The organism is Pseudoalteromonas sp. SiA1 (genome assembly GCF_018732205.1).
Taxonomy (GTDB): Bacteria; Pseudomonadota; Gammaproteobacteria; order Enterobacterales; family Alteromonadaceae; genus Pseudoalteromonas; species Pseudoalteromonas tetraodonis.
The window spans coordinates 1,339,461-1,570,146 of record NZ_CP076084.1 but is presented as its reverse complement, the minus strand read 5'-3'; the positions used below and the strand labels follow the sequence as shown (position 1 = coordinate 1,570,146).

Below are 230,686 nucleotides of genomic sequence, written 5' to 3'. Positions count from 1 at the left end.
TTTATTCGGGTATAAATTAGGTAAAGCGCTTATTGCCAGTAAAACCAATACAACCAACATGGCTACATAGCTTAATTTAAATTTAGCCATAAATGGCTTTTTTTGTTTTTTTAAACTTAACATAGTTGTTCCTTATTACTCGGCATAGCCCAGTAACGTACCTATTAGGCACAATTAAACTTAAGGTCAAAACGCGATGCGTTAAAACCAATTAACGATAATTAAGGAACTTTAAGCGTGGTAGGTGGTTACAGCGGTGTATAACAGATTCGCATCTTTCCAGCCGCTCAAGCGCGACTTTTTACTTTTAAATACCCAGGTATACCAAGGCTGATTTATGGTGACTGCTTGCGGTCGCAAAAAAATATGCCTACACCCATTTAGCGCAAAAAACTCATGCACTACATCGTATTCAGGATCGCCCTGCGCACTGTGTAAAAATAAAAAGGAGTTATTGGCTGTTAGCCTAGGTTGATGCGCAGCAAACTCAGAATGCTTTGAGTTTTTATGCTGTAAATTACCTAGCGACTTTAACGGTGTGGGAGCGTTAGTTAAGTTTTCGACATTAACAACATGGCTATAACTGCTTTGGTTACTGTTTAATTCGTGCTTTACGCCCATAGCATGGCTTTGCACACTAAAGAGTGCAGCAAAAAACAAGCAAGTAGCTAAAAAAACGCGAAATTTAAACATCTGTCATTTAAAACTAAAATAAAGGATAGCTAGTATATAAGGGCAGCTAATTAAAATACAATAGCCAACATTAAGCTATTTCATTTATATAAAAACAAATACTGAGATCCTCAATGCGCTCCAGACAAAGTTCAGTAAAACGCCCCGATGCCATGAATTTAAAACAAAGCATTCAAACTCTTTGGCCTTATATCACTAAATTTAAAGGGCGTGTGCTGATTGCCATATTAGCGCTTGTGGGTGCTAAAGGCGCGACATTGCTCATGCCATGGGCTTTAAAAGAAATAATTGATGCGGTTGATAAATCAATTAACCCGCTACTGCTCGTCCCAACCTTATTACTCGTTATGTACGGCGCACTGCGATTTGCCAGCGTGTTTTTAGGTGAAGTACGCGATGCTGTATTTTCTCGAGTCACCGAGCATGCCATGCGTGATATTGGCCTTAAAGTATTTAAACATTTGCATTCGTTAGATTTAGCCTTTCATTTAGACAGACAAACTGGCGGTATAAGTCGAGACATAGAGCGCGGCACCAGTGGTTTGAGCTTTTTAATGCGCTTTTTAATGTTTAATATTGTGCCCACGTTGTTTGAAATAATGACCGTGGCGATTATTTTTGGCACCTTATTTTCTATTTGGTTTGCGCTGATCACCCTACTTGCTGTGGCTATTTATATCTTTTTTACCGTGGCAGTTACCCAATGGCGAAACCGCTTTATTCGCGAGTCAAATGCTGCCGACAACCAAAGTAACACACGCGCCATCGACAGCTTATTAAATTACGAAACCGTTAAATACTTTAATAACGAAGAGTATGAAGCTAAAACTTACGATACGTTTTTAGCAACCTGGGAACAAGCACGATTAAAAAACAGACTCTCGTTACTGGCGCTAAATTCAGGGCAAGCACTCATTATTGCCTGTGCAATAACCGCATTAATGTGGCTTGGCGCAAGCGAAGTTGTCACGGGCGAGTTAACGATTGGTGAACTTGTGATGATCAATGCGTATATGATTCAACTCTTTTTACCGCTCAACTTTTTAGGGTTTGTGTATCGCGAAATACGCCGTGCCCTCACCGACCTTGAAAACATGCTCGGCCTGCTTAATACACAACCTAAAGTGGCGGATGCTCATGAGGCTAAAGAATTGGTCATTAAACAAGGTGAAATTAGCTTTGATAAAGTAAGCTTTCACTACGACAGTAAAAGGCCTATTTTAAAAAGCATTAGCTTTAATGTTGCTGCCGGCTCAAAAGTCGCGATTGTGGGTGCAAGTGGTGCAGGAAAAAGCTCATTAGCCCGATTACTGTATCGCTTTTATGAGCTGTCATCAGGCACTATTAGCATAGATAAACAAGCAATTAATACAGTTACTCTTGCAAGCTTGCGTAAAGCCATTGCGATAGTCCCCCAAGATACTGTGCTGTTTAATAGCACCATCCGTGAGAATATTGCCTATGGCAGACCCTCAGCAACTGAAGATGAAATAAATAAAGCAATTAACATGGCGCACTTAACCGACTTTATAAATAGCTTAGACAAAGGCGATAAAACCCTCGTGGGTGAGCGCGGGTTAAAAGTCTCAGGGGGTGAAAAACAACGGATTGCCATTGCCCGTGCTATTTTAAAGCAATCACCCATCTTAATCTTTGATGAAGCAACTTCCGCGCTCGACTCTCATGCAGAGCAAGCTATTTTAAAAGCAATGCGAGAAGTGGCAAATGATCACACCAGTATTGTTATTGCACACCGACTTTCGACCATAACCGACGCAGACTCAATTATTGTTTTAAAAGCTGGTGAAATTATTGAACAAGGCAAACACCAAGAACTACTAAATCAAAACGGTGAATATGCCCGTATGTGGGCATTACAGCAAAAGCAGTCAAAGGCGCAATAAACTAAGCCGCTCAAGAACGATTTAAGTAGTTGAGTATTTTTTTGCTATTTTGATAGTATTTTATTCATCTTATCGACCGGTACGGTTATTCACCTCAAAAGGTTTGTTTGAAGTGAAGTTATCAATACAATCAAATAGCTATTTTTATAACAAAAATATAACGAATTAAATAACGTGAATTCATAGGGGAAAGTAATGAAAAAAAGTTTAATTGCAGCGGCACTCGCCGCTACATTTATTACCGGCTGTTCAGAGCCACAAACTACAAAAACTGAGCAAGTCGCAGCAGTCGCTGAAAAACCACAAGCAACTGAGCAAGCTGAATTAGGCACTTTTGGGGTTGATTTAACTGCCCGCAATGAAGCTGTAAAACCAGGCGATGACTTTTTTATGTATGCCAGCGGTTCATGGTACGACAACTACGAAATGCCAGCAGATAAAACACGCTATGGTGCGTTTTCTGCGTTAGCTGAACGCAGTGAAGAGCGTGTAAAAGAAATTATTGAAGATATTGCAGCACGTGAAAATTTAAATGCAGAAGAGCAACTAGTTGCTGATTTTTATAATTCGTACATGGATACCGACACGCTAAATAAGCTCGGTGTGACTCCCATTAAGCCATTGCTTAACGATATTAACGCTGTCGACTCAACTGATGACTTAGCAAAAATCTTTGGTAATTCATGGCTCACTGGTGTTAGCGCCCCAATTGGTGGTGGTATGTGGTTTAACCGCTTAGATCCTAATAAATACGAAATGTCGTTAGGTGCTGGTGGTTTAGGCTTACCTGATCGTTCATATTACCTTGAAGATGCAGAGCGTTTTGTCAAAACTCGTGAAGCGTATGTTGCACATATTGCCGACATGCTTAAATTTGCTGGTGTTGAAAATACCACTGAACGTGCACAAGCAATTTTAGCGCTAGAGACAAAAATTGCAGAAGGTCATTGGCCACGTGAAAAACGCCGTAATCGTGACATAACGTTAAACCAAATAAAACGCGACGAGTTAAGTACTCAGTACCCTGGATTTAATTGGGATTTATACTTTGCGCAAACAGGTTACAAAGTACCGCAGCTAAACGTGTCGCAGCCTGAACCTGTAAAGGCCATGATTGATTTAATCAACAACGAAGATATAAGCGTATGGAAAGACTACCTAACATATCATGCAATTAATGGTAACGCTGGGCTGTTGTCAGAAGACATATTTAACACCAGCTTTGCTTTCTTTGGTAAAGAGTTAAATGGTCAGCAGGAGCCTCGTCCGCGCTGGAAACGTGCGATCAGCCAAATGTCAGGCACTAGTTCACTAGGCTTTGCGATTGGTAAAATTTATGTAGAACGTTATTTCCCTGAGTCATCAAAGCAACAAATGTCTGAGCTGGTTGAAAACTTACGCACAGCCCTTGGCGAGCGTATTGATAACCTAGATTGGATGGGCGCAGAAACAAAAGTGAATGCGCGTGCAAAATTAGCGGCGTTTGTGCCAAAAATTGGTTACCCAGATGAATGGCAATCTTACGAAGGCTTAAGCATTAGCAAAAATGATTTAATGGCTAATGTAAAAAATATGCGTGAGTTTTTCCAAGCCGATAGCGTTGAAAAAGAGCTGAAAAAGACCGACCGCAATCGCTGGGGTATGACACCACAACGTGTAAATGCTTATTACAATAGCTCATTTAATGAAATTGTATTTCCTGCCGCTATTTTACAACCGCCGTTTTTCGATCCAAATGCAGATCCTGCGGTAAACTACGGTGGTATTGGTGCCGTGATTGGCCACGAAATGGGCCATGGCTTTGATGACCAAGGGTCAAAATCAGATGCTAACGGCATACAACGTAACTGGTGGACTGACGAAGACCGTGCTGCTTTTGATGCTAAAGCCGACAAACTGGCGGCTCAGTACAGCAAATATGAGCCAATTCCGGGTAACTTTGTAAATGGCCGCAACAGCTTAGGTGAAAATATTGGTGATGTAGGTGGTTTAGCCATGGCTTATCATGCTTACAAACTAAGCCTAAATGGTAAAGAAGCCCCTGTGATTGATGGTGTAACCGGCGATCAACGTTTCTTCTTAGCGTGGGCACAAGTATGGAAAGAAAAACGTACTGAGCAAAGCATGTTAAACCAATTACGTGGCGGTACGCATGCGCCAGGTCGCTTTAGAGCACAAGCTCCTCGTAACCACGACGCTTGGTACAAAGCATTTGATGTAAAACCAGGTGATGAGTTGTACTTACCAGAAGACGAACGTGTTCGTATTTGGTAATACTCTGACAAACGTTCATCATTTGTAACGAATAAACAACCCGCTTCGGCGGGTTGTTTTATTTTCCATTCATAATAACTGTTTCCCCCGTTACTTAGTAATCAATCTCAATACTTACTAGCCCTGCCCGGCATTTACCTTTAGAATATGGGCTTGCAAATTTTTTCAATTATTTATACATATTAAGGCGAAACGCAGATGGGAAGAGCTTACCAAAACAAAAAAGATTCAATGGCTAAAACTGCGGGTGCTAAAACTAAAGTTTATTCAAAATACGGTAAAGAGATTTATATTTGTGCTAAAAACGGCGGTGTTGATCCAGACGGTAACCTAGCACTGCGTCGTTTAATTGAACGCGCTAAAAAAGACCAAGTACCGGCTCACGTAATTGAACGCGCCATTGATAAAGCCAAAGGCGGCGGCGGTGAAGACTATGCAGCTACGCGCTACGAAGGTTACGGCCCAGGTAATTGCATGATTATTGTTGACTGTTTAACCGACAACAACAAACGTACCTTTGCTGATGTACGTGTGTGTTTTACTAAAGCAAACGCTAAAATTGGCGCACAAAACTCGGTATCACACTTATTTGATCACCTTGCTATTTTTGTATTTGACGGTGACGACGATGAAACCGTTCTTGAAGCGCTAATGATGGCTGACGTTGATGTAACCGATGTAGAAGTAGAAAACGGTAAAGTAACCGTATTTGCTCCACACACTGAATACAACAATACGCGTACCGCACTTGAAGAAATGGGTGTGACAGAATTTGACGAAGACTTAATTGCCTTTGTACCCCAAGTAGAAGCCCCTATTGAAGGCGAAGATGTAGAAGTGATGGAACGCTTTTTAGCCATGCTTGAAGATTGTGACGACGTACAAAACGTGTACCACAACGCACAATTTTAAACATTAAAGCTTAATCGTGTTTAAAGGCCAACTTAGTTGGCCTTTTTGTTGATTTTAAAATGGATTATTAATTTTGAATACCCTTTCACAACTTCGCAGCGGCCAATTACTTGGTGCTAAACACCTACAATTAGTTGAAGCGCTAAGCCACTTTCCAGAGGAAATTTTTACCCTCGCGGATACCCTCGAAGTCTTGGATTTATCTAATAACAATTTATCTGATTTACCTGATGAATTTGCCTGCTTAACAAAATTAAAACGACTGTTTTTATCGTTTAATCAGTTTAAACATATACCTAAAATACTCGCTAAGTGCCCTGCTTTGATCATGGTTGCATTTAAAGGTAATTACATCACTGAATTTGCAGATCACTGCCTACCTAAAACGATTGAATGGCTTATTCTTACAGATAATAAAATAGCTAAGCTGCCTGCAACATTTGGCCAATACACTGCGCTTAAAAAGCTGGCATTGGCAGGTAATCAGCTTAATGAACTTCCAATAAGCATGGCAAATTGCCATAACCTAGAACTAGTTAGGCTCTCTGCAAATCAGTTAACTCAAATTGATGATTGGCTATTTGAACTACCAAAGCTGACTTGGCTTGCATTTGCAGGTAATTGCTTTAATAAATCACAGTGCCTTACCCAATCAAATTTAGCCAATAAACCACTGAGTGACTACTCGCTCAGTAAAGTAATAGGCCAAGGCGCATCAGGGATTATCCATCTTGCTTATTCAACGAATAAAGAGCCGGTTGCTGTTAAGTTATTTAAAGGGACTATTACAAGCGATGGTTATCCGCTGGATGAAGTTAATTGCTGCTTGCAAGCGCTTGAGCATCCAAACTTAATTAAAGTACTGGCTTACATTGAACAACAGCAACAGCTTGGTTTAGTGATGGAGTTAATTGATACAAGCTTTACAAATCTTGGTTTACCGCCGAGCCTTGATACCTGTACTCGAGATACATTTGAAAGCGATTGCCACTACTCTACCCAAGTAATTTATGCCATAGCGCAGCAAATGGTTAGCACTGTGGCCCACTTGCACCAGCACAATATAAGCCATGGTGATATATATGCGCACAATACCATGGTTGACCCGCACGCGCGTGTGCTGTTTGGGGATTTTGGCGCGGCCACTGATCTTACTATGCTCAGTGACTATCAACGTCAACAAATGCAGTTAATAGAAGTGCGTGCTTTAGGGTGTTTAATCGAGGATTTACTCACAACCTGCCAAGAACAAAGTGCTGAAGTAATGCACTTACAACATATTGCGCAGCAATGCATGAGCGAAAATATCGCACAGCGGCCAACACTTGGCGCATTAGCTGACTTTTTATAATGGTTATGCGGCCATTAATATTATGGCCGCAATCTAAAATTGAACACTATTTTTGTTTTTTAAACGGGTAAATTTGTTGCTTTAGCATACCTACAGGCATGTAATCACCCACAACCCCATATTCTTTGGGCCACTCTGCTTGCCCTTTTACTGCAGAGCCAAACAAGTAATCTAAAAACGAAAAATGGGCTGCATAATTTCTATCAATTGCGGCTTTATCGGATGCGTGATGCCAATGGTGAAACTGTGGTGTAACCATAAAATACTTTAACCACCCAAATTTTACATTTACGTTAGCGTGATTAAATACCGCTTGAAAGCCTACAATAATCACGTACAAACTAATAATTTGCTGTGAAAAACCCAGCACAAATATAGGCGTTAACACTAAACTACGGGTGATAAGTATTTCTAAAATATGCTGACGAGAGCCTGCGAGCCAATCCATTTCTTTGGCACTGTGATGGACACCATGAAATCGCCATAAAAAGGGGACTTCGTGATAAGCACGATGTGTCCAATACTGCATTAAATCAGCCACCAAAATAATTAAAAATAGCTGCAGTATAAACGGCATTTGCGCTATGTAACCTTGTAATGTGCTCGACACCGCCCAACCAAAACCATAATGCACAAAATGATTAGTAACCAGTAATACAAAGCCTACTATTAGATGATTGACAAAGAAATGGTTTAAATCGCCGCGCCATTCACTACGCAGTATTTTTTGCTCTTTTCGATGCGGAAGTAGTTTTTCAATTAAAATAAAAATTAAGGTTGAGCCTAATAAGTCTAATATAAACCAATCTAAGCCAATATAAGGGGTGTTATCGGCAAAGTCATTCACTTCAACATTCGGGCCGCCAAAGCCAATGGCCAGCAAAATAAAAAACCACGCAGTCGCCCCCAAGCGCTTATTGGTATTTCGTACAAAATTAAGTAACCCCAGGCTTCCTGAAATAATAAGGGCAACAAACATAAGTTGACGTAAAAACTCGACGCTATAACTTTTACGCAATTCTGGAGTCGTTAAATATTCAGGGAAGTGGAATGCAAGCACTCCCAAGCAACTTAATATTGCCAAAAAGCAAGCAATATAACCGCTGATATTACCATCACCAATTTGCAGGAGGCTGGTACGAAATAAGCGGCGGAGTATATGACTAAGTATTGAATTATCCTTTTTCAATTTTTCGCTAGAGATAGAATATTCGCTACTAAATGCTAAAATCCTAAGATTATTTTCCCTTACAAATAGAAACTACTCATTAATTACTACCATTCGGATATTTTGTACAAAAAAGTAGAGTAGTTGTTTTAATTTGATTTTGGCTGTTGACCTAACATGTATTATTAAGTAACATTTTTTTATATTATATTTTTAAAGGAATAAAAATGTCATCATCATTTTCTATTAGTAATCTTCCATACGATTTACCAAACAACTTAAATGAGCAACTCAGAATACTTTCAAATATAGTTAAAATACCTTTCTCCTTAGTCAAAGATGGTGGTCAAAATGAAGTGGAGGCTATATGTGGTGCAATTCTTTATAGGCACTTAGACCGTCATCAATAAATAGAAGCAATGACCTTAATTAGATCCGTACCAAATGGGGCGTTAAAAGCGAAGCTTATATCAATAGCTGTTGAGCCTACATTCGTTAATAAGGATTGGGGCATATGGTCTTTTACAACGGAAGAACTTATAGCTGATCAGTATTTTCATAGTCAAGTTGATAACTTTGCATCATATATTGGTGTTGGAGCCTCGGCCTTAAGTGGAAAGGATTTATTAGTAAAGCTTTGGAGTAATAGAAAAGTGACCAAAGGTGGAGTCGTTACTCTCGTCATTTGGGGTACTGTATTATTTAATAAATCAGAGCTATCAAAAGTAAATAATGAAATTCAACGTCGAAGCTCAATTAGAACAATAAATATTCAACCTTAATAATGAAAACTTTTACTGCTCACATACTATTAACATTTTGTATGACCATGTTGATGCTTCTAGCGTGGGATTTTACAATGAATAATCTCCAAGAAGACATTGTATTTTTTAGTTCGTTAGTGGTTATTTTTATTTACTTAAATTATCTGTCTTGTTTAAAGACAGAAGAGAATAAGCCAATAAAATGAGTGTAAGAATCCTAATAGCTTTATTTCTTAGCATTTTTTATCTCGATAATGCATACGCTAAATGTAACTTTAACTCTCACAAAGTACCTTTATATTCTGAACAAATAACTTCAGAAAAAACATCATATAATTTGAGTATTTGGCCATTAAGAGAAAATAGGCTTTTGGAAAGTGATATTGATCTTAGTAATAAACCAGTATCAATCTACAAAAGCATTTTAAATTCATATCAAAAAAACACTTTAGAAGATATGCTTTTTTATGAGACTGAAGTTATGACTGATATAAAAATATTACATGGACACCAAAGGATAATTAAAGCGGTATTTCAGCAAAGCGATACTTTCGATTTATTTTTAATTCAAATCAATAGCAACTTGAATAATTATTTTTTGAAAACAATTATATCGACAAATATCAAATCTGCGAATATATCAAAAGTTATGAATGAGTTAACCAAAATCTCAGCTCAAATTAAAAATGTTTGCGATAATAAAAATGAATAAACTACTTAATTTACTCATTTATCTATTTATATTTATTGCAATGACTTATCACTGGTTTTCATCTTCAGCTGATACTAGGCAAGCTATGTTTTATGGACTCGTAAGTGTATTTCCAATTTTAGTATGTCGAATTCTTTTTAAGATATGGAAAAAATAGCCTTATATATTTCTTTTTAGGTTTTAGCATTTATTCCTCTCAGCTTATATTTAGGTTCACGACAACAAAAAAAGCCACGCAATGCGTGGCTTGGCTGGATAAAGCTAAATTAACTACACGGAAAATTTATAAATAGGCACCCAGCGCTTTAACTTGATCTAACATGCGGTTTGAGAAACCCCATTCGTTGTCGTACCACGCCATTACTTTAACTAATTTACCATCAGCACGTGTTTGCGTTGCATCAAAAATAGATGAGGCTGGGTTATGGTTAAAGTCGATAGAAACAAGCGGCAGCTCGTTGTACTCTAAAATACCTTTCATTGGCCCTTCTGAGGCTGCTTTAACCACTTGGTTAATTTCTTCAATGCTTGTGTCACGTTTAGCAATAAACGTTAAATCAACTAACGACACATTAATTGTAGGTACACGTACCGCCATGCCATCTAATTTACCTGCCAGCTCAGGCAATACTAAACCAACCGCTTTTGCAGCGCCCGTTTTAGTTGGGATCATAGATTGAGTCGCACTACGCGCGCGGTATAAATCTGGGTGGTATACGTCGGATAAGTTTTGATCGTTGGTATAAGCGTGAATAGTAGTCATGCTACCTTGTTCAATCCCTACCGTATCGTTTATTGCTTTGGCAACTGGTGCTAAACAGTTAGTTGTACACGACGCGTTTGAGATGATATTGCTGTCAGCATTAATTACATCGCTGTTTACACCGTGCACTACGGTAGCATCCATATCTGTACCAGGTGCCGATACCACTACTTTTTTAGCACCCGCTTCAATATGCTTATTAGCCGCTTCGCGTGAAGTAAATAATCCCGTACATTCAAGTACGATATCAACGTTTAGCGCTTTCCACGGTAAGTTAGCAGGATCGCGTTCTTGCGTTAAGGTGATCACATCATCGCCAATTAACATGGTGTTGTCTTTAAGCGTTACTTGCTGTGAGAAACGACCATGTACTGAGTCAAACTGAGTCAGATGAGCATTTACATTGGCTGGGGCTAAATCGTTAATAGCCACAATTTTAATTTCATTATTTTGCGCTGATTCATACAGTGCACGTAATACATTACGACCAATTCGGCCGTAGCCATTAATTGCTACATTAATCATTTTTGACTCCTATTAACTTCACATGCTTGGCGAGCAAGCGTTTCAATAGCTTGCCAGTCTTTATTTTCAATAAGTTGCTTATCTAACATCCAGGTACCACCTACACAAATAACATTGTTAAGTGCTAAGTAATCAGGTGCGGTTGCTAAACTAATGCCACCGGTTGGACAAAAAGTAATATCAGGTAATGGGCCGCCAATAGATTTAAGCATGGCAGCACCGCCTGCAGCTTCTGCAGGAAAAAACTTTAAAAACTTAAAACCATGAGCAGCTAAGTTCATCACTTCGCTTGGGGTCGCTGCACCAGGTAAAAATGGAATAGTAGACTCTTTTGCCAGCGCTAATAACTCATCGCTAACACCTGGGCTTACCATAAAGTCAGCGCCCGCTTCTACTGATGCGTTAAAGCTTGCTTTATCAACCACAGTACCTGTACCAACATAAGCTTCGGGCACTTCTGCTTTCATTAGTTTTACAGCCTCAGCTGCAATGGGTGTACGCAGTGTAATTTCAAGTGCTTTTAGGCCACCGTTATATAACGCTCTTGCAAGTGGTGCTGCATCTTCTAATTTTTCGATTACCACCACTGGCACTACCGGTGCCGATGCTAAGATTTTTTCAATACTCATTACTTGTTCCTCATTACCCAATATGGCTAATTATTATTCAAGTCCAAAAGCACTTGCACCTAAATCGGCACTGCTTACTATGTTTCTAAATCCAGTAAATAATTCACGACCTGTACCAAACGTTTGGCTTGCTTGGCTAATTTGCGGCTCTCGTTTAGCAAGCTCTTCATCGCTAACATGCAGTTTTAAAATACCATTTGGCGCATCTAGAGTAACAATATCGCCTTCATGAATTTTAGCAATAATCCCACCTTCAACCGCTTCAGGTGCTAAATGGATTGCCGCTGGTACTTTGCCTGATGCGCCCGACATACGACCGTCGGTAACAATAGCCACTTTATAGCCCTGATCTTGTAATGTTGCCATTACCGGTGTGAGCTTATGAAGCTCAGGCATGCCTTTGGCTTTTGGCCCTTGCTCTTTAAGTACAGCAATAAAATCTTGGTTAAGTTCGCCACGGCTGTAGGCATCTTGTAACTCACCTTGTGAGCTAAATACTTTAGCCGGTGCCGACACCACTTGATGAGACTCTGCAACCGCAGAGACTTTAATAACCGCTTTACCTAAGTTACCCGTTAGTAGCTGTAAACCGCCTTGCTTACTAAATGGGTTACTTACTGGGCGAAGTACTTCTTCATCATGTGAGTTTTCTGGACACGCTACCCATTTAACTTTGCTTGGGCCGTTCGCATCACTCATAATCAAGTTATCGTCTTTATCGAGTAGTGGCTCACACATGTAAGGTGCAAGGCCTTCGCCTAAAATAGTGGTTACGTCTGTATGAAGGTAACCAGCACCTGCTAATTCACGCATTAAGAAGCCCATTCCACCGGCTGCTTGAAAGTGATTAACATCTGCAGAGCCATTAGGGTAAATACGCGTCAGTAATGGAACAACCGCTGATAAATCGGACATGTCTTTCCATGTAACTTGAATACCGGCCGCTTTAGCAATCGCCACAATATGGATTGCATGATTGGTTGAGCCACCTGTTGATAACAAGCCAACTAAGCCGTTAATAATGGTTTTTTCGCTGATCACATCCGCTAAACACGGGCCATCTTTGTTTTCAGTAAGCTGCTTAAGCATGGTTTCAACCGCATTACCGGTTAAGCCATCACGCAGTTCTGTGTATGGGTTTATAAACGAGCTACCTGGTAAGTGTAAGCCCATTATTTCCATCAGCATTTGATTTGAGTTAGCGGTACCATAAAACGTACAGGTACCCGCACTGTGGTAAGAAGCGCTTTCAGCTTCTAGTAGCTCTTCACGAGATACCAGTCCTTGTGCAAACTTTTGACGAACACGTGCTTTGTCTTTGTTTGGAATACCTGATTGCATAGGCCCTGCTGGTAAAAAATACACAGGTAAGTGACCAAATGATAAAGCACCAATTAATAGGCCTGGGACGATTTTGTCACATACGCCTAAACAAAACACACCATCAAACACGTCATGCGATAACGAAACCGCAGTAGACATAGCAATAACGTCACGAGAAAAAAGCGATAGCTCCATGCCATCACGCCCTTGCGTAACACCATCACACATCGCAGGTACACCGCCAGCAACTTGCGCGGTGGCGTCAAATTTAGTGGCAATGCTTTTAATTAAATCGGGGTATTCTTTGTAAGGCACATGTGCAGATAACATGTCGTTATATGAATTGATAATTGCAAGGTTTGGCACCTCGTCTGCTTTTAAACGCGCTTTGTCATCGCTGCTACACGCAGCCATTACATGAGCAATATTGCCACAGCCTAATCCAGCACGAACTCTTGTTTGTTTTTTTGCGTGCGAAATACGATCTAAATAGGCTTGACGGGTTTGTTTACTGCGCTCAATAACGCGTTCTGTGACTTCTTGAATTCGAGGGTGCAACATAATTTTACTCATCTCTATTCGTTAGAGGATAAAGGCTCAGTAACAATTATAGACTCCACGAAAATAACTGTACTGAGCATCTTTGACTTACCCGTTCAAAGGTACGCTACCAGGGAGCCTCTCACAACAACCCTGACACCGGTGTCAGGGTATTAACGCATGGCATTGACACCGGTGTCAACCCTGAGTCATAAAAATAGCCAATTTTTTTAACATGTACAATAAATAAACGTGAATTTTTAGTGAAATACCAGCAAGCAAATAATGAAAATTAAAAGTACAGACAAAAAAAAGCCCGAGTAAGCGTCACTCATACTCGGGCTACTGTGAAAAAAGGGTTTTATTTTACGGCTGCAGTTGACTCTCGCGTGATTAATTTAGCTTCTAAAATCACTTTATATGGCGACTCTTGCGGCTCAATAATATGGGTGATCAATTGCGTAACGGCTTGTTTTGTCATTTCTTCTACAGGTTGCGCTATGGTGGTCAGCCCAGGCCAAATGTGGCGCGCTATTGGTGCATTATCAAACCCAGCGATAGAAATATCATCAGGTACACGTAAGTTACGCTGCGTAGCTAATTTGAGCACTGCCGCTGCCATGTAGTCGTTTGATGCAAATACAGCAGTAGGACGTGGCGATAAATCTAAAATACTACGCGCACTGTCTACTCCTGAATGGTAACTAAAGTTACCCTCTTCAACTAAGCGTTCGTTAAATTCAATGCCATGAGTTGTTAATGCGCGCCTGTAACCTTTAAAACGCTGCTCAGTGGCACTGTGATCTGGGTGACCTTTAATAAACGCTATGGAGGTATGTCCAAGATTTATTAAATGCTCGGTAATTTCAAACGCCCCCTGCTCGTCATTGCTGGTCACAGAAATAGAATCATCATCTAAAATTGCAGAAGCGACTCGAGCATAAGGGATTTTTTTCGACTTTAAAAAATCTACCAACTCGCCAAAATCACAAAATGGCGGGGTTAATACTAAACCGTCAAGGCGTGATGACTGCAATAACTGCTCAATATTGTTAATGAGTGCATCGCCCCTGAGCTCACAAGGATGAATAAGCAAGTTATAGTTGTTCTCTTGGCAGGCAGCCAGTGCGCCTGTTTGCACACGGGTGATATAACTTTTACTAGGGTTATCGTAAATGCAACCAATGATAAAGCTGCGATTTTGTGCAAGGCCGCGTGCAATTGGGTTTGGGGTGTAATCTAGCTCTTTAAATACGGCTAACACTTTTTCGCGTGTAGCTGCACTGACATTAGGCTCATTATTGAGTACTCGCGATACGGTTTTTTTAGAAACACCTGCATGACTGGCAACGCTGTTTATAGTGACTTTTTTCATCTATTTATTTCCAAACCTATGCAAAGCGATTAATCCTGTTGGCTCGTATGCAAACACGCGGCAGCTCCAATTAATGGGATGTTGTCTTGTGTTACTAACGTCACCGGAATTTGACCTGTGTACTGCGACATAATACCTTTTTGCGAAAAGCGCTCAATAAAACGACTTTCAAGTAAACGAGCTTGCATGCGTGGTAAAATTCCACCGCCAATATAAAGGCCGCCTAAAGCGCCGTAGGCCAATGCTAAATCGCCCGCAACACTGCCAATCCAGTCACAAAATTGATTAAGCGTTGCATCACACACTTCACATTCACCGCTATTGGCTAAGCTGCTAATTTGTGCGGCATCTAAATTTTTTGCAGCCACCCCTTTAACCGCAGCCATGGCTTTATACAAATGAGCAATGCCAGGGCCCGAAAATACCGTTTCTACCGATACATGAGGGTGATCTTTTTTGAGTTCTTGAATAAGTTGACCGTCGAGTTGATTAACGGCTGCTAACGAAATATGCCCGCCTTCTGAACTCATCACCGCGCACGAATGTGCCGTTCTCACTAAGCACGCTGCACCAAAACCAGTGCCTGGGCCCATTACACCTATATTGGCAGACTCATCCGCTTGACCAGGTTTAACAGTGACATTTTGTGAAGGGTCTAAATACGGTGCTGCGTAGGCAAAAGCAGCAAAGTCATTTATAACGCTTAATTGAGCAAGGTCAAAGTGGTGTTTAAAATCATTAACGCTAAAGTGCCAACCTAAATTAGTTAAATGAACTTGCCCTGCATTTATAGGGCCTGCTACTGCAAGGCATGCGCGTTTAGGGGTTATATGAGACACTGTTGATAAGTAGTACTCGGTAGCACTTTCGAGCGATCCATAGTTAGCACTGGGAAACGTATGATTATGCTCAATGGTAAATTGATTACTTGATTCGTCGAAGCCAGTGATCAACGCAAAACGAGCATTTGTGCCGCCAATATCGGCAACCAGAATAGGATCAAAGTGTGTGCTAGAGTGTAAACCCATAGTGTTATCTCTTTTGTTTAAGTAATGAGTACTTATTATTTTAATGGGGTATCATTGATACTTATTTACTTTGAGCTATCACCTCAAAGCAGCTATCACTGTAAAAAAATGCTACCTTTAATAATAAAGGTAGCTAATACGTTTTGACAACAAAATGATAAAACGCCCTTATTGTGACACCGGTGTCATGAAAAAATCAATAAAAAAATGCCTTTATTGACAAATAAGCTTGAAAAAAATCACTAATAAACGAGAATATCCCCTTATTGTCCTCTTAAGTAAGTAATCGTGATGAAAGGTAAAGCCACCTCGTTTGATATAGCCCATTATGCTGGGGTGTCTCAATCTACAGTTTCCCGTGCTTTACGAAATAGTCCACTGGTAAATGACGAAACTCGAAGACGTGTTCACGATATTGCTAAAAAACTTAATTACAAAGTAGACAAAAACGCCAGTAACCTTCGCACTCAACAAAGCAGTACCCTAGCATTGCTGTTGTTTGAAGACCCGACCTCAGATGAATCACAAATCAATCCGTTTTTTTTAGCCATGCTGGGCAGTATTACCCGTGCCTGCGCAAAAGAAGGTTATGATCTACTTGTTTCATTTCAATCAGCCAGCGCTGATTGGCAAGCAGACTACGAAGACAGCCATCGAGCAGATGGAATAATCTTATTAGGCTATGGCGACTACATTGATTTTCAACCAAAATTTAATACCTTGCTTGAACAAAACACTAAATTTGTTTGCTGGGGAGCAAGCGTTGATAACCGCCCTGATTTAACCATAAGTTGCGATAATTATGGCGGTGGTAAACTTGCCGCTGAGCATTTACTGGCGCATAACCGAACTGATTGTGCATTTATTGGCGATGCCTCTGATCACAGCCCTGAGTTTTTTGCCCGTTTTAATGGCTTTAAAGACGAACTACAGCAAAACGGTGTCACCTTAAATGATCGTAAAATTGCCAATGCAATTTCTACCGAAGAATCTGGCTACCATGCTACTCGCTCTTTAATTGCTAATAACATTACTTTTAATGCACTTTTTGCTGCCAGCGATCTGATTGCTATAGGCGCAATACGGGCATTAAAAGAAGCCAATATTAACGTGCCAAAAGATGTAGCCGTAATAGGCTTTGATAATATTTCTATTGCCAGTTACATTAATCCGCCGCTGACAACCATAGAGCAAAACACCACTATAGCGGGGCAAATGTTAGTTGAAAACTTACTCAAATTAATTCGTGGTGAGCAAGTACAAAGCACCCTACTGCCCCCGCGTTTAATTGCGCGTGGCTCAAGTTAATACATTCAATAAAACCGCTTTTAAGAAGCAACAAAATTAAAGGCAACAGCGCTCTTTTACCTTAAATTAATTCAGGCTTTATTGCATTTTTACGGTCATTTGTCCTTTTTGCTTTCAATACTAAAGCCGGCGCTCTCGTTACATTAACAGGCTATTCACACCTCGCTATCACATTAGTTTTTTTAATCTGAAAGCAGCTGTTTTTAATGTAATTTTTCACTCGTCAATGCACTATTTTATCTCTACAATCGCACTTTTATTTTTGCTCTTAAAAGTTTAAGTGACTATTTCATGCTACTCACTATTGTTTACATCATCGGAATTACAGCAGAAGCCATGACCGGTGCACTCAGCGCTGGGCGCAGAAACATGGATTGGTTTGGGGTTATGCTAGTAGCCAGTGCCACAGCCATTGGGGGTGGCAGCGTACGCGATATTTTACTTGGCAATTACCCGTTAACGTGGGTTAAACACCCAGAATATTTACTGATCACATGCGTGGCGGGTATTGTAACCACTTGGTTGGCCAAATGGGTGGTTAAATTTAAAGGCATATTCATGCGTCTAGATGCCTTAGGGCTTGCAGCGTTTAGTATAATTGGCTGCCAAGTTGGGCTAAATATGGGTTTGCACTATGGAATTTGTGTTGTCGCAGCTATAGTAACAGGTGTATTTGGTGGACTGTTGCGTGATTTAATTTGTCGACAAGCGCCATTAGTACTTCATCATGAACTTTACGCAAGCGTAGCGCTTATTGTTGCTTGTTTATACTTAGCACTGCACCACTACAACATTGATGACAATATCAGCGTAGTTGCAAGTTTAGTAGTAGGCTATTTAATTCGTATGGCGTCGGTACGCTTTAAATGGCGCTTACCGACATTTAACTTATTAGAACCCGCTAACTTAAATAATGAGTAATAACAGCAGCGGTTAATGCCCATCTGCCCTAGCACTTTTAAATAGCCCGAATACTTTTCGGGCTAACAAACTAACCACAAAAAGAACTCCCACAGCAAAACACAGTATGCTCAAGGGCATAAACAAGCTTTAATGTAGAACACCATTATGATCAACATATTGATACACACTGTTTTCTATCAGCATAAAACCTGTGCCAAGCAATAAAAAGCAAACACTCAATGTGGCTGTTTTGTTTGTATAAAAGCGCATAATCTATCCATAACTATTTTATTAAATTGTCGGGATAGCAGTTTGAATGAGCGAATATTAATCTACAGTGACTGAGCAACATTGATTTTTAAAATAAAAGTCACAGTTATTAAACTAAGCTTTTAGACATATAATAAAATCTGTCGTCTTCTTTATCTATGCTGAAACCTGAACGTGTGTAAAGCTTGTGCGCAGGGCTTATTTTAAAAACCCGAAGCCTAAGTTGCATAGCACCTCGGAGCACTGCTAAACGAGCACACTCATTAATTGCTGCTGCACCAATACCCATATTTTGAAACGCAGCATCTACTTGTAAGTCACGTATATAGCAACCCTTATCATCGAAAGCCAAGCGCATTACACCCACTACATCGCCATTTACCACAATATCCCAATTTTCAAGGTTTACTATTTGTTCATATATTTTATGTTGCTGCCAATCAACGCCATACTGCTCATAATATTCACGCATGTTGGTGTAGGTTAACAATGCCGATGCCATCAAATCGGCTGTGGGCTGATAACACATATTCATTATCGTCATTCCTTTGTTTAGCGACCTTTATAAAGGATGCTGCGGCTGATGGTTTTTAAAATACTTATTTACTAATAATGACTGCAACAAGCTAGTACTACTGGATGTAGCCCAGTACAAACCAATTGCAGAAGGAAAATTAACGAGAGTAACCACACAAATAATTGCGGGAATTAGGAACAATAAGGTGCTGGTTTGTTCTGCGCTACCTGGCATCATCATCATAGATAAATATATAATAGCCCCCACTAATAACGAAATCGCAATATCAGGCTTTGCAATACTGGTAATCCAAGCAAATTTACTATTCAATACAATTTGTTGCAGAGCTTGAAAAGTTCCAAGGCCAAATACCCCTTGGCTTGCCATATTAATCACACTTTTTTTATCAATAAACTTAATGTTGTGCTTTTTATACAGCGCCATAGTTAATTTTGCGATTTCACTGGGCTGGTCTTTATAGTTGCTCTTTATGCTATCTAGCTCAGGTTTTAGTGCGGCAATTGCTTTTTTATTTCTAACCATGTTAACCATAGCAACAAGGTTAATCGGCATTAAAACTAATCGTCCAATAACGGTAAACAAAATAATTGCAACCGCTTGGCTTACGCCCACTTCTTGAGTAAAAAAGGTGATTAATTGCACAATAAAAGCAGTAAATAAATTCCAAATTTCCATTTTAGTTTTCCTTTTAATATTATGTATTAAAAGTAACTACCATGACATATTATGTCAAGATGTTTTTCGATAACTATTTTTCTACTTATGGAGTCTTCAATGGTATTTATACAATAAGACTATTTTTTATAAGTTTGAGAACTGATTGATCAGCCAATCCAGCTCCTAAAGCTTTTTAAACACCTACTGACTGTAAGGTGCAAAGATTTTATTTATCTTCGGTTAGACATTTAAAGTATTTTGATGATGATGTTTTAAGTGTTGTGTTATGACTTGTTAGTTTGAGACTTATAATTTAGTACTTTACATGTCAAATGTTTTACATCGTTGTACGTAGTACAGAAATTAAATTGGTGAGTTATGCTATGTATCTAACCTTCGACCTCCCAAAGTAATAAGTAAATCAACTCTGTGAGTTAACATTAAAATCTAAGCTTTTCGACTAGCTCTGTAAAGTTGTATATATTGATTTATAGCTTGATCTAAAATCAAGTGCCTATCAAACAAAATGAGGGCTACTTAATTGTATTTTAACTATTCTTCTTAAGAAATCACAAAGTACTTCTTTCATCTGAAGCTCTTTAATGCAATCAATTGACTCAAAAGTATAAAATTACCAATCTTTGCCTTCGGTTTATTAACTCAAATTTAAAGCCTTAATCGTAATTAGTCGTTTAAAACTGTACATTTTGAGTTTTGTAAAAAATTAAATTCTTGAAAAATTGCTTAGATTAAAACTGAGAGCATTTAATATATTACTTTTAAGCATTTCAATATGCCCCACTAATTAAATAGCAACATAATTACAACCCTGTAAAAAATAATATTTCACTATTGTAATAATAGGGACATATGTTAATAAAAAAAAGTTTACATAAATGTATATTAATTGTAAATTAGTTTTGGCTTCATTAATAAAATGTAACCTTAAAAAAGATAAAAACAATACTTAGGGAAATTCAATATGTTTAAAACCAAAACCTTATCAAATGCAATAAGATATTCTTTATTGCTTGGTTCTGTTGCTATAGCACCCAGCGTGTTTGCGCAAGATGAAAAAAAATCTGATGTAGAATTAGAAGAAGAAGCGCCAGAAAGAATTGTAGTAACTGGTTCACGAATAAGAAAAGCTGAGTTTTCTAATGCATCTCCAATTCAAATCATAAACGGTGACTTATCGCGTGAAATGGGACTGTTTGATGCGGGCTCAATGCTACAATCAACTAGCCAAGCAGCAGGTACGCAAATTGATAACACATTTGGCGGGTTTGTATTAGACAATGGTCCAGGTGCCGCAACTATAGGTTTTCGTGGCTTAGGTGCTGAAAGAACTCTCGTTTTAATTAACGGACGTCGTATGGCTCCTGCTGGTGTGGGTGGCGCTCCAACGTCACCTGATCTAAATTTAATACCAGGCGTTATGGTTGAACGAGTTGAAAACTTATTTGACGGCGCCTCTACTGTATATGGTTCTGATGCCGTAGCCGGTGTAGCAAACGTTATTTTGAAAAAAGATGTTGAAGGATTTACATTTGATGCATCGTACCGACAACCTAAAGGTGAAGGCGGTGAAGAAACCGTACTTTCAGGGATGTGGGGTACAACCATGGATAATGGTTTTATCACTGTAGGTGTAGAATATTCAGAGCAGCAATCACAATCTTTATCTGGAAACCCTTTTGTTAAAGGCTGTGAAGAACGTATATGGGAAGCTGAAGATGGCTCAATCATTACTAGAAATAGTGGTTATGGTCCTGTTGCTAGCGGTGAAGATTCATGTGATATTTTCCCTCTTACAAATCGTATTAGTGTCCCATCGTTCTTTGGTAGTGTTTATTACACCCCAGGTTTTACAAACACAGGGATTCCTAACTTCAGTGAATCAACAGTTCCTGCGAGTCTTGAAGGGTTTTTCCCATCATGGGTTGCAGGTGACTTTGATGGTGATGGTATTAATGATGGTGTATTTGTTGACGGAGATGGTGACGGTTTCCGTGATGTTGACTTTCAAAACCCTCTATATGCTTTCCAACAGTCTGATTACTACAAAAGCGGTGATTACAGAAGCAAAAATGAACGCGTATCATTAATGCTTAATGGTGAGTATAACTTCCAAGATGATAATGATACAACCTTCTATTACGAAGGTTTATATGCAAAACGTGAGTCTCCAATATTTAGCCCTGGAGCTCAGATATTTCAACAAGTTGCAGCATCTAACCCATATAACCCTTGTGGCGTTAACGGAATAGATTGTTTTGGTGTTCTAGGTGTAGGCCCTGGTGGTCCAGAAGCTGTACAGCCAATTATTAATATTCGTGGCGACCGTGATCAAACACAGGTAGAAGTATCGCAATATCGTCTCGTATCGGGTGTTACTGGTAACTTAGGCATGTTTGAAAACATTGGCTTAAATAACTGGTATTATGATGCATCAGCATCTTATAGTGCTTCGAAAGGAACCGACCATCGTGTTGGTATCAACGAAGAGCGTCTTATTTACTCTTTAGAAACATCAGTACTTAATGACGATGGGACAATTACCTGTGGAACAGGTTCAGATGGCTGTGTGCCAGTTAACTTATTTGCTGATAGTATCTTCCAAGAAGGTGGTGGTACATTATCACCAGAGGAAGCTGCATACTTATTTATCGATCGTGATATCGAAACAAAAGTAAATCAGTTTGTCTTTAATGCATTTATGGGTGGAGACTTCTTCAATTTACCTTGGAATAATGAGACCGTAGCCGGCATCGTTGGTGTTGAATTCCGTCGTGACGAAATTGAATCAAATCCAAATGCAGCAACTGCTGAAGGCTTGCTTTGGGGTTACTTTGCTGACCAAGGCGCTGATGGCTCTCGAAATCTTAAAGAAATCTTCACAGAGTTTGAATTTCCATTACTTAAAGGTGTTAAAGGTGCAGAAGAACTTACATTCACCGCTTCAGGCCGTGTTTCTGAAGAATCTTTTTATGATGCAGAATCAACATACAGCATAAAAACAATCTACCGTCCTGTTGAATGGTTTACGCTTCGAGCAACAAAAGGGACTTCTTATAGAGCTCCAAACCTTCGTGAACGCTTTTTAAATGGTACATCGGGCTTTAATACAATTGCAGATCCTTGTGTTGTACCTGAAGATGCACGAAATATTGATCCATTAAACCCTGGTTCAGCAGCAACATATAATGCAGCCGAAGAAACTCGCGACACATCTGTCTTGAATGCGTGTCAAGCATCTGGTGTTGATCCTACATCATTAGGTTTAGGCCAAAATGGTACAGACTCTTACACTGCAACTTACAGTGCAGAAATAGAAACAGGTGGCACAACAGAACTTACGCCAGAAACATCCGTTGCAAAAACGTATGGTCTAATCTTTGAACAACCATTTTCTGAAGAGTTTGATTTAACATTCTCACTTACTCGTTTTGATATTGAAGTTACAAATAGCATAGCAGAGCCAAGTGCTGGTTATAGTATCGGTCAATGTTACTCTGCCGACGGAAACGAAGCATTCTGTAATAGAATTGGCCGAGATTCTAACGGTCAGATTGATATGGTTGATGCTAGCTTTATTAATATTGGCTTAATTTCTTCTAAAGGCTTTGATTACAATGTTTACTTTGAAACGGACACTGTAATAGCAGAAGAAAACTTAGGTATTACATTAGACTTACAAGCTACGCGCATGACTGAACAAGTATACGATGTACTCGGTACTATAGATGATAATATGGGCGAGCCTGACTCACCTGAGTGGCGTGGTTCTGCTCGTCTTCAACTTAAGTATTCTGATTTTAGATTTAACTGGGAAACTCGCTTCATTGGAAAAGGCCGCGAAGATGAAGATGACTTAGGTGAATTTGAAGAAGGTACTGCTGGTTGTCGTGGCTTAACCGATGCAAACGGAGATGCACTTAAGTGTCGTCCTGTAGGCTTTACCGATGACTATTTTGTTCACAATGTGGGCTTAACATGGTCTAACGATGCTTATAAAGTTAATTTTGGTGTTCGCAACGTATTTAATGAGGCTCCACCAAAAGTAGATCCAAGTGGTTCTTTCTCTAATACTAATATCCCATTAGGTGTTGGTTATGACACTTCAGGCCGAAGCCCTTATATTAGCTTCACAGCTTCATTCTAATACAAGTAACTACCTAATTACTTAGTTTAAATGGCCTACTTTTTAGGCCATTTTTTTGAGGGAATAAAATGAAATTAAAGAAAATAATATTATTAGGTTTATCTGTTCTAAGCTTGAATTCTTATGCTAATAAACAAGTTGAGGCAACAGAGCAAATTTCGAGTATTGATGCATTTTCTATGGCTTCAGCTATAAGAAGTGTTGTCACATCACCAAATGGTAAAAACCTTGCCATATTAAGAGCAACAACAAAAGATGGTGATTACATAATAGAAATTAGAGATCCTAATAACCTAGAAAAAGATCCGGTTAGATTAGGTGCAGATAAAATGCTCATCTCTTCTATCATATGGTTAAACGACGAAAAAATTGGCGTTATGTTTAGGCAGATATTGGAAGACGGAAACAGGAAATATTGGGTTAATAAGTTTGCAATTACAGATGCTGATGGCAAAGGTGATTGGTTATTACCTTTTAAAGACAAACGAAATGTTCAATTTCAAATAATAAATCGGCTCCCAGACAACAAAGATGAAGTCTTAGTCGAAGTAGATATTAATAATAATTACATCCCTGATGTAGTTCGCTTTAATATAAATACAGGTAGAAGCGTTACTATCATGCGTGGTAATGAAAAAATATCTGGATCATTTGTTTCTGATTACGATGGTGATATCAGAATTGCACAAGGTTGGAATAAATCCGACAATGCAATAGATCATTATGCGCGTGTTAAAGGTGATGATGATTGGAAAGTTATTAAACAGGTTAGTCCCAAAAAGCGTGAAAACTTTGAGATACTAGGCTTCACAAAAGACAACCCTGATGAAGTTTATATCAATGCTAATCTAGGAGAAAACACCACCGGTATTTATATCTACAATATTAAAACGGCTAAATATTCAACTCGGCAATTTGGCCTTGAATCTGTTGATACTGATGGGGTAATACTTGATTCTGACGGTACTATTAAGGGCTTTCGCTACACCACCAAACAACCTAAAAATTACTACATAGATCCCAATGCTCAAGCATTACAAGAGTCTATTGCCTCATTATTCAAAGGTAAATTTGTTCGAATCATGAGTCGTTCTGATGACGATAATGTTCTTGTTTTAAATGTGTCTGCTGATGATAATCCTGGTAGCTACTACATAGTGACAAATAAACAAAAATTAACCAAAATTGGTGATAGACTTCCTTTTATTGATAAAAGTAAGTTAGGAACTGTTAAATATATCTCTTATAAAGCAAGAGATGGGCGAAATATAAAAGCTTATGTGACAATTCCTGCAACTAAGGGCCCTCACCCTGCGGTTGTCTTACCACATGGTGGACCTTGGGTTCGTGACTCTATTATTTTTGATGATTGGGCTCAGCTGCTCGCTTATCATGGTTATGTAGTAATTCAACCAAATTATCGTGGTTCAACTGGCTATGGGCTTGAGCATTGGATAGCAGGCGATAATAATTGGGGTCTTAAGAAACAAGATGATCTTGACGATGCCGCACAGTATTTAGTCGAAAAAGGCTTAGCTACAAAAGATAAACTCGCGCTATTTGGTTGGAGTTATGGCGGATATGCCGCTTTTGCAGCTTCTATGCGTGAAAATAATATTTATCAATGCGTTGTTGCAGGTGCTGGGGTTAGTGATCTAAGTCGAATTAATGCAACTTTAAACGAAAACCGATTTTTAAGTATTTTACAACGCCCTACTATTTCTGGTGTATCTCCTGTAGAACAAGTTGATAAAGTAAATGTTCCTATATTGATTATTCACGGTGATATCGACAGTAGAGTACCAATTAAACATAGTCGTGATTTTGTTTCTGAGCTGGAAAAGTATAAAAAAGACTTTAAATATATAGAGCTAGAAGATGCTGACCATTTCTCGGATTCACTTTTCTATGCACATAAAAAAGAATTCTACACTGAGTTATTATCATGGTTTGATAATAAATGTAGTCTTAAATAACTAAAAACCCAAAAGTTAATTCTTTTAAAAATTAAAGGGGCTAATTTTGCCCCTTTACTATTAGAAGATGACTGAATATAACCTTTTTATGTTAATAATGTTAATAATGTTAATAATGCTAATAATGTTAATGATGTTAATAATGTTAATGATGTTAATAATGTTAAAACAAATAAACCAAGTAGCTAATCGAAAGGCAACCATCTCAATAACAATTTGTTGTGATAAGTTTTATCTTTTTAATACTTCACACACCCATCACGCAATAAATCGTTAATTTAATAACAAGACGAACTATTTATGAAATTAGAAATATCAATCGATTTCTTGGCGCACAAAGGCTCACGCTTTATGCTGACTTGTAAAACTAAAAACGGAATCTACTGGTAAAACCTATGGCACCCAAGGTAACAAAATTGGCAATGCACAGCTGAAATGGGCGTTCTCCGAAGCCGCTGTATTGCTGCTGCGTCACAATCAAAACGCCAACAAATACCTTGAAAAACTACAAAAGCGAATGAGCAAAGCCAAAGCACTGTCTGCGCTTGCACATAAGCTTGGCGCTGCGTCTATTATATGCTTAAAAAAGAGACGGTATTCGATGAAGCAAAATTCTTAAAGAGTTAGTCACGGTACTGAGTGAGCTGAACATCTATCTGGATATAAGGCTGAGCATCAATCAATTGGGTGAGTTAATTACCAACAAGGTTTAACCTGATTATATGCCTACAGACCAAAGCCACTTGCCTTGATTAGACCCTCAGTACGCGTGCATTAATACAATAAACAAAGTCGCTTACACCTGACTTGATAACTGCGTTATGCACCTAACTAACTGGATCACAATGATGAAACTAGCCGCCTTGAATAGTGCCATGATGAGGTTAACCGATAAATGTCTAGTGCCCCAGCTACCCCAAAAGGATATGGGAAAAACCTGGCTGCGATGAGATCGCAATAAGAAATTACTGCGTAACGCACCCTAGATGTGTTTGCCGTAAGCAACTTGCTTATTAGCCGCATCGACAGACGAAGTAAACGAATTTGTTTATTGATTTAGAATTGACCGTCAATTGATAAAACGGTCAAAAAGAACACTAATGCCTATTGACAGAGTTAAGGCTCATATGTGTTAGGCATAAAATAGTTACACATGTTAATCAATCCAATGTGGTAAATTTCTCACGGTCTTCCCAAAAAGAACTAGAACCTAAATCCAGTACTTTGAAACCTAAATTAATAGGTAAAGCATCAGGGTTTGAGTTTTTAGAACTTATAGGTTTAGGAGTTTGAAAACTACTTTCATATACCATTACATTCCCAGTATGAGGATCTCCATGTAAAATTTCATTTTTATAAATCGCATCGAGTGCGTTTGAGTAGCGCCAATAAAGATCAAACCTTTGAAGTATAGTTATTGGTTCTTTAAAAAGGTATTCTTTAAGATTTACTCCATTTACAAATTCCATAGTGATATAGAACAAACCTGATTTGACTCCAGATGAAAATATTTTTGCAAAATATGGGTGATCTACTGATGCGAGCTTTTTGGCCTCATTTTGGGCTTTCTTGAAATCACTACGCCCTCTGTTGTTCCAGAATTTAACGGCTATCTTTCGATCTAAGTTGATATCCTTAGCTTCAAACACAATACCGTTAGCTCCGATTCCAATACATTTGCAAAACTCTATTTCTTCAAAAGGGATAATCGTTCCTTCGAAGTAAAGTAGACTTTCAGATATAGAAAATTTATTTTTAAGATTTATTTTATTCATTATATTTATTAGTTTATGCCGAACCTTTTATACCTAACGCCCTCTTAACTAGCAGACAACGCCACCACAAAACTCGAATTAGCACGCCATAATCACCAAAGCTAACTGCTGGTAATTAAAGCCGCCGAGCGTTGACTGTCCGGTTGAAGCGTTTGTTAAGCTGCTAGGATGCGATATTCTGTTTTAGACATTTTTGCTCTTACTAACTCCACATTACCACCAATTTTGTCATTCAATTGATTGACGAGTTCATTGAGTTCTTCAAATGCTTGCTCAGGCATCTTAACTCCCGCTATGACCTTAGAAATTCGCTTCTGGTCAAAAGCATGAATCCCTGCACTTTTTTCATCGATAAAACTCGATACTCCGCTTCGTAACTCCAGTCCGGTGACTTCATAAGAAACACATCTTTGACGGCGTTAAAACCCCTCTCTCCAGCAGTAATTATCGGCATGTCTTTGGTATACTCAACATCCCAACCAAAAAGTAGCTCTTCAACATTATTCATGTAGATATTTTGAGGGCTATCATCAACGGTGAATTCAACGACAAAACCTTCATGATTCTCAGCATAATGTGACCACATTAATATATTATCTGGCTTTTTAGTCAAACAGCATATTCCAACTTCTCCAATTACTCCGTCACGAAATTCACCGCTCTTCAATGAACGTTTTATACCATGCTCCATTTGCTTTCTTTTACTTAATCTTTGAGCAGGAGAGAGTTTTAATCGTCTTCCCGCCTCTTTAAATAAATCGGGACGAGATTTTAAGTACGCTATGGACTTTTCGATATCGTATACAGTTTTACAATCAAATGGATCGTTAAACTCCGAATGATGACTAAACTTCATAGTCCCGTCAGTCAAAATGCATTTGGATCCGCTCGAAAACGGCAGGTATTTATAAACTTTCAATTAAGTTAAACCTCATACTTAAAAAGCAGCTTAACTTTAAGCTAAGGGGCGCCGATACGTGAGGCATAATGGCGAAGCCGCCCCGCGTATAGGCGTCCCAGCGACCGAAGGGAGAGGCTTAAGCGCTTTGTTAGTTTTCACTGTACACTTGCTGATCGACACAAGAAACACTGACTTCATTGCTAGGCAAGTTTGCAAATAAAAAGGCAACAGACTCATTTGGCTTAAGTACCCCAACAAATGAAGTACAAACACCGTTTTTGCACTCTGCTGCTAACGTAGTAGTTTTTATTCTCGGAATTGCAGATGTACAAGTATTTTTTTGATCACATGCTACTTCAACATTTGTAAGTGATGTTTCTTCGTAATTTGAAAATAGCAAAGCTGATTTTAATGCTTTAGGGAAATGCAGCGAGAAATCTAAACACAAACCTTGACCGCCATTATATGCAACTACTTTTCTATACTCTTTTAGATATGATTCTGATATCTGTAAATTAGCTTCGTTAGGCTTGTATTGAGAGTTGTAAAAAGAGAAAGCTATAGCTGCTATCACACCAATACTTGTTAAAATATTAGTAATCCATTGTGTATTATTTCTCAAATTTTCATTCATATGCGAAATTCTTCCGTGAAAACTAACAATTTTATAGTGCGCTCGTCGCGTATATTTCTGCCAACGCACGCTAATATATTCATTAATTACTTTTTAACAAATAACTTAACTCATTGCTAGCTATAATTATTTCTTGCTACTAAATATAATTACAAAGAAGAAAATGCGCTCATCGCTCATTTTCTTGAATATGAGAGAAAAACAACCACACTGTATGTTTATACAGCCACCGACATTGGTAATGACATGAAAACGCGCCTCCCATTTTTAAATTACATCGCTGAATCTATGTTGGTACATCAGTATTCATTACGTACCGTAAATACCTACCTGTGATGGATTGCATCTTATAGTGATTTTCATGATAAGCGCCATGACGTAAGAAGAAGTTAAGCTACTTATGATTCATTAAAATGAGCTATAACTTGGAGGGAATGCAATAAAAGCACTTTTACCTAAAGGGGCTAACGTATGTTAGCCCCTTTTGTGTGTGTTTTATTTACAGTGTGTTATTCAGTAACAACAAACCATAAGCTGCGAGTTGCTCGTCATTGAGGTCGTGTTGCCAGCTAGGCGTTAACCCCTGACGTTTTATACCGCTGATGCTTTGCGGGTTAGCGGTTAAATTAAGAATAAACATACTTTTACTGCCGTTTAACTCGCGGGTTATTTCAACTAGGCCGTTGTCGTGTTGCGTTAATTCATAACTGCCTTTAATACCCAGCTCTGGGCGCTGTTTTTTTAGTACGATTAAGTGCTGATATAAACGCCACAGTGAGTCAGATTGTGCTTGCTGTACTTTAACATTGCGATCACCTGCGCTAAGCTGCTCGGCTAAAAATTCAGGCCACCAGCTTGTAAAGTCTTTACCAAATAATTCACTTTGTTCAACCCAGCTCGTTTTAGCTTTGGTAAAACCGGCTTGATTGCTGTTGTCCCATTGCATAGGCGCACGTTTATACACATCGTGACCTGTGCCACCTTGTGTTAAGCCTATCTCTTCACCGTAATAAATATACGGCGTACCAGGAGAGCTAAATAACATGGCGGCAGCAAGTTTTGCTTTATCGTCGTGCTCTGCAAGTTGATAAGCGATACGTTCTTGGTCGTGATTAGTTAAAAACGGTGCAAAAAAATCAAGCGGTGCATTTGAATCAATACGCTGTTGTAAATTTTGTTTGAGCACATTGGCATCAACTGCGTTGATTTTTTGATTAGATTGCATGGTGCCAAATTGCGCTTCACCACTGGCATCGGGTTTTAATAAGCCCAGTATTTTATAGCCCACTTCAAAATCAAAGCCTTGATCGAGGCCTTTACCTTCGCCAAAGTATTTTGCTGCAACGGGAATGTCTGCCCAAGCTTCACCCACTAAATATGCCTCTGGATCAACGCTTTTTACGTATTGGTTAAAGTGCTGCCAATATGCAATGGTTTCGTCGGTATCGGCTTGCGCATCTGCGCCACCTTCCATTGCAAAACGTACTGCGTCTAATCTAAACCCTGCAACGCCTTTATCAAGCCAAAACTTAGCCATTTTTTCCATTTCGGCAACAACATCAGGGTGGCGTAAATTCAAGTCTGGTTGGCTCGCTCCAAACGCACCATAGTAATACTGCTGACGTGTTTCATTCCAATGCCATACTGCGTCGGGTTGGTCGTTATTACTCCAAGCATGCCCCCAGCCACTTCCGGCTTTTGGCATATCGTCGCGCCAAATAAAGTAATCAGCATAAGGGGCTTCTTGTTTTGCTGAACGCTGAAACCATTCATGGTTACTTGATATATGGTTTATAACTAAATCAAGTATGACTTTCATGCCTTTATCATCAGCGGCTTTTATAAAGGCTTCAAACTCGGCCATGCTGCCGTAGTCGTTTTCTACTTGGTAAAATTCAGTAAAATCATAGCCATGATACGACGGTGCTTCAAACATGGGGGTTAACCACAGTGCATTTACGCCGAGCTCTTGTAAATACGGGAGCTTTTGGGTCATACCGTTAAAGTCGCCATGACCATCAGCATCGCTATCGTAAAAGCTGCGTGGCCAAATTTGGTAAAAAATGGCGCTTTCCCACCACGGGCTTGCTTGTTGTTTAGTATTTAATTGCGATGTTTCGGTGTTATTCGTGTTGTTATTTAATGATGGTGCGCTTTGGCAGCCTGTTAGCATGATTGCTAATGCTAATGCGCTCAAGGTAAATGTTTTCATTTCAGCCTCGTTATTATTGTAATAAATAACATAGCCGTATTTTACTACGGCTATGTTAATTAACCTGAACTGCGGATAGTTTGTGGTTATTTTAGTGCTTTAGTTACCACCGGATAATGATCCCATACTTGTTTGTCGCTTAGTGAGCGCACTAGCTTCACGTATTCAGCATGCGTCCACGCCAGTGGTGTGGCCGAGTTTGTACCCTCGCCTAACGTGTAACCCGTTTTATTAATGCCTACACCATCCCATACTTGTTCAGGTAGCATCATGCCTTGGTTGGCAAATTGCTCTAGCCCTTTTACATAGCTATTTTTAATAGCCTGCTGTTTTGTTGCATCTAAACTGTTATTGGCATTTGCGGCGGCAATTTCGTAATGACCACGTTCACCGGTAAAAAATGGCCAAACTCGCCCACGTTGCCCTGGGCTGTTTTTTCCACCTTCAGCGTAATTAGCGCCCGTTACTTCGTCTTCACCGTATCCGTCGTTACCATAGCGGCGGTAGCCTGCAAATGTGCCGCTGCCGTCAGTAAACTCAAAGCTGTATTTTACTTGTAGGTTATCGGTTAGGGTTTCATCATCATATTCTGGGAGTGTTTTTACTATGCTAGGCGCTAGCGCATCACGAACGCCATAGCGAACGAGCTCTAAAAATCCACCATCGAGAATTTGCTTTTTATTAAAGCCTTCACGGCCATTATTAGCGTTAATTTTAGTATTTGAATTGGCGTCTTTGTCTTGGCCAATACGAATAAAATACTCGCCGTCTGAAGCGTTTGATTCTAAATTACCTGCGGTGGTAAACATCATGCTTTCTATATCGGCGTTGTAACTTTTTGCCGTTGCAAGGTAGCGTTTAGCATTCACCTCATCTCCTGCCATTTTTGCAATATCAGCGGCGGTAATTAAACCGGCAACAACAGCAGCGGTGGTTGATGGCGAATACCCTTCTTGCTCTTCCCAACGTTCTTGTTGAGTCGCAGGTGGGGTTATTTGCATGTCGTTCCATCGGATTTTAGCGCGCCCACCGTCTACCAAAAAGTCAGCGGCCGGTTTTAACATGCGGGTATACCAATCAGTTAGCTCAGCATCACTTAATACACCAGCTTGATGAAGCTTCCACGCTAGCATGAGTGGCATTGCTGTTTGGTCTAGCTGTACGCCTACCCATTCAAGTTCGCCATCTACGTGTGTTTTTTGTAAAAACCACCCTGTGTCGCCTTTGTTGCCCGGGGTTTTGCTGTTTACTTGTACTTTTTCAAGGTATTCAAATGCGGTTTTGGCTGTTGCGGTATCGCCCATTGCCATAAATGCCATGGCAACTTGATAAAAGTCGCGTACCCATACTGCTTTATAACCAGTCGAGCCCGTTTTCGCCGATACGGTTTCGCCCCATGGGTTAGATAAAGAGGCAATAAGTGCCCCGGCATGGGTTTTGTCTTCTTGGGCTTTTAACACCATAGCACTGGTATAAAGTAATTTACCGTTATCAGCGGTTTGCTCGCTCATGCTAGTCAGTGGTGCAAGGCTTTGCAGGTAGTCTTGCCAACCAAGGGCTTCGCCTTCACCATTGTAATTATCAAGCACAGCTTGGTAACCTTTGGCTAGCGTAGCGTGGCCTTCTTTAAAGCTTGCTTGCTGGTTGTTGCCAAAGCTTAGGCTTAAATCGAATTGACTGTTTTTACCAATTTCACCTAGCTCTGCTAATAAACTAACATTCCCCGATTGTTCACCGGTAGTTTTATAAACACGGGTAAGCTGCTGAGTTGTTTTAAGCTGGCTTAAACCATCACTCACGCCCGTAAAACCGACACTTGTTTGTTTAAATGGCTTTGCACCTTGCAATGACAAATAATTATCGCCCTGCCACGCTACCAACCCTTGCTCGGTGGTTTTTGCAAAGTCATCTAAGCCGTTGTTGTTTATATACGGGTTAACTGTTACATATGCTTTTACACCGTCAAGCTGGGTATTAAAAATACTGCGTACAAATAAGCTTTGACCGTCTGGATCGGTAAATATATGTTTTTCGAGGCTAAAGCGACCTTGCTTATCTTTGCTTACTACTTTGTATGCTAATGATAACGGGCGGCCTTTATCGTCTTTGTATAAGTAATCAATGGTAACGTCTAAATCGTCAGCTTCAGTGACTGTAAAATCTTTTCCGACTACAACAAATTGCATGTCTTTAATTTGCGCTTGATGAATAAGCCCGAACATGGTTTCGGTGATCATCCCTTTGGCAATCGAAAACCATACTTTTGACACTTTACCTGTAGGTGCTTCGTTACTGTAATGGCCATTTTGGTATTGCTCAAAAGACGTGCCTATCCCAGTTTTGCCTGCGTATGCCCAAAATGGGGCTTCGCCTGGTGCGCCTGGCGCACTCACTGATGTTTGCGCTACTGCACTGGTTTGCGTATTTTGCACACCACAACCTACAAGGCCTGCGGCCAATATTGTCGCGGTAATTAGATTATATTTTTTCATTTTAGCCCCTTAAATTAAGACTGTTTAACACGCAGTACAGCAACCGCTGCAAGTACAAAAGACACAGCACCTAGCATCAATGCGTAAATAGGTTGATTTTGGAAAAAGTGACGGAGTATCAGGCCAAGTACACTGGCGGCTAATAATTGTGGGATCACAATAAAAAAGTTAAATATTCCCATATACACACCCATTTTATGACTCGGTACTGAGGTACTTAACATGGCGTAAGGCAACGACAATATAGACGCCCACGCAAAACCAATACCTATCATTGGCCAAATAAGTAAGCTCGGATCTTTTATAAACATAAAGCTCGCTAAACCTAAGGCACCTAAAATAAGGTTAAGTGCATGCGCTAGTTTTAAACCAACACGCTTAACGATGATCGGGATACATAAAGCCGCCAATGCAGCAAAACCGTTGTAAGCCGCAAATAAAATACCCACCCAGTCTGCACCATTGTTATACGCCGCTGAACTTGTGTCACTGCTACCATAATGAAAACTGGTTACCGCTGAGGTGGTGTAAATCCACATGGCAAATAAGGCAAACCAGCTAAAAAACTGTACCCAAGCAAGTTGTTTCATCGCCTCTGGCATGGTGAATACATCGTTAACGACTTGGTAAAAGCCACCGCTGGTGTGGTTTTTTGCCTGTAGTGCGGCTGCAATAAATTGAATAACGCCAAAACTCACTAAGCCAGCTGCTAATAGGTACAGCTCTTTTTCTAGGTTTAATCCCGTGACTAAACCAAGTACGGCAAGCCCTAACACGGTAAATACACTGCCGCCTTTACTAAAGTTAATTTGTGCACAAACCGTCTGTTCGACTTTAGCTTGCTCTTGTTGATTAAATGCGGCCAATTCTTCAGGTGAATATTCTTTGGTGGTTATAATTGTCCAGCCTACTGCGACCAGCAATACAACTGCACCAAAGTAAAATGAGTACTTTACTGAATCAGGAATTTGCCCTGCAGCGGCGGTGTTGGCAATATCAAACCAGTTCGTCATCATCCAAGGGAGTGCAGAAGCAACCACGGCGCCTACGCCTATAAAAAAGCTTTGCATTGCATAGCCAGTAGCACGCTGTTTGTTTGGTAGGTTATCGCCTACAAGGGCGCGAAATGGTTCCATGGTGACGTTAATCGATGCATCCATGATCCATAACATGCCCGCTGCAATCCAAAGTGTTGGTGAGTTTGGCATAATAAATAACGATAATGTGGTTAAAATAGCGCCGTATAAAAAAAACGGACGACGGCGACCTAATTTGCCCCACGTCTTATCACTCCAATAACCAATAATTGGCTGTACAATTAAACCGGTAAGTGGTGCTGCTACCCACAAAATAGGAATATCGTCTACATTCGCCCCAAGGGTTTGAAAAATCCGACTTACGTTACCGTTTTGCAGTGCAAAGCCAAATTGAATGCCTAAAAAGCCAAAGCACATGTTCCATATTTGCCAAAAGCTTAAGGTTGGTTTGTTATTATAATTCATGGTCAGCCTTATTTGTTAAAACGGCACTACTGAGTGCATCAAGGGTCAGCGTAAAGGTTGTATTTTGTTTCTCATCGCTCACCAAAATACCGTTATGCGACTCTAATAGATCGTAAAGCGTTGAGTTTGGTTTGAGCATTGTTGCTTGATTGGGCGTGAGCGTAATAGTGACTGTTTGCGCTTGCTGACTAAAGTTACTCAGCACCCATAATGATTGCTGTCCTAGGGTGCGTACAAAACCTACCACTCTATTACTGCCTGTTACCAACAAGGGTGCCATATCGCCGGCAACAATCGCTGGTAAATCGTTAAGTGCCATAATTGAAATGTAATATTGGCGTAATTGCGCTTGTTCAGTTGTTAACTGACCGCCATCAAATTTACCGTTGTTCATCCACGCTTGGTGAGCAGGAACACCAATATAGTCAAAAATACTGGTGCGAGTCGGGCTACCAAACCCCGCGTTTTCTGAGCCATCTTCACCGACATCTTGACCAAAATAAAGCAAGCTTGGCGAGCGACTGATTAGGTGAGAGACCAGCATTGCTGGCTTGCCCAATGCGGCATCGCCGGCAAAATCAGGACTTGCGATACGTTGCTCGTCATGGTTTTCTAAAAAGTGCAGCATATGTTGCTCTATGTCAGCCACTTTTTGCTGAGCATTAAAAATACTACTTGCGGCTTGCTTGCCTTGCATTATGGCTTTTAAGGTGTCGTAAAAGCCTACTTTGTCATACAAGTAATCCATTTTACCTTGGTGAATATAAGTTCGGTACATCAATGGGTTGTACACTTCTGCAAGTAAAAACGCATCGGGTTTATGCATTTTTATCGATGAATTTAAAAAGCTCCAAAATTCAACCGGCACCATTTCAGCCATATCATAGCGAAAGCCATCCACGCCTTTATCTAACCAATAAAGCGCAATATTTCTAAATTTATACCAGCTATTAGGTAACTCTTTATCTTGCCAAAAGGCGTAATGAGCGCGGTAGTCTTGGTGTTCTAGCGCCTTAGGTAAAGTTGGAAAATCTAGGCTACCATCGGGTTTAACGCCGTAGTTTACTTTTACTGTTTCGTACCAGTCGTTTATATCAGGCTGTGGAGAGCGTGCACCGTTTCCTGTCCATTTAGCCGGTGTTTCATTAAATTTACCATCAGCTAAGGGATGAGAATTTCCGCCAAGCACTTGATAACTGTCGCTCGAAGGCACTTGAAATGACTCACCAGGTACATAATAAAAGTTATTATTAACATCATAGTCTTTGCTGGTATCGTCTTGTTCACCAAAGTCTTTAACGCCATTAGGCTTAGCCGTTGAGTGGTAATCACGTGCAACGTGATTGGGCACAATGTCTATTATCACTTTCATATCATGATCGTGGGTACGTTCAATAAGCGCGCTAAACTCTTCGATTCTGTTCGTTACATTTACCGCCAAATCAGGATTTACATCGTAATAATCTTTAATTGCATAGGGCGAGCCTGCACGCCCTTTAACCACATCTGGATCATCCTGACTAATACCATATTCGGTGTAATCACCCACTAAGGCATGATGTAAAACGCCGGTATACCACACATGCGTAGTACCCAACTCTTTAATACCTTTAAGCGCAGCATCGTTAAAATCAGCAAACTTACCCACGCCATTTTGCTCTTTAGTACCCCACGGAATATTAGCTGTTTGCGTATTACCAAATAAACGAGTAAACACTTGATAAACAACTGGCTTTACAGGCTCTGTCTTATTTACAACCGTTTTTGCTTGCGTGCTTTCATTATCATCACTGCAGCCTTGCACAACTAATGTGCTTAATAGCAGCAAGGGTATGTAAAATCTTTTTTTCATTGTGTGTGTCATTTTTATTTCAGTGTTGTCATTGGTTTATACTAAAGCTAACTGTAGTTTGGTTACAGTTGCTGCATACGTATTCACAGCTATATTCAGACCCTGTTAACCCAAAAATTAAACTGCCAGCATGAAACTTTTTTTGGGGCTTACTTTGGTTTTAAACTACTTAAAAATACGGTGTGACTTGGCAGTTGCTCTACCGTTGAATTTATTAATGTTTTTAAATTACTAAATAACTCGGCTAATTGCTCATTGGTTAATGAATCTGCTAGTGCACCGTAATCATCGGGTAATAGGCCTTGACCTATCATGACTTGTTGCCATGCCACTTCGGCAAATAACTCGTCGTTTTCGCGCACTACTTTGCCTGTTTGTTTAAATAAATCCATTTTATGCGCTAACGATTGCGGAATTTCCATTTGCTTACATTGACGCCAAAATGGAGTATCTTCCCGCTCAGTTAGCTTATAGTGCAAAATAATGAAGTCACGAATATGCTCGATTTCGGTGATGCTTTGCTTATTAAATTCTGTTACTAACGCATCACTAACCCCATGGCGAGGAAATAACTTAATTAAACGCGTCACAGCACTTTGTATTAGGTGAATACTGGTTGATTCAAGTGGCTCTAAAAACCCACTCGATAAGCCAATGGCAACGACGTTTTTATGCCACTGTTTTAAACGACGACCCGTTTTAAACTTAATTAATCGGGGTTCAGTAATAGGCTCTGCAGGAAGATTATTGAGTAATAATTGTTTTGCATCGTCATCAGATATATAGCGGCTACAATATACTAAGCCATTCCCCATTCTGTGCTGTAATGGAATTTGCCACTGCCAACCGGCACTGTGCGCAATTGAACGTGTATAAGGTTTTAATTCATCATTTGATGCTGTTTGTACTGCAATGGCGCTATCGCAGGGTAAGTAGTGCGACCAATCTACAAACCCAGTATTGAGTGTTTGCTCAATCAATAAGGCACGCAAGCCCGTACAATCTAAAAATAAATCGCCACTGATACTGCTGCCATCATCAAGGGTTAGGCTCTGAATATTGCCACTGGTTGGGCACTGCATGACCTCATTAATTTTAGCATCTAGATGTTTTACCCCCCGCTCTGTGGCTAAGTGCTTTAAAAACTCAGCATACAAACTGGCGTCAAAATGATACGCGTAGCTTAATCCTGGCAACGACGTGTTAGAAATGGTATTCAGTGGAGCAAATTTATTGTTTTTCGCAGCCTGATAATTTAATGAAAAATCCCAAAAATCATCTTTGTTGCCTTGCGTTTGGCCTTTAAGCCAAAAATTATAAAAGTCACAAAAAGGAAAGTTTTTACCCAAAGTGCCAAACGCATGCATATAACTGTGTGCTGAGCTTTTCCAGTTTTCAAACTCAATACCAAGCTTAATCGTCGCGTTAGTGGCATTTATAAAGTGTTGTTCATTGATACCCAATGCATTATTTAGCTGCATTATAGGGGGAATAGTGGCTTCCCCTACGCCCACTGTGCCAATGTGAGTTGATTCTATTAGGGTAATATTAATTACTTTACCTAATACTTTATTTAACAGTGCAGCGGCTATCCATCCAGCTGTACCACCGCCTGCAATGACGACGTGTTTTATTGGCTTCATATTATTGCTCACTTTTTTAAATCAGAATTTAAAAAGTTTGATAAAACTTAGGTAAGGTAGTTATAAAAAAGCCCTTGTAAAACTAATTACAAGGGCTAATAACTTAACTAAATTTCAGTTAAAGCTTGTAGCTAAATCCAAGAATAAAGTTACGCCCATAATCTTGGTAATCACGCACTTGTAAAGCATTATCACCACTTAGTGTTGTAAATGGTTCTTCAGTGATATTTTGTACTTGGAATGTCACATTTAAGCCATCTAAGCTCTCAACACCTGCTTCGCCAAAATCGTAACCAACTTGTACGTCCCAAATTGTTTCACCTAAGATATTCACTTGCTGAGTTTCATAACCTGCGTTGTAAATATCACCTTTAAAGTCGCTACGCTTACGCATACTAGTACGTGCTTGGAAGCCATAGTTTTCATAATAAAAAGTTATGCTTTCAATTTTATCCGACAAACCAGGTAATTCGTATTCATTACCGTTTTGATCTTCAATATCTTGTTCAATTCCTGTATGGCTGGCAATTAAACCAAAACCTTCTAATGAATCACTAAAAATATTAAACGGTAGAGCAAGAGACAATTCATAGCCCCAAAGATCTCCACCACCGCCATTCACTTTACCTGATCCAGTACCGGTACTATTCTCTGGTATCTCACCCGTTGAAGGGTTAGCAACTCCTGACATATCAACTTCGTATACACCATCAAATATCCATTGGCTTAAGTCTTTATAAAATACAGCCGCTGAGAAGTATCCTTCTGCACTAAAGTAGTTTTCATAAGTAAAATCAAAACCCGTTGCTTCTTTTGGTTCAAGTGTAGGATTACCACCAGATACTGACCAATAGTTGCCATTCTCATCAGGACGCTCAGAATTGTAGCTCGCATTAACAGAAGCATTCATTTCATCTAGGCGGGCTCGTGAGATAGTTTTAGCGGCACCAAAACGCACAGTTTGATTTTCATCTAGCGCTAAAGATAAATTAAGACTAGGTAAAACATGACTATAATCGTGTGACACATTGTTAGGAACGGCGTCAACTAGACCAGTCACGTCATTCGGCACAGCCGCAAAACCTTGCGAAGATTGCTCAGTTCTAACATAGCGAACACCAAAGTTACCTGTTAATGGTAGTTCACCTACTTCAGCATTAATATCAGCTTGAACAAAAAAAGCCGTAACTTTTTCTTGAACTGTGTACGACTGCGTAGTGTGTTTTATATCCGTTAAACTTTCTTGAATTGAGTCATAATATCCATCGTCAACTAGTGCACGGGTATCATAGGCAATCATATCCCCCATACCGATAAAGCCTAAGCTAGCTGTTCCGAGGCGATATTGATCTGGAACGACAAGCGTACCAGGATTATCTAATGAGAAATCGCTTAATGTTAAGTAATACCCTTCAGACTTTTTACTCTTCTCGCGGTCGCGATATGACATACCAAAACTTACTTTGCTTAAGTAATCGTTTTCTAATAGCTTGCTTGCTGCTAGTTTTAAAGTATGTAGTTCATCATTAACTTCAGGTGCATTAATAAAGCCATCTTGTGCGGTGTTTTGATAAGCCGTATCATTTAAGCCGTACTTATTATTTAGCGCTGAGCTGGTTCCCCATGACAAAGGACCACCTAACTGAATTAAAGCATAATCACTATAATCTAACTCGTGGCTAAATTTGGCGCCGGTATTGCCGCCATCAAGTGAGTAACCAATGTTGTCAGCAATACCGTTTGCATCGCCACGGCCTGTGCCAGAATAACTTTGTAAGCTCCAGTCCTTACGCTCAACTTCAGATAAGCTCGCATCAAACTCTACCGACCATGAATCGTCAATGTCATATTTAGTATTAAATCCAAATTGCGTTAATTCAGCATCACGTTCTTCAACATCATTGCGAACTACAACGCGTTGACCTTGCGTTGTTGCACTGGTGATAAAGCCAGACTGTTCATCTACAGTAACACTATTCGGGTCGATGCTACCTTGACCCCAGGCGAAAGGTACTTCAATACCACGTAAGATTTTTTCATCGTTAAAATCTACATATAACGCATCAAACGTCATGTTTAGACGATCATTTGGTGCAGCTTCCACTACTAGCATCGCTGAATCACGTTCAAGTGTTGATGAACGTACGAATGGTTTAGCGCCGCCTAAGATTGAATAATTCTGTCCATCAACGTCGAATTCAGGGTATCCCCAAGAATTCCAGCGTTTTTCTTGATTTGGTGAGCTCATTGTGTTGTAAGCAAATGCAACACCTATAGTGTCATCTGCAAACTGATCAATGTATGAAACCGTGCCACGAAAGCCTTTATCATCACCATCAGGGTTTAGCTTATCAAAACCTGACTGCTCTAACTGACCATTAAACATGATCACGCGCTCGCCTTTACTTAAAGGCTTTACCGTTTGCATGTCGATTACACCGGCAATACCTTCTGCTTCAATGCTAGCACTTGGTGTTTTATAAACGGTTACGCCGCTCATTATTTCTGATGGGTAAAGGTCAAACTCAACACCACGGTTGTCACCAATCGATACTTGCTCACGACCATTAAATGTGGTTGCGCTTTCGTTTTCGCTAAAACCACGAACACTTACACGACTAGCACGGCCATCAAGACGCTGGGCTGTTAAACCAGGTAAGCGTGCAATTGACTCAGCAATAGATGTATCTGGAAGTTTACCAATGTCTTCTGCAGAAATTGACTCAACCACCTGTGTTGAAAAACGCTTAGTATTAATTGATTCAACAACACTACCGCGAAAACCTTTTACTTCGATAATTTCTACATCATCATTTTTTATTGTTTCTTCTTGTGCCGCAGTGGTGGCAAAGCTTGATAGTCCGGCAGCAGTTAATGCTAGCGTTAGTATACTTGGTTTGAACATAGCCATAATGTTTTCCCGTTACCCATAATGTGATACCCGCTTACTTGCTTAAGTGATAGTTAAGCCTGCGAGCTTATTTTGTTGTCAGGATGAATATTAACGCTCGTATTATTTTATTAACAACTTTATGCATACGTATTCAAAGTTACACCACACGCATTAAGTTAACATTAAATTTACACACTATTTTATAAGTTACTGTTTTATTATGAGTTATTTTAGTGCAATTAGCATTTATAGCTTTAATGATAGTCATTATTTATTTTTTGATAAAATAAGTGTGTCATTAAACATAAATAAAGTGACACGACGCTATTTTATTTTCTAATTTATTATTATGGAGAACATTTATTTATGTACAATTGGTAAGACCAATATTAATAATCACCAATTTAGTGCACCCCCTTATTTTTAAGCACCTAAATAACGCAAACAATAAATTAACAATTTAACAAACCAAATTGGTAAAGAGATATTCAATAAACCGGCGTTAAAATCGATGAAATAAGCGATTGATTTAACCTCTTTTAATGGCCTTAAAACGGTGCATACGTATGCAGACTTTTTACAGTATGACGGGCTTCAAGTATGCTTTTTCAAATAAACGAGGATTAACACCTCTAAAAAAGAACAACACAAAGACAGTGTGAAAACGGAGAAAGGCATGGCCCAAAAGCAATGGTATAAAGGTGCGGTTATTTATCAGGTTTATCCGCGTAGCTTTCAAGATAGCAACAACGATGGCATTGGTGACTTAAAAGGGATAATTAATCGCATTGATTACATTAAAAGCTTAGGGGTGGATGCTATCTGGATCTCACCTTTCTTTAAATCACCTATGAAAGATTTTGGTTATGATATTAGCGACTATCGCGATATCGACCCGCTTTTTGGTAACTTAGATGATTTTGATGAGCTCATTGCGCAAGCACATCAACGCGATATTAAAATTATTATAGACCAAGTGCTTAGTCACACCTCAGATCAACACCAATGGTTTATTGATAGCCGTGAAGATTTAACCAACGATAAAGCTGATTGGTATGTATGGGCCGATGCTAAAGAAGACGGAACAGCACCAAACAACTGGTTGTCAATTTTTGGTGGCGGTGCATGGCAATGGGAGCCGCGTCGTGGACAATACTACTTACATAACTTTTTCACGGAACAGCCTGATCTTAATTTTCATAACCCTGATGTTCGCCAAGCTGTATTAGATAATGTTGAGTTTTGGCTTAAAAAAGGCGTTGATGGTTTTAGGTTAGATGCAATTAACTTTTGTTACCATGACGCACAGCTTCGTGATAATCCTGCAAAACCAAAAGAAAAGCGTCAGGGCCGTGGTTTTAGTGAAGACAATCCGTATGCTTTTCAGTATCACTACTACAACAACACACAGCCAGAAAACATTGAGTTTATGCGTGACATTCGCACCTTACTCAATAAATACCCAGGAACCGTGTCACTGGGTGAAATTTCATCTGAAGATTCATTAGCCACCATGGCAGAATACACCCAAGGCGGCGATAAATTGCACATGGGTTACAGCTTTGAGCTACTTACTGATGACTACTCGAGTGAATATATAAGAAACACCGTTACTACACTTGAACAACGTATGACTGAAGGCTGGCCTTGCTGGGCATTTAGTAACCATGACGTAGAGCGCGTTGCAAGCCGTTGGAGCGAAACGGGTGAAGTAAACCCTGCGCAATGTAAGATGTTAACCGCCCTATTGGCCTCGTTACGTGGTAGCGTGTGTATGTATCAAGGTGAAGAACTCGGGCTCGGTGAAGCCAGTGTTGCGTTTGAAGATTTACAAGACCCATACGGCATTACGTTTTGGCCAAACTTTAAAGGCCGTGATGGTTGTCGTACCCCAATGCCTTGGGAAAACCTTGATAGCTCACATGCCAATGCTCACAATGCGGGCTTTAGTGAAGTAAAACCGTGGTTACCTGTTGATCAACAACATAGACTGCAAGCAGTTGCTGAACAAGAGAATGATTCAAACTCAATATTAAATGCGTACCGTGAATTTATGGCATGGCGTAAAAACCAGCCGGTATTACTTGAAGGTGATATTGAGTTTTTACAAACCAAAGAGCCAATCTTAGCGTTTTACCGTACTCTAAACGATGAAAAAATGTTGTGTGTATTCAATTTGAGTGCTTCACAAGCAAAACTTACTATTAATGCAAGTGTTGAAAATGAACATAGCGACCTTTCTCATCACAACGCAAAGCTTGATAATGAAACACTGACAGTTGAGCCATTTGGTTGTTATTACGCCCACTGCAGTTAATATTTATATTATTATAAAAAACCCGAGCACTGCTCGGGTTTTTTTAGCATTTTTTAATGGCTAATTGTTTTACTATTTAAGTAATCAGTAAATGCAAACAGTACACCCGACACAACAAAGGTAACGTGTATCAGCACTTTCCAGAGTAATTCATCACTTGAATGAGATGCAGAGCTTATAAACACCTTTAGTAGCTCAACGGCTGAAATGGCGACTATTGCACTAATCAGTTTCATTTTTAAACCAGAAAACCCTACTTTTCCCATCCATACGGGACGGTCCTCATGATTTTCTATATTAAGCTTAGAGACAAAGTTTTCGTAGCCACTAAATATAATAATTAATAAAAGTCCAGCTAACAAAGCGGTATCAACCAAAGTTAATATACCCACCAACAACTCTTGATTACTGGCAGTAAACGTTGCGATCCCCATCAAATACAGCTGTTTAAAAAATTTTATTAGTAATAAAACCACAGCAAATAGTAAACCGACAAAAAATGGGGCTAATAACCAGCGTCCTTTGAATATAAACGACTCAAGAGCATGCTCTACTTTATGAACAGGTTGTATTTTTTTATTTATATTATTTGTATCTGGCTCTGACATAAGAACACCTAAAAATTAAAACGCGACATTAGCCTAAATTTAGCTGTAACACAATTAGTTAAGGTTAAACACTTTTACGCGATACGCTCATCTTGACGATAAAAATATTTCGTTTCCCTTTATTTTATATTCGATTAAAAATCAATATACCAACAGAGATGTTCTGGCTTGGTTACACTTGTTTTATGTAGGCATTGTATGAATACATAACTCGATTGTTACTCCATTTTTAGGAATAAGAAAATGAATAAAGCATTACTCGCGTTAATCGTTGCACCATTTTTCGTTTTATCTGCTGCTAATGCAGTGGCAAACGATGCTACAGACGCTTCAGCTGAGACGATTCAAGAATTCACAGAAATGTGTGTTAGTTGGGCTAAAGAAGACGACGTAAGCAATGAAGAGCTTTATAACTATGTTTTAAAGTGTGTGAATGATGAACTAACATCTGAAGGCTATAACAAAGTCACTGCTGTTAAAATTTAATGAATAATTGTGTGAATTGAACCTAAATTGGTTACATTTTTTAATCCTGTAAAGTAAAAAATCAGATTAAAAATGCCATTGCGATAGGTTTGATTTTACAAAAAAAACCGGAACTGTCACAGGCTGTGCATTCCGGTTTTTTATTACTTAAAGCGGTGAATAATTAATTATTCATCGTCTTTTTTTACTTTTGCTTTCGCTTTACTTTTAGCAGGCGCTTTTTTAGCGGCGGCTTTCTTTTTAGGCGCGGCTTTTTTCTTAGCCTCTTCTACCCATTTACCACCTTCGTAGTGTGCCGTCCAACCAGTTGCTTTGCCATCAACCTCAGTCATTACATACTGTGATTTATTCTTACGACTGTAACGCACAACAGCAAGATTACCATCAGGATCTTTAGCTGGTGCATCAGCTAAGTAGTAAAACTTAGGCGAAATACGATCTCTAAAACGCTGTAACTCTTCTACTTTGGGGGCGCGTGTTTCTCGTGATTTAGGGAACGTATTTGCTGCTAAGAAAATACCTGCAGCACCATCACGTAATACAAAATAGGCTTCAGACTTTTCACATTCTAATTCAGGAATATGAACGGGATCTTCTTTTGGTGGCGCGGCTTCGCCATTTTTTAATAACTTACGGGTATTTTTACACTCGTCATTGTTACAGCCAAAATACTTACCAAATCGACCTGATTTTAATTCCATATCAGCGCCACATTTATCACATTCAATAATAGGGCCGTCGTAACCTTTAATTTTAAACGTACCCTCTTCAACCACATGCCCATGACACGCTGGGTTATTACCACACACGTGTAGTTTACGGGTTTCATCGATAAGGTATGAATCCATCGCTGTTTCACAAATTGGACAGCGCTTCATTTGCATTAATGTTTCTGTTTCAACGTCTTCAACATCAGCTGCAACCGCTTCATCACCCGACACTAAGTTCATAGTGGTAGTACAGCGCTCTTTAGGTGGCAGGTTATAACCAGTACATCCTAAGAATACGCCCGTTGAAGCAGTACGAATACCCATTTTTCTGCCACACGTTGGGCAGTCAATGTCGGTTTCTACCATTTGATTAAGACGCATACCGCCTTCATCGGGTTCACCTTTGGCAATATTCAATTGCGTTGAAAAATCAGCGTAAAATTTATCGAGAACTTGCGTCCAAACACGCTCACCTTCGGCGATATCATCTAAACGGCCTTCCATTTTAGCGGTAAAATCGAAGTTCATTAAATCGGTAAAGTTTTCAACAAGGCGATCGGTGACAATCTCCCCCATTTTTTCAGCGAAAAAGCGACGATTTTCTACTCGTACATAACCACGGTCTTGTATCGTTGATATAATAGAGGCATACGTAGATGGACGACCAATCCCACGTTTCTCGAGCTCTTTAACTAAGCTTGCTTCACTAAAACGAGCCGGTGGCTTAGTAAAGTGCTGCTTAGGATCAAGCTCAACTAACGTGAGAACCTCGCCTTGCTTAACAGCAGGCAGCGATTGATCTTCTTCATTCTTTTTACGTACTGCCGGTTGCACTTTAGTCCAACCATCAAAACGTAAAACACGTCCTTTTGCTTTCAATGTAAAATCGTTGGCAGCGACCGTTAAGGTGGTTAAATCGTACTCAGCTGGCACCATTTGACAGGCCACAAACTGACGCCAAATAAGCTCATAAAGCTTTTTCGCATCGGCGTCCACACCTTCAACATGCCCAGAAAGCACAGATACGCTAGAAGGACGAATCGCTTCGTGCGCCTCTTGTGCATTACCTTTAGAGCTATAGTTAATCGGATCAGCAGGTAAATACTTGGCACCAAACTCATTGGTTACGTATTCGCGACACATTTCAACCGCATCTTTCGATAAATTAGTTGAATCGGTACGCATATAAGTAATATAACCCCCCTCGTATAAACGCTGGGCAAGCATCATGGTCTTTTTAACGCCATAACCTAATCGGGTACTTGCTGCTTGTTGCATTGTTGAAGTAATAAATGGCGCACTTGGACGGCTCTTACTTGGTTTCTCTTCAACGCTGACAACTTTATATTCGGCATTCTCAAGGCTTTTAACTGCTGCACTAGCCTGAGCTTCATTTACTGGCTTAAATGGCTTGTCTGCTTGTTTAGTGACTTCTAAACGTAGGTCAGACTCGCTATTTTTAACATCGGCATGAATGTCCCAAAATTCTTCAGGAATAAATGCTTTAATTTCACGTTCGCGTTCAACTAATAAACGCACTGCAACAGATTGCACTCGACCCGCTGATAAACCACGCGCTACTTTAGCCCATAATAGGGGCGATACCATAAAGCCAACAACACGGTCTAAGAAGCGACGGGTCTGCTGTGCATAAACCATGTCGGTGTTTAACTCACCTGGGGTTTCGAATGCTTGTTGTATTGCATTTTTAGTGATTTCGTTAAAAACAACACGCTTATATTTTTCTGGCTCGCCACCAATTATTTCTTGAAGGTGCCAAGCAATAGCTTCCCCTTCTCTATCCAAATCCGTTGCGAGATAGATTTGATCAGCATTTTGGGCAAGCTTTTGTAATTCTTGAACAACCTTTTCTTTACCCGGCAATATTTCGTAATGTGGCTCCCATCCTTTTTCAGGATCGATGCCCATTCGCGCGACTAAGTTAGTATAGTCACGTTGCTGTTTATACGCTGCTTTCTCATCAGGTGGCATTTTACGCACCTCAGCAGGCGTTTTGCTTGCTGGTGCTTTGTTTTTGCCAGAACCTGAAGTAGGTAAATCTCGTACGTGTCCAATACTGGACTTAACGATAAAATCATTACCTAAGTATTTATTAATTGTTTTAGCCTTAGCAGGTGACTCTACAATTACTAGCGATTTGCCCATAGTTGCCTATTTCTAACCTAGTTTTTTAAATGTGTTTAGCCGACTCATGCGGCGCGAATATTTATAGGTATATCTACAAACACTAGTTCTTACAAGCTTTTAATACAAACTTTTCAGTATTTACTGAATAAACAAACAATTTCTGTTGTAAATTTAATCAAACCAGTGCTTTTTGAATAATTGATGTGGAATATATAGAATAGAAACAAAAATGCCAACCTTATTGGTTGGCATTTTCTATGCTTTATTAATTTTAAACCTTAGGCTCGTCTAAAATCGACATCACGGTATATTGAGTTTTCACTCCACCAGGGGTCACAAATTCGATGTATAAAAAGCCAGAATCAACATCATTTGGCTCAGCCTCTTTTGTAATATTTACTGAAACAGAGATAGGCACTTGTTGAGCAGTATTCACAACGGTGTAATCTGTTAACCCTCTTAACACACCATTGTCGGCAGTGACAGTAACTGTAGTACCTGCAGGCAATGGATTATTATGAATATCACTGAAGAAGATAGTCACTGAAATCGCGCTGTAAGGTGTGGAATTGCTAATATCAATAAGGTTTATGTCACACATACCCGCCATATCGGAAGCTTCTAAGCGAATACCATCACTTAAACTACAGTCATCTAAAGCCGTTACAGCTCTAATGTAAGGTGTACTTCCAGACATCACTAACTCTGAACGATCGCGTACATTTACTGTTTCACGCGTACATGCATTTGCAGCAAGCGCCTCGTCACTACATAACAAGCCATTGTAAATGCCATCGCCGGAATCAAACTGACCATTATTTAGTGCACCAGAGCGCTCCACATACCACTCATCCTCACCGCCATTAGAATTTACAGGGTTCGCAGGTGCGGGTAAATTTCCGTCAAAAATACCGTTTTCATTAAAATCTATAAATGCTTCAGGTAAATCTTGTAATGTAGAATCAAACTCGTTTTGATTAAATTCACCGTTAGCAGATACATCATTAAATGATTCTTCACCCACTGAGTATGCTAGCAAGCTTACACGACCACCTAATGGATAATCTATTGGCGCATTACTTGGCGCATCCGCAAGTGATATCGGGTTACCGCTACTATCAAGATAGGTAAGTAGATTGCCGTTTGTGTCTAGTTGTGACTCTCTGATACCTAATGTACAAGGTGCTGCTTGACCAAAAAAACGGTCACACTTATCAGCCACAGAGTTTTTATAAATGCTGTAATGATAAGGAATTGGGTTTTGGCTACGCCACTGCGCTTTACACACACCATCTATGGTGCGACAAAGTAATAAAGGCGTAAATTGTTGATCATCTATTGTGCCAACTGCACCACCTTCACTGGCAATATAAATTGCCGTGTTATCAGGAACAAAATTATTAAAGTGATCGGCTGCAAATACAGTTAAGTCTGTAGTCACCCCAGCTTCATTTAGTGATTCTGTATTAAATGTTTGTACTGCAAGCGTAAAACTGTCTTGATCTGGCACACCAGTGGTAATGGTTATGTCATTTGACACAATAGAGATCACATTATTTTGTGATGTATCGCCACTCACAACTTGATGTGATGCAATAACAGATAAAACTCCTGCGGCTCTTCCTGAGCGGACATTTACAGTCACTAAACCTTCATTATTGGTAAACTGAAATGCACTGTCTAGCAACGCGCCGCCGGGGTTTTGCGAAAGAGCAAAATCAATTTGCTTTTGACCAACAGGGTTACCATTAATATCTAAAAGTTTAAAGGTAAGCTCTGAATTTTCAGTGAGAGTCTGACCGCCAGCTCCTTTAATAGCTAACACTTGATTGGTCACACCCATAAACGCGATTGAACCCGTTTGAGCGGCAGCTACATTAATATTAATTGTTTTAGTGGCAACGTTGCCACCGGTAACCACGGTTGCTGTAATCGTATCTATACCATTACAACCATCCGCTTTATAAGTTGCGCTTGCCGTGCCGCCAATGCTAGTTACCACACTATCGATAGTGGCTCTAGGAGTAGATTCTTCTGCACATGCCGAGGTAAATTGTACTTCAAGTGGAGTGGTGAATAAGTTATTGCTGCCATCTACAATCTGAGCGGTAATAATAGTAGTAGAACCTGCAGACAACACATCACCAGTTGCAATACCCGCGCTTAAATTTACATTTACTTGAACAGCGTTAATTTCAAATAAAGCACTCGCAACGCCGCCCTGAGCGGTTAACTCAACTTGGCCAACACCTGAGCTACTGCCAGGCAATAAATTCAAAATAGCAACACCAAACGCATCCGTTTTAGCCGTTAAGCTTTCAGGTAATAAAATACCTAGCGTTGTTGTCGCTTGAACCAGTACATTACTTGCTGGCGTATTACTGCCAGGTTTGGTGATTTTTGCGTATACAATAGCTTGTTGCCCAAGTAAGTTACTATTTTGAGAACAGTCAGATGGATCAAGCTCTATAGAATCTCTGTCTATATTTAACCAACTATCAGGGCAGTTTTGTAAAATTTTAATGTCAATATTTGCGGTTGAGTCATTCGATTGAGGCTCATCACCTGCCGTGTAAAAGCCAAGTTTACTTGTTGCGTCTTCGTAGCTGGCAACAATGGTTCCTGCTCCTTCAACACTACCCGCGCTAAGCTCGATAGTTGCAACACCGCTGGAATTTGTTAAAGCGCTACCTGTAGCCGGTATAAAAGAACCCAGTGTTGTGGTAAAGCTGACCTCTTGACGCACAACAGGTTGACCATCACTTCCGGTTACCGTTGCAACCACCTCTAGCGGGTTATCGGCAGTAACAATTCTATCTTCAAAATCAAGTTCAACTTGAATTGCTTGTTCGACAACGTCTCCACCGGTGCCTCCAGTATCACCGCCAACGGTTCCACTTTCTTTTTCCAGTGAGCCACCACCGCCACAGGCGATGAGTAATGTGCTGAGCCATATAATGCTGAGCAAACGAGTTAAAGGCATAGGTTTCTCCGTTGCGCTATTACTAAGTTAAACTTATTTACTTAATGTTAACCTATAACTTAGTCTAAAATCTCAGTTTTTTACTCCTTTTTTTGATAAAAATTTTTAAAAAGTTGACGTTTTTTCTGTAAAAAAAATTACATGCTGTTAGTCTATGCCAAATTTATAAAAAATAGATTGGAAATATGTCTAAAATCCGTTCAATGAGTTTAACTACTCGCATCATGATTGGTATGGTGCTTGGTGTTGCAGTAGGCTTTATATTTCAGGCTATATTAGCTGGTGAAGACGATTACCTAATTCCTCTTGGGTTATTCTCTTTGCCAATTAAAGCCTTTTTTGTTGATGGCCTTTTTCATGTAGGTGGGCAAATATTTATAGCCAGTTTGAAAATGCTGGTTGTGCCTTTAGTATTTGTATCGCTGGTATGTGGTACCTGCAGTTTAAGCGATCCGAAGAAACTAGGCCGTTTAGGCGGTAAATCAATTGGTTTATACTTAGTTACAACGGCAATAGCGATTACAGTCGCGATTACCTTAGCGTTACTATTTAACCCAGGTGAAGGCATTGGGTTACCCTCTCAAGCAAGTTATGATGCCAAAGAAGCGCCTACTTTAGCTCGCGTAATTATTGATATGTTCCCTACCAACCCTTTTGAAGCAATGGCAAAGGGCAACATGTTACAAGTAATTGTGTTTGCTCTATTATTCGGTATTGCAATGGCACTTAGCGGAAAAGCAGGTAAACGTGTCGCTACTGTATTTGAAGACTTAAACACCGTTATCTTAAAACTGGTTACTTTGCTAATGAACATTGCCCCTTACGGCGTATTTTTCTTAATGGCTAAATTGTTCACTACCATTGAACTAAACTTAATTGTGAGTTTAGCTAAGTACTTTGGCGTGGTTGTATTAGCCTTATTACTACACGCATTTGTAAACTACACCCTACTGCTAAAAATACTCACGGGTCTAAACCCGCTCACTTTCTTGGCTAAAATGAAGCACACTTGTTTATTTGCTTTTAGTACCTCAAGTTCAAGCGCGACTATGCCTATTACACTTGAAACGGCAACTAAAAAGCTTGGCGCTAATAATTCGGTCGCTTCGTTTACTATTCCGCTTGGTGCAACCATTAACATGGATGGCACCGCAATTATGCAAGGTGTGGCTACGGTATTTATCGCTCAGGTATTTAGTGTTGACTTAACTATTTCTGATTACTTAATGGTGATACTAACTGCAACGCTTGCCTCTGTTGGTACGGCGGGTGTACCTGGTGTTGGTTTAATTATGCTAGCCATGGTACTTAACCAAGTTGGCTTACCTGTTGAGGGCATCGCCATTATTATTGGTGTAGACAGATTGCTTGATATGACCCGTACAGCAGTAAACGTAACGGGTGACTGTATGGTTACGTGTGTCGTCGCTAAAAGCGAAGGTGAACTAGATGAAAGTATCTTTAACGACCCAAATGCAGCAAAAGATTTAGAGGACTACCACAAATCTATTGATTAGTATTTCTGACAATAGTCATAAAAAAAGCCTTGCTACTTCGTTAAGTAACAAGGCTTTTTTGTTGGGTTTAAGTGATTAAATTATTAAGGGTTTAACGCCTTAAACTTTGACATTAAACTTACACCCGCTTTATTCACACCATGGCTCAAACCCATTGCCAGCTTGTCACTTAATCCTTTTTTAATCTTGTATTGCACTTTAAAAATTTGATATTGCTGTTGTTGCTCTAACAACGCATCATCGCTGGTTTTAATAGTATCGACTAACCCTTTTTCAATTGCTTGGGTTGCAAACCAATGTTCACCCGTTGCCACTAAATCCATATTTAAACTTGGGCGCTGAGTGCTCACAAAAGTTTTAAACAATACATGAGTTTGCTCTATCTCTTCGCGGAACTTTTCACGAGCTTTATCGGTATTTTCACCAAATAAAGTTAACGTGCGTTTAAATTCACCCGCCGTAATTTGCTCAAACTCGACATCATTTTTCTTTAAAATTTTATTAAAATTTGGAATTTGTGCAATAACACCAATAGAGCCAACAATTGCAAACGGTGCTGCAATAATATGATCAGCCACACAAGCCATCATGTAACCACCACTGGCGGCGACTTTATCTATTGATACAGTCAACTCAATACCGGCTGACTTTAAACGTTGTAATTGTGATGCGGCTAAACCATAGCCATGTACCACACCACCACCACTTTCAAGGCGAACTAACACTTTATCTTTTTTTGCATCCGCTATCGAAATTATCGCGGTCACTTCTTCGCGCAAGCTTTCTACTTCATGTGCGTCCATACTGCCATTAAAGTCAATAACATAGAGTCGTGATTTAGGCGCTTCTTTGTCCGCTTTTTTTTGCTCTGCTTTTTGTTGTTTTTGATAGGCTTTTAACTCTTTTTTACCTAGCGTATTATTTAAAAAGCTTTCTTTTATATTGGTCAGCTGCTCTGATAGGTCATCAATTTCAATCTCACCTTTTTTCGCTTTTGGCTTAACAGCCGAGCTTACAATTAAGGTTAAAATCACAGCAATAGCAATAACAAAGGTAATGGTTTTTGCAAAAAATAAGCCGTACTCGTATAAAAATTCCAACTGTGTTCTCCGTTTATAAATTTCAGCCAATTTAGCATGCTTTAAAATAAAAAAAAGCCACTATACAGTGGCTTTTTAGACTTAATTGAGTGGTTGATTATTAATTAGTCACAATATCAGTATCTGATACAGATAATAAACGTCCACGCGATGCTAGATAAGTTGCAATTTGCAATTGCATTTCTGCATTAGCTGCTGCGCTGCCCGCTGCTGTAGACGACTGTCTTTCATCTTGCGCCGGTGTCAATACCGAGCCATGATGACCTGTGTTAAATTTAACTAAATAGCTAGCGCCCATCTCTGTTGGTGCTTGAGTTGTACTCACTGTTTCTAACCCCATAAAGTTAGCTAGAGGCAGTGTACCTGCAATTGGATTGTTAGCAGTCATCGGCGGAATAACTTGGTCTGGCTTGTTACTATCAGTGCCATCACCAACAACAACATTCATATACACAGGTGTTTCTAGTGCTTTAACCGTTGCTGCGTAGTTAGTCGGATCGCCGCTATCTAATGCAGTTTGTGCTGCAAATACAAACTGCGTCATCACACCCTTGATGTTAGCCAGTTTATCAGCTTCTCCCGCCATAGTTAGCGATGCTGCAAATTCATTAAAGCCACAGCTTAAGAAGTCCTGCATGTCTGGTAACAAGGCACCACAGTTTGATAACGCACCAGCATTTAAGAATGCATTAAACTCGTCAGCTTCAGCAGTTCCAGCTTGAGAAAGTACAGAGCCTTGAATAAATGGACCAAACGCGGCTGACTCTAATAAGAAGCTAGCAATACCGCCACCGCCACTTGCCAATGCAACAGCATTAACTTTAAAGAATGGGTCTACTTGATCAGCCAATGGGCTATTCGCTTGTGCAATAAATGCAGGCGCTACAATTGAGCCCAGTGAATGGCCAATATAAGATACATCTCTAGAATTGAGTGAACTATCACCACTGAAGTTTAAGCCTAAACGTAAACCAAGTAAGTCGGCACTTGACTGGCGTAAGCTATCTCTGGCGACCAATAACGAGCTTAGGTTCATGTAACTAAGTACAGAGCCTGATGTTGCGTTAAAGTCATCTGTGCCATCAACATCAACATCTATTCCACGCTCGCCATGACGAGGATGGTCAATTGCAACCGTTGCAAAGCCTTGAAGTGAAAGCTGTGCTGTTAGTGTCAACATGCTTTCTTTTTGTGTGGTAATACCGTGTTGCATAATAACTACTGGCCAGCCATTTTCTGGCATAGCAGCAAAAGGCTCTAAACCTAAGCCTGCACGGTATGCATTCACAACCGGTAAAATAGGCTTAGTAATTTGTACTGGCACAGTCGCCATACTTTGCATTTTAGGAATAACATTATACTTGGTTAAATGACGCGTGCTATCTAAACCTAAATCACGAAGCTGTCCATCACTTAACGCTGCACATGTTGCATCGTTAACGCTAATAGGATCAGTTGGGAACGCTTCACCCGCTTGCGCTTTATAACCCATGATAGCCACTGCGTTATCACACATACCTTGCCAGTAAGTATCATTTAAATCACTGATTTCTTTACCCTTCGGCGTACCTAAATACATAGGTAACTGAATACTGCCCTTTTGGTACTGTGCTACTTGGAATACGTCAGGCACCGTTACACCTTGTATTGCAAACGCTTGTTGTACATTAGCCATAGGCTGTGTTGGAATTTGCAACGCAGGCGTTGGAATTGTTGGCTCTGTTAAGCTTGCTGCTAAAATCTTTTTGATTGTGCCAAGCACAGGACCTGCTGATTGCATTGTCATGGCAGCTGAGTAAATAATATCGTCTTTGGTGATATTTCCTGAGCTTACCACTACGTTTTCGTAGCTGTTAACAGCCCCTTGCAGCGCAAGTTGTGATGGCGTTACTAACGGCGCTTCTTGTTTAACAGTCGCATATGTTGATGATGGCTCAATTGAACGACCTTCTGAATCTTTAAGCCCCGTCGTTAATACGTTAATGTATGAGCTACCGGCCTTAAATGGCTTAAGTGGAATAATAGCAACCGCGTCTCCAGAGCCTTGTGTAACAAAGTCGACACCAAAGGTTAATTCGCCCACTAATTTACATGCAGCACCGGCTGGTGCTTGTGAGCATTCGGCATCTGTTAGGCTTGCACCCATGATCACTTCAAAAATACGTACTGAGCCTGGTGAAGCTGCAGACGTTTCATCTAGACTAATGCCCGGTGGAAACGTTAAATCTATTTTAAAAGGAACTTGCGTAGACCAGCCATCAAGTGCCCCTAGTGCAAGTTGCGGATCTGCATACGCAGCGCGAGGGATAGAAACATTTTCGTCATTTAGCTCACCAGGAATGTTTAATGTGCCATCGCGCGTACCGCTCATCAATAAATCATTAGGAACCGAAATTACACCATTTGCAGGGTCAAATTTTACCGTAGCTTTTGGAATAACTGTAACTGAATCGTTTTTAACATCTTCTAACGTTTCTCCGCCGCCACAGCCTGCTAATGCAGCTGCAACTGAGAGCGAGAGTAGCATTTTTTTCATAGTGTTCTCCGCACAAATCTTATTTTTATAGTGTGTTTATAGTCAGTGTAATTAAGTTAAAATAATGTAGCTAGTATATTAATGAGACATTAGACCAGTTAAACTTAACGTAAACTTTCTAGTTTCGCCACCTAAATTTGTAATAAATTCGATTACTTGTCGATTTGCTATGTTAAAATCAAAAAAAATTTAAACATTGGTACTTTTATGCATACCTATCAAGCAACTGAAAACGCACTTAAAGACAAAGTAATTTTGATAACAGGCGCAGGTGATGGTATCGGCCGTATTGCAGCAATTACTTATGCTAAACATGGTGCAACCGTTATTTTATTAGGAAAAACAACTAATAAACTAGAATGTGTGTATGACGAAATCGTCAATGCAGGCTACCCACAGCCAGCGATTGTGCCTATGGACTTAAAAGGTGCAACTAAACAGAACTATCGTGATTTAGCCGCAACAATCGAAAGTCAATTTGGCCGCCTTGATGGACTATTAAATAACGCTGGTATTTTAGGTACTTTAGGGCCGTTGGAGCACTTTTGTTCATCAACATTCGAAAATGTAATGAAAGTAAACGTAACAGCACAAGCGATGATCACCAAAGCGTTGTTCCCTGTAATGCGTAAGTCAAAAAGTGCTTCAGTGGTATTTACCTCATCGGGTGTAGGTCGTAAAGGAAGAGAATTTTGGGGACCTTACGCTATTTCTAAGTTTGCGGTAGAGGGTATGATGCAAACATGGGCGTGTGAAGTTGAAAAAACGCCAATCCGTGTTAACTGCATCAATCCAGGCGCAACACGTACATCAATGCGTGCAAGTGCATTCCCAGGTGAAGATCGTGATTTACTAGCAACACCTGAAGATTTAATGCCAACTTACCTGTATTTAATGAGTGATGACTCAAAAGATATCAATGGCCAATCGTTAGACGCACAAGCTAAAAAGTAATATTTAGTTTTAAACGTAAAAAAGCCGCTATAAAAAGCGGCTTTGTTGTTTTATGCTTTAATTACTTACGTTTAGTCGGTTTTACACGTTGATTGTGCTTTTTAACCGCCTTGCGAATTTGGTTTATTTTAGCGCGCTTGTCTTTACGCTTTTCAGGAATAACCGACAGCTTAGTTTGTGTTTCTTTGCCAAGCTTTACTGTTTTACGTAAATAGTTAACCGTATCTAAATCATACTCAATCCAGCCACCTTGCGGTACACGCTTATCAAGCTCTAATTTACCGTAACGAATACGAATAAGACGTGATACTTCCACATCTTGTGATTGCCATAAACGACGCACTTCACGGTTACGACCTTCATTAAGCGTTACATTATACCAACGATTAATACCTTCACCGCCCATAGGCTTGATACCAGTGAACTTTGCGGGGCCATCTTCAAGTTCTACGCCACGCAGTAAGTTTTTCATTGTTTCGTCAGTGACTTCACCAAATACACGTGCTGAATATTCGCGTTCAACTTCATAGCTTGGGTGCATTAAGCGGTTTGCCAATTCACCGTCATTGGTAAACAGCATTAGGCCTGAGGTATTCACGTCTAATCGGCCTACTGCTATCCAGCGATCGCCATCAATACGAGGTAAGCGGTCAAAAACGGTTCTACGGCCTTCAGGGTCTTTACGCGTACTTAACTCACCCTCTGGTTTGTTATACATAATTACACGACAAATTCTGTCTGCTTTTTCTTCTATTTTAACGGTATGGCCGTCAACACGAATTAAATCGGTTTCTTCAACCCTGTCGCCTAACTTAGCTACTTTACCATTTACACTCACACGATTTGCATCAATGTATTTTTCCATTTCACGGCGTGAGCCTACACCTGCACGGGCTAGGACTTTTTGTAACTTTTCACCTTGTATACTCATTCGGATGGTTCTCTCACAGAAGGATCACTTAATAACTGGGTAATTTTACTTTGCTGTTGCTCTGGCAATGCGGGTAAATCATGAAGTCCCGTTATCGAAAAATAATCTAAAAATTGTTTAGTCGTTGCATAAAGTGCCGGTTTACCGGGTACTTCTTTATGCCCAACTACTTTAATCCACTCTCTTTCAAGCAGAGTTTTAATAATATTTGAGCCAGTTGCTACACCCCGCACTTGCTCAATTTCACCACGGGTAATGGGTTGCTTGTATGCAATTAACGACAGGGTTTCGAGTAAAGCTCTAGAGTATTTAGGGGCACGTTCTTGCCATAAATTACTCAACCATGGGCTTAAACTACTGCACGCTTGAAAACGATAGCCACTGCCTACCTCAACTAAACGTATTCCACGCGTCTGATAGTGAACTTGAATGGCCTCTACAGCATCATTAATGCGCGCCATAGAAATTGCTAAGTCGTTTAAAACCGTGTCCTTAAGATGACGTTTTGATACGGGCTTGCCTGCCACAAAAATCGCCGCTTCAATGATTTCAATTAATTGTTCATCACTAATTCGCCGACCAACCATAATCACTCTAAAGTTAATAAAAACACACAGCCATCTATTATGACAGAACAACGGCAAACTAGGAAAACATATTAATAAAATAACATTTTATAGGTATAAAAAAGCCAGTGAAAAACACTGGCTTGGTATCAAGTGTATTTAATAATGTAATTTAGCTATTTTTAAATTGCTCAAGTGCATCGTCCTCTGCAACAGAATCACCATGTTTTTGGATATAGCTATTAAACTCTTTTTTACTTACTCGTTTATCTTTATTGCTGTCCATGTAACCAAAATGATTTGAAATATCATCATCGTCAGCTTCAGAAACTGAAATAAAGCCGTTGCTATCATTATCTAAGCTTTTAAAGTCATTTTCTATTTTATCAAACTTCGCAATATCAGCCTTAAATGCAGACTCACTCACTTCACTATCTGTAGCAACTTTCCCAGCATTTAGCTGCATATAAGCATCATATTCATTACGGCTTATTTGATTATCCATATTTGTATCTATATTTGAAAAGTGCTGCCAAATACTATCATCGTCGGCTTCTGTTTTAGAAATAAAGCCATCGCTGTCGTTATCTAAGCTTGCAAAATCACTGTCGATTTTTTCTAAACCTTGATTTGAAGAACAAGCGGCTAAACTCAATGCGGCTAAAACAGTAGAAGCTATCGTTAATTTTTTCATCAGACGTATCCTTGTATTAATAAATTTCAAATCTAGTAATACAAATACGATGCCAAAAAAAATAAATCATTAAAATCAAACAATTAACCAAGAACAACTTCTATTACGATATTTAATAATGCAATTTTTGCAAGCTACTCTGGTAATTTTTGCAAAAAAAAAAGCTCGGTAAGAACCGAGCTATTTATATCTAATACGGTAATTTAGATTGCAGCGTTTTGGTAACGCTTAACAAAATCAGTAACGCTTTGGCCATTACACTTTAATGAATTTAAGTTACCAATTTGCTTACGTACTGGTTGTAGGCCTTGCTTTAATGCAGTCATACATAACTGTGTTTCTTGGTGTGAATCTTTTGCAAATACTTCTACTTTAGACACAACTGATTGCGTTGCTGCTTCTTTTTTTGCAATGTCACGGATGTCTTGACCGTTACATAGGATACTTTTTGAATAACGCGATAAATATACACCGTGCTTTGCTGCCATTTTACGAGCAGCCGAAAACCCCTCATTGGCGCTTACAACACATAAATTAGACTCTAATTTGTTGTCTTGGCTGTAATACGTATTGCTTTGCGCAGTAGCAGTTACAGAAACAAAAAGAGAGGCGGCTAAAAGTAATTGAGTTTTCATCAGGTGGTCCTATTTGAACGAGTTAAACAAACGATTTTTGCGCATTATATAGACAACTTTTAACATATCAATTGAATATTTTATTTATTTTATTATTTAATATTGCATTTACAATGTTTAAACATTAAGCAAAAATTGATCAACATTTGTGCAGCTATTTTCTCGTTTCAATCATGTTATGTCGCTCCAAATACTGATACAATTTGGCTAACAATGAAAATAAATTTGAAGGTAAACTTTATGAAAGTGATTTCTTTTAATATCAATGGTCTGCGTGCTCGCCTACATCAGTTACAAGCTATTATTGATAAACACCAGCCAGATATTATTGGTCTTCAAGAGATAAAAGTGCACGATGAAGCATTTCCGCTAGACGATGTACAAAAAATGGGTTACCACGTTTATTTTCATGGACAAAAAGCGCATTACGGTGTGGCAATGTTATGCAAAAAAGAGCCTAAGTCGGTATTAAAAGGCTTTTCCACCGACACAGATGAGTCGCAAAAGCGAATGATCAGCGTTACCGTAGAGCAAGAAAATGGCCGTGATCTACATGTCATGAATGGCTACTTCCCGCAAGGCGATAATATCAACCACGAAACTAAATTCCCTTATAAACGTCAATTTTATCAAGACTTAATGACTCACCTAAATAGTCATTACACACCTGATCAAGATGTAATTGTAATGGGCGATATTAATATCTCTCCAACCGATTTAGATATTGGTATTGGTGAGGTAAACGCAAAACGCTGGTTAAAAACCGGAAAATGTTCATTTCAACCCGTTGAGCGTGAATGGCTAGCAACGTTATTAAACTGGGGCTTTAAAGACACCTTTAGAGAGCAAAACCCAGAAACTAACGATCAATACTCGTGGTTTGACTACCGCTCTAAGGGTTTTGTTGATAATCGTGGACTAAGGATTGATGTGGTTCTGGCAACGCATGACTTAGCAGCTCGCTGTATCGACACCGGTATAGATTACGAATTACGTGCTATCGACAAGCCTTCAGATCATGCGCCTATTTGGTCTGAGTTTAATTAACGATTATGCTAAGTGTGCAATTACAGGCATTACTGTGGATTGGTGTTATTGTTATTGGCTTTTTAAGTGTTAATAAATCAACATACGCCAATTTATTTAATACGCCAGCTAGGCAAACTGGCGTGTTTGCCTGCGCGCTGGTGCTCGCTTTACTATGGCGTATAAAAGCCGGTATTTTACCTGGGCTTGATCTTCATATATTGGGCATTACTGCTGTTACGCTGATTTTAGGCTGGCGTCTGGCTATTTTAAGTTGTGTATTAACAACAGCCCTGCTAACTGCATTTGGCCAAATAGCATTCGAGCTGATTGCGGTAAAATTACTAATAAGTGCGTTTATTCCAGTATTATTAAGCTACTTTGTATTTATGCTTTGTTACCACTACTTAGCGCGGCACTTTTTTATCTATATATTTGTTTGTAGCTTTTTAACGGCTGGTGTCGTTGCTTGCGTTAACATTATACTCGGGGGTGTTTTTTATTACGCAATTGGCGAATATAATTGGCATCAGCTAACAGAAAACTACATTTATCTCAGTCCTATTTTAGCGTTTCCTGAAGCAATGCTAAACGGTATGGCAATAACTGTTATGATCACCTATCGCCCGCACTGGGTAAAAACTTTTTTTGATAAGGACTATTTAGGCTCATGAGTCTTCATTACCATTGCCCTATTTGCAAACTTCCATTGGCACTTAATGAAAAAACATTACGCTGTAATAATAACCACAGCTTTGATTTTGCCAAAGAAGGCTATGTAAACTTACTCCCCGTGCAAAATAAAAACTCTAAACAGCCCGGTGACTCTTTAGAAATGGTACAAGCAAGGCGTTCTTTTTTAGAGCAAGGCCATTATGCATTTTTACAGACAGCCTTAGCTAATTTAGTCAAACCGCTCAATGCAAATATAGTGATTGATTTAGGGTGTGGCGAGGGGTTTTACACCCATGCTATAGCAAATAACACGCAAGCTACTGTGTATGGTGTTGATATATCTAAGTCGGCGGTAAAATACGCAGCAAAACGATACACACAATGTCAATTTAGCGTGGCATCAATAAGCCACGCGCCGTTTAATGATCACCTTGCTGATGTGTTAATTAGCGTGTTTGCCCCTTTGTTTGACGATGAACTTTCTCGCCTTGTGAAAGAGGATGGCTGTTTAGTGGTGGCAAGCCCTGGGCCTATGCACCTCAAAGAGTTGAAAAAATATATCTATAATACGGTAAATGAACATACTGAAGTTGCTACGCCAACAGGCTTTAAACAATCATCGCAACAGCTCATTACAGAGCAAGTGTCACTCACATTTAGCGACGTAAGAAATTTAATAATGATGACACCCTTTGCATGGAAGTTCAGACCCGAGCATTGGCAGGCACTTGAACAAAAACAGCATCATAAGGTTACCTTGTCATTTTATATTAGCCAATTTGTTAAAACTGCTCTTTAGTAAAGGTTTTATCCATTTTATCAAACATGTCTTTTAACAATTCAGCAAGCTCCAAATAGCGGGGCTTGTTTTTCCCCATTTGTGCGTCGTAACCGTTGGCGACCATTTTTGCAAACAACTCGTTGTACCATTGCAGCATAGCGGGTTCTAATTCTGTTTGCGCACGTTTACCTAGCCATAAAAGCCCTTGTAACGGCAAGGAGATAAAAAATAGACTACTGGCAATAGCTTGAGGTAAAAAATCAGGGCCTAAATAATTAAGCTGAAAAAACAAAGTTAGCATGGCTAAAATAGGCATTACCGTAATCGCAAGCTCGGTTGCTCTGATCACTTTAAACTCGGCAAATAATGGCGCGACCTCTTTACGCATAGGCCATGTTTTAGCATAAGCGCGCCCTAATTGAACTTGTGATATCACACTTTTTTGCATTATAAATCCTCACAATCACGGCATTTAACACTTGTAAAAGCATCTTGCTTATAAAAGTGTAACACAACTCTCACTTTATCGGTAAAAATGCTTAATTTCATTAGTAAAACTCACAAAAAGCATAAATTATAGAAAGAATTCCACAAAGCCCTTTTAATAAAGTCAACTACACTTTAGTCTATACCCATTTAAGCTTACGATGCTTATATATCAACCAAGTGTACTGATTAATATTTAAATGGAAAATGAATCTATGCCAACTCTCCCAAAAAAACCAAACCATGTTTTGGTACTTAATTGTGGAAGCTCAAGTTTAAAGTTTGCAATTATTGATGCAAACACAGGAAAAGACATTATTTCAGGTTTAGCTGAGCGCCTAGGTGCAGATGCTCCCTCAATAAAATATAAATTTAAGGGAGAAAAGACCACCATTAAACTTGCTGCTAATCAGGCACACGCGCATGCCATTGATACGCTGGTTGATTTAATAAAAGATCACAATCTTGATGAGCAACTAGTTGCTGTTGGTCATCGTGTTGTGCATGGTGGTGAGCATTTTACCCAATCAGTATTAATTGACGAACGCGTTATTGCAGGTATCACGCAAGCAGCTACGCTAGCACCTTTGCATGGCCACGCTAACTTACTGGGTATTTCATCAGCGCAAGCATCATTTAAAAACTTACCGCAAGTAGCCGTGTTCGATACGGCATTTCATCAAACGATGAATGAAGTCGCTTATCTTTATGCCCTTCCTTATCAGCTTTATAAAGACTTTGGTGTTAGGCGCTATGGTTTTCATGGCACCAGCCATTTTTATGTGGCAGGGCAAACTGCGAAGTTATTAGCACTTCCTATTGAAAACAGTAACTTTATTAGCGCTCACTTAGGCAACGGCTGTTCAGTGTGTGCGATTAAAAATGGCAAAAGTGTTGATACCAGTATGGGGTTAACCCCGCTTGAAGGGCTTGTTATGGGTACGCGCTGTGGCGACATTGATCCGGGCCTATTTAACTTTTTAACCACGCAACTCGATTACACTGCTCAGCAAATTGATGACTTACTAAATCAAAAAAGTGGTTTATTAGGCATAAGCGAATTGTCTAACGATTGTCGCACCATAGAAGAAGCCGCTATTGCAGGCAACCAGCAAGCTATGCTGGCACTTAATATGTTTTGTTACCGCCTCGCAAAACAAATAGCCGGTTACATGGTTCCGCTGCAACAGCTAGACGCAGTTATTTTTACCGGCGGTATTGGCGAAAATTCCGATATTATCCGTGATAAAGTACTTAAACAATTGGCCTTTTTAGGTATTAATTTAGACCCACAAGCAAACCTTGATGCACGTTTTGGCCAAGCTGGGTTAATTAGTACAGCTGATTCACGTAGCAAAGCGGTTGTTATGCCCACTAACGAAGAATGGGTGATCGCATTTGATGCCGCAAACATCACCAAGGAGTTATAATATGGCTCGTCGTATTATGTTGATCCCCGTTTCTACTGGGGTTGGTTTAACCTCAGTATCGGTGGGTTTGGTAAGGGCGCTGGAACAGAAAACTGTTAAAGTTAATTTTTTTAAACCTATAGCCCAACCACGCGCGGGTGAAACAGGCCCAGAAAAGTCAACACAAATTGTTACCCAAGGCTCACCTATTGATCCACCTACGTCATTTGCGCTGGATTACGCCGAGCAAATGATTGGCGATGGCAAAGGCGATGACCTGCTAGAAGAAATTGTAGAGCGTTTTCAAAGTAAAATTAACGATGATGAAGTGGCTATTATTGAAGGCATGGTGCCTACTCGTCGCCAACCGTATGCGGGGAGAGTAAATCGCGAAATCGCACAAACTTTAGGGGCTGATATCGTTTTTGTACTTACCCCTGGCAATTACAACATTACTCAAATTGAAGACCGACTTGAAATAGCCGCTGGCAACTATGGTGGCATTGACCACCCTCGCGTGCTTGGCTGTATTTTTAATAAAGTAAACGCCCCCCTTGATGAGGAAGGTCGAGCTCGCGCCGATTTAGTCGATACCTATAAGCCAGAAGCGCTTGATAACGAATTAAACCGCTTAGCTTCTTTACCTATTTTTAGAAAAAACCCGTTTATGTTACTCGGCGCTATTCCGTGGGATTTTGAACTGGTTGCCCCACGTGTTAAAGATTTAAGTGCCTATTTAAAAGCCACTATTATCAACGAAGGCGATATGGTACACCGCCGACTCAGACGAATTACATTTTGTGCCCGCACGGTATCCAATATTTTAAATTATTTTACGCCAGGTGCGTTATTGGTAACCCCAGGCGATCGCTCAGATATACTCGTTGCAGCTTGCTTATCGGCCATGAATGGCACAAAACTAGGTGCAATTTTACTTACCGGTGGTTTTGAACCTGAGCCGCGCATTATGGCGCTATGCGAACAAGCTATGCAAACTGGTCTGCCAATTTTGGCAACCGAGGGCGATACCTGGCGCACTTCTTTATTGCTGCATAACTTTAACCTAGAAGTGCCTAGCGACGATGAACAACGCATAGAAAAAGTAAAAGATCATAACGCTGCACATATCGATTCTGATTGGCTGGACACATTAGCAAAAAGTGTGGGAAAAACCCGCAAGTTATCCCCCCCTGCCTTTAGGTATTTATTAACCGATAAAGCCCGTAAAGCGGATAAAACGATTGTGTTGCCTGAGGGTAACGAGCCTCGTACCATTAAAGCCGCTGCTATTTGTGGCCAGCGCGGCATAGCTAAAACAATTTTACTTGGCGATCGCGATGAAATATTACGCATTGCGGAGCAACAAGGGATTGAACTGAACGAGCATGTGACTGTAATAGAGCCAAGTAGTATTATTAACGACTACGTGGCACCTATGGTTGAAATTCGTAAAAACAAAGGCTTAACTGATGTCATTGCAAAGGAACAATTGCAAGATAACGTGGTACTGGGCACCATGATGCTAGAACAAGGGAAAGTCGATGGGCTGGTTTCAGGGGCAGTCAATACCACGGCCAATACTATTCGCCCGCCTTTACAGTTGATTAAAACCGCACCGGGTTCATCATTAGTCTCATCAGTGTTTTTTATGTTATTGCCTGATCAAGTGCTTGTTTATGGTGACTGTGCTATTAACCCTGATCCTAATGCTGAACAACTAGCCGACATTGCAATTCAATCTGCCGATTCTGCTGCCGCATTTGGCATAGAACCTCGTGTAGCAATGATAAGTTACAGCACGGGTAATTCGGGCAGTGGCGCTGATGTAGAAAAAGTCCGCGAAGCAACAAAAATTGCCCAACAAAAGCGTCCTGATCTCATTATCGATGGGCCATTGCAATACGATGCGGCCATTATGGAAAGTGTAGCTATTAAAAAAGCGCCAGATAGCCCGGTTGCCGGTAAAGCAACCGTGTTTATTTTCCCTGATTTAAATACGGGTAATACCACCTACAAAGCAGTGCAACGAAGTGCCGATTTGATCAGTATTGGTCCTATGTTACAAGGGATGCGCAAACCTGTTAACGACTTAAGCCGTGGCGCATTAGTTGACGATATTGTGTATACCATTGCTTTAACAGCCATTCAGGCGGCGCAAGTAGAAGCGCTTAATTAAGGCCTGTAATTAACTTGCCCTTTTTATAGCCTAGCCATTTTTTATTTAATAATTAACTGGTTAGGCTATTTATACCTCACAACCCCCAAGCTTATCCACAGAAATTGTGGACAATTATTTTTTAGCTAATAAAAATATAGCACTGCCTTAACTTGAGCCTTTAATTTAGCTTCAATACTCTATACTATAAAGCTATTATTTTGCTGCTGGCGATACGTTTAATGTCAAAACAAACATTACAATTACACAGCACCGTGTTATCTATTCATAGTTTAGCCCTTGATGCTGACATACCGCCTGCGCTGTTAAAACAACCGTTATTTTTTATCTCAAAAACGCATGATGAACTGTCAGTTGTTTGCCCTGTCGACTTTATTATTGATAGCCAAGATACTGAATCTAATTGGCAAGCACTGGAAGTGATAGGCCCTTTAGGATTTTCGTTAACTGGCATTATGGCAAATCTGTCAGGCGTATTAGCCAGAGCTGGCGTGTCCATTTTTTCGATATCCACATATGATACCGACTATATTTTAGTAAAAAAACAAACGGTAACCAAAGCAATTACAGCCCTTAAAGCCGATGGCTACAACGTGATAACTGAATAAATAATGAAATCTGAAGACGTTAGCTATTTAACTAAAAATAAAATTGGCCGAAACGCGATACAAATCACGAGTCCGTTCAGTGGTAAAGTGATGCCAATGGAAGAGCATCCACAATCCTTTTTTCGTTTTGGCACACTCGGCCCAGGTATTGTTGTTAGTTTATCGAGTCATAAAGTATTAGCGCCCTTCAATGGCACCTTATTGCAGGTAAAAAGTGCCGGTTGTGAATTTATTTTAAAAGCCAATAACGGCTTAAAAGTATTAATAAACCTCGCGGTTCCCGATTCACAAACACTTACGCATACTCATATTGCTCAGCTTAACGGCAGCAAAATAACCAAAGGCCAACGCCTTGCTTATTTTGATTTACGTGAGCTCGACTCGCCTATTTTAGCCAGCCTTATAATTCTCAATGGCCATAATTTAGGCACTTTTCATTATTCTCACCCGCAAGTTAATGCCGGTGTAGATACCTTATTAACTATTATTAAAAAGAAGTAGATTTATGATCACTCTCTATGGCATTAGCAACTGCGATACAATTAAAAAAGCAAAAAAATACCTAAGCGATAACGACATCGCATTCACTTTCCATGACTACCGCAAAGACGGTGTTAATAACGACATGGTAAGCGACTTTGCAGAACATATTGATTGGGAACAATTGGTTAATAAACGTGGCACAACTTATAGAGCGCTCACTGATGAGCAAAAACAAAGCTTGACTAAACAAACCGCTATAGATTTACTCGTTGAACAACCGGCGATGATCAAACGCCCTCTTCTTATTAATAACGGGCAATATCACTTAGGCTTTAAAGCAGCACAATACGATGAGATTTTTAAATAATGACCCATCCAGTAATTACCCTAGCCCAAGCCTTAATTCAGCGAGAGTCGGTTACACCTGAAGATGCCGGGTGCCAACAATTGATGAATGAACGCCTAAGCGCCATTGGCTTTGATATTGAATCGCTCTTTTTTACTGACACGCTCAATACTTGGGCACGAAAAGGCACGCAATCACCGCATTTTTGTTTTGCCGGTCATACTGATGTGGTGCCCACTGGACCTGAAAAAAACTGGCAGCACCCGCCTTTTGTAGGCCTAATTGAAGACGGCTTATTACATGGCCGTGGCGCTGCCGACATGAAAGGCTCATTAGCGGCGATGATTGTGGCAACCGAACGCTTTGTGACTAAGCATCCAGATCACAAAGGTTCCATTTCGTTTTTAATTACCTCAGATGAAGAAGGCCCGTTTATTAACGGCACCACGCGCGTGATAGATACTTTAGAGGAGCGCGGTGAAAAAATAGACATGTGCCTTGTAGGTGAACCCTCTTCTCGCGATGTACTCGGTGATGTGGTTAAAAATGGCCGCCGTGGTTCACTCACGGGATTTTTAACTATAAAAGGCGTGCAAGGTCATGTGGCCTATCCACATTTAGCACAAAACCCAATTCATTTAGCTACGCCAGCTTTAACCGAGTTAAGCCAAACTGTGTGGGATATGGGTAATGACTTTTTTCCAGCCACCAGCTTTCAAATCTCTAATATTAATGGCGGTACGGGCGCAGGCAATGTGATCCCTGGGGAGCTAGAGGTACAATTTAATTTTAGATTTAGTACCGAAGTTACTCATCAACAACTACAACAAAAAGTAAATTCCATTTTACAAAAACACAATTTAAATTATGAACTCAATTGGATTGTGAATGGCTTGCCGTTTTTAACCGATCACGGCCCATTGGTTGATGCCACCGTAGCCGCCATTAAATCGGTAACGGGGTTAACCACTAACTTAGAAACAACAGGTGGCACCTCAGATGGTCGTTTTATCGCACAAACGGGTGCTAAAGTTATTGAATTAGGGCCACGTAATGCCACTATTCATAAAGTGGACGAGTGTGTTAGCACCGACGACCTAATCGCGCTGGCCGATATTTACGAACAAATATTAGAGCACCTGTTAACTTAATGACTGCAAATAAAGAACTCATACAATGCATCACTGGCCAAAGTGATGCACATTTAGTTGCCATACAAAATCACTCTTTGCATGCCGATATTGTAAATGACTTTATTGCACTGCAAACAGCGACTGCATCAGCAGGCTTTGATTTATGTATTGCATCAAGTTTTCGGGATTTTAACCGTCAATCAGCTATTTGGAACGCTAAATTTTCCGCTAAGCGGCCGGTATTAAGCAAAGCGCAGCAACACGTTGATATTAATTCGCTCAGTGATATTGAGAAATGCATTGCCATTATGCTTTATTCTGCGCTACCAGGGGCAAGTCGCCATCATTTAGGCACTGACTTAGATATTTTTGATAAAGGCGCAGTGAGTGACGATTATGAGTTGCAACTAACCCCCGATGAATATCAGCATGGCGGACCTTTTGCTAAACTAAGTCAATGGCTAGACACCCACCTGGCAGAATTTGGATTTTATCGGCCTTATCAGCACGATTTAGGCGGTGTTGCCCCAGAACTTTGGCATATTAGCCATATTTCGCAGTCAGAGCAGCTTATGAGGCACCTGTCAGTTGAGGTATTACACAACTGCATTAAAGAGAGTGATTTATTAGGTAAAGACGCTATTTTAACCCACTTACCTGCTTTGTATGAACGCTTTGTGCTCAATGTGAGTCCACCAGCTAAGCAGTGTTATTAGTTTTTTTATTTAACGTAAAAACCAATACCGCTAGTAAAATAATACTGCTCGGGAGCATAAATTGCACAGTTAAGGTTTCTGATAAAAACACCGCTCCTGCAATAGCTGCCAAAACGGGCACGCATAACTGCACTATAGCTGCATGCGTGCTTTTTAATAATGGCATAGCCACATACCAAATACTGTAACCAACACCAGATGCTATCGCACCTGAGCCAATGGCAAGTAACACCCCTTCCATACGTACATTCTTAAGCTGGCTCATACCCACCACAATTAAAATAGGTAGCACTAATAAGCTGCGAATAAAGTTATAAGTGGTGGCCCTAAGTGGTGAAACACACGCCTTGCCACGAATACTGTATATTCCCCATGCCACGCCACTTATGCTCATTAATACTGCTGCCATTACCGGTGGCGCTGTTTGCGAAGGCAGCATTAAGTAAACAAAAGCCGCAAACGCCACAATAAATGCAAGCCATTGCACAGCGGTTAAGCGCTCTTGCTTATAGATGCCCCAGCCGATCATGGTAAATTGCACCGCGGAGAATAAAATAAGCGCACCCATGCCGGTATCAAGCTCGATATAAGCAACAGAAAAGCACAGCGCGTATATCAACAAGCTCGCACTGCTTCGCCAGCTTCCGGTATCGTTAGTAACAGAACTACTTAATTGTGCTTTTTTATTTAACTGCCTTGTATAAAGCAGCATAATAATAGCCAAACACACTGCCCCGCTGAGAAGCCGTAAAACAGTGAAATTCCACGCATCAATATAACCTTGAGCTAATGCTAAGCGACACAATAACGAATTGGCAGCAAAGGCAACTAACGCGATAATAGTAAACAGAGTGGCTTTCAAATAAATTCCTAACGTATTGATAAATATGTACCGTATTTATATACGGATTAAATTAACGTCCAATGTTGTAAACGTTACCATGGTTATTTTTTAAATGATAAAGTTTTTATTAAGGGTTTTTGTTCTATGTTTATACACTACGCTTTTTTACAATCTTTCACACTTGTATTTATTGGCAGTATGTTAACCTTACAGAATAAATAAGAAGGAGTGCGCGTGCGTCACATTTTAATTTTTAGTCTTTGCTTTATCGTAAGTGGTTGCAGCACCATTGGCTTTGACGATCTCTTTAATGATTACGCCACTAATACCACCCCTATTAGACAAGCCATTACGAATAATAATATTGAGAGTGCACGCTCCTTAATAAGCAAAAACAGCAAAACACACAGTAATTATTTACTGAGCCAATTAGAACAAGGCCGTATCGCGGATTTAGCCAACAACCCCGATAACGCACAAGTTCATTTTGAAACTGTCTATCAACAAATGCAATCTAAGCGCCAAGCTGCAAAAATACAAGTAAGTGCTGGGCTTGAGCAAAGTAATGCGCTGTTAACCAACGACTCAGCTATTGGTTATACACCGCCCGCCTACGAAATGAGTATGTTGCATAGCTACAAAGCGCTCAATTATGTTTATAAACATGATATTGAAAGCGCCTTAGTTGAAATACGCCGTGCTAATAAAGTACAAGTTGATGAACTATTAAGTAATCAAAGCGAATTTGATAATGCGGTTGCCCAAGCACAGCAACACTATCCCGATATGGATAACTTAATTCGCTCGGTCAAAAATGGCTTTCAAAATGCGTACACGTTTTACCTATCAGGCTTGCTATATGAAACGGCAAAGCAAGGTGATGATGCCTACATAGACTATAAAAAAGCACTCGAAATACAACCTAACAATCCGTATTTACAACACGATATACTGCGTCTTGCTAAGCAGCAAGGTTTTGCTGATGACTATAACCAATTTAAACGCCAGTTTGGTGAAGTTAACAGCTTAGAAAAAAACCAAGGCGAAGTGGTTATATTATTCGAACAAGGCCTGATACCAAAACAACACGAATTTAAATTGCGACTACCCATTTATACTTCACAGGGAGACGCCCGCTTTTATAGTCTCGCCATGCCCATTTATATAAATAATGCTTATGTAAGCACCGTTAACAACGTCAAAATTAATGACCACGTATTATCACTAAGCCCGTTAGTGCACTTAGAAGCACTGGCCGCTAAAACGTTAGAGCAGCAAGTTGCTGGGCGCGTATCGAGGCAAATATTACGCTTAGTGGCGAAAGAAAAGCTGCGCGCTGAGCTTGCCCGCAGTGGCGGTGATGTGGGGAATATTTTAGCAAACTTATATAATCTTGCTTCTGAGCAAGCCGATACCCGCAGCTGGCTTACCTTACCCAATCAAATTAGTCTTGCCCGCAGTGCAGTGACTGCAGGCGAACATACCTTAAATGTTGGCTCACAACCGCCAATAAATTTTACCGTTAGTAAGCAAAGGTTAACGTTAATCTACCTAACCTCTGTTAATAACTTTTTTAACTCCCATGTAGTGCAACTTTAGGAGCCATCATGAAATACATACTCCCCATTATTGCGTTGTTTATGCTTAGTGCATGTAGCAGCCGACCTGTAACCTCAGGCATTGGAGTTGAACAAACTACCAACGCCTACAAAGAGCAGCTCAATGTTAACAATCCACAGTTAGCAAAAAAGCTATTAATTAGTGATGTAAAAACTCGTCAAACAAATAACCTAACCGACGTGGTAGTCACCTTGGCAAGTACCTATAAAAAGTCACAATATTTACAGTATCAATTTAACTGGTTTGATAAAGATGGCTTTGTAATTAAAGGCAACCACTCGCCGTGGCAAGCCCTCACATTATTTGGCTTTGCTAAAACTCAGCTTGCAGGGCTCGCGCCTAGCCCTAATGCTGTTACTTTCTCTTTAGCTGTAAGAGAAGTGTCTACTGAAGCACAAGAATTTAAAGATTAAGGAAACCATGATGATCAATAAACAATTCAAATCACTCTCTGGCTATGCAATTTTAGGCTTAGCCGCACTCACACTAACAGGTTGTGCTAATAAAGCAGTCGTTAGTTATGGTGATGCCCAAGCCGTAGAAACCACAGATATAAACTTTGGCTCTACCGACCTACAAAAAGTAGCCTCGCAAATGACCGACTCACTGCTCAGTTCGCCAGTGGTTGGTACTATGACTGCCAATACACGCCCTGTGGTATTTGTTGAGCGTATTAAAAACAAAACCAGTGAACACATAGACACTGAGTCAATTACCGACTCAATTTCGACTCAATTACTTCGCAGTGGAAAATTTAGATTTGTTGATATGACTCGTGTAGAAGCGGTTCGTGAACAACTTACATTTCAAAATGAAGATGCACTGATCAATCCAAGCACTGCGGTGGCCTTTGGTAAACAAATTGGTGCGCAATATATGCTGTACGGTAACCTATCGAGCATTGTTAAATCCAATGCTGACAAAGCCGATGTGTACTACAAATTTACAATGCGCTTAATGGATATGCAAAGTGGCCTTGTTGAATGGGCTGACGAAACTGAAATTCGTAAAACCCGTGAAAAATCTACCTTTGGTTGGTAACTAACAGGAGCGAACCATGAAAACACTTAGCTTATTTTTATGCACTTTATTAATATTTAGTGCCCCCACTTTTGCCAAGTATGAACGCAATAAAGCCGTTCCTGTGCAGCAAGTACTATTTGGTAAAGTGAAGTCGGTGCGCAACATTACAGAGCAACAATTGGTTCACGATAAAAGTAACGGTTGGAAAACCTTTGGCGGTGCCCTATTAGGTGGAGTTATTGGTAACCAGTTTGGTGGTGGCAGCGGTCGCACGGTAGCGACTATTTTAGGATCAGTGATTGGTGGTAATGTTGCGCATAATAAGCAACAGACACAACGCTATGAAAACCTCCAATTAGTTGAACTGCTAATACAAGTAGAAAGTGGTGAACAATTTATGGTGGTACAAGATAGCGATCCCGCTATGCGTTTTCACCAAGGTGATAATGTGCGTCTTATTTATTTAACTAATAACACAGTCCGCGTAGATAGCGCTTATTAGAGTCTATTTATGTTTCGAGCTTAATTCTGAAAGTTCCAACAAAAAACCTAACTTAGGTCACTAAGTTAGGTTTTTTTAAATGTATTCACTTTTATTTATTAAGCGGGTTCTTTTGCCCACAGCTGCTCGTTTTCATGCATTTCATATAAACCATGTGCACGGTTAATCAGTAAATTTGCAAAATCAGCTTGGGTTTTATCTCGCGCACCCGCGGTAATAATTTGATCGGCCTTTAACTGCCACTGCAGTGAAAAATAACGCATAGCATCGCGTGCATCTTTTGCTGCAGACGCTTCAGCGTGATCGGTTGGTAAACGACCGGTGATCACCCAGTAGCTTTTACCGTTTTGCGCTTTAAATTTCCAAAGCGCGCATAAAGGCGCTAAAAAACGGCTTTCTTTTTCAAGCAATGTTTTGGGCATAATGCCTTTTTCAGCTAAATGTTTTTGCGCATTTTGAAAACATTCGCGCTGCCATTGAATTTCTTGTTGCTGAAGTTCAGCTTGCTGCTCTGGTGTTAATGGTTTTTGTTCTTGTTGCTGCATTTTAATAACCTTTTTACTTCTTTGTTTACACTTTAAGGGCATAACAAATAAGGCGCAAGCATAAATAGCGTGCTTAACACCTTATTCGCAGCTGTTTGCTGGGTTTTTAAGCAAACCGATTATTTTATGTTGTGATCAAACGACCCCACATCACCGGGGAACACCACTGGCGATTCAACACCCTGTTTATTCACGCTAGCAACGCCAAAATAGTAGTTATCAATAACCACATTTTTAAGCGTAAACTCGCTAACATTATCAACCCATTGGCTGTATTGCCATTGTGGCTCACTCGTATAGCGCCAGTAAATTTTGTAACCGGCAATATTTTTATCATCCGATGGTTGCCAAGAAAGTGTGGTACTGGCGCGTACGGCACCACTAATTTTCACTTCTTTCGGTGGCGCTGGTGCCCATGCCATTGACGCTAGGCTCACCGCATTCAATGACGTGAGTTTTGCGGCGTAATCAAAATCAACCCCATCAATGGTATCACCGTACACTATGCCATTTTCGGTGCGTAGGTCTTGATGTTGACGGTCGTAATGCTCGTTAGTTTCCATTATACGTACAGCCGCAAAGCCCGCATCATTAAATGGGCGATGATGCCCTCCTCGAGCAAATCGGTCGAGTCTGTACACCAGCATAGTGTCTAAATTTTCAATGTATTTATCGGCAATGGTGTCTATATAACGCGCTAAATTACGACTCGCTGAGTCAACTTCGCCACCTGTAAAACGACGAGTACGTGCTTGCTCTTTGGTTTCAACCACTCGCGTCCCTTCAGAAAAAATACGTGCAGTGGTGTTATCGGTTACGCCATTAATACCGGTAATATTACCAATCATGTCGTTATTTAAAACACCATGAACCTGCCAATTATTTTTTTGCGCATAAGCGGTTAAAATTTTACCGCCAAATAAACCTTGCTCTTCACCTGAGAGCGCCGCGTAAACAACCGAGCCATTAAATGTATATTTCGATAAAACACGCGCTGCCTCAATAACACCGGCAACCCCTGAAGCGTTATCGTTTGCACCTGGCGCATCGCTGGTAAAATCCATTACATCACTAACGCGCGAGTCTATATCACCCGACATCATCACCATACGATTAGGCTCAGTACTGCCGCGCTGAATCGCAATTATGTTAACCACTTCTACAGGGTTAGGAATGCGCTTTTCTCCCGAAATGGTTTGTTTTACCTCTATTATTTCTAAGCAGCCACCACATTGTGCCGAAATCGCTTCAAATTCTTTTTTAATCCAACGCCTTGCCGCGCCAATACCACGTGTATCAGACTTAGTCTCTGATAGCGTATGTCGCGTACCAAAACCCACCAGCGTTTGAATATCACTCTCAATACGCTGCGCCGAAATTTCTTGTGCAATTTTATGCAATGATGCTTGTTGTGTAGACTCGCCAGCAAAGCTTGTAAGCGTTACAGAACTTAATGATGCCAACACACCATACTTTATAAGTCGATTAACTAACTTTAAACCTAAATTAGACATAGCATTGTTATCCTCATAATGAATGCCACCAACATGACAGCAGAAACCAATAACCGCAAACCTTTTGAGATAGACACTAAAAATCACACGCTTAATTACATATTATTAACACCTTGAATTTTACTTAGAATTTAACCCATACCAAACAAGTCCCCTGTTCAAGCACACTATTTTAATAAAAATAATCACTTATACTGTTTTGACCGTATATAGTGCTAAACATAATTAATCAGCTATCATTTTATAAAGGCTAATTTAATCAATAAGGTGCTGAAATAACATGAAGAAACACGAAGAATTACCAGAGGATCATGTTGATCCCCTGATGCAGTATTTACATCATGCTATTCGCTTTGCAATTAAAATACTGGCAGTGCTCATGGTGCTGGTTATTTTTTGGAGTATTGCTGATGTAGTGTATGTTTTATACATGCGGTTAAGTTCTCCGCCTTATTTTTTATTAAATATTGAAGACATTCTGCAAACCTTTGGTGCCTTTATGGTGGTGCTAATTGCGGTAGAAATATTTACTAACATTCGGTTATATTTGGGCTCAAGCTCGCTGCCTGTTGAACTGGTTATTGCTACCGCATTGATGGCTGTGGCGCGTAAAATTATTGTCCTCGATTTAAAATTAGTGACCTCAGAGCAAATTGTTGGCCTGGCGTTAGTTACCTTAGCACTGGGTATATCGTATTGGCTGGTAAAAAATAAAACCGGCCACACCAAGCTATAAACGGTTAACTCAACTTGAGTTAACCGAAGCACACCTCATTCCCACTGCGCCTTTGTGTTTTACAATGGTATAGTGGGACATCTTTATAAATATTTAATTAAGCAGTTAATATGTATCGACTATTTGAACGGATGACTAAACCGTTCCCAGAGCGTTCTCCATCTCAGCCTCCTAAAACCCTTTTTGCATTTTGTCGTCACTACACTAAAGGCATGGAACTGTCGTTAGTGCTGATGTCGCTCAGTGCCGCATTACTCGCTATTTTAGAGGTCTCTTTATTTAGTTATATGGGCCAACTGGTTGACTGGCTTGGCGAGTACACACCTGAAGAGCTGTTTTCGCAGCAACAATCCGCGCTAATAAAAATGGGTTTAATGCTTTTAGTCGTCATGCCTGTAGTCGTATTTTTTAGATCGGCTATTTTACATCAATCGCTATTGGGCAACTATCCGATGTCGATTCGTTGGTTGGCACACCGTTATCTACTGCGTCAAAGTGTCAGCTTTTATCAAAACGAATTTGCTGGGCGTATCGCTACAAAAGTATTACAAACCTCATTAGCAGTACGTGAGTCAGTCACTAAGTTACTTGATGTACTTATGTACATTGCTGTTTATTTTGGCTCAATGGTGTTTTTAGTGGCCGCCTCAGACTGGCGTTTAATGTTGCCATTATTAGTGTGGTTAGCATTGTATATTTGCGTGCAAATTTACTTTGTACCCCGATTAAAAAGTATTGCCAGTTCACAAGCTGATGCACGCTCAGAAATGACCGGCCGTATCGTCGACAGCTACACAAATATTTCAACCATTAAATTGTTTTCCTATACTCAACGCGAAGAACAATACGCTAAACAAAGTATGGATGTATTTTTACAGCCTGTTTATAAACAAATGCGCTTGGTCACCAGCTTAAACGTGGTTATTCAAAGCTTAAACTATTTGTTAGTGTTTTCGGTAGCAGCAGTGTCTTTGTATTTATGGTCGTTAAGCGCCATTAGTGCAGGAGCGATTGCCGTGGCATTGAGTTTATCGTTAAGGCTTAATGGTATGGCCCAATGGATCATGTGGGAAATTAGCAGCTTGTTTGAAAACATTGGCACCGTGGCTGATGGCATGCGCACCCTTTCTAATCCTATTGCGGTTGCTGACAAACCAGAAGCCGAAACGTTACAGGTCACCCAAGGGGCAATCGACTTTAATAATGTACATTTTAACTACGGTAAAGCCGCGAATGAAAATAACCGTGGCCCCGTAATAAACGGATTAAACTTAAACATTAAACCCGGTGAAAAAATCGGCTTAGTGGGTCGCTCTGGCGCGGGTAAATCCACATTAGTTAACTTGTTGCTGCGCTTTTACGACACCGACAAAGGCAGCATTAGTATTGATGGCCAAAATATTACGGATGTAAGCCAAGAAAGCCTGCGCCGCTATATTGCTATGGTTACCCAAGATACATCCCTACTACATCGCTCAGTAAAAGATAACATTTTATACGGCAGACCCGATGCCACAGAAGCCGAAATGCTCGATGCGACTAAGCAAGCCAAAGCCCTTGATTTTATAACCGATTTAGAAGACAGCAAATGCAACAAAGGCTTTGATGCGCAAGTAGGCGAACGAGGGGTCACCCTGTCAGGCGGTCAGCGCCAACGTATTGCTATTGCACGCGTACTACTTAAAAACGCACCAATCCTCATACTTGATGAAGCCACCAGCGCTTTAGACTCAGAGGTAGAAGCGGCTATTCAAGCAAGCTTAGATGATTTAATGACAGGTAAAACAGTAATCGCCATTGCCCATCGATTATCGACCATTGCACAAATGGACAGACTTATCGTGCTTGATGAAGGCGGCGTTGTAGAGCAAGGCAGTCACGATGAATTAATTGCCCAAGGCGGCATTTACGCTGCTCTTTGGGCACATCAAACCGGCGGCTTTATTGGCGTTGAGTAATTAAACTAATTGAGGGCGGGCCATTATTATAGCCTGCTCTTGTTTACTAAAATTAAACTTATTATTTGATTTTAAAGCTATATATAGTTATTTAGTCGAATTTTATAGTCTACCTCTTGCCCCACTGTTTTTAAAATGTCACATTCGCGGCTGACTTTTTATCATTCATCAAGCAATTCACCATGTCATTTTTAAGCAAACATAAATACACCCTCTATGGGGTGTTCGCTATTTTACTTTGGAGCAGTTTAACTGCCTTTATTCGTGATTTATCAGAATTATTCAGCCCAATTGGCGGTGCTGCTTTAATTTACAGCGTCAGTGCGATTTTTTTAATACTAGTCATGGGTGTACCAAGGCTAAGCAATTACCCAAAACGCTATTTAGTCTTTGGTGGCAGCTTATTTGTTATTTACGAAATGTGTTTAGCGTTATCCCTCGGCTTTGCAAATAGTCGCCAGCAAGCGTTAGAAATGGCAATTATTAACTACCTTTGGCCAGCGTTAACCATTTTATTTTCGATTATTGTTAACCGCACTAAAGTAAGCGTATTAGTCTACCCGAGCATACTGATTGCGTTTTTAGGCGTTGCATGGTGTATTGCTGGCAACAGTGGTTTATCTATGGCTGTATTAACCGCTAATATTAGCGACAACCCATTACCCTACTCTATGGCGTTTGCAGCAGCGTTTATTTGGGCTGTGTATTGCAGTGTAACGGTTAAACTTAGCGAGGGTAAAAATGCCATTAGTGTATTTTTTGCAACCACGGCAATCTCTTTATGGATAAGTTACGGACTGAGTAATGAACCCAGCTTTGAGTTTAACGTATATTCTAGTTTTACTTTATTGCTGGCAGGGATGGTTATTGGTGGAGGTTACGCACTATGGAACCAAGCAATCATTGGCGGTAACCTAGTGTTGTTAGGCACCTTGTCTTACTTTATTCCTGTATTGTCTACGCTATTTGCCTCTATTTACTTATCACTATCGCTCACCAACGCATTTTGGCAAGGCGTAGTATTAGTTACATTAGGCTCATTAATGTGTTTTATTGTGACCCGAAGAACAAAGCCAGCCCAATAAAATAAGTAAGCGAAAAGCTAGAGACTGTCTGCTTTTCGCTTTAATCATTTACTTAACTAGCTAATCGCAGTCCTAACAGCACTAACATCACAATGTTTGCAATCACACCAATCAAAAAGAAGTAACTACGCGGGCTGGGGTTTTTCTCTGTGGCAATGGCGTAATACAGTGCCATATGAATTAAACGTGCAATAACGTAAACCCAAATACAGATTGCAAAAACCGAACTGTGGTAATTAATCACAAAAGCAAATAAAACCGTTCCTATAAATAACGCACTGTTTTCTAATGTGTTATGAAAGGTGCGATGCGCTCTAAATATAAAACTCTCATGAGATAGGTCTTTATCTATTTTTCCTGGTACAGCCCCAGGCTGTTTGGCTTTACTAAACGTCGCCACTGCCCACTGTACTAACATCATAATTAAATATAAATAAAATGCTATAAACGCTGAATGTGCTATATCGGTCATTGTTTAATCCTTTGTGTTGTTATTAGAGTAGTAGTTACAGCAACTATCAAGCCAAAGATAAGCCACTGATGTATATAGTAATTACTTTTTAGTAAAATAATTTTTTGTAATAGATTCATTCTTTATATAAAACTTACTCTATCACAGCGTCTTGGTATTTTTTTAGAGTCTGAACGCAACTTAAAACCAGCACTAATTACGTATTTTATAATTTTTATTTGAGTATTTATTCTAAGTGTTGTTTTATAGTGTTACTGATAACGGAACGGTAAAATGAATATGATGAATAAAATAACCAAATGCTTGGTAACCTTAGCGCTATTGAACTGTGTATCAGCGCCCGCTTTTTCAGCTCAATATGAAATCGAAAAAGGTGAAAACTTGGCTAAGTTGGCGCAATACAAAGACGTAGCCACCATTAAACGCAATTTCGCAAAACAAATAGCGCTTAATTACAGTGTATTAAACGCTGATCTTAAACAAACGCTAAGCCAATATAAACTGGTTTTGAATGCGGATCAGCTACCGTCTTTAGGTATGCACACACAACAAAATACTCGTTTAGCAAACAACGCGTTACAACAACTGAAAGGTTTACCACAAAACACCGGTAGTTTGTTACAAGTGCGTTTGGCAAGCGATAAAATGCTTAGCGCTTGGCAGCAAGGCGAACGCCCTTTATTTGCATTTGCACCCGCTGGTGACGATACGCAATGGAGCGAGATTGAAGCGTTCGATCAGTATGGTGACATTCATTATCTTAGTGTTGACCAAATGCCGACCCAACCTGTCTTTATTGTCGAATTAGATCAACAAAAAGTACAAGATGCGGGTATTGCAGTAATGAGAGGAATTTTATCTGCTAACAAATTCAGTAAAAGCACGGTTAGTCCACAAAACCAGTTAAGCAATGAACAACCCCTGCAAACCAGTGTATTGAAAAAAATACGCTTAGAAGATGACAAAGAACCTTGGATCTCAGGTGGTGCTGAAATTTATGCCATTGTAACGGGTATAGACCCGACCCGAGATGAACCAATATTAGATATCGTTGATTTACCTTATTTAGATCATGACAAAACTAATTACAGCCCTAATCAGGTGCTAATTCATTGGCAGCGTTATCGTTGGCAGGCGGTTGATTTACTCTTAATGGAACAAGATGACAACACCAACTATAAAACTCTAGCAATAAAATTATTAGAAATATCAGAGCAAGTAATGGCGAGCATTCCTGATTTACAAGCGCAAGGTTATGCCATTATTCCTAAGCTGACCAATGAACTACTTAAAGCAATGCCGGATGAGTGGTTTACTAATAATGACGATTATGTTGATGTTTTTTACACGCTGTTTGAAAACAAAGACTATCAAGAATATAAAGGAGCAAGCAGTAATGCGACCATTACGCTATCTCCTTTAGAAATTAACCCAAGACTAAACTAAGTCATCCCCATTCGCTTAATTATTATTGCGGATGGTATCACTCCCCCATACTTCAATAGCCACCCATTAGCGCTTTAACATTAACGGGTGGCTTTATCTTAAAGTCATTTTTTGAAAACACGCGTTATATTTTAATACCCTAACCTTGCGCCACTGATTTACGAAAGCGCATTAATGCAACAGTAAAAAACACACTGCCAATAACAGTTAATGCTAAAAAGTAAGGCCAAACTACATCCCACCCTGCTCCTCGGTATAAAATAGCTTGAGCAAATTTTACAAAATGCGTTGTTGGCGCCAATAACATTATATTTTGCACCACCTCAGGCATACTTTCTCGCGGCGTAACACCGCCAGAGAGCATTTGTAATGGTAATAAAATTAAGATCATCAATAACCCGAGTTGCGGCATAGTGCGCGCCTGTGTGCCTAACAATATGCCCAGTGATGTGGTCGCAAATAAATGAATAGCAACGCCAAATAAAAATAAGCCTGGCGAGCCATGAACAGGCACTTGTAATAAACCTTCGATCACAATAAATAATGAAAACGCAGTTAGTAATAAAATCACTAACCCATTGGCCCAAATTTTCGCCATCACTATTTCAAAGGGGCTCAATGGCATAACTAATAAATGCTCTAATGTGCCGTGTTCGCGTTCACGGATCACCGCGGCGCCAGTTAAAATAATCGAAATCATTGTGATCACGTTCATCAATTCCATCACGCTACCAAACCATACACTTGTCATGTTTGGATTAAACATAATGTGCGCCGATTGCTTTATTGGCAGTGAATAAACGGTTCGATAACCTTGCACAAACTCATTTACTTCACCGTTAATAATGGTTTGAATATAGTTATCACCAATAAATGCTTGCGACATACGCGTAGCATCTATATTTACTTGAATCGTAGGTTGATTAGCTGCAAGTACATCACGCTCAAAATAAGGCGGGATATTAAGCACAAAAGTATAACGGCCATCATCCATAGCTGAGTCAACATCGCTCAATGAAAGACTGTCTGGCGTTTTGAAGTAAGGCTCATAAAAGGCATTAATAATACGCTTGGATAATTGCGATTGGTCGTGATCAACAACTGCAATTGGTGCATTATTTAACTCTATCGACGTGGCTGAAGCCACTACATAAATCAGCCCAGTAAAAGCGAAAAAAACAAATAGCAGTAAAACCTTATCACGCCATAAACTACGCAACTCTTTAATACCTAAATTAATAATGTTTCCGCGACGTTGCATGGCTATTTGTCCTGCTTTGGAAGTAAAAATACACTGGCCAGAGTCAGCACTGGTATAAAAGCGAATAAAGGCAGTAGCTGGGCTGATAAATCAGAAAAATTAAGCGCTTTATTAAAGACCCCCCGACACGCCTCTAAAAAGTAGGTGGTCGGAAACAGTTTGCCAATAATCACCCCAAACCCTTCCAAGGAAGAAACAGGGTCAATTAGCCCACAAAAGTTAACGGCAATCATTAACACAACCACCGTAGTGGCTGCCAGTGCTGAAATTTGTGTTTTTGTAAAAGCCGAAATTAACAGCCCCACTCCGGTAGTCGCTGTAACGTATAATAATGCAGCCAAACTAAGCGCCCAAAAGCTGCCTTTTAGCGCCACACCAAACACAGTAATAGCAAGTGCAACTAAGCCAAAAAAGCTAATCATACTCACTAAAATATAAGGCAGCTGTTTGCCAATAATAAATTCCAGCCGATTAACCGGTGTTACATATAAGTTTATGATTGAACCCAACTCTTTTTCGCGCACTACGCCAAGCGCCATCAATATTGCAGGAATAAATACCAATAGTAGTGGAATAACCGCCGGCACCATGGCCTCAATGCTTTTAAAATCTTGGTTATAACGATAGCGAGATTCAATATTAGCTGGCACTAAGTTTGGTACTTGTGCATAAGTGCGCAAAGATAAGTTGGTTAAATAGCTGTAATACACGCCGCTCATATAACCATTAATCGTTTCTGCCCTAAACGGCATAGAACCATCAATCCACACTACAATTTCAGGTTTACGGCCGCGTTTAAATTGCTGAGCAAAGTTAGGTGGAATTTCAACGGCCACGCTTAACTCACCACTGCGCATTCGTTTATCAAGTTCTTGCGGGCTTTTAATATCTGCTTTTTGAATAAAGTAACGCGAACCTGCCATATTTTGAATGTAGTTGCGGCTCTCGGGTGATTGGTCTTGATCTAGTACCGCAAAGCTTAAATCTTCAACATCAAATGTAATGCCATAACCTAAAATAAACAGCAAAATTATCGAGCCCAGCAAAGCAAACGTTAGGCGAATAGGATCGCGCCATAACTCTAGCGTTTCGCGATGCGCATAACCAAATAACCGCAACAAACTAAATGTGGGGTTAGTGTTATTTTTACGAGTAGCGGGCGCTGTAGCCAATGCTTTGGGTTTATCCGTTATCGATGCTTGTATCGCCGAGCTTGCTCCCGCTGCATTTACCGCCTCTTCTAAATATTCAATAAAGGCAGCTTCTAGTGTGTCGGTATTACGCGCTTGGCACAGTGCAGCTGGCGTATCGCTGGCAAGTATTTTACCTGCATGCATTAACGAAATTCTATCGCAACGTGCCGCTTCATCCATAAAGTGAGTCGAAATAAAAATAGTCACGCCTTGTTCGCGCGAAAGCTCTATGAGTAGCTGCCAAAAGTCATCCCTTGCAACGGGGTCTACCCCCGATGTGGGCTCATCAAGTATGAGCATTTCAGGGCTATGTACTACCGCAACAGCAAGCGATAAACGCTGGCGAATACCTAGGGGCAAATCGGTAGGAAAATCGTCACTGTATTTTTTAAGGTTAAACCGAGTAATTAAATCTTTAACGCGCGGCTCTATTTTCTCTGCAGGTAAGTGAAATAAACGCGCATGCAATACCAAGTTTTGCTTCACTGTAAGCTCGTTATAAAGCGAAAACGCTTGCGACATAAAACCAACGCGTTTGCGGCTTTCTATGTTATTGGCATCGACCTTTTCACCAAACAATTTTGCTTCGCCACTGGTTGTGGGTTGTAACCCGGTAAGCATTTTCATTGTGGTGGTTTTTCCACAGCCATTTGAGCCTAAAAAGCCAAAAATTTCACCTTGTTCAATACTCAAGCTCACCTTGTTAACGGCGGTAAAATCGCCAAATGTTTTACATAATCCATTTGCTTCTATAGCGAACTGAGTTGTGTTTAAGTCTTGTTTACGAGGTGGCACAACTAACCGCTGATGATCATGGCGCTTTTCTTCAGGAAGTAATGCTATAAAGGCTTCATCAAGCGATTCTTTATTAGTTTGCGCTTTCAGGTTTTGTGGGCTGCCCGTACCGATTACTTTTCCATCGTCCATAGCGACTAGCCAATCAAAATCATCGGCTTCTTCCATGTAGGCGGTCGCAACCAGTACGCTCATTTGTGTATTTTCAGCGCGAATACTGTTTATTAATTGCCAAAATTGACGACGCGATAGCGGATCAACTCCGGTAGTTGGCTCATCTAAAATTAATAATTGAGGGTCATGGATCAGTGCGCAGCACAAACCGAGTTTTTGTTTCATCCCGCCAGAGAGCTTTTCTGCGGGGCGATCGGCAAATGCCTCTAAGCCTGTACTTTTTAAAAGGTTATTAATTCGTTGTTTGCGCTCAGCTTTATTTTGAGAAAATAGACGACCAAAAAAATCTATATTTTCAAACACAGAAAGTGTTGGATACACATTTTTGCCAAGCCCTTGAGGCATGTAAGCAATGCGTGGCGACACCGTATTACGAAAACCACTGCTGCGCATATTGCCGTTTAATACCTCAACCTCCCCCTCTTGAATCGCCCTTGCCCCCGCTATAAGTGCCAGCAAGCTTGATTTTCCTACGCCATCAGGGCCTATAAACCCGACCATTTTCCCGGCAGGTAATGAAATACTAATGTTGTCCAGCACGCGATTATTAGCATAGCGATGACTCACCTTAGTAAGCGTAGCCACACTTTCACGTGATAGCTGTTGAATGTTTTTATCGTCGTTATCCATTATTCAGGTACTCGTACCTGTAATGACGTAGGCCAATTTTTTTCAGGTGCTAGCAACACATAAGCAAGCCCTGGCACCCCTGTTTTTACTTGTTTGATATGATCTTTTAATAACTGCGAATCGAGCTTTACCTTAACTCTAAACATCAGTTTATCGCGCTCGTTTCGGGTTTCTACCGATTTAGGGGTAAATTGCGCCTGTGCAGATACAAACGTCACTTTAGCCGGCAATGTATACTCGGCAACAGCATCAATAACAATGCGCGCTTGTGAGCCTATTGTTACCTTGCCCGCTTGCGCTGTTGGTAAATATATACTCATATAAACATCGGTTAAATCCAATAACGATAAAACCTTGCCACCACTGCCAAGCACTTCGCCAGGCTCAGCTAATCGATACAATATACGTCCATTGATTGGTGCTTTGAGCGTGCTGTCGGCTATGTTGCTTTGTAATCGCTCAATACGTGCCTGCGCTGCTTCTATTTCAGCATCCGACTGCACAACTTTTACGTTTGCCGCGGTTAAAGCAGCTTGCGCAATAGCAGAGGTGGTTCGTTGTTGATCTACCACTTCTTTTGAAATATGGCCTTTTTCCAATAATTTTGCAGAGCGGCGCAATTCAGTTTGTGCAAAATTAAGCTCACTTTTATGCTGCTCTACAATCGCTAATGCGTATTTACGAGACTCATTGGCAACACGAAGTCCCGCCTGAGCTTCACGTAACTGTGCATTTAAATCATCAGTGTCAATAACCGCTAGCGTTTGACCCGCTTTAACCATATCGCCTTCTTGCACCATAACGTCAACTAAGCGGCCCGGTAATTTTGTAGCAATATCGTACTCAGTCGCTTCAATTCGCCCATTCCCATAGGCAACACTGTCAGGGAGTTGTTCAGCAAATGATGTAGGCTGCAAGGTTTGCCAAGCATACCAGCCAGCCCCCCCCACAATGATCAATACAGCGAGCTTACTCAAAGATTTGAACGTTGATTTAATTGTCATGTGCTAAAACTCCATGTATGTATAAAGTAATGTAAGTGAGGGTAGTCAAGGTAAAAATTTTTAGGATACAGCACGCTATTTGTTATATAAAAGCAACCCTGCTTTGTAAGTACAACAAGGGTAGTTGTAATAAGCGATTTAAACGAACTTAAAAATCCAGCGTCACTAATCTACCACTCTCACCGTTAATAAAGATGATGTGGATCAATATAAATTAGGGTTAATGCACTAATTATTAGTGATTTTTTAAAACAGCAGGATAAAAGAAAGGGAAAACATCAAGGCACCTACTGAGCGCCTTAATATTAATTATGTCAGCGGCAGATTAGCTTACTATTTATAGTAACAAAACCCGCTACGACCTTAATGCTAAGCTAATCAATACCACGCCATGATCTGTGCTTAAATCATCACGCTCAAATTCAGGGTTAATTAAATGACGATCGTAAGTATGGTAATGGCTCACCTCAAAAAAGCTGTCGTCGTAACTTGAGTCAAACTCGCAAGACAACAAAATGTAGTCAAGCACTGAGCTGCTCGCGCCAAAATAATGCGTAGGCTTTCGCTTTAAATCCACTGTATTTTCATTATTTTGATTAGCCAAATTTAATTGCGACTTTGCAAATAACTGCCATGCGTCGTTAAGGCAATATTTTGCAAGGTAAGTTTTACTGTCAAACGTGGGGGCAAAGCGCAGTGTATTTGTTAGTAAATGGCTTAAAACGCCATCAGCTAAGTCGTTGTTAAAATCGCCCATTAAAACCATTGGGTTTTGTGTAGATTCGCGGCGCGCAATGATGTCCATCATCAGTAATGTGGCTTCACTGCCGCGCTGAATAGTTGAGCCCCAACTCCCAGCTATATCGGCCTTTAATAGCTCGATAATATTTTTTTCGGGTGTGAGGTCTTTGTTTTGCTCATCAAGCTCTATCATTGAGCGCTTAGACTTAAAATGCACCACATAACAATCCGTGTTGCCGATATGCGGTAAAGTTATTGTAGCTCTAAGCACCTTTCGGCTAAATGTAAAATCCTCAGTTAAACCAAGGGTTTTAGCAAGCTCATGGTCATGCTCAACAGTTGCCACTTCAACGATGGGGTATTTAGCAGCAAGCGCTACTACAGGGCGTTTGTAAATAAAGTCGTCGATTACCTGAGGCTCATCTACCACGGCAAAGTACGTATAGCCTTGATCTTTAACTAATTCTTTAAGCGACTCAATACTAAATACTTCTTGAAAACCAATCACATCAGGCTGATGTTCGGTTAAGTAATTTACAAGCCAACGCTGCTTTCTAGCCCACTGCTCTGCGGTGTATATGCGTTCAAATTCATAATAGGCATTAGGCGGCTCAAGGTAATTAAACAAGTTAAAAGTGGCAATTTTAAGAATCGTATCAGTAATAACCGAATCGTCTGCTTTGGTGTTTAAAGGTGTTTTAGTGTGTGATTCAAGGTTGCTGATAAGGCTGCCCTACTTAAAATATGAAAAACGATTATAGCGGGTTATGGCTATAGTAATCTAATCGGTGAAAATTTTTCAATATCAAATTCATAGTGTTAATTTACACTAACTTATCATTTTTTAAGGCACACGGTCATTATGGATTACTCAAACTTCGGCACTAAATTTACTCAACCTAATGGTATTACTCAGTTAATGGAAGATTTAGGCGATGCTAAAAACAGTAATAATCCAAATATTGTTATGCTCGGTGGTGGTAATCCGGCCCTAGTGCCTGAGGTTAATGATATTTTTATCAATGAGTTACAAAAGCTTGTTGCTAATAATACACTTTCCAACGTATTTGGACTTTACGATGGCCCAACAGGTAATGATGCATTTCGTGCAGCTCTGGCCAAGCAACTAAAAAGTGAATACTCATGGGATTTAACCGCAAATAATATAGCGCTTGGTAATGGCAGCCAAGCCAATTTTTTTGTGTTATTTAATCTGTTAGCTGGCAGTATGCCTGATGGAAGCCATAAAAAGGTTTTATTTCCGCTGGCACCTGAATATGTAGGCTATGCAGATCAAGGCTTAACTGACGATATGTTTGTAGCAATAAAGCCCGATATCGAAATTTTAAATACTGAAAGTGGCTCAAACCAATTTAAATATATCATTGACTTTAAAGCTGTTGAGCAAGTATTAGCAAGCGACAGCAGCATTAGCGCACTGTGTGTGTCTCGCCCTACTAACCCTACAGGCAATGTCATTACTGATGAAGAAGTACATCATCTCGATTTATTGGCTAAGCAATATAATATCCCACTGATCATTGATAACGCCTACGGCGACCCATTCCCTGGGTGTATTTATACCGATGTAAACTTAACCTGGAACTCAAACATTATTTTATGCATGTCGCTTTCAAAGCTTGGCCTACCGGGGTTGCGAACCGGTATTGTAGTGGCTAACAATGACATAATTAAAGCCATTGGCCGTGTAAATGGCAGTATGGTTTTATCGCCTAACAGTTTTGGCCCAAGTTTAGTAACACGCCTAATTAATGAAGATGAACTCCTCCCGCTGTGTAAAAATTCAGTGCTGCCTTTTTATCGAGAAAAAGCACAAACAGCAATGAACTTGTTTGATGAAATATTTGCCCACCTCCCCGTTTACTTACACAAAGTAGAAGGCGCATTTTTTATGTGGCTGTGGTTTAAAGAGGCAAAATAACCAGCGAACAACTTTACCAAAAGCTCAAAGAACAGGATGTTTATATTATTCCCGGGCATAATTTTTTTATTGGTATTGATGATGCTTGGGCACACAAACACCAGTGCATTCGCATTAATTATGCAACCGATGCCAGCACTTTGCGAAAAGGCTTAGAGGCCATTAAAGCCGTGATGGCATAAATGGGTTGATATTTAGGGCATTCAAACCCTTTGCGTGAATACAGTGCGTGCAAAGCGTTTATAGTGCCTATAGTTATTGGCATAAACCTGTGAACAATTTAAGGTTATTAAGTCATTCTCTAAGCCGTTAAATAAGCCCTAAACTGAGGTAAGCAGTTATTACTTTTATTTGTTGATTGTACTAATTTTGCGCAAACGCGCCACACCCCCTTTAAATTTATATATAAGTTGGTATGCTACGCGACCTTTTTTAACATATGATTATCATTAAAAAAGGGTTTGCCAAGGGGCGGCTATCGCTGCAAGGCACTTAATATAAGTGGCAGCAATAATACAGGCATCGCGTTATAAAACGTTAGATGTAACTTTAAATAGCAATATACAAAAGTACTATTAAGGTCAATTATGCGATTAGGACCAGGACTACTCGTCACCGCTGCCTTCATTGGACCAGGGACTATTACGACTGCCAGCGTGGCAGGTGCAAACTTTGGTTTTGCACTAATATGGACATTACTGTTTTCAGTTATTGCCACCATATTATTACAATCTATGGCGGCGCGCCTTGGCGTAGCCACCGGGCAAGATTTAGCGCAAGCGCTAAGAGCTCACATTGAAACGCCCCTATTTAAATCTCTCGCTATATTTTTAGTGATCAGCGCCATTGGAGTAGGTAGTGCCGCCTACGAGGCTGGCAACCTTAGCGGTGCCAGCATGGGATTAATTGAAATATTTCCTCATGTTAATGCCCAGCTTTGGACGCCACTCATTGCATTTTTAAGTGCGGTGTTACTTTACAGCGGTAAACACAAAGTCGTTGAAAACGCGCTTATTTTATTAGTGATTTTAATGAGCCTAGTGTTTATCTCTACGTTAGTTATGGCTGCTCCCTCTCTGAATGATGTGTTAGCAGGGTTTATTCCTAGTATGCCTGAGGGTTCAATTACCACGGTATTGGCATTAGTGGGCACCACCATAGTGCCGTATAACTTATTTTTACACTCAGGTGTTTTAGCTGCAAGACACGACAGCAAAAGTGATAAGCAAAAAGTTATTAAGCAAACTAATATAGATACGGGTGTGTCTATCACCTTAGGTGGCGTGATCACGCTGGCAATTTTATCAACCGCGTCAGTGGCATTTTATGGCACAGATGCAGGGCAAATTAGCGCTGCCAACATGGCGGTACAACTTGAGCCATTACTTGGCGATGCTGCCCATTACTTTTTTGCTATTGGCTTATTTGCAGCAGGTTTAACCAGCGCAATAACAGCTCCCCTTGCCGGTGCATATGCAGTATGTGGCATGTTAGGTTGGTCAAATAAAATGGATAACACCCGCTTTAAAAGTGTCGCCATTGTTATTTTATTATTTGGTGCAGCCGTGGCGTCTCTGGGTTTAGACCCTGTTGCCGTGATAATTTTTGCCCAAGCAGCTAATGGCCTATTACTGCCTATTGTCACCACCTACCTTGTGTGGCTAGTTAATCAAAGCTCTGTAATGGGCAAATACACCAACTCAATGTTGGTAAACTTACTTACTTTACCGGTGTTAGTGCTTATTTTTGGCTTAAGTGGTTACAAGCTGTTTAGTTTGATTTTTTAATACCACTAGGTAATTTATACACACAAAAGCCGCTATATTAATAGCAGCTTTTTACATTGCAGGCCAATACTGACTTAAAAGCCGTGATGCGCTGCCTTGTGCTTATTTTCCTTAATAAGTTTTGCAAATACATAACCCCCTACTGCACCTGCACATAATTGCGCATAAAAACCCCAACCTCTTGCACCTGCAATAATAGTAATATTCATAATAGATTCAATCGCAATTAACGCCGTTGCAAACGCCATCACACCAGCAATAACAAATAGTTGTGTACCTTGCTTGTTCATTTTTTTAGCAATAAACCAAGTAACCAAAAACGCGATGGCAAGTGCAATCGCAATAATAGCGCCATAGGTCGGTAGTAAGCCAAGCCAATCTTCAAGGATTAAGTTAACACGGTCATTAAAGCCCACTACTACACCTACATTAACTAATTGATTGACAACGTATTGACTATGAAACAAGCTAGCGAGAGTGAATGTAAGTAACCAAGAAACTAAAAATGACGGGAGTATACGTGTTAAAAACTGCATGGTTATCTCAACTTAAAATGAAACTTTTTCCTTACACTAGCAAAGGCTTGCAGGGTAAACAATCTCTATGTTGTATTACGCTACTGTCACTTTTAGCGTTTTCTTGTCACGCCAGTGCAAAGTTACCAACACAGCAATACACAGCTAGTACTTTAGCAACAGAGCTTAATTCACCATGGAGTATGGTTAAACTCCCAAACAATACCTGGTTAATCACCGAGCGTGATGGCCATGTTGTTATCATTAAAAACAACCAACAAACCCGAGTTAAAATAAACTTCGAGGGCTTATACGTTGCAGGGCAAGGTGGTTTACTTGATGTAGTGCTTTCGCCAAATTACAGTGAATCAAAAGAAATTATATTCACTTACGCCCAAGGTGAGCTTGATGCAAACAGGCTAGTAATAGCCAAAGCCACGTTTGATGGTGCGCAATTTTCAACGCCAAAAATTATTTATAAAGTCGCCACCGATAAAGGCACACCGCAGCATTATTCTGGCCGCGCGCTTGTGCTGCCTGATAATACCTTATTATTTTCAAGTGGTGATGGTTTTGACTACCGCGAGCAAGCACAGGTTATTACCAGTCAACTTGGCAAAACATTACGCATAAACTTAAACGGCACAATACCAAGCGATAACCCGTTTCTTAGTCACAAAAACGCTAACGCGCATGCCATTTATTCACTTGGGCACCGTAACTTGCAAGGCTTGGTTTATGATCACGATACACAGCAAATTATTAGCCACGAACATGGCCCCGCAGGCGGTGACGAGCTCAACTATTTAACAGCTGGCACCAATTACGGCTGGCCAGTAATCACCAACGGCGACGATTATTCACAAGCACGTATTTCTCCCTTTAGAGACTACCCTGGAATGGCTAAACCAGCCGTAGATTGGACGCCCTCAATTGCGCCATCAGGCATGGCGTATTATGGCGATAACCATGCAGCCTTCCCTTCACTGCAACGCCACGTACTTATTACTACATTGGTCGATAAAAAGCTCTACAGTATTAATTTAGCGAATGGTGAATACACCCAGACTCATATTTTCCCAGAAGCCACAGGCAGGCTCAGAGATGTGTTTGTCACTGCTGAAGGTAATGTAGCGATATTAACGGATGGAAAAGAGGCAAAGTTAATGCTGGTAACGCCAAATTAGTCATTTATTTAAACTTATGAAACTCAAAGAAGGACTGAGTTACTTGATTTGGTTGTTCTAATTGCGGGTAATGTCCTACCCCTTCCAATTCAATAATATCTGGATTAATGATTAATTCGCGATATCGTTTAACCATATGACGGCCCAAAACAGGGTCGTCCATACCGCAAATTAACCGCATGGGTATATCTGCTTGTTGTAAAGCGCTCACCCAACGAGCGCGATGTAATTTACGCTCTGTGATGTAATAAATCAGTTTTGCCATAACTGGCTTGCCCTGTTTATACGCAATTAACTGCCACAACTCCTTGAGCTCTTTCTCAGCAAGTGGTGTAGCGCATATATTATCAAAATTACGCTTAAAGCTTTTATAGTTTGCAAGTCGCGACACTAAAGCACCTATAGGGCTAAGTAACAACTTTTGCAATAATACCGGTTTATGTGTTTCTGGAAATAACCCACCGTTAAGAAAGCAAACGCTTTGTATTTTTATGGCATGCGGCTCATTTAAATTGCTTCTAGCAAGTAGCTCTTGGGCTACCGTATCACCATAATCGTGGCTTAAAATATGCGTTGCCTTTACATTAAACATCTTTAAAAAATATGTCAGTAAATCAGCTTGCATATTTATGGTGTAAGTAACATTTTGAGGTTTGTCACTAAAACCAAAACCCAGCATATCGAGGGTAGACACCTTAAAGTGCTGTGTTAGCGCAGCCCATTGATTATGCCAATCCCAACTTGCAGTTGGATAACCATGAATCAGCAATAAACACGGCGCGCCCTCTTTACCTTGCACATGATATGCTATGTCATGACCTTGAAATTGAAACGTCGATTGGCTCTTATGCCACGAAGCTAATGAGTCAGTAATTATTGTAGTGTTGCTAATGACATTCATGACAACTTCGCTGCTTTTATAGGGTTATAAACACATAAATTAAGTAACTACCATAATTGAGTCTTCAAGTTGTGTCACTTAAATAAGTAATGAAAAATATACATAAGCCGATTATTTGCGGGTAGCCATTTCCATGGCTATTATATTGAAGAAGGATGAGAGTAGTTAAATTTAGGAGAGCATGTGAAAATATTGTCCGTTGATGATAACCCCCAAAATAGAAATATCATGGAAATGGTCCTATCTAAGCAACATGACATTACCTCATCTGATGGCAGCGAGCCTATATTAGCTTTAATGGAGGAACATCAGCCTCAAGTAGTCCTAATGGATATTTTACTTAGTAATGATTTCACGGGTTACGACTTGGTTAAAGAAATAAAAGAATGTGGTGCGTATGACGACTGTGAAATTATATTTATTTCAGCCTTAACATCGAGTGAAGACAAACTCACAGCTTATGGCTATGGCGGTGATGATTATATTGCCAAGCCAGTAGATTTTAAGGAACTTAACGAAAAATTAAAGCGTGTAGAACTGCGCATTACAGAGCGAAATAATCTAAAAGAAATGTTCGAAGTCGCTTCATCTACCGCTTTTACATCAATGCAACAAGCAAGCGAACTTGGAGAATTAGTCACATTTTTTACTGACAATCTTGAGGTAACGGATTTAGACACATTATTTGCTAACGTACAGCGCTATTTTACTAATGCAGGCGCCAGCTGTTGCGTAGAGTTTAGGGTAGCAAACCAATATCACCAATTCCCAAAACAAACTATTTCTGACTTGGAAAAAGAAATTCTAGAACTAGGCAGAAGAGCCAAGCGAATAGTTCCATTTAGCTCTAATTTATTATTTAACGCGCCTGCTTGTTCAATGCTTGTAAAGGGAATAAATACAAAGGATGAAGGCTTACTTGGTCGCCTTCGAGATAACTTTGCTATTTTGCTTACCATTATAGAAAGCCGGATAGAATTTATTGAACAACAATTAGAAAAAGCCAACATTCGCCAACAAGCTTTAAACACTCTAAAAAGTCAACTTGCTGATGATTTTAGTACAATAAAAAAGCTATGCTCTGAGCAAGATAAACAAATAAAAATACTCGTTAATGACTTATCTCAAGCTATACAATCAAAAATGATCACTCTAGGCTTAGATGAAGAGCAAGAGTCGGAGCTAGTAGGGTTAGTTGATGAAACGAAAGAAATTGTAGAAGAAACCTTAATCCTGTCTTTTACACTAGAAGATAAATTACAAGCCATAACAAAACGCTTAAAAGCTGTTGAATAATATAAGTACAATTTATATACCAAGCTCGACAGAACCATGACGTTAAAACTTCAACCTTACTTCGCTCTTTTACAATTAAGCTCAAGAGTCAGTGATTATTGTAGTGTTACTAATGACATTCATGAAAACTTCGCTGCTTTTAGAGGGTTATAAACACATAAATTAGTAACTAAATTAATTAAATCATCAACTTGTGCACCTAAATTAGAACTCTGTTGGGTGGCGCCTTCGGCTTAACCAACCTACCTTTTAACGTAGGTCGGATAAGTGGCGAAGCCACGCCATCCGACAAAAATGATGAATTGACTTGGGGCAACCCGATTTATCATGCTGTGCTTAATATGCAAAATAACGGCTTTTTAGCCGCTTTTGTAAATTTAAGTTCTGATATGTGAAGTTAATATTTGCTCATTTTGGTCTTCAACCAAATAATTTTAGATAAATCATTACACTGCGTAGTTTGCATCAACTAGCTGACTAACAACAATATTTGAAATGTTTTCTTTAGACTTTAACCAAAGCTCAACGTCTTCTCTATCTTGGTTAGTCGCCGAACCATAACGATGAACAGAACAAATAAAGCCACTGAATGACTTACAATCACCTCCACCAGCAATACAAAGTTTTCTTTTATCAATAAATTCTAAAAGCTCATCTAGTAATAAATCAAACTCTCCTTCTGTTACATTTAAATTACAAGTAAATTCAAATCCTAGAATAGCAAATTCATCTAAATACAACTTCTTGCGTAATCGTCTACTTTTAGTACTCATAAATATCCTTTGGCATATGACGCCAACTTATTAATCTGCCAATGAGGTACATAGAGTAAGTTATAAGGAAGAAAAATCCAAAGATAATTTAATATTTAACAAATAGTTAGAACTTAACTAATTACGCTCAATTGTTATCTGAGTACTTTTTAATGAAGATATTTATTCACAAAGAGGATAAGAGACGCTGCGCTTTTAGAGGAATATAATGGCTTAAATTAAGCCGCTTGGAAAAATTTAAGTTCTGATGTCTGAAGTCAAGATTTGACCCCTTTGGTTTCTCTTTCTACATAACTCTCAACTTGCTTACCACTAACCCCAAAAACTTCTTCAACATTCATTTAATTAATACTTCCATTTATTGATAAATGCAGTCCTTTGACTGCGCTATAACGCTTTGCTCACCGGAAAATTAGGAGCGTAGCGAGTAATTTTTCCGCGTGCAGCAATTTGTTATACCCTTCTTATCGAGTTACCCCAAGGGGAGTTCTTTATGCCAGGCATGTATCGAAGGTTTCCATAATCATACCAAGGACTACAGTTTTTCCATTTCAGGCCCATACATCGAACTCCCCAAGTCTCAGTGGCATCCATGATGTCCTGTATGCCCTTTTCACTAGTATTCTCTCCGAAAACTATCCCGACCAATGCGTCTTTATAGTCCAGATAGAGATTCTCATTATTCTTGGAAAAAACAACAATCCGCCACTCGGATTCATCTCTCCAGTCTTCCATTTTCTCAAAGAATAGCCTTTTGTAGTGCGTATTCAGGTGATCCATCACGTACCTTTCCTGACCTACTGTTTCCAGGTGATCTAAGTTTATGGTGTACTGCTGTTCATCTGGATTATAAAGATTCCGAATGACCTCACGATTGGTATATGTCACAGGACCACTCAACACTAGATGTTCACTTGAAAATCTTTCCTCAACTAACTCGTTTAGCCTTTTTCTATCAAAAACAAGACAAACACCTGCATGCTTGTCAGCATACTGCGCCCACATGCGAGGCTTACTAAACCCTCTCCTAAAAATGTCCTGCATATGATTCCCTGAAAGTCCTTTGGAATCCATTGAAAAACAGGCTATTTTTGCTTTTCCCTTCAACGCTACTGATAGCCACCCTGACATTTCAGACATCTTATACTTGCCCAAATCAGTGCCACCATTTGTTCCTAAATCAAACTCCCACGATTTGCTCTCTTTAGGGTCGTTAGTCCCGACATAGCTACTAAATTGAAGTGTGTGATTGGCGATTATGTACTCAAGAGCAACATCCGTACTTGTATAGTGGTAAAGATAGCTATCAGATGAAGTTACGTTCTCAATCATACGACCTCAGGTATAACAATTTTGTCTACGACATTTATCGGTTTATAAAACGACAAATGTCCATATATTACAATGCATTTATCTTAGCCCTCAAATAAATACCTGTAAACAATTAGTTAGCTTCACTCATGTTTTATAAATGGCGAAATACACCGAAATGGTGGAGTTCAGTAATATTGGACAAAACAACACACACTGTCTATATATACAGTTGACTTTTACTGGAGATTCATAACATGAAATCACCTTTTTTAACTATGATAGCCGAACAAATGTATCTAAAGCGTTATGCTAAAAGTACCGTTAAAGCGTATTTATACTGGATAGCTTCGTTTATTCGTTTTAACTCTATGAGGCACCCTACAACGATGGGAGGTAATGAGGTCGAACTTTTTTTAAATCATTTAGTCAACCAAAAAAATGTTGCTCCTAATACTCAAACACAAGCCTTAAATGCGTTGAGCTTTTTATTTAAAGAAGTGATTAAAAAGCCACTCTCATTATCATTAGGTTTTATTAAGAGCAAACGAGCAACTAAACTACCGGTAGTTTTAACGCAGCAGGAAATAAATAATTTTTTTAAAGTATGCTCTGCAAAGCATTATTTACCCTGTGGATTACTTTATGGCAGTGGTATGCGATTAATGGAGGTACTGCGTTTACGAGTACACGATATTGACTTTGACTATAACTGCATTCGAATTTGGGATGGCAAAGGAGGTAAAAATCGTGTTGTTACGCTTGCAGTAGAGCTCATACCGCAATTACGTTCTCAAATACAATTAGTTGATAGTTACCTGCAATTAGATCAGAAAAACCCCTTATATAGTGGTGCTTACATGCCGCATTTGTTACGTAAAAAATATCCAAACCATAACAAACAGTTAGGTTGGCAATATTTATTTTCATCACATAAATTAAGTCTTGATCCTGAGAGTAAGCAGCTGAGGCGTCATCATATTGATGAAAAACAATTACAACGCGCTGTTAAACAGGCTACTAACGATGCAAAAATTAGGAAACACGTTACACCACATACCTTACGCCATTCATTTGCAACGCACCTATTGCAAAGTGGCGCTGATATTCGCACAGTTCAGGCACAATTAGGCCATAGTGATGTGCGAACAACCCAAATATATACTCATGTTTTACAGCAAGGAGCCAATGGTGTTGTAAGCCCATTTTCGAGATTATAAAACCAGCAAAAGTTTTTAATTATGTGTCACGTGTTAAAGTACGCCTTACACAAAAATAGCGCCGATAATGTATGAAGCCGATTCTTACACAATGAATTTCACTGCGAATTAATATCTCAGCTTTTACCTTTAACCTCGAACCTTTTCCCTTTAGCCTTTTACCCACAAAAAAGCCGCTGTTCGTTAAAACAGCGGCTTTCTTAATTAAAGCTTATAGCTAAAAACTGACAGCTGACAGCTGACAGCTAAACCTTAAGCTTTACCAATCACTTCAAGTCCACCCATGTATGGGCGTAATACTTCTGGTACGACTACTGAACCATCGGCTTGTTGGTAGTTTTCTAGTATCGCAACTAGTGTACGGCCAACCGCTAAACCTGAGCCGTTTAGTGTGTGTAAAAGCTCTGGTTTTTTAGCACCTTCACGACGAAAACGTGCTTGCATACGGCGTGCTTGGAAATCAACCATGTTTGAACATGATGAAATTTCACGGTAGGTATCTTGTGCTGGTAACCATACTTCTAAATCGTATGTTTTAGCTGCGCCAAAGCCCATGTCGCCCATACATAAAATCACTTTACGGTATGGCAATTCTAGCGCTTGTAAAATTTGCTCAGCATGGCCTGTTAGCTCTTCGAGTGCTTGCATTGAATCTTCTGGTTTCACAAGCTGTACAAGCTCTACTTTATCAAACTGGTGCTGACGGATTAAACCGCGTGTATCGCGACCGTAGCTGCCTGCTTCACTTCTAAAACATGGCGTGTGCGCTGTTAAGCGAATTGGTAAATCGCTTTCTTCGTAAATTTCATCACGGGCGCTGTTTGTAAGCGGTACTTCTGCCGTAGGAATTAAGCTAAAGCCAGCTTGTTGCTCGCCATCATCGTTTACTAAGCCTAATGTGTGGAATAAATCTCCCGCAAACTTTGGTAATTGACTTGTGCCGTATAGGCTTGCGCTATTCACTAAGTACGGTACATACATTTCTGTGTAGCCGTTTTTATCTGTGTGGGTGTCTAGCATGTATTGGGTAAGTGCACGGTGCATACGCGCTACTTGGCCGCGCATTACGGTAAAACGTGCGCCACTAATTTTAACGCCCATTTCAAAGTCTAGGCCGTTTAGGTCTTGCCCTACGTCAACGTGATCTTTTACCTCAAAATCGTACTTTTTAGGTGTACCCCACGTTAAAATTTCTACGTTGTCGTCTTCGTCAGCGCCTTCTGGTACCGACTCATCCGGTAAATTTGGAATTGCTAAGGCAATTTGTTTAATTGCTTCTAGCACTTCGTCTTGCTCAGCTTTAGCTGCGTCTAATTCGCTGCCTAAGTTAGCAACTGCGTCTAGCAATGGTTGTGCGTCTTCGCCTTTTGCTTTTGCTTGGCCAATGGCTTTAGCACTGGCGTTACGTTGACTTTGAAGTTCTTGCGTTTTTACTTGTAATGTTTTGCGTTTTTCTTCAAGTTCAGTCACTACCGCTACATCTAGCTCATAACCACGTGCGGCTAAACGTGCTGCAGTTTGTTCGACATCTTGACGTAAATATTTAGAATCTAACATGTTAGTTTTTTAACCTTTTTGCATTACTAGCTGAAGGCCCAGCCAAGCCATAAAAATACACACCATCACGTTTAAGATGATATTGAGGGCCATCTTAATAAAGTGACCTTGTTGTAATAACAACAACGAATCCATTGAGAATGTTGAAAAGGTGGTTAACGCACCTAAAAAGCCAATTCCGATGAGGGTTTTAGCAGGACTGACGGCAATAACTTGTTTATCTATTAAACCGTATAAAATGCCCATCAACAATGAACCCAGAATATTAACCGTCAACGTGCCAAAAGGGAATCCCCTACCGAGGAGTTTTAGCATGGTTTCGCTAATAAAAAACCGTAAACAGGCTCCTGACGCTCCGCCAAGGGCTATCATCATGTAAAGTTTAATCATGCTCATAACGTTTTATTGGGCTTTGTGCGTCGCGCTCTTTTAAATAATCGAGCTTTTGTTTAATTTTTTGCTCAAGTCCACGATCACTTGGCTGGTAGTATTGTTTGCCATCCATTTCTGGCGGTAGGTATTTTTCGCCAGCAGCAAATGCGCCTTCTTCGTTATGCGCGTAACGATACTCTGCGCCATACCCTAAGTCTTTCATTAAATTGGTGGGGGCATTACGTAAATGCTCTGGTACCGGGTAGCTTGGCTCGTTTTTAGCGTCCTGTTTGGCTTGATTAAACGCCATATAAACCGCATTACTTTTAGGTGCACTGGCTAAATATAAGGTGGCCTGTGCAATGGCGCGCTCACCTTCGCTTGGGCCAACACGCTGAAAAATATCCCATGCGTTTAAAGCCACTTCCATTGCGCGCGGATCGGCGTTGCCGATGTCTTCTGTAGCAATTGCTAATAAGCGCCTTGCAACATAAAGCGGGTCGCCGCCACCGGCTAAAATACGGCAGTACCAATAAAGCGCACCATCGGGCGAACTGCCTCGCACCGATTTATGAAACGCCGAAATTAAATCGTAAAATTCATCGCCGCCTTTATCGTATTTAGCTAAATGCGTGGGAAGAACTTGGCTGAGTACCTGTTCGTCTACGTTGTATTTGCCGTTTTGCTCAGTAGTTAAATCGACTGCTTGCTCGAGTAAATTAAGCACTTTACGAGCATCGCCACCGCTTGCTTGGCACAGCGCTTGTTTGGCGTTATCTGCAATCACGATTTGCTTTTGGCTAAGTTGTTCGTCTTGTTTGAGTGCGCGCTCTATTACTGTGTATAAATCGCTTTCTTGCAAGGATTTTAATACATACACCCTTGCGCGAGACAAAATCGCGTTATTAAGCGCAAACGACGGATTTTCGGTGGTGGCACCAACAAATATAAAAGTGCCATCTTCAATGTGGGGTAAAAACGCATCTTGCTGAGACTTATTAAAGCGGTGTACTTCGTCAACAAACATCAAAGTGCGCTGACCACGGCTTTGTAAGTTATCGCGAGCTTGGGTTACGCTATCGCGAATATCTTTTACGCCAGCGGTTACTGCCGACATTTGAATTAGTTCAGCGTCGGCATGGTTGGCAATAATTTGCGCCAGCGTAGTTTTACCTACCCCTGGCGGGCCCCATAAAATTAAACTATGGCAACGCCCTGCAACAATGGCTTGATGCAGCGGTTTGTCGCTACTTAGTAAATGTTGCTGCCCTATATAATCGTTAAGCGATAAAGGGCGCATACGCGCAGCGAGTGGGCGCACATCGGGCCCAAAGTTAAATCCTAAATTACTCACCGTTACTCTGATCGTCTATTTCTACACCCGCTGGCGGGGTAAATTCAAAAGTTGTTTTATCAAGCTCAGTATTAACCTGTGCATTGCTAAATGTAAACGCAGACAGCTGGCCTGAGTTATCTTTAACTACCAGTTTTGCAAGCCCTTGCTCGTTATTAGCAAAAGTAATATCAAGCTGCTCTACTTGGCTTTCTACGCCTTTATTTGGGGTAATGCTAAAGCCTAAGTCAGTAGCGATCACGCTGTATTTTTCCCATTGCGCAGGGTCTTTAGAGGTGAGCAATATAAACGGCGTTGAGTCAATTAAACCGCTGGTTTTCATAATGGTTACTTGCTCAGCAAAGCTATCAAAGTAATAGGTTTTATCGCCGTTTGATACAAATAAAGTGTCGTCTGGGTTAGTTTGCTGCCAGCGGATCATTAATGGCTGTTGCAACGCAATATTGCCTTGACCTTGCATTACCAGTTGGCCTTCACCGTCGGTTACGTTTTGTTTAAATTGTGCTTTAAAACTTTTTAAGGTCGATAACTTATCTTGTAATGCTTGGCTGTCGTCAGCAAAGCTTGGCATCGCCACTAAACTGCCCAATACCAATAATAAACTACTTAATTTTTTCATTAATTTGCTCCATTAGGTACTAATACATCGCGCGCCCCGTTGTGTCCTGGTGCACTCACGATACCTGATGTTTCCATTTGTTCTACTAATCGTGCAGCACGGTTATAGCCTACACGTAATTTACGTTGCACTGACGATACCGATACTTTACCGGTTTCTATTACAAAGGCGACCGCTTCGTCGTATAACGGATCTGATTCTTCATCGCCATTTTCGCTGGCTTCCCCTGGTAATAAAATATCTTCCGTGGCATCGCCATTTAAAATCTCATCTATGTAATTTGGTTTAGCACGGGCTTTCCAATCGTTTACCACGGCATGTACTTCATGGTCGTCTACAAACGCGCCATGCACACGCTCTGGCACACTGGTACCTGGCGGTAAATAAAGCATATCACCCATGCCTAATAAGTTTTCAGCGCCTTGTTGATCAAGTATGGTACGCGAGTCTATTTTACTTGATACCTGAAACGCCATACGTGTAGGTATATTCGCTTTAATTAAACCGGTTATTACATCAACCGATGGGCGCTGTGTTGCCAAAATTAAGTGAATACCCGCAGCACGCGCTTTTTGCGCAATACGAGCAATTAACTCTTCAACTTTTTTACCTACAATCATCATCATGTCGGCAAATTCGTCAATAACCACCACTATGCTAGGTAATTTATCTAGCTCATCAGGGCCGTCTTTCATGCCGTCGGTGTCTTTAAATAATGGATCCATAATTGGGTAGCCCGCTTCTTTGGCTTCCATTACTTTTTGATTGTACCCTTTTAAGTTACGTACACCTAAAGCCGACATCAGCTTATAGCGGCGTTCCATTTCACCTACACACCAGCGCAGTGCGTTAGCCGCTTCTTTCATGTCGGTCACAACTTCACATAATAAATGCGGAATGCCTTCGTATACTGAAAGCTCAAGCATTTTCGGGTCAATCATGATCATGCGAACATCTTCAGGGCCCGATTTATACAGTAAGCTTAATATCATTACATTAACGCCCACTGACTTACCTGAACCGGTTGTACCGGCCACTAATAAATGTGGCATTTTACCTAAGTCTGCACACACAGGTTGCCCTGCAATATCTTTACCAAGCACCATGGTCAGTGGCGATGGGTTTTGCTCAAACTTAGGCGCGTTTATGACTTCTGATAAACGTACAATTTCACGGTATTTATTAGGCAGCTCAATACCGATATAGGTTTTACCAGGAATAACTTCAACCACGCGCACACTAATTGCCGAAAGTGAACGCGCTAAATCTTTTGACAGCCCTGTAATTTTAGACACCTTAATACCCGGTGCTAAATCAAGCTCAAAACGAGTAACAACAGGCCCGGGGTAAACCCCAACCACAGTGGCTTGCACGTTAAAGTCGAGTAGTTTTGTTTCTACAAGGCGTGATACGCTATCGAGCTCTTCTTGCGAAATTGGGTTTTTTGCTTTGTCGGGCCTGTCGAGTAAATCCAGTGATGGCAATGGCCCCGGTGGTGGCTCTTGCTCTAATAATTGCTCAAACTTCTCTTTTGCAGTTGGCGGCGGTTGAAACCCTGATTTAGGCTTGTTAATTGGCCTTGCTGGTGAAACCACGGTTGTTGCTGGTTTTTCAGGTTCAACCACAGGGCTTTGATCCAGCGCGTTAAGTGCTGCCTCGGTGTCCATAGGTTCATCGTCTATGGCGCTAAAGCTAATTTCTTGATCGAGTATTTGGTCAAGCTCGTCAAACGGCATAAACTCGTCGTCTTGAGGGGCATTAACCTTAGTTGCTGGTTTATCGAGTGCTTTTGGTTTGTCTGCTTTTTTATCAGCAAGTTCAGGTTCTTGTTGGTGTGTATCGTTTTCAAAATAGGCATCGGGTTGCTCGTCTTGTACTTTACCTGCAATGCGTTCGCGTTGCATCCAACCACGGGCATAGGTCACCAAAAAACGATATAACCTAACAATTAAATCACCCAAGTAATCAACAAATTGTACCCACGAAACGCCTGTTAATAAGGTTAATCCTGCAAAAAAGAAACACAGTAGTAAAATAGAGGTACCGGTAAAATTAAACGCTGGCATCATGGCGGATGCAATCACATCACCCACTACCCCACCGGATGAAAAGTTATAAATATCATCAAAATTAATACTGCTAATAGCGGTTGCTGAGGTAATAAACAGCGCAAAACCAATAATGCGTAATCCAAGTGTGGTGTAATCGAGTTGTAAAATACGGTGTGGCTGCTTAAACACCAAGTAACCTAGCAGCTGAATAGCCGCTGGCACAAAATAGGCAAGCCAGCCAAAGGTAAGTAATAGTATGTCGGCCACCCACGCGCCCGCTGTACCCGTAATATTTTGTACGTTGGTAAATTCACCCGTTTGCGACCAAGCAGGATCGGCAGGATGAAAACTAATTAAAGCACATAAAATAAACACCGCTGCAAAGGTGCTGACGATGAGCCCCGTTTCTAATAGTCTTTGTACACCGTTTAGGCGCATAATTACCTATCCCTCATTATTATTTTTTACACTCACTTGGCAATAGAATACCTTAGCAGGAAATGTATTTTGATGCACTTTATCTTAACCATGATGGCCTGATTATGAACAAGTTTTTATTATTTAGTCGTACACTTATTAAAAAAGCAAAGTTGGCTGCAACAATAAAAGTATATTAAAGGCTGTTACTCTATCATTAAGCAACAAAAGGACGGATCACCACGCCCTCTTCACCTTTTACTTCTTCCATGACTACATAAGTGCGGCTTTCACTCACATTAGGCAGTTTTAATAATATATCACCGAGCACGCCTCGGTATTCTGACATATCGTTAACCCGGGTTTTTAATAAAAAGTCGAAATTACCCGAAACCAAATGACATTCTATAATTTCTTCGTGCTTTCTAACAGCGGCACTGAACTCTTCAAATACGTCGGGCGATGTTTTGGTAATGGTTACTTCCACATACACAGAAAGCCCTTGACCAAGCTTGGCAGGGTCAACCACAGCTTTGTAGCCTAAAATATACCCCTCTCGTTCGAGCTTTTTCACTCGCTCTAGACAGGGCGTGGCGCTTAGGCCAACTCGTCGGGCCAGTTCAACATTTGACAGGCGGCCATCGAGTTGTAATTCGACTAAAATCTTGCGATCAATACGGTCTAATAAGTTATGCATAGCTTTTTAGTTTTTTATTCTAATAAAATCGATTTAACAGATACTAACACTACAAAGACCTTAAAAAAAGGTGAGACACACTACCCTAGCATGAATATAATAGTGAAAAATTTTTATCCCGTTCTAACAAGGCAAAATTATGATTATTGGTGTACCTAAAGAAATTAAAAACCATGAGTACCGTGTAGGTATGGTTCCTGCGAGTGTTCGCGAACTTGTAAATCACGGCCACCAAGTGATTGTTGAAACTAACGCTGGTATGGGCATTGGTTTTACAGATGATGATTATGTTCAAGCAGGTGCTGAAATTTTAGAAACAGCTGCTGACGTTTTTGCAAAAGCAGAAATGATCATCAAGGTAAAAGAGCCACAAGCTGTTGAACGTGCAATGTTACGTGAAGACCAAATTCTTTTCACTTACCTTCACCTTGCACCGGATCTTCCACAAACTGAAGACCTTGTTAAAAGTAAAGCAATCTGTATTGCTTATGAAACAGTGACTGATGCACGCGGCGGTTTACCACTATTAGCACCAATGAGTGAAGTAGCGGGCCGTATGTCTATTCAAGCAGGTGCACAAGCGCTAGAAAAAGCAAACCACGGTCGTGGTATGTTACTAGGTGGTGTACCAGGCGTTGAGCCAGCTAAAGTTGTTGTTATTGGTGGCGGCATGGTTGGTCGTAGCGCTGCACAAATGGCGGTTGGCTTAGGTGCTGAGGTTGTTGTACTTGACCGTAACATCGACGTACTACGTGCACTAGACGCACAGTTTGGTAACAAAGTTAAAGCTATTTACTCAACAGCTGACGCTCTTGAAAAGCACGTACTAGAAGCTGACCTAGTAATTGGTGGCGTGCTTATCCCAGGTGCTGCTGCACCTAAACTAGTGACTGCTGAACACATTAAAGCAATGAAGCCAGGTGCTGCTATTGTTGATGTTGCGATTGACCAAGGTGGTTGTATTGCAACCTCTAAAGCAACTACGCACGCTGATCCTACTTTCATCGTTGATGAAGTTGTTCACTACTGTGTTGCTAACATGCCTGGTGCTGTTCCACGTACATCTACGTTTGCACTTAATAATGCAACATTACCGTTCATCATTAACCTTGCAAACAAAGGTTACAAAAAAGCACTACTAGATGACGCTCACTTCTTAAAAGGCTTAAACGTAATTAAAGGCCAAGTAACATACAAAGAAGTAGCTGAAGCGTTCAACATGGAATATGTTGACCCACGTACTGCAGTAGAAAACGCGTAACAATAATAGTTACCGCTTATACCTAAGTCATTATTTAGGTATAAGCATTAAAAAAGCAGCTAATTAGCTGCTTTTTTTGTATCTAAATTTTAGGGTCTGTGGTCAACAGACCCTCGTATTATATAAATCGTTTAATAATAAAATCGACTTTTACGCGCTTAGCTTGACCAAGCAGTTTTTTCACCGGCTGCGGGTAATCGTCCATGGTTTCTAAATCATTTGGACCGGTTAAACGACGACAATGCTTTAAAATCTCTTGGCGTTCATTATCAATGTCGCGCATTATCGTTTGCTCAGGATCTTCTATCAGGATGCCATTTTCGATATCGAGCCCCCACGCGCGCGGATTTAGGTTATGCCCGCTAAGTAAATGCACTTTACGGTCGCAGCAAATCCCTTTTAGATGGAACGAGTTACTCTCGTGTTTCCACAGGTATACGTTTAGGTTGCCATTATCTATGTGGCGTTTTTGCGATTTTACAAACTTGTGCAAAATAGTTTCGTATAAATAAGGCAGTGCACCAATTTTACTAAATGGCTCGCTAGGTGGCAGGTAAAAATCGTTTGCGGTTTTATCGCCCACCACAATAGTCACCTGCTTACCTTGCTTTAATAAGCGACGTAAAGAGCGCATTAAAGGCGCTGGAAAATTAAAATACGGCGTGTATAACACCAATTCTTGCTCGGTGGTATCAAATAACGCTTTAATTAAGCGATTGAGCTCGTTATTACGACGGCCTAACCCTAAAAATAAACGAATACCCATTGCATGGGTATTAAACTCTTGCGCATTTTTATAACTTGCCGATTTAAGCTCACGCATAAGTTGCTTTTGTTCAAGCTTAAAGTCAGCCATACGTTTAAGCGGTCGTTGATCAATTCTTGGTACCGCTTCAGAGCTTAATAAAGTTGATTCGATAAAATCGACTACTGAGTCACATAATTCGCTTTGCGATACTAAATAGTAGCGATCGAGCCGGTATCGGTCGCTATATTGCAAATACACATTATTTAAACTGGCACCGCTGTAGAGCAGTGTGTCGTCAATAACAAAGCCTTTTAAATGCAACACCCCAAACAGTTCTTTTGCCTTTACGGGGACACCATACACTTGAACGTTTGAATTAAATTTTTCTAAATCGTCGCAATATAAGCTTGCATTGCCCTCTGACTTTTCAGCTCCAATTAAACCGCGTTGCGCACGATGAAAATCCACCAATACTTTTATCTCAAGCGCAGGATTAGCTAACGAAGCACTGTGTAGTGCAGCTAATATTTCACGACCCGCTTCATCATCTTGTAAGTAGAGTGTGGTGATATAAATTCGTTTTTTTGCGTTGGCAATTAAATCTAACAATTGCGTACGGTATTCTTGCGCATTGGTTAAGACGTTAACGTCTTTTGAAGTCAACCCAAATGCGGGTTTCTCTTGCCAAAATAACATAGTTGCCTATTCACTTAGGTCACATAATTAAGCAGTGACAAATCAAAATTAGTTAAAAGATAACAAAAAAAATCAGGCTGGTCATGAATAAACGTCGTTTTATTGACTAACAGTCTATTTATTAGTCGAGCACTGCCTATAAGTCATTTACTAGTACACATTAATGAACAGCTTCGGAATTTGCGAAAAAAAATAATCTCATCTTTTATTTACTTCCTGCTTGTTTTTCTTAGAATCGGGCGCATTAAAACCGTATTAAACGTTTAGGAAAAAATCATGACTGAAGCAAAACATTGTAAGTTACTTATTTTAGGTTCGGGCCCTGCAGGCTATACAGCTGCAGTTTACGCTGCACGTGCTAATTTAAACCCTGTTTTAATTACAGGTATTCAACAAGGTGGCCAGCTAACAACCACTACTGAAGTTGAAAACTGGCCTGGCGATGCACACGGTTTAACCGGCCCTGCATTAATGGATCGTATGAAAGAGCATGCAGAACGCTTTGAAACTGAAATTGTGTTCGACCACATCAACAAAGTTGACGTATCTAAGCGCCCTTTCACACTAACCGGTGACCAAGGTACTTACACCTGTGATGCTTTAATCATTGCAACAGGTGCCTCTGCTAAATATTTAGGCTTAGAGTCTGAGACTAATTTCCAAGGTCGCGGCGTTTCAGCTTGTGCAACCTGTGATGGCTTTTTCTATAAAGGTCAAAAAGTAGCGGTTGTTGGCGGTGGTAATACAGCGGTTGAAGAAGCGTTATACCTATCTAACATTGCTGATGAAGTTCATGTTATTCACCGTCGTGATAGTTTCCGTAGTGAAAAGATTCTTGCTGACCGCCTTGCTGAAAAAGCAGCAAACGGTAACGTTGTCATGCACTACAACCGTACACTCGATGAAGTGCTTGGTGACCAAATGGGCGTTACCGGCGTTCGCATTAAAGATGTGGCATCAGATGCTACTGAAGAACTTGATTTAGCGGGTGTGTTTATTGCCATTGGCCATAAGCCAAACACCGATATGTTTGAAGGTCAGCTAGAAATGAAAGACGGCTACTTAGTAGTTGAATCTGGTCTTAACGGTAATGCAACTCAAACAAGTGTGCCAGGCGTATTTGCTGCCGGTGATGTGTCTGATCATATTTACCGTCAAGCTATCACCTCTGCCGGTACTGGCTGTATGGCTGCACTTGATGCAGAACGCTTTTTAGATAACCTATAAGCATACATAGCATACTTTTGGGGCTGAATTTTCAGCCCTTTTTTGTGCCCAAACATTACGCCCGAAATAATTGCACTCGCACCAACATTCACTAGGCTTATAGTTGAAATTAGTCTTATTTATACAATTAATGGCTCAGGTACGATAGGATCTAAGGGTGAGCAACAAATACCGTCAAATTATATAAGTAAAACTAGCTATAATTATCGTCAGGAATAAAAGCTTTATTCATTTAGGCATTACTAGAAACTGTAAAATCAGTTAAAATGCTTAACTTCATATCAAGTAAATTACCGAGAGTTTTCTATGAGTTTGTATACAAAATATATGGAAGAAATCCAAACCCGTAAAACGGAGCTTGGATTAAGCCCACAACCAATCGATAGCGCTGAACTAGTATCAGAAATAATTAATCAAATTAAAGATACTAATAACGAGCACCGTAAAGATTCACTGCATTTCTTTATTTTTAATACTTTACCTGGAACAACCAGTGCTGCGGGCGTTAAAGCACAGTTTCTAAAAGAAATCATTTTAGGTGAAGAGCACGTTGCAGAGATCACTCCAGAATTTGCATTTGAACTGCTTTCACACATGAAAGGCGGCCCATCGATTGAAATGCTAATTGATTTAGCCTTTGCTGATGACGCAAAAATCGCAGCACAAGCTGCAGAAGTACTGAAAACTCAGGTATTCTTATACGATGCAGATATGGAGCGCATTAAAGCGGCCTACGAAGCAGGTAACCCAATTGCTAAAGAATTACTAGAGAGCTTCTCAAAAGCTGAATTCTTCACAAAACTACCTGACATCGAAGAAAAAATCGAAGTAGTAACTTACATTGCTGGTGAAGGCGACATCTCAACTGATTTACTGTCTCCAGGTAACCAAGCACACTCGCGTGCTGACCGTGAATTACACGGTAAGTGCATGATCACTGAAGAAGCACAACAAGAAATTGTTGCCCTTCAAAAGAAACACCCTAACGCTAAAGTAATGCTTATTGCTGAAAAAGGCACCATGGGCGTTGGTTCATCACGTATGTCTGGTGTGAATAACGTAGCACTTTGGGCGGGTAAACAAGCAAGTCCATACGTTCCTTTCATCAACATTGCACCTGTTGTTGCAGGTACTAACGGTATTGCACCAATCTTCTTAACAACGGTTGATGTAACTGGCGGTATTGGTCTTGACCTTAAAAACTGGGTTAAAAAAGTAGATGCAGACGGCAATACAGTAACTGATGCAAATGGTGATGCAGTGCTTGAAGAAGCCTACTCTGTTGCTACTGGTACTGTGCTAACAATCAATACTAAAGAGAAAAAACTTTATAACGGTGATAAAGAGCTTGTTGATATTTCATCAGCATTCACACCGCAAAAAGTTGAATTCATGAAAGCTGGTGGTTCTTACGCTGTAGTATTTGGTAAGAAACTACAAACGTTTGCTGCTGAAACGCTCGGCATTGAAACTCCTCTTGTGTATGCACCTTCAAAAGAAATTTCACATGAAGGCCAAGGCTTAACAGCGGTTGAAAAAATCTTTAACCGTAATGCGGTAGGTGTTCTATCTGATACACCACTTCATGCAGGCTCAAACGTTCGCGTTAAAGTGAACATCGTTGGTTCGCAAGATACAACCGGTCCAATGACAGCACAAGAATTAGAAGCGATGGCGGCTTCAACGATTTCACCACTTGTTGATGGTGCTTATCAGTCTGGTTGTCACACTGCATCAGTATGGGATAGCAAAGCACAAGCTAACATTCCTAAACTAATGGCGTTTATGAATAAGTTTGGTTTGATCACTGCACGTGACCCGAAAGGCGTTTACCATGCAATGACTGACGTTATTCACAAAGTATTGAACGACATTACAATTGATGATCGCGCTATCATCATCGGTGGTGACTCGCATACTCGTATGTCTAAAGGCGTTGCCTTTGGTGCCGATTCAGGTACTGTTGCTGTTGCACTTGCAACCGGTGAATCAGCGATGCCGATTCCTGATTCAGTTAAAGTGACGTTTAAAGGCAAAATGGCTAAGCACATGGATTTCCGCGACGTTGTACATGCAACGCAAGCGCAAATGCTTAAGCAATTTGGTGGCGAAAACGTATTCCAAGGTCGTATCATTGAAGTGCATATTGGTACCCTAATGGCTGACCAAGCGTTTACTTTCACTGACTGGACTGCAGAAATGAAAGCGAAAGCGTCAATCTGTATTTCAAATGATGAAACGCTAATTAAGTCAATTGAACTTGCTAAATCACGTATCCAAATCATGATCAACAAAGGTATGGATAACGAAGCGCAAACGCTACAAGGTCTAATCGACTTAGCTGACAAACGTATTGCAGGTATTCAATCTGGTGAAGAGCCAGCACTTTCTCCAGACGACAACGCTAAATACCACGCAGAAGTTGTGGTTGATTTGGACCAAATCGTTGAGCCAATGATTGCCGATCCAGACGTGAACAACGATGATGTTTCTAAGCGTTATACTCACGATGTGATCCGCCCTGTTTCTTTTTACAACGACAAACCTGTTGATTTAGGTTTCGTTGGTTCGTGTATGGTTCACAAAGGCGATATGAAAATTATTGCTCATATGCTGCGTAACCTAGAAAAGAAAAACGGTTCTATCTCATTCAAAGCACCATTAGTTGTTGCGCCACCAACATACAACATTGTTGATGAGCTTAAAGCGGAAGGCGACTGGGATATTCTTGCTAAATACGCAGGTTTTGAATTTGACGATGAAAAACCAAAAACAGCGGCACGTACTAAGTATGAAAATATCCTATACCTAGAACGCCCTGGTTGTAACTTATGTATGGGTAACCAAGAAAAAGCAGAACCTGGTGACACTGTTATCGCAACATCAACTCGTCTGTTCCAAGGCCGTGTAGTAGCCGATACATCTGAGAAAAAAGGTGAGTCACTACTAGGTTCTACGCCGGTTGTAGTACTTTCTACTGTACTTGGTCGTTTCCCGACTATCGAAGAGTATAAGTCTGCGGTTGAAGGTATTGACCTTACCTCGTTTACACCTGTTGAAGAAGCAATGACAACTAAGTTCAACGCTGGACAAGCAGTACCTGTAAAAGTGGTTAGCTAATCCATTAGTTAACACTTTTTAAGCTAATAATTAAAAGCGCGTTTTAAACGCGCTTTTTTTTTGCCTAACAAAAATAGCGCTTAGAAAGTAAGTCCTATGCAGTGACACAATAATTTGTGGTTTGTGATTTTAAAGCAACAGGTTACACTTTATCTTGACCATGCAGTTATTCAATCGGTGTTATGACTAAACAACTCTATCAACTCGCTCAAAGCCACTTTGCTTTTCCTGATCCCAACCTTGCATTAGATGATCCCGATGGTTTACTTGCCATTGGTGGATGCTTATCGGTAACGCGATTAAAAAATGCCTACAGCCAAGGTATTTTTCCGTGGTTTAGTGAGCACGAGCCAATTATGTGGTGGTCGCCTAGTGAGCGCGGTATTGTTGAGCTAAATGATTTTCATGTTAGTAAAAGCCTACGAAAACATTTAAAAAAGCACCCGGTCACCGTAACCATAAACCATGCCTTTGAAGAAGTGATAGAAGCATGTCGCGATCAGCGTATTGATACCGATGGCACCTGGATCACCCCACAAATGCAACAGGCGTACATTAATGCCCATCACCATGGCCTTGCTCATAGTTTAGAAGTTTGGCGCGAGGGAGAGCTTGCAGGTGGCTTATATGGCATCATGCAAACCGGTGTTTTTTGTGGTGAATCAATGTTTCATCATCAAACAAATTGCTCCAAACTGGCTATGTGGGCGCTAGTTAATTGGCTTAAACGCCATAATGCGCATTTTATTGATTGCCAATTAGAAAACCCTTATTTAATGTCGTTAGGTGCTAGCGTGGTTTCGCGTGAAGAATTTTTAACTAAACTTAATAAAGCACAGTGTTACACCCCAGCTGCCAGCATGTGGCAGCCACAGGAGCTAATCGCGATATATGAATGAACAACTTCCAGCTCGTATAGGCCTAAGCCAACCGTTTGAATGCAGTTATTTACCTGATCGCCAAGAGCAACTGCTGGTGATACTCGACCCAAGTTGTTATAGCAGCAACAAGTTTGAGTCGTTATTAGGATTAGGCTTTCGTCGCAGTGGTAACCAAATTTACCGTCCGCACTGCCCTATTTGCAGCGCGTGTAGTTCTGTGCGCGTTTTAGCTGATGAGTTTATGCCGACAAAATCGCAAAAACGTAAACTTAACAAAGCAAAAAACCGCTTTGAGGTAAAATATTCTCAAGTTGAACGCGAACAATACTATCCACTTTACAGTAAATACATTAGCTTGCGCCACCAAGACGGTAGTATGTATCCACCTGATAAATCACAATTTCAAAGCTTTTTGTTTTGTAGTTGGTTAACCATTACTTTTATAGAGCTTTGGGATCAAGATAACTTAGTGGCTGTTGCTGTAACTGATTGTATGGACAACGCTATTTCGGCAATTTATACATTTTTTGACCCTGACTATGAGCACTTTAGTTTAGGCACTGTAATGATATTACAGCAACTTAAATTTGCTAAACTACAACAAAAACAATTTGTTTATTTAGGCTATCAAATAGATGAATGCGACAAAATGAACTATAAAACGCAGTTTTTACCTGCTCAAAAACAGTGCAATGACCAGTGGCTGGCTATTTAATTTACAAAAATAGCCCCTGCGCCTTTACTTATTGGCGTATTTTGGGCAAAATCTGCAGCGTTTAACTATTAAAGAGGTGTTACGCTAAACATGGCGAAAGAAGACGTAATCGAAATGCAAGGGACAGTCCTTGATACTTTACCAAATACAATGTTCCGAGTTGAGCTAGAAAATGGTCACGTAGTTGTGGCTCATATTTCAGGTAAAATGCGCAAAAACTATATCCGTATTTTAACCGGCGATAAAGTAACGGTAGAAATGACTCCTTACGATTTATCGAAAGGTCGTATCGTATTCCGTGCTCGCTAAGTAAGTGCGTAAACGAGATTTAGTTTTTGGCTAGTGCAAACTAGCTTTAAGCGTTTATTAAATGTAATTAATGGATACTCGCCAGTAATTACATTTAATAAACAAAAAACCCAGCCTTTGCTGGGTTTTTTGTTGTCTATTTCTTAGGCAAATAAAAAAGCCTGCGCAAAGCAGGCTTTTGTATAACGACCATTAGGCTGGGGTTAAATCACTTTCGTAATCAAAACGCAGCTTTTTATCTTTAACCGATACTTTTACCGTACCGCCAGAAATTAGCTCACCAAACAATATTTCGTTTGCCAATTGCTTTTTAAGGTCTTCCTGAATAACACGTGCCATAGGACGTGCGCCCATTGCTTTGTCATAGCCTTTGTCAGCCAACCATTCACGTGCTTTAGAGGTAAGCTCAAGATTAACTGATTTCTTGTCTAGTTGCGCTTGAAGCTCCACAACAAACTTATCAACCACTTGTAAAATAACTTCTTTATCGAGGTGATTAAACCAAATAATGTTATCTAAGCGGTTTCTAAATTCTGGTGAAAATACTTTATTAATTTCACCCATTGCATCGTGCGTATGGTCTTGCTCACTAAAGCCAATCGACTTACGTGTGGTTTCTTGCACGCCGGCATTAGTGGTCATCACGACTACGACGTTTCTAAAGTCGGCTTTACGACCATTATTATCAGTTAGCGTACCGTGATCCATAACTTGCAATAAAATGTTGTAGATATCTGGATGGGCTTTTTCAATCTCATCCAAAAGTACAACAGCGTGTGGATTTTTAATGACCGCTTCTGTTAGTAAGCCGCCTTGTTCAAAACCAACATAACCCGGAGGCGCACCAATTAAACGGCTCACCGCATGGCGCTCAACATATTCAGACATATCAAAACGAATAAACTCAACGCCCATACACTTAGCTAGTTGCTTGGTAACCTCAGTTTTACCGACCCCCGTTGGGCCTGCAAATAAGAACGAACCAACCGGTTTGTTCTCATTCGCTAAACCTGAACGCGACAAACGAATGGCAGAAGTTAATGCATCAATAGACTGATCTTGCCCAAACACTAACATTTTTAAGTTACGGTCTAAGTTTTTAAGCGTTTCTTTATCAGACGATGATACATTTTGTGGCGGGATACGCGCCATTTTTGACACAATCAGCTCGATATCAGAAACACCAATCGTTTTTTTACGTTTAGAGGTAGGTAACAAGCGTTGGCTTGCACCCGCTTCATCAATAACATCAATCGCTTTATCAGGCAGATGACGTTCGTTAATGTACTTAGCGCTAAGCTCGGCTGCCGCCTTCAACGCTTTTTGCGTGTAACGAATACCATGGTGTGCTTCATAACGCTCTTTTAAGCCGTTAAGAATTTTAGTGGTGTCTTCCACACTGGGCTCAAGCACATCAATTTTTTGAAAGCGACGTACCAAGGCACGGTCTTTCTCAAAAATATTTTTGTACTCACCATAAGTGGTAGAACCCATACACCGTAATTGTCCACTGGAAAGTAGCGGTTTAATTAAGTTTGAGGCATCCATTACCCCACCCGATGCAGCACCTGCACCGATAATGGTATGAATTTCATCTATAAATAAAATAGAGCCTGGTTTAGCTTGCAGCTCTTTTAATAAGCTTTTAAAGCGCTTCTCAAAATCGCCTCGGTATTTAGTACCGGCAAGCAAAGCGCCCATATCTAATGAGTAAACAACCGCATCAGCAATAACTTCAGGCACTTGTTCGTTAACAATTCGATACGCTAAACCCTCAGCGATGGCGGTTTTACCCACGCCGGCTTCACCAACCAGTAATGGGTTGTTCTTTTTACGACGACACAACACCTGTACGGTGCGTTCTACTTCGCTGTCGCGACCAACTAGAGGGTCAATGTTGCCCTCTTTGGCTTGTATGTTGAGATTAGTGGTGAAGCTGTCGAGCTTACTCGCTTCTTCACTGGCAACTTCTTGCACTTCTTCATGTATATCGTCAGTATCATCGCCTAATTCGTCGTCACCTTTGGCAATCCCATGAGAAATAAAATTAACAATATCAAGGCGAGAAATATCATTCTTTTTAAGTAAATAAACTGCTTGGCTTTCTTGCTCAGAAAAAATAGCCACCAGCACATTTACACCAGTCACTTCATTTTTTCCCGAAGATTGCACATGAAATACCGCGCGCTGTAATACACGCTGAAAACCAAGCGTTGGTTGAGTTTCGCGTTCTTCTTCTAAATCAGGAATAACCGGTGTGGTTTCATCAATAAATTCAAGTAACTCTGTTTTTAATCCAGAAATGTCAACACCACACGCATTAAGCGCTTCTCCAGCTGATGGATTATCGAGTAGAGCTAATAAAAGATGCTCTACGGTCATAAACTCATGACGACGTGTACGCGCTTCACGAAACGCGGTGTTCAAAGTTAGTTCTAAGTCTTTATTTAGCATTGGCAACCCCTTACAGAGATAATAATTTTATACCGCACTTCAAAGATGAAAGTTCACCTTTGTGGTATTTATTCCTGCTCACAACTACATAGCAGTGGATGCTCGTTATCCCTTGAGTAGCGGTTAACTTGCTCAGCCTTGGTATGTGCTACATCTGCGCTGTAAACACCACAAATGCCCTTACCTTGCTGATGTATTTGCAGCATCACATCAGTTGCTCTATCGCTATCCATATTAAAAAACGTCATCAAGATCTCAATTACAAAATCCATCGGCGTGTAATCATCGTTGTTTAAAACAACTTTATATTTTCGCGGTGGCTGCAACTTTTGCTTTTCACTATCGCGAACGGTGTCGATAACACCAGAATCTTTCATACCACTCATAATTAAATATAGTCTTGTCTTTGTAACTCAAGCAAACTTGAATAAAAAAATAAATAAAATGTTAAAAAATAACCCAAAACACTTGACTGGTTGCTTAAATAAACTACAGTCAAATGGTGATTGATTAAACCTTAGTCAGTCTAGCAAACAATACAGTTTAGGATAACTAAATTAGTCAACTTATAGAAGGATGTAGAAGTATGGCTTGTGGTAAAGTCAAATGGTTCAACAACGCCAAAGGTTTTGGTTTCATCGTAGAAGACGGTTGCGAGAACGACATTTTTGCTCATTACTCCACTATTGTAATGGACGGATACAAGACGCTTAAAGCTGGTCAAGATGTTACCTTCGAATTACAACAAGGCCCTAAAGGTCTACACGCTACTAATATAGCCCCTAACGGCGATATTTTAGAGTGATTGTAAATATGAGACTAAAGCGAGCGACCTATTTAGATCCTCGCTTAATTCCCTAAAACCCCTAACCACTTCTATATTAATTGCTTCATTGTTCGTTAATTCAACCCCACTCCTTGATTTTATTTTATCTACCCCAATAATTTCATTATTAGATGTTTAACTGCTGGCGTTTGGCGCGTAATCCTAGCCCTTTTTAGCCAAGCTTGTTACACTCTTTATCCTGTAAAACGTAATTACTTTAGCCTAATGGCTAGTTTAGATTTACATAAATTTTAGTTATAAAAGACACTAGTCCGTCAGGTGTGATTATTCTTACCTTGTTTAGGTTATACGAGTACCAACACCTAACAGACTACTCATTGCATACATTAATACTTTATTTATAAGGTATTAGGCGATGATTTCTTTGCATTGTTGAATTTGGCCAATGCGGCCTACTATCTAGGAATGATGATGACATCAAAAATTATCTATACAAAAACGGACGAAGCTCCGGCATTAGCAACGTATTCGTTGTTACCAATTATCCAAGCGTACACAAATGCGGCAGGTGTTGAAGTTGAAACACGCGACATCTCACTCGCTGGTCGTGTTATTGCGAGCTTCCCGGATTACCTAACAGAAGAACAACGCATTGGTGATGCACTTGCAGAACTTGGCGAAATGGCGAAAACACCAGAAGCTAACATCATAAAATTACCGAACATCAGTGCCTCAGTTCCACAACTTCGCGCTGTAATTAAAGAGCTTCAAGAAAAAGGTTACGCATTACCTGAGTACCCTGTAGAACCTAAAAACGATGAAGAAAAAGCGATTCAAGCCGCCTATGACAAAATTAAAGGCAGTGCAGTAAACCCTGTACTTCGTGAAGGTAACTCTGACCGTCGCGCACCAAGTTCAGTAAAAGAATATGCACGTAATAACCCACACTCTATGGGTGCATGGAGCAAAGATTCACAGTCTTATGTTGCAAGTATGGAAGAAGGTGACTTCTTTGGTTCAGAGCAGTCACTAACTGTTGATGAAGCAACGGATGTTCGTATTGAACACGTAGCGGCTAATGGCGATATCACTGTACTTAAGCAAAGCACACCGCTACTTGCTGGTGAAGTTATTGATGCATCACGTATTAGTGCTGCAAAATTACAAGCATTCCTTGAAGCTGAAATTAATGCAGCTAAAGAAAAAGGCGTGTTATTTTCGCTTCATATGAAAGCGACCATGATGAAAGTATCTGATCCGATCATCTTTGGTCACGCTGTAAAAGTATTTTACAAAGACGTTTTTGCAAAACACGGTGCACTTTTTGAAGAGCTAGGTGTTGATGTAAATAACGGTTTAGGCGATGTGTACTCTAAAATTCAAACTTTAGATGACGCTAAGCGCGAAGAAATTGAAGCTGACATTCAAGCTGTTTACGCTGACCGCCCTGCTATCGCAATGGTTGATTCTCATCGCGGTATTACAAACTTACACGTACCAAGTGATGTGATCATCGATGCCTCTATGCCTGCTGCAATTCGTTCAAGCGGTCAAATGTGGAATAAAGACGATAAATTACAAGACACAAGCTTTGTAATTCCAGATCGTTGTTACTCTGGCGTTTACCAAGCAACGATTGATTTTTGTAAAGAGCACGGTGCATTTGATCCTACGACTATGGGTAGCGTACCAAACGTTGGCCTTATGGCTCAAAAAGCAGAAGAGTACGGCTCACACGATAAAACATTTGAAGCAAAAGCTGACGGTACTATCCGTGTTGTAGACACAAACGGTAATATGTTACTTGAGCACAGTGTTGAGAAAGGCGATATCTGGCGCATGTGTCAGGTTAAAGATGCACCTATTCAAGATTGGGTTAAACTTGCAGTAAACCGCGCTCGCGCAACAGGTAATCCGGCTATTTTCTGGTTAGATGCAGAACGTGCACACGATGCTGAGCTAATCAAAAAAGTAAATAAATACCTGCCAGATCACGACACTGCTGGCCTAGATATTCAAATTTTATCGCCAATGGATGCAACCTTGTTCTCACTAGCACGCATCAAAGAAGGTAAAGACACAATTTCTGTAACGGGTAACGTGTTACGTGATTACTTAACAGATTTATTCCCAATTTTAGAATTGGGTACCAGTGCTAAAATGCTTTCAATTGTGCCACTAATGAATGGCGGTGGTTTATTTGAAACTGGTGCGGGTGGCTCTGCACCTAAGCACGTTCAACAATTCGAAAAAGAAAACCACTTACGTTGGGATTCTTTAGGTGAATTCTTAGCACTTGCTGCGTCACTTGAGCACCTAAGCACAACAACGGGTAACAAAAAAGCACAAGTACTTGCAGATACACTTGATAAAGCTACCGGCACATTCTTAGCTGAAAACAAGTCGCCTTCACGTAAAGTAAAAGAGATTGATAACCGTGGTTCTCATTTCTTCTTATCTTTATTCTGGGCACAAGAGCTTGCTAAGCAAAATGATGACAGCGAGCTTAAAGCGCAGTTTACGCAAATTGCTAGCGACCTTGAAACTAACAAAGAGCAAATTGTTAGCGAGCTAAACGATGCACAGGGTCCAGCAATGGACATTGGCGGATACTTCCAGCCAAATGACGATGCAGCTTTTAAAGCAATGCGCCCAAGCACAACATTTAACGAGATTTTATCTAAACTGGTATAAATCCATTAAATGAATGAAAAGGCGCTCCAAAGAGCGCCTTTTTTTGTGCCTAATAGATATTCGCTTATTTAAGTGGTTTACTTTGCGGATTAGTATAAGTAAAAGGCATTCGTAAAAAAGGCCGCTAATGCGGCCTTTATATTCAACTAAACAAGTTTATTTAGTGTATGCACGTGGCATGTTTGATTCTGTTGTATAGCGCTCACGCAGTTTATCTTGGCGAGATTCAGTACTTACCTCAACCCCATTAATAAACATTTTATTTACGTGGCTGCTCAGCTCAAACGGGTCATTACTCCACATTACAACATCAGCGGCTTTACCCACTTCTAAGCTACCAGCATTAATACCAAATACATCAGCCACATTTGAAGTCATCGCTTTTAATGCGCCTTGCTGGCTCATACCGTAAGACACTGCATTACCGGCATCATAGCGGAGCTGGTAAACATTATGACTGGCATCGCCACCCACAGTTAAAAGTACTTTAACACCTGCTTTTTCTAGTATGCCGGCATTATTTAGGCTTGCATGTAATGAATCAAAACTGCCTGGTAAGTTATCCATTGCACTGATGATCACAGGAATACCCGCTTTTGCGATACGATCTTTAACTACAACGGCATCTTGCGCACCATTAAGAACAATATTTACCCCAAACTGCTGTTTCACTTTTATAAGTTCAACAATATCCGATGCACGCGACACACTAATTAGTAATGGCATATCGCCTTTTAGTACTTTAGCCATTATTTTATCTTCAGCACTTGGCTTAGCATCGTCTTTTTTAGCTTCTTTGCTTGCTTTAGTTTGGTGATCATCTAACTTATTGATCAGTGTTTGCAACGTAAATGCACGAGAGCCTTTGCTACGCTCACCCAAATGAACCACTAATGCCGCTTGCTTTTTGTTTACGCTTTCAAAGCTACCACTTAAATCCACCACACTGGCAAGGCCCGCAAAAATACTGTCACCACCGTATGGAGTGATTAAGTCACGAGTAACACCGCCTTTACGTGCATAAGGGATTAGGCTTGAACGAGGGTTAAATGCCAAGCTTGCATCAAAATCAATACCTGCTTTTTCCTCTCCTGCATCGCGAGAGCCTGCAACCGCACCTACTTCAACTAAACCAAGTTGATTTACAGTGGCAATAAAACCAGGGGTCACGATTTGACCTTTGGCATCAATAATTTTATCTGCTTTAACATCGCTAGGATTGATTGCAGTAATTTTGCCATCATTCATTACGATGCTGGCAGACTCTAATACGCCTTGATCTGATGATGTATGTAAAGTTGCATTAATAATAGCAAGAGATTGAGCGCTCACCGCACCCGATGCTAGTAACCCTGCAGCAACCAGAGAAAGCGAAAACGAACGTGATAATTTTTTCATTCTGGGTGCTCCTTATTGTTGACCTAACATAAAATCACTTTGTGCTTGGAATGCGCTATCGTTTCTATCGTAAACTTTTGCGCCATCAACAAACACTTGCTCTGCTTTTGCGTAAACGCTAAATGGGCTTTGATTCCAAATAACCACATCAGCTTGTTTACCTGCTTCAAGTGAGCCTGTTTTATCTTCAATGCCGAGTGATTTAGCGGCATTAGCCGTGATCCACTTAATTGCATGCTGCTCAGAAATATCAAAACCATTTTGGTTTGCACTGTACATTACTTTTGCGGCTTCTTGATTTAAGCGCTGAATCGTCGTGTCTGAGTCTGAATGCACAACGGCACATGAGTTTTTAACTGCATCAACAATCGCTACGTTCTCTTGTACCATATCGTAGGCTTCCATTTTAAAGCCCCACCAGTCTGGCCAAAGTGCTGCACACGAGCCATTTTCAGCCAGTAAATCTGCGATTTTATAGGCTTCAATACCGTGATGGAATGTACCCGCATGGTAATTAAACTCTTTAGAAAGGTCGATCATCATCGCCATTTCTTCAGCTTTATAACAGTGATTGTGAATACGAACCTCACCTTCTAAAACACCGCGTAATGTATCGTATTTAATATCGCGATGTGGAGCTTCTGGGTTTTTACCCGCAGCGTAATCAGCATCGTATTTGTCCCAAGCACGCTTGTACTCTTGCGCACCAATCCAAGCTGTGCGATAGCCTGCCATATTACCCATACGTGTCATCGGTAATTCACCTTTACGGCCATAAACGCGTTTAGGGTTTTCACCACACGCCATTTTTAAACCGTATGGTGCATCAGGAAACTTCATCCCTTGCATGGTGTGAGCCGGTACATTTTTAAGGGTAACGCCACGTCCACCAAATAAATTAGCTGAACCTGGTAAAATTTGTAACGAGGTAATACCGCCTTCACGTGCGCGATTAAAGCCTGGATCTTGTGGCCAAATTGAATGCTCAACCCATACTTCTGCTGTATTTGGGCTAGTCATTTCGTTGCCATCTTGGTGAGACTCAACCGACGGATTTGGATAAGCACCTAAATGAGAGTGAACATCAATAATACCTGGTGTTACCCATTTGCCTTGCGCATCGATAGTGGTGTTTGCGTTAGCGGTTAAATCTTTACCAACTTGCTGTACTTTACCATCAACAAGTAATACATCGGCTTCATCTAAACGCTCACCCGTGCCCGTTAATACAGTGGCATTGGTAATTAATGTGCTTGATGTAGCAACGGGTTGATAAGTACTTGGGTATGGGTTTTTATTAATGGTTACTTTTGCATCTTGCGGGCCGCTTTCTTGGCAACCAACAAGAGCCGCTGCTAAACCAACAGCTAACAATGAGGGAGCAAATTTTTGCATGTTTTTAGGTTCTCCTGTTTTTTTACTACTTTAGCGAAAGCAAACGCATAAAGCTAAAAAAACAGGTGAAAAGGCGGTTATTTAAGGTGAGTTTCTGTAATTATTTTTTTATATAATTGTTATAAAGCTTATCCAGTGCCCCTTCTGTGGTGAGCGATGGATCTTTACTAATAAAGTGTTTAACCGTTCGGGTTACAAAATCCGAATTTTGCTTATGTAATTTTGAAAAATCTTTAATTAATGTATTACCATCTTTTGCGGCGGTGACTTTATCATGACGATGCCTGTATTGGCTCAATGCCTTATTAAAATCGCCTTGATAATCCTCGACTAAAATTTTATAAAAGTCACTTTTTTGCACCTTCAATACATTAATGCAATAGTTAAGCGCTTCTTTAAAGTCTGTAAATATGCTGCCTTCTACATCAAACTCTTTGGTTTTTTCACGCACCGTGACACGCGCTTCTTCAGTGGCATAACTAAAACCTGTAAATGCAAGGCGCTCTGACGCTTCTTTACCGAGTTTCATGCCCGCTTGAATGCTGTGCGCAAATTCATCGCTCATGTCGCCAAGCTCGCTTTCTTCCCACATGTTGTACACACGTAAGGGCTTGGCGTATTTATTTGATAGTTTCTTTTTAAGCTTACTAAAACGCTCATCAATGGTCATTAAGCGTTCATTATGAAGTAATGCATGGCATTCATAACAAGCCGCAATAGCAACAAAATCCGCTTCTTCGCCTAAATCAATAATACTTTGTAACATGTGCAATGGTGGGCAATGATCGCGCTCTGTTGCCTCACAGCCGCAATAAAAACATTGGTTAAAATGCTGTTGCTCACACGCATAAGCTTGCTGGTAGTAACTGGCTAACGTTTTATTCACAATTGCGCTCCAAAAATATAAAATGCCACAAATTTAGGGCGCGATAATAACAGTCTGAAAAAATATTTCAGTATGAAAACGCTAAAGTGTGTCAAAAATAAATTACTTAACCTGAACTTTGGTTAAGAGATTTACTAACATATTGAATTATATTAATAATTTAGTTCGTTTTCTCCAGCCAGAAATTTACAGTGAAAACAAGGCGAATTTTCGCGTCAATAGCGGGCCTATTGCAAGTAAATTCAACGCAGTTAGCGCTGAAAATAGCTGCTTGAGATAGATTTATTATCCATAGTTCAGGTTACTTATGAACAACTTTTCATACACCTACAAAATTGCATAATTTATATACACATCTTCTTACAGCTTGCCCCATTCAGTTAAAACATTCTGGCTACATTAAACAGCACTTAAGTTGCAAATAAACAAAGAGGCAAATACTATGATTTCTTTCAAAGCAACACTATATTCAACTGTATTATTGGGCGCAGCAACATTAACAGCGCCTGTAATGGCAACCACTTTTGTTGCCGCTGATTCATCACCCGGTACACAAGTTTGCATGGCCGTTGCATCTAACAAACAACTGACACTGCACAAAACAATTAAAGAGCTCCATACCAACAAGCATGTAATTGGCAAAAAATTACGCTGCAATGATTTATCAATGAATGATTTTGTAGCGCTTTATGATTTAGACAAATCTGCACGCTTTTTCAATATTGAGGCTACCACCAGCACATCAATAAGGGATTTGGCAAAGGTAAATAAGCCGATGGTGGTTATTATGGCGGGATCTAAATAACCCAAATTATAACTAGGAAATCGGTTTTAATACGTTCAATTTACGCGAATCAAACACGTTAAGCAGGGCTTAGTACCTGCTTAACGTGTATTTATTATTAAATAAGCGCTGCCAACAAACCAAACAAGCCACCAAATACCCCACCCCATACAACGAGCCAGCCTAAGTGTTCGCGGATCATAGTTTGAATTATTTCTTTTACCATTTTAGGGGTGAGTTCATCTAAGCGTTCATCCACTAATTTGAGTACTGTATTATGTAAACTTTCCGCGTTATTGCCTTGAGTAAGCATATCGCTTAGTAGCATTTTAAAATCGTCGGTGCCGCTTATTTGCACCAGTGATAATTGCATTTTTTCGATAAATTTTTCTCGCATTGGCTCTACCGCCTCTGTACCGCCAAACATTGCCAGCATGCTGCCAAATTGTGATTGCTCTATCACCACTAACAAATTATCGAAAGCGGGATTTAAATCTACCTTTTCAATTACCGATTCAAAGTCTATCGTTGGCTGCGCCTTGCTTAGAAGCTTGTCTATTTTATGCTCAGAAAAGAACTCCGTAAGTATTAAATTTCTTATAGCTACTTTAAAGCTTTCAAACTTGAGCGCAATCACCCCCGAACCATATAAAAACGGGACTTTTTCAAATAGCATATGAATAGCGAGTAAGTTTGTAACCGCACCAGAGAGTGCAAATAAGCCCACCGAAAGTACAATGGTTTGATCAAATACAAAACCAATAACAACACAACACGCTGCCAATAAGTTAGTGATAAAACTTTTATTCATTTTTATTCCGTTTCAGTGATTTCTATCAGAAATTGATAGTCTTAATTTTACACCGATTAATTTGTTTATTTAATCCCTTTTTGCCATAGTTTATTTATAGGTTTAAAAGGTGAGCAATTGTTATGTGGAAAACAATCAATCAACAGATCAGCCAAGCTATCCATTACGATTTTAAACACACCCATAAACGTCAGTTGCAAAACACATCAACCGATAAGCTTTTCCATATAAGTGATGGCAAGCACAATTATTTAGTTAAAATTGCGCAAAAGAATGAGCTCGATCGCTTTGAAGCACAAGCACAGGGCTTAAAACAACTCACTCAAAACAGTATATTTATGGTGCCCGACTGTATTACAACTGGCGCCAATATAGAATATGCGTTTATTGTATTAGAGTGGCTTACACTTGATGACCTTCCCCACACGCATTGGTCAACGATGGGTGAACACCTTGCCATGTTACATCAAAAACACGAGCAAGCGATGTTTGGTTTTGATACAGACAATTATTTAAGCTCTACGCCTCAACCAAATCAATGGCATAAAAAATGGGATGTATTTTTTGCAGAAGAACGTATTGGTTGGCAATTACAGCTATTAGCTGAAAAAGACATTGTGCTGGCAGACCCCGAACAACTGATAAATTTAGTAAAAGAGCAACTGCATAATCATCATGTTTTGCCCTCATTATTACATGGCGACTTTTGGCGCGGAAACATGGGATTTGTAAATAATATTCCGACCCTATTTGACCCTGCCTGCTATTACGGTGATCGAGAGGTCGATATTGCTATGAGTGAATTTTTTGCTCCATTACCCGATGAATTTTATAGCGCCTATGATCATCATTATCCACTCTCTCAGAACTACCAACATCGTAAGCTTATTTATCAGCTTTACCCTATTTTGAACCATGCCAATATTTATGCAGGCCATTACCTAAATCAGGCAAAAGAACACGTTGAAAAACTACTAAACTTAAATAAATGAGTAAACAAAATATAAGCACTATACTTATACTTGAACTCTACAAAATAAATCTATTCAAGCGTTATTTTTAGGGCTAATTGCATTGAATTTATTTGTAATAAATCACTGTTGATAGCTCAATATGAGTAAATCATTTAGTCAGAGTTCAAGCTACTTAGTATTAAGCCGTTATGTGCTATCTAGGTAAAATAACTTAATTTTTAAGGGGGTGTTATGAAAGACTTTTTATCACAACGTATCGCCTGCCCACATTGTGGACACCATATTCATTTAGACCTTGATGCCAGTATGGGCGACCAAGACTACTATGAAGAATGCAGTGCTTGCTGTAATCTAATTCACTTAAATATGCATATAGACTATGCACGTAATAAGTTAGAGTTACACGTGGACAGCGATGACGAACAAATATTTTAGCTATGTTGGCGCATGTAGTTTTCGACGGTGTTTATAATAGTGTATGTTTGCTGATCAACTTCTATATTAAATTCATCACCTACAACAGCTGCACCTAAATTAGTAATATCGAGTGTTTCTGGTATTAAGTGTAACCAAAAGCCATGCTCATCAATATTGCCAACCGTTAAACTGGCGCCATTAATAGATACAAACCCTTTGTATAACACATATCTTTGCCATTTTTTTGGAAGGCTAAGCTGTATTTTGTAGTTATTTTCTAGTTTAACTATTTGCACTATTTTGGCAGTACAATGAATATGACCAGAGACTATGTGCCCACCCAGCTCAGTACCAAACGACACCGAACGCTCGTAATTGACTAAACTACCCAATTCCAGTTGTCCAAGGTTAGTAAGCTGCAAAGTTTCGTCAATAACATCAAAATGCACTTGAGCCACCACATCTTGATTACTAAGCTCTACTTTAACTACCGTTAAGCAGCAACCATTTATAGCGATGCTAGCACCTAAGTCTAAATGCTTTACGTATTGCTCATTAACAGAAACGACTAAACGTAATACACCCTGCGTATGGGTTCTAGAGACTACTGTTGCTTGAGTTTGAATAATACCGGTAAACATAAAAATCGCTTCTCTTTCTAACAAAGTGCTAGTTTAACGTATCAATCGCTAAAATAATTCACTTAATAGCACTTTTATTCGCAACAAAAGTAAGCTTATGCAGCAATTTAATAGATTCGCTGATTGTCTACATAGATAGAGCAATCACAATAGATTACAATGCGCCCATGTTTTTCTGAATAGCTGTTTTTTATGACTTTTTGTAGTTGGGAAGCTAAACGTTTACTTTCCCTCGCCTTTCCCGTTTTTTTAGCACAAGTGACCTTAGTATTAATGTCAGTGGTTGATACCATTATGGCCGGACAAGTGAGTCCAACCGATCTCGCTGCCCTCTCAATTGCTACAGGAATATGGAACCCAATTTTATTAGCAATACAAGGTATTCTATTAGCCCTAACGGGAGTCATTGCTCAATTTGCGGGTGCTAAAGATCGCAACGGCATTAGCCATTATTTTCAGCAAGCGCTTTATTTAACGCTCCTTTTGAGTATTGCAGGTTTTTGTGCTGCCCAGCTTGCCAATACCGTTATTTTACAGCTTGATACTAGCCCGGCGATTGCGGGACTTGCTTTTGATTACATTCATTTTGTTAAATGGGGTGTATTTGGTTTTTTAATTTTTACCGTGTATAGAAATATGACCGAAGGTATGGGGATGACCAAGCCTGCGTTTTATATCAGCCTACTCGGACTTGCGGTAAATATCCCACTCAATTATATTTTTATTAAGGGCTTATTTGGTCTACCCGCATTTGGGGGCGCTGGCTGTGGTATTGCCACCGCACTGGTATTTACTGTAATGGCTATTGCGCAAGTTACTTATTGCCAGCTGAGTAAAAAAATAGATGCCAAAGGCTTATTAACTGGCTTTGAAAAACCCAATTTTAAAACCATTGGTATTATTACCAAACTCGGTATTCCTATTTCACTCGCTACTTTTTTTGAAGTGACCTTGTTTGCCTGTATTCCCCTGTTTATTGCGCATTTGGGTGCGGTGGCTGTGTCTGGCCATCAAATTGCAGCCAGTGTGACTGCACTATTATTTATGATGCCTCTGAGCCTCTCAATTGCCATTAGCATACGAATTGGTAATTTATTTGGGCAAAATCATTTAGATCAATTAAAAGTAGCAGTATCAACAAGTTATATTATGGCGGCTATGGTTGCGTTGTTTATCGCTTTTATTACATTTATAGGGCGTGATGTGATCAGCCAATTATATAGCGATAGCCCTGCGGTACTTGCGCTTGCTTCATCAATTATGATTTTAGCCTGTATTTACCAACTTCCTGATGCATTACAAGTAGCTGCAAACGGTATTTTACGTGGTTTAAAACACACAGCGCCGATTTCGTATATCACTTTTATTTCTTATTGGTTAATCGGCTTTAGTTTAGGCTACGTATTAGCAAGAACAGACATAATAGTGCCAGCAATGGGCCCTCATGGTTTTTGGATAGGTATTATCGTTGGCTTATCAGTTGCAGCTATACTACTGATGCTGACCGTTCATAGGCGATTTAAACGTGAACCATTTATTCTCTCTTAAACAATCAATCTATACCAAACTGCCGCTTAATTGGTTATTGGCGGCATGTTGTATGGTGCTTTTGGGCTGCTCAGAGCAGCCCAGTGAGGCAAATAAAACCTATTTGTCTCGCTTGAGTAATACCTTACAAACGCCTGAGCCACACACAAAGCCACTGCAACAATTAGCCTTAGTAAAGCCAGTTGAAGCGTTGCAACCTGCGATTAAAATTGGCATAACTGAACTAGCTGGTATTAGCCAATGTAAACTTAACGTTCTGATAAGCGAGCATAATAATCAATTAGGCAAAACAGCCACCGCTGCTAGTAAATTGAAGTACCAAATAGATTTTATTCAAAGCGCGCAAAACTGTTTAAACACCTTAGATAAACAAAGCAACGTTCACAGTAAAATTACAGCGGCAAAAAACCAAAAACAAACTCAACTCACTCATTATTTTAATAATGTTTTATATAGTGAACCTGAACTGAGCAGCACTTGGCAGCTAACTGGCCAAGAACTCAGCACCCAACCGGCTGGGTTTAGTGACACGGTTGAGGCGCTTAAAAAGCTAACGACCATTAAACACCAAATAGAAACTAAAGGGAGTATGGCAATAAACAGCGATGATATTTTGTCAGCGCTTGAACCGCTCAACAGATACAAATTTGACCAACAGCTTATTCAAGCTGCGCGAGAACAAATTAGCTTAAATCATACAGCAACCCAGTTTGTAAATTCATTAGTAGTAGAAGATATCTGCCCTAAAGGGAAAAACAAGCAGCAGGCTAAAATTGTCAGTAATATATTTAATAAATATTATTTAAAACAAATACAGCCTTATCAAGCACAGCTGAGCGGGTATTTAGAAACATTGCAGCCGCTTTATATGCAGCTATGGTTTAATCAAGCAGTGAGTAGTGAAGCGGTAAATGCCCTACTTGACCCAAATTCTAACAACTTACTCTCTCAGCTAAAAGCGTCAGCAAAAGAGCATGTTATCTGGTGGCAAAAATTTTATAAAACGTGCGAAATCAGTCCAATATGAATAAAAAAACGGCAAATAAACTTAAAAACCATAAACATGCTTGATTCACCACTCATCACGCTATATATTAGCGACCGTTGTTAAGCAATTAACAATTTTTAAATACAGAAGTACGACTGTAGCTCAGTTGGTTAGAGCACTACCTTGACATGGTAGGGGTCGGTGGTTCGAATCCACTCAGTCGTACCAAATTTTTAAAGATTTAATTAAAGTACGTTGAAAGAAAAAGCACTACCTACTCTTGATCACCCGGTCCAGAAGTCGGTGGTTCGAATCCACTCAGTCGTACCAAAATGAGTAAATGCTGTATTTAAAGTACGATAAAGGAAAAAGCACTACCTACTCTTGCTCACCCGATCCAGAGGTCTGTGGTTCGAATCCACTCAGTCGTACCAAAATGAGTAAATGCTGTATTTAAAGTTTAAGAATTTCATATTGTACGACTGTAGCTCAGTTGGTTAGAGCACTACCTTGACATGGTAGGGGTCGGTGGTTCGAATCCACTCAGTCGTACCAATTCAAAAAAACACCTCAAGAAAAAGCACTACCTACTCTTAATCACCCGCTCCAAGGGTCAATGCTCCAAATCCACTCAGTCGTACCAATTCAAAAAACACCTCAAGAAAAAGCACTACCTACTCTTAATCACCCGCTCCAAAGGTCGGTGGTTCGAATCCACTCAGTCGTACCAATTCAAAAAGAACGTAGGTCGGTTAAGTGGCGAAGCCGCGCCACCCGACATTAGGTTGCATTCCAACACCAAACGCCATCCAACATAAAGCAAAGCCTGAACCGGTAATGACCAATACCAACATCGTCGGATGGCGCCTCTGAATTATCCAACATCGTCGGATGACGCCTCTGAATTATCCAACAGCGTCGGATGACGCTTCCGGCTTATCCGACCTACGTTCATTATTGTTAACGTATGTGAAACACCCGACATAAAATATATTATATTATTCCCCACACCAATTACGGCTGTACATTCCTGATGCGACCGCTTTATGAAAGCTTGAATAAGGCCAATCAACTACCCGTTCAACCAAACCATGTTTAAGCGGATTAAAATGAACATAATTTACATGGTGCCAATAATCACGTTCATCAACAATGGTATGCTCCCAAAAACGGCGTTGCCAAATTCCTCGTTCATTTTTATTAATGCGTGCGAGTGATACATGTTCGTTTTTAGGCAAGCCTTTAGAAAAACGTTTTTTAATTTCGCGCCAACGGCCAGAATAATCGCTATCACCTTTGGGTAAAGTTAACACTGCATGCATATGATCAGGCAACACCACCCACGCATCAATATAAAATGGTTTATGCATTTTACCCAGCGCACAGCCCCACGCAATAAATCAATATGCTCAACCAATAATGACTCTTTACGATCCTGCAAATTAACCGTAAAAAAATACGTTCCTCCCGGTTGATAATTTCTACGATATCTCACAAAAAATCTCCTTATAATAAACGGCTAATACCTCTGGGTTATTCAATACCTTAGGATAACGCCTTTGAATTATCCAACATCTTCTGATGGCGCCTCTGGCTTATCCAACATCGTCGGATGACGCCTTCGAATTATCCAACATCGTCGGATGACGCCTTCGAATTATCCAACATCGCCGGATGGCGCCTCCGAATTATCCAACATCGTCGGATGACGCCTCCGAATTATCCAACATCGTCGGATGGCGCCTCTGACTTATCCAACCTACGTTAATTATTAAGGACGTAGGTCAGTTAAGTGGCGAAGCCGCGCCACCCGACATTGGGGAAACACCCGCCATCAAGCAACGCCAACATCAAAAAGCTCCAAAAAAGCGCACACGCTCTAAACTTCCTTAATAAATATTAGGTAACATCCATTTAATCACGTTGCAAAGTCAGAATTTATTGCTTGAAAATTAATACTATGTTAACAAGTAGGCTATCTTATAAGATGAAATATCAGAAAGTATTCTAGGAAAGGATTTACCTGTGAAGTCTGCCGCACTCATTACATTACTATTGCTATTTATTTTTGCTGGGCAAGTTCAAGCTAAAACCCTAGTCAAAGTGGGTGGCTATGAATTTCCTCCCTACATAGAGATTGTTGACGGCCGTGCTTCAGGCCTTACCGTAGAGCTAATTAGCGAACTCAATAAAATACAATCTGACTATCATTTTGAGCTTGTGCTCACCACACCTATTCGGCGCTTTAAAGATTATCAGCAAGGTTTGTTCGATGCGGTATTTTTTGAAGATCCAAACTGGGGGTGGCTGCAAGGCAACCATATAATCAGTAACTCCCCTGTGATAGCAACAGACAGCGAAGTATTTATTGCTTTAAAGCAATTTGCAAAGTCACAAGCTTGGTTTGATAACTTAGACGATAAAACCCTCATTGGGATTTTAGGCTATCACTATCAGCTAGCAAACTTTGAAAACAATCCATCAATACTTGAAAACGAATATAAAATGACGTTACTGAGCAGTCATAAAAAAAGTATTGAATTAGTATTAAAAAAACGCAGCGATATGGCGATTGTTACCCGTTCTTACTTAAATCAATACCTGAATAAATACCCAGAAAGTAAAAAAAAGCTGCTTATCTCTGAACGCGTCGCGCAAACCTATAAACACCAATTATTAATTCGCCCTACACACCAACTTAATGTAAACACACTTTATAAAATAGTAAAAAAAACACTTGCACAAAATACCCTAGCAACCAAATTAAAGATACTTAGCCTACAACAACATGATATTTAGTGGTGCTGCTTTAATACTAATAACATTACTAATAACTTAATGGCAATAACTAGAAAATTTGCTATTTTCATCGTGTGTCGCAAACTCAACCAGCGTCATCAATAAATCACTGTGTTTATGGGTAAAGCCAGTACTAGAAAGGCGTTTTTCTAAATAGGACGTAAAGTTTTTTCGTTGCAGGTGTTGGCTATGTAATTTTATTAACAGCTCTGACTGCTTTTGGTTAATTAACCGCGTCTCGTAAATCGGGTCTTCATCTGGCCAATTTTCTACAGGCGAGCCCTTTTGCTTAAACACAAAATCACTAAGTGAACGCTCGATTTGATTATAATCGTGCTCCCCTAGCAGTTTTTCTATTTCCTTTAATAAGCTTGAGTACAAAACACGCGGGAAAAGCTTGTAAAAATCATGATTTTTAAAGGGCTCTCCTTGTGGAGTTTGCTGCCAATTTTCAAAACTTGCTCGCAAAGCCTGAACTAATATACGTCCTACATAATGGCTTTTTTGGAATGAGACACCTTGCGATTCTAGCCTTGAAAGTACGTGATTTAAACGTTGCTTTAAGCTACGTACTTCTAGCTGCAATTCGCTTTTTTCTGTCTCTAATAATTGTATTTCTTGAGCACTGGTTGTTATTTTTTGCTCTAGTTTATTTATTTTAACTTGCGCGCCATAAAACAAATCACGGGTATCATTAAGCTCAGCCATAACACTGGCATTTTTTAATTTAATACTCGAATTACCCTCAATAGCATAAGTAGTAAGCTGTTTGCTCTGAGAGAGCGCTTTATTTAAAGTACTTTCTAACTTACTCTCAATAACTTGCCCAGACTTACTGCCTTTAAGTAAAGAATGTAAGGTTGAAGAAATATGCTTTTGGTACCAATTTTGGATCTGCTTACACTGCACATCAGATAAATTAGCAAATGGATTGTCTTCACTTATTGGCTTGTTAGCCATAAAAATTCCCTCTAGTAAAAAGACTTTTTGTTGTTATGTCGTATTAAAGTGAAATTACCTACCTTTGCATGTTAATAGCTATCGCTTTTTAAGGCTATATTTAATTGTTTGTATACTAGAAGAACCTCACTATTTAAGTTGTTTATTCCAAATAACGCACTAAACTTAAAATTAAAGATAAAAATGCATTATCCTTATGAGAATATTTTTAATCGCTGCCTTAGTACTATCATTTTTCACTTACGCACAACCTGCGCCAGTAACCTATACGGTCGACAATAAAAATATCACACTTCCCGGAGAGAAATACAAAAGCGGCTATGGCTATAATTTAAAAGCCGATACAGTTCTTCGCTTAGTTACACTTAATTGGCCCCCTTATATAGACGATCACTTATGCAATAAGGGCTGGCTATATCAACTTACAGTAAGCATGTTAGTAAAACGCGGCTATGGTGTACATATAGAGTTTTACCCTTGGGCGCGTGCCGTTCGTGAAGCTGAATTAGGTAAAGCTGATATTTTATTTCCTGAGTATTTTATTAGTGACGATGTAATGTCAGAAAACATTTTAACCAAAACACGTAATCAGTTATTGGCGTTATCTGAGCCCATTCCTGGTGGCGACTTATCATTTGTAGCACTTAGAGATCACAGCATAAATTACGATGGCAGTATTGAGTCTGTAAAAAACAGGGTTATGGGGGTGGTACGTTCATATAAAAATAGTAAAGAATTAGATGAACTTATTGAACAAGGCGAAATAAAAACCATCGTTGCTAACAGTGAGTATCAGCTTATTCATTTGCTTTTAAATGGTCGGGTTGAGCTTATTGTTGCCGACTTAGAAGTGCTAAAAGCCAGTATTTATAAATCACTATTATCAGCTAGAGAAAAAAAGAGGATGCTTAGTGCGCTAGTTGCATTAACGCCAAGCATAGAATACAAAGCCCTGTATTATGAAATCAGTAAAAGTACGCCTAATTGGCAATTTATCTTAGATGATATCAACGCAGAAATAGCGAATATGCGTGCAAATAATGAATTTGAGCGCTTTATAAAAAATAAAAAACAGCAGTGTTATAACCTCGATTAAGCCGTAGGCAGCTAAATTTGAGCGTGCCTGTTTTCAGTTATATCTACTCATAGTCTAAGGCTTTGGTTAAACACCACCGTTTGGTTCCGTCCGGTTGTTTTTGCATTATAAAGTGCGGTATCGGCATTTCTTAATAATCCCTGCAGCGAACACGACTCAGAAGTCAAACTTGATACACCACTGCTTATTGTATAACTCACCTGCCCGCCACTTGATAACTGCACTGGGTTATCTTTTAAATGATCTTGCAACTTTGCTAAGGTTTTAACAACGGTACTGACACATTTGGTAGGCGAAACAATGCAAAACTCTTCTCCTCCTAAACGCGCTATAATATCATCACTGTCACAAAATGATTTAAACGTAGCAGCTATGCTTTGCAACACACTATCTCCGCCTTCGTGGCCAAATTGATCGTTAATGCGCTTAAAGTAGTCTATATCTATCATCGTAAGGGTTAAGTGCTGGCTGTCTTTAATACACTCATCAAGTGCAAGTTTAGCTGTTTCCATAAACCCTCTTCGGTTGAGCAAATTAGTAAGCGGATCTTTAATGGTTAAATCTTTTAGTTGTGCTTGATACTGCTTCATTTTTGTAATATCGCGCTCAATCGCTGCATAGTAAGCCACCTCACCTAACGCATTTTTTAATGGAAAAATATTCATATCAATCCAGTAAGGCTCACCTGATTTTTTATAATTTAGAATTTGCTCAGATACTTGCTGTTTATTTTCTAGCGCATGCCTAATTTTATCGCGTGTGGCTTGTTGAGTTTTAGCGCCTTGTAAAATGCGCGGCGTTTTACCTCTAACTTCATCTAAATGATAACCCGTTACTTTAGTAAACGATTGGTTTGCATAAACAATTTTAGGGCCATCATTAGTAATAGGGCTTGCCTCGGTAACTAAAATAACGTCGCTGGCTAATTCAACAATTTCTTTAAATGGAATAGCTTGTTTTTGATGAGTAATATCGATAAAAGTGACGACTATTTCAGCAATGTTGTTCTGCTTGTCAAACTCTGGATAAGCGTTACATAGCACCCATGTAATTTCGTCGCTTGAGCTATCACATATACCTATTTCAAGATTCATCAATGGTTTTTGGGTTTTAATAACAACACTAACAGGATACTGAGAATTCTGCAGTGGTTGACGAAATTCATCCAGTAATTTCCATTTACTATCAAACGAGTCGCGCCCTAACGCTTGCTCTTTTGTTAAACGTAAAATATTTAAAGCCGCAGGATTTGCATACAAAATTCCTGTGTCTGGTGAATGCACCACCACACCGGTTTGTAAGTTTTGTATTAACCTTTCTGCATTTAGCCTTGATAAATCCATTAATGCACTCCGTACAAACTGTATTGAAAAAATACACGGGCTAGTGTTCATTTTAATATAAGTGAATATTTGCCGACATAACAGAAAAAATGTTGCTGTTTATTGAGCACCCCTCAACAAAGTACATTTTACAACCTACTGAATTGCTAAATAAAAAAGCCGCAAACTAAGTTAAGTTCGCGGCTTATTATTTTACTATAGTAAGTATTTTGGGTGCTAGTTAGTCATAATCAAATGGCGCTCTTACCCAGCCTTCCATTAATACACGTGCGCTGCGGCTCATACTCGCTTTAGTCACTTGCCATTGGCCATTTGTAACAACCGCCTCGGCACCTACTTTAAGTGTGCCCGATGGGTGACCAAAGTTAACCTCGTTAATAGCACCGCCACCAGCGGCCAAATTAACTAATGTTCCGTCAATTGCGGCTGCTGTGCCAATAGCGACAGCGGCTGTGCCCATCATCGCATGGTGTAACTTACCCATTGACATTGCACGTACTAACAAATCTATATCGCTTGCATTAACCTGCTTACCACTTGATGATTTGTAATTAAGCGGTGCAGCCACAAACGCCACTTTAGGTGTGTGTTGGCGTGCTTGCGCTTCATTAATAGTACTAATTAGTCCCATTTTTACCGCGCCATAGGCACGAATGGTTTCAAGCTTAGTGAGTGCGGCTTCATCAGCGTTTATATCATCTTGTAGCTCAGTACCGGTATAACCAATATCGCGGGCATTTACAAAAATAGTAGGGATACCTGCGTTGATCATAGTTGCTTTTAATGTCCCCACACCTGGTACTTCTAAATCATCAACCACATTGCCTGTTGGAAATAGCGCACCATCACCATCAGCAGGGTCAATAAATTCAAGCTTTACTTCAGCGGCAGGAAACGTCACACCATCTAACTCAAAGTCACCGGTTTCTTGTACTTGAGCGTTGGTCATGGGTACATGCACTAAAATACTTTTTTTAATGTTCGCCTGCCATACGCGCACAATAGCAATACCATTATCCGGTACGCGAGATTTATCAACTAAACCATTGCTGATGGCAAACGCGCCCACAGCAGAGGTTAAGTTTCCGCAGTTACCACTCCAATCAACAAACGCTTTATCAATGGCGACTTGACCAAATAAATAATCAACATCGTGATCGGGCTGTTCACTCTTACTCAAAATAACCGTTTTACTGGTACTTGAGGTTGCTCCGCCCATGCCGTCGGTTTGTTTACCGTAAGCATCTGGGCTACCAATAACGCGCAATAATAAGCTATCGCGCGCCGCACCTGCCACTTGGGCAGGTGCGGGTAAATCGGTTAAATTAAAAAAAACCCCTTTACTCGTGCCACCACGCATATAGGTCGCAGGCACTTTAATTTGTGGTTTAAACATAAACGTGTGTCCTTATGATGCTTGCGTGGCTTCTAAAAAGTCTTGCGCAAAGCGTTGTAACACACCGCCTGCCGCATAAATAGAGAGCTCTTCTTGCGTATCTAGTCGACATTTCATGGGTACGTTTAATACCTCGCCATTTTTACGCGTAATAACAAGCTCTAGGGTTGCACCTGGTGTTGGTTCGCCCTTCACGTCGTAGCTTTCGCTACCATCTAGGTTAAGTGTTTTACGCGTTGTGCCTGGTTTAAATTCAAGCGGCAATACGCCCATACCAATTAAGTTAGTACGGTGAATACGTTCAAACCCTTCGGCTGCAATAACCTGAACACCAGCAAGCCTAACGCCTTTTGCTGCCCAATCGCGCGAAGAGCCTTGGCCGTAATCAGCGCCTGCCACAATAATGAGTGGCTGTTTACGCTGCATGTAGGTTTCGATTGCTTCCCACATACGCGTGTTTTCACCTTCTGGCTCTATGCGTGCATATGAGCCTTGCTTCACTTCTCCGTTTTCATCTAATACCATTTCGTTCAATAGTTTAGGGTTTGCAAATGTAGCTCGTTGTGCGGTTAAGTGATCGCCTCGGTGAGTGGCGTATGAGTTAAAGTCTTCTTCTGGTACGTTCATTTTAGTTAAGTATTCACCTGCTGCGCTGCTGGCCATAATTGCATTAGAAGGTGATAAGTGATCGGTTGTAATGTTATCGCCAAGTACTGCTAACGCGCGCATACCTGTCATACTGCGCTCACCTGCCAATGCTCCTTCCCAGTAAGGTGGGCGGCGAATATACGTACTCTCTGGGCGCCAATCGTATAATGGGTCGTTATCTTCGCCGTAATCAACGGTTAAGTTAAACATTGGCTCGTATACTTTTCTAAACTGCTCTGGTTTTACGCTTTGTTTGATAACCGCATCTATTTCTTCATCAGATGGCCATAAATCTTTTAAGGTTACATCGTTACCTTGTTGATCTTTACCGAGTATATCTTTTTCTATATCAAAGCGAATGGTGCCCGCAATTGCATAAGCAACTACTAAAGGTGGTGACGCTAAAAACGCTTGCTTTGCATACGGATGAATTCGGCCATCAAAATTTCGGTTACCCGAAAGCACAGCCGTTGCATATAGGTCGCGATCAATCACTTCTTGTTGAATTTTAGGGTCCAACGCACCACTCATGCCGTTACAGGTAGTACAGGCAAAACCCACAATACCAAAACCAAGTTGCTCTAGTTCAGTGAGTAAGTTTGCATCTTCAAGGTACGATTGCACTGCTTTAGAGCCCGGTGCCAGGGATGTTTTAACCCACGGTTTACGCATTAAGCCTTTAGCGTTTGCATTTCGCGCTAATAAGCCTGCAGCAATTACATTGCGCGGGTTACTGGTATTAGTACAGCTGGTAATAGCGGCGATAATACAGGCGCCATCTGGCATTAAGCCTTCTTCGTTCTCAACAACACCCGAAATACCTTGCGCAGCTAGATCGCTGGTAGATACACGACGATGCGGATTTGAAGGCCCTGCAATGTTGCGCCCTACGCTTGATAAATCAAACTTGAGTACGCGATCGTATTGAGCAGTTTTTAAGCTATCACTCCATAAACCTGCTGTTTTAGCGTAGTTTTCTACCAGGGCAATTTGATCTTCATCACGGCCTGTTAAACGCAAGTAATCAATAGTTTTATCGTCAATGTAGAACATAGCAGCGGTGGCGCCAAATTCTGGGGTCATGTTCGAAATGGTCGCTCTATCACCCAGGGTTAGTGCATCGGCCCCTTCACCGTAAAACTCAAGGTAAGTCGATACCACACGTTGCTCACGTAAAAATTCGGTAATCGCCAGTACAATATCGGTTGCAGTTATGCCAGGCTGGCGTTTACCGGTAAGCTCTACGCCCACTATATCTGGTAAACGAATATATGATGCGCGCCCAAGCATTACGCTTTCGGCTTCAAGGCCACCTACGCCGACAGCAATAACACCTAATGCATCAACATGCGGGGTATGGCTGTCGGTACCTACTAAGGTATCTGGGAAGGCAATGCCATCGCGGTTTTGAATCACCGGCGACATTTTTTCAAGGTTAATTTGATGCATGATGCCATTACCCGGTGGGATCACATCAATATTTTTAAACGCTGTTTTGGTCCAGTTTATAAAATGAAAACGGTCATCGTTGCGTCTATCTTCAATGGCGCGGTTTTTTTCAAATGCATCGGGATCAAAACCTGCGTGCTCAACAGCTAATGAATGATCCACAATCAGTTGAGTCGGTACAACCGGATTTACTTTTGCAGGATCGCCGCCTTTTGCAGCAATAGCATCACGCAGGCCCGCTAAATCAACCAGTGCGGTTTGGCCTAAAATGTCATGACATACAACGCGTGCCGGATACCATGGAAAATCTAAGTCTTGTTTACGCTCAATTATTTGGCTAAGCGCATCGGTTAGCATATCGGGCTCACAGCGACGCACTAAGTTTTCGGCAAATACACGCGAACTGTAAGGTAGTGTAGCGTATGCGCCTGGCTTAATGGCATCGACGGCGGCTTGGGTATCGTAGTAATCAACATTTGAGCCTGGTAAAGGCTTACGGTATTGGGTGTTATTAATAATGGTCATAATAAATTCGCTAATTTGGTGACGGAGGAGAGTACGCTAAAGCGCTATAAACAATAAAAGGTGAGCTAGGCTCACCTTAAACGCTAACTAATTAGCCTCTTGATTCGATTGGCGTGTAGCTACGCGCATCTGGCCCGGTGTAATCAGCACTTGGGCGAATAATACGGTTATTTGCACGTTGCTCTTTTACGTGAGCAGTCCAACCAGTTACGCGGCTCATTACGAAGATAGGCGTAAATAACTTAGTGGGAATACCCATAAAGTGGTACGCCGATGCATGGAAGAAATCGGCATTACAGAATAATTTCTTTTCACGCCACATAACTTCTTCACAGCGAACTGATACTGGGTAAAGCACATCATCACCCACTTCTGCGGCTAATTTTTCAGACCATTTTTTAATAATTACATTACGCGGATCCGACTCACGGTAAATAGCGTGGCCAAAGCCCATAATTTTATCTTTACGCTCAAGCATCCCCATTAGCGCGTCTTCAGCTTGATCGGCGCTGGTAAAGCTTTCAATCATATCCATGGCGGCTTCGTTGGCACCACCATGAAGTGGACCACGTAAGGTACCAATTGCGCCAGTTACACATGAGTGAATATCAGAAAGCGTTGATGCACACACGCGACCGGTAAAGGTAGAGGCATTAAACTCATGCTCTGCGTACAAAATTAGCGATACATTCATTACTTGTGCAAATAATTCACTTGGCGCTTTATCGTGTAATAGCGTTAAAAAGTGTGCGCCTACTGAATCGTCATCAGTTTGGGTTTCAATACGAACACCGTCATGAGTAAAACGATACCAGTAACAAATAATACTTGGGAAAATTGCCACCATACGGTCAATCGCATCGTTTGCTTCGCTAAAGTCATTTTCCATTTCAAGGTTACCTAGCATAGAACACCCTGTGCGCATTACATCCATTGGATGTGCCTCTTTTGGAATGTTCTCAAGCACTGTTTTTAGCGCCTCTGGTAAACCGCGTAAACTTTTAAGTTTAGCTTTGTACTCTGCCAGTTCGCTTGATGTTGGTAGCTCGCCGCGAGAAAGTAAAAACGACACTTCTTCAAACTGCGCTTTTTCAGCCAGTTCGCTAATGTCGTAACCACAGTAAGTTAAACCTGAGCCTGTTTGCCCTACTGTACATAATGCGGTTTGTCCTGCTACTTGGCCACGTAAGCCTGCGCCACCTAATGCTTTATCTACCATGATGTGTCTCCTGTTGAAATTTTTATTATTTGTCAGATTTTGCTGAAAAAAGGTTATCTAGCGTGTTTTCGTACGAGTGATAATCTAAAAAGTCGTAAAGCTCTGCACGCGTTTGCATGTTTTCAATTTGGCTTTGTTGCGACCCTTCATTCAAAATTGCTGAATACACGTTAAGTGCGGCTTTGTTCATTGCTCTAAATGCACTTAATGGGTAAAGCACCATTTCTACGCCCACATCGCTTAATTGCTCTTTGGTGTAAATTGGGGTTTGGCCAAACTCAGTAATATTGGCCAAAATAGGCACATTAATCGCCTTAGTAAATGCTTGATAATCAGCAAGATCATGAACCGCTTCTGCAAAAATCGCATCGGCACCGGCTTCAACACAAGCTGCTGCACGGTCTATCGCCGCATTTAAGCCTTCTTTTTGAAACGCATCGGTACGCGCCATAATGTAAAAATCGCTATCGGTTTTAGCATCAACCGCTGCTTTAATACGGTCTACCATTTCAGCTTGGGTAACTATTTCTTTATTAGGGCGATGGCCACAACGCTTTTGCGCCACTTGATCTTCAATATGAAAACCGGCTGCACCTGCTTTAGTCATTTCTTTAACGGTACGGGCAATATTAAACGCCCCACCCCAACCTGTATCGGCATCAACTAACAAAGGTAAATCGCTAGCACCGGTAATACGGCGAATATCTTCAAGCACGTTATCAAGGCTGGTCATCCCTAGATCTGGCATACCAAATGAGGCATTAGCCACACCCGCACCCGATAAATAAATAGCCTGATGGCCCATTTTTTCAGCCATCATCGCGGTGTACGCGTTAATAGTACCTACCACTTGTAGCGGGTGGTTATTTGCAATTGCCTGTTTAAATTTTAATCCTGCTGACATTACCTTCTCCTAACTTTGAACGGGGCTGCTCTTTGGCAACTTAGTATTTTTTAATATTGTGACATATGTATTAGGGTCTATTGACCTTTCAAAATTTAATTTGCAGCAGCCTGTTTGGTATTTAGGCAAGGCAGAGCCTATGTAGTGTGGTTATTCCACATAAATAGGCGATAACGCAGCATCAATACTAAACAGGCGCTGCCCTTCGGGTTCTGCCTAGGAGCGATTTACTCTTTGTTGCTCGGTTTTTACTTAGCCCACTAGGTTACAAACCTCGCGCCGTGATTAAACCGCTCCTAGTTTGAACAAATTATAATCCGCAAAGATCAACAGACCCTAGTTAACCATTTCATTTTGAGTGGCTTGTACTGATTGTTGATATCCATCAAATTTTGTTTGTATATTTGCCTGTGATGCACTGATATGGCGCTTCATTAGCATTTCGGCCAGCTCACCATCATGATTTTCTATGGCGTTAATAATGGCTAAGTGTTCGTCAAACGCTTTCGATACCCGCGGCCCAACCATGCCCATTTGTACACGGTACATTCTTATTAACTGGTACAGGTCGTGGCATAACAAATGTATTAAGTGTGCGTTTTTACTGCCTTTGATTATTCTGTAATGAAAGTCTAGGTCGCCTGCTTCTTGATAGTACGACTCACCTTCTTTAACACGCTGAGTTTGCAAATGCTGATTAAGTAATTGTTTCAAGCCTTGTACTTCATCTGGTTCCATATTGTCGGCAGCTAACCTACATGCAAGTCCCTCAAGGGCACTGCGCACTTGATACACCTCAATTAAACGCTCTGCGGTTAATGCCACAACACGGCAACCTATATTGGCTTTGCGCTCAACTAAATAACAACTTTCTAAACGGTTTAATGCCTCTCTAAGCGTTGCACGGCTCACACCATAACGCTTTGCAAGTTCCGGCTCAGATATTTTACTGCCTTGTGCAATGCTGCCCTCTACAATTTCGCGGCGCATATCTACAAACACTTTATCGGAAGCGGTTGTGATAGATGTTTCATTTAACAAGTGCTGTGTCATAAAGTATTTTTATATTGTCGACAATTTATGCTCTAACTATGTGCTTATTATTTATACCTGTCAACCCTAGAACCACTTAAACTGAGTGAAAAACCACCACATTGTCGACATTATTAGCCGAAAGTATAATAAAAAATGTATTTAAGCTGTTTTACTCAACAAGATGTCGACACCTTTTAAGGGTTACTATTTCGTTTTTAACACTGAAAAAAATCGTTAAAAATGCTATTATCCTGCTTTATTTTGACTGTATGAGCCAAATCGTGGACGCAAACACTTACATCCCTGAGCCATTTATTAACGACGTAAAAACCTATTTACCCGAGCACCTAAACTTAGATGACTTTTTAAGTGCGTGTCGTCGTCCACTGCGTAAATCTGTTCGCGTTAATACATTAAAAATGAGTGTTGAAGAGTTTAAGCAACAAGCGGCTAAAAAAAATTGGCAACTTACCGCTATTCCTTGGTGCGACGAAGGTTTTTGGTTAGAGCGCCCAAACGATGAAGAGCAAAACCTAGCGCTGGGCAATACCGATTTACACTTAAGCGGGGCTATTTACGTGCAAGAGGCAAGCTCAATGTTGCCGCCAATGGCACTAAAGCAAAGCCTTAAAACCAGTAACACAGTGCTCGATATGGCCTCGGCACCGGGCTCTAAAACCTCACAACTTGCCGCGTTAATGAACAATCAAGGCGTGCTTGTGGCCAATGAGCTGTCGTCATCACGTTTAAAAGTACTCAGTGCCACGCTAAAGCGTATGGGTGTAGGTAACTGTGCGCTATCGCATTTTGATGGTGTGGTATTTGGCAATTACATGTTTGAATGCTTCGACAGCATTTTACTTGATGCGCCCTGCTCTGGCGAAGGCACGGTACGTAAAGATAGTGACGCGCTAAAAAATTGGTCTATCGAGTCAAATATTACCATTGCCCAAGTACAAAAAGATCTGATTAAAAGTGCATTTTACGCACTTAAACCTGGCGGCACATTGGTGTATTCAACCTGTACATTAACCCCTCTCGAAAACCAGCAAGTGTGTGATGCATTGCTAGAAGAATTTGGCGAATACATTACGCCAGAGCCTTTAAATGACCTTTTCCCTGGCGCTGAAAAAGCCACTACAGACGAGGGTTACTTACATGTTTGGCCGCAAACCTTTGACAGCGAAGGCTTTTTTATTGCCAAATTTAAAAAGCACAGCAGCTGCGAAAACCAAAACATTAAAGTGAAAAAAGGGGCATTCCCGTTTAACCAATTTGACAGTAAACAGCAAGATGAGTTTATGAGCTCTCTCAAAAAGCAATTTGGTTTAACAAGCCTGCCAGGTACGTTAAAACAACGCGACAAAGAGCTTTGGCTGTTTCCTGATGAATTTGAAGCAATACAAAATAAAATAAAATATGCGCGATTAGGCATACAAGTAGGCGTTATTCATAAAAATGGCGTACGCCTAACGCACGAATTTGCCACCGTATTTGGTAAGCAGTGTAAAAGTAATGTACTGGTATTAACCAATGAACAGGCTAACGATTACTTTAATGGTAAAGATATACGCCTAGAAGAGGTAACCAAATCCAGCGGCGAGGTGATCCTAACTTTATGTGGTTGCCCTATTGGCTTAGGGAAATGGCAAAAAAATAAAGTTAAAAACTCTTTACCACGAGATTTAGTACAAAATACGCAGTTAATAAACTGGGCGTAAATTCTAATAAAGGTGTGTATAACAAATGTAACTCACTGTAATTACTGCAGTATAAAAAATGAACAAAAATGTGTATTTTTAGCACTTTTGACTATACTTAAATAACTTTCTTCTTCTCCCTAAGAATCTGAAAGTGTCTTTAGTTAGCGCAGGGCTCAAATACGAGCCCCTCTATAACCCAGAGTTCTTATAGCTCTGGGTCTTTTTTTGTCTAGGCGAAAGTTAACGGGCTGCGAGAGTCAGGTGACGAGCTTAATCCAGAAACTTGCCCTAGCATTACAATTAGATCTTTAAGAGAAATTATGCACAAAGAGGTTATGAGACGCTACGCTTTTAGAGGATGACACTTAAAAATCAGAAGCTGTACTTCTCACGCGGGCAAGCTCAGCGTCTATAAGTTATGAGCTCTACCTAAGATCTGTTTGATCTTCTCATTTGCTCCTCATTCGCTTCTCTCAGTTCAATTAGGTCTTAGTAAATTATTCATATAAAGGATGAAAAGGCTCTGCGATTTAGAGGACGTGACAAATACAGAATATTTTAATTAATAACTAGGCCTAGTATTTAATGTTTTCTCATACAATTTTCTATGTGAGGTAAGCTTTGCATTGTTGAGTAAAGGATAAATTACTTTACTAAACTATAATCAGTTTAAATCAATACAAGTAGAAATAAAAAATCTAACTCTTAAAGTTACCATTGAATAAGGATAATCATGCACATTGACGAGTTAACACAAACAGTAATTGGCTGCGCAATAGAGGTACACAAAACTTTAGGCCCTGGCTTATTGGAGTCAAGCTATGAATCTTGTTTAATGTATGAGTTATCTCAGGCTGGGTTATTTATTAAAAATCAAGTTGAACTACCAATAATTTACAAGGAACAATATATTGCAACAGGTTATAAATTGGATATTTTATTACCAAATGAATTAATAATTGAACTGAAGGCCGTTGATAAACTACAACCTATTCACTCAGCGCAGTTGATTACATATATGAAGCTATCAAATATAAATACGGGCTTACTAATTAACTTTAATACACTAAAGTTGGTTGATAGTATCAAGCGCTTTAATTTATGATTTTTCAATCAACTTGATAGTTAATATTCTCTTAAGTGAAGATGCACAAAGAGGACTAAGAGACGCTGCGCTTTTAGAGGTAGTGACAAAATAATTAGTACTTAGGTTAGTGGCTTTGGTTTCTCATTTACTACTCATTCCCTTCTCTCAGTGCAATAAGATCTTTAAGAAAATTATGCACAAAGAGGGCTAAGAGACGCTGCGCTTTTAGAGGTAGTGACAAAATAATTAGTACTTAGGTTAATGGCTTTGGTTTCTCATTTACTTCTCATTCGCTTCTCTCAGTGCAATTAAATCTAAGCAAATCATGAGCAAGGAGGATTAAGAAACGCTGCGCTTTTAGAGGAAGTGACAAGTACAGAATACTTTAATTAATAACTAGGCCTAGTCGTTAGTGTTTTCTCATTTACTTCTCATTCGCTTCTCTCAGTGCAATTTGGTCTTGGTGAATTATTTAAAAAAAAGAAGTTATAGACACTTAGCATTTAGAAGATAAAAATAGAAGCTGCGCTTCTTACGCAAGCAAGCTATGCGTCTACAAGCAACCCTAAGATCTGAGACCTTAGCACGTACCTCGCAGCCCATATCTCGTAGCTCGAAGCTCGCCACTCGTGGCTCGTGTTTTAACCACAGTATTTATTAAACATCCAACTGCCTCTAATAGCCTCATAATGAGAACCAAATTGCAGCGATAAACACACTATTGGCAAACGGTTCATTTGCTCAGCCATACTAAACACATCATAAAATTTATAACCATATTTAGAAGCTAATTTAAGCTCATTCACATAAAGGGCTTTGTAGGTAGGTGGTAGTTCACTCCAATGCATTAAAGCTATTTGAATAATACCTAAATGAATATCTAACTTATACGGGCCAACTTTTTTGGCTTGCTGAATATAATTGTATACCCGCTCTGTTGGTCCCTCTTGATAACTTACAACTTGCGCTAAGCTCATCCAAGTTTGTGCCCAAGTTTGTCTAAGCTCAACCGACTTTAATAAAGCCTGCTCAGCTTGTTGATATGTTTGCTTTACTTTATCTGATTGCTCACTTGATGTGGTATCTATACCACTGAGGCTTAGTAATTTTATATGGGCTAAAAAATGCCAATAATGAGGATGCTCGGGATCCATATTCGTAGCTAACGTAATCGCATTTTCTGCTGCTTGAAGCGATGAACCAGATAAAGCACCATCCGACTCTTGCACAATATTAAGCGCATGAAAGTACCATGCATTAGCGCGCATACTTTGCATGCTGCTATATGCAATTACAAGCACTATTAGAGCTAAAATAACAGCAGGCACTACCTTGACCATGTTTAATTTAGTCATTAAATAAGCTCTCGGTTAATTGCAGCGGGTTAGTTACAAAAAGCGCTGTAGCCTGCTCTTCACCTATTAATTGCGCTACTGTATTTCTTGCTTGGCTTAAAATAGGCGGTCGACGTTTTACTGAATGGGCATCAGAGGCAACATAGTTCACTAAACCATCTTTTAGCATTTGTAACGCTATAGTGTGGGCGCTTTCGCCCCACTCACCTTCAATGCTCGATGCTGTTAATTGAAAGTCGCAGCCTAACTGCTTTAGGTGTTGAATATAATAAAGGTTAGACTGAATATCGCGATTACGCTCAGGATGCGGAATAATAACGCGTATATTTTGTTTAGCGAGCCACTGAATAAACTTATCGTAACCTTGCGGCATGTGTGAATGCGGTAACTCTAATAGCAACACGTTTTTGTCTGCTATTTTACCAATAAAAGGCAGCTTATTAGCCATCACCATTGCCATAAGTTCTATGTCTAAACGCACCTCAGCTGCAGCGGCTAATTTTACATTAATACCCTCTTTATGTGCCTCTAGCTTTAAACTCTCTAAATCGTTTTTGATTTGAGCAGTCGCATTGTTAAAGCGACCCACATGTATATGTGGCGTTGCCACCATATGAGTAATGCCGTCGTTTTCAGCCAATTTTAAAAGCGCTAAAGATTCAGTTAAATCTTTAGCGCCATCATCAATACCCGGCAAAATATGCGTATGAATATCAATCATAAATTACTTAATTACACTTGTGGCTTTTCAGGTTGCTGTGAGTAATCGTAATAATCATAGTAGCCATGACTATGCTCATCTTTAGATTTACTCATATCGACCTTGTTAAGTACCACGCCAGCAACGTGGGCTTTTACTTCAAATAAACGCTCAAGGCCTGCTGTAATTGGTTTAATACGGGTTATGTCTGACTTAACAACATAAACAACCGAATCAACACTTTGCGCAATTACTAATGCATCACTTACCGCTTGGGTAGGCGGTGTATCAACAATAATATGGTCGTACTGCGCTTTTAACTCGCCAAGTAACTCAGCAAAACGTGGGTTTGATAAAAGCTCAAGTGGATTCGACGGTATTTGCCCGCTTGGCATAATTGCTACACCCGATTGAGTATCAAGGTGCACACAATCAGCTAATTGATCTGTACCTATCATTAAATTACTTAAACCTGGGTGAAATACAGGTATATCAAAACGTTTAGCTAATGTTGGTTTACGTAAATCGGCATCAATCAGTAATACCTTGCCCATTTGTGCCAACGACATCGCTAAGTTTGCAGAGGTGGTGGTTTTACCTTCCCCTGGGGAGGTAGAGGTAACCGCTATAACCTGATGCGCTCGGTCAAGATGAGTTAACAATAAACTAGTACGGAAGGTACGTACCGACTCAGCAAAGCGGCGATAGGTATCATCCAAATAAGCATGAATCGGAAAAAAGCTTTTTTTAGGCACAGCAACATGTGGCAACAAGCCTAACATACGCTGTGCGAGTTTATTTTCGACATCGTTTTTGTTTTTAACTGTGTCATTTAAGGCATCAAAAACAAAGGTCATTACCACTGCAAAACCAAAACTAGCTACAAAGGCTAAAATAACAATTAACTTTTTGTTAGGCTTGCTCGGTTCGTTTGGTGCGTAAGCACGATCGGTAAAGCGCGCAGCTGCAGAGCTAAAGTCACTGGTTACTTCGGTTTCTTTAGAGCGCGATAAAAAGGTATTAAAAATATTACGATTTGTTTCAACTTCACGCTTTAGTTGATTATATTGGGTTTCTTTACGGGTAATGTCTTGATATTCAGCACGAATTTTAGCTAAATCGCGCTCAAGTGCATTCACTGTTCGTGTAGTTCTATTGAGCTCTTTTTCTATACCGGTAATTAACCCTTTAATTTGCTTATTAAGGTTAGTTTTTACGGTTGCAAGCTCAGCTTTAGCTGAGATCATTTTAGGGTGTTTAGGGCCGTAAACTTCACTAAGCTCACTCACCTTACGCTCAACCAATACTACTTCGCGTTTAACATCTTGTACTACACGGTGCGAAGTAATTTCAGGCATGCTTCCAAGTAACTCTATGTTATCGTTACCATATTCGTTAATCACACGGTTAATGCTTTCTAGGTTATTTTTAGTCGCTCGCGCATCTACTAGCTGTTTTGAGGTTTGCTCAAGCTCTTGGGTAACCAGCCCGGCTATGCCTTCTATATCAACCAGCTTTTGTTCTTCTCGGTAAGCTTGTAAACGCACTTCAGAGCTATCTAGTTGTATACGTAATTCAGATAAACGCGTGTTTAACCAGCTAGATGCCTGCTGGGTAATACCCATTTTGGCGCGCATTTGGCTTTCTATGTAAACCTCGCCCACAGTATTAGCTACCAAGGCTGCAAGCTTAGGGTCGCTCGACTCAAAACTTACTTGCACTAATTGGGTATTACGTATTGGGGAGACTGTTAAACGGGACGTAAATGCGGCAAGTAAACTCAACATTTCACGCTCTGCTTGCTCCTCCTCTGTAAGAACAGAGCTTTCTTTTTTATTTAAAAAGGGTAAAAGCTGCTTAATCATGCCTTTTAGTTCACCAGTGAGTGAAGGCTTAGCAATAAAGTCGGAATGATCTTTTAAATTAAGTTTAGTAATTACCTCACGGGCAATGCTATTTGACTTAATCACTTCAAACTGGGTTAAATAATACTCTTTTTTAGTAGAGTCTAAGCCATAAACTTCCTCAAAGCTGACCGCTTTGGTTTGCTCCGACTCGATTAATAAAGTGGCTGTGGCTACATACTTAGGCACTAACGTTAAAGCAACCATTATAGTGAGCAATGTAACTACAATAGCAAAACCTAAAATCTTCCATTTGCTTTGCTTAATAACATTAAGGTAAGCACTTAAATCAATAACTTCCTCGTTGTTGCTAGGTTTTTCAGAGTGTGAATTCATTTTTTAATTACTGCCTTAAACTGCTTAAAACAAGCGCTGTTCTATTTTTATGGTGTCACCCGCTGCAATTTGGCTGTTTAAACTACCTTTTTGTTGCTGCTGTTTGGTTTGCTCTTTAAAAATAAATATTTTATCAACTGAGGCACGCTCGGTTAACCCACCGGCCAATGCTATTGCTTGATTTACTGTCATAGCAGGTTGATAAGGGTAAGCGCCTGGTTCTTTAACTTCACCATGAATATAAAAAGGTCGATACTCTACTACCTGCGCATACACATTAGGGTTAACTAAATAGTCAGGCTGTAAGCCTTCGCTTATTGTTTGCTCAACTTGCGAAACGCTTAAACCAACTAGTTTAACCTTTCCTAAAAAGGGGTAGTTTATCTCACCGCTATTACCAAGCAATGAGGTTACATCTAAATCTGGCTGGCCAAATACTTTAATTTCTATTTTGTCACCTGCACCTAAAATGTAGTTTTGCGAATCGTTCGCAAAACTACAAAAGCTCAGTAATAATATTAAGCCTATTAAAATTTTAACCTTCATTCATTTCCCTTTAATGCAAATGTAAAGTTAAGGCCAACAATTACGCGGTCAAATTCAATATTTGTTTGGGTTGAATTACGGTCAATAAAATCAACATAGCCGGTTACCATACCAAAGTTGGTAGCTAAATAATTTAAGCCTAGGCGGGCATTTTTAACTTTGTCTTTACGGTTAAAACTACCAGAGTACTGTTGATCAACATAATTCGCGCTTACTACCGAGCTTAAAAAATCGCTCCAATCGTGCTGCCACGTTGCACCGTAAACACTTTCGCGAATGTAATCGCCTTCTAATAACGGGTCTTTAGCGGCACGGCTGGTAACTAGTTGTAAAGTTGAGTAGGTTAACGGCTTCCAAACTGCAGCAGCCTCCCAACTTAAACCACTAAAGTTATCGCGCAGGTTTGACTCAAAATCTTTATTTTGATAACCCACTTTAAACGAGCCAGTAGTAACGGCTGTGGCTTCCCACTCCATACCTAATAATACTTTTACGTCGTCTGAGTCACGTGAAATACCGTTTGAATCAATTACATCGTATTGGTAGTTTTCTTGCTTTATTTCTAAAAAGGCACGCGTACCTGCTTGGGTATTGTAATAACCAATAATACCCAACATCGGTTTATCGTAATCACGGTACTGCGATATAGCCGTAAAGTTTTGATAATTTTTGTTATAATAACCCGCTGTTAAAGCAACCTGAGCTTTAGAGCTTTTTGCGCCATATTCGTAACGAGCTGTCAGATTTTGTTGCTGATAGTGTATTAGCTCATTTATAACATTGGGTTGACCTTCAGTTAAACCAGCACCACGAGGTTCGTACAACCAGTCGGCATCGCCAGTAACATCTAAGCGGTGTTGGCTAGTGAACTCTTTGTGTACACCTGCGCCCAAGTTTACTTGAGTAAAGTTGTCGGTAGTATCTTTATTATGAAACGACGTGCTTGATGCAATATCAAATTTATAGCTATCAGGGCCATCTTCAATTAAAGCGTTTAAACTCGGCGCTATATTCCATATTAAACGTGACTGAGTGGCAGACGGCGTCATAAAAAAGTTGTCGTTGCTGCTCACGCCTAGCTGAAGCGTAGGTGTAATCTCGGCGCCGTCTTTAGTCATTACACTGCCTGGCTTTAATTCTACTGCCAAAGCTGGTGCTGATAAGCCTAACGCAACGAGTAAAGTGGTAATTGTATTAGTACGCATTTTCACTTTTAAATCCCTTAAAAATTGTCATAAAAATTATTTTAACATCAAACCATAAAGACCAATGTTTAATGTAATGTAGGTCGTATTCAACTCGCTTGGCCATTTTATCTAAAGTATCTGTTTCGCCGCGCCAGCCGTTAATTTGTGCCCAACCGGTAATACCCGGTTTGGTTTTATGCCTAAACATATAAAACTCTACTTTTTTTCGGTATTCTTCGTTGTGGGCAACCGCATGAGGCCTTGGGCCAACAATCGACATATCGCCTTTTAAAACATTTATAAACTGCGGCAGTTCGTCAAGGCTAGTACGGCGCAAAAAGCCACCTAACGGAGTAATGCGGGCATCGTTTTTAGTTGCTTGAGTCACCACATCGCTGTTTTCGGTCACGGTCATCGAGCGGAACTTCCACACTTTTATTTTGCGGCCATCTAAGCCATAGCGATCTTGCTTAAATATAATAGGCCCTTTAGATGTCAGCTTGATTGCGGCAGCAATAATCAATAATAATGGGGTGATTAAGGTAACAATAATAGCTGAAACGACTATATCTTCTGTGCGTTTTATAAATTCATGAGCACCAATACACGGTGCTTCAAACACGCTTAATGTATCAACATCACCCACATGCTCAATACGAGCATGTATTAAATTCGAGAGTAAAAAGTCAGGCACTATGTGCACATCTACTGTGGTATCACCTAGCTGTAATAAAATATCAGCTATGCGTTTTTGCGCTTTCATGGGGAGCGCAATGTAAAGTATATCTATTTCGCCATTGCGTGCTGCGTCTACCGCACTTTGTATACCGCCCTCAACACCTTGCTGTTCAAGTTGTTCAAACAAACGTTCAGGGCTTCTGTCATCGTAAAAACCTTTAAAGTTAAACCCAAGCTCATCGTGTTTTACAATTTCAGCATGTAAATAAGCAGCAGACTCTGTAGCACCAATAATGGCCACATTGCGTTGCGATAGTCCTAATTTACGACGGCTACGTTTATACCAATAAACCCCTAAGCGCCAAATATATAAATACGCAACACTTAACGTAAACCAAATCGCTATTCCCACGCGAGAAAGTGACTCAGTAAACTTAAATAAAAAGGAAACAACCAGTAAAAACGTAAAGGCAATTAAAACACTACCCCATGCACACATTACCATTGTTCTAAATTTGCCAGCACGCCAAGAGCGATAGGTAGAAAACAGCTCAGCACTGTACAAGTAGATAAGTGCAACAGTTAATGCAGAAGCGGCATAAATAGGAGTGAGTTTAAAATTATAAATTAGGGCTGCGCACTGAAAGGCTAAAAACAACGCAAATATGTCGAATAATCGGTAAAAATTGGCATCAGAGGAACCTGAAGGTTTAAATGTCCTTGGAGATGTCATTTTGCTTAATTCCTTATAGCTAATTCAGCGTGAGTAGAGCCCCACAAAATCCACGAGGATAATATAGTATTAGCCAATTTTGTTCAATTACTGATTCCGACAAAAGTACTAAAATTCATGTTTAAATCTTTTAGCTAACTCTTGCTCTGTTTATTAAGTATGAAGATGATACTCACATTTTATTAAAGTTTAATTAAATAACCCCTTAAACCAACTCCAAACCCCAAACGAATACCCTTCAAAAATATCAATTCCCAATGCCGACTTAATTAAATATAAAACCAGCAATGTAAGTAAAATAATAAAAGTAGCTGCGATGCTTAAAATTAATGCTTGACTAAGTCTTGCTACTTTTTGCTCTTTTGCGCTTAATTCACGCCTGTTTCGCCCTGCTAAAAAAACATAGTAATAACGATATTTAAAAAACTTAACTACGCCTCTGCAGTCAACTGCATGGTTGCCCCACTGCCTAGCACCAATGGCTATTTTTAAATATGCTAACTGTTCATCAGTAAAGGTAGTTTGAATGTTTTTAGGCATTCTCTCCAGTAAACTTCTAATAGCTGGATCTTGCTGTAAGTTCGACAAAAAAACCTCAATATAAACGTGATTATTAATTGCCAATTATTTTAAACAACAATTTAATAATAAAAAGCCAATTAAAACTTAATTGGCCTTTTATTTGCTAAAAGTACTTTTATTTAAGCGTACTAGAGCGGTAAGTATTATTATTTAACCAGCTTGGCAACTCTACCGTTGGTACAGTACCATCTTGGTTAATATTTGTTTGGTGGTACGAATGCTGGTTCCAAATGCGAGTTGCATTTTTCCACGGTTTACTGGTATCAGCAGCACCATAAACAGTTACACCATTGTTAATACTGTAGCGACTGTCGTAATTGTTAGATACAGTAATTAGCTCAGCATTATCGTCACCCTCTAGGTCAACCACCATTGGGTACTCCCAAAGTGTTGCACTTGAGTTAGCAACAGTCGACAACACCTCGCCATCAACACCATTAAGTACCCTTACTGTTGAGTGGTTTTGAACAATAACTTCATCAATACCATCGCCATTAAAATCGTAAGCGCTGACACCTACTTGTCCACTACTATCAGAACTTGGTACAGACCAAACTAATTGACCATCGTTATTGTACATATCAATTGCATTAAAGCCTGAATAAACTATACCTATGTTCTTAGCGCCTAAGAAATTAGATATAGCCTGAACACCGCCTCCAGGATTAGATAAGTTATTCACTTCCCATTTAACATTACCATTCGCCTCTAGCGCTACGAAACTGCTTTTTTCTGGAACTGTGCTCCAGGCAGGAATAGATAAAATAACTTCTGGCTGGCTATCATTATCAATATTTGCTACAGATGAGAACCATACTTCTTTATCGCCAACATATGACCAAAGTTCTACACCATTAGCATCGTAAAGCTTACCTCGAGCTAACACCTCCTGAACACCATCGTTATCTGCATCAAAAATAACAGAAGATGGAGACCAGTCTGTACCGAATTCAAACAATGCACCTGTATCATAATTGTAAACAGCATTACCGAGTGTAAATTCTAAAGAGCCATCGTTATTAATGTCTGCCACATCAATATTACCAACTAACTTAAAGTTATCTGTATTAACTTTTGTTATTTGCTTTTTAATTGCACCTTTATTGTCTATTACTGATATTGCTCCATTACCATTATCACCACCCCAACGACTTGCAACGACAACTTCAACGATACCGTCACCATCAAAGTCTGCTGCTGCTGGAGAATATGTTGCATCTGCTTTGATCGCGCCTTGAGAATAATCCCATAATTCAGACCCATCAATGCCGTTCAAGGCTCTCACAATGCCTTCTGAATAGCTTTTATTGAAAGTTACAACAACAATATCTGCTACATCGTCGTTATTAATAACGCCGTCGTTATTATCATCATTCAATTGTGCAACAACAGGAGTTGCCATTACTTGGTTATATTCAGGCATGAAGTCACTAGAATTCCAGTGCCACTTTTGTTCCATTGTAAACGGTGCAATAGGTTCAGCTAAAGCAGGCAAATCACCATTAAATTCACCACCTAACAATGCCATAGAACCATAAAAACTTTGGCCGATAATTGGCATTTTAGCGGTACCGTAAACACCCCTAACATCAGCATAGGGCGCTAATATTACACCTTGCCAACGATTGCCTTTAATATCTAGCTTTTGAGCATTAGTAAAGTTGAACACGGTTTTACTCGCATGGTGGCGTAAACGTGCAAAGCTTTTACCTTTTACAACTACGTTATCATCACCTGTAATATTAAAAATTACTGTGGCATCCGCAGGAATACCCCATACTTTAAAAGTATGCGCTTTAGCAAAATCACGTGCATCTAAATTAAATACTTGTCTATCAGAGCTTCCATCACCTTGTAAATAAAGGCCACCCCATTTACGGTACACTGTACCTGTTTCATCCAGTTCACTTAATTGTGTACTTAAATCTTTGTAATATTGCTCTTGCTCATCAAAGTTAAATGGTAATGCCGATTCATCTTGGTTAGAAAGTATTTTAGAGCCCCACTCCATACCCCAACGAACACTCCAGTGAACATCAGTACCGCCACCGGCTACCATGCTACCAACATATTGGCGACCATATTTAAAATCGATGGTTGATTCACTAATTAAGTAATATTCTTCTGGGTTGTATGGGCGAGTGTAACCCACGCTGTAACCTTTAAGATCAATTTCACCTGCGGCGATAGCACCGTCAGCACGACCAAAGTTCGATTTAAAATCATTAAAAACAAATGCTGAAAAATTATTAGCAACGCCTAAATCTGCAGCCAGTGTTGTAGAACTAGCTAAAGTAAGTGCGATCACTGCACTCAATTTTTTAAATTTTAATAGTGAGTTAGTCATTTTTTCCCTCGAAAATAAAAAGTGCAAGATGGCACCAAATTAAAGTCATTTGTTTAACAAAATTTAATCCATCGAATTCTGGTGAACATTATATACACAAATAAAATCAAAAGGAACAAAAAACACTACAAAAGTACCAATTAACCACCCCTTAAAAAGGAACAAAAAACTAAAATCAATAACTTAGAGTAAATTAAAGTCAAAAAAATAATTCAAAACAACAAATAAGAATCCAAAAGTACTGTTAAATGTTAATTATTTGTTATCATAATTTCAGCGCTTATTATTAAATACTAAAGACAGACTAAGCCAAAAAACTTACACCATAATTTTTATTGATTTAAATTTGATATCTTGAAATGTAGTTAAAAAAGGTATTTCTTAAGAAAAATCTGAGTGGTTAATTAATCATGCTTAGTTTTTTATTTAACCGCTATACTAATTACTGATTAAGGTATTTTATATTAAAATTTAACTGAAGAGATTGACATAGAAGCCATTTACAAATACTTGTTGTTAGCCATAACTTTATACTGGAGAACACATAAAAATTACTATTTTATTTATCAAATAAAAAATGGGCAATACAAATTCTACGCATTGCACAACTTAGTCTAAATAATATAAATAGTTGAGTTTATTAATAACAAAACTTTGCACATAAGCTTTTTACCAAAAGAATAACCTTTTCTTAATGGGTAAGCTTAACAACAAAGCACTTGAAGGGTTTTTAAGAATGTTAAGTAAAGCAGGAAAAAATTGGCGTGTTTTAATTTGTTCTACCAACAATAAATAATAATAAGCTCGGTTTAAGTTTTTATAACGAGCTTGCTGTGCGCTTAGCGCTGATTCTGTTAACTGATATTCCTGCGTAAACTTCTTATCAAAACATAGCAGTTTACTAATGTGTGCCACTTCCATTTTGCTTGATATAGAGCCATCACGAATAGTATAAATATAACCAGCCTGATCAAGTACGTGTGCATTTGCACCACTTGCCAAGCAACTCGCTAAAAAATAGTAGTCTTCCCCAATTCTAACTTCTGGCCAGTATTGAACACTCTTTTCTTTAACAAACTCATTTTTAAACAAAGGCTTAACATAACCCGTTGACTTAACCTTTGAAAATACGAGGTTAGTTTTTATAAGAAACGATAAACTTAAATCACCTAGGGGTAAGTTAGATGATGAATAAAAAGGCTTAGAAATTACACCATCACTATTTAATTCACAAAAATTATCAATTAAAACATCAGCGGTTACAGGAGAGGCTCTCAGCATATTTTTTAACCTACTTTCATGCATTGCATCATCTGAATCTAATACAGCTATCCATTTTCCTTGCGCTGCAGCAAAGCCAATATTACGAGCAGCACCTGGGCCGCCATTTTTTTCAGAACGAAGTAACTTAACGCGTGAATCTTTAACTGATTCAACCACAGTACAGGTAGAATCGGTTGATGCATCATCAACCACTAACACTTCAACCGAAACCCCTTTTTGTGCCAAAGCAGAATTGATCGCGGTTAAAATAAAATCTTGTGCATTCCATGCGGCAATTACAATTGAAACATCAATAGAGTTTGACATTATTAATCCTAAATAAATTACGTATACTTACTAACTCGGCCTTTACTAAATAAGCCATAAAAAAAACCAAACCCATGAGATAGGTCACATAAAGAATTCAACAACGAACTTTTAGGTGCTAACGCATGATAAGGAACAAACAACAGACCTTTAGCCAAATAAAGTGAGCCTTTAACAATGCAGGTTATATAGTTTTCAAAAGGCGTTCTTATTGCGGACTCAATCATAAAACCAGTAGCGCCAATTCTAAACGTTCGGCGCATCGCCCATATAACCGATAAGCGACTTTGCGCGATATATTCGCTAACAACAGCCGTTTCACTCCAAACAAGCTTGCCGCCTAACTTGTTAACCCTTAAGAACAGCTCTTTATCCTCGCCACCATTAATAAGCGCAGGATTAAAACTAAGCTTATTGGCTTTCATAAAATTAACATCTATCAAAACATTATTAGTTGCCGCCCATTTTATTTCAGCGCCATCTGCTAATTTACGTTCATGGTATACTGTAGCGTTAAAATAAAATGAACTAGTCCCATCGGGAAATATTGCTAACTGTGGACCTGAGGCAATATTAGCGCTTTCGTTCATTTTTACCAAGGTGCTAATCCAATCCGGAGAAGCAAAAGCATCATCGTCTATAAATGCTAAATACGAATAGCCTTCCTGTTTCGCAAAGTTAAGTGCTGCATTTCGTGCGTGGGGGATCCCTTGTGCTGGCTCCAGCAAATACTTCACGCTTTTTTCACAGGTATTATAACTAGTAAGTATTGTTTGAACCTGCTCATCTGCTTGCTTATTATTTTCTACAACCAATATATCTATCTGATAACCATTTATATTAGTCAAAGCTTGTAAGCTTTCGAGACACTCATTAAACGTTGTATTTCTTGTCCCTGTGGTAAGGGTTGCTACGATAATTTTTTTCATAAAGTTTAACTATAAAATTTAGCCTACTGAAAATTTAAACAAATACCTGGTAAACACTAAAACTAAAAAGCCTTAATCAAGAAAATTAACTTTACAATATTTCGATAGTTTTTCTAATGCCATTTCTGACTTTTCAATAAAAACGTTATCTTTGCTCATTTGTCCGTGATTTTTAGCAAGCATTAATAATTTTTCAGCTGCTCTGTCGATAAAATAAGGATTAGTAAAACTTAATAGGCTACCTAACTGCTCACTGCGTTTACCTAATCCTTGCTTACCCGTTTTATGTGACCATAAGTCTTTAATGGAAGAGCTTGGCATAGCGTTAAACTGGAGATCAATTAACATTGATTCTGACCAGTCAAACCACTTGTTCCTATGTAATGGAAAAATGGGCTCTAATGCCAACCAAGGTACTCTCAGCGTGTCAGCTAAAATAGCGCCATGCATAGCTTCTGTTATTAATAATTCAGTTTGCTGTATAGCTTGTAATGAGGCCAACACATTTGGATCTGTAGGATCTATATAATTTATTCCAGCATGCTCACACACTAGTTTCCAATTACCTCGATTAATACTTTCCCAATGAGGCATAAAGCTCACATTATATTTTTTAGTTTGTGCTGTTAGGTTCATAAATCGAGTTAAAATAGCAGCATCAGTAATGGCTAATTTAGGATCTAAATTTAATGCCTTAGCTGTTCTGGGCCCGCGCACAAAGGCAACATCCCAACTGCCATCTTGTAAGTTAGGTTTACCAGAGTACCCTCCATACCCTGAACCCATAACAATCTTTTTAGAGTTTGGTGGTAAATAATCCCATAAAATAGATCCAACACCTAAAAAGAGCTCGTCTTCATTGTCATCAAAAAAGCCAGGAGCGATCAAAGCGTCCCACATAATGTTATTTAAGTCATCACCAAAGTTGGGAATGTCGCCTTTATAAAAAGTAAGTTTCATATTATTGAATGTCCTGAATATTAAGTTTTTTAGCAAGCCTGATTAAATGGTGATTTTTTGGTAGTAATATTAACCCAATGTTAACTATTCTTTCTTTATCAAATAAGAACAACTGGACTAAATAGGTTATAAAAAAAATGGAGGCTGATACGATTATATCTATTAATACTAAATTAGATGGTGGAATAAACAACATTAGCGTCCAGGTTATAATTGCTGATGCAATACCACAAATTAAGGGAAGTATAAAACTGCCAACATACTCCTTTATATCAAGTGATAGCAGTTGGCATGATTTCCACATAGATAATGAGCAATACAAACACTTACCAAATATTAGCGTGATAAGTAAAACATTTAACCCCCAGTAAGCACTTGCAGCCGTTAGCGGAACAATCACTAATGAAAGCTTAACTTGTAACTTAAACCACCATTTGGCATGGTTACTCAGTACAATAATATTTTTTTGTGGTATACCTAAAATAATGAAAATAAAAATAATACAAAAGGCTTGAAACACCACTGCTGCATTTAGCCATTTTTCTGTAAATAGCATTAAAAATATTTTTTCACTGTTAATAAAACAAAAAGTAAATAATGGAAATAAACACAGCACCGAAAGATAAACAGAGTTCATAAAGGCCTTTCGGAACTCTATCAACTCTTCTTGCTTTCTTGCTAAAAGCGGGAAGCTGATCTCGTTCATAGTTCCAATGAATATGTCGTTTAAAATATTAGAAAGTCTCTGTGCCACGTTATAAAAACCTAGTTCTCGCTTCCCAAGAACGCCGCCAATTATCACTGATTCATAATGATTTAGCGCTGAAGTAACTCCATTAGTGAGCGTGGAATATATAGCAAAACTGTTAAGTTTTACTATGCTTGCCAGTGAAAACTGGAAATTAACCAGTTTTCTAGTTGGTAAATAAACTGCAAAAAAGTTAGCAATTGATAAAATAGCTTGTGCCCAAACTAAAGCCCATACGCCAAAATCTAATAACAACAAAGTAATTATAATAACAGCAGAGACAAACGCTGAAAATATTGTACGCAGCGCAATTAAGGAATATAACTGCTGCTTTAATAAAACTATATTTAATGTATAAAACAGCCCATCAAAAATTAACTTCAAACATAATATAGTAATTGCTAGATTGAAGGTTTGACTTTGAAACTCAAAAAAAGAAAGCAAAGAAAAAGCGACAAGAATTGCAGACAAAAATAGCGAAGCAGCCAAGTTTAGCCAAAAAATACTGCTTATTGTAAGTGTATCTTCAATTTGATATTTAATGATTGCATCACGCCAACCGGCTGGCATAAAGCTACTGACAATAAAAATAATAGCTAATGCTAACGCTACTAAACCAAAGTCTTCAGGTGCCAGTATGCGTGCCGTATAGGCAAAAACACTAAAATTGATTAAAGGCGGGAAAAACTTACTAAAAAACAACCATAGAATCCCTTTAGATGAGCTTCCCATTAGTGAGTAATTCTATTCAAAATAAATATCATAGTTCCATCTTTTTCATTGGTTTTTCTAAATAAAAGTAATAAGCAATGGCCTTACCATATCCATTTTTCACAGTTAAATTACTTATTTAAAGTTAAATGCTTCAATTAATGTTGAAGTTCCGACAATTACTTTTCTAGTTATCTTCCATAATACAAAATATAGCTTGAGTGAACGCTATTACTCATAGATTCTCACGTAGTCAATCACAAACTGCTGTGGGAATATAGCGTTATCTATTCCTTTTATTCCTCCCCATCCACCACCAATTGCTAAATTAATAATAAGGTACATTGGCTGATCAAATGGCCAAGATTTAGCCGAATCATCCTCTTTAAGATAACTGTAATGCAGTATATCATTTACATAGAAATCAATACGTTCGGCTGTGCGCTCAACACTATATACCTGAAACTCATTTGCAAGATTATTAACTCTTAAAGAACCATTAGCGGCATTATTCTTTCTATGGTTTCGGTTACTTGTATGAATAGCTGAGTGAATCTTATCTGGTTCAAAACCAACATATTCCATAATGTCAATCTCACCACACATCGGCCAACCCACTTGTTTTATATTACTACCTACTAACCATATTGCAGGCCATACACCACGCCCCATAGGTAGCTTAGCTCTAACTTCAATTCGACCGTATCCAAAGCCAGGTAAGTGCTCTGTGGTTAAGCTTGCTGATGTATAGCTATCTTTTGGCTGTTCATCAAACAAATACTGCCATAGATTATCTGGCTTTTTAGCAGGTTGATAATGCGACTCTATTATTAAAAATCCATTTTCTATTCGGCTATTTGAGCTATTTGCTTTTTCATATCGTTGAGCTTCGCCATTACGAACATACCCTTGTTCGTAATGCCATTTATTACTGTTAGGTAGTCCATCAGCGTTAAATTCATCACTCCAAATTAAACGACCTTTATTTGCAAATACACTTTGGCTAAAGGCTAGAAATATTATGAAAAAGGCAAAAAAACATAATTTTACAGACATAATTTAATACAGCTCAATATTGTTCATGCCAGTCAACTTAGTCATCACACCAAAGTGAAAACACCCTCTTAAAAACCAGCTATATCTCTTACTTGGATATAAACACCATAAAATCGTCATAACTAAACAAAATACAAATTTTGAAAGTGCTTGGAGCATAAATTTAGCTGTAAATAATTTACCACTAATTGCTGTATACCTGGTTGAAGCATAGGTCTGACCCATTCTAAACTTACGTTTTATCAACCAACTCAAAGTTGCTCGTTCTCTTGGAACTGGCTCATGAACTATGGCGTTCTCAGCAAAAGCAAATTTTGCTCCTTTTTTGAAAGCTCTTGATAGATAATCTGTATCTTCGCCACCACTTTTTCCAAGCGACAAATTAAACATTTCGTTTTCAAAATATTGAGAGCTTAACTTCAGCAAGGTGTTTCCTGTATACCCTGTTTCAATTACACCATTAACAAATACGGGTTTAGTAGAATGAAAGTCACATTTAACTATCCAATTTGGCGCATCATTTGGATAAACAGATATTACTGGGCCTAAAACAACATCGGCATTTTCATTTAATGCTGTTTTATATAATTCAGATAGCCACGTATTTGAGGCTGTTTCATCGTCATCAATAAAAACTAGCCATTGAGTTTCACAATTGATCAAACACGCATTTCTAGCAATGGATATATTTCGAGATGGTGCGTGAATATATGTAAGCGTAATACCTAAACTTTTAGCCGTTTCTTCGATGAACTGACGCATGGTTGGTTCAATATCGTTGTCAGCAACAATCACTTTTATATACACATCCTCAGGTAATACCTGATTTGCTATTGAAGCTAACGTTTGCTGTATTTCAGCTCGCTTATATGTACATATAGCAATTGTAATTTCAACCATCATGACTTACCCGTAACTAAAGAAAGTGAGTTGGTAATCAATTTTTTGCAAAACCCAATTGACCAACCAAAATGCATAGTAGCTGCAATAAATCCTGATAGAAGATTAGTTAATGAGCGGCTCTTTAAAGCGAGCAACGTTCCATAAGCTAAACACACGCTTAGCCAGCCAATAAAGGGAATAGTAAATACCCAGCTAATTGGCGCAAGTAAAAAAATTAACAAGCATGGAAATACTGATAAGGGTATTAACTGTCGTATTTTGGGGATTTGCTTGTGCTTTAAAGCATTACTCGCACGCCCTACACCATAACGATAATATTGAACAAAGAGGCGATTAAAAGAATCCCGTGGGAAATATTTCATATTCGTTTTCCCAGTTAACCAAATTCTATACCCTGCAGCAGTTAGCCTAAAATCAAGCTCTGCATCTTCGTTTGCAATAAATGCCTCATCATAGCCACCTACTTTCTTAAATGCTTGAATGTTCATTAGCGCATGGTGCCCGTGAATAACCCATTTACCCTCATTACTATTATTGCGATGAGCAGACCCACCATTACCTAACTTAGAGTTTTGTGCACAGGCAGCAGCCTTTTGAAAACCATTTATTCCGACTGTATCCATGCTTATCACGACAGAATCTGCCTTGACTGCTAACACTTCTTCATTGAGTGTTTTTAAAAAGTTTGACGGATATTCCCCATGTGCATCTACTCTTGCAAAATAAGTAAAATCGTTGCCAAATTTTTCTACAGCTAAATTAATTCCAGCACTTTGAATTTTTTTCGGATTATTGATTAATTTTATATTTGGATAATTTTTACAATAGCTATTAACAATAGCTAATGTGTTATCGCTGCTTCCACCATCAGCAACAACAATGAGTTTAGGTGATTCGTTAGTGAGTTGCTGCAACAATTTCGCTATGTGTGCTTCTTCGTTTAAGCAAGGTATTACCACTAATAAATTTAATTCACTCACTTAAAGCTCCCATTAGTTTCATGCGCCCATTTAGCAAGTGCATTTTCAAGGCCATTGTCAAATAACAAGCCTTCATCTTCGAGCCACTGGGGGTATACATCAGTCGAGTTTATTAGTTTTAAAATACGTTCAGGGTGAATACCGATATCTAGAAAGTTCACTGCTTTTAATAATGAAGCACCAGCCAACATTACACTTTTAGGAAATAGCATGGTTTTAACATTTGGAAAGTGCTGATCTTGAAAAGCATTTACAATGTTTTCTAAAGTATAACGAGTAGTATACGCACCATTAAATAAAACAAAGTGAGTGTTTTTATTTCGGGCGTGTTCTATTGCATAAAGTAAATCATCAACGTAAATACATGATTTTATAGTGTCTTTTCTGCCAGGATATATAAAAAAACCTTTATCAAGCAAACTAGCAAGGCGGGTAAAGTTCCCCCCCTCACCCGGCCCAAATACAACTGCAGGCCTAACAATGATCAATTTTGAGCTTTTATTACGCTCATGCCATGCTTTATGGATTTGCTCTGCCATCATCTTAGAGTAACCATAAGACGAAACTGGAGTTGGTGTTGATGCCTCAGTTTTTCTGCTCTCGCCTGCTCCATAAACTGATATAGAACTAGTAAAAATAATTTCATTTATGCCATTATTTTCAGCAAACTTAGTTACCTCATTTGCACCCAAAATATTAGTTTCATAATATTCATGGTGTTCATGGCCTGGGGTTGTATGTATAGCTGCAAAATTATAAATGGTACTGATACTTTTACCATTCAGTGAAAATGCACTTAAATCTCTCACATCTGCAATTATATAAGTAACACCTTCAACATTTACTTTTGGTGGTTTTATATCGACTGAAATTATTGGCGATATATTGCTCTCAACTAATTTATTAATAAGGTGAGAGCCGATAAAGCCAGAACCACCAAATACTATAACGCCACTCATACATTCCACCTTAATTTTATAGACTTTAATTCAGTTGTTTGTTTTAAATAAATCCAAGCAGCACATATTAAAAAATGTGAAATTGTGAATTGTGAAAACCAACCAGCTTCCAAAAAGGTTTGCAAAAACATATATAAAAACACCATCAGTGCAAACCCTTCTTTACTACCAAATTCTAATTTTTTGTTGTTCGCTAATAACCGAATAAATTTACCAAGTAACAAAATAAAAATAAAACCACCTAGTAGCCCCATTTCTACCGTTATATCAATATACATATTATGAAAGTTGAACCCCGCACCTGAAGGGACATGAGCAAACTCCCAAATTTCCTCTGCTAGAGGATTACCTACGTAAAATGCACTTTGAAATCCCAATCCAAAAATTGGATTTTCAGTGACACTCTCTAACCCACGTGACCAAATAAATGTACGCCCTGTTAATGTTGGATCTTTACCCAAATCGTACATTACATTATCAAATGTGCTGGTATTCCCTATAACAATCAAGCCAAAAACCAGCATTAAAAAGCTCAGAATTATGAACCAATTAAGCTGACTTCTTATTAACTTTAGCAACTTGATTTTTTGATAAAAAATATACAATAGTGATAACATTAATACCAACACTGCAGTAACAATTGAACCTAAGCTTTTAGTTTTTAGTAAAACTGAGAACGATAAAATGATTAATGCTAATCCAAATAATTTAACTTTTTTCGTGAAATTATCATTTCGATAAATAGTACAACCTACAAAAAAACTAAAAGCAGCATTCATTGATAAAAAGTTCTTACTATTGAAAATACCTATTAAATTATGCTCACCTGTTAAGCCGTTGATGACATACCTGTCAGATACAAAACATAAGAACATAGTTATAAAAAAACAGATTCCTGATATTTTAATGAATGACTCAAACCGCACCACTGCAGCAATAACCATTGCAAACAATGTAGTCAATAATAATTGAATACCACCTCGTAATGTTGTCAGTGGGATATCTGACCAAATGCTAGATATGATAGCTAGTAATGGTATTGCTAAAAGCAGCTTGTTATTAATAAGCAGGTCTAATAATTTATTTTCATAGCATAGACAAAAAAGTACACCGCCAATTAAAAAACTTAACGCGGCAATAGTACCGAATAAAATATTGAACAAAATCCCCATCAAGCATATAAAGAGTAAAACTTTCTCTGTCATTTGCTTACTGATTTTTAGCATTATATTTCACCGTAGTATTTGCGCTTGCGTAATGAAGTGCCAGCTTTAAAATTTCCAATAAACCCAATTAGCTAGTTGCTAAGTTTTTATTCTTAAATTTTATCCCTAAGAAAAGCATAGACATCAATTTATTTTTACTAAGAAAATATTCCAATACCATTGGCCCAAACAAGCCAAACAGTAAACCTGACGATACGCTTACAATAGTATTTTGAACCCCAAAATAATTTAGTAGCACACGGGATAAAACCAGGAAGTATAGATGATACAAATATATAGTGAACGAAAAGCTTCCTATGTATACAAGTGTTCTACATTTTATTTTGGTAAAATAAAAGAATGAACATCCCACAAACCCAATTAATAAGCCAAATATACTCGTTCTGATGAACGGACTACCATTTTTAATACAAAAATATTTGAATATTAATAAACTAATAAATAGAAAAGCCAAAACTATTAAAACAAGAGGATTAAGCTTTTCATCGTGGGTTTCAAATGACCCCAATAATGTCCCCAACGCAAAATAAGGAAGTAAAAAGAAAAATCCTGACAAAGAGAAAAAGGTAATATTTTGCGGCATTAACAAAGACAATAAACCTCCTGCCAAAAGTAATAATACATACGCTGTTCTGAGCGAGAACTTTAAAAACGACATTAATCCGTAGAGCAAAAAAATTAAAAACATTGCTTGTAAAAACCAAAAATGAAATTTAGATTCCCACAAAACAGAGATGTAATAGAAATAACTAGTTACTTCCACAGTTTGGTTTGCCCCTGGGGCATTAGCTTGAATGATTAAGTATAGAGGCCCTAGTGTTATTAAGGGCACTAAAAGACGAAAAAACTTTCCCTTCATGAGCATGTTAAATTGACTTGGTACAATACCTCTAAAAGAAAATATTATACCACTTAAAAAGGCGAATAAAGGCATCCTGACATTTTCAAGCATTGTATTAAATAAAAAATAGCCATTTCCTTCAGGAAGTCTTAAGCCCGCAATCACAGGCATCCCAATCAAGTGGTTAAGCACGAGTAAAAAACATGCCAGACCTCTTAAAGTCTCCAAACTTTGAACTTTGTTTCCCTTCACGAATATTCCTATTCAATAATTATTTTTAAATTATCTGATATTAACTTATTCTTTTTAAGCCCCTAGTAGTGCTTTAGCACGTTTAGTAAACTCTTCACCCATTGTGCTTGACTGCATTGCATATTCTACATTTGCAAGCATATAGCCTAGTTTTGAACCGCAGTCGTGTGACTTACCTTTTAAATGATACGCTTCAATTGTTTCAAGATGACGTAACTGCAGTAATGCATCCGTTAATTGTATTTCACCGCCAGCTCCTGGAGGCGTAAATTCGAGTAAATCCCAAATAGCAGGCGATACAACATAACGTCCTGTTATCGCTAAATTACTGGGCGCTTCATCATTATTTGGTTTTTCAACCATGTTGGTTATGGTTGCATTTTCGCCAGGCGCAATATTTTTACCTGCTAAATCAACCACACCATAGTTGTGCACTTCGTCCTGTGGGACCGGTTCAACCATAATTTGATTATGTTGAGTGCGTTCAAATCGGTCGATCATTTGTGCAAGGTTATCAACCTTAAGATTTGACTTATATTGATCGATAATTACATCGGGCAGTAAAATAGCAAAAGGATTGTTGCCAATGATTGGGCGCGTTTCAAGTATTGCGTGGCCTAAGCCTAACGGCGCCGATTGACGAACCGATATAATGCTTACATCTCGCGGTATTATTGAACGCACCTCTTCTAGTAGGCTGCGTTTTACGCGGGCTTCTAGAGTGGCCTCTAGTTCAAAGCTAGTATCAAAATGATTTTCTATTGCGTTTTTAGAAGCATGAGTAACCAGTATAATTTCTTTGATACCGGCTTTTACGGCTTCGTTTACAACGTATTGAATGAGAGGTTTGTCGACTAGTGGAAGCATTTCCTTTGGCGTTGCTTTGGTAGCTGGTAACATACGGGTACCCAAGCCTGCAACAGGCAAGACTGCTTTTAATACTTTCACTTCAATTCCTTTTATAGTTACTTTTGTTATAACGTAGTTATTTATAAATGCCGCTGCGAATAGCGAGTTTTAAACATTACAAACTGTATGGGCGGGTATTATACACAACACAAACAATCGCTCAATATAAAAAGCAGCCTTTTTGATTGTTTTAGGTTAATTTTTTGTTAACGGTTTGTTTTTGCTTTTTTTGTAATCTATCAATTTACTTTCAATGGGAATATAATAGCTTTGTTAACATTTTAGGGATGGGCTTTGTGCGCGTTGGAATTTGCATCATTATATTAGTGTCTTTTTTTGCTTGTGCGCAAGACATGCTTTTGCATCTGCGAAATAGCGATATAATAAGCCGTGCCAAACAGTTTTACGGCGATGCAGGCCACCAACGAATAAAAACGTGGCTGAGTTTTATAGATGACTCCGCCGATAAGAGCGAATGGCAAAAAATTCATTTAGTTAATGATTTTTTTAATAAGCATATAAAGTACAAAACCGATGACGAACTTTGGCAAAAAAAAGATTACTGGGCCACCCCTCTAGAAAGCCTAGGTGTTGGCATGGGTGACTGTGAAGATTATGTTATTGCTAAATATTTTACTTTAATCGCTTTAGGTATCCCCGAAGATAAAATACGCTTTATGTATGTACGCCAGCGTACGGTTAATCAACCACACATGGTGCTTATATACTTTGAACAACCAAACCAAATACCGTTGGTGCTTGATAATTTTAATACAAAATTAGTGCCTGCAAGCAATCGGGGCGATTTAAAACCTATATACAGTTTTAATGGCCAAGGTTTATGGTTAGCCAAATCGAAAGGGTTAGGTAATAAGGTTAAAAATAGTCGTGGCGTTTCTGCTTGGAACACTATGCTTGAACGAATTGAACAAGGTGAGCTTGCCCCCGCCGCCGGTAACAATAAAGGAACTAGTAGTTATGTCTCGAATATTTAAATATGGATTGAGTTTAAAAACTCAAGTATATGGCTTGATCATATTAATTTCGGTTATTTCATTTTGTGTACGCGTTATTACCGATGTGGATACAACCCGTAATTATTTACAAACGCAAATGGCCAGCCATGCGCAAGACACCGCTACCAGTTTAGGGCTTTCTATATCTCCTTATTTAGAAGACGATAGCCTAGTAATTGCCGAAACGATGGCAACCGCTATTTTTGACTCTGGTTATTACAGCCAAATTAAATTTACTGATGTGCAAAATAATATAGTGTTTGAGTTACAAAACCCTAAACGCGTTGAATCTGTTCCTGGTTGGTTTATTAGTGCTGTTGAACTGAGTGCACCTACTATGCATTCTGAAATAAACAATGGTTGGATGATGGCAGGCACACTTGATGTAACCAGCCATACTGGGCAATCTTACCTTACATTGTGGCAACACACACTCCGCAGCTTATATAGCTCATTTTTGCTATTAGCAGCATCGCTGGCTATTGCATTTTTAATTTTACGCGCAGTATTTAAGCCGTTAAAAGCAGTAGAAGACCAAGCCACTTTAGTTACTCGAAAACGCTTTACCTTAAATAAAGAAATACCAGTAGCACGGGAGCTTCGCACAGTAACCCAAGCCATAAATAATATGGTTATAAACTTACAAAGTACGTTCGATTCGCTGACCAAACAAACACAAGCGCTTACTGAAGAAGTTTATATAGATTCGTTAACGGGGTTGGGTAACCGTAAGTCGTTTGAAAACCACTTTAATTCTGTTGTAAATAATATTACTGACGATACGCCAATTACTGCGATGATGCTTACCCTACCCTCGTTAAATAATATTAACCAAGTGGTAAGCTACCAAGATGGTGATCAGCATGTGCTTGATGCTGCTAAAATACTTAAGCATGTTGCCGAAGAGTTACCAAATTCAACTATATTTAGGCTTAATGGGGGTACGTTTGTTTTACTGGCCCCATATGACGTTTTATTTTTAAATAAAGCCCGCCTAGACCTCATTGATAATTTAAGTCAAAAAGAAAACAGCTTACATATAAACGGTTACGCTAATTTAGCGATTGTTGCTGTTGAGCAAGGAACGAGTTTAGGTGAAGTGTTATCGCTACTTGATACCGGTTGCACTATAGGCGAAGACACTACGTTTGATAAAAACGATAAAGAGTCATTATTTAGTGTTAACCAATGGCGTACCTTAATTAAGTCGATTATAAATGCTGGCGAAGTGAGTTTTTCGGTGCAACCTGTTAAACAAGCTAATAAAACTGATTCTCAGTGTTACTTTGAGGTATTTGCACACTTTATTCATGAAGGCGAAAAGGTAAATAATGGTCACTTATTTGCGATGGCTGAAAAGTTAAATTTAACCGAAGAACTCGATAAAAAAATTATACGTAGCTTTGTAGATGTAAAAGAGCACTACCCTAATGATGTGTTTGCGTTGAATATTAGTAAAGCATCCTTGTATTCAGCCGACTTTATACAATGGCTTACGCTTTACTCGCACACTAAACCGGTAATTAAAACAAACTTAGTGTTTGAACTACATGAAATTGGTTTGCTTTATAACGTGCATGTTGCGTCTTTACATATAGATGCAATTAAAGAGCTGGGTATTAATGTGTGTATTGAGCACTTTGGTACTAGCTTAACGTCGTTTAGGTATTTACAAGGTCTTGATATTGAGTACGTTAAAATTGATGGTAGTTACATTCAAGATTTGGTAACTAACCCGCAAAGTCAATTTTATATTCAAACAGTTAATAATATTTGTCATGGCTTTGGTATTAAAGTTTTAGCCTGTTTAATTGAAAAAACCGAGACTTTAGAAATACTTGAATACCTAGGATGTGATGGCGTACAAGGTAATTTAATATTACCACCATCAAAAATTATTAAATCTAATGAAAATGGCGTAAATAAAGAGTTTACTTTTTGCACCGATGCGCTAAAATTTTGCAATTAGTACTCAACCAAGGGACGAGAAATGAAAAAATTAATTTTAGCTGGCTTAGTAGCTAGTGCGTCTGCTCTAACTGCTTCGCCAACCTATGCACAAACGGATAATAATGCTGTGGTTCAAGAAGTGAGCATAAATAGCATTATTGATATTCTTAATAACGTAACAGCAGATACTACGCCAGAGCAATTACGCGAAGATTTAGTAGAAGCGATTAAACGTATTTGTAAAAATAAAGAAAAAATCAAGCTAGACGAAAAACTGCTTAATGGCGCTTGTGGCGCTGCTGATATAGATGCAATGGTTGCTGCTGTTGTGGCACGTTTTGGTGCAGACAATCCATTAATTTCTGACTTTTTAGCTGCTCTTTCGGATGCTGGTTTAGATACTGATGCAATTACCCTAGCAGCAATTACCGCAGGTGTTGATGCAACAACCGCTTCTGAAGCAACTGCTGCAGGTCCTGGTGCAGGTCAGCCTGCTCCGCCAGTAGGCAGCTTACCAACATTACCAACACCTCCAGGTTCTGGTGGTACAGGCGGTGATAACGGTATATCTGAAGTCGGTAACTAGTTTTTACTATTAGTATATTCAAACGCAGCCAATTGGCTGCGTTTTTACTTTGTTTGAGTTTATTTTGAATCGTTTTATATTTTTCCTTATTTGCCTGATCCTTTTTTTGCTTCCCCTTCCTTTAGGTAGTTACAGGCCTTGGGCAATTTTAGCTATTGGTATTTTAACTAGCTTTACCTTTATTACTCACTTGGCAAACAGTGTTTTAAATAACCAACAAGCACTCTTACCTCCTCGATATACTTGGCCGTTATTTACTGCCTTAGGCATTGTTGCTTTGGTGTGCGCGGTTCAGTTATTTGGCGTAAGTGTTGATGCTTTTCAAACAAAACAAATGTTATTAAAAACCAGTTTTTTAATAATGTTGAGCTGGTTAATATTTAATTACTGTAATAATGTAAATCGTATTAAAAAATTAATTTACGCCGTCATTTTCGCCGGTGTTTTTCAGGCTTTGTATGCTAGTTACTTAAACTTATCGCCCGATATTGTTAGCCCTTTATTTGGCTACAAACACACCGACAGAGCTATTGGTACTTTTACCTATTCTAACTTTTTAGCTAACTATTTAGCGCTGTGTTTATGCTTAGGCATTGGTGTGTTAATTAGCGAACTAAAACGCACTAACAACGGCTACAAGCCTACTTTAAAACAAACCTTACGTGCTTGGGCTGAGATTATATTAAGCTCTAAAATAATTTTGCGTATATCGCTAATTATTATAATTGTGGCGCTTATTTTAACCCGTAGCCGCATGGGTAATTCGGCTTTTTTTATCGCCTTAATTATAGTGAGCTTACTGGCGCTGTTTGTTTATAAGCAAAAGCCTAAAGCATTTAAATTGCTGATTGTTAGCTTTTTCATTATCGATTTAATCATCATTGGTGCCATTTTCGATGTAGAAAAAGTAAAACAACGTATTAGCGAGACTAGTTTGCAATCGGAAACACGTGATGAAGTTGTACGTGACTCCATTCCACTGATTTTAGATAACCCGTTATTAGGCTCGGGCGGCGGTACTTTTTACACTGCGTTTCCCGCATATCAGTCTGAGCCCTACTCTGGTTATTACGACAATGCGCATAACGATTATGTGCAATTTGCAGTTGAGCTGGGTATTCCTGCTACGGGGTTATTGGGGCTGTTAGTGGTTTATTGTTTATGGTTATGTATTAATACTATGCGAACGCGCAAAACGGCCCTTTATCAGGGGGTGGCGTTTGGTTGTGCTACAGCTATTGTGGCAATGATGCTGCATTCGTCGGTTGATTATTCGCTGCAGGCGGGGGCTAATTCGATGTTGTTTATCGTGGTGTTATGTTTAGCTTTATTAACCAATAAGTTACCGGCACCAAAACGGATTAAAAAACGGCGAAGTGAAAGTTAACGGGCTACGGGGAGCGGGTTACGAGCTGTATCCTAACATCTTTTTGGCCTTCTCATTTGTTCCTCATTCTCTTCTCTCAGTTCAATTAGGCCTAAGTGAATGATGCGCAAAGAGGGCTAAGAGACGCTGCGCTTTTAGTTATTTAGCCCGCAACTCGAAGCTCTTCGCCCGTCGCTCACGACATTAAAGAATGACGCGACATGAAGTCGCTGCTACAAATCGGCAATAATATCAACCTGATACCTAGCACCTAAAACCTATCGCCTGTTCCAATTTACTGCTCTTCTAAATCAAATTCGGTGGTGTGGCCGTCGCCGTGTATGAGCTGGTAACGGTCTAAATTACCGCCTTTGAGGGTAACCAAACTAATAGCCGAATCACTTACTAAGTACTTTTGCCCTTTGCCTTTAGTTTGGTGTTTGTCGACTTCCATGTGCCAGCGTTTGGTAAAAAAGTTAAGCGGACTTTTAGGGCCATATAAAATGGAGTCGAGCTTATCAAGCACATTTATTAGCTTACGCGGGAACTCGTTTTTAATGCCACTAGCTGTGAGCTGCCAAATTCTGTTGGGGTGATCGCCAAAACGCTTTTGCACTGAAAAACAAAACGAATAATGCACGTCGCCTGATAAAATCAGCGTTTCATTTGGGGTGTCGGTGCGTCTAAATGTGTCGAGCAATTTTTTAGCTGAGCCTTCGTGCGCCATCCAGTTTTCTACATCAACCATAAGCGGTTGCCCACACATGTTAAACACCGCTTGAATTGCCTCTATTGATTTAACCCCAAACACCGGAGCGGGCGATACAATAATGACTTGGTCATGGCTTAATAGGCTTTCTTCAAGCTCAGTGAGGCGCTCCCAATCGAGTAAGCCTGAGGGTTCATTAAAGTTCTGCTCGTTACGCCAGCGGTGTGTTCGGGTATCAAGCACCACCACTTTAGGAATAGTCGTTAGCTCATAATGCCAATGGTTAAAATCGTTTAGGTGTTTATCAAATGCTTTAAATTGCCAGTGCTTATCGCCAGCTAGACTTGTTGTAAATGGAGTAAGTAGCGCACCGGTTTTTTGCAGTGCGTCGTTCCCCATTCCCTGAAACAGCCAATAGCTTGCTAAGCCATTATTTACAATACGCTTGCTACTGGGGTTTTGATTTATCGCTTGCTCCCACCCGGCGGTGAGGTTCCAATCGTCGGTTACATCGTGATCGTCAAACATCATTAAGGTAGACACATTGGCACATAATCGCTCTACCTCAGCTAAGCCTTTAGCGTAATCAATGAGTGTGGCTTTTTCTGTGCTAAACAATGCTTGGCTTTTTTCGTTACCGCCTGAGTAATTTAGCTTTGATAAGTCAACATATTGCCACGCGGTACTACTAAAATTAAGTAAATACAGTGCCACAAACTCTTCAAAATGAATAAGGTGGTTATACGCTTTTACGCTAGAAAAATGCGGCTCGTCTTTTTTTAACCAGTAACCTATGCCTAATTTAGAGCGCTTTTTCCATGAGGTGGTAGGGAGTAAATGATGGCGGCCATAAAGCTGTTGGCTAATATCGTCGGGTAAATCCAGCGCAAGCGCTTGCTCTTTATAAATGCCTAATTGCTCAATGAGTTGATGGATAGCTAATAACATAGGCCCTGCTACATCGTCAGCATATACCTGATCGCCCGAGAGCAATAGCAACTGCGCCCCTTGTTGATTATTACTGCGTTGAGTAGCTTGCCACTGACTTGAACTAACTAGGCTGTCTTTTGCGGGATGATGTGCATTGCGACACGAGCCATGCAATATTTGCGTCAATCTTTTGGGGATCACAAACGCAGGTAACGCGCCATCATTAAAACTAAACGCTGATAAATCAACGGGGCTGTCATCAAAAAATAACTGATATTGTAGTAATATGTCGCGCGGGAACTGACTGTTTATGGGTTTAATAACTATGAACTGTAAAAATAAATGTTCACCCAGTCTAACGCTATTTTGTTCGCTATAGCATTCGTAGCCCATTAGCTCTATACGGCCGTTTACCTGCTTTGAGGTAGCAAACTGAATACAAACTGTGGTTTTTTCTGCTCGGCGCACCATAGGCCCCATAAGTAACAGCGGGTGTTGCACCGAGAGAGTCGTCATGTGGTTAGCCTTTAGCTGCTAATTTAAATAAAGAATAAAAATTATCGGTGGTGGCCTTTGCCAATTCGTTAAAGCTAATGCCTTTTAGTTCACTAATATAATAAGCAACGTCTTCCACATACGCTGGCTGATTAGTTTTACCACGGTACGGTACTGGGGCTAAATACGGCGAGTCGGTTTCAATAAGCAGTCGATCAAGTGGGATTTGTTTTACCACTTCTTTAAGTTCTACCGCATTTTTAAAGGTTACAATACCTGAAATAGAAATATAAAAACCCATATCAATGGCTTTTTTAGCCATATCCCAATCTTCGGTAAAGCAATGTAATACCCCACCGCAGTTTTCTGCTTTGTGTTCACGCATTAAATTAATGGTGTCGGCACGTGCGTCGCGGGTGTGAATAATAAGTGGCTTTTGTAATTCGTTGGCTACTTCAATATGGCCAACAAAGCTTGCTTGCTGCACTGCGTGAGTGTCTTTTGCGTAATAGTAGTCAAGCCCGGTTTCGCCAATGGCCACTACTTTGTGGTGCGAGGCTAAATCAATTAATTGCTGTTTGTTGAGCGCGTCTTTTTGATCAAGCGGATGTACACCACATGACGCTGATACGTCGTCGTAATGCTTAATTTGCTCTAGCATGTTAGGGAACTGATCAAGTGTGACGCTCACACATAAAAAGTGTTCTACTTTTTTTGCGCGGGCGTTATCAAGTACTTGGTCTAGGTTTAAATCGAGTTTATCAAAATCAAGACGGTCTAAATGGCAATGAGAATCTACAATCAAAATAAGGCCTGTTTTTACTACATGGTATAAGTTGGATTGCCGGAGTTTAACATAGTCCCCAGCAGTTTTTCGATCTTCGCGTTTAGGTTTGTTTTATCATCTAAAAAGCTAATGCCGATCCCCGGAGGGTTTGAGCTTTGTGCACCTTGCGGAGTGATCCACGTAACTTTGCCGGTGACCACATCGTCTTCTAAGGCATCAGGTAAGGTTACTCGTAAAGCGAGTGAATACCCAGGCTCATAACGCATATTGGTGCGTACAAATAGCCCCCCTTTTTTTAAAAAAGGCATGTAGCAGCGATATAGTTCGTCAAGGTCATCTATATCAACTAATAGCTCTTGCATATCTAATCCTTTTTATTGGTTGCGTAATGTATACGCTAGTCGTGATACCGCAAGCGGTAAGTTTAGCCCAAGAATTTGTATGTTATTTTGTAAAAAATCATTCAAGGCTTGCTGTGCAACTTGGTAGGCTTCAAAACTCATGCCGTTTAAAAGCTGCTGTTTTAGCTGCTCACTTAAAAATAAGGTAAAAATACGAACAAGCTCAGGCTGTTTATTTATTATATCGACTAACGCATTGAAATTATGGCTTTGTTTAAACTCAGTTGCAAATTTATAGAGTGTATCAATGCTTTCTAGCTGATTTTGCTGTTGCCACTGCTTTACTTGCAGGGGTTGACTGTAAAACAATGATAACCATGGGTAGTTAGGCACATCTAAAGAACTTAGCCACTGCTGTGCTAGCTGGCTATTGGTTACTTTGACCTCAGTTTTAGCACAGCGGCTTAAAATAGTCGCTGGTAATTGTGCCACTTGGCTGGTTGTAAGAATTAAAAACCGGCTGTTACTTGGCTCTTCTAAGGTTTTTAATAATGCATTTGCTGCTGCCGTGGTCATTTTTTCGCAGTTTTCAATAATCGCCACTTTGTTGCCATTTTGCGCCGCCGACTGGTGCATAAAATCGCTTATGCCGCGTATATCGTCTACACCTATGCTTTGCCCTTCTACTTGAGTAACGCGTTTATCTGGGTGCGTCCCAGCTAGGTTTAACGAGCAGCTTTTACACTGTCCACACGGCGTTAACACGCTATTAGGTGCACTCAACTGCGATTGTGTATTGTGACATAACAAACTGTTAGCTAATTGCTCGCTTAGCTCAAACTTGCCTACTCCAATAGGCCCGCAAAATAGCTGCGCGTGATGAAAGCGTTGCGCTTTATAGCTTTGAGCTAAACGTTGCTCTACATCGTTAAGCCATGGCAATGCCATATTATTTTAATCCTGAAAAAAATGTGCGCAGTACATTGGTAATATCACGATGTACTTTATCAATACTTTGGTTAGCATCAACGGTTTTAATGCTTTCATCATCGTTTGCAAGCTCAATGTAACGCATGCGGGTGCGCTGAAAAAACTCAATGGCTTCTTGTTCAATTCTATCGAGTTCACCCCGCCCTTTTGCACGTTCAAGACCAATAACAGGGTCAATATCAAGGTAAATGGTTAAATCGGGTTTTAATCCTTTTAACACCATAGAGGATAACGATGCTAACGTGTTTGCACTAATTCCGCGTCCACCGCCTTGATACGCCTGTGACGATAAATCGTGACGATCAGCCAATACCCATTGCCCTTGTTCCAGTGCCGGGTTTATTACATTGTGCATTAGCTGTGAGCGAGCTGCGTACATAATAAGTAGCTCGGTTTCAAAGGCGATTTCTTCTTGATGCTCTGCTTTTACTAAAGTACGTAAGGATTCAGCCAGTGGTGTGCCTCCGGGTTCACGGACATTAATAAAATCAATATGATGATGGTTTAAAAAGTCTTGGCACAGGGCAATGGCGGTTGATTTACCCGCGCCCTCTAGCCCTTCTATCACTATAAATTTTGGTTTCATAAACACTAATTCTTTTTATTTAAAATATACCGGTTAACCGCCGCATTATGTTGCTTTAATGTGGTTGAAAACTGATGGCTGCCATCGCCTTTTGCTACAAAGTAAACATACTCGCTTTTAGGCGGGTTTACCGCGGCTAAAATCGCTTCTTTGGATGGCATGGCAATTGGCGTGGGCGGTAATCCGTTAATACGATAAGTATTATACGGTGTGTAATTTCTCAAGTCTTTACGTTTAATATCACCGTCAAAATCTTCGCCTAGCCCATATATTACGGTTGGATCGGTTTGTAAGCGCATATTGGTGTTTAATCTATTTATAAACGCCGATGCAATTAACGGACGCTCGCTGGCAAGCGCGGTTTCTTTTTCGATAATAGAGGCCATGATCAGTGCTTCATAGGCGGTATCGTAAGGTAAATCACTTGCCCGTTGCTGCCAAGCATCAGCCAACGTTTGCTGCATTTTTTGCGCAGCACGTTTTAGTAAACTGCTGGCAGTATCATTGCTATGGTAATGATAGGTATCGGGGAATAACCAACCTTCTAGATGGGTTTGCTTACCTATTATTTGCTCGCCAAGTTGCTCAAGTTTTAAATCGTTTTGTAAGTGTGTAGAAGTACTCAGAGTATTTAAAACATCTCTAAGTGCTTGGCCTTCAATAATGGTAAAGCTGAAACTAATTTGCTGACCTTGGTTAATTTTTTTGATGTTATTAAGCACGCTATCTGAGCTTAATTCGTACAAACCTGCTTTTAAATCGGTCAAGGTTGGGTCGAGCTTAGCTAATATTTGAAAACGCCAACAGTCTTCTACCCACTGTTGCTGCTGCCATTGACGGCACAACTTATTAAAGCCGGTGCCTTTTTTAACTTCAAATTGGGTGTTATCGGCTATCTGTAATGGCGTTTGAATGGTTGCCTGTAATTGCTGATAGCCAATCACTGAGCTAAAAAAAGCCAGCAATAATACTGATACTATAACTTTTAACACTAAGCCTCCTTGGCTACTGTTAGTAATGACTGACTGTGAGCAATATCAAAACAGTGCTCGCCTATGCTTTTTACCGGCACAATTTTCATTAAACTATTACATACAAATACCGCGTCTGCTTGGGTAAGCTCATCAACGCTAATAGTTTTAAATTCAATTGCTAATTTATCACATAAAGATTGCAGAAAAACACCTTTAATGCCGCACTCATCAAGCCTGGGGCTAATTACTTTATTATTTTTTATTGCAAAAATATTAGCCGCTGAGGTTTCAATTACATTGCTGTTGTAGTCAAGTACAAGTGCATCATCACTTTGCTCGGCTTGTAGGGCATTTTTAATCAATACTTGCTCAAGCCTATTTAAGGTTTTAAGCCCTGCTAAGTGCGGTTGTAAAGCCAGTTTAATTGGACTGATGGCTAAACTAATTCCTGTTTCGCGTAAGCTGTGATAATGCGCTGGATAAGGTAAAACACTCACAATAATGTTTAAATTACATTCGCTTGGTGGCGCATAGCCTCGCCCGCCCTCGCCACGTGTTACCACTATTTTAAGAACCGCTTGAACCTGTGATGCCATTTGCTGAGTAATGTGCGACTCAAGTGCGATAAACTCAAGCGCCGGAAACCCTAAACGCTGCGCGCATTCAATTAAACGCGCTTTATGATAAGCCCAATGCTCAACCTGTCCATGAGTAATAATTGCGGTTGTAAAAAAACCATCGCCATAGTTTAAGCCCCTATCGCGAATACTTATGCTACTGGTTTCACTTGCTGTTATTATTGTTTGCATATTTTTTTACACATAAAAAAACCCAGTTAAACAACTGGGTTCTTATTGTCGTTCGTTGTTAAAAAAGATTATACCTTTTTAAACAGTAACGAGCCATTAGTACCACCAAAACCAAATGAGTTACACAACGCGTAATCAAGTTTGGCGTCTCGCGCTGTGTGCGGTACGTAATCTAAATCACAGCCTTCATCTGGGTTGTCTAGGTTAATCGTGGGTGTTACTTTTTGCTCGGTCAACGATAAAATAGACACTATCGACTCAACAGAGCCCGCTGCACCTAGTAAATGACCCATCATCGATTTAGATGAGCTTACCATCACATCTTTCGCTGAATCACCAAAAATGGTTTTAACCGCTGAGGTTTCGGCTTTGTCACCCGCGTGAGTAGACGTACCGTGTGCGTTAATGTAGCCAACTTGCTCTGCATTTACTTGCGCATCGTTTAATGCGTTTTCCATAGCCAGTGCTGCACCTGCGCCGTCTTCTGGTGGCGAGGTCATATGGTAGGCATCGCCACTCATGCCAAAGCCAACAAGCTCTGCATAAATTTTAGCGCCACGTGCTTTAGCGTGTTCGTATTCTTCAACAACTACTACACCAGCGCCATCAGAAAGCACAAAGCCATCACGGTCTTTATCCCACGGACGAGACGCTGCTTGTGGGTCGTCGTTACGCGTTGAAAGCGCACGTGCGGCATTAAAGCCACCCATACCAATTGGCGTACACGCTTTTTCTGCGCCACCGGCAACCATTGCATCGGCATCGCCGTAGGCAATCATTCGCGCTGCATGGCCAATGTTGTGCAGACCTGTGGTACATGCGGTTACAATTGAAATATTAGGACCACGCAAGCCGTGCATTATTGATAAATGACCCGAGATCATATTAATAATGGTAGACGGTACATAAAACGGCGATAACTTTCGTGGACCGCTGTTTAGTAATTTAATGTGGTTTTCTTCGATTAGGGTTAAGCCACCAATGCCTGAACCTACCGCTACACCAATACGGGTTGCGTTTTGCTCAGTGACTTCGAGGCCTGAATCTTGAAAAGCTTGAACACCCGCTGCAATGCCATACTGGATAAATAAATCCATTTTTTTAGCATCTTTTGGCGACATATAAGCCGATGCATCAAAATCATTGATTAAACCAGCGAAGTGAGTACCAAATTTTGATGTATCAAAGTGGGTAATATTTTGAATACCACTTTTACCATCTAATAAGCCTTGCCAGGTTGATTGCACATCATTGCCTAGCGGCGTCAACATTCCTAAGCCAGTTACGACGACACGACGTTTAGCCACGGTTTGCCTCCAATAAGGAATTATTATTATACCAATTAACTTAGCTCAGTTTATTTCAGCGTTAACGCTGTTGCTAGTTATGTTATTAGTATTGGGGATGATCATACCCAAGCTACCTCAAAGTGCGAGTCTCAAACCAATAACCAACGCTGAGCAATAACAACTTAATTGCTGGAGATAGGTGAGGGTTTGGAATTGAATCATGTACTTTGAGGTGGTTTGGATATAAAGATTAAAGGCAGCGAATGCTGCCCTTAATTTGCGATTAATTACTCAGCGTGAGCTGTAACGTAATCGATTGCAGATTGTACTGTAGTGATCTTTTCAGCTTCTTCATCTGGGATCTCAGTGTCGAACTCTTCTTCAAGAGCCATTACTAATTCAACAGTATCAAGAGAGTCTGCACCTAGGTCATCAACGAATGAAGCTTCGTTTTTAACTTCTTCTTCTTTAACACCTAGCTGTTCGATGATAATTTTCTTTACGCGTTCTTGGATATCGCTCATTCTTCTTTCCTTTATTAAAAACGCCAATGCGTTATTTTCAGATTGCGGCGTAGTTTACGTCCGATAATTCTCTGATTCAATCTTTTGACCATAAATAATTTGCTGGTCAAACCTCTTGAGTGTTTATTTTATCTTTTATCGCTTATTTTCACAGCGATTTCAAGTATGTTTAAAGCAAGTTTGCGAAAAATTCAATATTTTTAGCAAACTCATTGGTAATTTGTGGTTTAACTATTTCGCATTGCGAAGCTAAACCATGTACATCGCACCATTTACATGCAAAGTTTCACCTGATACGTACGCAGCGGCGTCAGATGCTAAATAACACACAGCTGCTGCAATCTCATCTGGCTGGCCTAAACGACCCGCAGGTACGTTTGCAAGCGTTGCTGCTTTTTGCTCATCTGTCAAATCATCCGTCATGTCTGTTTGGATGAATCCCGGTGCAACCACGTTAACAGTAATACCACGAGAAGCAACTTCACGCGCTAATGATTTAGAAAAACCGATAACACCCGCTTTAGCTGCCGCGTAGTTCGCTTGGCCAGCGTTACCCATAGTGCCCACTACTGAGCCAATATTGATAATACGGCCGTTCTTTTTCTTCATCATTGGGCGAAGTACCGCTTTAGATAAACGGAAAATAGAGCTTAAGTTGGTGTCGATAATATCGTCCCACTCACTCTCTTTCATGCGCATTAATAAATTATCGCGCGTAATACCGGCGTTATTTACTAAAACATCAATATCACCTAAATCGGCTTTAATTGCTGCTAATGTTGCCTCAATTGACGCAGGATCGGTGACGTTAAGCGCATAACCCTTACCGTTATCACCTAAGTATTCGCTAATTTTAGCCGCACCTGACTCGCTTGTCGCGGTGCCCGCTACCTTTGCGCCTTGCGCCACTAAGGTTTTTGCAATCGCTTTACCAATACCACGGCTAGCGCCGGTGATCAGGACAACTTTGCCCTCTAAAGAAAATAAATTACTCATATTATATACTCTTATTTAGCTGTATCGATTGATGCTAGGTCGTTAACTGAGCCACACACCATCGCTTTATCAATGCGTTTTGCAAGTCCTGTTAATACTTTACCAGGGCCAAATTCATAACTTTGCGTTACGCCTTGTGCAACTAATGCTTGCACTGTTTCAGTCCAACGAACTGGGCTGTATAACTGACGTACTAATGCGTCTTTAATTGCATCGGCTGAACCTTCAGCTTTTACATCAACATTATTAATTACATCACACTTAGGTGAATTAAATGTTAAAGCCGCTAAATCGGCGGCTAATTTTTCAGCCGCAGGTTTCATAAGTTCACAATGCGACGGTACGCTGACCGATAATGGTAGCGCACGTTTTGCGCCGGCTTCTTTACAAGCTACTGATGCTCTATCTACTGCATCTTTATGACCGGCAATAACCACTTGGCCTGGCGAGTTGTAATTAACCGGTGAAACAACCTCACCTTGTGCAGATGCTTCACATGCCGCTTTAATTTCGTCATCACCTAAACCAATAATAGCGGCCATAGAACCCACACCCGCAGGGACAGCTTCTTGCATGTATAAACCACGGTTTTCAACCAGTTTTACGGCTTCACTTAGGCTGATCACATCGCTACATACTAGTGCTGAGTATTCGCCTAGGCTGTGACCTGCCATGACAACGTCTGCATCTGGATTTGCTGCTAACCAATGACGGTAAATAGCAACGCTTGCTGTTAATAAAGCAGGTTGAGTACGGTGAGTTTGATTTAGTTTTTCTTCTGGACCGTTAAGAACGAGATCTGCTAGGTCGTATCCTAGTGCGGTTGATGCTTCTGCAAATGTGGCTTTTACTATGTCTGAGCTTTCAAGTAGCTCGTTTAACATACCCACAGTTTGCGAGCCTTGACCTGGAAAAAGAAGTGCAATTTTTTGTGCCATAGTTTGCTCTTTTAATTAAACAAAATAAATAATGTATAACACGGCACATCAATTTACTGATTGGCCACCGTGTCTTTAGAATGTGTTTTTTCGAAGATAGCAGCAATTTTATCCGGAAGTTGACGTTCTACTTCTTTCACTGCTTCGTCGATTGCGGCATGAAATGCTTTAGCTGAGGCATTTCCATGGCTTTTAACAACAATACCGCGCAATCCTACCAGAGAAGCGCCGTTATACTGGTCGGGGTTCACTCTTTTATAGAGTTTTTTTATGATTGGCGCCAACATAAACGCCATGCACTTATAAACAACGTGTTTTTCGAGGGCACGGGTGAACTTTTTCATGATAAGTTTGGCAATGCCTTCGCAGGTTTTAAGTGCAACGTTACCGACAAACCCTTCACAGACGATAACATCGGCTTTGCCAGAAAAAATATCGCTACCTTCGCTATACCCAATATAATTAATCAGCTCGCTTTGCTGCATTAACTGCGCGGCTTGCTTAATTTCGTCGTGACCTTTAATGTCTTCGGCGCCAATATTTAATAAACTGACTTTTGGGTTATCACACCCAAGTGCTTGTCCTGCCACTACCGAACCCATAATGCCAAATTGATACAGCATTTGCGCATCACAGTGCACATTGGCACCTAAATCGAGTAAGTAAACAGGATTTTTTCGTTCAGTCGGTACAGCCGATATGAGTGCGGGACGTTTCACTCCTGGAAGCATTTTTAATACGTAATGCGCCATAAAAAATAGCGCCCCTGTATTGCCAGAGCTAACACAGGCTTGCGCTTCACCCGATTTAACTAAATCAAGGGCAACACGCATTGAGGAATCTTTTTTTGAGCGTATAGCAACAGCGGGTTCGCAGGCATTGGTGACAACGTCATTACAATGGCGAATTATTAATCTGGGATGAGAAAGTGAATCGAGTGATTCTAATTGTTTAGCTATTACTTGCTCGTTGCCACATAAGATGAGTTTTAAGTTGGCATTAGCATTTACCGCGGAAACGGCTGCGGGGATAGATGAACGGGGGCCATAATCGCCCCCCATCATATCTAACGCTATGGTTAGATTGGTCAGCATATAAGCAATCTCTTAGTTAGAAATTACTTGAACGCCTTTGTAGTAACCATCTGCAGTCACATGGTGACGACGATGAGTCTCACCAGATGTTTGGTCTACAGTTAAAGTTGGACCACTGATCGCATCGTGTGAACGGCGCATGCCGCGTCTTGCACGAGACTTTTTGCTTTTTTGTACAGCCATAGTCTTCTCCTAAGAATCTTTCTTAAGTTGTTTCAAAATATCAAATGGATTTGGTTTATCATCTTCCGCCTTTAAAACACCAAAGCTGGCAGGCTCTGCTGTATAACTGCATGAAGCTTCGTTGTGGGTAGGCACTAATGGCACTGCTAAAATAAGTTCGTCTTCGATTAACTCAAATACGTCTATTTCACCATTTTCATCAAGTGCTACTTCGTCGTAGCTTTCTGGAAGATCATCTGACTCTGCATCCAAACCGACTGGCGAATACACAAAGTCTTGATCCAAATCCAACCCTAAATCACCATTACAACGTTGACAAGTGACAGTTACGTGTGTGGACAAATTGCCACTAATCACAACTAAACCTTGCTCATCGTTTTTGCAATGAATTTTTACCGCTATTTCACCTACTTCTTCCTGGATAACCCCTCGTAAACGAGGAAGTTTCTCAAGCGGTACAACGCCGTCATACTTTAAACGATGCTGAGCTGCTTTGCCCGGATGAAGGGTGATGGGAATTTTCACCTTTTGCATAGGGGCTGCATCATATAGATAGTTAGTAAGTTAGTCAAAGTAAAAAACCAATTTTACGTTGTTTTTCACGTGTTTTACTCACGGATCTGATTTATCCTAACTCAATCTGATTTACGCTAGGAAAACATGCCATGAAGCACTCTCTTATATTAGCCTCAAGCTCGCCTTTTAGGCAGTCTTTATTACAAAAATTTAATCTGCCTTTTGAAACGTTTTCGCCCGATGTTGACGAAACGCCTCACAGCAACGAAACACCTAACGATCTTGTTAAGCGTTTAAGCGAACTAAAAGCCGCAGCTGCGGTCGAGCATTTTGACCAAGGCTTAGCGATTGGCTCCGATCAGGTTGCTGTATTTAATCACCAAATATTAGGTAAACCACACAATAAAGAAAACGCCATAAAACAACTCAGCTTATTTAGTGGGCAAACGGTCACTTTTTTAACTGGCTTGTGTGTATACGATATAGACACTAAGCAAAGCAAAACCCTTGTTGAGCCCTTTAATGTAACCTTTAAAACGTTAACAACGGCGCAAATAAGTGCTTATTGCGATGCAGAGCAACCTTATAATTGTGCAGGAAGTTTTAAAAGTGAAGGCTTAGGTATTTGTTTATTTGAAAAGCTCAGTGGTGATGACCCAAATAGTTTAATTGGTTTACCACTCATTAAACTCAGCCAATTATTGGCTGAGTTTGGCTTAGATGTATTAGGCGCTCAAACTAACTAAGTAAAAGTTGTTGCAACTGCTGATAGTTGTCAGCGGTTGCAATAGGCGTAAACTCGTTTAATTGCGCAGCGTTGTGCACGCCCATGGTTACCCCTAGTCTATCCATACCTGCAGCTTTTGCCATTGCCATGTCGATTTGGGTGTCGCCTATCATCAATGCTTCGTCGGCGCTAATAGCCAGCTCTTCAAGTAGTTGATAGAGCATATCAGGAGCTGGTTTTGATTTGGCGTCGTCGCTGGTACGCGTAGCACTAAAAAAATGACGCAGCTGGCTCTCATCCAATAAACGCTCCAACCCTACCCGACTTTTACCTGTGGCAACCGCCAATATTACGCCTTGATTTTTTAACTCAGTGAGCACCTGTTCAACGTGCTCAAACACCGGTGTTGGGGTGGTATCAAGCGCATACTGCTGTTTATAACCTGCAATAAGCGCTTCGTGATGCTCACTGTAATCAGGAAACAAGCTCGCTATTGCGTTTTCAAGCGACAAGCCAATAATATTTTTACTGGCAGTATCGCTCGGCGGTTCAATATTGAGTAACTGCGCACTTTTGCGGATACAATTAACTATTTTGCTAATTGAATCCATAATGGTGCCGTCCCAATCAAAAATCACCAGCTTGTAGTTTTTCATGGTGGGTGAGATCACGCTTTTGCTGCTCTAAGTTTAACTAAACAACTTGATAGTGCTTTATCAAGCGGTGCTTCTACTCGCATAGTGGTTTCGTTTTTAGGGTGGTAAAAACTTAAATCATGGGCGTGTAAAAATAAGCGGTTTAAACCACGTTTACGCATTGACTCGTCAAACCCTTGATCGCCATATTTGTCATCACAGGCAATAGCATGACCTTGACACTGAGTATGCACACGAATTTGGTGAGTACGACCGGTTACAGGGGATGCTTGTACTAATGAGCAATCGTTAAAACGCTCAAGCACTTTAAAGCGGGTATGCGACGGTTTGCCCTCGGTATTATCAACACGTACTACGCGTTCACCCGATTTTAGGGTGTTTTTGCGCAAGCCCTCAGTCACATTTTTTGTTTTAGAGTCCCATTGACCCTCAACAAGTGCCCAATAATTTTTTTCCATGGTTTTTTCGCGTAATTGCTCATGCAAGGCAGTCAGCACAGAGCGGCGCTTAGCAATGAGTAAACAACCTGATGTATCACGGTCTAAACGATGCACAAGCTCAAGGCTGCGCTCTTCTGGGCGTAAAACACGTAATGCTTCAATAAGGCCATAGCTTAGGCCACTGCCGCCATGCACAGCCATACCCGATGGCTTGTTAATAACAATCAGGTATTTGTCTTCAAATAGAATATCGTCTTCAAGGCGCGTTACTTTATCGAGTTTTGAAGGCACAAACTCTTCACGCTCTGACACTCTGATTGGTGGTATACGAATAACGTCGTCTAGCTGCAATTTATACACAGGTTTAATGCGTTTTTTGTTTACACGCACCTCACCTTTACGAAGAATTTTGTAAACTGCGCTTTTAGGCACCCCTTTTAAATGGGTAATAAGAAAGTTATCAATACGCTGACCTAAGTGGTCTTCGTTGATAGTGACAAAAGTTACTTGTAAGCCGGTTTTTTCTGACATTGCCTAATCACTGATTTAAGTAAAATAATTTAGTTGCTAACACAGTTATAATAGTGGGATAATCAGCAGCGCAAATATTTAGTATTTGCAAATAACAACGGTGCTTTTTAACACATTAAAACATTCGTGATGCACATTCTGGGTAACCGATCATACAGATCCGAGTTAAGTTTTCCAAAGCTTTTATACATACCCAGTTAACACGTGCGCACAACTAACGGCAATGCGCGTAATATATTGCTGCTTAAGTTTGAACATGAATTGATTTTTAAAGTGATAGTAAAAGCAATGAACAGATAATTTGTCTGATAGTGGCGGCGTAAAAAAACGCCGTTCAGAATTCGCTCAAATATTGTAGTACCGTACAGCAGCTTATTTAGAACTAAAAAAATCTAATAAATAAGCGTTCATTAACATCGGTAGCGATTTTTGCTCATAAAAACGATAACGGTAGTTTTAAAAACGAAACTATGGTTTGAAGCTAAAGAGCCCTACGCACCTAATATGAATGCATTTAATAAGATTGTTATGACAGGCCAACTTCTGGATAAAACGAGTATTGAGCTAAACAGCCGACACGTTTGTATCCCCTTAGAATTTAATAGCGTGATTACACCCTATTGTTTGCCGGCATTTAAAATACTGCTTACTAAATACAGAGCCGTTCCGTTAAAGACCCAGTCGTGAGGCTGCACATTCTAAAAATAGGAACACCTGAACAGGCGAGAAAACATCGTCATGTCAGCGACACAAACTAGTAGAGTAACATTATGAAACGTATGCTAATCAATGCAACGCAGCAAGAAGAAATGCGCGTAGCACTGGTTGACGGCCAGCGCCTATATGATTTAGATATAGAAAGCCCAGGTCACGAACAGAAAAAAGCCAATATTTACAAAGGTAAAATCACACGTATTGAACCATCTTTAGAAGCAGCATTTGTTGATTACGGTGCTGATCGTCATGGTTTCCTTCCTTTAAAAGAAATTGCCCGTACTTACTTCCCGCAAGGTTACACCTTTCATGGTCGTCCGAATATTCGCGACGTGATCAAAGAAGGTCAAGAAGTTATTGTACAAGTTGATAAAGAAGAGCGCGGCCAAAAAGGGGCAGCACTGACTACCTTTATCAGCGTGGCAGGTAGTTATTTAGTGCTTATGCCTAACAACCCTCGCGCTGGCGGTATTTCTCGCCGTATCGAAGGTGATGAGCGAACTGAACTTAAAGAGTCGCTAAGCCGCTTAGAACTACCAAAAGGTATGGGCTTAATTGTACGTACCGCAGGTGTTGGTAAGTCGTTTGAAGAACTAAACTACGATTTAAAAGCATTATTAGTCCACTGGGAAGCCATTCAACAAGCGGCAGACAGTGCAAAAGCACCATTTTTAATTCACCAAGAAAGCAACGTAATTTTCCGTGCAATTCGCGATTATTTACGTCGTGACATTGGCGAAATTTTAATTGATAAGCCTCGTGTTTTTGAAGAAGCTAAAGCGCACATAGAGCGTTTTCGTCCTGATTTCATGAGTCGCGTTAAGCTTTATCAAGGTGATACACCGTTATTTACACATTACCAAATTGAAAGCCAAATTGAGTCTGCGTTCCAACGTGAAGTGCGCTTACCTTCAGGTGGTTCTATTGTAATTGACCCTACTGAAGCACTTACCTCTATCGATATCAACTCGTCTAAAGCAACAAAAGGCGGCGATATTGAAGAAACAGCGCTTAACACCAACCTAGAAGCGGCAGATGAAATTGCACGTCAACTTCGTTTACGTGATTTAGGTGGCTTAATTGTTATCGACTTTATTGATATGACACCTCCACGTCATCAACGTGAAGTAGAAAACCGCTTAAAAGATGCTGCTCGCCCTGATCGTGCGCGCGTACAAATTGGTAAAATTTCTCGCTTTGGCTTACTTGAAATGTCGCGCCAACGCCTACGCCCTTCACTAGGCGAAGCAAGCCAAGGTGTTTGTCCACGTTGTAGTGGTCAAGGTACAATTCGTTCTAACGAATCAATCGCATTGTCTATTCTTCGTTTAATTGAAGAAGAAGCGATTAAAGACAACACTGCTCAAGTTAATGCTCAAGTGCCTGTTGCTGTTGCCGCTTATTTATTGAATGAGCAACGTCGTAGCGTTCACCGTATTGAAAAGCATCATAAATGTGATGTAGTGATTATTCCTAATCAACACATGGAAACACCTCACTACGAAGTAATGCGTTTACGTAAAGATGAAACGCTTGAAACTGTAAGCTACGAGCAAGTTGTTGCGCCTGAGCCTGAAGCATTTGAAATGTCTAAATCGCCAGCGGCACCTGTTCGTGAAGAGCCGAAGCTTAAAGGCGTCGTTATGCCTTCAACGCCTGCTCCACAAGCGGCCGCAAAAGCTGCGCCGGTAGTAGAAGCAAAAGCTGAAATTGGTTTATTTGCCGCATTAGGTAAATGGATCAAGTCGTTATTTGGGTCTGATACTGAGCAAAAATCAGAAAAACAGACTGAAAAGCAATCGCAAGATCGCCCTAGTAATAACCGTGGTAATGATAATCGTCGTCGTAATAACAACCAACGTCGTCGTAATAATAACCCTCGTAATAAACCGCGTAACGAACGTACTGCAGACGCTGAAGCTAAAAATGAGTCGGCGCCTGTAAATGATACGCAAGAAAAGAATGAGAATCGCAATAAGCGCCGTCGTAATTCAAATACGCGTAAACGTCCTGAGCATAAAACTGAAGATAAAACGCAAGTAAAAGCAGAGGCAACTCAAAATACGGATACTGCAGTTAAATCTGATAAGAATGCTGAGCCAAAAGAGCAAAAGCCTAAGGTACGTCGTCAACGTCGTAATTTACGTAAAAAAGTTCGCGTACAAGACGAAAGCACAGAGCAAGTTCAAATAACTGAGCAAGCTGTTGAGCAACCAGTGGTTAAAGAAGACAAGCCACAAGTGAAAGAGCAAGCTCCTGTTGTTGAAAAGCAAGCGCCGGTATCTGATGAAAAAGCACCTGCACCTGCTAAAGAACAAGCTGAGGCTGTTGTTGATGCAAACGATAACGTGGCAACACAAGATGAAGAGCAAGAGCAAACACGTACCCGCTCACGTCGTTCACCGCGCCATCTTCGTGCATCTGGCCAACGTCGTCGTCGTCCTGAAGGTGAAAACGCGCAAGAGAAGTCTGATGAAGCGCCTGCTTTCATTCCAGTTGCGGATCAAGCCGCTGCTGAATACGAAGCAGAGCTAAAAGCAAAAGCACATAAAACGGCCGTTGATGCCTCTGATGCAGTTGAACAAAACATTGTTGAAGAAGAATTAGCGAAAGTTGAAGAGCCTGTAAAAGCTGAAGAACCAGTAAAAGCTGAAGAACCAGTAAAAACTGAAGAACCAGTGAAAGCTGAAGAACCAGTAAAAACTGAAGAACCAGTAAAAGCTGAAGAACCAGTAAAAGCTGAAGAACCAGTAAAAGCTGAAGAACCAGTAAAAGCTGAAGAACCAGTGCAAGCTGAAGAACCAGTAAAAGCTGAAGAACCAGTAAAAGCTGAAGAACCAGTAAAAGCTGAAGAACCAGTAAAAGCTGAAGAACCAGTAAAAGCTGAAGAACCAGTAAAAGCTGAAGAATCAGTACCAGCTGAAGAAGTTGCTGTTGAAGCTGAAACAGCACCGGTTAGCGCTACTGAAACACCTGTAGAAGCGAAAAAAGCACCTGTGGTTGAAAATAAACCTAAGGCAGTTTCGCAAGCGAGTTCAGCTAATGTAAACGCTAAAACAGTGATTACAGCAGGACATGCAAGTGCGCCAATGGCACAGCCTGCGCCTGTAGCCGATAGCGAAACCAAGCATACATCGGTTGCAATGGCACATGACAAACGTGAGTTAATCCCTGACAGCGGCCTTCGCCCTGGCTCGGTAAAACCTGCCGGTCGTGCAAGCTCAGCAATGACTAAAACGCTGAGTGCTGAATAAGCACTGAGTTTAGCTCAAAGCATAAAAAAGCCGCGTTAATTGATTTTAACGCGGTTTTTTAATGCCTGGCATTTATGTAACTGGCAACGGGGTTCGGGCTGCGAGGATCGGGTAAGGAGTAAAGGTTAAAGGTTAAAGGTTAAAGGTTAAAGGTTTGATACTGATACGACCCCGATAAAGTAGACACGGGTTTTTAATTCATTAACTCGTATTGCATGGGACTCACATTTCCTAGCGTGCCATGCATTCTTACTGAGTTGTAGTAGTTTTCGATATAAAAGCGACTTTGTACTGTCATTTCACTACGACTCAGTTCATTTAAATTGTTCATCCATTCTTTTTTATACTGGGCAAAAAAGCTTTCTGAGCAGGCATTATCCCAGCAATTCCCTTTTCTCGACATGCTAATTGTTACCTGTCGGTTGTTCAACCACGATATTGTTTCTTTTGCACGATACTGGCTGCCTTGGTCTGAGTGAAATAATAAGCGACTTCCATCAGGTTTACGTGCATCCCATGTTTTTTTTAACGCTCTAATCACCAAGTCTGCGCTGTTAACTCGACTTGTTGCCCAACCAACGACTTTGCGTGAGTATAAATCTAAAATTACACATAAATACTGCCAACCCTCTCTGCAACGAACTTGCGTTATGTCTGACACCCATACCGTATTGGGTTCATCAACACTAAACTCACGACCCAATAAGTTTTCTGCAGTGATATGCCCCTGCTTTTTTCCGCTACCGGTATATCGGCGTTTACCCGCGGCTGAGCGGTAACCCATACTCTGCAGTAATCGCTGCACACGGCCTTTACTACACTCATACCCATTGTCTATAGCGGCTTTCCACAACTTTCTGTAGCCCGGAATACAGTGCTCATCACTACTTACTTTTTTCAAAAACTCAAGCAATGAGTCGTTTTCTGACGCACGTTGACTTAATGAGTGCTTTAGCCATTTATAATATCCAGCTTTTGATACTGACAACCATGTGCATAATTTTTTTATCGTTTTCTTAGCTGTCGCAGCTTGGTGAATATACTCAAATCTTATTCTTTTCGGCTGTCCAAGTAGGCCTTCGCCTTTTTTAACACATCGTTCTCCAACTGCGCATCTTCCAATTGCTTTTCAAGCTTACGCACTTGGCGCTCCAAATCTTTATATGACTTATCAGGGCCTTGGTTTTTAATTGGGTTAGATGTACTTTTTGACGTCATTTTTCGTCTCCATTTAGATAATAAGACAGGGTTAATGCCCAGCCGATGAGCTATTACATTAACAGTATCTGGAGAGTCTAACGATTGTTCAACTGCTTTTGTTTTAAATTCAATTGAATGACTACGCCTAGTTTTGATTTTCATAACACTTATTCCTTAAATAAGTGTCCACTTTTATAGAGTCGTATCAGTTAAAACATTCGAAGCTTCGCTTCACACGTGAGCAAGCTCTACGTCTACAGTTATTTATTAACATCTAACACTTGTTTTATCTTCTCATTTACTCCTCATTCCCTTCTCTCAGTGCAATAAGATCTTTAAGAAAATTATGCACAAAGAGGGCTAAGAGACGCTGCGCTTTTAGAGGGTAAAGTTACAATCGAAAGTTAACGGGTTGCGGGGAGCGGGCTACGGGGATCGGGTTACGAGCCTGCTCCCGCAACCCGCTGTGAGTTTAATCTTGCTGTTGTTCCATAAAACGCTGTAGTTGATCTTTTAGGTTTGGTGGAATGCCCTTGATCACTAACGTATCAGTGGCTTCATTATAAGTTACACGCTCGCCTAAATGCTTACGCTCAAAACTGATACTGACTCCACCGCCTAAGCCTGAAAATTTAACCATGCTGGTTACCGTTTTTTTATCAACCGGGAATGACTCTTCTAAGTCATAGCTTTGCTCTTTACAAAAACTTTCAAACGGGTTGTCGTCACCTTTGGTAAGCGTTGCTGAAAGTTCACTCACATTAGCTTCTTCACCCGTGGTAACACAGTCGTTACAGTAATCAAATACTTGCTTACGTAACTCGTCTTTTTCAGATTTATCAAACTCTTGCTCCGATAAGTAGTCTTCTACCGCATTGAGCATCACTTGACTTTGCTGCTTAGGATCAATGCCCTCTTCACAACCTAAAAAATCTAAGAAAAAGTCAGCGACTTTACGCCCTGCACGACCTTTAATAAATGAAATATAACGATTGTCGTCTGCCTGGGTATCCCATGCGGTTAAGTCAATACGAGCAGCCAATTGCATACGCGAAATATCTAAATGACGCGATGCGGCTAAATCAAGCTCAGAGGTCATTGAGTAATGCTCTTTAATATTGATCATAGCAATCAACATATAATCAGTCGCCACGTACTGATAGTGACAAAATACTAAATATCCCGTTTCGTTAAAGGCGTATTTATCTAACTCTTCTTTTAATACCGTTGATGCTTGCTCGGTCATATGCCAAAAGCCAAGCTCATTATTGCGATAGCTTTGCATGGTAGAGGCAACAATACTGTTTTTTTCTCCACTGAATGCACAGAACCCTTTACCTGGCTTGCCATTGTAGGCATGGTGTAATTGCTCAATGAATACAGCCACTTTATCGTTGATAGTCATTTCGTCGTTACGAAGGTGAATTTGAGTGTCGTCGTCTTTTTTGTCTACATAGTGAACGACTAATTTTTTAACATCTATTGCCATCTTTGTTTTTCACGCCTCTGGTGTTAAAATACGGGAATATAACTCTTTTTATTGAACCAACTGATGCCAATCTTATCAAAATACTCTAATGAAGAAGTAGAACAAATCGTCGATCAGCTTATTGATGTTTTATCAAAACATAATGCGCCGGTTGATTTAAGTCTTATGTGTTTAGGAAATTCTATCACGCATATCTTAAAAGAGCATGTACCAACAGGGAAAAGACAAGCCGTTACCGAGAACTTTGCAAAAGCACTCGCGCAGTCGGTTAAGTAAACTCTATGAATTTATCGCAGCACAACCAGTTTTCATCGAAAGCGAGTCAATTATTAAGTTGGGGTCATTGGTTTACATTTGCCAATATTGGCTTAGCGCTTTTAATTAGCTTAAGCTATTTATTTGCCGATTCGCCACCGACCACTTATATGGGTATAACCTATATGATGGTTACTTGGCTAAGCCACACTAGCTTTATTGCATTTTTAGCGTTTGTGCTGACGGTTTTCCCTTTGAGTTTAGTATTCCCCTACCCACGGCATATACGTGGTATGGCAGCAGTGATTGCAACTGTCGGGGCCTCAATACTGACTTTAGACGCTTACGTCTACTTTAACTTAGGTTATCACTTAAATGCCTCTGCACTGCCTGAAATTATTTCACTGTTGTGGCATCGTGTAACAAACTCACCCGCACTTACTACCTTGCTAGCAGGCAGCATAGTGTTAGCAATATTAGCGTTTCAATTGACTGTTAGTAATTTTACTTGGCATCATTTAGGGCGTTTAAAACAGTTTAAATTTGCCCGTTATGCTGGTTCATTTTTAGTGATTTGTTTTGCGCTCAGCCACAGCATTCATATTTGGGCTGATGCCAATTTAAAATTTGATATCACTAAACAAGATAATGTACTACCGCTTTCGTACCCGACTACGGCAAAAAGCTTACTCGCTAAAAACGATTTGCTGGATGTTGAAAGCTACGAGCAAGCGCACAACGTTAAAATTAATAACCAAGGTATTAATTATCAAGCACCTGCTCCATTAGAAAAATGTGAAGATTACAGCGCAGCAAAAGTTGATATCTTGGTGTTTGATAATGACGAGCAGCTAGCAAAATTTGTTGCCAGCCAACAAAGTATTTATAAAAACACGCAATTTTTACAACCCACCGATCATAGTGATATGTTATTTGGGCTTGTGTACGGCTTGCCAGCATTTTACAAAACGAACATTATTGAGCAGCAAACTTTACCCGTTTGGCAAAGCCAACGTCGTAGTGTGGAAGTGGCCGGTATTGATGAGCTGAGCTTTATTAACGAGCAAGCACACAAAGACAGTGCAATAAGAATTGTCAAAGGGGCTGAAAACGCCACTGTACGTGATGACGCTACTGAATTTTTTGCTTTTAGTATCTCGCAAAATAGCAATGAAATTGTAACCACGTCAACATTGTACAGCTCCGATAAATTTATTTCTAAGGTGAACGGTTTAATTCAGCCTAGCGATATTATCGCTACGAGCCTTGGCCAATACTTAAACTGTAATGCGCTTGCGCAACAAACTATGCTGGGCGAAAACTTGTACAGTAAAAGTAATAATATTGGGGTTAATTACTCGCAAGGCGTGGTGATTGCTTACAAAAAAGATAGAATCACGCTTATTGATCGTGATGGAAATTTTAGAAATATCTCTGCCGCTGAAGGGTTTTCAATTGAACAAGGGCTTGATATTCCATTTTTAGTGCATGGTATTAAAAAGCTTAAAACATTTTCTCAATAGCACCTCATAATACGAGCGAGTCATTAAAAATGACTCGCTTAGTTTCTGTTATTACTCCTTTGCACTTGCTATCCCCCCAAGCTAGGTTATAGTTTTTATCATTAAAAATTATTAACTCGATCAGAATATACAAAGGATAATCATTATGTTCAGCGTTATTAATCTGATCATTACTGTCTGTATTTTATGTTTTAGCTCTCTTGCATTAGCTCAAACCACCTATTTCAAGTGCGTCACTCCCAAAGGCACCACTTTCTCTCAGTTTCCCTGTAGTGATAATGCTACCTCACACACAATAACCGCCACTGAGCCTAAGCAAACCGGTAAAGAAATAAACTATACCAAACAGTTAAACGAGCTGGAACGAGATACGATTATTTCCAACCTAGAAGCAGAGCTGCGCAGTAATCAGCATAAGTTAGCAATACTTTTACGAGAAAAAGACAGGGCTGATTTTAAACAACAGCAGCGTTTAAATCATATATTGAGCGCAGATGATAAAAAGCGTATTAGCAAAGATATTAGAAACACACAGAAAAAATTAGATAAGCAATATAAAAAAGATAAAGCATTGATTGAAAAGCGTATTAAAAAGTTACAAAAAAAGATTGATGCCTATCAACCTTAATCAGACTAACTTCAATAAATATCATCTTAATTAGCTTGGTTTTAAATATAAAATAACATACCCTTAACATCTATAGAGCATAAACTCTATTGTGTGTTTAGTGGTGTAATTTCCTTTGACCACCTTTTTCGGATTTAATACTAATACCAATTGCATTAAATTAGTGATCTATTATAGCGACAAAGAAATAAGTCGATAACAAGGCGAAAATTATGATACATAGTTGTTCTATATAAATAATTTTTAACGCAGCTAGCGGACTATTTAAAACGCTAGAATGATCATGTTTTTAATAAAATTGGTATAACCACCGGCATTATCCTAAACACCTAAAGGCGTCTATTAAGGAGTACTGATGCAACCACGCCAAATTGCTGAATTAATTTTAACCGGTTTTAAAAAGCATTATTTGCTGTTTCAAAGAACAACAGCCAAGGCTCCCTACGCTTTTGCTAAAAGAGACTGGCAAGCTATTAATGATATAAGTCGCCTGCGTATAAGCTATTACGATGATCGGGTAAACGAAACAACAAAAACACTACGAGAACGCCAGCAAACAGACGCGCTAAACGAGAGCTTATGGCTTGAAGTGAAAAAGCTTTACCAACACTTTTTATGTTTTCATCCGCAAGCAGAACTTGCTGAAACATTTTATAATTCAGTATTCTGCCGCCTGTACCACCGCCGCTATTTTCACAATGACTTTATTTTTGTAGAAGCCACGCTCAAAGATGCGCCTTCTGTGCCCGTTGAAGCTGAATACCGTAGTTATTTTCCTGTTGTAGATGGTTTAAAGCCCACCATTAAGCGTATTATTAATCACTTTGATTTTAAGGCCGACTTTGTCAATCTAGAACGCGATATTCGTTTATTAGTTAAAGCCTTTTATAAACAAGCACCCGATACACACCACCAGCATTGGCAAATGCGTTTTGATATATTACATACCCCGTTTTATCGTAATAAAGCCGCTTACATTGTGGGGCGCGTTGTATCGCAAAGTGGCGTTCAGCCTTTTATTATTGCCGTGTTACACCATGAAGATAAAGGCCTCTATTTAGATGCCTTACTTACAAAGTCGTCACAAATGCGCGTTATTTTTGGCTTTGCGCGTGCCTATTTTATGGTAGAAACTCATGCTCCTTCAGCGTTAGTGCGGTTTTTAAATCAACTTATGCCTAATAAAACCCTCGCCGAGCTTTACAACGCCATAGGCTTTCATAAACAAGGTAAAACCGAGTTTTATCGCGAGTTTTTGAATCATTTAACCCATTCTAATGATGAATTTACCATTGCTCCCGGTACACCGGGTATGGTGATGATGGTATTTACCCTACCCTCGTTTGGTTATGTATTTAAAGTTATTAAAGATAAATTTGGTGAAAGTAAGCCGTTTGGTCGCGATACGGTATTAAAACGCTATCAACTGGTTAAAAGTCATGACCGTGTTGGCCGAATGGCTGACACCATAGAGTATTCAAACGTCGTATTTCCTTTGGCACGATTTGATAGTAACTTGTTAGCACAGTTGCACAAAACCATTGGCTCATCGATGGTGATTGAGGGTGACTGGTTAATCATAAAACATTTATACATTGAACGGCGAATGACACCGCTTAATTTGTTTTTAGAAAATGCAGACGAAAAAAGTGCCGCCGATGCCATTGAAGAGTATGGCCAGGCGCTTAAAGAAATGATTGCCGTGAATATTTTCCCTGGCGATATGCTGTTAAAGAACTTTGGTGTAAGTAAGCACAAACGTATTATTTTTTATGATTACGATGAAGTGCAATATTTAACAGACATGAACTTTAGAGCACTACCCAAAGCAAAAAGTTATGATGATTATTTGATGGATGAACAAAGTTACTCGGTTGCTCCGCAAGATGTATTTCCAGAGCAATTATGTACCTTTGTAATGCCTAACCCAACATATAAACAATTTTTAACCAGTACGCACCCTGAACTACTTGATGTGAGCTTTTGGAAACAAGCACAACAAAATATAAAAAATGGAAAGGTGAGTCATATTTATCCCTATCCTACAGCACAGCGTTTTATCCATTACTGGTAAACGTTAAGGACACACAATGAATATAAGTAAAATAGATTTAAATTTACTGGTTTACCTCGATACATTACTGCGCGAATGTAACGTTACTCGTGCTGCTAACCAGCTTAGTATTACTCAACCGGCAATGAGTAATGGACTTAAACGCCTACGTAACCTTTTTAACGATCCTATTTTAGTGCGTACCAGCGATGGTATGGTGCCGACCGAGCGCGCTATTGAGTTACAGCCTGTTATTCGCGGTATTTTGATGACGCTTGAAGAAACGCTAGCACCTAATCGCGAATTTGAAGCTAAACAAAGTAAACGCGTGTTTAGAATTATGGCCAGTGACTATGCAGCCAGTACCATGGCACCGCGTTTGTTAGGGAAATTACATGAAGAAGCCCCAGACACCACATTAGATATTTTAACGCCCAGCGATGTAACTTTCCATGATGTAGAAAACGGTAAAGTAGACATGGCAATTAACCGCTTCGAGAACTTACCGCAATCGTTTCATCATAAGCGAATTTGGAAAGATAGCTTTTGCTGTTTAGTAAGATCCGACAACCCTATTATTGAAAACTTTAGCCTAGATAGCTATTTAAAAGCCCGTCATATTTGGGTAAGTAAAACAGGCTTTGGTGTTGGGGTTGGCATGGATCCAAAAGATGTGCAAAAGCTGGGTTGGGTTGACGAAGCGCTCGCTCATTTTGGGAAGCATCGAAATATTGCCACGTTTACTCGTAACTACCATGTTGCGATTCATTTAGCGAAAGAAAAAAACCTCGTGGCGACTTTACCTTCAAAAGCGGCCAATATTTATTTAGACGATCCTGGGCTTAAAATACTGGAGCCACCCTTTCCTATCCCGCCATTTGAACTTGATATGATATGGAGCCCTTTGTTACACAGAGATGCTAGCCATATTTGGTTACGTCAAAAAGTGGCCGAAGTAGCTGAAGAGCTTAAATAACCTTCTTACATGCTTTTATGTAAATTTTGCTTGCTAACGCTTAGTTAGCAAGCCTACCAAACTATTAAAAAAAATTAAAAACCATAAAATACAAAAGCTTAAAAAACAAAACCTACTTGGAATAGCGCTTGCTTAGTAATGACTGTATTTTAAATTAACAGAGGTCATTATTATGAGCACCCATCATGGACAAGAGATAAATCATATCACCGACATTATCCAAGTAATGAATAGCGGTATCGACTTTTACGAAAAAGCACAAGATAAAGTACAAGATCCTAGCGTAAGTGCATTATTTCAGCGCATGATCGACGCCCGCAAAGTAAGTGTTGAAAGCTTACAACCCTATGCAATTAATCAACAAGGTGCACGTGAAGATGGCTCTTCGTTCGCGGTAGAAGCACGCAGAGCATTTACCGCTTTGCTCAGTACATTTACTAGCGATAACGACCAAACCTACATTAAAGAGCTTGAAGAAGTAGAAGATAAAACCTTAGAAGAAATCAAAACAGCGTTAAAAAAGCCTCAATCACATGATTGTGAAGCAGCGTTATCAAAAGTATTACTTACTATGCAGAGCTGCCATGCTGAAATGAGTAAAATGCAAAAACATTAAGTTTAAAAACGATAAAAGGGCCTTACGGCCCTTTGGTTGTTAAATAACAATAGGAGAGTTATTAATTAAAAGCGGTACTCTGCACCTACGTAGTAGTAAGCACCGTTGAAGCCAAATGGCGCTGAACGACGTGAGTACTTAAATACACCATCGCTGCTGACAATGGTGTTACCTTGAGCATCTACAATTGTGCCTGAACGTGAATTACCTATGGTGTTTTCATCTGGGTAAACATCAAATAAGTTATTTGCGCCAATATTTACCGATAAGTCATCAGTCACAAAGTAATTTACTTTGATGTCAGTTAAAATTTCAGCACCATAAGTCTGGCGGCCTCCATCTTCCACTGTGTATTCACCAAAGCGATTAAGCGATAGGTTTACGGTCCAGTCGTCGCGACGATAAAGTGCACTTAAGTTAATTCGATCTTCTGGTTGCCATTCTTCAATAATAGAAATTTCTTGATCAGAAAACACATCATCAACTGGCACGGTCTCAAGCCCAGAACCTGCAGGTGTAAATAACGACACGACATCGGTTTCTGTAAAGTTAGCCGCTAAAGTAAAATCAAGTGTGCCGCCTAGACCTTCTGTATTCCATGTAGCTACAAAGTCGATACCTTGCGTTTCTGTGTCAGCCCCATTTAAGAAAAACTGTCCTGCACCAGCACCCGAGCTCAATAACGCGGCATCAAGACTGTTTGATAAACCTTTGCCTAAGCGATTACTAATTACAATACGGTCGTCAATATCGATTGAGTAGTAATCAAGCGTTACGTTAATATTATCGCTTACATTATAAACAATACCTAAACTGCGGTTTTGAGATTTCTCTTCTGTTAACTTAGGAATACCTAAACTTTGCGCCAAGGTTGAATCGTTTCTAAACGTGCCCACTTCTTCAGCCACTAAATTGCCATTAGGACCAACAACAAACTGCGTGCTGATATTGTTAAAGTACAACTGCTGCATTGAAGGCGCTCTAAAGCCTGAGCTTAATGCACCACGAAGTGAAATATCTTCGGTTAGTGACCAGTTACCCGCGAGTTTAAAGTTAACTGTATCGCCAAATCCTTTGTAATTATCGTAACGTAACGCCCCTGAGATAATCACATCTTCAATAACGTAAGCTTCAGCGTCTAAATAAAACGAGATCACATCGCGCGACTCATCAACCGACGATGCTGGCGATGAACCACCAAAGCCTTGTGTGCCACCTGATGCATTTTCGCTACCAATACCACCGCTTAGTCCATCATAAATATTAACACCATTGTTGGTATCGTAATCACGGTATGCGTATTCGCTGCCCTCTAAAATACGGTACTCATCGGTGCGTATTTCTGCGCCCATTGCTAATGAGTAATCATCAAAATTTTGAGTAAAATCAAGATTAATCGTTTGCAGTGATAGCTCCATACCATACGCGTAACCTTCACGTGGAATAGTGGCGCGAATATCTGCGGCGCTTAAGCCTTGGTCGTAACGTAGGAAGTTGGCATAAGAGGCATTAATCGTATCGCTAGTGGTGTAATCAATGCTGTTTTCACCATAGGTGTACGATAAGTCTAAGCTTGAGTCGTTATCAAACTGCGTTTTATAACCAAAGTTATATGAAATATCGTCAATCGTAGTGTTTATTTTTGGTAAAAAGCCAGCCGGAACTGTCGCATCACCATCTTGTAATACTGGGTTACCACCGGCATTGGCATTATGACGGAAAAATGCTGCTGATTCGTTATCACGCGTTGAATAGGTAATAAAACCGTATAGTTCACCCGCTCCTAATTCGTAGCCGGTGTTAACCGTTAAACCAAATTGTTGAGAGTCGGCATCGCCAATTCTAAATGTATCGCGTGGCGCGGTTAGTTCACGCGGGTCGCCTGCCAGTAACGTGCCGTCACTGAGCTCAGTACAACCATAAAATTGACATGAACCATGAAGCCCTGCACGGTTAGTTGGTGCGCGGTCACGGTAGTTTATAGTTGTATTTAAATAACCATTGTCACCTAAAGCAAAGCCTTTATTAAAGTCGATGTTAACAGTTTCGCCATCACCTTCTGAATACTCACCGTAGTTAATAGCGGCTTTACCACCTTCGCTGCCATCTTTGAGCACAATATTTATAACACCGGCAATTGCATCAGAACCATACTGAGCCGCAGCGCCATCACGCAGTACTTCAATACGTTTAATTGCTGAGGCTGGAATAGCGTTCATATCGGTACCCGCCGTACCACGCCCCACCGAAGTATTAATATGAATAATACTGGCTTGGTGACGACGCTTACCATTGATCAATACCAACGTTTGATCTGGCCCTAGGCCACGTAGCGTTGCTGGTCTTAATGCGTCAGTACCATCACTGATAGATGAACTTGAAAAGTTAAAAGAAGGTGCGATAGCTTGAAGCATGCGGCCAACTTCTGTTTGGCCGGTATTTTCGAGTGCTTCTGCACTTAAAATATCAACGGGGACAGGTAAGTCTTCAACTGAGCGCCCTGCCACACGACTACCTACAATAGCAATTTTTTCGATGTTTTGTTCTGCGCTTTGTTCAGCGGCATTGATTCCTTGTGAATTAACTGCAAGTAAAGCAGGTAATACAGCTGCACTAACTCCTGAAAGCTTCATCATGTTGTTATCTTTCCTATTGATTTGTTTGAGTTTAATACTCAGTAAACCATTTTGATCAACAACCGCATCGAGCTGTGTCTCAGCCAGTAATGCTTTTAGTGCATCAAGTTGAGAATAAAATCCATACAACGAATTTGCTTCGTATTGCTTGGCAAGTTCATACGAAAAAACCACAGTTTGTTCTGTTTGCTTAGCAAATTCTATTAAGGCTTTGTCTGCTCGTTGCGCTTTTATATCAAATTGCATCATTTGCCCCTCGGTTTGACTTGCATACACACTGATACTTAAAAACAGCGGTGCAACAAGGCCAAACTGAGCTAAATGACACGTATGGTTACTGCGCAACTTATATAAACAGTTAGCAAACAAGAATCCTCTATAGTTTTTTATCATTTTTTTAATCTTTAAATTACTTTTTACACCCTTATGGGCAACATTGATTAACAATGGTGTGATTTTCATTACGATTACCTATGATTTTTTTTGATATTTTAGGCTAACAACATGCTCGCCTAAACGTTCATGTTCAATCGAAAAATTATTTTGCAAGCTCTCTAACAGCCCTGCCACATCACCCGCTTTAAAAACACCGGCCACTTTTATACGGGCTAACTCATCAGATGATAGTTCAAACCGCGTAGCGGTATAACGGCTAACTTCGTTTAAGGCATCAACCAGTTGCTCGCCATTAAATATCAACATGCCATTTTGCCAAGCTAAGTCACGCTGCACATCATCAACCGATAACTGTGTGATTGGTTTGGTAACGCTTTGTTCAATAATTGCTTTTTCACCGGAAATCACAATATTGGCATTAATTTGACGAATTTCATGATTGTTATTATCAGCTTGTTGATACGCTTTAAAATCATCAGCATTAACAGCAACGCTAGGATCGGTGATCATCACTTTACCCTCAGTAACAACCAGCTCGAGATCTGACGAAGTATTGCGCTGCACATTAAATACAGTACCGAGAGCGGTAAAGCTTTTATCACCGGCCATCACGCTGAATGGGCGTGATGCATCTTTAGCAACATTAAAACGGCCCTCGCCACGACTTAGTAACAATTGCCTACGGCCTTGGCTATAAGCGACTTCCAATGAGCTATTGGTATTAAGTTGTACAATTGTGCCATCTGGTAAAACATAGGTTGCTTGCTCGCCAACTTTTGTTTTATAAATTTTTGTATAATTTACCTTGGCTAAATTTTTGTTGAAATTGCTATCTATATTTAGCAATAAATAGCTGCACATCATTAATGCAGCAACAATACTTGCTGCCATGCCAAATACATACGCAGGCTTTGTTTTGCTATTAGCCGGTTGTTTATTTGGAAATAATACGCTGAGTTCGTTAAGTACACTCAGGTCATCCCAAAGCTGAGCTAATTCATACACCGCATTTTGATGAGCAGTACTTTGTAGCATCCACAGTTTAAATTGTTCTTGCTCTTCTTTTGTAAGGCCACGGTCAATAGCACTGATCCATTGCGATGCTTTTTCTAATATTAATTCTTTTGAGGTAAATTGATGGATGTTATTCATTTTGCTGCCCTCATTATGTCCGCACTTTGTTGGCAATGGTCGCTCTCATCGTGTGACTGTTCGCGCATATATAGCATGGTATTTAATAACCCTTTGGCAATGTGTTTTTCTACCGTACTTTGACTTAGCTGCATTTGCTGTGCGATCTCTTTTTGGCTCATTCCATAGACTTTTTTTAAAATAAAGCACTTTCTTACAACAGGACTTAATTGCTCAGTCGCCCGACAAAATAATAAAAAACGTTCTTTAGAGGTGTATTCGTCTTCTAATTGCATTGATTTAAGCAATTTGGGGAGTTCAGTTTCGTGATTTAAAGGGGTACTAAATTTATTATCCCATTTAGCTATATGATTAAGTGCTAGGTGTTTAGCTGTTTTTAACATGTAGCTACGGGTGTATTGAATATCTTGCTTTAATTCAGCTTCATAACTTTTAACAAAGGTTTCTTGAACAATATCATCAACATCGTCAGGCAACACAATTTTAGACACGAAGCGCCGCAGTTGCGTGGATATGTCTGAGAATGTACTGGCTAATTTAAGTCCTCGAGCCACGTGGGTAGTCCCTTGTTATTATTATTACCGTAAGATTACGAGTTTTAGGGCTAATTACAAGGAGTTTTGTTAATTATTGGTTATTTATTAGTTGCTAACATACATAGTGCAATGTAAACGTATTACCTTTTAAAACTTTTTTAATCATTATGCCTGTTTGGTAAATATTGAAAGTTAGCGCAATTTTAGTTGATTTGGCTTTTTATAATGAGGGCAAACAGATATTTAGCTTAATTTTATTGGCGTGTTGTGTAGTAATTTAGTAGTCGCAACGCTACTATTAACGGATAGGAGTTACATATGAATAATCAAAAATTATCAGATTTTGAGCTTTACTTTCAAATTGAGGAAAGTAATCGCGTCAATCTGTTTGCCGTGGATGATTCGGCTGTGCCAAAAAGCTTAGCTGAACTTGACGCTGATATTCCGCCTTTATTTAAACTTGCTAACGAAGTAAGCAGTTTAGAGCAAAGCGCCTTAGGCCCTTTGCGTAATTTAGGTGATATTGCCCAAGAACTAACTACTTTTTTACAAGCTCAGTCGCGCAAAATAGATTTGATCATGAGTCATATTTTAGCCTCTGAACAACCTGAAGATAACTCAATCTATTGCGACAGTTACGGCGGTGGCGGCATTAAGTTTACCAGTGAACATTTGTATACATTAGGGCAAAAGTTTCGTACTAAACTTTTTTTACAACACGAGGCCTCTGCGGTGTATTGTTATAGCGAAGTGGTTGCCATTGAAAAACAAGATAATGAGCACTACCAATATACTCTGTTATTTGTATCAATAAGAGACAGCGACCAAGAGCTGGTTGTAAGAGCCAGCTTACATGCGCAAACTCGCCAGCTTAAAAAGCGCCAGCAACTTGAAAAAGCCAAAGAGAGTACAAACGATAAAAGCTAGCGTTTATTTACTTCTCAAATCGCTTTAAAATTGTGAGCCAAACGCTCATTTAGAAGTGACTTAGCAGTAATTGAACTGCTAAACTAGCCCCATCTTTATTTGTATTAAAAATCCATGAACTTTAGACTTTTACCTGAATGGGCCGAGCAAGACGCTGTTATGCTTACATGGCCGCATAAAGACACAGATTGGGCTGATAATTTAGCCCGTGTAGAACCTGTATATATTGAGCTTGCTAAGCATATAACAACGCAGCAAAAGCTTGTTATTGTGGCGCATAATAGCGCCTTAAAAATGCATATTACAGCATTGCTAAATAGCGCTAACATCTCTTTGAATCGTGTTCATTTTGTAGTAACCCCTACCAATGATACGTGGGCTCGCGATCATGGCCCGCTTACTTGTAGCGCTATTGACTCACCCGAGCAACTAAAAGTATATGATTTTACTTTCAATGGTTGGGGCAATAAATTTGAAAGCGCATTAGATAATCAAATTAATCGTACTTTGGTAAAAGAGTTAAGTAGCAAAAAAAACCACTATCAAGCGCTCGATATGGTACTTGAAGGTGGCGGTATTGAAATAAACGAGCATGGTGTGTTGCTAACAACCAGCGAATGTTTGCTTAATAAAAACCGTAATCCAAATTTAAACCCAAGTGACATAGAAGCGCTTTTAAAAGCGCACTTGGGCGCAACAGATTTTTTATGGGTTGATCATGGCTATTTAGCAGGTGACGACACCGACAGCCACATTGATACCTTAGTGCGTTTTGCACCAAATAATACACTTGTGTATGTGCAATGTGACGATGAAAGCGATGAGCACTTCAGCGCGCTTAATGCCATGCAAAAGCAACTACAAAGCTTTAAAACTGCCGATCGCACCCCATATAAGCTAATTGAGTTGCCATGGCCAAAAGCCGTGTACGATGATGAAAACACGCGTTTACCCGCCACCTATGCAAATTACTTAATTATTAACAATGCGGTATTAGTGCCTACTTATAACGATGTAAACGACCAACGCGCGTTAGCACAGGTTCAAAAAGCATACCCAGATCACACAATTATTGGGGTAAATTGTTTACCTATTATTGAGCAATTTGGCAGTCTTCACTGCATTACAATGCAATTACCTCGTGGATTTTTAGCTGGAGCAGCACAATGACAAGCCCTGCAAATTTATCAGTTGCCTTAGTGCAACAAAGCAACAGTGACAACGCTGAACACAATATTGAAAAATCAATTGCTGGCATTCGCGATGCAGCCAGTCAAGGTGCACAACTTGTTGTGCTACAAGAGTTACACCGTAGTTTATACTTTTGCCAAACCGAAGATGTCGACGTCTTTGATTTAGCCGAAACAATACCTGGGCCGAGTAGTAATACGTTAGGTGAACTTGCTAAAGAGCTTGGTATCGTGATTGTCGCGTCTTTATTTGAAAAGCGCGCTACAGGCCTTTATCACAATACCGCAGTGGTGCTCGAAAAAGACGGCAGTATTGCCGGTAAATACCGTAAAATGCATATACCGGATGACCCTGGCTTTTATGAAAAGTTTTACTTTACTCCAGGCGACTTAGGCTTTGAGCCTATTCAAACCTCAGTGGGCAAACTTGGCGTACTGGTGTGTTGGGATCAGTGGTTTCCTGAAGCGGCGCGTTTAATGGCGATGGCAGGTGCCGAGCTTTTAATTTATCCAACGGCCATAGGCTGGGATCCACGCGATGATAAAGACGAGCAAACCCGTCAAAAAGATGCTTGGGTTATTAGCCAACGAGCCCATGCGGTAGCCAATGGCGTTCCGGTGATTAGCTGTAATCGTGTTGGTCTTGAGCGCGACCCGAGTGGACAAAGTGACGGCATTCAATTTTGGGGTAACTCGTTTATTGCAGGTCCCCAAGGCGAAATATTGGCAGAGGCCGATAATCAAAGTGAACAAATATTAATGGTTGAACTTGATCAAAAACGCAGCGAGAACGTAAGACGTATCTGGCCGTATTTACGCGACCGCAGAATTGATCATTATCAAGATTTAACAAAAATCTATCGCGACTAAATAATAGTATGGCTCTTAGCAGCTAAGAGCCTAATTTAATGGAGTAATTAATGGCGTTTGAGCAATGGGCAGCCTTGCCTTGGGTAAAATCTCAAAAAGATAAAATTCAATGGGGCGAGCTTTTAGGCAGTGGCTTGAGCATTGCCATTGCACAAGGTGTAAAACAACAAGATAACTTAGTGTTAATAGTTACGCCAGATACACCAAGTGCTTTGCGCCTTGAAACCGAATTAGAGTATTTGCTTCCTGATAATCCGGTAATGATATTTCCGGATTGGGAGACATTGCCTTATGATCATTTCTCTCCCCATCAAGATATTATTTCAGCGCGCTTAGCAACGCTTAATACCCTGAAAAACGAGCAACAAAGCGTGCTCATTATGCCTGTATCAACGCTGATGCTGCGCACGGCCCCAGCTTCGTTTATATACGGTTCAACGCTTAATTTTAAAGTGGGCGATAGATTAGACACCCACGCTTTGCGTGAAAACTTAGAGCAAGCGGGTTACATGCACGTGCAACAAGTTATGGAGCATGGCGAATATGCAATACGTGGCTCTATTGTTGATTTATATCCGATGGGCAGTAAACACCCATTTAGGCTCGATTTTTTTGATGACGAGCTTGATACCATTCGCTTATTTGATGTGGAAACACAACGCTCAGATGAAAAAGTAGAAAAAATTGAGTTACTTCCTGCCCATGAGTTCCCCACTAACGACACGGATATTGAACGCTTTAGAATAAACTACCGTGAAAAGTTTGGCGCAAGCGCAGAGCAAGACTCTGTCTATATGCAAGTTAGTAAAGGTAATTGGCCTGGAGGTATTGAATACTACATGCCATTATTTTTTGATGGCTTGGCGACTATTTTTGACTATTTGCCTGAATCAACAACCGTGATGCAGCTAGGCGATTTAGAACATGCGGCGGATAACTTTTGGCACGATGTTAATGTACGCTATGAAAACCGCCGTGTGGACCCCTTGCGCCCACTTTTACCGCCGGATGAATTGTATCAGCCAATCAATGAGCTATTTTCAAACCTGGGCAATTATGGCCGTATTCGTTTATCGCAAGCAAAATTGGGCACTAAAGCGGGCAATAAAAACCTTGCCGTTAATGAATTACCCAATGTCCGCATTGATCATAAACAACATGAACCTTACAACGCATTCATTAGCTATGTGGCAGAGCAAAAAAAGAAAAAAGGCCGAGTTGTCATTAGTGTTGAGTCGGATGGTCGACGTGAATCTTTACTGAGTATATTAAAACCCAGCGGCTTGAAATTTAAAGAATTTGATACTTTTGAGCAATTTACCAACAGCAGTAGTGACGTTGGTTTAATTGTAAGCCCACTTGAACAAAGTGTCGTGCTTAGCACAAAACCTAGCCTGAGCATTATTACTGAGCAAGAATTGCTTGGAATTAAAGTATCACAACGCAGACGACGTAAGCACAAGTATGAAGCAAGCCAAGATGCGCTAATTCGTAACTTAGCAGAGTTAAAAGAAGGCCAACCGGTTGTGCACCTTGACCATGGTGTTGGCCGTTATCAAGGACTGCAAACAATTGATGCTGCCGGTGTGGTTACTGAATTTGTAACCATTATTTATGCCGGTGAAGCAAAGCTCTATGTGCCGGTATCAGCGCTTCATATGCTTAGCCGTTACTCTGGCGGTGAAGAAGCCAGTGCCCCACTGCATAAGCTCGGCTCTGATGCGTGGGATAAGGCAAAAAAACGCGCCGCTGAAAAAGTACGCGATGTCGCTGCTGAATTGCTCGATATCTACGCTCAGCGCCAAGCAAAGCCGGGTAATAAATTTACGCTGGATGGCCAAGCTTATCGTCAATTTAGTGATAGCTTCCCGTTTGAAGAAACGGATGATCAACGTAACGCTATTGAAGCTGTACTGGGTGATATGCAATCAAAACAAGCCATGGATCGCTTAGTCTGTGGTGATGTAGGCTTTGGTAAAACCGAAGTAGCCATGCGTGCAGCGTTTGTTGCGGTTAACGATAATAAGCAAGTTGCTATTTTAGTCCCTACCACCCTACTTGCTCAACAACACTACGATAACTTTAAAGACCGCTTTGCTGATTTTCCAATTGAAGTGGGTGTATTGTCTCGGTTTAACTCGACCAAAGAGCAAAAAGAAACCCTTGAAAAGATGAGTAATGGCAAGCTTGATGTGGTTATTGGCACGCATAAACTAATTCAACAAGACATCAATTTTAAAGACTTAGGCCTGTTAATTGTTGATGAAGAACACCGATTTGGGGTGCGCCAAAAAGAAAAAATTAAAGCCCTGAGAGCTGATGTTGACATACTCACCCTGACCGCAACCCCTATCCCCCGTACTTTAAATATGGCCATGAGTGGTATGCGCGATTTATCTATTATTGCTACCCCACCGGCTAAACGCTTAGCTGTTAAAACTTTTGTGCGCCAACGCGACGAAGAGCTTATTCGCGAAGCGGTACTGCGTGAGATTAAACGCGGCGGCCAGGTGTACTTTTTACACAACAATGTAGAAACCATTGAGCGTGTTGCTCAAGAAATTAGCGAATGGGTGCCTGAGGCAACAGTTACCTCAGCCCACGGGCAAATGCGAGAGCAAGAGCTTGAGCAGATCATGACCGATTTTTATCACCAAAAATACAATGTACTGGTATGTACTACGATTATTGAAACCGGCATTGATGTACCCACAGCAAATACCATTATTATGGACAGAGCCGATAAACTCGGTCTTGCTCAGCTGCATCAATTACGCGGACGTGTTGGTAGAAGTCATCACCAAGCCTATGCTTATTTACTCACAGGTAACCCTAAAGCGCTCTCTAAAGATGCGAAAAAGCGTTTAGATGCCATTGCCTCATTAGAAGATTTAGGCGCAGGCTTTGCCTTAGCAACCCACGATTTAGAAATTCGTGGTGCCGGTGAGCTATTAGGAGACGATCAATCTGGACAAATGCAAACCATTGGCTTTAATTTATACATGGAAATGCTTGAACAGGCTGTTAACGCGCTTAAAAATGGTCAAGAGCCAACCCTTGAAAATCTATTACAAAAACAAACCGAAGTTGATTTAAAGCTACCTGCCTTGTTACCTGATGATTATATTCATGATGTTAACGCGCGTTTAGGTATGTACAAGCGTGTAGCAAGTTGTGCTAACCTTGCTGATATTGATGAACTGCAAGTAGAATTGATAGATCGCTTTGGTTTATTACCCGATGCAGCTAAAAACCTATTTAGCTTACAACAACTAAAAATGCAGGCGAGCAATTTGGGCATAACCAAAATAGAAGCTAACCCGAAAGGAGGCTACTTTGAGTTTAGTCAAAATACCAAGGTTAATCCTAGCTTCATTATTGGTTTGATACAAAGTGCGCCACACATTTATAAAATGGATGGCGCAAATAAATTACGCTTTGCCATTAGCGAGGCGAATGCCCGTGAACGCTTAAAAATGATCACTGCTATGATTGCAGATTTCGAAAAAAAGGTTAGCCATTAATGTTGCTGAAAAAATCGCTGGTTATTTTATGCTGCTTATTTAGCAGTACTGCATTTGCAGAGCGCTGGTTTGAAGTAGAGGTGTTAATATTTAAACAGCACCCTGCTCCTTACTTACAGGAAGACTTTAGCTTAAAGCATGACGCCATTGAAGATAAAAACACCTTAGATTTATTGGCCTCTGCTTATAAAAACCAAGCAATGGACGCGTGTATAAACGGTGACCCACGCTTTCAAACACGTACATTTGCTGACACTTTGGTTAATTCAAACCCACAGTCTGCAGCGTGTAACGACAGCATTGATTATGTAAAAAGTTACGATGTGCTGCCAGTAACCCCTCAAGCACCAGTACAAGATACGATGGAGCAAACTTACCTGCTCGCTCCTGAACAACTGCAGTTTGAACAACAACGCCAAGCTTTAGACCGCAAAGGACTCACCCCTATACTACATACCGGCTGGCGGTTTGAAGGCGCAAGTAAATCACGCTCCCCTAGTATGCACTTATTTGCAGGCAACCAATTAAAAAACAATATGAACACCGGTTTTAGTTACGCCAATTCCGACTTTATTAGCTTACTTGATACTCCTGAGCCATTGTTTAATGAAGCACAGTCTCCGACCATGAAATGGGAGTTAGATGGCTTATTGAAAATACATTTACGCCATTATTTATACATTAATGCGGATTTCGATATTAGTGAAAAGCAAGATAATGGTGAGCTAGAATCAGCCCGTTTTTCACAATTTAGACGCGTTTTCAGCGAAGATATTCATTACTTTGATCATCCTCGTATGGGTATGATTGTACAAATTCGAAAATTTAACCATTAACAGTAGGAAAATAATAATGAAGAAGCTCCTAATAATTGCTGCAGCACTGAGTCTTGCTGCTTGTTCAAAAGTAAGCATGGAAAATTACGAAAAAATTAAAATTGGTATGGACAAAACAGAAGTTGAAGCACTTTTAGGCAGTGCTGATAACTGTGTAGAAAAAACATTACATACTAGCTGTACTTGGGGTGATGACGCTAAAAACATCGAAATTACCCTGGTATCAGACAAAGTAACGCTTTACAGCAAAAAAGGGCTAACGGATAAATAAGGACAACAAAGGAATAACGTATGTTATTCCTCTTTTTTTGCATCGCTGGTGTAAATAAGCTCTATGTTGACTATTTTACTGCGGTTTAAAGTGATTTTGTAACGCTGATAGAGCGTTTTATCCGGTTCGGTTAGAACCAATACCATGTTTAACTGATAGCGCCTTTCTACTCCCTGTTTAGAAATTTTATTGTTTTCTAAATGATAGAGCTTCCCTTCCCCTTTTTTTAAATAACGTGCAAACGGCGCGAGATTAAATTGCAGCGTTTGCTGCAAGCTATCGTAGCCTGGCAAAAATTCTTTAGCACTTACCCGAGTTTCACTAGCAAAATGCAGCCATTGCGCCGCCTGTTTGTTTTGCTGACGACGCTTAGAAAAAATTTTCCTCACTTCTTTGGGGATTTTTTTAAACCGGGTGTACTCTAACCAAATAAACTGACTCGCCACTTTATCTTTTGTGATACTGTTTTTAAAAATAAAGCGCCATTTTGGCCGCCCTCGCACAATAGCACGCCAAATAATACGGGTAATATCTTCTTTAAATATTTCTCTCAGCCCGTAAATAACCCCTAAAATTAGAATTAATGAAGCGGTTATTTCAGTAAAGGTAGAACGCGCATTGAGAATTACCACCATCACAAAAGCCATTATAACAGCTGTTACAGAGCCTTTTACCAACCGCTTTAAATAGCTATTAAGATAGCGTGTTTGGCGCTGTAAAATCACTCCATGCTCTATTAAACGCTGGAGTAAACGCATCTTATTAGTAATTCTGTTGGCGTCTTTAAGTGTTGAATCAGAATTATATTGCTGCTCTGCTCGATACTCACTCTCTGACTTACAAAAGTTTAATAAGTCGTTTCGTTCTTTAGCGTGATCGCTACTACGCGGGCCTTCATCAAGTAGCTTTAAAAAAGTTTGTTCAATTTGCCAGCTTAGGTAGTTATCAGCATTAGTATAAAACGGGATCAGCTTTTCGTTATCTGGGGTGTAACGTCTGAGTTTTCTAAGTAGGCTTTGGCTTTGTTCACAGAGCTCCATGGCTCGTTGATAAAACTCATCGCTTTCTTGAATTTTTAACGCATCTTTAATATCGGCATCAATTGCCAGACGCACTTGATAACAATATAAATTTAAATTTTGTCGGTAATCTTGCTGCTCACCTTTGTTTTTACTCACAAAGCGGCTTCGTACCAATGGAAGATGAATGTTATTCGCGTTATAGGCTACAAAAGATTTAAATTGGTTATTAAAGTAAGACTCTTCGCTGAGTGTTTGCGCGTTAATACCCATTTCGTTTGGGATAGAAAAATAAAGATCGAGACGCTGCTCTGCACGCGGTGATAGTTGCGGTTCAATAACAAACGATAAATTTTCGTCTTGCTTTAACAATGATGCCTCCTTCGGTTATCTACCTGAGTTTACGTGCCTCTTTAATTTTGTTCAACAAAAAAGGCCTAGTAAAAACTAGGCCTTTTAGTAGTTCTAATGAATTAAAATTAGAACTTAACGTTTACGCCAGCGAATAAACGACGACCTAACGTATCAAACGTGTACGGGTCAGTGTTTGAATCGTTATTACCTGAGTAATACGGTGGCTCTTTATCAAATAAGTTATTAACACCTGCAGACAATGTCACTGTATCATTAATTAAGTAAGATCCACTAATGTCATGGTACACAACTGAAGGCGTTGAAGGTGCATAACATGTCTCACCATCAATACATGCGAAGCTATCTAGGCCAGCAATGTAGCGTGCTTCATAAGTTGCATCCCAGTTATCTCCTTTAACTATTAAGTTAAAGTTTGATTTGATATCTGCGTAACTACCAGCGCCACCCGTAATGTAACCAGCGTAATCTACAACAGCACCCGTATCAACAACGTATTCATCTAAATATGTTGTATCAAGGCCAGCTCTCCAGCTTAAGCCTAATGCATCAAATGAATACTTCAGATTTAAGTCAATGCCAGATGTTTTTTCAGAACCAATATTACGAAGCTGATTATTGAAAACAATTCGACCATCAGCTTGTAAAATTGCACCTGTGCTTGCACAAAGTTCGTTTGAACTGCTGTTTGAATTACCAATACATTGATCAACAACGAATTGGTTGTTGTATGTTGAAATAGCATTTTCGATTTCAATGTCGTAGTAATCTACGGTCATTGAGAAACCTTCAAACCATTGTGGTTCGTACACCACACCAAACGTTAAAGTATCAGCTTCTTCTGGTGTTAGATTTTGATTACCGCCCACAGTTACTTCTGCCTGGCTATCAGCACCTGGGTATTTTACTTGCTCATAAGATGGCGCATTACCTGAGTAAAGCTCATCTACCGTTGGAGCACGGAATGCGGTTGAACGTACGCCACGGAACATCAATTCATCATTTGCTTTCCAAGTAAAACCAAGTTTCCATGTTTCATCAGAACCAAAAGTGCTGTAATCAAACGCGCGGATTGCCGCACTTAATTCAACATATTCTGCAAATGGAAGCTCAGATAGTAAGGGTAATGCAAACTCAACATAAGCCTCATTCACATCAAACCCACCACTTGTTGGATCTACACGTGGATCGTTACCTAGACCTTGAGCAGCAATTGAATCAGGATTATACCATGCCTTTTCTTGGCGACGCTCTACACCCGCTGCAAATGCAGCATAACCTGCAGGTAGCTCAAACATTTCACCAGATAATGAAGCTGCCAAAATAAATAACTGGCTTCCACCTGAGTTTTGCTCTGTGTATATATAATCTTGAATGTTTTCTTGTGACCAAGATGCCTCATTTAAAGGCTTAAATGTACCTGCAGCTAAGTCTTCTGTGATTGCAGAAACGTTGTGCAGATTACTCATTTTATCAACAGAATCATTGCGACCAAAGTTTGCTGATGCATCCCATGAATAATCACCAATAATACCTTCAGCACCCACAACAACACGAACAGTATCAACTGTTTGCGATAAGTCACGAGTACCACTTTCAGCCATGCGACGACGGTAGCTTATTTCATCACCATAGGCGTAATTAGTCGGTGTTGTAACGTAATTATCATTAGCATCTTTTACAAATGCACCGTTAACGACTTGTCGCTTATCATAAGTTTGTGACAGTAAGCTGTCACCCATATCTTCGGTATATTTAAAGCCAAAGTTGATAGGCTGTGGTGCTAACTTTTGCTCTGACCAGCGCTTAGTATAGGTAAACTCGCTGAAAAGCATTGTGTCATCATTTAGTTCATAATTACCTAAACCTGTGATGTTTAAGCGTTCCATAGGTGTGTATAGGTAGCTTTTAGACGCATAGTTGTATGCATCGTTTTCATCGGTATAGCGGTGTAAGTTACCGCCAAGGCCACTTAAACCAGCATCGTCAGCAACACCCTGCTTCTCGATTTCACCTTTATCGTTGATGATATTAGCTGTATTAACATTGTAAATATGGCCGCCTTCGCTGAATGAAGAACCGCCACAGAAAAGTCCATTTTCGCCTTCAAATAAAGGACATGATGAGAAACCACGATCACCTTGACTTGCTTCACCACGATCAGTGTATTGAATACCAAAAACCATATTACCTTTGTCAAATGTTGTACCTAAGGTAAAGTCGATTGATGTTTCTGACGCATCATGTTTTGAAGTCATGGCTGTGTTGACGTTTAAATCTAAACCTTCAAAGTCATTTTTAAGGATAATATTTACAACACCCGCTACAGCATCTGTGCCGTATACAGCAGAAGCACCGTCTTTAAGTACTTCAATTTGTTTGATCATTGATACTGGAATAGTATTTAAATCAACCGTTGAAGCCGCACCAGTACCTGAATTGATCATACGACGACCATTAACAAGTACTAAAGTACGCTGTGAACCTAAACCACGTAAATCTATAGATGCACCACCGCCAGAGCCATTATTAACGCCAGGGTTTGTCATTGCACCACCCGTGGCCGTCATTTGTTGTAATACGCTATCTACAGATGTTGCACCTGATGCTTTAATTTCATCGGCACCGATAAGTGTAACTGGGCTAGCAGTTTCCATATCTGAACGCTTAATACGAGAACCCGTTACTTGAATTTTTTCAATTGACTTTGCTGCTTCGTCTGCAGCTAAAACCTGAACACTTGAGAACATTGGGATCGCTGCAATTACAGCTAAACCAAGAGTTGATTTTTTCATGGATGAACCCTACTTGTTGAAAATTTACCTAAATTGGTAATGCTCACTTTTATGAGAATTTTGAGTGAGCGGGAGCAACTTAGGCGCCTTTAACTGAACGAAAACTTAACGAACGATCACTGTGCAATCAATGAAAATTAAGACGTCCCACGAAAGGAACAAAGGTTACAGTATGTTTCATTGTTAATTAATAAAAACAGTTAAAAATCATAAACTAAATACCAAGCAATCACATAAAAAACACAGCTGAAATCAAATAAGTAGAGTTTGTAATCAAATGTAATTATTACAATAATGTGCCCTAAACAGGAAAATTAACATGTTAATCACAGCTCGTTATTAAAACGGTAAAACTAGGTGTTAATTACTAACCATATTTATGCAAGTAGATTGTTTATTTAGTCTGAATTTTTTTGTTATAAGTTTTAATCATGCAAATTTTATGTGTATTGAAGGTTTAAGACGGGCTGCCAATTAAACTAAAAACGGCTATCAAAGTGGGTCCATTAGATAAATCTACATATAAATGATATGGGTGCTTTATTGCACGTATGAGCACAATTGAATAAGTAAACCAAGCAGAGCTTAAGTTATAAACTTGGAAGGTAAATGGATATGTAAAAGCTATATTAAGAATGGTTATTTTATCAGATAGACTTTAATTGCAGATAACTATTAAATGTGAGGCATTTGGCTTTGCCGCTATAATTTTACGGGAATGGCGCAGTTAAAAACCACGCCTGAGTAGAAAGCCTTTAATAGGTAACGTTAAAAAAATATTCAACATTTTCACTTATGCCAGTGTTTGTATCGACAGTAGTAAGAATAAGCTTCCACACCATGTTTTTTTCTGAGCAAATCCCTACCATAGTATTAGCTACCCAAACGCTGCCCTGATTTTTAAATTGTACGGGAATGTAACCCATATACATGCTAACGCCTTCTAATTTAGCTGCAGTTATTGTTACACCAGTCGGTAACTGAGTGTAAATTGAAAACGGTGTCTCTGGTGATAGGGTTTCTTCGCTTAGCCAAACTTTAACTTGATTTGGAAAAATACACGGGTTGTTATTTTTACACTCTGTTTGTGATTGATTTACTTTTGGTGTTGATGTTGATCCAGAAAAGTCACAACCTAGTAAAAATAGTAGAAAAGAAAGTAAACATACTCTATATATATACATGCAGGTTCTCAAAGTATCTAATGTATTAGCCCAACATTTGGGCACGTTGGTTGATTATCGGCTTTAATGGGCAAGTAAGGTACAAATCACCTCAAAAAATAGACAGCAAGTTAATAAAGTTTGATTGATGTCATATTATTACGCAATTGACCTATCTTTTTAAGGCCAAAAAATTTATCATTTCAACCGCAAAAAAAACAAGTATTTCTTGAGATTATTATCTTTAACAACCACATATTGTGGGTTTTAGATAGTATACTTTGGAATAATAGTAGGTCCTACTTTTACAAGTAGGTAATTCATTTCTAAACGCATTTATTGCAGCGGAAGCCAGAAAATGAGCCAAACAGTAGCATCACAAACTGAGTACAATTATAAAGTTGTACGCCAATTCGCTATTATGACAGTGATTTGGGGCATCGTTGGCATGGGTATTGGGGTTCTGATAGCTGCCCAATTAGCTTGGCCAGCTCTTAACTTTGATACACCATGGTTAACTTACTCTCGACTTCGTCCGTTACACACGAACGCAGTAATTTTCGCATTTGGTACAAGTGCACTTTTTGCGACGTCTTATTACGTCGTACAACGTACATGTCAAACGCGCCTTCTTTCAGACAAATTAGCCGCCTTTACCTTTTGGGGTTGGCAGTTAGTTATTGTTCTAGCAGCAATTACTCTACCTATGGGTATTTCAAGTTCTAAAGAGTATGCAGAACTTGAGTGGCCAATCGATATCTTAATTGCTGTTGTTTGGGTAACTTACGCTATTGTATTTATGGGCACTATTGCAAAACGCAAAGTAGCGCATATTTATGTAGCTAACTGGTTCTATGCTGGTTTCATTATTACCGTTGCTGTTCTACATATTGTTAACAGCATGGCAGTCCCAGTCTCATTGACTAAATCATATTCAATCTATGCAGGTGCCGTAGATGCAATGGTTCAGTGGTGGTATGGCCACAACGCAGTAGGCTTCCTTCTAACTGCGGGTTTCTTGGGTATGATGTATTACTTTGTACCAAAGCAAGCGGGTCGCCCTGTTTATTCATACCGTTTGTCGGTTGTTCACTTTTGGGCACTTATCTCTCTTTACATTTGGGCAGGTCCTCACCACCTTCACTACACTGCGCTTCCTGATTGGACGCAAAGCTTAGGTATGGTGATGTCTATTATCTTATTCGTACCGTCTTGGGGTGGTATGATCAACGGTATTATGACGCTCTCAGGTGCATGGCATAAGCTACGTACTGACCCAGTTTTACGTTTCTTAGTGGTTTCATTGTCTTTCTACGGTATGTCGACGTTTGAAGGCCCGATGATGGCAATTAAATCTGTTAATGCGTTATCGCACTACACAGATTGGACTGTAGGTCACGTTCACTCAGGTGCATTAGGTTGGGTTGCGATGATTTCTATCGGTGCTATTTACCACCTTATCCCTGCGTTATTCTCGCAAGGTCGTATGTACAGCATTAAATTAATCAATACACACTTCTGGTTACACACAGTGGGTGTTGTTTTATACATTGTTGCAATGTGGATTTCAGGTGTAATGCAAGGTCTAATGTGGCGTGCAGTTAACTCTGACGGTACATTAATGTACAGCTTTGTACAGTCGTTAGAAGCCTCTCATCCTTTCTATGTTATGCGTTTCTTAGGCGGTGTATTCATCGTTACAGGTATGCTGGTTATGGCTTATAACGTTTATCGTACAGTTTCAGCGAAAAATAACTCGTTAGAACTTGATGAACAAGCGCAGTTAGCATAACGGAGTTAGATAATGAGCAATAAAAATTCACAAAACAAACACGAAATTATCGAGAAAAACATTGGCCTCATGGCCATCTTGACTGTTTTCGCAATCAGCTTCGGTGCATTAGTAGAAATTACGCCGCTAATGTTCCAAGACGATACAACCAAGCCAGTGGATGGGTTACGCCCGTTAAACGCACTAGAGTTTGAAGGTCGCGACATTTATGTACGTGAAGGTTGTGCTAACTGTCACTCTCAAATGATCCGTCCATTTCGTGATGAAGTTGAGCGTTACGGTCACTACTCTGTAGCAGGCGAGTCAGTATGGGATCACCCTTTCCTTTGGGGTTCTAAACGTACTGGCCCTGACTTAGCACGAGTAGGTAAACGTTACTCAGATGATTGGCATTATGCGCACTTAATGGATCCACGTGCCGTGGTTCCTGAGTCTAATATGCCAGGTTTCCCTTGGTTAGCAGAGAACACGCTTGATACAAGTCTGACTCTGAAAAAACTACAAATTTTCCGTGACACGTTTGCTATCAATCCAGAAAACCCAAAACACCCGGGTCTAGGTTATGGCAGTGACGAGGAATTAATCGCTGACATTGCTAAAGTTGATGCAATGAATGACGGTAAAGGTGCAACAGAAATGCAAGCCCTTATCGCTTATTTGCAACAACTTGGCACACATTTGAAGTAGATTATTATGGACTACGGGACATACAGAGGCATTTTGACTCTGGTAATTTTAGTATTATTTATTGTGATTGTTGGATGGGCATATAGCAAGCGTAGTAAAAGTCGTTTTAAAGACGCTGCTAATGTCATATTTGAAGATGAAAAAAAACACAACAATACACTCTCTAACGAGGAAAAGGGGTCTGAGAAATGACTAGCTTTTGGAGTATATGGGTTATTGTATTAACCCTTGCATGCTTAATCATTATCTTTGGTCTACTAGTTTGGAACTTAAAAAACTATGTAGGCGTAAAAGAAGGTGAAAGCTGTGGACATGAGTTTGACGGCATTCAAGAATTAAACAATCCACTACCGAAATGGTGGACTTACATGTTCTTCGCAACGTTTGTGTGGTCTGTTTATTACTTAGCAGCCTACCCAGGTTTAGGTAATTGGGAAGGTTTAGCAAAATGGACAAGCTCAAACCAAGGTATTACCTCTTTAACTGAATCGAAAGAAGCAGTCATTGAAGCGAAAGAAGATGGCCGTTTTGTAAAGCTAGATGCTGAATACCGCGCTGCTGAAGAACGTTTTGGTCCTATTTTTAATGAATTGGCTCAAATACCTGTTCTAGATTTAGTAGAGTCTAAATTTGCTGGTGATGCAGCACAGCAAGTTGCGCTAGAAAACGGCACTAAACATGAGCAAACGCAAGGTCAACTCGCTGTTGAAATTGGTCAACGTTTGTTCTCACAAAACTGTGCACAATGTCATGGCTCTGATGCTCGTGGTGGTACTGGCTTCCCTAACCTTACTGACAACGATTGGTTGTACGGTGGTTCTCCTGACAAGATCAGAGAAACATTACTTTTAGGTCGTGTTGCAGCAATGCCACCTTGGGGTGATGCATTAGGTGAGCAAGGCGTTAAAGAAATGACGGCTTACGTACTTAGCCTATCTGGTCGTACTGTTAACCAAAAAGATGCCGATGCAGGTAAAGCAAAATTTGCTATGTGTGCCGCGTGTCATGGTCCAGATGGTAAAGGTTCAGTTGCCCATAACCTACCGTTTGGTGCACCAAACTTAACTGATAACATTTGGTTATACGGTGGTTCTCAACGCGCTGTTGAAGAAACACTTAACCATGGCCGTGCTGGTGTAATGCCTGCATGGAAAGAGATTTTAGGCGAAGATAAAATTCACCTATTAACTGCTTACGTTTACAGCTTATCGCAAGATAAATAACGATAAAGTAAACAAAACGTTTCAGTTTTAATCTTTTTATTTCAGTAGATTAATTCAGATCAAAAAAGCCTCCACTCGGAGGCTTTTTTTTAGTCTTTTCATTCTATTTATTATAATATAGCCGCACATTAATTAATTTTAGAGCGACTATGCAACCGACTCCGTGGTATAAAAATTTTTGGCCTTGGTTTTTAATCTTCTTTCCTTTAGCTGCAATTATTGGCTGCATTAGTTTATTTATTACAGCCATTGGTAACGGCCCAGATATGGTTGTAGATGATTACTATAAAAAAGGCAAAGCAATCAACTTAGAACTCGTTAAGTTTGATAAAGCAAAAGCGTTGTATTTACATGGCGACCTAAATGTATCAGATGAGCGTGTAAGCTTTAAATTTACCAAAGGCGATACCAGTAATATACACGCATTAAGATTGTCGTTTTTTCACCGTACTATAAAAGCGCACGATTTTGAGGCCACCCTCACCCCAAATGCTAATCAAGAGTTCACTGCATTATTAGAAAGCTATACACCAGGCGCATATTCAGTATTTATTGAACCCGTTGATAACAGTTGGAAAATGAAAGAAAACGTTAGTTTACCAACCACCGCCACCGTTTTAGTGACTCCTAACTATAAGTAGTATTTAGTATGTCTAAAAATTGCTTTCATTGTCTTGAAAGTGTGCCTGCTGGATTTAGTGCACATGTTGTTATAGACAATACCGCTGAGCCAATGTGTTGCATTGGCTGCCAAGCTGTTGCACAAAATATCATTGACCAAGGGATGACCGACTACTACAAATATCGCACTGTTAGTGCCGGTAAAGTAGAGCAACTCGTCCCTGAACAACTCGCTTTTATTAAAAGCTATGACAATGAAGATATTCAAGATGAGTTTATCAGTACGCATAACGACAACTCTGAGGTGCTTCTCAGTGTTGAGGGCATTACCTGCGCCGCCTGTGCCTGGCTTATTGAAAAGCAATTACTTAACCTTAAATCGGTAAAGCGCGTTGATGTAAACACCTCAACTAATCGCGCTATGATCCAATGGGATAAAAGCGCAACCCCTTTAAGTGAGCTAATCACCTCACTGGCTGAAATAGGCTACAAAGCCTATCCATTCCAATCAGATGTAGAAGCCCAGCAAAAACAACAAACAGCTAAAGCCTATATTCGCCGCCTCGGCGTGGCAGGCTTAATGACCATGCAAGTGATGATGTTTGCCTTTGCTATGTACTTTGGCATGTTCTCTGGGATGGACAGTAATTTTGAACAGTACTTTAGATGGATCAGCTTGATCCTTGCAACGCCCGTTATTTTATACAGCGCCCTGCCCTTTTTAAGTAATGCAATTAACGGCTTAAAAGCAAAACAACTGAATATGGATTTACCGGTATCATTGGCGATTTTTGGTGCCTATGGCGCCAGCTGTTATGCCACGGTAATGGAAGTCGGTGAAGTTTACTTTGAATCTATTTGTATGTTTACCTTTTTACTCTTATTAGGTAAATACTTAGAATTTAGAGCGCGCTTAAAGGCCAGTGAATTTACAGCCAACTTACAAAAGCTACTGCCACTGACTGCCCGCACACTCGATGAACACGGTAATGAGCATATAATTGCCGCTAAAAAGCTCAAGCTTAACGATATCGTTTTAATAAAAGCAGGCGAAACTATTCCTGCTGATGGCATCTTAGTCAAAGGCAGTACCAGCGTCGATGAGTCGATGATGACCGGCGAACATCAGCCAGTACGAAAGTATATTGATCATAACGTGTATGCGGGCACGGTTAATCATGATGGTATTATTGAAATAAAAATCAATAAGCTAGGCCAAAATACCTTGCTAAATCAAATAATTCGCCTGCAACATAATGCCCTGACAAAACGCCCACGGTTAGTAGAAATTACCGACAAAGTAGCGCAGTGGTTTGTTGCCGTATTACTGGTATTTGCCTCTCTAACCGCCGTTGGCTGGTATCAAATTGACCCCGATGTTGCTTTTTGGATCACTATATCGGTGTTAGTGGCCACTTGCCCATGTGCATTGAGCTTGGCGATTCCCACCGCGTTAACGTGTGCTGTGGCTACCTTAACTCGTAAAGGAATATTAATTAAGCAAGCACATGTGCTCGAAACACTCTCAAAACTCACTTTAGTTGCTTTTGATAAAACCGGTACGCTTACGCAAGGTAAATTTAGCCTCGACGTTGTTGATATACTCAGTGATAGCTATACCAAAGAACAAATTCTTGATATTGCAGCACAGCTTGAGAGCTATTCTGAGCACCCTATTGCCAGTGCCTTTAAAGAGTTTAAAGGTCAGCGTAAATTTGACGATGTACAACTCCATCCAGGGGTTGGGATCAGTGCTCAATATGATAATACGCATTACGCCATTGGTAAAAGTGGCTGGTTTGATACCAAAAAAACCAATGCGCAAGCTACCCTTTACATAAACAAGCAACCCGTTGCACGCTTTTACTTTGTTGATAAAGTAAAAACAGATGCCGATAAACTCATTAACTCGTTAAAGGCTGCCAATCTAAGTTGTCATATGCTAACAGGTGACGCCTCAGATGCCGGTGCCAAGGTGGCTAAAAAATTAAAGCTTGATTCAGTACAAGCCAGTTGTAGTCCTAAAGATAAACAAGACGCCGTTGATCATTGGTCAACCCAAGGCGAAGTTGTTGCTATGGTTGGCGATGGCGTAAACGACAGCCCAGTCTTTGCCAGCGCCCATTTATCAATCGCCATGGAAACAGGAGCTGATATCTCTAAAAACAGTGCCGATGTTGTGCTACTTAACAGTGATTTAGCCTCTATTGAGCATTTGTTGACGATTGCTAAGCAAACACGGCGTATAATTAAGCAAAACCTAGCGCTTTCTTTATTATATAATGGCTCTATATTACCGCTTGCTGCTATGGGTTTAGTTGCGCCTTGGATGGCGGTAATTGGTATGTCTGCCAGCTCTATTATTGTGATATGTAATTCACTAAGGCTATTAAAGTTATGAGCATAATTTATATTTTAGTTCCTATCGCTATCTTGTTTGTACTAATTGCCATTGGCGTGTTTTTTTGGGCAGTAAAAGGCGAGCAATTCTCTGATTTAAACAAGCAAGGCCACAGTATTTTGTTTGAAGACGATAAAGAGCAACATAATAAAAGTAATGATTGACCCGATTTTTGTTAGTGCTTTTTTAATGGGGTTGATTGGCAGTGGCCATTGCATTGCTATGTGCGGCGGCATTGCCAGCTCATTACAGTTAGCCAGTAACAAGCGCCAAACTTGGTTGTATTCTCTAGCCTATAATAGCGGCAGAGCGCTAAGTTATATGCTTGCTGGTGCCCTAGTCGCCGGTATTAGTAGTCAATTTGCCACACAAAACTCGGCCTTTGCGCTGTTTTTATCATTTTTAGCGGGCGTGTTTATGTTACTGGTCGGCGTTTATATCATGCGCTTAGCCGCGACATTACAATGGCTCGAAAAACTCGGCAAAACCCTCATTTGGCAGCACTTAATTAAACTTAATAAATATTTAATGCCCATTGATTCCCCATTAAAAGCGCTTGGTTATGGCGCACTATGGGGCTGGTTACCGTGCGGCTTAGTATATTCTGCGCTCACATGGGCGATGACCAGTGGCACTGCCATAAATGGTGCTCTGGTTATGCTGGCATTTGCCCTAGGGACGTTCCCTGCCATGATCACCTTAGGTGTGGCTGCACAAAAGCTCAATACGCTTTTTAATCACCCTTGGACGCGAATAATATTAGGCAGTGTTATCATTTGGTATGGTATCTACCTTCTGATCATTGCAACAGACAAGCTAGTGCATTAACATTGGTAAATGTTGTGCATAGAAATTTAACGGATTGAACTTATGGATTTTTCTCAAAGTCGTGCTAAAGGTAATTGTGCCATTAGCTGTAATAACTGCAGTATTAGCCAGTTATGTTTACCATTTTCTTTAAATGGCCAAGAAATGGATAAACTTGATGAGATCATTGAGCGAAAAAAACCATTACACAAGGGTGACTACTTATTTGAGTCGGGCGCACCTTTAAATGCAATTTATGCAGTTCGTTCGGGGTCGTTTAAATCGTATACCTTGTCAGAGCAAGGCGATGAACAAATTACAGGCTTTCATTTAGCGGGTGACCTTGTTGGCTTTGACGCCATCAATAAAATGCAACATCAAAGTTTTTCTCAAGCACTAGAAACCTCAATGGTATGTGAAATTCCCTTTGAAACTCTTGACGAACTAGCCGGTAAACTGCCTAAATTGCGCCAACAAATAATGCGTTTAATGAGTAGTGAAATAACCTACGATCAGGAAATGCTATTATTACTGAATAAAAAGTCAGCTGAAGAACGTCTTGCTAGCTTTATTTATAACTTATCAGAGCGTTTTGGTGAGCGTGGTTTTTCACGAAAAGAATTTAGATTTACTATGACTCGCGGCGAAATTGGTAACTACTTAGGTTTAACCGTAGAAACTATCAGCCGTTTATTAAGCCGTTTTCAAAAAGCCGACTTAATTAAAGTAGAAGGTAAATTTATTACTATTTTAGATAATGACGCTTTAGCCAAAACGGCTGCGATTGTTAAGCCTCGTTAATAATCATTTCTCATTTTAAAATTAATCCTACCCTGAATTGGAGCGTAATTATTGCAATTATGCTCTATCTCTACTAACACTTTGAGTAGAGGTATTAACCATTCACTTTTAAGAGTCGATGAATGAATTGTCTGGCTCATTTTTTAATATAAAAGCAACTACGTCCTATTAAACTCTTACATAGAAGGACAATCTTATGCCTAAATCTTTATTTCTATTTATCGCTCTTTCTTTAAGTATTTTATTTAGTAGCCAAGCATCGAGCTCAATGATCCCCGATGACGGCATTGATGACTCAGAAGCACTAAAAGACTTGATTTTAAACACTGCAGAAAATTCTGAGCTTAAAATAGACAAGCCAGGAGTTTATGACATCTGCTCAGCTATTATTGTTAGAAATCTTAACAATATTGTTATTACAGCTAATACTGGCGTTATACTAAAAAAGTGTGACCAATTTGAAGGAGAGTATATTTTATCCTTTTATAATTCACGCTTCATAGAAATTAATGGTTTTATTTTTAGAGGGTTAACCACAGACAAAATTAATTATGTTTGGGGTGAGCAAGGTATCCTTTTTGCCGGCTCCGAAGATATTTCAATTAAACATAATCAATTTTTTGATTTTGGCGATGCGGCTATAAGAGCAACGTCCTCAAAGCGTTCATCATATAATGCCCCTATCAACTCTTTCAGAGTAAAAATTAGTAATAATTATTTTAATAATGTTACCCAAGTGACCACAACTCACCCATGGAGTGGAAACTATGGTGGTACACATGATATTACTGTTGAAAGCAATGTATTTGAAGGTCTGAAAGGTTCCTTAAAACTAGCCACTAGAAAACCTGTTTCTAAAGCTTTAATAAAATATAATACCTTTAAAAAAACTAAAGGCACTGCAATTGAGCTGACCTATTACTCGGATGTTAAAATAATTGCTAACACTTTTATAGACAGTGATAAGTTTATCCTCAATGCTTACCCAAATAAACCAAGGAGTGTGACCGAGCCTTTTAATTGGGGAAATATTTATTTTACTCACAACACCGTTTTACGTGCTAAAGGGGGAATTAGAATACTTTCTGATGTGCCTGATGAGCTCATCGACGATATTTTTATAAGAGGCATTCATATCAATAACAACCATTTTATTGATATTGATATGACTGTTTATCCTGAAAAGAAATACTGGGATCTTATTAATTTATTTACTCGAGACGGAAAAAGTTATCTATTTTCTACAATCAAAGATAATGTTTATAACTTACTACCTGAAGTAGACTTTGTGAAAAAAACGAGTGGATTCACTGTGGAAGACAACACTTTAATAAAGCCTGAAAATAATTAAATTTTGTAAAGCTCTACACACGTTCATGCAGGATAAGGGTTTCAAAATTAGAGAAGCTTTATTTCTTGATATAGAACAAGAATATTAGTGCTACCCCTTTAACTGTTGTGTATTTGCGTTACACTCAAGGTATAACTGTTAAGTGAATGGAGTAGCACAATGGAAACGATTAAACGTATTATCGCGGTTATTGACCCAACTAAAGACGATCAAAATGCCCTCGCGCGTTCAATAGATTTAGCCAAAAAATCAGGGGCTAGCATTACCGCCTTTATGACGGTGTACGATTTCTCTTACGAAATGACTACTATGCTCTCTGGTGATGAACGTGAAGCAATGCGTAAAGCGGTGTTAAAAGATCGCGAACTATGGTTAAAAGATCTTGTCTCTCCTTATCAAAACATTAATATTAATACCCAAGTCATTTGGCATAACCGCCCTTACGAAGCCATTATTAATACCGTTATTAATGATAAATATGACCTAGTGATCAAAGGTACTCATCAGCATGGTGCGCTTAAAGCGGTTATTTTCACGCCAACAGACTGGCACTTAGTCAGAAAATGCCCAACCCCTGTATTATTTGTAAAAGATATGGCGTGGCCAGCACATGGGAATATTTTAGCGGCTGTTAATGCAGTCAGTGAAAACGCTCAGCACCTGTCACTTAATAAACGCATAATTAAAGATGCACAATTTTTATGTGAACTGGCTAATGCTAAACTTAACTTAGTCAATGCATACCCTGCTACACCGGTTAATATAGCCATAGAGATCCCTGAGTTTAACCCAGGGTTATATAACGAATCAGTTAAAAAACATCATATTGAATCAACCAATGAACTCGCTAATGAGTTTAACCTAACCTCTGATCAATGCTTTATTGAAGAGGGATTGCCAGAAGATGTGATACCGGATGTTGCAAAACGCTTAAACAGCGAATTAGTGGTTATTGGCACTGTGGGACGGACTGGCTTAAGCGCTGCCTTAGTAGGCAACACTGCTGAGCATGTTATTGACAGCCTTGATTGTGATGTACTTGCACTTAAACCTGATGGGTACGTAAGCCCGCTTGCAGAAAGTTAGCGTTTGCAGTAGCTCCCATATTACATATGGCATATAATACGCCCCTTTATTTTTAGCAATTAATTTTGCCGTACTATTTACAAGGGGGCGTAGTGTCTCATTCTGCTCAAGCCAAAGCTCAATACAACTTAAATAAGCTTCAAAAGCGTTTACGCCGCCTCACAGGTCAAGCTGTCATGGACTTTAACATGATTGAAGAAGGTGACCGTATTATGGTGTGCTTATCGGGTGGCAAAGACAGTTACACTATGCTCGACATGTTGCAACATTTACAACGTGTTGCACCTATCAAGTTTGATTTATTTGCAGTAAATCTCGACCAAAAACAACCTGGTTTTCCTGAGCATGTGCTTCCTGAGTATCTTGATAATTTAAATATTGAATACAAAATTGTAGAAGAAGATACCTACAGTATTGTTACTGATATTATTCCTGAGGGTAAAACAACCTGCTCGCTTTGCTCTCGCTTGCGCCGTGGTATTTTATATCGCACGGCTAAAGAGTTAGGTGCGACTAAAATTGCACTGGGTCATCACCGCGATGATATGATAGAAACCTTGTTTTTAAATATGTTTTATGGCGGAAAACTAAAAAGTATGCCGGCTAAACTAATGAGCGATAACGGTGAGCATATGGTTATTCGCCCACTGGCATATTGTAAAGAAGCCGATATAAGCAAATATGCGTTCAGCCAAGGCTACCCTATTATTCCGTGTAATTTATGTGGCTCACAAGAAAACTTACAGCGTAAACACACTAAAAATATGCTGGAGCAATGGAATAAAGAGCACCCGGGCCGTATAGAGAGTATTTTCACCGCCATGCAAAACGTTGTGCCTTCACACTTAGCTGATAATCAATTATTTGATTTTACCAACTTGCAAACGGGTGACGTTATTGATGGGGGCGATATCGCGCTCGATAAACCAGATATTCCAAAAGTGCCAGTTAATCATGAACAAGATGAAACAAACCAAGCCGACGTGGTTACCATTAATTTAAGTTAATTTTTAAGGGTTTGCAGTAATGCAAACCCTTCACTTTGTTCTATGCTGCTACTGACCAGCAGCTAATCCTTGTAAAAACTCTAAACTCTGCATTTCTTGTTTGTTTGCCTGATAAGGCAACTGTTGTAAGCTGTCGTAAGCAAAATCATCAATAGTAAACTCGCTAATTTCACTTTCACCAAAACTGTTAAGCTCACCTGGGCTTGGCGACATACGCTCAACAACAAAATCGCTTAACCGTAAGTCATTCGTTTGCTTGGGCAAAACAGACCAATGCGCTTTAAAGTCAATTTGCTGACTGCCCTCATTTAAACGTGCTTTAGCAACTAAATGTGCTAATGGCGAAGTTCCACTGTATAAGTTAGCTCTTAAACGGTATAAGCCACTTTTTATAACTGTTAAATTGGCCGGTACTATCATGTTTTCATTACGTGGATAGGCGTTTTCAAAACCAGTTAAGGTTGCACTAGGCGGCATATAATGTATTTGTGCCACCACCGGGAC

At 39.9% G+C, this 230,686-nt stretch carries 192 protein-coding genes, 2 tRNA genes and 3 pseudogenes (2 of these 197 only partly in view); 88 read left to right on the top strand and 109 right to left on the bottom strand.

Annotated elements, in window-relative coordinates:
* Together secD and KK487_RS07225 are read right to left on the bottom strand one after the other, a co-directional pair.
* Positions 1-123, bottom strand: the start of a protein-coding gene (gene secD / locus KK487_RS07230) for a protein translocase subunit SecD (RefSeq protein ID WP_215522108.1). It extends 1,716 nt beyond the left edge of the window; 123 of the gene's 1,839 nt are visible here — the first part of the coding sequence; the start codon lies at positions 121-123; its stop codon lies beyond the left edge, outside the window.
* Between the two features lie 108 nt (positions 124-231).
* Entirely contained in the window at positions 232-693 is a 462-nt protein-coding gene (locus KK487_RS07225) for a hypothetical protein (protein WP_028835311.1), read from the bottom strand.
* A gap of 113 nt (positions 694-806) precedes the next feature.
* On the opposite strand from KK487_RS07225, the gene KK487_RS07220 reads away from it, so the two are divergent.
* From KK487_RS07220 to KK487_RS07205, 4 genes are all read left to right on the top strand, one after another.
* Entirely contained in the window at positions 807-2,597 is a 1,791-nt protein-coding gene (locus tag KK487_RS07220; protein ID WP_024601058.1) for an ABCB family ABC transporter ATP-binding protein/permease, read from the top strand.
* Positions 2,598-2,792: 195 nt separating this feature from the next.
* Positions 2,793-4,871: a M13 family metallopeptidase gene (locus KK487_RS07215; protein WP_096038408.1), complete on the top strand. Its 2,079-nt coding sequence runs from the start codon at positions 2,793-2,795 to the stop codon at positions 4,869-4,871.
* 198 nt (positions 4,872-5,069) lie between these two features.
* On the top strand, positions 5,070-5,783 hold the full coding sequence (locus KK487_RS07210; RefSeq protein ID WP_013464827.1) for a YebC/PmpR family DNA-binding transcriptional regulator: 714 nt from the start codon (positions 5,070-5,072) through the stop codon (positions 5,781-5,783).
* A gap of 73 nt (positions 5,784-5,856) precedes the next feature.
* On the top strand, positions 5,857-7,134 hold the full coding sequence (locus KK487_RS07205) for a protein kinase (RefSeq protein ID WP_028835314.1): 1,278 nt from the start codon (positions 5,857-5,859) through the stop codon (positions 7,132-7,134).
* Positions 7,135-7,180: 46 nt separating this feature from the next.
* On the opposite strand, the gene KK487_RS07200 is transcribed toward KK487_RS07205, so the two are convergent.
* On the bottom strand, positions 7,181-8,305 hold the full coding sequence (locus tag KK487_RS07200; protein WP_081875112.1) for a sterol desaturase family protein: 1,125 nt from the start codon (positions 8,303-8,305) through the stop codon (positions 7,181-7,183).
* Positions 8,306-8,529: 224 nt separating this feature from the next.
* Here KK487_RS07200 and KK487_RS07195 point away from each other — a divergent pair, with 224 nt between their 5' ends.
* The 3 genes from KK487_RS07195 (at position 8,530) to KK487_RS07185 (ending at position 9,778) form a co-directional block, all read left to right on the top strand.
* Entirely contained in the window at positions 8,530-8,712 is a 183-nt protein-coding gene (locus KK487_RS07195; protein WP_036956428.1) for a hypothetical protein, read from the top strand.
* Between the two features lie 9 nt (positions 8,713-8,721).
* Positions 8,722-9,084, top strand: a complete 363-nt coding sequence (locus tag KK487_RS07190; protein WP_036956427.1) for a hypothetical protein — start codon at positions 8,722-8,724, stop codon at positions 9,082-9,084.
* 184 nt (positions 9,085-9,268) lie between these two features.
* Complete coding sequence (locus KK487_RS07185) at positions 9,269-9,778, top strand: hypothetical protein (RefSeq protein WP_036956425.1); 510 nt, start codon at positions 9,269-9,271, stop codon at positions 9,776-9,778.
* Between the two features lie 283 nt (positions 9,779-10,061).
* Here the strand turns inward: KK487_RS07185 and gap are convergent, their stop codons facing one another.
* The 5 genes from gap to glk form a co-directional block, all read right to left on the bottom strand.
* The gene (gene gap, locus KK487_RS07180; RefSeq protein ID WP_013464824.1) at positions 10,062-11,066 is read right to left on the bottom strand and encodes a type I glyceraldehyde-3-phosphate dehydrogenase; all 1,005 of its coding nucleotides are present in this window, start codon (positions 11,064-11,066) and stop codon (positions 10,062-10,064) included.
* Positions 11,063-11,695 (bottom strand): bifunctional 4-hydroxy-2-oxoglutarate aldolase/2-dehydro-3-deoxy-phosphogluconate aldolase, encoded by a 633-nt coding sequence (gene eda, locus KK487_RS07175; RefSeq protein WP_013464823.1) that lies wholly within the window; start codon positions 11,693-11,695, stop codon positions 11,063-11,065. Before eda ends, gap begins: the two co-directional genes overlap by 4 nt.
* Before the next feature lie 33 nt (positions 11,696-11,728).
* Positions 11,729-13,579 (bottom strand): phosphogluconate dehydratase, encoded by a 1,851-nt coding sequence (edd, locus tag KK487_RS07170; RefSeq protein ID WP_013464822.1) that lies wholly within the window; start codon positions 13,577-13,579, stop codon positions 11,729-11,731.
* A gap of 340 nt (positions 13,580-13,919) precedes the next feature.
* The gene (locus tag KK487_RS07165) at positions 13,920-14,933 is read right to left on the bottom strand and encodes a LacI family DNA-binding transcriptional regulator (protein WP_008110549.1); all 1,014 of its coding nucleotides are present in this window, start codon (positions 14,931-14,933) and stop codon (positions 13,920-13,922) included.
* A 29-nt stretch (positions 14,934-14,962) separates the two neighbouring features.
* Positions 14,963-15,961, bottom strand: a complete 999-nt coding sequence (gene glk / locus KK487_RS07160) for a glucokinase (RefSeq protein ID WP_013464821.1) — start codon at positions 15,959-15,961, stop codon at positions 14,963-14,965.
* A 291-nt stretch (positions 15,962-16,252) separates the two neighbouring features.
* Between glk and KK487_RS07155 the strand changes: the two genes are divergently transcribed.
* Both KK487_RS07155 and KK487_RS07150 read left to right on the top strand, forming a co-directional pair.
* Positions 16,253-17,269 carry a LacI family DNA-binding transcriptional regulator gene (locus KK487_RS07155; RefSeq protein ID WP_013464820.1) on the top strand — a complete coding sequence of 339 codons (1,017 nt, stop codon included), beginning with the start codon at positions 16,253-16,255 and terminating at the stop codon, positions 17,267-17,269.
* A gap of 291 nt (positions 17,270-17,560) precedes the next feature.
* The gene (locus KK487_RS07150; RefSeq protein WP_013464819.1) at positions 17,561-18,190 is read left to right on the top strand and encodes a trimeric intracellular cation channel family protein; all 630 of its coding nucleotides are present in this window, start codon (positions 17,561-17,563) and stop codon (positions 18,188-18,190) included.
* A 129-nt stretch (positions 18,191-18,319) separates the two neighbouring features.
* Here KK487_RS07150 and KK487_RS18590 read toward each other — a convergent pair whose 3' ends face one another.
* From KK487_RS18590 to yidC, 3 genes are all read right to left on the bottom strand, one after another.
* Positions 18,320-18,442 carry a hypothetical protein gene (locus tag KK487_RS18590; protein ID WP_268745520.1) on the bottom strand — a complete coding sequence of 41 codons (123 nt, stop codon included), beginning with the start codon at positions 18,440-18,442 and terminating at the stop codon, positions 18,320-18,322.
* 109 nt (positions 18,443-18,551) lie between these two features.
* Positions 18,552-18,977, bottom strand: a complete 426-nt coding sequence (locus tag KK487_RS07140; RefSeq protein WP_013464817.1) for a GNAT family N-acetyltransferase — start codon at positions 18,975-18,977, stop codon at positions 18,552-18,554.
* Positions 18,978-19,004: 27 nt separating this feature from the next.
* A complete protein-coding gene (gene yidC / locus KK487_RS07135; RefSeq protein ID WP_036956424.1) occupies positions 19,005-19,655 on the bottom strand; it encodes a membrane protein insertase YidC in 651 nt (216 codons plus the stop codon).
* A 964-nt stretch (positions 19,656-20,619) separates the two neighbouring features.
* Between yidC and KK487_RS07130 the strand changes: the two genes are divergently transcribed.
* The 3 genes and pseudogenes from KK487_RS07130 to KK487_RS07120 form a co-directional block, all read left to right on the top strand.
* Positions 20,620-23,802 carry a TonB-dependent receptor domain-containing protein gene (locus KK487_RS07130; protein WP_024601777.1) on the top strand — a complete coding sequence of 1,061 codons (3,183 nt, stop codon included), beginning with the start codon at positions 20,620-20,622 and terminating at the stop codon, positions 23,800-23,802.
* A gap of 68 nt (positions 23,803-23,870) precedes the next feature.
* Entirely contained in the window at positions 23,871-25,778 is a 1,908-nt protein-coding gene (locus tag KK487_RS07125; RefSeq protein ID WP_024601776.1) for an alpha/beta hydrolase family protein, read from the top strand.
* 296 nt (positions 25,779-26,074) lie between these two features.
* Positions 26,075-26,405 (top strand): annotated as a pseudogene (locus KK487_RS07120) (transposase); the annotation flags it as partial.
* Between the two features lie 533 nt (positions 26,406-26,938).
* On the opposite strand, the gene KK487_RS07115 reads toward KK487_RS07120, so the two are convergent.
* The 10 genes from KK487_RS07115 to KK487_RS07075 form a co-directional block, all read right to left on the bottom strand.
* Positions 26,939-27,553: a protein kinase domain-containing protein gene (locus tag KK487_RS07115; protein WP_036956422.1), complete on the bottom strand. Its 615-nt coding sequence runs from the start codon at positions 27,551-27,553 to the stop codon at positions 26,939-26,941.
* Positions 27,554-27,708: 155 nt separating this feature from the next.
* Positions 27,709-27,834 (bottom strand): hypothetical protein, encoded by a 126-nt coding sequence (locus KK487_RS18585; RefSeq protein WP_268745519.1) that lies wholly within the window; start codon positions 27,832-27,834, stop codon positions 27,709-27,711.
* Positions 27,835-27,845: 11 nt separating this feature from the next.
* Complete coding sequence (locus KK487_RS07110; RefSeq protein WP_051894384.1) at positions 27,846-28,409, bottom strand: DUF2971 domain-containing protein; 564 nt, start codon at positions 28,407-28,409, stop codon at positions 27,846-27,848.
* Positions 28,410-28,602: 193 nt separating this feature from the next.
* Positions 28,603-29,088 (bottom strand): hypothetical protein, encoded by a 486-nt coding sequence (locus tag KK487_RS07105; protein ID WP_024601772.1) that lies wholly within the window; start codon positions 29,086-29,088, stop codon positions 28,603-28,605.
* A 499-nt stretch (positions 29,089-29,587) separates the two neighbouring features.
* Entirely contained in the window at positions 29,588-31,300 is a 1,713-nt protein-coding gene (locus tag KK487_RS07100) for an alpha-amylase family glycosyl hydrolase (RefSeq protein ID WP_138764084.1), read from the bottom strand.
* A gap of 86 nt (positions 31,301-31,386) precedes the next feature.
* Positions 31,387-33,792, bottom strand: a complete 2,406-nt coding sequence (locus KK487_RS07095) for a glycoside hydrolase family 15 protein (RefSeq protein WP_138764083.1) — start codon at positions 33,790-33,792, stop codon at positions 31,387-31,389.
* A 14-nt stretch (positions 33,793-33,806) separates the two neighbouring features.
* On the bottom strand, positions 33,807-35,294 hold the full coding sequence (locus KK487_RS07090; RefSeq protein ID WP_096038407.1) for an MFS transporter: 1,488 nt from the start codon (positions 35,292-35,294) through the stop codon (positions 33,807-33,809).
* Positions 35,284-37,146 carry an alpha-amylase family protein gene (locus tag KK487_RS07085; RefSeq protein WP_029609931.1) on the bottom strand — a complete coding sequence of 621 codons (1,863 nt, stop codon included), beginning with the start codon at positions 37,144-37,146 and terminating at the stop codon, positions 35,284-35,286. The genes KK487_RS07090 and KK487_RS07085 overlap by 11 nt, the downstream gene beginning before the upstream one ends.
* A gap of 149 nt (positions 37,147-37,295) precedes the next feature.
* Positions 37,296-38,789 carry a tryptophan halogenase family protein gene (locus KK487_RS07080; RefSeq protein WP_215522107.1) on the bottom strand — a complete coding sequence of 498 codons (1,494 nt, stop codon included), beginning with the start codon at positions 38,787-38,789 and terminating at the stop codon, positions 37,296-37,298.
* Between the two features lie 118 nt (positions 38,790-38,907).
* The gene (locus KK487_RS07075; RefSeq protein ID WP_016899528.1) at positions 38,908-41,700 is read right to left on the bottom strand and encodes a TonB-dependent receptor; all 2,793 of its coding nucleotides are present in this window, start codon (positions 41,698-41,700) and stop codon (positions 38,908-38,910) included.
* A gap of 658 nt (positions 41,701-42,358) precedes the next feature.
* Between KK487_RS07075 and KK487_RS07070 the strand changes: the two genes are divergently transcribed.
* Positions 42,359-43,999, top strand: coding sequence for an alpha-glucosidase family protein (locus tag KK487_RS07070; RefSeq protein WP_016899530.1), 1,641 nt, complete (start codon positions 42,359-42,361; stop codon positions 43,997-43,999).
* A 53-nt stretch (positions 44,000-44,052) separates the two neighbouring features.
* Here the strand turns inward: KK487_RS07070 and KK487_RS07065 are convergent, their stop codons facing one another.
* Positions 44,053-44,607, bottom strand: a complete 555-nt coding sequence (locus KK487_RS07065; protein ID WP_016899531.1) for a TIGR00645 family protein — start codon at positions 44,605-44,607, stop codon at positions 44,053-44,055.
* A gap of 243 nt (positions 44,608-44,850) precedes the next feature.
* On the opposite strand from KK487_RS07065, the gene KK487_RS07060 reads away from it, so the two are divergent.
* Positions 44,851-45,093 carry a hypothetical protein gene (locus KK487_RS07060; RefSeq protein ID WP_016899532.1) on the top strand — a complete coding sequence of 81 codons (243 nt, stop codon included), beginning with the start codon at positions 44,851-44,853 and terminating at the stop codon, positions 45,091-45,093.
* A gap of 167 nt (positions 45,094-45,260) precedes the next feature.
* Here KK487_RS07060 and topA read toward each other — a convergent pair whose 3' ends face one another.
* Together topA and KK487_RS07050 are read right to left on the bottom strand one after the other, a co-directional pair.
* Complete coding sequence (gene topA, locus KK487_RS07055; RefSeq protein WP_033102497.1) at positions 45,261-47,969, bottom strand: type I DNA topoisomerase; 2,709 nt, start codon at positions 47,967-47,969, stop codon at positions 45,261-45,263.
* Between the two features lie 253 nt (positions 47,970-48,222).
* On the bottom strand, positions 48,223-50,934 hold the full coding sequence (locus KK487_RS07050) for an autotransporter outer membrane beta-barrel domain-containing protein (RefSeq protein WP_028835836.1): 2,712 nt from the start codon (positions 50,932-50,934) through the stop codon (positions 48,223-48,225).
* Between the two features lie 185 nt (positions 50,935-51,119).
* Between KK487_RS07050 and KK487_RS07045 the strand changes: the two genes are divergently transcribed.
* On the top strand, positions 51,120-52,451 hold the full coding sequence (locus KK487_RS07045) for a dicarboxylate/amino acid:cation symporter (RefSeq protein ID WP_013464802.1): 1,332 nt from the start codon (positions 51,120-51,122) through the stop codon (positions 52,449-52,451).
* An 83-nt stretch (positions 52,452-52,534) separates the two neighbouring features.
* On the opposite strand, the gene sohB is transcribed toward KK487_RS07045, so the two are convergent.
* Together sohB and KK487_RS07035 are read right to left on the bottom strand one after the other, a co-directional pair.
* Complete coding sequence (sohB, locus tag KK487_RS07040; protein WP_215522106.1) at positions 52,535-53,551, bottom strand: protease SohB; 1,017 nt, start codon at positions 53,549-53,551, stop codon at positions 52,535-52,537.
* Between the two features lie 100 nt (positions 53,552-53,651).
* Positions 53,652-56,087: a VolA/Pla-1 family phospholipase gene (locus KK487_RS07035; RefSeq protein WP_096038406.1), complete on the bottom strand. Its 2,436-nt coding sequence runs from the start codon at positions 56,085-56,087 to the stop codon at positions 53,652-53,654.
* 207 nt (positions 56,088-56,294) lie between these two features.
* Between KK487_RS07035 and KK487_RS07030 the strand changes: the two genes are divergently transcribed.
* Positions 56,295-57,041, top strand: coding sequence for a YciK family oxidoreductase (locus KK487_RS07030; protein WP_016899536.1), 747 nt, complete (start codon positions 56,295-56,297; stop codon positions 57,039-57,041).
* 61 nt (positions 57,042-57,102) lie between these two features.
* On the opposite strand, the gene rluB is transcribed toward KK487_RS07030, so the two are convergent.
* From rluB to KK487_RS07010, 4 genes are all read right to left on the bottom strand, one after another.
* A complete protein-coding gene (rluB, locus tag KK487_RS07025; RefSeq protein ID WP_008110001.1) occupies positions 57,103-57,972 on the bottom strand; it encodes a 23S rRNA pseudouridine(2605) synthase RluB in 870 nt (289 codons plus the stop codon).
* A complete protein-coding gene (gene scpB, locus KK487_RS07020) occupies positions 57,969-58,559 on the bottom strand; it encodes an SMC-Scp complex subunit ScpB (protein ID WP_013464798.1) in 591 nt (196 codons plus the stop codon). Before scpB ends, rluB begins: the two co-directional genes overlap by 4 nt.
* Positions 58,560-58,710: 151 nt before the next feature.
* Positions 58,711-59,232 carry an EF-hand domain-containing protein gene (locus tag KK487_RS07015; RefSeq protein ID WP_013464797.1) on the bottom strand — a complete coding sequence of 174 codons (522 nt, stop codon included), beginning with the start codon at positions 59,230-59,232 and terminating at the stop codon, positions 58,711-58,713.
* 203 nt (positions 59,233-59,435) lie between these two features.
* Positions 59,436-59,867: a hypothetical protein gene (locus tag KK487_RS07010; RefSeq protein ID WP_013464796.1), complete on the bottom strand. Its 432-nt coding sequence runs from the start codon at positions 59,865-59,867 to the stop codon at positions 59,436-59,438.
* Positions 59,868-60,107: 240 nt separating this feature from the next.
* Between KK487_RS07010 and xthA the strand changes: the two genes are divergently transcribed.
* From xthA to rlmA, 3 genes are read left to right on the top strand one after another with little or no spacing between them, the layout of a single operon-like run.
* Positions 60,108-60,914 (top strand): exodeoxyribonuclease III, encoded by an 807-nt coding sequence (xthA, locus tag KK487_RS07005; RefSeq protein ID WP_013464795.1) that lies wholly within the window; start codon positions 60,108-60,110, stop codon positions 60,912-60,914.
* A 5-nt stretch (positions 60,915-60,919) separates the two neighbouring features.
* The gene (locus KK487_RS07000; RefSeq protein WP_016899918.1) at positions 60,920-61,567 is read left to right on the top strand and encodes an energy-coupling factor ABC transporter permease; all 648 of its coding nucleotides are present in this window, start codon (positions 60,920-60,922) and stop codon (positions 61,565-61,567) included.
* Complete coding sequence (gene rlmA / locus KK487_RS06995) at positions 61,564-62,367, top strand: 23S rRNA (guanine(745)-N(1))-methyltransferase (protein ID WP_215522105.1); 804 nt, start codon at positions 61,564-61,566, stop codon at positions 62,365-62,367. Before KK487_RS07000 ends, rlmA begins: the two co-directional genes overlap by 4 nt.
* On the opposite strand, the gene yfbV is transcribed toward rlmA, so the two are convergent.
* Positions 62,351-62,797, bottom strand: a complete 447-nt coding sequence (yfbV, locus tag KK487_RS06990; RefSeq protein WP_036956398.1) for a terminus macrodomain insulation protein YfbV — start codon at positions 62,795-62,797, stop codon at positions 62,351-62,353. The genes rlmA and yfbV overlap by 17 nt on opposite strands.
* Positions 62,798-63,050: 253 nt before the next feature.
* On the opposite strand from yfbV, the gene KK487_RS06985 reads away from it, so the two are divergent.
* The 7 genes from KK487_RS06985 (at position 63,051) to KK487_RS06955 (ending at position 69,706) form a co-directional block, all read left to right on the top strand.
* Positions 63,051-64,265, top strand: coding sequence for an acetate kinase (locus KK487_RS06985; RefSeq protein ID WP_215522104.1), 1,215 nt, complete (start codon positions 63,051-63,053; stop codon positions 64,263-64,265).
* 1 nt (position 64,266) lies between these two features.
* Positions 64,267-66,420, top strand: coding sequence for a phosphate acetyltransferase (gene pta, locus KK487_RS06980; protein WP_090492778.1), 2,154 nt, complete (start codon positions 64,267-64,269; stop codon positions 66,418-66,420).
* Between the two features lie 221 nt (positions 66,421-66,641).
* Entirely contained in the window at positions 66,642-67,028 is a 387-nt protein-coding gene (locus tag KK487_RS06975) for an ACT domain-containing protein (RefSeq protein WP_036956394.1), read from the top strand.
* A 3-nt stretch (positions 67,029-67,031) separates the two neighbouring features.
* A complete protein-coding gene (locus tag KK487_RS06970) occupies positions 67,032-67,529 on the top strand; it encodes a PTS glucose transporter subunit IIA (protein ID WP_215522103.1) in 498 nt (165 codons plus the stop codon).
* Positions 67,530-67,533: 4 nt separating this feature from the next.
* Positions 67,534-67,878, top strand: coding sequence for an ArsC family reductase (locus KK487_RS06965; protein WP_036956391.1), 345 nt, complete (start codon positions 67,534-67,536; stop codon positions 67,876-67,878).
* The gene (gene dapE, locus KK487_RS06960) at positions 67,878-69,008 is read left to right on the top strand and encodes a succinyl-diaminopimelate desuccinylase (protein ID WP_036956389.1); all 1,131 of its coding nucleotides are present in this window, start codon (positions 67,878-67,880) and stop codon (positions 69,006-69,008) included. The genes KK487_RS06965 and dapE overlap by 1 nt, the downstream gene beginning before the upstream one ends.
* Positions 69,008-69,706: a M15 family metallopeptidase gene (locus KK487_RS06955; protein WP_215522102.1), complete on the top strand. Its 699-nt coding sequence runs from the start codon at positions 69,008-69,010 to the stop codon at positions 69,704-69,706. Before dapE ends, KK487_RS06955 begins: the two co-directional genes overlap by 1 nt.
* Here the strand turns inward: KK487_RS06955 and KK487_RS06950 are convergent.
* Complete coding sequence (locus tag KK487_RS06950) at positions 69,690-70,568, bottom strand: DMT family transporter (protein ID WP_215522101.1); 879 nt, start codon at positions 70,566-70,568, stop codon at positions 69,690-69,692. The two genes, KK487_RS06955 and KK487_RS06950, sit on opposite strands and share 17 nt — an antisense overlap.
* A 216-nt stretch (positions 70,569-70,784) precedes the next feature.
* Between KK487_RS06950 and KK487_RS06945 the strand changes: the two genes are divergently transcribed.
* The 4 genes from KK487_RS06945 to KK487_RS06930 are packed head-to-tail and all read left to right on the top strand — an operon-like array spanning position 70,785 to position 73,695.
* Positions 70,785-72,149 (top strand): COG3014 family protein, encoded by a 1,365-nt coding sequence (locus tag KK487_RS06945; protein WP_215522100.1) that lies wholly within the window; start codon positions 70,785-70,787, stop codon positions 72,147-72,149.
* 8 nt (positions 72,150-72,157) lie between these two features.
* On the top strand, positions 72,158-72,583 hold the full coding sequence (locus KK487_RS06940; protein WP_016899910.1) for a YcfL family putative periplasmic lipoprotein: 426 nt from the start codon (positions 72,158-72,160) through the stop codon (positions 72,581-72,583).
* 10 nt (positions 72,584-72,593) lie between these two features.
* On the top strand, positions 72,594-73,211 hold the full coding sequence (gene lpoB / locus KK487_RS06935; protein ID WP_051894383.1) for a penicillin-binding protein activator LpoB: 618 nt from the start codon (positions 72,594-72,596) through the stop codon (positions 73,209-73,211).
* Between the two features lie 16 nt (positions 73,212-73,227).
* Positions 73,228-73,695, top strand: coding sequence for an outer membrane lipoprotein (locus KK487_RS06930; protein ID WP_215522099.1), 468 nt, complete (start codon positions 73,228-73,230; stop codon positions 73,693-73,695).
* 98 nt (positions 73,696-73,793) lie between these two features.
* Here KK487_RS06930 and KK487_RS06925 read toward each other — a convergent pair whose 3' ends face one another.
* Positions 73,794-74,240: a DUF4826 family protein gene (locus tag KK487_RS06925; RefSeq protein ID WP_008110031.1), complete on the bottom strand. Its 447-nt coding sequence runs from the start codon at positions 74,238-74,240 to the stop codon at positions 73,794-73,796.
* Between the two features lie 119 nt (positions 74,241-74,359).
* Positions 74,360-75,754, bottom strand: coding sequence for a M28 family peptidase (locus tag KK487_RS06920; RefSeq protein WP_215522098.1), 1,395 nt, complete (start codon positions 75,752-75,754; stop codon positions 74,360-74,362).
* A gap of 280 nt (positions 75,755-76,034) precedes the next feature.
* Between KK487_RS06920 and KK487_RS06915 the strand changes: the two genes are divergently transcribed.
* The 3 genes from KK487_RS06915 (at position 76,035) to yddG (ending at position 79,533) form a co-directional block, all read left to right on the top strand.
* The gene (locus KK487_RS06915) at positions 76,035-76,490 is read left to right on the top strand and encodes a phosphate-starvation-inducible PsiE family protein (RefSeq protein WP_013464778.1); all 456 of its coding nucleotides are present in this window, start codon (positions 76,035-76,037) and stop codon (positions 76,488-76,490) included.
* Between the two features lie 110 nt (positions 76,491-76,600).
* A complete protein-coding gene (locus KK487_RS06910; RefSeq protein WP_215522097.1) occupies positions 76,601-78,448 on the top strand; it encodes an ABC transporter ATP-binding protein in 1,848 nt (615 codons plus the stop codon).
* 182 nt (positions 78,449-78,630) lie between these two features.
* Positions 78,631-79,533: an aromatic amino acid DMT transporter YddG gene (yddG, locus tag KK487_RS06905; RefSeq protein WP_215522096.1), complete on the top strand. Its 903-nt coding sequence runs from the start codon at positions 78,631-78,633 to the stop codon at positions 79,531-79,533.
* Positions 79,534-79,585: 52 nt separating this feature from the next.
* Here yddG and KK487_RS06900 read toward each other — a convergent pair whose 3' ends face one another.
* Complete coding sequence (locus KK487_RS06900; protein WP_013464776.1) at positions 79,586-80,005, bottom strand: MAPEG family protein; 420 nt, start codon at positions 80,003-80,005, stop codon at positions 79,586-79,588.
* A 279-nt stretch (positions 80,006-80,284) separates the two neighbouring features.
* Here KK487_RS06900 and KK487_RS06895 point away from each other — a divergent pair, with 279 nt between their 5' ends.
* Positions 80,285-81,451, top strand: a complete 1,167-nt coding sequence (locus tag KK487_RS06895) for a DUF3103 family protein (protein WP_215522126.1) — start codon at positions 80,285-80,287, stop codon at positions 81,449-81,451.
* 139 nt (positions 81,452-81,590) lie between these two features.
* Here KK487_RS06895 and KK487_RS06890 read toward each other — a convergent pair whose 3' ends face one another.
* The 4 genes from KK487_RS06890 to KK487_RS06875 form a co-directional block, all read right to left on the bottom strand.
* Positions 81,591-82,712 carry an ABC transporter permease gene (locus KK487_RS06890; RefSeq protein WP_215522095.1) on the bottom strand — a complete coding sequence of 374 codons (1,122 nt, stop codon included), beginning with the start codon at positions 82,710-82,712 and terminating at the stop codon, positions 81,591-81,593.
* A 2-nt stretch (positions 82,713-82,714) separates the two neighbouring features.
* A complete protein-coding gene (gene rbbA, locus KK487_RS06885; RefSeq protein ID WP_215522094.1) occupies positions 82,715-85,504 on the bottom strand; it encodes a ribosome-associated ATPase/putative transporter RbbA in 2,790 nt (929 codons plus the stop codon).
* Positions 85,504-86,508 (bottom strand): HlyD family secretion protein, encoded by a 1,005-nt coding sequence (locus KK487_RS06880; protein ID WP_036956373.1) that lies wholly within the window; start codon positions 86,506-86,508, stop codon positions 85,504-85,506. Before KK487_RS06880 ends, rbbA begins: the two co-directional genes overlap by 1 nt.
* Before the next feature lie 355 nt (positions 86,509-86,863).
* Positions 86,864-87,877: an endonuclease/exonuclease/phosphatase family protein gene (locus KK487_RS06875; RefSeq protein WP_215522093.1), complete on the bottom strand. Its 1,014-nt coding sequence runs from the start codon at positions 87,875-87,877 to the stop codon at positions 86,864-86,866.
* Between the two features lie 234 nt (positions 87,878-88,111).
* Between KK487_RS06875 and KK487_RS06870 the strand changes: the two are divergent.
* Positions 88,112-89,373: pseudogene (locus KK487_RS06870) on the top strand (valine--pyruvate transaminase).
* Between the two features lie 405 nt (positions 89,374-89,778).
* Positions 89,779-90,978 (top strand): Nramp family divalent metal transporter, encoded by a 1,200-nt coding sequence (locus KK487_RS06865; protein ID WP_215522092.1) that lies wholly within the window; start codon positions 89,779-89,781, stop codon positions 90,976-90,978.
* 74 nt (positions 90,979-91,052) lie between these two features.
* On the opposite strand, the gene KK487_RS06860 is transcribed toward KK487_RS06865, so the two are convergent.
* Positions 91,053-91,514, bottom strand: a complete 462-nt coding sequence (locus KK487_RS06860; RefSeq protein WP_215522091.1) for a hypothetical protein — start codon at positions 91,512-91,514, stop codon at positions 91,053-91,055.
* On the opposite strand from KK487_RS06860, the gene KK487_RS06855 reads away from it, so the two are divergent.
* Positions 91,499-92,680 (top strand): PQQ-dependent sugar dehydrogenase, encoded by a 1,182-nt coding sequence (locus tag KK487_RS06855; RefSeq protein ID WP_215522090.1) that lies wholly within the window; start codon positions 91,499-91,501, stop codon positions 92,678-92,680. The two genes, KK487_RS06860 and KK487_RS06855, sit on opposite strands and share 16 nt — an antisense overlap.
* A 4-nt stretch (positions 92,681-92,684) precedes the next feature.
* On the opposite strand, the gene KK487_RS06850 is transcribed toward KK487_RS06855, so the two are convergent.
* Positions 92,685-93,581: an alpha/beta fold hydrolase gene (locus tag KK487_RS06850; RefSeq protein WP_215522089.1), complete on the bottom strand. Its 897-nt coding sequence runs from the start codon at positions 93,579-93,581 to the stop codon at positions 92,685-92,687.
* Positions 93,582-93,764: 183 nt separating this feature from the next.
* Between KK487_RS06850 and KK487_RS06845 the strand changes: the two genes are divergently transcribed.
* Positions 93,765-94,877, top strand: coding sequence for a response regulator transcription factor (locus KK487_RS06845; RefSeq protein WP_252190555.1), 1,113 nt, complete (start codon positions 93,765-93,767; stop codon positions 94,875-94,877).
* 446 nt (positions 94,878-95,323) lie between these two features.
* Here the strand turns inward: KK487_RS06845 and KK487_RS06840 are convergent, their stop codons facing one another.
* Together KK487_RS06840 and KK487_RS06835 are read right to left on the bottom strand one after the other, a co-directional pair.
* The gene (locus KK487_RS06840) at positions 95,324-95,650 is read right to left on the bottom strand and encodes a YggL 50S ribosome-binding family protein (RefSeq protein WP_215522088.1); all 327 of its coding nucleotides are present in this window, start codon (positions 95,648-95,650) and stop codon (positions 95,324-95,326) included.
* A gap of 453 nt (positions 95,651-96,103) precedes the next feature.
* A complete protein-coding gene (locus KK487_RS06835) occupies positions 96,104-96,982 on the bottom strand; it encodes a DUF2971 domain-containing protein (protein ID WP_215522087.1) in 879 nt (292 codons plus the stop codon).
* A 236-nt stretch (positions 96,983-97,218) separates the two neighbouring features.
* Here KK487_RS06835 and KK487_RS06830 point away from each other — a divergent pair, with 236 nt between their 5' ends.
* A complete protein-coding gene (locus KK487_RS06830) occupies positions 97,219-98,181 on the top strand; it encodes an integron integrase (protein ID WP_215522086.1) in 963 nt (320 codons plus the stop codon).
* A gap of 252 nt (positions 98,182-98,433) precedes the next feature.
* Here KK487_RS06830 and serS read toward each other — a convergent pair whose 3' ends face one another.
* From serS to lrp, 6 genes are all read right to left on the bottom strand, one after another.
* Complete coding sequence (gene serS, locus KK487_RS06825; RefSeq protein ID WP_024601694.1) at positions 98,434-99,738, bottom strand: serine--tRNA ligase; 1,305 nt, start codon at positions 99,736-99,738, stop codon at positions 98,434-98,436.
* Between the two features lie 9 nt (positions 99,739-99,747).
* Positions 99,748-100,128: a fluoride efflux transporter CrcB gene (gene crcB, locus KK487_RS06820; RefSeq protein ID WP_010389726.1), complete on the bottom strand. Its 381-nt coding sequence runs from the start codon at positions 100,126-100,128 to the stop codon at positions 99,748-99,750.
* Positions 100,121-101,464: a replication-associated recombination protein A gene (locus KK487_RS06815; RefSeq protein ID WP_128583630.1), complete on the bottom strand. Its 1,344-nt coding sequence runs from the start codon at positions 101,462-101,464 to the stop codon at positions 100,121-100,123. Before KK487_RS06815 ends, crcB begins: the two co-directional genes overlap by 8 nt.
* Positions 101,457-102,083 (bottom strand): outer membrane lipoprotein periplasmic chaperone LolA, encoded by a 627-nt coding sequence (gene lolA, locus KK487_RS06810; protein ID WP_058154502.1) that lies wholly within the window; start codon positions 102,081-102,083, stop codon positions 101,457-101,459. Before lolA ends, KK487_RS06815 begins: the two co-directional genes overlap by 8 nt.
* Positions 102,083-104,572 carry a DNA translocase FtsK gene (locus KK487_RS06805; protein WP_128583631.1) on the bottom strand — a complete coding sequence of 830 codons (2,490 nt, stop codon included), beginning with the start codon at positions 104,570-104,572 and terminating at the stop codon, positions 102,083-102,085. The genes lolA and KK487_RS06805 overlap by 1 nt, the downstream gene beginning before the upstream one ends.
* A 196-nt stretch (positions 104,573-104,768) precedes the next feature.
* Positions 104,769-105,248: a leucine-responsive transcriptional regulator Lrp gene (gene lrp / locus KK487_RS06800; RefSeq protein WP_008110073.1), complete on the bottom strand. Its 480-nt coding sequence runs from the start codon at positions 105,246-105,248 to the stop codon at positions 104,769-104,771.
* Positions 105,249-105,387: 139 nt separating this feature from the next.
* Here lrp and ald point away from each other — a divergent pair, with 139 nt between their 5' ends.
* A complete protein-coding gene (gene ald / locus KK487_RS06795; RefSeq protein WP_013464758.1) occupies positions 105,388-106,509 on the top strand; it encodes an alanine dehydrogenase in 1,122 nt (373 codons plus the stop codon).
* 118 nt (positions 106,510-106,627) lie between these two features.
* Here ald and pssA read toward each other — a convergent pair whose 3' ends face one another.
* Complete coding sequence (gene pssA / locus KK487_RS06790; RefSeq protein WP_215522085.1) at positions 106,628-107,953, bottom strand: CDP-diacylglycerol--serine O-phosphatidyltransferase; 1,326 nt, start codon at positions 107,951-107,953, stop codon at positions 106,628-106,630.
* A gap of 276 nt (positions 107,954-108,229) precedes the next feature.
* Here pssA and trxB point away from each other — a divergent pair, with 276 nt between their 5' ends.
* The 5 genes from trxB (at position 108,230) to infA (ending at position 114,205) form a co-directional block, all read left to right on the top strand.
* Positions 108,230-109,180, top strand: a complete 951-nt coding sequence (gene trxB / locus KK487_RS06785) for a thioredoxin-disulfide reductase (protein WP_008110078.1) — start codon at positions 108,230-108,232, stop codon at positions 109,178-109,180.
* 306 nt (positions 109,181-109,486) lie between these two features.
* The gene (locus KK487_RS06780) at positions 109,487-112,300 is read left to right on the top strand and encodes a bifunctional aconitate hydratase 2/2-methylisocitrate dehydratase (RefSeq protein ID WP_128583633.1); all 2,814 of its coding nucleotides are present in this window, start codon (positions 109,487-109,489) and stop codon (positions 112,298-112,300) included.
* A 182-nt stretch (positions 112,301-112,482) separates the two neighbouring features.
* Positions 112,483-113,199, top strand: a complete 717-nt coding sequence (aat, locus tag KK487_RS06775; protein ID WP_128583634.1) for a leucyl/phenylalanyl-tRNA--protein transferase — start codon at positions 112,483-112,485, stop codon at positions 113,197-113,199.
* The gene (locus KK487_RS06770) at positions 113,192-113,896 is read left to right on the top strand and encodes an arginyltransferase (RefSeq protein ID WP_013464754.1); all 705 of its coding nucleotides are present in this window, start codon (positions 113,192-113,194) and stop codon (positions 113,894-113,896) included. Before aat ends, KK487_RS06770 begins: the two co-directional genes overlap by 8 nt.
* Positions 113,897-113,986: 90 nt before the next feature.
* Positions 113,987-114,205 (top strand): translation initiation factor IF-1, encoded by a 219-nt coding sequence (gene infA, locus KK487_RS06765; protein ID WP_002962494.1) that lies wholly within the window; start codon positions 113,987-113,989, stop codon positions 114,203-114,205.
* Positions 114,206-114,397: 192 nt separating this feature from the next.
* Here the strand turns inward: infA and clpA are convergent, their stop codons facing one another.
* Positions 114,398-116,659 (bottom strand): ATP-dependent Clp protease ATP-binding subunit ClpA, encoded by a 2,262-nt coding sequence (clpA, locus tag KK487_RS06760; RefSeq protein WP_016899877.1) that lies wholly within the window; start codon positions 116,657-116,659, stop codon positions 114,398-114,400.
* A gap of 68 nt (positions 116,660-116,727) precedes the next feature.
* On the bottom strand, positions 116,728-117,036 hold the full coding sequence (gene clpS, locus KK487_RS06755; RefSeq protein WP_008110102.1) for an ATP-dependent Clp protease adapter ClpS: 309 nt from the start codon (positions 117,034-117,036) through the stop codon (positions 116,728-116,730).
* 209 nt (positions 117,037-117,245) lie between these two features.
* Between clpS and cspD the strand changes: the two genes are divergently transcribed.
* The gene (gene cspD / locus KK487_RS06750; RefSeq protein WP_013464751.1) at positions 117,246-117,464 is read left to right on the top strand and encodes a cold shock domain-containing protein CspD; all 219 of its coding nucleotides are present in this window, start codon (positions 117,246-117,248) and stop codon (positions 117,462-117,464) included.
* 453 nt (positions 117,465-117,917) lie between these two features.
* On the top strand, positions 117,918-120,140 hold the full coding sequence (locus KK487_RS06745; protein ID WP_128583635.1) for an NADP-dependent isocitrate dehydrogenase: 2,223 nt from the start codon (positions 117,918-117,920) through the stop codon (positions 120,138-120,140).
* Between the two features lie 156 nt (positions 120,141-120,296).
* On the opposite strand, the gene KK487_RS06740 is transcribed toward KK487_RS06745, so the two are convergent.
* The 3 genes from KK487_RS06740 to KK487_RS06730 form a co-directional block, all read right to left on the bottom strand.
* Positions 120,297-121,538, bottom strand: a complete 1,242-nt coding sequence (locus KK487_RS06740; RefSeq protein WP_128583636.1) for an amidohydrolase family protein — start codon at positions 121,536-121,538, stop codon at positions 120,297-120,299.
* 12 nt (positions 121,539-121,550) lie between these two features.
* Positions 121,551-122,933, bottom strand: coding sequence for an amidohydrolase (locus KK487_RS06735; RefSeq protein ID WP_138764695.1), 1,383 nt, complete (start codon positions 122,931-122,933; stop codon positions 121,551-121,553).
* Between the two features lie 100 nt (positions 122,934-123,033).
* Positions 123,034-123,819 carry a hypothetical protein gene (locus tag KK487_RS06730; protein ID WP_138764694.1) on the bottom strand — a complete coding sequence of 262 codons (786 nt, stop codon included), beginning with the start codon at positions 123,817-123,819 and terminating at the stop codon, positions 123,034-123,036.
* A 442-nt stretch (positions 123,820-124,261) separates the two neighbouring features.
* On the opposite strand from KK487_RS06730, the gene KK487_RS06725 reads away from it, so the two are divergent.
* Complete coding sequence (locus tag KK487_RS06725; RefSeq protein WP_215522084.1) at positions 124,262-124,624, top strand: DUF3718 domain-containing protein; 363 nt, start codon at positions 124,262-124,264, stop codon at positions 124,622-124,624.
* Positions 124,625-124,721: 97 nt separating this feature from the next.
* On the opposite strand, the gene KK487_RS06720 is transcribed toward KK487_RS06725, so the two are convergent.
* Positions 124,722-125,414 (bottom strand): DUF445 domain-containing protein, encoded by a 693-nt coding sequence (locus KK487_RS06720; protein WP_215522083.1) that lies wholly within the window; start codon positions 125,412-125,414, stop codon positions 124,722-124,724.
* 122 nt (positions 125,415-125,536) lie between these two features.
* Here KK487_RS06720 and KK487_RS06715 point away from each other — a divergent pair, with 122 nt between their 5' ends.
* On the top strand, positions 125,537-126,406 hold the full coding sequence (locus tag KK487_RS06715) for a fructosamine kinase family protein (RefSeq protein WP_013464743.1): 870 nt from the start codon (positions 125,537-125,539) through the stop codon (positions 126,404-126,406).
* 213 nt (positions 126,407-126,619) lie between these two features.
* Positions 126,620-126,823 (top strand): CPXCG motif-containing cysteine-rich protein, encoded by a 204-nt coding sequence (locus KK487_RS06710; RefSeq protein WP_008464077.1) that lies wholly within the window; start codon positions 126,620-126,622, stop codon positions 126,821-126,823.
* On the opposite strand, the gene KK487_RS06705 is transcribed toward KK487_RS06710, so the two are convergent.
* Positions 126,820-127,446, bottom strand: coding sequence for a riboflavin synthase (locus tag KK487_RS06705; RefSeq protein WP_016899871.1), 627 nt, complete (start codon positions 127,444-127,446; stop codon positions 126,820-126,822). The genes KK487_RS06710 and KK487_RS06705 overlap by 4 nt on opposite strands.
* A gap of 192 nt (positions 127,447-127,638) precedes the next feature.
* On the opposite strand from KK487_RS06705, the gene KK487_RS06700 reads away from it, so the two are divergent.
* From KK487_RS06700 to KK487_RS06685, 4 genes are all read left to right on the top strand, one after another.
* Positions 127,639-128,994: an MATE family efflux transporter gene (locus tag KK487_RS06700; RefSeq protein ID WP_033102521.1), complete on the top strand. Its 1,356-nt coding sequence runs from the start codon at positions 127,639-127,641 to the stop codon at positions 128,992-128,994.
* Positions 128,972-130,021 (top strand): DUF3080 family protein, encoded by a 1,050-nt coding sequence (locus tag KK487_RS06695; protein ID WP_033102522.1) that lies wholly within the window; start codon positions 128,972-128,974, stop codon positions 130,019-130,021. The genes KK487_RS06700 and KK487_RS06695 overlap by 23 nt, the downstream gene beginning before the upstream one ends.
* A 112-nt stretch (positions 130,022-130,133) precedes the next feature.
* A tRNA-Val gene (locus tag KK487_RS06690) sits at positions 130,134-130,210 on the top strand.
* Positions 130,211-130,460: 250 nt separating this feature from the next.
* A tRNA-Val gene (locus tag KK487_RS06685) sits at positions 130,461-130,537 on the top strand.
* 443 nt (positions 130,538-130,980) lie between these two features.
* Here KK487_RS06685 and KK487_RS06680 read toward each other — a convergent pair.
* Positions 130,981-131,477: pseudogene (locus KK487_RS06680) on the bottom strand (REP-associated tyrosine transposase).
* 530 nt (positions 131,478-132,007) lie between these two features.
* Here KK487_RS06680 and KK487_RS06675 point away from each other — a divergent pair.
* Positions 132,008-132,781 carry a transporter substrate-binding domain-containing protein gene (locus tag KK487_RS06675; RefSeq protein WP_033102523.1) on the top strand — a complete coding sequence of 258 codons (774 nt, stop codon included), beginning with the start codon at positions 132,008-132,010 and terminating at the stop codon, positions 132,779-132,781.
* Positions 132,782-132,817: 36 nt separating this feature from the next.
* Here the strand turns inward: KK487_RS06675 and KK487_RS06670 are convergent, their stop codons facing one another.
* Positions 132,818-133,741, bottom strand: a complete 924-nt coding sequence (locus tag KK487_RS06670) for a V-type ATP synthase subunit I domain-containing protein (protein ID WP_016899868.1) — start codon at positions 133,739-133,741, stop codon at positions 132,818-132,820.
* A 196-nt stretch (positions 133,742-133,937) separates the two neighbouring features.
* Between KK487_RS06670 and KK487_RS06665 the strand changes: the two genes are divergently transcribed.
* On the top strand, positions 133,938-134,837 hold the full coding sequence (locus KK487_RS06665; protein ID WP_033102524.1) for a substrate-binding periplasmic protein: 900 nt from the start codon (positions 133,938-133,940) through the stop codon (positions 134,835-134,837).
* 47 nt (positions 134,838-134,884) lie between these two features.
* On the opposite strand, the gene KK487_RS06660 is transcribed toward KK487_RS06665, so the two are convergent.
* From KK487_RS06660 to KK487_RS06635, 6 genes are all read right to left on the bottom strand, one after another.
* Positions 134,885-136,180 carry a sensor domain-containing diguanylate cyclase gene (locus KK487_RS06660; protein WP_215522082.1) on the bottom strand — a complete coding sequence of 432 codons (1,296 nt, stop codon included), beginning with the start codon at positions 136,178-136,180 and terminating at the stop codon, positions 134,885-134,887.
* Positions 136,181-136,400: 220 nt separating this feature from the next.
* Positions 136,401-137,576, bottom strand: a complete 1,176-nt coding sequence (gene prpF / locus KK487_RS06655; RefSeq protein ID WP_215522081.1) for a 2-methylaconitate cis-trans isomerase PrpF — start codon at positions 137,574-137,576, stop codon at positions 136,401-136,403.
* Positions 137,577-137,588: 12 nt separating this feature from the next.
* Positions 137,589-140,198: a Fe/S-dependent 2-methylisocitrate dehydratase AcnD gene (acnD, locus tag KK487_RS06650; protein WP_024601687.1), complete on the bottom strand. Its 2,610-nt coding sequence runs from the start codon at positions 140,196-140,198 to the stop codon at positions 137,589-137,591.
* A gap of 91 nt (positions 140,199-140,289) precedes the next feature.
* On the bottom strand, positions 140,290-141,417 hold the full coding sequence (prpC, locus tag KK487_RS06645) for a bifunctional 2-methylcitrate synthase/citrate synthase (protein WP_215522080.1): 1,128 nt from the start codon (positions 141,415-141,417) through the stop codon (positions 140,290-140,292).
* Between the two features lie 25 nt (positions 141,418-141,442).
* Positions 141,443-142,321, bottom strand: a complete 879-nt coding sequence (prpB, locus tag KK487_RS06640) for a methylisocitrate lyase (RefSeq protein WP_013464731.1) — start codon at positions 142,319-142,321, stop codon at positions 141,443-141,445.
* Positions 142,322-142,657: 336 nt separating this feature from the next.
* Positions 142,658-143,374, bottom strand: coding sequence for a GntR family transcriptional regulator (locus tag KK487_RS06635; RefSeq protein ID WP_215522079.1), 717 nt, complete (start codon positions 143,372-143,374; stop codon positions 142,658-142,660).
* A 263-nt stretch (positions 143,375-143,637) separates the two neighbouring features.
* Between KK487_RS06635 and rsmF the strand changes: the two genes are divergently transcribed.
* Both rsmF and KK487_RS06625 read left to right on the top strand, forming a co-directional pair.
* A complete protein-coding gene (gene rsmF / locus KK487_RS06630) occupies positions 143,638-145,077 on the top strand; it encodes a 16S rRNA (cytosine(1407)-C(5))-methyltransferase RsmF (protein ID WP_090492864.1) in 1,440 nt (479 codons plus the stop codon).
* Positions 145,078-145,792: 715 nt separating this feature from the next.
* The gene (locus KK487_RS06625; protein WP_016900092.1) at positions 145,793-146,164 is read left to right on the top strand and encodes a GxxExxY protein; all 372 of its coding nucleotides are present in this window, start codon (positions 145,793-145,795) and stop codon (positions 146,162-146,164) included.
* A 623-nt stretch (positions 146,165-146,787) separates the two neighbouring features.
* Here the strand turns inward: KK487_RS06625 and KK487_RS06620 are convergent.
* The 19 genes from KK487_RS06620 to galU form a co-directional block, all read right to left on the bottom strand.
* Positions 146,788-147,501 (bottom strand): VpsP family polysaccharide biosynthesis protein, encoded by a 714-nt coding sequence (locus tag KK487_RS06620; RefSeq protein WP_090492866.1) that lies wholly within the window; start codon positions 147,499-147,501, stop codon positions 146,788-146,790.
* Entirely contained in the window at positions 147,494-148,222 is a 729-nt protein-coding gene (locus KK487_RS06615; RefSeq protein WP_215522078.1) for a tyrosine-protein phosphatase, read from the bottom strand. The genes KK487_RS06620 and KK487_RS06615 overlap by 8 nt, the downstream gene beginning before the upstream one ends.
* A gap of 11 nt (positions 148,223-148,233) precedes the next feature.
* A complete protein-coding gene (locus tag KK487_RS06610) occupies positions 148,234-150,441 on the bottom strand; it encodes a GumC family protein (protein ID WP_215522077.1) in 2,208 nt (735 codons plus the stop codon).
* Positions 150,442-150,465: 24 nt separating this feature from the next.
* The gene (locus KK487_RS06605; RefSeq protein WP_215522076.1) at positions 150,466-150,987 is read right to left on the bottom strand and encodes a polysaccharide biosynthesis/export family protein; all 522 of its coding nucleotides are present in this window, start codon (positions 150,985-150,987) and stop codon (positions 150,466-150,468) included.
* Complete coding sequence (locus KK487_RS06600) at positions 150,984-152,198, bottom strand: outer membrane beta-barrel protein (protein WP_215522075.1); 1,215 nt, start codon at positions 152,196-152,198, stop codon at positions 150,984-150,986. Before KK487_RS06600 ends, KK487_RS06605 begins: the two co-directional genes overlap by 4 nt.
* Positions 152,182-153,585: an undecaprenyl-phosphate glucose phosphotransferase gene (locus KK487_RS06595; RefSeq protein ID WP_215522074.1), complete on the bottom strand. Its 1,404-nt coding sequence runs from the start codon at positions 153,583-153,585 to the stop codon at positions 152,182-152,184. The genes KK487_RS06600 and KK487_RS06595 overlap by 17 nt, the downstream gene beginning before the upstream one ends.
* Positions 153,586-153,774: 189 nt before the next feature.
* Positions 153,775-154,173 carry a 3-phosphoshikimate 1-carboxyvinyltransferase gene (locus KK487_RS06590; protein ID WP_215522073.1) on the bottom strand — a complete coding sequence of 133 codons (399 nt, stop codon included), beginning with the start codon at positions 154,171-154,173 and terminating at the stop codon, positions 153,775-153,777.
* Positions 154,174-154,282: 109 nt separating this feature from the next.
* Positions 154,283-156,514 (bottom strand): choice-of-anchor A family protein, encoded by a 2,232-nt coding sequence (locus KK487_RS06585; protein WP_215522072.1) that lies wholly within the window; start codon positions 156,512-156,514, stop codon positions 154,283-154,285.
* Between the two features lie 669 nt (positions 156,515-157,183).
* Positions 157,184-158,104, bottom strand: coding sequence for a glycosyltransferase family 2 protein (locus KK487_RS06580; RefSeq protein ID WP_215522071.1), 921 nt, complete (start codon positions 158,102-158,104; stop codon positions 157,184-157,186).
* A gap of 17 nt (positions 158,105-158,121) precedes the next feature.
* Complete coding sequence (locus tag KK487_RS06575) at positions 158,122-159,033, bottom strand: glycosyltransferase family 2 protein (RefSeq protein WP_215522070.1); 912 nt, start codon at positions 159,031-159,033, stop codon at positions 158,122-158,124.
* Positions 159,034-159,105: 72 nt separating this feature from the next.
* Positions 159,106-159,993, bottom strand: coding sequence for a polysaccharide pyruvyl transferase family protein (locus KK487_RS06570; RefSeq protein ID WP_215522069.1), 888 nt, complete (start codon positions 159,991-159,993; stop codon positions 159,106-159,108).
* 1 nt (position 159,994) lies between these two features.
* On the bottom strand, positions 159,995-161,473 hold the full coding sequence (locus tag KK487_RS06565; RefSeq protein ID WP_215522068.1) for an oligosaccharide flippase family protein: 1,479 nt from the start codon (positions 161,471-161,473) through the stop codon (positions 159,995-159,997).
* Between the two features lie 210 nt (positions 161,474-161,683).
* Positions 161,684-162,508, bottom strand: coding sequence for a glycoside hydrolase family 16 protein (locus KK487_RS06560; protein WP_215522067.1), 825 nt, complete (start codon positions 162,506-162,508; stop codon positions 161,684-161,686).
* Positions 162,509-162,511: 3 nt separating this feature from the next.
* A complete protein-coding gene (locus KK487_RS06555) occupies positions 162,512-163,411 on the bottom strand; it encodes a glycosyltransferase family 2 protein (protein WP_215522066.1) in 900 nt (299 codons plus the stop codon).
* Positions 163,408-164,391 carry a glycosyltransferase family 2 protein gene (locus tag KK487_RS06550; protein ID WP_215522065.1) on the bottom strand — a complete coding sequence of 328 codons (984 nt, stop codon included), beginning with the start codon at positions 164,389-164,391 and terminating at the stop codon, positions 163,408-163,410. The genes KK487_RS06555 and KK487_RS06550 overlap by 4 nt, the downstream gene beginning before the upstream one ends.
* Positions 164,388-165,350 carry an NAD-dependent epimerase/dehydratase family protein gene (locus tag KK487_RS06545; RefSeq protein WP_215522064.1) on the bottom strand — a complete coding sequence of 321 codons (963 nt, stop codon included), beginning with the start codon at positions 165,348-165,350 and terminating at the stop codon, positions 164,388-164,390. Before KK487_RS06545 ends, KK487_RS06550 begins: the two co-directional genes overlap by 4 nt.
* The gene (locus tag KK487_RS06540) at positions 165,347-166,576 is read right to left on the bottom strand and encodes an O-antigen ligase family protein (RefSeq protein WP_215522063.1); all 1,230 of its coding nucleotides are present in this window, start codon (positions 166,574-166,576) and stop codon (positions 165,347-165,349) included. Before KK487_RS06540 ends, KK487_RS06545 begins: the two co-directional genes overlap by 4 nt.
* Before the next feature lie 67 nt (positions 166,577-166,643).
* Positions 166,644-167,669 carry an acyltransferase family protein gene (locus KK487_RS06535; RefSeq protein ID WP_215522062.1) on the bottom strand — a complete coding sequence of 342 codons (1,026 nt, stop codon included), beginning with the start codon at positions 167,667-167,669 and terminating at the stop codon, positions 166,644-166,646.
* Positions 167,670-167,723: 54 nt separating this feature from the next.
* On the bottom strand, positions 167,724-168,617 hold the full coding sequence (gene galU, locus KK487_RS06530; RefSeq protein ID WP_215522061.1) for a UTP--glucose-1-phosphate uridylyltransferase GalU: 894 nt from the start codon (positions 168,615-168,617) through the stop codon (positions 167,724-167,726).
* Positions 168,618-168,874: 257 nt separating this feature from the next.
* Here galU and KK487_RS06525 point away from each other — a divergent pair, with 257 nt between their 5' ends.
* The 4 genes from KK487_RS06525 (at position 168,875) to KK487_RS06510 (ending at position 173,517) form a co-directional block, all read left to right on the top strand.
* A complete protein-coding gene (locus KK487_RS06525) occupies positions 168,875-169,573 on the top strand; it encodes a transglutaminase-like cysteine peptidase (protein ID WP_029609966.1) in 699 nt (232 codons plus the stop codon).
* The gene (locus tag KK487_RS06520) at positions 169,557-171,563 is read left to right on the top strand and encodes a bifunctional diguanylate cyclase/phosphodiesterase (protein WP_215522060.1); all 2,007 of its coding nucleotides are present in this window, start codon (positions 169,557-169,559) and stop codon (positions 171,561-171,563) included. The genes KK487_RS06525 and KK487_RS06520 overlap by 17 nt, the downstream gene beginning before the upstream one ends.
* Positions 171,564-171,584: 21 nt before the next feature.
* Positions 171,585-172,130 carry a hypothetical protein gene (locus KK487_RS06515; RefSeq protein WP_215522059.1) on the top strand — a complete coding sequence of 182 codons (546 nt, stop codon included), beginning with the start codon at positions 171,585-171,587 and terminating at the stop codon, positions 172,128-172,130.
* A gap of 64 nt (positions 172,131-172,194) precedes the next feature.
* Positions 172,195-173,517, top strand: a complete 1,323-nt coding sequence (locus KK487_RS06510) for an O-antigen ligase family protein (RefSeq protein WP_215522058.1) — start codon at positions 172,195-172,197, stop codon at positions 173,515-173,517.
* Positions 173,518-173,791: 274 nt separating this feature from the next.
* On the opposite strand, the gene KK487_RS06505 is transcribed toward KK487_RS06510, so the two are convergent.
* The 14 genes from KK487_RS06505 to yceD form a co-directional block, all read right to left on the bottom strand.
* Positions 173,792-175,651: an alkaline phosphatase D family protein gene (locus KK487_RS06505; RefSeq protein WP_215522057.1), complete on the bottom strand. Its 1,860-nt coding sequence runs from the start codon at positions 175,649-175,651 to the stop codon at positions 173,792-173,794.
* Positions 175,652-175,655: 4 nt separating this feature from the next.
* A complete protein-coding gene (locus tag KK487_RS06500) occupies positions 175,656-176,435 on the bottom strand; it encodes a TatD family hydrolase (protein ID WP_013464702.1) in 780 nt (259 codons plus the stop codon).
* A 17-nt stretch (positions 176,436-176,452) separates the two neighbouring features.
* Complete coding sequence (locus KK487_RS06495) at positions 176,453-176,779, bottom strand: PilZ domain-containing protein (protein ID WP_008109887.1); 327 nt, start codon at positions 176,777-176,779, stop codon at positions 176,453-176,455.
* A 12-nt stretch (positions 176,780-176,791) separates the two neighbouring features.
* The gene (locus tag KK487_RS06490; RefSeq protein WP_215522056.1) at positions 176,792-177,706 is read right to left on the bottom strand and encodes a DNA polymerase III subunit; all 915 of its coding nucleotides are present in this window, start codon (positions 177,704-177,706) and stop codon (positions 176,792-176,794) included.
* Between the two features lies 1 nt (position 177,707).
* Entirely contained in the window at positions 177,708-178,334 is a 627-nt protein-coding gene (gene tmk, locus KK487_RS06485; RefSeq protein WP_016899838.1) for a dTMP kinase, read from the bottom strand.
* 5 nt (positions 178,335-178,339) lie between these two features.
* Entirely contained in the window at positions 178,340-179,326 is a 987-nt protein-coding gene (gene mltG, locus KK487_RS06480) for an endolytic transglycosylase MltG (protein WP_016899837.1), read from the bottom strand.
* Entirely contained in the window at positions 179,326-180,117 is a 792-nt protein-coding gene (gene pabC / locus KK487_RS06475; protein ID WP_215522055.1) for an aminodeoxychorismate lyase, read from the bottom strand. The genes mltG and pabC overlap by 1 nt, the downstream gene beginning before the upstream one ends.
* A 68-nt stretch (positions 180,118-180,185) precedes the next feature.
* Positions 180,186-181,424 (bottom strand): beta-ketoacyl-ACP synthase II, encoded by a 1,239-nt coding sequence (fabF, locus tag KK487_RS06470; RefSeq protein ID WP_008109876.1) that lies wholly within the window; start codon positions 181,422-181,424, stop codon positions 180,186-180,188.
* Between the two features lie 269 nt (positions 181,425-181,693).
* Complete coding sequence (gene acpP, locus KK487_RS06465) at positions 181,694-181,930, bottom strand: acyl carrier protein (protein WP_008109873.1); 237 nt, start codon at positions 181,928-181,930, stop codon at positions 181,694-181,696.
* 249 nt (positions 181,931-182,179) lie between these two features.
* Positions 182,180-182,926 (bottom strand): 3-oxoacyl-ACP reductase FabG, encoded by a 747-nt coding sequence (gene fabG, locus KK487_RS06460; protein WP_215522054.1) that lies wholly within the window; start codon positions 182,924-182,926, stop codon positions 182,180-182,182.
* Between the two features lie 11 nt (positions 182,927-182,937).
* Positions 182,938-183,864 (bottom strand): ACP S-malonyltransferase, encoded by a 927-nt coding sequence (gene fabD / locus KK487_RS06455; protein WP_036956225.1) that lies wholly within the window; start codon positions 183,862-183,864, stop codon positions 182,938-182,940.
* A gap of 53 nt (positions 183,865-183,917) precedes the next feature.
* Positions 183,918-184,958 carry a phosphate acyltransferase PlsX gene (gene plsX / locus KK487_RS06450; RefSeq protein WP_013464695.1) on the bottom strand — a complete coding sequence of 347 codons (1,041 nt, stop codon included), beginning with the start codon at positions 184,956-184,958 and terminating at the stop codon, positions 183,918-183,920.
* Positions 184,959-184,970: 12 nt separating this feature from the next.
* Positions 184,971-185,141, bottom strand: a complete 171-nt coding sequence (gene rpmF, locus KK487_RS06445; RefSeq protein WP_008109865.1) for a 50S ribosomal protein L32 — start codon at positions 185,139-185,141, stop codon at positions 184,971-184,973.
* Positions 185,142-185,150: 9 nt separating this feature from the next.
* Positions 185,151-185,675: a 23S rRNA accumulation protein YceD gene (gene yceD / locus KK487_RS06440; protein ID WP_008109862.1), complete on the bottom strand. Its 525-nt coding sequence runs from the start codon at positions 185,673-185,675 to the stop codon at positions 185,151-185,153.
* Positions 185,676-185,806: 131 nt separating this feature from the next.
* Between yceD and KK487_RS06435 the strand changes: the two genes are divergently transcribed.
* Positions 185,807-186,403: a Maf family protein gene (locus tag KK487_RS06435; protein WP_215522053.1), complete on the top strand. Its 597-nt coding sequence runs from the start codon at positions 185,807-185,809 to the stop codon at positions 186,401-186,403.
* Here the strand turns inward: KK487_RS06435 and KK487_RS06430 are convergent.
* Together KK487_RS06430 and rluC are read right to left on the bottom strand one after the other, a co-directional pair.
* Positions 186,396-187,040 carry an HAD-IA family hydrolase gene (locus KK487_RS06430; RefSeq protein ID WP_096038368.1) on the bottom strand — a complete coding sequence of 215 codons (645 nt, stop codon included), beginning with the start codon at positions 187,038-187,040 and terminating at the stop codon, positions 186,396-186,398. The genes KK487_RS06435 and KK487_RS06430 overlap by 8 nt on opposite strands.
* A gap of 11 nt (positions 187,041-187,051) precedes the next feature.
* Positions 187,052-188,011: a 23S rRNA pseudouridine(955/2504/2580) synthase RluC gene (rluC, locus tag KK487_RS06425; RefSeq protein WP_010389627.1), complete on the bottom strand. Its 960-nt coding sequence runs from the start codon at positions 188,009-188,011 to the stop codon at positions 187,052-187,054.
* Positions 188,012-188,781: 770 nt separating this feature from the next.
* On the opposite strand from rluC, the gene rne reads away from it, so the two are divergent.
* On the top strand, positions 188,782-191,979 hold the full coding sequence (rne, locus tag KK487_RS06420) for a ribonuclease E (RefSeq protein WP_215522052.1): 3,198 nt from the start codon (positions 188,782-188,784) through the stop codon (positions 191,977-191,979).
* Between the two features lie 193 nt (positions 191,980-192,172).
* Here rne and KK487_RS06415 read toward each other — a convergent pair.
* Both KK487_RS06415 and yejK read right to left on the bottom strand, forming a co-directional pair.
* Positions 192,173-193,341 (bottom strand): IS3 family transposase gene (locus tag KK487_RS06415; RefSeq protein ID WP_215521899.1). Its coding sequence is split into 2 segments (ribosomal slippage): positions 192,173-193,071 and positions 193,071-193,341, totalling 1,170 coding nucleotides; the frame shifts between segments, so codons are not numbered across the junction.
* A gap of 310 nt (positions 193,342-193,651) precedes the next feature.
* Entirely contained in the window at positions 193,652-194,668 is a 1,017-nt protein-coding gene (gene yejK, locus KK487_RS06410; protein WP_058154455.1) for a nucleoid-associated protein YejK, read from the bottom strand.
* Between the two features lie 63 nt (positions 194,669-194,731).
* Here yejK and KK487_RS06405 point away from each other — a divergent pair, with 63 nt between their 5' ends.
* From KK487_RS06405 to KK487_RS06380, 6 genes are all read left to right on the top strand, one after another.
* On the top strand, positions 194,732-194,944 hold the full coding sequence (locus KK487_RS06405; RefSeq protein ID WP_008109847.1) for a YejL family protein: 213 nt from the start codon (positions 194,732-194,734) through the stop codon (positions 194,942-194,944).
* A 5-nt stretch (positions 194,945-194,949) separates the two neighbouring features.
* On the top strand, positions 194,950-196,446 hold the full coding sequence (locus KK487_RS06400; protein ID WP_013464687.1) for a DUF3413 domain-containing protein: 1,497 nt from the start codon (positions 194,950-194,952) through the stop codon (positions 196,444-196,446).
* A gap of 145 nt (positions 196,447-196,591) precedes the next feature.
* Complete coding sequence (locus tag KK487_RS06395) at positions 196,592-197,074, top strand: DUF4124 domain-containing protein (protein ID WP_013464686.1); 483 nt, start codon at positions 196,592-196,594, stop codon at positions 197,072-197,074.
* 355 nt (positions 197,075-197,429) lie between these two features.
* Entirely contained in the window at positions 197,430-199,148 is a 1,719-nt protein-coding gene (aceK, locus tag KK487_RS06390; RefSeq protein WP_013464685.1) for a bifunctional isocitrate dehydrogenase kinase/phosphatase, read from the top strand.
* A 16-nt stretch (positions 199,149-199,164) separates the two neighbouring features.
* A complete protein-coding gene (locus tag KK487_RS06385) occupies positions 199,165-200,103 on the top strand; it encodes a LysR family transcriptional regulator (protein ID WP_215522051.1) in 939 nt (312 codons plus the stop codon).
* 172 nt (positions 200,104-200,275) lie between these two features.
* Entirely contained in the window at positions 200,276-200,719 is a 444-nt protein-coding gene (locus KK487_RS06380; protein WP_013464683.1) for a ferritin-like domain-containing protein, read from the top strand.
* 65 nt (positions 200,720-200,784) lie between these two features.
* On the opposite strand, the gene KK487_RS06375 is transcribed toward KK487_RS06380, so the two are convergent.
* The 3 genes from KK487_RS06375 to KK487_RS06365 are packed head-to-tail and all read right to left on the bottom strand — an operon-like array spanning position 200,785 to position 205,457.
* Positions 200,785-203,817: a TonB-dependent receptor plug domain-containing protein gene (locus KK487_RS06375; protein WP_215522050.1), complete on the bottom strand. Its 3,033-nt coding sequence runs from the start codon at positions 203,815-203,817 to the stop codon at positions 200,785-200,787.
* Positions 203,818-203,826: 9 nt separating this feature from the next.
* Positions 203,827-204,903 carry a FecR family protein gene (locus tag KK487_RS06370; protein WP_024601386.1) on the bottom strand — a complete coding sequence of 359 codons (1,077 nt, stop codon included), beginning with the start codon at positions 204,901-204,903 and terminating at the stop codon, positions 203,827-203,829.
* Positions 204,900-205,457, bottom strand: a complete 558-nt coding sequence (locus KK487_RS06365) for an RNA polymerase sigma factor (RefSeq protein ID WP_013464680.1) — start codon at positions 205,455-205,457, stop codon at positions 204,900-204,902. Before KK487_RS06365 ends, KK487_RS06370 begins: the two co-directional genes overlap by 4 nt.
* Positions 205,458-205,757: 300 nt before the next feature.
* On the opposite strand from KK487_RS06365, the gene KK487_RS06360 reads away from it, so the two are divergent.
* The 6 genes from KK487_RS06360 (at position 205,758) to KK487_RS06335 (ending at position 213,057) form a co-directional block, all read left to right on the top strand.
* Complete coding sequence (locus KK487_RS06360) at positions 205,758-206,366, top strand: PilZ domain-containing protein (RefSeq protein ID WP_013464679.1); 609 nt, start codon at positions 205,758-205,760, stop codon at positions 206,364-206,366.
* A gap of 114 nt (positions 206,367-206,480) precedes the next feature.
* Positions 206,481-207,536: an agmatine deiminase family protein gene (locus tag KK487_RS06355; protein ID WP_090492934.1), complete on the top strand. Its 1,056-nt coding sequence runs from the start codon at positions 206,481-206,483 to the stop codon at positions 207,534-207,536.
* Positions 207,533-208,426 carry a carbon-nitrogen hydrolase gene (locus KK487_RS06350; protein WP_013464677.1) on the top strand — a complete coding sequence of 298 codons (894 nt, stop codon included), beginning with the start codon at positions 207,533-207,535 and terminating at the stop codon, positions 208,424-208,426. The genes KK487_RS06355 and KK487_RS06350 overlap by 4 nt, the downstream gene beginning before the upstream one ends.
* A gap of 50 nt (positions 208,427-208,476) precedes the next feature.
* Positions 208,477-211,950 carry a transcription-repair coupling factor gene (gene mfd / locus KK487_RS06345; RefSeq protein WP_013464676.1) on the top strand — a complete coding sequence of 1,158 codons (3,474 nt, stop codon included), beginning with the start codon at positions 208,477-208,479 and terminating at the stop codon, positions 211,948-211,950.
* Entirely contained in the window at positions 211,950-212,786 is an 837-nt protein-coding gene (locus tag KK487_RS06340; protein ID WP_033102694.1) for a peptidoglycan binding protein CsiV, read from the top strand. The genes mfd and KK487_RS06340 overlap by 1 nt, the downstream gene beginning before the upstream one ends.
* A 16-nt stretch (positions 212,787-212,802) precedes the next feature.
* Positions 212,803-213,057, top strand: coding sequence for a hypothetical protein (locus KK487_RS06335; RefSeq protein WP_013464674.1), 255 nt, complete (start codon positions 212,803-212,805; stop codon positions 213,055-213,057).
* Positions 213,058-213,080: 23 nt separating this feature from the next.
* On the opposite strand, the gene KK487_RS06330 is transcribed toward KK487_RS06335, so the two are convergent.
* From KK487_RS06330 to KK487_RS06320, 3 genes are all read right to left on the bottom strand, one after another.
* The gene (locus KK487_RS06330) at positions 213,081-214,448 is read right to left on the bottom strand and encodes a hypothetical protein (RefSeq protein ID WP_013464673.1); all 1,368 of its coding nucleotides are present in this window, start codon (positions 214,446-214,448) and stop codon (positions 213,081-213,083) included.
* 107 nt (positions 214,449-214,555) lie between these two features.
* Entirely contained in the window at positions 214,556-217,243 is a 2,688-nt protein-coding gene (locus tag KK487_RS06325) for a TonB-dependent receptor plug domain-containing protein (protein ID WP_215522049.1), read from the bottom strand.
* 755 nt (positions 217,244-217,998) lie between these two features.
* Entirely contained in the window at positions 217,999-218,427 is a 429-nt protein-coding gene (locus KK487_RS06320; protein ID WP_013464671.1) for a hypothetical protein, read from the bottom strand.
* 337 nt (positions 218,428-218,764) lie between these two features.
* Between KK487_RS06320 and ccoN the strand changes: the two genes are divergently transcribed.
* The 12 genes from ccoN (at position 218,765) to ttcA (ending at position 230,182) form a co-directional block, all read left to right on the top strand.
* Positions 218,765-220,198 carry a cytochrome-c oxidase, cbb3-type subunit I gene (ccoN, locus tag KK487_RS06315; RefSeq protein WP_013464670.1) on the top strand — a complete coding sequence of 478 codons (1,434 nt, stop codon included), beginning with the start codon at positions 218,765-218,767 and terminating at the stop codon, positions 220,196-220,198.
* Positions 220,199-220,210: 12 nt separating this feature from the next.
* On the top strand, positions 220,211-220,885 hold the full coding sequence (gene ccoO / locus KK487_RS06310; protein WP_013464669.1) for a cytochrome-c oxidase, cbb3-type subunit II: 675 nt from the start codon (positions 220,211-220,213) through the stop codon (positions 220,883-220,885).
* Positions 220,886-220,891: 6 nt separating this feature from the next.
* Positions 220,892-221,077 (top strand): cbb3-type cytochrome oxidase subunit 3, encoded by a 186-nt coding sequence (locus tag KK487_RS06305; protein WP_010389598.1) that lies wholly within the window; start codon positions 220,892-220,894, stop codon positions 221,075-221,077.
* Positions 221,074-222,108: a cytochrome-c oxidase, cbb3-type subunit III gene (gene ccoP / locus KK487_RS06300; RefSeq protein ID WP_013464668.1), complete on the top strand. Its 1,035-nt coding sequence runs from the start codon at positions 221,074-221,076 to the stop codon at positions 222,106-222,108. Before KK487_RS06305 ends, ccoP begins: the two co-directional genes overlap by 4 nt.
* Before the next feature lie 149 nt (positions 222,109-222,257).
* Positions 222,258-222,749 carry a FixH family protein gene (locus tag KK487_RS06295; protein WP_013464667.1) on the top strand — a complete coding sequence of 164 codons (492 nt, stop codon included), beginning with the start codon at positions 222,258-222,260 and terminating at the stop codon, positions 222,747-222,749.
* 8 nt (positions 222,750-222,757) lie between these two features.
* Positions 222,758-225,130, top strand: coding sequence for a heavy metal translocating P-type ATPase (locus KK487_RS06290; RefSeq protein ID WP_215522048.1), 2,373 nt, complete (start codon positions 222,758-222,760; stop codon positions 225,128-225,130).
* On the top strand, positions 225,127-225,294 hold the full coding sequence (ccoS, locus tag KK487_RS06285) for a cbb3-type cytochrome oxidase assembly protein CcoS (RefSeq protein ID WP_008109812.1): 168 nt from the start codon (positions 225,127-225,129) through the stop codon (positions 225,292-225,294). Before KK487_RS06290 ends, ccoS begins: the two co-directional genes overlap by 4 nt.
* Positions 225,287-225,958 (top strand): sulfite exporter TauE/SafE family protein, encoded by a 672-nt coding sequence (locus KK487_RS06280; RefSeq protein WP_024601376.1) that lies wholly within the window; start codon positions 225,287-225,289, stop codon positions 225,956-225,958. The genes ccoS and KK487_RS06280 overlap by 8 nt, the downstream gene beginning before the upstream one ends.
* A 42-nt stretch (positions 225,959-226,000) precedes the next feature.
* Positions 226,001-226,738, top strand: coding sequence for an FNR family transcription factor (locus KK487_RS06275; RefSeq protein WP_013464664.1), 738 nt, complete (start codon positions 226,001-226,003; stop codon positions 226,736-226,738).
* Positions 226,739-226,934: 196 nt separating this feature from the next.
* Entirely contained in the window at positions 226,935-228,089 is a 1,155-nt protein-coding gene (locus KK487_RS06270) for a right-handed parallel beta-helix repeat-containing protein (RefSeq protein ID WP_128583524.1), read from the top strand.
* Positions 228,090-228,248: 159 nt separating this feature from the next.
* A complete protein-coding gene (gene uspE / locus KK487_RS06265) occupies positions 228,249-229,175 on the top strand; it encodes a universal stress protein UspE (protein WP_128583391.1) in 927 nt (308 codons plus the stop codon).
* A gap of 92 nt (positions 229,176-229,267) precedes the next feature.
* On the top strand, positions 229,268-230,182 hold the full coding sequence (gene ttcA, locus KK487_RS06260; RefSeq protein WP_058154443.1) for a tRNA 2-thiocytidine(32) synthetase TtcA: 915 nt from the start codon (positions 229,268-229,270) through the stop codon (positions 230,180-230,182).
* A 48-nt stretch (positions 230,183-230,230) separates the two neighbouring features.
* Here the strand turns inward: ttcA and KK487_RS06255 are convergent, their stop codons facing one another.
* Positions 230,231-230,686, bottom strand: the final stretch of a protein-coding gene (locus KK487_RS06255) for a hypothetical protein (RefSeq protein ID WP_058154442.1). It continues 609 nt past the right edge of the window; only the last 456 of its 1,065 coding nucleotides appear in the window; its start codon lies off the right edge, out of view — the gene reads right to left on this strand; it ends in the stop codon at positions 230,231-230,233.

Bases quoted from the DNA above. Each gene is read 5' to 3' on its own strand.
- KK487_RS06770 (WP_013464754.1), top strand. From the start codon at position 113,192: ATGAATGAACAACTTCCAGCTCGTATAGGCCTAAGCCAACCGTTTGAA.
- KK487_RS06520 (WP_215522060.1), top strand. From the start codon at position 169,557: ATGTCTCGAATATTTAAATATGGATTGAGTTTAAAAACTCAAGTATAT.
- KK487_RS06975 (WP_036956394.1), top strand. From the start codon at position 66,642: ATGTCAAAACAAACATTACAATTACACAGCACCGTGTTATCTATTCAT.
- KK487_RS06295 (WP_013464667.1), top strand. From the start codon at position 222,258: ATGCAACCGACTCCGTGGTATAAAAATTTTTGGCCTTGGTTTTTAATC.
- KK487_RS06275 (WP_013464664.1), top strand. From the start codon at position 226,001: ATGGATTTTTCTCAAAGTCGTGCTAAAGGTAATTGTGCCATTAGCTGT.
- scpB (WP_013464798.1), bottom strand. From the start codon at position 58,559: ATGGTTGGTCGGCGAATTAGTGATGAACAATTAATTGAAATCATTGAA.
- KK487_RS06985 (WP_215522104.1), top strand. From the start codon at position 63,051: ATGCCAACTCTCCCAAAAAAACCAAACCATGTTTTGGTACTTAATTGT.
- KK487_RS07030 (WP_016899536.1), top strand. From the start codon at position 56,295: ATGCATACCTATCAAGCAACTGAAAACGCACTTAAAGACAAAGTAATT.
- ccoN (WP_013464670.1), top strand. From the start codon at position 218,765: ATGAGCCAAACAGTAGCATCACAAACTGAGTACAATTATAAAGTTGTA.
- KK487_RS06715 (WP_013464743.1), top strand. From the start codon at position 125,537: ATGTGGAAAACAATCAATCAACAGATCAGCCAAGCTATCCATTACGAT.
- yejK (WP_058154455.1), bottom strand. From the start codon at position 194,668: ATGGCAATAGATGTTAAAAAATTAGTCGTTCACTATGTAGACAAAAAA.
- rne (WP_215522052.1), top strand. From the start codon at position 188,782: ATGAAACGTATGCTAATCAATGCAACGCAGCAAGAAGAAATGCGCGTA.
- KK487_RS06515 (WP_215522059.1), top strand. From the start codon at position 171,585: ATGAAAAAATTAATTTTAGCTGGCTTAGTAGCTAGTGCGTCTGCTCTA.
- tmk (WP_016899838.1), bottom strand. From the start codon at position 178,334: ATGAAACCAAAATTTATAGTGATAGAAGGGCTAGAGGGCGCGGGTAAA.
- mfd (WP_013464676.1), top strand. From the start codon at position 208,477: ATGGCGTTTGAGCAATGGGCAGCCTTGCCTTGGGTAAAATCTCAAAAA.
- KK487_RS06970 (WP_215522103.1), top strand. From the start codon at position 67,032: ATGAAATCTGAAGACGTTAGCTATTTAACTAAAAATAAAATTGGCCGA.
- KK487_RS06565 (WP_215522068.1), bottom strand. From the start codon at position 161,473: ATGGGAAGCTCATCTAAAGGGATTCTATGGTTGTTTTTTAGTAAGTTT.
- KK487_RS06375 (WP_215522050.1), bottom strand. From the start codon at position 203,817: ATGAAAATCACACCATTGTTAATCAATGTTGCCCATAAGGGTGTAAAA.
- KK487_RS06745 (WP_128583635.1), top strand. From the start codon at position 117,918: ATGACATCAAAAATTATCTATACAAAAACGGACGAAGCTCCGGCATTA.
- prpB (WP_013464731.1), bottom strand. From the start codon at position 142,321: ATGTCAGCAGGATTAAAATTTAAACAGGCAATTGCAAATAACCACCCG.
- KK487_RS18590 (WP_268745520.1), bottom strand. From the start codon at position 18,442: ATGCGCTTTTATACAAACAAAACAGCCACATTGAGTGTTTGCTTTTTA.
- KK487_RS06385 (WP_215522051.1), top strand. From the start codon at position 199,165: ATGAATATAAGTAAAATAGATTTAAATTTACTGGTTTACCTCGATACA.
- KK487_RS06735 (WP_138764695.1), bottom strand. From the start codon at position 122,933: ATGCAAAAATTTGCTCCCTCATTGTTAGCTGTTGGTTTAGCAGCGGCT.
- topA (WP_033102497.1), bottom strand. From the start codon at position 47,969: ATGGGCAAATCGCTAGTAATTGTAGAGTCACCTGCTAAGGCTAAAACA.
- KK487_RS06320 (WP_013464671.1), bottom strand. From the start codon at position 218,427: ATGTATATATATAGAGTATGTTTACTTTCTTTTCTACTATTTTTACTA.
- KK487_RS07035 (WP_096038406.1), bottom strand. From the start codon at position 56,087: ATGAAAAAAATGCTACTCTCGCTCTCAGTTGCAGCTGCATTAGCAGGC.
- rluB (WP_008110001.1), bottom strand. From the start codon at position 57,972: ATGAGTATACAAGGTGAAAAGTTACAAAAAGTCCTAGCCCGTGCAGGT.
- cspD (WP_013464751.1), top strand. From the start codon at position 117,246: ATGGCTTGTGGTAAAGTCAAATGGTTCAACAACGCCAAAGGTTTTGGT.
- KK487_RS07060 (WP_016899532.1), top strand. From the start codon at position 44,851: ATGAATAAAGCATTACTCGCGTTAATCGTTGCACCATTTTTCGTTTTA.
- KK487_RS07105 (WP_024601772.1), bottom strand. From the start codon at position 29,088: ATGAATGAAAATTTGAGAAATAATACACAATGGATTACTAATATTTTA.
- KK487_RS06700 (WP_033102521.1), top strand. From the start codon at position 127,639: ATGACTTTTTGTAGTTGGGAAGCTAAACGTTTACTTTCCCTCGCCTTT.
- fabG (WP_215522054.1), bottom strand. From the start codon at position 182,926: ATGAGTAATTTATTTTCTTTAGAGGGCAAAGTTGTCCTGATCACCGGC.
- KK487_RS06335 (WP_013464674.1), top strand. From the start codon at position 212,803: ATGAAGAAGCTCCTAATAATTGCTGCAGCACTGAGTCTTGCTGCTTGT.
- KK487_RS06605 (WP_215522076.1), bottom strand. From the start codon at position 150,987: ATGAAGGTTAAAATTTTAATAGGCTTAATATTATTACTGAGCTTTTGT.
- KK487_RS06350 (WP_013464677.1), top strand. From the start codon at position 207,533: ATGACAAGCCCTGCAAATTTATCAGTTGCCTTAGTGCAACAAAGCAAC.
- KK487_RS06920 (WP_215522098.1), bottom strand. From the start codon at position 75,754: ATGTCTAATTTAGGTTTAAAGTTAGTTAATCGACTTATAAAGTATGGT.
- pabC (WP_215522055.1), bottom strand. From the start codon at position 180,117: ATGCAAACAATAATAACAGCAAGTGAAACCAGTAGCATAAGTATTCGC.
- KK487_RS07080 (WP_215522107.1), bottom strand. From the start codon at position 38,789: ATGAAGCCAATAAAACACGTCGTCATTGCAGGCGGTGGTACAGCTGGA.
- KK487_RS06850 (WP_215522089.1), bottom strand. From the start codon at position 93,581: ATGAATGTCATTAGCAACACTACAATAATTACTGACTCATTAGCTTCG.
- crcB (WP_010389726.1), bottom strand. From the start codon at position 100,128: ATGATTAAACTTTACATGATGATAGCCCTTGGCGGAGCGTCAGGAGCC.
- KK487_RS06355 (WP_090492934.1), top strand. From the start codon at position 206,481: ATGAACTTTAGACTTTTACCTGAATGGGCCGAGCAAGACGCTGTTATG.
- KK487_RS07075 (WP_016899528.1), bottom strand. From the start codon at position 41,700: ATGGCTATGTTCAAACCAAGTATACTAACGCTAGCATTAACTGCTGCC.
- KK487_RS06635 (WP_215522079.1), bottom strand. From the start codon at position 143,374: ATGACACAGCACTTGTTAAATGAAACATCTATCACAACCGCTTCCGAT.
- KK487_RS06890 (WP_215522095.1), bottom strand. From the start codon at position 82,712: ATGCAACGTCGCGGAAACATTATTAATTTAGGTATTAAAGAGTTGCGT.
- KK487_RS06305 (WP_010389598.1), top strand. From the start codon at position 220,892: ATGGACTACGGGACATACAGAGGCATTTTGACTCTGGTAATTTTAGTA.
- KK487_RS06505 (WP_215522057.1), bottom strand. From the start codon at position 175,651: ATGACGACTCTCTCGGTGCAACACCCGCTGTTACTTATGGGGCCTATG.
- prpF (WP_215522081.1), bottom strand. From the start codon at position 137,576: ATGTTTAAACCACAAATTAAAGTGCCTGCGACCTATATGCGTGGTGGC.
- plsX (WP_013464695.1), bottom strand. From the start codon at position 184,958: ATGCTGACCAATCTAACCATAGCGTTAGATATGATGGGGGGCGATTAT.
- KK487_RS06865 (WP_215522092.1), top strand. From the start codon at position 89,779: ATGCGATTAGGACCAGGACTACTCGTCACCGCTGCCTTCATTGGACCA.
- KK487_RS06360 (WP_013464679.1), top strand. From the start codon at position 205,758: ATGAATAATCAAAAATTATCAGATTTTGAGCTTTACTTTCAAATTGAG.
- KK487_RS07210 (WP_013464827.1), top strand. From the start codon at position 5,070: ATGGGAAGAGCTTACCAAAACAAAAAAGATTCAATGGCTAAAACTGCG.
- KK487_RS06710 (WP_008464077.1), top strand. From the start codon at position 126,620: ATGAAAGACTTTTTATCACAACGTATCGCCTGCCCACATTGTGGACAC.
- aat (WP_128583634.1), top strand. From the start codon at position 112,483: ATGACTAAACAACTCTATCAACTCGCTCAAAGCCACTTTGCTTTTCCT.
- KK487_RS06395 (WP_013464686.1), top strand. From the start codon at position 196,592: ATGTTCAGCGTTATTAATCTGATCATTACTGTCTGTATTTTATGTTTT.
- KK487_RS07185 (WP_036956425.1), top strand. From the start codon at position 9,269: ATGAGTGTAAGAATCCTAATAGCTTTATTTCTTAGCATTTTTTATCTC.
- KK487_RS07130 (WP_024601777.1), top strand. From the start codon at position 20,620: ATGTTTAAAACCAAAACCTTATCAAATGCAATAAGATATTCTTTATTG.
- KK487_RS07085 (WP_029609931.1), bottom strand. From the start codon at position 37,146: ATGAAAAAAAGATTTTACATACCCTTGCTGCTATTAAGCACATTAGTT.
- clpA (WP_016899877.1), bottom strand. From the start codon at position 116,659: ATGCTAAATAAAGACTTAGAACTAACTTTGAACACCGCGTTTCGTGAA.
- ccoP (WP_013464668.1), top strand. From the start codon at position 221,074: ATGACTAGCTTTTGGAGTATATGGGTTATTGTATTAACCCTTGCATGC.
- KK487_RS07225 (WP_028835311.1), bottom strand. From the start codon at position 693: ATGTTTAAATTTCGCGTTTTTTTAGCTACTTGCTTGTTTTTTGCTGCA.
- KK487_RS06580 (WP_215522071.1), bottom strand. From the start codon at position 158,104: ATGTCAAACTCTATTGATGTTTCAATTGTAATTGCCGCATGGAATGCA.
- KK487_RS07045 (WP_013464802.1), top strand. From the start codon at position 51,120: ATGTCTAAAATCCGTTCAATGAGTTTAACTACTCGCATCATGATTGGT.
- KK487_RS06400 (WP_013464687.1), top strand. From the start codon at position 194,950: ATGAATTTATCGCAGCACAACCAGTTTTCATCGAAAGCGAGTCAATTA.
- yfbV (WP_036956398.1), bottom strand. From the start codon at position 62,797: ATGCAAAAAAGTGTGATATCACAAGTTCAATTAGGGCGCGCTTATGCT.
- KK487_RS06835 (WP_215522087.1), bottom strand. From the start codon at position 96,982: ATGATTGAGAACGTAACTTCATCTGATAGCTATCTTTACCACTATACA.
- rbbA (WP_215522094.1), bottom strand. From the start codon at position 85,504: ATGGATAACGACGATAAAAACATTCAACAGCTATCACGTGAAAGTGTG.
- KK487_RS06545 (WP_215522064.1), bottom strand. From the start codon at position 165,350: ATGAGTGGCGTTATAGTATTTGGTGGTTCTGGCTTTATCGGCTCTCAC.
- KK487_RS06585 (WP_215522072.1), bottom strand. From the start codon at position 156,514: ATGACTAACTCACTATTAAAATTTAAAAAATTGAGTGCAGTGATCGCA.
- uspE (WP_128583391.1), top strand. From the start codon at position 228,249: ATGGAAACGATTAAACGTATTATCGCGGTTATTGACCCAACTAAAGAC.
- yddG (WP_215522096.1), top strand. From the start codon at position 78,631: ATGTCATTTTTAAGCAAACATAAATACACCCTCTATGGGGTGTTCGCT.
- KK487_RS06910 (WP_215522097.1), top strand. From the start codon at position 76,601: ATGTATCGACTATTTGAACGGATGACTAAACCGTTCCCAGAGCGTTCT.
- KK487_RS06705 (WP_016899871.1), bottom strand. From the start codon at position 127,446: ATGTTTACCGGTATTATTCAAACTCAAGCAACAGTAGTCTCTAGAACC.
- KK487_RS06895 (WP_215522126.1), top strand. From the start codon at position 80,285: ATGATGAATAAAATAACCAAATGCTTGGTAACCTTAGCGCTATTGAAC.
- edd (WP_013464822.1), bottom strand. From the start codon at position 13,579: ATGTTGCACCCTCGAATTCAAGAAGTCACAGAACGCGTTATTGAGCGC.
- KK487_RS06435 (WP_215522053.1), top strand. From the start codon at position 185,807: ATGAAGCACTCTCTTATATTAGCCTCAAGCTCGCCTTTTAGGCAGTCT.
- KK487_RS06665 (WP_033102524.1), top strand. From the start codon at position 133,938: ATGAGAATATTTTTAATCGCTGCCTTAGTACTATCATTTTTCACTTAC.
- KK487_RS06615 (WP_215522078.1), bottom strand. From the start codon at position 148,222: ATGATTGATATTCATACGCATATTTTGCCGGGTATTGATGATGGCGCT.
- KK487_RS07070 (WP_016899530.1), top strand. From the start codon at position 42,359: ATGGCCCAAAAGCAATGGTATAAAGGTGCGGTTATTTATCAGGTTTAT.
- KK487_RS07000 (WP_016899918.1), top strand. From the start codon at position 60,920: ATGCTAAGTGTGCAATTACAGGCATTACTGTGGATTGGTGTTATTGTT.
- KK487_RS06965 (WP_036956391.1), top strand. From the start codon at position 67,534: ATGATCACTCTCTATGGCATTAGCAACTGCGATACAATTAAAAAAGCA.
- KK487_RS07100 (WP_138764084.1), bottom strand. From the start codon at position 31,300: ATGAAAACATTTACCTTGAGCGCATTAGCATTAGCAATCATGCTAACA.
- KK487_RS06880 (WP_036956373.1), bottom strand. From the start codon at position 86,508: ATGACAATTAAATCAACGTTCAAATCTTTGAGTAAGCTCGCTGTATTG.
- KK487_RS06610 (WP_215522077.1), bottom strand. From the start codon at position 150,441: ATGAATTCACACTCTGAAAAACCTAGCAACAACGAGGAAGTTATTGAT.
- KK487_RS06270 (WP_128583524.1), top strand. From the start codon at position 226,935: ATGCCTAAATCTTTATTTCTATTTATCGCTCTTTCTTTAAGTATTTTA.
- prpC (WP_215522080.1), bottom strand. From the start codon at position 141,417: ATGGTAGATAAAGCATTAGGTGGCGCAGGCTTACGTGGCCAAGTAGCA.
- pssA (WP_215522085.1), bottom strand. From the start codon at position 107,953: ATGTTATTTTGGCAAGAGAAACCCGCATTTGGGTTGACTTCAAAAGAC.
- KK487_RS06725 (WP_215522084.1), top strand. From the start codon at position 124,262: ATGATTTCTTTCAAAGCAACACTATATTCAACTGTATTATTGGGCGCA.
- gap (WP_013464824.1), bottom strand. From the start codon at position 11,066: ATGATTAATGTAGCAATTAATGGCTACGGCCGAATTGGTCGTAATGTA.
- KK487_RS07195 (WP_036956428.1), top strand. From the start codon at position 8,530: ATGTCATCATCATTTTCTATTAGTAATCTTCCATACGATTTACCAAAC.
- ald (WP_013464758.1), top strand. From the start codon at position 105,388: ATGATTATTGGTGTACCTAAAGAAATTAAAAACCATGAGTACCGTGTA.
- KK487_RS06670 (WP_016899868.1), bottom strand. From the start codon at position 133,741: ATGGCTAACAAGCCAATAAGTGAAGACAATCCATTTGCTAATTTATCT.
- KK487_RS07190 (WP_036956427.1), top strand. From the start codon at position 8,722: ATGACCTTAATTAGATCCGTACCAAATGGGGCGTTAAAAGCGAAGCTT.
- KK487_RS07050 (WP_028835836.1), bottom strand. From the start codon at position 50,934: ATGCCTTTAACTCGTTTGCTCAGCATTATATGGCTCAGCACATTACTC.
- KK487_RS06575 (WP_215522070.1), bottom strand. From the start codon at position 159,033: ATGAAAAAAATTATCGTAGCAACCCTTACCACAGGGACAAGAAATACA.
- KK487_RS07065 (WP_016899531.1), bottom strand. From the start codon at position 44,607: ATGTCAGAGCCAGATACAAATAATATAAATAAAAAAATACAACCTGTT.
- KK487_RS06570 (WP_215522069.1), bottom strand. From the start codon at position 159,993: ATGAAACTTACTTTTTATAAAGGCGACATTCCCAACTTTGGTGATGAC.
- KK487_RS06380 (WP_013464683.1), top strand. From the start codon at position 200,276: ATGAGCACCCATCATGGACAAGAGATAAATCATATCACCGACATTATC.
- rpmF (WP_008109865.1), bottom strand. From the start codon at position 185,141: ATGGCTGTACAAAAAAGCAAAAAGTCTCGTGCAAGACGCGGCATGCGC.
- KK487_RS06930 (WP_215522099.1), top strand. From the start codon at position 73,228: ATGAAAACACTTAGCTTATTTTTATGCACTTTATTAATATTTAGTGCC.
- KK487_RS06370 (WP_024601386.1), bottom strand. From the start codon at position 204,903: ATGAATAACATCCATCAATTTACCTCAAAAGAATTAATATTAGAAAAA.
- yceD (WP_008109862.1), bottom strand. From the start codon at position 185,675: ATGCAAAAGGTGAAAATTCCCATCACCCTTCATCCGGGCAAAGCAGCT.
- KK487_RS06340 (WP_033102694.1), top strand. From the start codon at position 211,950: ATGTTGCTGAAAAAATCGCTGGTTATTTTATGCTGCTTATTTAGCAGT.
- KK487_RS06555 (WP_215522066.1), bottom strand. From the start codon at position 163,411: ATGATGGTTGAAATTACAATTGCTATATGTACATATAAGCGAGCTGAA.
- dapE (WP_036956389.1), top strand. From the start codon at position 67,878: ATGACCCATCCAGTAATTACCCTAGCCCAAGCCTTAATTCAGCGAGAG.
- aceK (WP_013464685.1), top strand. From the start codon at position 197,430: ATGCAACCACGCCAAATTGCTGAATTAATTTTAACCGGTTTTAAAAAG.
- KK487_RS07140 (WP_013464817.1), bottom strand. From the start codon at position 18,977: ATGAATATGTGTTATCAGCCCACAGCCGATTTGATGGCATCGGCATTG.
- KK487_RS06925 (WP_008110031.1), bottom strand. From the start codon at position 74,240: ATGCAGCAACAAGAACAAAAACCATTAACACCAGAGCAGCAAGCTGAA.
- KK487_RS07215 (WP_096038408.1), top strand. From the start codon at position 2,793: ATGAAAAAAAGTTTAATTGCAGCGGCACTCGCCGCTACATTTATTACC.
- KK487_RS07095 (WP_138764083.1), bottom strand. From the start codon at position 33,792: ATGAAAAAATATAATCTAATTACCGCGACAATATTGGCCGCAGGCCTT.
- KK487_RS07015 (WP_013464797.1), bottom strand. From the start codon at position 59,232: ATGAAAAAATTAACGATAGCTTCTACTGTTTTAGCCGCATTGAGTTTA.
- KK487_RS07155 (WP_013464820.1), top strand. From the start codon at position 16,253: ATGAAAGGTAAAGCCACCTCGTTTGATATAGCCCATTATGCTGGGGTG.
- pta (WP_090492778.1), top strand. From the start codon at position 64,267: ATGGCTCGTCGTATTATGTTGATCCCCGTTTCTACTGGGGTTGGTTTA.
- KK487_RS06915 (WP_013464778.1), top strand. From the start codon at position 76,035: ATGAAGAAACACGAAGAATTACCAGAGGATCATGTTGATCCCCTGATG.
- rluC (WP_010389627.1), bottom strand. From the start codon at position 188,011: ATGTCAGAAAAAACCGGCTTACAAGTAACTTTTGTCACTATCAACGAA.
- KK487_RS06940 (WP_016899910.1), top strand. From the start codon at position 72,158: ATGAAATACATACTCCCCATTATTGCGTTGTTTATGCTTAGTGCATGT.
- KK487_RS07090 (WP_096038407.1), bottom strand. From the start codon at position 35,294: ATGAATTATAATAACAAACCAACCTTAAGCTTTTGGCAAATATGGAAC.
- KK487_RS06780 (WP_128583633.1), top strand. From the start codon at position 109,487: ATGAGTTTGTATACAAAATATATGGAAGAAATCCAAACCCGTAAAACG.
- glk (WP_013464821.1), bottom strand. From the start codon at position 15,961: ATGGGTTTACACTCTAGCACACACTTTGATCCTATTCTGGTTGCCGAT.
- KK487_RS07165 (WP_008110549.1), bottom strand. From the start codon at position 14,933: ATGAAAAAAGTCACTATAAACAGCGTTGCCAGTCATGCAGGTGTTTCT.
- KK487_RS06595 (WP_215522074.1), bottom strand. From the start codon at position 153,585: ATGACATCTCCAAGGACATTTAAACCTTCAGGTTCCTCTGATGCCAAT.
- KK487_RS06830 (WP_215522086.1), top strand. From the start codon at position 97,219: ATGAAATCACCTTTTTTAACTATGATAGCCGAACAAATGTATCTAAAG.
- KK487_RS06540 (WP_215522063.1), bottom strand. From the start codon at position 166,576: ATGCTAAAAATCAGTAAGCAAATGACAGAGAAAGTTTTACTCTTTATA.
- eda (WP_013464823.1), bottom strand. From the start codon at position 11,695: ATGAGTATTGAAAAAATCTTAGCATCGGCACCGGTAGTGCCAGTGGTG.
- KK487_RS07220 (WP_024601058.1), top strand. From the start codon at position 807: ATGCGCTCCAGACAAAGTTCAGTAAAACGCCCCGATGCCATGAATTTA.
- acpP (WP_008109873.1), bottom strand. From the start codon at position 181,930: ATGAGCGATATCCAAGAACGCGTAAAGAAAATTATCATCGAACAGCTA.
- serS (WP_024601694.1), bottom strand. From the start codon at position 99,738: ATGTTAGATTCTAAATATTTACGTCAAGATGTCGAACAAACTGCAGCA.
- yidC (WP_036956424.1), bottom strand. From the start codon at position 19,655: ATGGAAATTTGGAATTTATTTACTGCTTTTATTGTGCAATTAATCACC.
- KK487_RS06660 (WP_215522082.1), bottom strand. From the start codon at position 136,180: ATGGATTTATCAAGGCTAAATGCAGAAAGGTTAATACAAAACTTACAA.
- lolA (WP_058154502.1), bottom strand. From the start codon at position 102,083: ATGAAAAAATTAAGTAGTTTATTATTGGTATTGGGCAGTTTAGTGGCG.
- fabD (WP_036956225.1), bottom strand. From the start codon at position 183,864: ATGGCACAAAAAATTGCACTTCTTTTTCCAGGTCAAGGCTCGCAAACT.
- KK487_RS06325 (WP_215522049.1), bottom strand. From the start codon at position 217,243: ATGAAAAAATCAACTCTTGGTTTAGCTGTAATTGCAGCGATCCCAATG.
- KK487_RS06495 (WP_008109887.1), bottom strand. From the start codon at position 176,779: ATGCAAGAGCTATTAGTTGATATAGATGACCTTGACGAACTATATCGC.
- KK487_RS06620 (WP_090492866.1), bottom strand. From the start codon at position 147,501: ATGACTAAATTAAACATGGTCAAGGTAGTGCCTGCTGTTATTTTAGCT.
- KK487_RS06840 (WP_215522088.1), bottom strand. From the start codon at position 95,650: ATGAGTACTAAAAGTAGACGATTACGCAAGAAGTTGTATTTAGATGAA.
- KK487_RS06490 (WP_215522056.1), bottom strand. From the start codon at position 177,706: ATGGCATTGCCATGGCTTAACGATGTAGAGCAACGTTTAGCTCAAAGC.
- KK487_RS07115 (WP_036956422.1), bottom strand. From the start codon at position 27,553: ATGAATAAAATAAATCTTAAAAATAAATTTTCTATATCTGAAAGTCTA.
- ccoO (WP_013464669.1), top strand. From the start codon at position 220,211: ATGAGCAATAAAAATTCACAAAACAAACACGAAATTATCGAGAAAAAC.
- KK487_RS06560 (WP_215522067.1), bottom strand. From the start codon at position 162,508: ATGTCTGTAAAATTATGTTTTTTTGCCTTTTTCATAATATTTCTAGCC.
- KK487_RS07110 (WP_051894384.1), bottom strand. From the start codon at position 28,409: ATGAAGTTTAGTCATCATTCGGAGTTTAACGATCCATTTGATTGTAAA.
- lpoB (WP_051894383.1), top strand. From the start codon at position 72,594: ATGATCAATAAACAATTCAAATCACTCTCTGGCTATGCAATTTTAGGC.
- KK487_RS06280 (WP_024601376.1), top strand. From the start codon at position 225,287: ATGATTGACCCGATTTTTGTTAGTGCTTTTTTAATGGGGTTGATTGGC.
- KK487_RS06860 (WP_215522091.1), bottom strand. From the start codon at position 91,514: ATGCAGTTTTTAACACGTATACTCCCGTCATTTTTAGTTTCTTGGTTA.
- KK487_RS06720 (WP_215522083.1), bottom strand. From the start codon at position 125,414: ATGAATAAAAGTTTTATCACTAACTTATTGGCAGCGTGTTGTGTTGTT.
- ccoS (WP_008109812.1), top strand. From the start codon at position 225,127: ATGAGCATAATTTATATTTTAGTTCCTATCGCTATCTTGTTTGTACTA.
- KK487_RS06290 (WP_215522048.1), top strand. From the start codon at position 222,758: ATGTCTAAAAATTGCTTTCATTGTCTTGAAAGTGTGCCTGCTGGATTT.
- rlmA (WP_215522105.1), top strand. From the start codon at position 61,564: ATGAGTCTTCATTACCATTGCCCTATTTGCAAACTTCCATTGGCACTT.
- clpS (WP_008110102.1), bottom strand. From the start codon at position 117,036: ATGAAAGATTCTGGTGTTATCGACACCGTTCGCGATAGTGAAAAGCAA.
- KK487_RS07150 (WP_013464819.1), top strand. From the start codon at position 17,561: ATGCTACTCACTATTGTTTACATCATCGGAATTACAGCAGAAGCCATG.
- infA (WP_002962494.1), top strand. From the start codon at position 113,987: ATGGCGAAAGAAGACGTAATCGAAATGCAAGGGACAGTCCTTGATACT.
- trxB (WP_008110078.1), top strand. From the start codon at position 108,230: ATGACTGAAGCAAAACATTGTAAGTTACTTATTTTAGGTTCGGGCCCT.
- KK487_RS06805 (WP_128583631.1), bottom strand. From the start codon at position 104,572: ATGCGCCTAAACGGTGTACAAAGACTATTAGAAACGGGGCTCATCGTC.
- KK487_RS06625 (WP_016900092.1), top strand. From the start codon at position 145,793: ATGCACATTGACGAGTTAACACAAACAGTAATTGGCTGCGCAATAGAG.
- KK487_RS18585 (WP_268745519.1), bottom strand. From the start codon at position 27,834: ATGCCTGAGCAAGCATTTGAAGAACTCAATGAACTCGTCAATCAATTG.
- KK487_RS07010 (WP_013464796.1), bottom strand. From the start codon at position 59,867: ATGAAAACTCAATTACTTTTAGCCGCCTCTCTTTTTGTTTCTGTAACT.
- KK487_RS06955 (WP_215522102.1), top strand. From the start codon at position 69,008: ATGACTGCAAATAAAGAACTCATACAATGCATCACTGGCCAAAGTGAT.
- KK487_RS06405 (WP_008109847.1), top strand. From the start codon at position 194,732: ATGCCAATCTTATCAAAATACTCTAATGAAGAAGTAGAACAAATCGTC.
- acnD (WP_024601687.1), bottom strand. From the start codon at position 140,198: ATGACCATTATTAATAACACCCAATACCGTAAGCCTTTACCAGGCTCA.
- KK487_RS06740 (WP_128583636.1), bottom strand. From the start codon at position 121,538: ATGAAAAAATTATCACGTTCGTTTTCGCTTTCTCTGGTTGCTGCAGGG.
- KK487_RS06900 (WP_013464776.1), bottom strand. From the start codon at position 80,005: ATGACCGATATAGCACATTCAGCGTTTATAGCATTTTATTTATATTTA.
- KK487_RS06430 (WP_096038368.1), bottom strand. From the start codon at position 187,040: ATGAAAAACTACAAGCTGGTGATTTTTGATTGGGACGGCACCATTATG.
- KK487_RS07125 (WP_024601776.1), top strand. From the start codon at position 23,871: ATGAAATTAAAGAAAATAATATTATTAGGTTTATCTGTTCTAAGCTTG.
- xthA (WP_013464795.1), top strand. From the start codon at position 60,108: ATGAAAGTGATTTCTTTTAATATCAATGGTCTGCGTGCTCGCCTACAT.
- lrp (WP_008110073.1), bottom strand. From the start codon at position 105,248: ATGCATAACTTATTAGACCGTATTGATCGCAAGATTTTAGTCGAATTA.